Here is a 230,686-nt window from a genome sequence, read left to right as displayed (position 1 = left end):
GGCAGATGCCCATTGCCCGCGAGCCCTAAAAGGTGAAGACTGCAAGACTTGCGAGCTGTACGGACCGAATAATAATATGCAAGAACTCGGTTCAGCACTGATGGGCCTGGCCAACGCAATGAAACTGCGTGCCAGTCTGGCCCGACAGATTGCCGACGGTGACCTGACCCAGGAAGTTGCCATCGCCTCCGATCATGATGAACTCGGCTTGGCTCTGGTACAGATGCACCAGAATCTGAAAAACGTTCTCTGCCAGTTGATGCAAACCGCCACCCACATCGACAGCGGCGCGGCCAGCATTGAGGGAACCAGTCAATCATTGACCGATGGCTCAACGGAACAGGCAGCTTCAATCGAAGAGATCAACAGTTCCGTCACCCAAATGGCCGATCAGACCCGCCAGAATGCCAACAACGCCAACCAGGCCAACACCCTGGCCAATCAGGCCAAGCAATCGGCGGAAAAAGGCAATCAACAGATGGACGCACTGGTTCAGGCCATGGCCGAAATCAACGAATCGGGACAGAACATCGGCAAGATTATCAAGGTTATCGATGAGATTGCCTTCCAAACCAACCTGCTGGCACTTAATGCCGCGGTCGAAGCGGCTCGCGCCGGACAACATGGCAAAGGCTTTGCCGTAGTTGCTGAAGAGGTCCGCAACCTGGCCGCCCGGAGTGCCAAAGCCGCGCAAGAAACAGCTGAACTGATTGAGGGTTCGGTCTCCAAAGCTAGCAACGGCGCGGGACTAGCTGATACCACCGCCGCTGCGTTAACTGAGATCGTCGATGGCATCACCAAGGCTACCGATCTGATGGGTGAAATTGCGATGGCCAGTAATGACCAGGCACAAAGTACCGATCAGATTAATAATGGTTTGACGCAGATCGACAATGTCGGGCAGCAAAATACCGCTTTTGCCGAAGAGACTGCGGCAACCTCTGAACAATTGGCCAGCCAGGCCCGGCACCTTAATCAGCTGTTGAGCATGTTCACCCTAGGTCAGGAAGATTGTCAGCACATAGCCGGCGGCTCTGTGACCCGACCAACAGCAAAATCGATCCCGATCACACAACGCCCATCCAGCAGCTCGACCGCGCAACCACCCAGACAACGGCCAGCAGCCCCAGCAGCACCGGCAGCGGCTAATTCAAACTGGGGAAATATTCAACAAAAAGCCGAAAAACCGGCGCCGCGCATTGCTCTGGATGATGATGACTTTGGTAAATATTGATTGACGAAATGATCTAAGCGACAGGCACCAATAAATGGAAAACGGAAGTAAACAACAATTTGTAGCACCACCGGTTCAGGTCAACAGCATGATGTCGATTTCCGATACCGAATTCGGCGACCTGCGTAACTTGATCCAAAAACGTTTCGGTATCAACCTGACCGATCAAAAACGGTCGCTGTTGGTCGGCCGGCTACAGAAACTGATGCGAAAACTAAGCCTGTCAACTTTTTCTCAGTACTACCAGTACCTGACCGAGGACAAGACCGAGCAGGCATTAGGTGAACTGGTTGATCTAATTTCAACCAATCACACCTATTTTAATCGTGAAAATGACCATTTTGAATATTTCTTCAAGACGGCGCTCCCGACGGTTATCGAAAAACTCAAAAAACAGAATCGTAAAGATTTACGCATCTGGTGTGCAGGCTGTTCCAGTGGTGAAGAGCCCTATACCCTACTGATGCTGATGCAAGAATATCTCGGCAGCGAATATAGCTCCTGGGATGCCGGAATCCTCGCCACCGATATTTCCGACCGCGCCTTATCGATTGCCCGTGCGGCGACCTACAGTGTCGACCGGGTCGAGCAACTGCCAGAAAATCTGCGGCGGAAATATTTTAACCCGGCCGGTGCTGGGGAAATGACCGTGGTCGATAAAATCAAAAAAGAAGCCACCTTTCGCCGCTTTAACCTGATGAATACCAGCTTCCCGTTTAAAAAACCTTTTCAGATGATATTCTGCCGAAATGTTATGATCTATTTCGACCAACCGACCCGCGATGCCCTGGTGGGGCGCTACCATCAGCATACCGAAGCGGGCGGTTACCTGTTTATCGGCCACTCAGAAACCCTCGGCCGCAGTCAGACACGCTATCAATATCTGCAGCCCGCACTGTACCGCAAAGGAGAACTCTGATGTCAAAAGTCATTCGTGTTCTCGTGGTTGACGACTCGGCCCTGGTTAGAAACATCCTCAGCCAGGGGCTGTCTCTGGACCCTAATATCGAGGTCGTCGGCACGGCGTCCGATCCCTATATCGCCCGCGATCGAATTGTCGAGCTGCAACCTGATGTTCTGACCCTCGATGTTGAAATGCCGCGCATGGACGGGGTCGCGTTTTTGCGCAAGTTGATGCCTCAGTACCCGATCCCGACAGTCATGGTCAGCTCGCTGACCCAGCGTGGCAAAAAAATCACCATCGATGCCCTTGAAGCTGGCGCTGTCGACTTTGTCGCAAAACCGACCAGCAACGTTGCGGCCGGTCTCAACGCCATGTTGATGGAGCTGCGCGCTAAAATCAAAATAGCTTCAACCGCCAATGTGTCACACTGGAAGGGCAAGCGCGTTACGCCACCGGCACAGACCATGGCAGGCGGAAAGGCGTTAGCCGAGTCGACCGATAAAGTGATTGCCATCGGTGCCTCAACCGGCGGAACCGAGGCGATCCGCCGCGTCGTTGAAGCTTTTCCCGCCAGTACCCCGGGCGTAGTTATTGTTCAACACATGCCAGCCGGATTCACAAAAATGTTTTCTGAGCGCCTTAACCAGCTTTGCCAGATGGAAGTTCAAGAGGCACAAGATGGCGATCGCGTCCGATCCGGATTGATCCTGGTCGCACCAGGTGGCATGCAAATGAAGGTCGTCCGCAGCGGTGGCTTTTACCAAGTCCGTTGCGGTGGGACAGACAAGGTCAGTGGTCACTGCCCGTCGGTTGACGTGATGATGCATTCAGTGGCCGAACATGTCGGAAGAAACGCCGTTGGTGCCATGTTGACCGGGATGGGTCAAGATGGCGCAGAAGGAATGTTAGCGATGAAAAATGCTGGTGCGCGTAATATTGCACAGGACGAGGCCAGCTCCGTGGTTTTTGGTATGCCAAAGGTCGCCTACGAAAAAGGTGGGGCTGACCGCTTGGTATCACTGGAAAACATCGCATCGTCTTTGCTCGGATTACTCACGGAGAAAAAATAAATGGGACAAGTCATCTTAGGAGTCGGTGACTACGGGGCATCAAAAACTTCCGGCGACGAAGTAAAAACCTTCGCCCTGGGGTCATGTGTCTCCGTCATTCTGCTCGACCCCAGCACCAGGACTGTCGGCATGGCCCATGTTGCCCTCCCCGATTCGTCGATTAACAAAAATAAGGCGGTAGAAAAGCCAGGCTATTTTGCCGACACAGCGATCCCTGCCCTGCTACAGGAAATGGCGAAGTTCGGCTGCAACAGAAAAGGCAAGGGGATGGTGGTCAAACTTTGCGGCGGAGCCAATGTGATGGACACCAACGACACCTTTCAAATTGGCAAACGTAATGCTCTGGCCATAAAAAAAATCCTCTGGTCATATGGCATGGGAGCGGTATCTGAAGATTTAGGTAAAAACTTCAGTCGTACAGTGACAATTTCTGTCGAGTCAGGCCAGGTGCTGCTCACTTCACCCGGCCGACCAAACTGGCAACTTTAGGGGGTATCGATGGAAAAGAAAATTGACATAGAGAATCTACAGGAAATTATTAAATCGGTACCCATGCTCTCAGCCAGTGCCAGTCGTCTGCTGCAACTGACATCAAATGCCGATCATGAGCTGATGGACGTGGTCAACCTGGTAAAAACCGATGCCAACCTGACCGCCCGGGTGCTAAAAGTTGTCAACTCTGCAGCCTTTGGCCTCCTCAACGAAATAACCTCCATTGACCGAGCCATATCCTACCTGGGAGAGCGGATTATCGTCAGTATTGCCATCGGTGATTGTACCGGCAAACTTTTCGAAAAAGAGCTCTCCGGCTATGAAGCCGCTGGTGGGGACCTGTGGAAGCACGATTTACGAACGGCGATCGCCGCCCGCGAGATTGTGGTTCAAAGTGGAATGGAGGCCAGTCCGGATCTGGCGTTTACCGCCGGGCTCCTGCACGACATCGGCAAATCGCTGATCTCCGATTACCTGCAAGGGACGGCACCCGAAGCGATCGACCTGATCAGCTCACAAGACAGCCTCGACTATCTTGAAGCGGAGAGAAAAATTATCGGTGTTGACCACACCCAGGCAGGTTTTGAACTTGCCAAAGCGTGGCAACTCCCCGAGGAACTGGCCGAGGTGATTCTTTATCATCATCAACCGGCCCATGCCTCGGAAGAACACCGCCCACTAGTTTACGCCGTCCACCTGGGAGACAACATCGCCATGATGGGAGGCTTCGGCACCGGCTCCGACAGCATGCAATACCGCCTGGATCCAAAATACACGGAGTATATGACCATATCACCTAAAACCCTGGATAAAGTGATGCTGACCGTCGATATGGAATTTGAAAAACTGCAAGAGTCGCTGAACAGTATAGGGGGAGAAAACACATGAAACGGATAGTTATTGCCGACGATTCTGCCACTGCCCGCATGTTTATCAGACGCTGTCTGGAAATTATTGGCCTCGGCGATGCGGAAATAGTCGAAACCGAGCATGGCAAAGAGGCTTTAGCTGCTGCAAAAGAGAAACCGACCGATCTCCTGCTGACTGATCTCAATATGCCGGTTATGGATGGCGAAACCCTGGTCAAGTGGGTTAAATCGAGCCCCAAGCTCTGTGAGATGCCGATCGTGGTTATCACCAGTGCCGGCAATCCAGCCAAGGAGGCACAACTACTTGAACTGGGGGCCCATCGGGTCATCAACAAACCTGTTTCCCCGCCGGTCATGATGGAAGCACTGGAACTATTTATTAAAGAATAGATCCTCGCAAGGAGCATAAGATGATTGAACATAAGCCGTTTTACCAGGCGATGAAAGATGCCATCAGTCAGACCCTGGAAAACATGGTCTTTATGGAGGCGACCGAGCACTATGACCAGAATTATGAAATTCCAGCAGCAGAACTGACCTGGGCCTGCCTGCTCGTTCAGGACCCGGTTCAAGGGGAAATCCGACTGGTGCTCCCCAAAGCACTCCTAAGAAATTTGACCGCTGCTGTTTTTTCGCTTGATGATGCAGAAATAACTCAAGCACACATGGACGATATCCTGCATGAACTTCTCAACACCATCGTCGGGCTGTTTATGAGCAAGCTCCTGGCGGACAACCAGCCCTTTAAAATCGGGCTCCCGGAGCAAGGGACGGGAGATCTCCCTCAACCGGACGCAGACACCGTTGTCTGGAAACTGATGACCAGTGATGAAGATCCGTTGCAGGTACATGCAACAGGAGCATCCCTGGTGGCACTAAACGACTAACGAAAACAAAAAAACGAAACCATTCATTCTACAAAGGAGTTTTAAAATGGGCAAAACTGTATTGATTGTCGATGATTCCAACACCATGCGTAAAATTGTTTCTCGTGCCCTGCGCCAGGCTGGACTCGATTTTGATGAAATTCTCGAAGCCAGTGATGGTCAAGAAGCTCTGGCGGTTCTGGCAGACAACAAGGTGGATGTGGTTTTAAGTGATATCAACATGCCAAACATGAACGGCCTGGAATTTCTCAAAGCGAAAGCGGAAGACCCTGCCATCAAGGATATCCCGGTGGTGATGATTTCCACGGAGACCGGCGCCGATATTATCGATGAAGCCAAATCCTATGGTGCCAAGGGGGCGATTAAAAAACCCTTTACCCCCGACCTTATTAACGAAACTCTCGGCGCACTACTCTAATTTTACTTAGCCGGGCAGATCACCAACGGTTGACTGTCCGGCTAACAGGGAGATATTCGTGGACCATATTCAACACCTGATCGAAGCTACACAGGAAATTTTTTCCAGCATGATCATGCTGGAGGTTAGCCCCGGCGAACCCTTCAACCGGAACAAATCACCACTGAAGGACAGCATTTCCGGCATTATCGGCTTGGCCGGAACCACCAAAGGGCTGCTCGCCATCCACCTGCCAACCGCGGCTGCCTTAGCAGTCACAACCGCTTTTCTCGGCATGGATGTTGAGGAAATCGACGAAGACGTTCAAGATGCCATCGGCGAACTGGCAAACATGTTGGGAGGCAATGTCAAAACCGCCCTCGACCCTAAAGGGAGTGGCATCCAGCTGTCGATGCCAACATCCGTGCATGGTGACGAGTACTCGATTGATTGTCTTGCCCATGCTGAAGAGCTGACGATTCCATTCACGTTTGACAACCATACGTTCCTGATTGAACTGCAAATCGGTCAGGACAGCTAAACGACACATATGCCCCGTTTTCTATGACGTGTTGTCCTGCAAAAGGGTTTGTTGTGGATTTTGCTAATAAAATTGTTAAATCGACCGAAGAGATCTTTAGTACGATGATTTTTATGGATATCTCTGCGGTTGAACCACTGACTGAAGGGGAAGAGATTCTCGATTGTCATGTTTCGGCGATGATCGGCCTGAGTGGCGATTTAACCTGTATGCTCAGCCTGCACTGCCCCGGAAATGTTGGAATGGCGATCACCGGGGAAATGCTTGGCATGGAAGTTGAAGAAGTAGATACTGATGTCAAAGATACCCTCGGGGAAATTTCCAATATGATCGCCGGGGGGCTAAAGGAATCTTTTGCCGCAGAAAAGATAAATCTGGAATTATCAATTCCAACAACAGTGACGGGGAAGTCCTACAGGGTCTCTTCCCCGACTAAAAGCAATCGGGTTATAATCCCGTTTGACCTCGAGCAGGGCCGCTTTTTCGTCGAGATGAAATACTCGCCCAACTAAGCCCTGCTCACACTTTGAGTTTGTGAGAGGGCACCTTGGATCAACAAGCCATAGTTGATGTCGTTTGCAAGACCGGCATCGAAAATCTAGCGACTGAGATTGGTGCACTCCTGGGACAGGAGCTGACGTATGAAGACGTGCAGCTGCAACTCTTATCCAAAGAATCAATTTTCAGCAATCCAGAACGGAGGAAAACGGCTCTCACCCGGATGTCGGTCACAGGCGACAAAGAGGGCGACTGCTACCTGTTAATGCAGGTAGACTCAGCGATTGTGTTGGGTGGAACCCTGATCATGCTTCCCGAAGACATGATCGAAGAACACGCCCAAAGCGGCAACCTTGATGGTGAACTAAACGACGCCTTCGGAGAAGTCGCAAACATTATTGCCGGGGTGTTTACCCAGGCATTTGTTGACAAATACGCAAAAAAAGTCCGCTTCATCAAAAATTCTGTTGAAGAACTAATCCCAACCAAAATTGACCTGACGAGTGTTGAACCCTGCCCACCCGGAACCTATTACGTTGCCAGTTGCAAACTGATTGCGGGAGAGAAGAACCTCGGAACGATCGAATTTATTGTCCCTGCGGCTATTTTCGAGCTGGAGGAAATTGCCGCAGAAGAGCCGGCAAGCGTAGAAGAAGCACCAGCACCAGCAGCAGCAACAGCAACAGCAACAGCAATAGCAATAGAATCCACGGATCAAGTCACTGCGGACCCTCCCGCCGAAACGACGGAACCACCTAAACCGGTCTTCGTCGATGCCAAAAAACTGACAGACGTTGTTTTCAACGCCGCCATCAGTCAGATGGGCGAAGAACTCAGCGCCCTGCTCGGCGCTGATCTGGTCTGTAACGACATAAAATTATTAATGACCAGCAAAGCCGATTTTTTTGCCAACCACTGCAGCGACAAATCGACTATGGCTGACATGAAAGTATCCGGCGAGCGCGAAGGCTGCGGTTTCATGTTCACCCAGATTGCGGATGCAATCGCTCTCGGCGGCACATTGATCATGCTGCCAGAAGATCAGATTGAAGAGCAGCGCAGCAAAAACCTGTTTGAAGGGGAAGTTGAGGATGCCTTTGGTGAGATTGCCAATATTCTGGCCGGCGGTTTAACCCAGGTTTTTCTTGATCGCTACCCCAAACAGCTACGCTTTGTCAGAACTGAATCAAAGACCATTGTTCCAACCAAAATTGACATGAGTGGTGATGACCCCTTCCCAGAAGGAGACTACTACCTGGCTTCCTTCGCCATTGCCATGGAAGGATTTGACCTCAAGCGACTGCTCTTGCTCTTCCCCGCCCAGGTTTTTGATTTGAACGGCTATCAGCAAGAGATGGCAGCAGAACAGGCACAACCTGTAGCGGCAACGGCAACCTCTGCCAGCACAGCGAGTTCCCCAGCAGACGCGGGACAATCGGCCAATCCTGCGGTCGGTGGCACTGTACCAGCAGCGTCCGAAGCAGCCGTAGCGGCAGGAACCCCGGTCCCAACCGGACCACCACTGGTCTTGATTATTTCGGATGACAGTGGTGCGGCAGAACCATTTGCCAAAATCCTCTCTTCGGCAAATTTTGAATGCAAGATCCTGAATTTCCAGGAAGACATTAAAGTCCCTTTCCAGCAGCATCGAGTGCTGGGGGCCTTTTTAGTCATGTCGCAGGTCAACGAAAAGGGTTTTGCCACGGCGATCAAACTGCAATCAGCCGGATTACCCCTTCCACCAATGATTTTCGCCGGACCGGAATGGACGCGTACAACCGTGTTGCGGGCAGTAAAATACGGTGCTCACGATATCCTGATCGTACCCGCCTCGGGAGATGAAATTCAGGAAAAGATCAGCCGCCACTTCAGTAAAGCCAGCTAAACAAAAAGCCCCATCAAAACGACAGGGCTTTTTATCCATAAAGACTAAACCGGTAAATTTTTCTTTTTTATCTTTTCTATCAAAGTGGTTCGCTTCAGGTTAAGAAGGCGGGCGGCTTCCTTCTTGTTGCCACCGGTGCGACTTAATGCCTGCAGAATCAGACGATCCTCAAACTCACTAATCAGTCCGTTAAAATCGAGACCTTCGTCGGACCAGGCCGCATCAGGCGGCACCATCGATGTCTCCCCGGCCGTCGCCGCGACGGGAACAACCGGTGGTAACAGCTCTTGTTCGGGTAACGGCTCGCAGCGGTATTTCTCCGGCAGTTCCTTCAGGGTAATCCGCTTACCGCGGTGCAGAATGACCATGCGTTGCATCAGGTTCTCCAACTCCCTGACATTACCGGGCCAGGGATAAGCCTGCAAGCTACGCATAGTCAGCGGATCGATGGTTGTCACCTGATCGCTTTTTCGGCGGCTGAATTGGACAATGAATTTTTCGATCAAGACCGCAATGTCATTCTTTCTTTCCCGCAGTGGCGGAGCCTGGAGCGGAATAACCGCCAAGCGGTAATAGAGATCTTCCCGGAACGTCCCCTCGGCAACCAACTTCTCTAGGTTTTGATGGGTCGCGGCAATCACCCGCACATCCACCTTCATCGCACGCACGCCGCCAACCTGCTCAACCTCGCGCTCTTGCAGCACGCGGAGCATTTTAGCCTGCAAGGTCGGTTTCATATCGCCGATTTCATCGAGAAACAGGGTTCCCCCGTCAGCAAACTGCACCCGTCCTATTTTCGATTGCTGAGCACCGGTAAACGCCCCCTTGACGTAACCGAACAGTTCGCTTTCCAACAATTCATCGGGGATCGCCGCACAATTAACAGGAACAAAATGACCATTTTTACGCGGGCTGTTCTCATGGACAGCACGGGCTATCAATTCCTTACCCGTACCACTTTCCCCTTGAATCAGCACCGTGCTATCACCCTCTTCGGCAACGCAGGAAATCAGGTTGAACAATTCCAGCATTAGTGAAGAGCGCCCGATCATTCCGCCAAACCCGGAACCGGGGTTGGTATTTAAAGCAGTCATAATCTCATTTCTGTCGATTAAACGACTGAATAAGAAGAAGAAATTTAAAGTCACTACGTAATATGAGATAACAATAATATATGCGGTGTAATGTGTCAATATTTAGACACATTATTTTCGATAGGACTTAAAAGGGGGGATATCGTTCGGCATTGTGGCTTAAATGCCACTTAACAGTCGAATAATTGACAACGAGAAAAACCTCAACAAACGATAAGCCAGCAATCCTCAGCAAGCAGCAATGACTAAGCCTATGGCAGCGGCCGCGATAACCGGTCAGGAGCGGTTACTTTGCCTAAGGTTTGATCATAACCTTGGTCAAAGAAGCCCTTACTCAAGTCCGCGCCCTGCTCCACTCCCCACCAGTTACGTGGAAAACTCAAATTCGCCGTCTGCCCGACCCCGAGCTTGACCTGATAATCGCTATTGTTTTCAATGTTATTCAATTCAAACAAGGTCCGATTATCGCATTTGGTGACAGCAAAAATACCATTCTGATTATTGCTGATCTGATTGTGATGTACCCGGCCGGAGCCAAGCCGCTCTTCAAAACGGATCCCATGTCGATTGTGGTGAATACGATTTCGCGCCAGTTCAATATTCACGGTAGAAAAACGGACGCCGTCAACGTTGTAGCGAAATTCGGAGTCGGTCACCTTAGCCTTGCAGAAATGGATCTGCACACCGCTATAGGCATATTCTGAAATCAGATGCGCAATCTCCACCTGATGAGCAAAATCGAGGTAAAGAAATTTCCAGTCTTGCGGCTTGGGCTTTTCCGCGCCACTGGTCAGCAGAATCGGCCGCTGGGCGGTGCCAAGGGCGATCAAACTGCCTTCGATCAGCAGCTCACCATCGCCAATGCCATCAGCATCACGGTCCAGCGGCTCAAAGATCACCCTGGTACCGGGCCGGATTTCCAGTCTTGTCCCCTTTTTCACCGTCACCAGACCACGAATACGAACCTCTCCCCGCCAGACCTCGTCACTGCTGATGACATGATCTTCCAAGTGAACAACCGGTCGCAGGACAGCGCAGCCCGACAACAGCAATAACGTCAACAGCCAGCAAAGAACTATAAGATATCTTCCCATCAGACGCTCACCTCAAAATAGATCAATCGGTGTCACTTCGATGCTGATCTCCCCCATCCCTGATTCGATCAACAGGCCATGATCAGCACTCTCTTCGTACATGCCGAACAGTTCTCCCGGAGCCGGTGAATCACCGTAATACTGCCGGGCACCGATAAAGTAGCGCCCCTCTGCGGCAAAGTTTACCTCAAAACGACCATCAGTCGCGCTCACTGCCGAAAGGGCCGCTGGACGGTCGTGGCCAATCACCTTTTGCCGATAGGCAAAGACATGCAGGCCGGCCAACGGTTCACCTGTCTCATCGATAATTTGACCGCGCAAACAGATCGAGCTGGCGCGATTTGGTGTTTCACTGCCGCTGCCCTTTAATTTAGTTACCAGCGAAAAAGTAACTTGTAGCTGCTTCCCCGCTTGCAGATGCAGCGGGTTCCCCGGATAAATGCCAAGCAGATCACCCTCACGCACCGGACCGAGCTGGGCGTTATTCTGCCTTTTTCGCGCCACCAGAAAGTAGTCGCTTTCCGGCAGGTTATCGAAGGAAAAATAACCATCAACACCGGTCGGCAATGAACGCCGATAGCCCTGTCCTTTAAGATCCTCAGCGACATCAAGATAAAGGTAGACCAGGGCTCCGGCCAACGGTTTACCGGCGAACAAAACCTGCCCTTGCAGCCCGGCAGAATACTCTTCCACATACGCTTCTGTCCTGCTGTCCACCATCGGCAGCAACTGCAGCCCGGCCCAAACCGGAAGTCCCTGCTGCGCCCGAACCGGATTACGGCCACAAAACGCAAAGCGTCCGGTTGCCAGATCGGTGGCATAAAGAGCAAAATATCCGGCTTCAACCTCCAGTCGGTAGCTGCCATCTTTGTTGGTCGGAGCAGAGATCGCCAGCGGATCACCGCTCGGATCAAGGGAAGCATAGGCTGCGACCCGCATCCCGGCGACCGGCTCATCAGCATCGATCACCCGGCCTTCAATCAGCGCGGCAAAAGCTGGATTCCCCAGCAGCAGGAGATAAAATAGCACCACGTATTTCATCGTTTCTCCAGAGGACCGGCGGCGTCCACCAACGCATCCAACCAGTCGGCATAAATGATCAGATCAAGGCGATAGCGCGCATCGCCGTAGCCAGGATAGGTCACCTCAGGTCGATCGCGACGATCGAATAAAATATCAAGATTGGCATCTATCCCGACAGTCCGCAGCTGCTCGGTCTGCTCCCCCCACCAATTGCCGCGCAGATCGAGTTGATCGGTAAATTCAGTCGGCAACTCGGCCAGCAGCGGATTTCTGCTGTTGCGCGCCTGCGCTTGCTGCTGGATCAATTTTTTCGAACCGGCCCGCTGCTCCCAGTCGGCACTCTGATAAAGGCCAAGTTCGGCAACCTTCTTGTTGCCAAGGAAATTATTCTGCTTTACGAGCGGATAAGAAGAGTAATCGCAAAACAGCACCAAGGCATTTTCTTCAAACTGATTATTTGTCGCCTCGGGATTCGACTTGCGGTTATTGAACAGGGCCGTGTCGTTGCGACGAAACAGATTATGTTCGATGCGAGCAGAACCGAACTGATCGTTATTGATTGCTGTACGGTTGTCAATAAAGCGGTTGTTACGCACCAGCGGATAGGAAAAGGAAAACGCCAGCATGCCGTTCTCATTTCCCTGAAAAAGATTGCCATCAATAAGCGGCGTGTTCTGCGTTTGATAGGTATAAAGGCCGATTTTATTATTGATAAAATCATTATTACGGATTTCACCACTGAACTTTTTCTGCAACACCAAACCGTAACCATTTTCTGAAAATAGATTTTTATTGAACAGACCACCGCTGCCGTTATTGATTTCAGCGCCGCTCTTTTGATTTCTAACAAACCGATTAGACAAAACCTGTGGCTTGGATTTTTGACCAATTTTCAGCCCGGACTGATTTTCCGTAAAGTAATTATTTTCGATCAGCGCATCCGCTTCGCGCAGTAATTCAACCCCGCTCTGGCAACCGACAAAACGACTATTGCGGATTTGCGGCGCGGTAGCGATGACACTCACGGCCACACCACAACCTGAAAACTGCGCATGCTCGATCCTGCTGCCGGCAGCGGCTTCAATAAACTCGATCCCCTTCCAGTCGGCGGGGGATTTAAACACCACCGGTTCGACCTCAGTTCCCAAGATCAGCAGCTGGCCACGAATCGACAGGCCAGCAGCCTTATCGGATACGGTCACCACGGTTCCGGCTTCAATAATCAGCACTGCATCAGGGTTCACCCTGACTGGAGCAGACAAGTCAACCTGTCCGCTCCAGAGCTGTTCCTGCCCAATCACCGCCGCAGCCCCCCAGACCAACCCGGGGAGAGACAAGCTAAGCAGCAGCAAAATTTTAATTGCTCGGAAGCACATCAATACGGATCTCCTGAGTCGGCTGATCGCTATTTAATTCAATGCGGTGGTCACTGCTGCCACGAAACTTGCCGTACAGTTCGCCACCACCGGCAGGGCCCCCAAAGGACTTGCGCGCCAGCAGATAGAAGGAGCCAGCTTCCGGAATCGGCAATTGAAAAAAACCCTGCTCATCGCTGATCGGTGAGAAGAAATCCGGCATACCATTCATCTCTGCCTGCCGATAAGCAAAGACCCGCAGACCAGCCACGCCCCTGCCATCCGGCCCAAGGATCTGTCCGGTCACACCGCGGAAAACGGCTTCTTCCTCTTCGAGCATCGCCAGTCGCTTGATTGTTTCCAGCGCGATCTGTTGCACCTGATTGGCGACAACCTTGACCGGATTAGCATAATAATAGTTAAAATGATCATCGATTTCCACCGGTCCGAACTGGCCGCCGCGAGCCCGCTTTCTGGCCAACACATAGTACTCGCCCGGCGGCAGGGAGAGCCGGAAATCCCCCTTGGCGACCGGCTGGATATAGTAGGCCGGCCCTTTGAAGTTTTTCTTATGATCCTGATAGATGTAGAGATAGCTCTGCTCCAGCGGTTCCCCCTGATAACTGATCCGTCCTTTGAGCCCAGATCGCTGGGCGCTGGCGACTGGAGTTGCGGCCGGAATTTTGATCAGGTTAAAACCAACCTGCCGAAAATCGTCCGTCGTGACCTGCACCGGACTGCCGCTGTAATAGCAAAAATGTTTCCCCGCCTGTGGCTGGCCACTAAAATCCCGCGCCTGCAAGAAATAACTCCCCGGCGGTAATCCCAATTGATAAGTGCCATCGACAGCCGTCGGGGAAGAAACGGCCAGCGGCCGATCGGCAACAAGTTCCGCCATCGAGCTATAGGCGCTGATCTTCAACCCTGCTACCAGTTGCCCGCGCCAGGCGACCCGCCCTTGCACCCCCGAAGCGGCCCACAGCAAAGAGGGCAGAACTAAAAACAGCAAAATCAATGTAAGAATAATTCGTTTCATTGTTGCCCTTCTGGGAACTGTGGCCCGCTCGCGGCAGGATGATAGCGGACCTGATCGAGAGGATAGTCCTTGCCGCCGTCCTGAAAGTTCGCCTGATCATGACCATCATGGATAAAACTCAAGTTGCCGCTCGCGCCTGTTTTGTCCAACTCAGCAGCGGCTGCCACCCCCCACCAGTTGCCCCCGGCAGCAACAGTGCCATCCAAGGTTTTCATCTGTGGCAGTTGCTCGGTAACGACCTGCGGCGCCTTGCTGCCAAAGGCCCCTCGGCCGGTCCGTTGCTGTTCGCGGCTGGCAGCACCATTGGCTCGCTCCCAGGCAGAAGACTGATGCTCAAGCTGCAAGGCCAGTTGGTTGTCGATAAAATCATTGCCGCTGATCTGCGGATAGGAAGAAAAACTGACCAGAATGCCCAGCTTATTAGCCTGCAGCAGATTGCCCTGTACCGCCGGGTCCGAGCGGCGCTGCAATTTGATGCCGATGCCGTTTTTTTGTAAACGATTGCCCTGCAAATGTGGTTTTGCCGAGCGATCGACATGAATAGCGACCTGATTTGCGGTAAAGTCATTGTCGGAAACCAACCCATTACTGCCAAAATAGGCAATCATCAAAGCGGTGCCATTCCCTTCGAAACGGTTGTCAGCGAACAGCGCGGGGTTGGCGCGGTAGATATAAGCGCCGAAGCGGCGGTTATCTAGAAAGCGATTGCCGCTAATCGTCGCCGTCGACCCCTCTTTGACAAACAGACCCACTTTGGCATTGTTACGAAATTGACAGTCGCGAACCAGCGCCCGGCTCTGCTGCTTCAGTTCCACTCCGACCTGGTTGTTCTCCAGCAGCAAACCCTCAAGCTGCGGCGCCCCGCCGTTGATCAGGATAGCGACCTTTGCGCCGCTGAAGCGACTTCCTTGCAAACGGGTATTTGCCGCGACCCTGTTCAGCACCAACCCCGACCAATCGCGACCAAGAAAGCTGACATTGTTGGCAATCAGGGTTCCGGCCACCTCCAAGCTACCGCCGACAAATTCGAGCTGACTGCCCGGAGCAATGCTCAGGGTGGCGCCTTTTTCAACCAGCACCTTCTCTTTAATCTGCCGCTGACCCTGCCAGTGAACCTGGCCGCGCAACGTTTCCGCAACGACAGTGAGTGGCAGTAACAGCAATCCAAGCAACAAAAGAGCGCGCAATGAGATGCTCACCAGACCTCCCGTAGTTGCAGATCGCCGAGCGAAACGGTCGAGCCCTGCTCAATAACCAGCTGATGGTCCTGCTGCCGGTCAAAAGTACCGACCCATTCCCCCGGCTCCAGCGGACCGCCGAAGGTGCTGCGCGCACCGATGAAATAATTGCCGCCGACAGACAGGAACAGGGCGAAATTTCCGTCGGTTGCGGTTGCCGCCGAAATGTGGGTCGGCTTGCCGATCATTCGACTGTCGCGGTAGGCATAAACATAAATCCCCGCCAGCGGCTGACCCTGATCATCCACCGCCCGCCCTTTGATGGCCGTTTCGCTGGCGACAAACTTCCCCGCCGCCATCCGCTGCTGGTGTTTGTCAGCGGCAACCTGACGTAGCGGAAAAACACCCAACCGCAGCTGCTGACCGGCGCTGATTACAACAGGGTTCCCGGAGTAGTTGCCGCTCAAATCACCAACGTCCGGTTCACCTGAGCGAGAACCGTCGGCCCGCTGGCGGGCCGCTAACCAATAGCGGCCCGCCGGCAGTTCGAGCCGAAAGCCCCCGACAGCATCGACCTGCTCCACCTTGGCATAGGAAGGACCCAACAGATTCGCCGAAGGCTCGCTGTAAACATAGACAAAGGCATTGTTTAACGTCTGCCCTTCGGCCGTTATCGTCCCCTCAAGCCAGGTGTTCGGATCACTCGGCAGATTGCCGCCCAGCCCCATTTCCTGCAGCGAGAAGGCCGGAATCGCCAACATCGCCCCCTTAACCTGGTAGGGATTGGCTGGAGCTTCGGCCATCAACATGCGGTTTTGACCACCACCCTGCTGTTTCTGCTTGGCAACCAGATAGTAGCTGCCCGCCGGGAGTTGCAGTCGATAACGCCCCTGTCCGTCGCTGGCGGCCACGCTGAACGGTGTCGATGACCGCTGATTACCACTTTGCAGATAGACCTCCAGCTGCGCACCGGCTACCGCTTCGCCCTGAAACAGCAAGCGTCCCTCGACCCCCTGTTCGGAAGAACAACCGCCCAGCAAACCGAGCAACAAAAGGACAACAAAAAAGACTCTATTCATAGGTTTTCTCGCACAGGCCGAACCCTCATCACCGTCAGCAAGGCCAGCAGGTAGACCGCCATACCGATCAGCAAGGTCAGGTTAAAGCCAAAATTCATCGCCAGCACCACCGCCAGAATCGTTCCCAGCACGCTGGTCGCGCCATTGATTCCCCAACTCCAGGGGATCTCTTTGCCATCGGGATGAAACAGCTGCATCCCCAGCGGCAAAGGCATGCCCATCAGCAGGCCCAACGGCGCCAGCAACAACATCGCCAACAAACAACGCAGCAACAGCGGCCAGGCGACCCACGCGGCCAACAACGGCGGTAACGCATAGCTGTAAATGAGCGTGAGCAGCGCCAGCGTGGGCAGGACCAACAACAAGGAACGACGGCTACGGGAGGAGAAACGTTGCGCCAGCAAACTGCCCAGTCCGGAAAAAATCAACAGTGAAAACAGGATCACCGCCAGCGAATAGATCGGATGGCCGAGAAAGAGGATAAAACGGCGCAGCAGACCAATTTCGATCAACATAAAGCCCAAGCCCAGACAGGCAAAATAGCATAACCGCCGCCCGGAAAGAGGGTTTTTCAAGGCCGCAGAACGCAACAACAAGAGCGGCAGGATAAAGACCAACAGCACCGCGCCAGTAACCACCAGCAACAGGTTACGCAGAATCAGAATCGCCCGGTCTTCGAAGGGGCCGCGCTCGGGAAAGGCGAACAGGTTGAGAAAATCGCCCGGTTTAAGCATGTAGTAGAAAAAAGGCCGGTTATCATCGGTCGGGCTGATATCGAAGGGAAAATCGCGGTAAAAATCGCTACTGCCTGCGGAGGCAATCAGCCGCTGAAAAACCTCTTGCCCTTCAGCCTGCCCAGGCAGGTAGACGATATCGAAGGCTTTGTCCCGCGCCAACCTTTTTAACACAGCCAATTCTTCAGCGCTGAAAGGTTGTTTTTTGAGCATGAAATTAGCCAGCCCGCGCTCTTTGATCACGGCAATATGCGCGGCCGGATCGCTCACCCCCTGCTGTTTCAGCAGCTCCAGTCCCAGCGACACCAGACGCAAGGTTTCGCGCTCAAAGATAAATCGCGAGATGCTGAGGATGCCGTCGTCACTGAGATGCTGCCAGTAATCGGTAAAGGCTTCTACGGTATAGAGGTTGTTCTCCGACAGGGTGAAGGCCCCGGCCGCTGGGGCCATGCGGCCAAAGACCGCCGAAGCCTGGATGATGTCAAACTGTTCCTGACTACGACGGATGAAACTGCGCCCTTCATCGATCTGCAGCTCGACCTTCGGCCGCCGGTACAGTTCGCCGCTGAAGCTGCCGAACTGGTCGTTGACCGCTTCGACAATCAGCGGATTGACCTCCACCGGCACCACCCGGCGCGCATCCATGGCCAGCGCAGCCAGCACGTCCTTGCCGCCACCGGGTCCGATCACCAGTACATTCGACTGCGGCTTCAGATAGTAAGCGAGGCTGATAACGTTATCGCGAAAAAATCCGACCGTCTGTTCGCCCTCGTCACGATAGATTGTCGTATAGCCGGTATCGTCCACCACCATGCCGAGCTGCTCGGGAATCGGCCCGCGGTAATTGCGCGACAGTCCCCAGGCGCGGCCGGCTTCTTCACCCTGCGCGGGATAGACCGCCACCCGCGAAAAGGAGTTCCAACTGCTCCAGAGCAAGTTCGGTTCATAGCGACCACGGACGAAGTGGATTTCGGCGAAATCGGAAAACAGATTGCCGAACAGAGCAGCACCAAACAACAGGCTCAGCACCACCAAGCCGTAATTGCGGCGGCGGGAAACGCTCGCCGGTCGCAGACAGAAAGCAGCCAGCAAACCGATCAAGGCAATGACCAGCAGACCACTGATGCCACCAACCAGTTTCAGCACCAGAATAATCAGCAGACAACCGATCCCGGCACCGCAGAGGTCAAAAAAATAGAGCCGGTTGAATTGCTGGTGATGACGAGAGAGCAACAGGGTGATCGACAAGCCACTAAACCAGAACGGCAGCGCGGTCAGCAGATAAAGTCCGGCCAAAGCGAGGAGCTGTCCGGTTTCCAACGTTTGCCGGGCGTTACCCTGCTGAAAGGGTTGATAAAACGGCTGATGAAAAAAGGAGAGGACCTTAAAGCCGAACTGCGGTTGCAGACGGAAGCAGACAAACAACAGAAAAAACAGCGCGACGGCAAAGGCAAACAACAGTGCAAAGCGGAAGGTCAAAGCCGGTGTGCGCTCAGCAGGAAACCAAGCAGGACGTACGTAGATCAGCAGCGCCGCGCCGCCCAGACCGAATAGCGCCAACGAGATCGCCATCGAGGCAAAGTGGTACCACATCAGCACCGAGAAGATCCGGGTCAGGATCAGCTCGTACATCAGGGTCGCCATGCAGAGGAAGAAAATACCGCCGTAGAGGCGTTGGTTACTGGTGATTGCCGTCATAACCTCGGTTCAGGTGCGCCCCACAAAAAAAGTAGGGGCGATCCGCTGGATCGCCCGGTATTTGATGATTGAATCGCGGGCGACCCAACGGGTCGCCCCTACGGGGATATTAATTCGATTCCTCGATCTGCAAAGTTTGCCCCGGTTGGACATCATTCAGGCTAACTTCTGCACCACTGGGAAACAGGACACTGACACGGTAGCTGTTTTTAGCATCCACACCGAAATGCTGCACTAACGGCTGCTGGGCACAGAAGCCGGTCGCACTGCCAACTTCACGCACGGCGAGTAGTTTTTCGCCGCTGAACAATTTCACCTTGGCACCGATGGCATTTCGATTGGAGCGGCTACCGAGCGCCTTAACCTTCAGCCAATTATCGTCATTCTGCTCATTGAGGTAGAACTTGTTCGGCGCCCCCCAGTTGACCACGTAGAGATCGAGATCACCGTCATTATCAACATCGGCAAAAGCGGTCCCCTTGGTGCGCACCGTCGAGCACTGCAGTTGCGGCTGCTTTGCCGCCTGATCGACAAACTTGCCGCTGCCATCGTTGATATAGAGCTGGTTGGCTAGCTTGCAATCGCCCTCGTAGAGGTCGAGATCGCCGTCATGGTCGATATCACCGAAGGTCGGGCCCTTGCCCCAGCCCTGCCGAGGATTGATCACCTGTTCGGAAGCATCACTGAACTGGCCCTGGCCATCATTCAGATAGAGACCGTTACGCCCAACGTAGTTGGAAACGAACAGGTCGAGATCACCATCGTTATCGATATCGGCAAAAGAAGCACCCAAGCCCCAGTGCGGATCAGCCACACCGGCCTCACGGGCAACTTCGCGGAAGGTGCCATTGCCCTGATTCAGGTAAAGGCGGTTCGGCTCCCCGACCGGATAACGGCCGTTAACAACGTAAAGATCCTGATAATTATCGCCATTGACATCCGCCCAGACACCCATCCAGCTCCAGGAAAGATCACCAACACCGGCCTGATCACTGACATCGGCGAAGCTGCCGTTACCATTATTGCGGAAAAGAACATTTTTCGCGCCGGGACCGTAATTGGCGCAGTAGATATCGAGAAATCCGTCGTTGTCATAATCGACAAAAGAGGCGGAATAGGTGAATTCTTTCAGGCCGACGCCGGCGGCGTTGGTGACATCAACAAACTTGCCGTTACCGAGGTTCTTGAACAGGCGGTTGGCTTCGATTTCGTAACGACCACCGGTGGCCAGATAGAGATCGACCAGGCCGTCGTTGTCGAAATCACCAAAAACGCTGCCCATGCTGAAACCGGTGTAGTCGATGCCCTCGCCCGCTTCGGCGGAGATATCGACAAAGCTGCCGTTACCTCGGTTCAAATAGAGCTTGTTAGCGCCCCCCTTGTTAGAGACGTAGAGATCGACATAACCATCATTGTCAATATCGGCAAAAGCGACGCCCTTGCCCAAGCCGCTGTCGGCAATGCCCGCCGGTTCAGAGGCCTCAGTGAAATCTCCGGCCACAACCAAACCGGGCAAAAACAGAAAGATCGCGACAACAGCCAACCAATTGAATCGAACCGACATGATGTGACTCCCCTGCGCTAAAAAAAACAACAATATCGAGCTGTCATTTTCACGTATTTCCAGCCTTAGTGCAATGATTTTAACAATCTATTCGCTATGTTTATAATGTTTCAAGAGCGAAAGTCGGTGTGACAAACCAGAGGTTCTGCTTACGCTCGGTAACAGTGAACTTTTCCTGCAGCTCATTTTGCAGTTGGGCTTGCTTGATCTGCCTCACCCCGGTGGAACCCTGTCCGATCCAGTAGGCCACGTCCGCGCCAGCACGCTGCACCCAGACACGATAAGCACCCGGTTCCCCCGGCAGGGCGACCCAAGCAGTCACGTCGGCGGGTAAAAGCTCCAGCATGTAATCCGAGTCGAAGAAATAGGTACCCTCATCAAAGTCGGCCATCCCTTGTGGAAAGCGACCAACCATGCCCTGATAGCCAACGACGATAGTTTGCATACTTTCAAGGATAGCAAACAGTTCTTTACGCAACAGATCCGTCCGCCGCGTTTCGATTTTTTCCAGCTGCACTGTCGCCATATCAGCAGCGTTGGTTTCGGGAAATTCCTCGATCAGCTGCAGGTAGAGTCCTTTGGCCCGTTCAACCTCACCGGCCTTCTCGAGCTGAATAGCTTCGTCATAGCGAGCCTGGCCCTTATCCTCCAGATTGCTGCAGGCGCCCAATAGCAGCAAAAGCACCAAACATAAAAATGGAATTATTGGGTATTTCATTTTCAAAATGCCGTCCTTTGCAATCCGCTCCTAGCGGAAAATGGAGTGCTCCCTTATAATACGCAGCGATTCTAAAGGAGATGCCATGAAACCAGCCCTGCTACTGACCATCCTGCTCTGCATTTTTTTACCGATCGATCGGAGCTGTGCAAGTGATCCAGACCTGTCTGCCGCCACGAAAATAAACACTTCCGTTTTGTTGCGCGATTCGCTAAGGCCCACCCTCGTCGAGTTTCCGAGCCAGGCATTACCGCTCTGGCGAAAAAATCAGCCACAAAAAACAACCCTGCTGCTGCTCTCGCAAGACCCTTTTCTACAACCACTACCGTCAACTATTCAGCTCCAATTGAAAGAACAATTAACCACAGCGACGGTTGAAGCCCTCACGCCACGCTTGAGCCCGCTGGTGGCAGATCCGTTACTCCTGCCACGAATGACGTTAAGAGCGGCGCTAAACAGCGGTTACTTTTCCAATGTGATCTGGGTCTTCCCGTCACGCCTGGACAACCAGCAACTCAACCTGGAACGTTTTCGTCAGCAGTTGCTTGAGTCGGGAGCTCTCAGCCCAAAAGAAGCTGACAGCCTTTCGCAGATCGACAACCAGTTCCACGGCCAAATCGCTTCGACGCCGTGGCAAATCTGCACACTGGAAAACCTGACCGCAGCGGCAGAATTTTTCCAACTCCATATCGATCTGAGTTATTTCCAGCCGTTATATCAAGGCGAGATCAAAACCCCACTCTACAGCCTTCTGTATCAAACCCTCAAACAACTAGGCAAACACAATTTACCCACCAAAGCAATCAGCATTTCGCTCTCTAACCTCGATGGCAACCTGCCCTTATCAACCCGCTTTATCGGTTCAACATTGGCTAGATTGTTTTCCGAACCACAGCTGCTCAAAGCCACTTTGCCTGAAAACTGGGAAACCCGTCGCAAAGCTCTCTACCTGGAAAACTTTTTCCAGAAAGAGAAAATCCACGAACTCTATCAGCAGTTAAAAAGCAATGACCCACAGAATGCCTCTGCCAGCTACGCCCTTTACCGAAGTTTGCGTGAACTGAAAAAAGGCAGCGAAGCACTGGCCTTCCTGGCTGAAGCCGTTCGGCAGGAGCCTGGTTATGGCCTGGAATATCTGACCCTGGCCGCGACCGCCCTGAAAAAAAACCGCCCGGATCAGAGCCTGAAGATGTTCGACCTTGCGGCAGCAGCTTTCCCGGACAATTCCTTTATCCAACTGCAGAAGGCGGAGCTACTACTCAAGCTTGGCCACTCGGAACAGGCGGCAGAGCTGTTGATACAACTCAAACAGACCCCCTGGTCACCAATTTATTATCCAGAATTGCCAAAACATATTCAGTCCCAACTTGCTTCCGCTAAATAGGGAATCAGATCAACATTTGAGGTATTACTCAGAGGGATAGAGGGGTTAACCACGTGGGACCTGGCTGAGAGCTGCGGCTTTTTTCATAAAATGCGCCGCTTCAGCACTGCGGCCATTTTTCTCATACCCCTTGGCCAACTCTCTGAAGACCCGAGCAACATCGGATTGTGACGCCCCCAGATTGACCAGCGGGATCATCACTTTTTTCTGGGCCTTGAGCAGGGCAGCAACATTCTGCTGCTGATGTTCGCCAAGGGTTTTTTCGCCCAGATTGTACCTGGCCGAATATTCGAGAATCGAATTATCATCGGTATTGTGGACCCCGGGACCAGAAAAGTTGCGCAAGGCTTCATCCGAAAAAAGGTAATGACCGGCGACCAGATCCCCCGGACTGGTCACCCCCAGTGGAGCTAGTACTGACCTGATTTCCGGATTGTTCATCCGCTGCCGCAACTGCTGATAGTCGAGAACCAATTCGTGTTGAGCACCAACCAGCACCATATCCGAACCGGCTTTAAACGCCATCACCTTGGGAAAATATTGCAGAAAGGTGCGCGTCAGCAGCTGCAGATTTTCAGTGGTAATGTCATATAGACCGACCCATTGACAGAAGATGCCACCCGGCTTGAGCCGTTCTACGGCCAGTTGATAAAAATCGGCGGTAAACAGGTTGGCATTACCCGTCTGCCAAGGATTGGAAGGCTCAGAGACAATTACGTCGTAACGCTGCGGATGGCTCATCAGCAGGTTACGTCCATCGCGAACAATGAGATTGATTTTCGGATCCTCTAACGCCCGACCGTTCGCTTCAACAAAATAGGCCGAAGCCTCGACCACTCCCGGAGAAACCTCGACACAGTCGATCTTTTCGGTCGGATGCGAACTCATACCGCGTAGGGTAATGCCGGTACCAAGCCCGATCACCAAAACCTCTTGCGGCTGCGGGTGCAACAGCAACGGCAGTTGACCGACCAAAGTCTGGGTCGACATATCCTGCCCGGTACCACCATCGGTCTTGCCGTTGACAGTAAAAAAACGGAAGCTGCCATTGTTACTCTCGTGAACCGCAACCGTAGTATCGGTCCCCTCGACCACATCAAGGATGCTCTCCTGCTTTAATACTTCATCGAGCCCACCCATGCGCAGGTATTTGGTCGCATAGCAATAAACACCACTATTCATCAGCTTTTGGTCCCAATGAACCGGGATGTAGACAAACACCGCGCCGACTGCAACCAGAGCAAAAATCGCGACACCTGATTTGCGCAACCGACCAAAGCTCAAGAGCAGATTCACCGCCAAGGCAATATTAATAATCGCCAGCAGACGAAAACTATCCAAGGTACCGAAAGAAGGGATCAAGACAAATCCGGCGATCAAACTGCCGAAAACCGCACCGACCGTGTTGTGCAGCACTACCAAACCAACCCCTTCCCCGGTATGCGTTCTGCCCGGATCAAGGATTGCAACCGCCGCCGGTAACAGGGCTCCTGAGAGAATGGTCGGTACCGCCATGGTCGCAAAGACAATCAGAAAGGAGAGCAGCGTTAAAAGCCACCAGTGGTTTCCGGCCAGCTCATGAGCGACGAGAAAAACCTTGGGCAGCCGGTCATAAAAAGGCACCGTGACCAGAATCACGACCCCCATCAAGGTGGTCAGATAAACGAAGATTTTCTTTTCATCCATACCGGGGTGCGCAAGTTTGGCATAGAGAGCGCCGCCAAAAGCAATCCCGACCAGATAAGCGCTGAGCATCAGGGCAAAGGCATAGCTGGTATTACCGAGAAACAGGAGAAATACGCGGGTCCAGAGGATTTCATAGGCAAGGGAAAAAAATCCTATAAAACCGACACTGATGAGAATTGTATGGTGCCGAAGCGGCTGCAAAAAAGGGGCACCTGCCGGCATAACGAGGCCCTGCCGTGAATCCTGAGACAGCCGAAAAGCGACAACAGCAATAAAAAGATTCAACGCTACGGCAAAGTAGCCAGTAGCAGACAAGCCAAAGGTAGGGATCAACAAAAAGCCTGCAGCAAAAGCACCGATTGTTGCGCCAGCGGTATTGAGTGCATAGAGTCGACCGATCTGTCCGCCTGATTTCCTCCGGGCATAAAAACGACAGATCAAGGGAAAAGTGCCACCCATAAAAATCGTTGGCGGCAACAACAAAATAGCAGAGAAAAAGAAATTTAACCCGCTGAGCAAACCGGGCCAATCGGGATAGGCATGTCCCAGTTTGACATAGACCTGCTCAACGATGGAAAGAGTCGGGGCAAACAACAAGGCACTAACGGCAATCCCGACTTCCAGCAGGGCATAAATCCGCAACAAGTTGACATCGCGGTCGGAGTAACGCCCCAGAGCATAGCTGCCGATAGCCAGGCCAGCCATAAAGGTCGCTGCGACGATACTGGCCGCAAGAATCGTGGTGCCAAAAGTGAGAGAAAGGCATTTTGTCCAAAGGACTTCATAGACCAAGGCGCAAAATCCGGAAAGGAGGAAGATCGCATTAAACAGCAGCCCTTGACCTCTGGTAAGACTCATCATCCCCTCCGCTTAAAGGCAGACCTATCACAAAAATGGTAATTTACCCCTGATGAGACTTCCTGGCAACCAACCTTTTATAAATTCTCCCCAAACCGACAATTTACTTGGTGGCAGTTGCCCTGCAAAACAAAAAAATAGCAAGAGCCCTTAAAGGAACCCTTGCGACGATAAATATCACAACCTCCTGAAAAACAATATATGGTTCCCTACTTCGCTCCACCAAAAATCAGTGTTGCTTTAATTCTTCAGTTTTTGTCCACTGAAAACACGGAAGCCACTGAATTTATAAGAACTAGATTTTTCCGTGAGTTCTGTGCTTTCTGTGGATATTGTTTTTATTGACCGGTAAGCCTTCAGGCGACCCTCAACAGCTCCGGATAACTACAATGTCGATACCCGTGAATTACGCTGCACGAACATCAACCGCTGCTTCTGCGCGACAACCGTATAGTCTGCCTGCATCTGCCCCAACAGTTTACTTGGTTCAATCTTGTTGATAACCGCACAATCTTTGCTTATCCAATAAGCGACCGCAGCGCCTTCACGCAAAATCCAGATCCGGTAGGCACTGGCATCAACCGGCAAATCAATCCAGGCGGTGGTCCCGACCGGCAAAAGACTGAGCATGTCATCCGAATTGAACAGATAGTCGCCCCGATCAAAGTCGGCCATTTTTTTCGGACAGCAGCCGGTCATGCCCTCATAACCACAGACGATCCGCTGCAAAGCCTGCAAGGCTGAAGATGTTTGCTTGCGCTGGGCAATTTTTCGGCATCTCTCTTGCCGCTCAAGCTCACAACCAACCTTTGCAGCGGCCTCGATATCAGCGATATTTTTACAGCGACACTCCGCCGACTCTGCCACCACGGTTCGCCCCTGATCGCTACAAGCGAGCAAAACTGTCGACAGAACCAACCAGGTCAGTAGAAATTTCAGCAGGTTGCTATTCACTCTTTCCCCCTCCTAGCGTTCCACAACCAGCACCACAGCCTGGTTGCCGGAGCGAATCACATCCTTGACCGCGTATTGTTTGGAATTATAGCCTTTGGCTTCGACCCAGGCGTTCCACGGGAAGATACGTCCCTTGTACCGGCAGCCCAGCCGATTAGCCCCTTGGCATTCCAATTTAATGGCACCGGGGATATCCGGGGTAATCTGTAGCGGCGTTGGCGGCGGCTCCACGCTCGTAGCGGCGCAGCCGAGCAAACCGCTTAGCGCCAGCAGCAGACAAATTTTCAGCAGTACAGTTTTCACAATATTTCTTCCATCGTCATCGGTCCATATCCTCAACACAACACCAGGACTCTCCCGACTGGTCCCGGCCCCCGATTAAGGTGAGTCGGTATTATGGTAAATTATCTATCTCCCACGGGGTGACCTTGTTCCAGCCGCCCTTGAGCAGATCGGTGCTGCGGCTGGCATCGTAGCGGTGGCAGTTCTGCGCCGAAGCGTAGTAGGCGGCCTTCTTTCCGCTGTCGACCGCGCTCAACGATGCATGTGTGTACTTGGTCTGCGCCGTGCTCTTGGCATCGTCCCAACTATTATGCCGGATATCGAGGCAGTTGGTGATCATCAGCTTCGGCAGCCGCGAGGCGTGCGGGTTGTGGCACTTGGAGCAGGAGAACTGATGGTACATGAGGTCCGTAGAGTCAGCATCAACCGAGGCACCCCAGTCGTAGTCGTCGTAAGCATAATTCAAGCTGCTTATGGGAGGGAGATAACTCCCCGTGTAGCTTGTGCTGTAAACACCGCGGTAGCCCACGCCCTTGGCCTTGTCCTCCTCTCCCTGTCTCATGTAGCCCATGTCGGGGACCATTGCGGTGTACGTTGCCGAGCTAGCCAGAGCATACGCTATCGGAGCAGGACGACCGTGGGTATAATCGAAAATATTGGCGGCCCCGGCCAGTGCTCCACCCAGGGCGGAGTTGGCATGGCCGTTGGTGCCAAGCCAGAGATTTTCGCCAGTTTTCTGGTCCATCTCATCGATATTATCGCCGTGGCAAAGGACACAGAGTCCCGCCGAGGACTGCACTGTCCAGCCGGAAGTCGGGTAATGATCGACGGTCGGCGTCGCGCCACTCCCGGTGCCCGGAAGCACGTTGTTCTGATCGATATAGTAGCCGCCCAGTTGCCCGTAAGCGGTCCCGCCGCGCGGAACAGCGCCGTACTTGTTGTACGCGGTATAGTCCTGGACGAAAGGCGCACCATCCTCCTCGTAGGGGTTACTCATCCAGGTGCCGCGCAGGTAGGGACGACCGGTCATGGTATCGCCGTCAGCCAGGTTGTTGTCATGCACATCGTGGCAGTTGGAGCAGCGGATCCTGGCGATCGGGTCGGCCGTCTCGTTATAGCGGCCATTGGCGGCGTCCCATTCCACCTGCGAAGTGCCGGTCGGATCGGTGGAGTGGGTCGACTGGATAATCCCCTTCTTGTAGGCGAATTTCACCGGATAACCGCTCTGCCAGACCGCGCCGGTCCAGGCGCTTTGGTTGAGGGTGCCGAAGTTGTAGTTGCTGTTGCCGGTGGCGACACTGACATTGGTCCCCCACTCGGAGATACCGTTGTCCTCATGGCAGGCCCAGCAGGTCTCGGCCAGGGTGTCGATCGCCCCGCCACTGTAAATCTCACGATAGGCTACCGCCCCATTCACATCGGTGGGGTTGCCGGAATATTGCCGCAGATGCACACCTCCCGAGCGGTAGTTGATGCCGATTGCCGGGTTGTTATTAAGCAGCAGGGCGTCCGGATCACCGGAGGTGATACCATCGGGCGATTGCGGGTGACCGGCGACATGGCAATGGGTGCATTCGCGGGCGATACCGCCGTCCCAGACATGGCCGATATAGTTCGACTTGTCGACTGTGTCCGGGTCGCCGGGGTTGTAAGCCTTGGTTGCCTGGCCGTGGCAGCTGTTGCACTTGGCCCCCGGCACGGCCCAGTTGGCGTCCCCGTCGTGACAGTAGGCGTTGTTCATACTGCCACAGGTGACGCCCGTGGTAGCGACGCTGCCCCCTTCCACAACGGTCGCCGCCGTTGCCGCATCCTGGTCGGCAATCGGGTCGAAGAGGACATCGACGATACCATCGGCATGCAGGCCAAGCTCCATGGTGTCCTGGTGGCAGAGACGGCAGGAGTCGCCCTTGGCGAATCGGAACGAGGCGTTGAGATGCCGCTCGTGGGCGCCGACATAGCGCTCGTCCGTGCTGGTACCCCCGTAGCTACCCGTAGGCGGCGAGGCCAGGACCTGTTCGGAAGGGACTCCCACTTCATTGCTGTCGTCCCAGATCCGCTCATAGGGATCTTCACCTCTGTAGAGGGGATCTAGTTTGTTAACGATCTCCTTGCTTCCGTGGCAATCGGCACAGGTCGGTTCGGCCGGATTCGGCACAACCGTATCGGGCGCCCATTGCGGTGTGAAGGGACCGTGACAACCGGTAGCGTTGGCACCGATGAAATTCATGCAGCGGCCACTGTCGGTGTTGGCCGTCGCGCTGTAAACTCCGGCCGAGTTGAAGCCGCCGGCACCGTCAGGATCGTTGTAGATGGTTATGCCACCCTGGACAACTGTGACATTGCTGGTGTCGGTGGGGAGGATTTTTGCCAGCAGCAGATGATCGCCGGTGGCATCCTTGGCCCAGCCGATGTTGATCACCCCGTCGTAATGGCGGCGATCGTACTTGGTTACGTCATTGGCGCCGGGCGCGCCGATGCCGTCATCCGGGCCGGTGCCGTCGCCATGACATTTGGCACAGTCCTCCAGGGTGTAGCCGTGCTGTTGGTGGACGCCCTTGGTATCCGGCTCGTCCGGCGGCGTGGAGTGACAGATCCCGCAACCGTACTGACCGCTGGTAATGGTATAGACATTGCTCAGGCCGGAACAGTTATCATCAGTATTATTAGCGATATCGTCTTCGCCGGCATCACAGGTGACGATGGCGACACTATGACTGGTATCCGGCGGCATGTTGAGCAGTTCAAATTCCTCAGCCCGGCCGGAGAAACCGGGCACCGGCTCACCTTCCACCGGTACGGTGCCAGCAGCGTTCCAGTTGGTAACCAGATCGCCGTCGGCGGTCTTGCGGAAACGGATGTCATAGTAAGACGCCCGGGTACCATGGTTGTAGCCGTCATTGCCGACCGCGATCCAGTGCAGGTAAATCGCCCCCTGTTTCGGCCGCGGCTCGGCATGGCTGATATACACCGCCGCTGGCGGCTCGTCATCCTGGCTGTTGTCGAGCGCTATGGTAGCGGACTCGGTTGACCGGTGACTGATCCAGACAGTAGATCCCGGTGTGGTTTCGTAGAGATAGCCGTCCGAGGCCTCGACCCGTACCTTAGCGTTGAAAATGCCGCTACCGTTCAAGCGGTCGAGGCCATCACCGACGGTATCCCAGCGCACACCAGCGAGTGCATCGGCGTCGGTCAGACCGGTGCCGATCACATAGGGCCAGGTGACACCATTGTCTGCCGAACCCAAAACATCGTAATGCAGGGTCTGTCCCTCGTCGGACGGTGTACCGTCATTCGAAGGAGTCCAGGTAATATCGATATAGCCACCGGCAGCCCGACTCAACGGGCCGAGGACCGAGGCGCTCGGCTGGTGGTTGATCGGCTGGGCGGTGACCATCAACTGCCCCTTTTTGGCATCATCCCCCCAGGCAAAGGTGATAAGTGCAGTGCTTGCCGAAGCAGGTACGGTGCTGGTGATCCGCACAGCCAGGTTGGCATTCGCAGGGACTACGCCCTGATTGGCCGACAAACCGACCTTCACGACCCGCGAGGCCCTACGCCCAAGATCGACCGTGACCGGGGAACCGATGGCCATGAAGGATCCGTTATCGTAGCCGAGTTGCACCTGGAATTCCTGGGCGAGCCTCCGGTCGCCGTTAGTCGCCGTCAGATTGACGCTGATCCCATGAACCCAGGTCTCGCGAGCGCTGACCCCATCCAGGTCAGCCGTGTCGGTGAAGGTGACAGACTGGTTATTCGCCAGCGCGATGGTCCCCGTCAACCCCCAGGTGGGACTCACCGGATCGGTCTGAGCCAGCCCATTCGTCCCGCTCAAAACAGCCATCACCGTGCGTTCGGTCTCCTGGGGCATACGCTTCGCCATGGTCATGGAGACCACCCCATTATCATCGATATTGCCAACGCCGTCTTCGGCCCGGACCTTGAAATTATACAACACCCCGGTATCCAGCCCGGCCACCTGGTAATGTATTCCCCTGGTGGTACTGACATCGATGCGATAATCATGCGTCTCAAGCGTGCCAGCAGTCGGCGGTGTAGCGTCGTTGTAGTAGAAGCTATGGACCCCACCGTCATACTGGGCAGGTTTGGCCAGGACCGGTAAAGTGCCACCGTGAGCCAAATGGGTCTTCAGCGAATAGCCGCTCCAGTAGACCAGGTAGGTGATCGGCAGGCTGTGGTCGCGGGCCGAACCCCAGGAGAGATTAACGGCTCCGCCAGTATCGTGGCTGTGCGCCTCGTCAACGCCCCAGAAGATCGGGGCGAGGTTATCGCTATGGGCCGGGACCGACGACGCGGTGGCACCAACCAGCGACCGGTTACCATCAGCAAAAAAGGTTTCGTAAGTATCGTTATGGTCAGTATCTTTGTAGCGCGGCTGATCCTTGGTCACCACCGCAAACCAGTACGGGGTACCCGGCGTCAGACCATCGACCACCATCTCCTGCTGCTCCCCATGACGCAGCACCGTGGCTGCACCACCGGCGCGGGTGGCGCCAATGAGTTCGCCATCGATGATCGGACTTTCCTTGTAATAGACCTCGTACTCGTAGGCGAGGCCGCTGAAGTCACCGTTATCGCCCGGTGCCGTCCAGTAAAGATGGACCGTACCCGGCGCATCATACTGGTAAATATCGTGGACTGCCGCATCCTGGTTGTGGGTGTAACCGATCAGGTCAGTAATTTTGCCAGGGGCTTGCTCGTCACCGAACCATTGGGGCGTAAAGGGGGTATTGCTGTGACAAGCAACCTGAGCACAGGTGCCGTGATCGAGCGCTGAATTGGTGCGGTAGTCATAGAGGTACTGGCGGTATTCGGCGTCTGTGTCAAGGGGGTAAAGGATCCCCGGATTGGTCGGATCATCGAGTTGATAGAGGTAGCCGTCGTCGGGGTTGGTATCGTATTTGTTCCAGCTGGCGCCGATTAAAGGATCGCCGGAAGCGATGGTGCCATCGGCGTTGGCACCGGAGAACCGGTAACCACCATAAAGTTCGGTGACACCGTTTTTGTGGCTCTTGGATGCCCAGACACCCGAGCCGTTCAGCACCATGGGGTGACAAAAGCGACAGGTGCCGTTTAAATCAGCATCGGTCGGAACAGTGCCCGGCACGGCTCTGGCTTCCGCAACCAGGGTACCGAGGGTCATGGTATGGGCAATGTGAGAACCGGTACGGTTCGGATGGCTGGCCGGATTAGTTGTATCACCTGATGGCCACCAATGCGTCTCTGCATCACCGTGGCAACCGACAATACCGCCAAAACAGGTGCCATCCGGCGCGGGGGCGGCCGGTTTCTGCTCAAGAGCAAAATCCGAAACGGTGTAAGTTCTGGTTCCTTCTGCCGCCGGATCCTCATCATTGGTATGGCAGGAGTTGCAGCGCACCCCATGGATGTCAACAGTGACATCGCAGGTTCCACCAATCCCAGTATCATTCATGGTGATCAAGTCGTTACGATGCTTAGCAGCGTAATCGTAAACAGCTTCTTCATAATAAAGGTAATTGTGACAGTCTTTGCAGGCGGTTGCCGTTATGTCACCCCGGTTATGAGTATTGCCCCGGGTTGAAGCAGCGCCGCCGTAGGTCCCGGCATGGCTGGTTCCCAGGTTCCAGGAGCCGAACTGGCCGTGACAAACATTACAGGCCGGCTGCCCGGGATTGGGGCTGGCAACGATATCAACATCGGCCTCGGTGGTCCAGAGGCGCTGCCAGTTGCCGCCGTCACTATGACAGCCGGCCATGGAAGCGGTCCCGATGCAGGAGCCGCGATTAGCGGCGATCCCACCGACATCGGTATACATAGTGGCGACATTGATACCCACCTCGACACCGGTGTAATTACCGCTCTTGGCCGCACCGTCGAGGTGAGCAGCGATATTCGCCTTTACGTGGCAACTTTCACAGTTAAAAACATTCCCAGCGCCAAAAGCACCGTCGTGGGAAATGGTATTGGCAGCAGTCAGATTATGCAGACCACTGCTCGGATTAGCCGTCGTGGCGCTATTAGCACCGCCACCACTGTGACACATGACACAACTGCCGCTGGCGGCATCATACCAACCGTAGGTTCCGGTTCCAGTCGCCTGATTGTTATGACAATCGATGTTGCTGCAATTGCCTAAACTGTAACCTGCACCAGCATCGGCAGCAGCCTTGTCCCAGAGCGGATGGAAAGCAGTATCGGCCGGCAGACTAGCAGCATGATCGGCGTCCTCACCGGGAGTGACATGACAGTAGCCACACAGATCCACTTGCTTGGTCTCCGAATCGACATCATTTAGCAAGGCGGTTGCCGACACCGTATAAACCTTCTGCGCCAACAGCTCGATATGAGCCGCATGCCGGCCAGCATCATTTTCATCGTTAGCGTTGGAATCATCCGGCCAGAAGTTTTCCTCTTCGCTACCGCTGGTGCCGCCACCGTGACAACCGGAGCAGCCGCCGGTGGAAAAACCTTGACTATGTTTGTGGCAAAGCAGGCAGTCGGTCTTATTCTGATGTCCGTTGGAGGTATTGTCCGCCAAAGCGTAATTGTGAAATTTATTGGCTCTGTGACAGGTTTCGCAGATCTTATCCGAAGTAACACGAACGATACCGTCATCGCCCAAATCGGCGGAACCGTTGACCGCGCTGAGAAATGAGATCGCCTGACCATCGCCCGGCAGAGTTCCCTTGAGCGTAGCAGGCGTACTGATAACAGTTCGAACCTGCTTGATATTGCTGCTGCCACTGAGGTGACAGGTATTGCAACTGAATTCTCCGTACCTGCCGGCGGCAATCCCCCAGCCGCCATCGACGGACCATTTGCTCGAGCCGGTCGAGAGGGAATTGTGCAGCAAGGGGTTGTAGGGGGCCAGACCGGTCAACAGCTGAACGATATCGCCAGCAGGCGGGTCCTGATAAGTGATACGAACCTGGTAGGCGGTGCCGTTGATCAGCGGACCGATAGTTTTAATGTAAGGACTGGCGGCATGAGACAACGATACGCTGTCCGTCCAGGCGCCACCATCCAGACCCCACTCAATCAGCAGGGTGTTGTCGCCTTCAGCATCTCCAGTATAGGGTGCCTCGATGGTCAGACCGCGGTTGACTACCGTTGCGGTGGCGGTGCCGGCGACAGTGTCAGCCAGCACATCAGAGACTAGTCCAAAAAGGAACAGAAGGACAAAGCAGACCGCAACTCTGAATATCGTCAATTCACTCAGCAATAAATTTTTCGTAAACAAGGATACCCCCAAGCGTTTTCCCGGTTGCCCCCCGGCCAATCAATAACTGCTGATTGCTACTAAACGAAGCGAACAAGACACGACTAGCATATTACAATTATTTAATGGTTTATTAATATCACTTAGAGATCTCTCACACAATGAATACTTACTTTGTAATTACAGGAACCTGCATATTGTTGTTATATTAAAAACATCAAGATAAGCGCATACAACTGCAAACAAAAGGTATTCTGCTGAGAGTTTTCACGCCATTCCAACCCAAACAAGAGAAAGGGACGGGCTATGGCGCTCTCTATTCCTACAGTAAATAAGAGGGCTTACGTTTAGACATTAAGGAAAGGGAGAGCAAGGCTAAGCACAAAAAGCTCAGAAGGATAAGTTTATTCCAACAATGAAAAGGGGCAATTATAGTTCGGCGGACAGGAAAAACAAACGGCCACTAACGGACAAACAACCACTGGATCAAGGTGTCAAGATAAAGCCCGGCGGTAAAACTTAGCCCCACAAAGGAGGCGAGAAAAAAGTGGCGAGCAGATTTCCCTGCAAAGGCCTTGCGGGAAACCCGTTGCGCGGCCAAAAGGCTGACGGCATAGCCAAGCAGGAGCACGGCCAAGGCCAACCACTTCAACAGCTCAAGAGAGATCAATCCGCCCGGCTGGGCAATCGTCTGCATCACCTCTATCGCCAGATAGCTTTGCACACCGCTGGGATCTTGCAGGACCAGTGGCAAATACGCGCCCTTGGCATTTAACTTGACCAACGCCAGCAGCAGATGGGCAGTGAGCAGTAAGGGAATAAAGGGCAGCAACAACTGGCCGAGATCAATCCAAAAATGGGTTTCTCTCCCAGCTGTTGGCAGCTCGGTTTGGAACTCTTCAGGCGCTGGCCCTGCTGGCTGCAGCGAACTGCGCAGATGACGCAGGCGAAACAACAACAGCCCCGGCAACAGCAGTAACAGTGGCAACAGCAAAGTGACCCAGACCGCGGCCAGCAATGAATAACCGGGAGACTGCCAGCCGAGCAATAGCGCACTCTGTTGTGGCACCCAGAAGAGAATTTCCCGCAGAGGAATATTCACCTTGCTGAAGCTGGCCGTCAGCATCCCGAGCAACACCACCATGAACAGCGTTTCGCCAGAATTCAAGCCACGTTGTCCCAATTCGGCCAGCCAGGGACGGAAGCCGAGACGCAGATTACCCGAGGCGCAATTATCCACGCACTGCAGACAGAGCGTACAGCCGGCATCATCACTGAGCTGTTGTGGGTGCAAATTTACCGGACAGCCGGGCCGCAGGGAGTTCCAGAAAAACACCCCGCGGCCCCACTCAAATCGGCGCCAGAGAGGTTCTTCAGAGACACATTGACGGCTGTCGCAGCTATCACAAACCGCCATCTCTCCGACCCGCAGTTGAAAAGGCGCGACCCGCGCATAGAGCGCCAGCACCGCACCGGCCGGACAAAACAAGCTACAGAAGGCACGCTGGCGAAACAATACCCCACAGAGCAGCACCAAGCCTAAGGTGGTCGCCAGCAGTACGGCGGTGTAATCAGGAAAACGATGGATCGACAGCAGATAAACCGCTAGTTGGAGAATTATCAGCACCAAGGTGACCGGAAAATAATTCTGCAGCCACTGCGGCAAAGCAAGCTTGAAGCCGCTACGCGAGACCAATCCGTTCAACCAGCCGAGCGGGCAAAAGGAGCACCAGAGCCGCCCAAACAACAAAGCAACAAACACCACCCCCATCAGCCACAGCACCCAAAGCCCGTAGGTAGCCAGATTGGTGTACATCAGCGGATCGGTGGTCGCCACCCCTGGAATCGCGTGCTGGTGCCAGCCGTAGGCAATCATCAACAGCAACAGCCCGAGCAGCAACAGGCGGCAAATCCGCCAGAACCAGGGAGATCTCAACAGGGGACCAAGCCCCTTAATGCGCAATAAATCGCGATGCAAAAACTCTCTTTCAGTGATAGATATTGTAGGGTGCGACCAGCTCACCGACTTCATTGCGGTAGCGATAACGCTCTCCGCTCACCGTCTCGAGGCTGCGCGCCGCCCACTCACGCACCACATTGACCTCATCCTCAAGCGCAACCTCCAGCGGTGCCACCGAGTCTTTGCTGCCGATCACGGCCAACGCCATCGACGCATTCATCCGCACCCGCCATTCGTGGTCGGCCAAAGCAGCCACCAACAGCGGTTCAGCCTGCGGATCCTGCAACTTGCCGAGAGCCAAAACAACATCAGCGCGGTTTTCACCGGCAACTTGCGCAGCCAGCACAGCAAAGGCACGCGGATCAGCGATATCCCCCAAAGCCCGAATAGCTCCAGCGGCAGCCAGTGGCGCGGCACCGGGTAAAAAAGCGAGCAAAGGCTCGGTCGCCAGCCGGTTTAATTTGATCAACGCGCGGGTCGCGGCCTTGCGTACCTCCGCTTCGGAATCGGAGAGCGCATGCAGTAAAGGGGCAACACAGCTCGGAGAAGAGATCTCACCCAGGGCCCAGGCAGCAACATAACGGCGCTTGAGTTGCGGATTAACCAAAACGGCCGCAATCGGTTCGATCGCCTCGGCAGCCCGATGATTACCGAGGGCGGCAATGACATACTCGCGCTGCACGCGATCACGACTCGCCACCGCCGGCAGCAACACCGGCACCACTTCCGCTGACGTCAAGGCAACCAGCACGCTATAAACCCGATCATTGGTCAACTCGCCATCACTGCCGAGCAGACCGACCAAGCGCTCAATCGAGGATCGATCCCCGGTACGGGCCTTGCCGGTAATTTCATCCAGCGAGATGCTCTCGCCCAGCTGCTGACAGCCGACCAGCGACAGCAGTATTGCCAGCAATAACAGTTTCATTACCAGACCTTGTTCACGGTGATATCTACTTTTGTCACAATCTCACCGAGGCGAACGACAACCGCCGAAGGTTCGATGGTCCCCTGATCAAAACGACCGTACAGATCTCCCAATTTGGGCGGACCACCGAACTTATCGCGCGCGCAGAGATAATAGGTCCCCCCTTCGGGCAGCAGCAGCTGGTAGCGACCATCAGGGTCGGTCTTGCTGGAAACATACTTGGGTCGTTCCGACATCTGCACATGGTTGTAAACCTGCACCCGCGCATCCGCAACCGGTTGACCGTCGGCATCGGTGATCCGTCCCGCCAAGCCGGTCTTTCCGACAATCGCATCACCACTTAAGCGGCGCTCGTCGCCGACCTTTTTCGGCACCAATAGGGTCAGTTCGGACATCCCATCGTGAACTTTCAGCTGCAAAAATTCACTGCGGTAATCCCCGGCGACAACCGGACCAACCGTCTCTGCCCCCTGACGTTTGCGTGCCACAGCAAGATAGTCCCCTGCTGGCAGCTTCAGCTCGAAGGAACCATCGACACCGGTTGCTGGTGAGCGCGCAAAGGCCGGACCATAGAGGTCCATCCCTTCTTTATAGATATACAGGTAGGTTTCTTCCAGCGGTGCAACCACCACCCCCTGGACAGCAATCAGTTTGCTTTCTGCCGCGTTGTCGGCAGTGCGATTTTCACCGCAACCGAACAGCAACATGGACAGAGTCAAAAGGACCAAACAGCCGATAATCTTTTTCACTTTAGTTCTCCACACTATCATTCCCCGGACGGCACCAGCAGCAGGGTCTGTGCATATTTAGAGGCATAATGATCGTAAAGGGTATTGTCCATAATCGACAAACCAAAAGAAACTTCCTGTCCAGGAACGAACTCGATGTCACGCTTCGAGCCGGTCTTCAGCGCGCGCCGCAACAGCAACGTCCAGCGTCCGTCGGCGTAGTGACCGGCGGCGGCGATATCAGCCCGATCGCCAGCGGGGATCTCTGTCAAATACCCGGGAGCGGTCGTTCCTGCCGGGATAAAACCACTGCTGAACGGCTTTCCCTCGACGCTGTAAAGCGGCTGGTCACCAGTCGCAAAAGGCTTTAGGTCTCCATCATTGTGCAGCAACGCTTGAGAATTTTCCCTAAACAGTTCACCAGTCAAATCGCCGTGCATCCCTTCCTGATCGAGGTAGCGATCGTCGGCAAAGGCATAATGCCCGGTCCGTTGGGCCTTCCAGTGCCAGAGATCGAGAATGCCCTCAGATTGCTCCAGCTTCATCCGGCTTTCAGCATGAAACCGTGCCCCCTGCACAGCAAAATCATCCAGATGACAAGCGCGGGCACAACTAAACGGCTTGACTGTCTGCGGGTCGCCCCAGAGAATTCCCAAACCATCCTCCAGGCCGCCGCTGGCCCGCCATGCGGAACCGTCGAATCGCCATTGACGAATTGACTTATCCTCGGTCGGATCGCGCCATGATAACTGCAGGTACAGGTCGCTATCAGTATAAAAAGAGCGGACTGCAACCGGGATCGGTTCCGGTAACGCCGCACCATGATGACAGGATGCGGTGCTGGTGTGCACCGTATCCTGATCGATATCGGGAAAAAGCTCCACCTTGTGCAAACGTCCACCGCCGACACTGACGCTGTGCAAAGGCGCACGCTGCCAGTCTGAAACGGTCGGCGCCGCAGCCAACTTTAGCGAATAGACCTTATCACTGGGAATCTCGCTGCAAGCGAACAAGCTGAGTATCAACAGTAACGGAATAAGTCGCGACAAAAAGTACACCCTCACAGCGGGAAAAGATTCCCATAAAATAGCAAAAAATTGAACCTACAGCAATCACCGCAATAAAAACCAGTGGTTATCCGACCAATCAGCCGTAGCTCCCACTGTTGCCGAGCAGCGATTGTGGGCGGCGGGTCTCTATCTCGTTGATCACCCGGATGGCACTGACCCCGTCCAGTGGACAGCGGGTTTCACAGATTCCACAGCCGATGCACTTGCTGCTGACGACCTGTGGGATTTTGATGCTGCGCGCGACGCCATCGACCAGCAAAACCTTTTCTGTAAAGGTGATCGCCTTTTCACCGGTCGGACAATGCTCTTCACAGACCAGACATTCCTCACCGCGGGCAAATGGCAGACAGCGATCCTTGGCAAAAACCGCCAGCCCGATAACGGTTTTGCGTTTTTCCGCAACCGCAAGGTTCTCGATGGCCCCGGTGGGACAGACCTGTCCGCAGAGGGTGCAATTGTATTCGCAGTAACCGAGCCGCGCCATGAGCAGCGGTGTCCACAAGCCGGTCGCTCCTGCCTCAAACAGCGCCGGGTGCAGCGCCTGACCAATACAGACCTTCATACATTCACCGCAACGGACACACCGCCGCAAGAATTCAGCTTCGGCCACCGCGCCCGGCGGCCGAATCAGGTAGGGATTAAGCTTATAACTCTGCGGCGCTATCCGTGCAACCGGTGCCATCAGCGCCCCGGCAGATAGAGAAACCAGCAGGTCGCGACGCGACAGGTCGATAGAGATCTGCCGCCGCTGACCAGTCAACACGAACTGCACCCGTTGCTGCGGGCAGTAGTCGCTACAATCGAGACATTCGATACATTCACCCGGTCTCTGCCCCTGTTTTGCGACGGCATCCATCCGGCAATCAGTGACGCATTTTTGACAATCGGTACAGAGTCCATCCGGTTGCCGCACCAGCAACGCGCGGCTACTGCAAAGCCCAAGCAGCGCGCCCAAGGGACAAAGATTTTTGCACCAGAAGCGCCGCTCAACCTTTTCCAATAGCAAAATCGTCAGAAACACCAGCAGCGTGAACAGGCCCAAGGTGTAGCTCGGCTGATAAAACGCCATCAGGTTATCGCGCCAGAAGGGGTAAGCAGCATTCAGTGCCGCAGAGGCCAACGGCACATCATGCTGATAAGCCAGATCGAAGAGGCCGTTCATCCCCAGGTTATAGGCCGGGTAGAGGGCAAGGGTCAGAGAACGCAAAAAAATTGCCAACGGATCAAACAGCCCGAGCAGCTGTAGGCCGCCAAAACTGGCCGCCGTCAAACTGAACAGCAGTAGATATTTGACCCGTCGCCAACTGCGCGATGATCGATGTACACCACGACCGGTCAGCTTGCCACTGGCATCGATGCTTGTTCCCAGCGGGCAGATCCAGCCACAGAAAAACCGGCCGAAGATAGCGGTCAGAATCAACAGCACCAGCGCCGGCCAGAGTGATTGCCAACTGAAAGGTCCGGGAGCCGCCAGATCGGCCAGCGCAGCCAATGGATCGAGGCGAAACAGTAGGCTGACCGGATAGGGCAGTTCATCCAGCCCCCGGTATTCGGTCTGCAAAAACAGCCAGAGAAAGCCGAACAGGCAAAAAAGCTGCACCCAGCGGCGCAGTATTTTTTTGGCAGGATTTATTTTCACACCAGTTTAATCCGCGCAAGATCCATCAGACCAAGACCACGCCTGGCTCCAGCAACGATGGTCGGGATCTCATCCGGTCGATAACCGAACAGGGTCGCGGCCTGACTATCGGCAGCGACGATATCGCTCGAAGCAATCAAGGTGTTGCGCCACTGCACATCCTCCAACCGCCCCCCCTGCGGGCCATTTTTCAGCATGATCCGTGTGGCATCAATTATCGTCAGATCAGAATGAACGACCATATTGATATCGGTAACCGCTTCGTCGATGCGCCGATGCAAGCGACCACGATTACCACCGATCACCCCCATGATATTTTTCATCCCCAACGTCAGTTTTGAAATTGAATGGTTTTTGGCCACCGGCAGATTGATAAAGCGGTCCGCCTCAATCGCCGGACGGTAAAACTCCCAGCTGCGCAGCTCACGCCCATCTGCAATCGCAACTTTTTGGTAGGCACGCCGATCCATATGCTCAATCTGCACCCGGTCGCTGCGTAACGCTTCGACCGCAGTCTGAATCCCGCTTTGCTGGTAACAACGGCGCGGATCGTTACAGGTGTTATCAAAAATCTGTACCTGCGCCACGCCAGCCTGCAAACAATGCTCGACCACTGCCTTGACCACTTCGGGATGGGTATTTGCGCCCTGCTCCGGGGTCCGATCCCAACCAATGTTCGGCTTGACCACAACCCGGTCGCCACGAGTAACAAACCTCCCGATACCACCAAGGGCAGCCAAGGTTTCCTTAACCAACAGCGAGATATCCTGGCCCTTGCGCACCGCCATGGTGGTAATTTCTGCAGCTTGCAGCGGGGAAGAAAACAGCTCGAGAACCGGCAAACTACCGATGGCGATAGCACCCTGAAAAGCGCTGCGGATAAACTGTCGACGGTCGAAACTGGACATGCTTGCCTCCACGAAAAAAGCCTTTAAGGAATCCTAATGGAGAGGGGGAGGAATTGCAAGCAGATCAATTTATCTGGACAGATGTGGCAGCAGGAATAAATGAAACAAAAAAAAACGGGAAACTGCCTTTTGGCAGTTTCCCGTTTTAAAGTATGGCGGAGGGGCGGGGATTCGAACCCCGGGTGGCTTACGCCACAACAGATTTCGAGTCTGTCACCTTCGGCCTCTCGGACACCCCTCCATACTTATTTATTGTTTTGTTTTTTCTGTTTTCTTTGCTCCCGTAATGTGCGGAAGAAATTGGTTAGCTGTTCGCTGCACTCTTGCTGCAGCACCCCTTCTCTGACCTGCACCTGATGGTTGAAACGCTCATCGGTTGAAAAATTGTAAATCGAACCGACCGCGCCGACCTTGGGATCGCGACAGCCATAAACCAAATGAGGTATCCGCGCCAGAATGATCCCGCCCATGCACATGACACAGGGCTCTAACGTAACGTACAAGGTGCAATCGATCAAGCGCCATGAACCGAGAAATTCTGCTGCCTGACGGATGGCGATCATCTCAGCATGGGCGGTTGGATCCTGATCAGTTTCGCGCAGGTTGTGGCCGCGACCGATAACCTGACCATCCTTAACCACCAAGGCTCCGATCGGAACTTCCGCCAGAGCTTCCGCAGCAGCAGCTTCCTGCATGGCAAGCTGCATAAAATGCTGATCCTGCTCCAAAGAACTCATCCTAACCCGTCCAGCCTCACCTGACTCTTCATGCGAAGGGGATCTGTTAATATCACGACGAACCTGAAAAAACAAGCCCAAAGTCCCCCCGTCAACCGCGGCGAACGGCCGCACAAGCCAAGGTTTGTGCGGCCTCGACAGCCATCGAGATGAATAAACACGCTTACCACGCTCAGCAACAAAACCGACTTGACAAACAACTCTACTCGTCGATATTGTGCATATGCACATAACAATTGTAGCCCCTAACCTCTGCTTAAGGAGATACCAAATGATTGTTGCCGTAACCGCTCAAGAAGGACGCATAGACTCGCCCGTCGATTCCCGTTTCGGTCGGGCACCGTTTTTTATGATCGCCAATAGTGACACAATGGAAGTTTACGCCCACGACAACGCTAAGGGAGTTGATGCCAGCAACGGCGCAGGAACCGGAGCGGCCCAATTACTTTCTGCAGAAAAGGTGCAAATCGTCTATACCGGAAAGGTCGGACCCAAAGCGGCCGAAGCGCTGGAAAAGGCAGGGATCAAATTCGTCGAGGACGTCAGCGGCAGCGTCGAAGAAGTCCTCTCCAATGCTTTGCGCGACAACGCACCGAGTCAAGCAGCCAACCAACAACCTGAAGTCGAAATACCCCCCGCAGAACCAGTAACAACCGGGGCAATTCGCATGGCGATTCCTGCCGATAGTGACCAAGGCTTGACGGCACTCCGTTCCGGCCACTTTGGCAAATGTGCCTACTACACGCTGGTTGATATTGCCGAGCAGGAGATTGTCACCGTTCAATCGATGAAAAATGGTGGCCATGTCACCGGCGGCTGCCTGGTCCCTGTCCAGTTGCTCAAAGGTTGGAATGTCAACAAAGTCGTTGTCGCCGGGATCGGTGGGCGCCCTCTGGGCGGCTTTTTGCAAGAAGGTATTCAAGTCTATTCTGGACAAGGAGAGACCGTGCAAGAAACCATTACCGCCTACCTGCAAGGACAACTTGGCCCGATCCAACAGGATCAGGTTTGCGGTGGCGGAGCCTAGGGTGATTATTTCAGTGGTCAGTGGCAAGGGTGGTGCTGGAAAAACCACCGTTGCCACGTCCCTGGCGCATATCCTGAGTGCCGATTACTACGATCTTGATGTCGATGCTCCAAATGGCGAATACTTCCTGCAACCTGATTTCTGTGACACCCACATAGTGTCAACGCGCCAACCCAAGATTGACACGACCGTATGCGCGGGCTGCGCCGCCTGTACCCGGGAATGCCGCTTTAACGCCCTTTATAAATTGCTGGACAAGGTTTACCTGAATGAATCCCTCTGCCATAGCTGCAACCTCTGCCGCGAAGTCTGTCCCAGCGGGGCAATCAGCTACCGGGCGACACCGATCGGTGAAATTCGCAGTGGCTTTTCGGCGCGCAGCAACGCCAAGGTGCACATTGGTGATCTGGCCATCGGCTCTACCCGCGCGACAGCTTTGATCCAGCACATCGTCCAACGAATTGATCCACAGAAAACAACCATCATCGATGGCCCACCCGGCAACTCCTGTGCTGCGGTCGCAGCCATCAAGCCGGCCGACCTGGTGGTGGTCGTTGTCGAGCCAACCCCCTTTGGCCTCCACGACATGCGGCAAACCCTGGAGATCCTCGAAAAGATGCAGAAACAGTTGCTTATCCTGGCCAACAAATCCCAGGAAGACCTGCCGTTGACCAAAATACTGGCACAGCGCGGACAGCGGCTCGCCGCATCCATCCCTCTCAAGGCGGAATATCGCAACATCCTGCTGCGCGGGGAGATTCTCAGTCAGACCGCTGGTCAGGTTCGGCAAACGCTGCAACAGGCTCTGGCAAGTCAAGGGCTCTTTGCATGATCCGCCAGACGGTTGTTTTAAGCGGCAAGGGGGGGGCGGGCAAAACATCGATTACGGCAGCCCTGATCCAGCTATTTCCAGAGATAGTGGCCGTTGACGCCGACGTTAACGCCTCCAACCTGCCGATCCTGCTCAAGCCGACCAAGCTCGAAGAAAAAGATTTCTTCGGTATGGATGTCGCCCGCATCGATACCAAAGCCTGCACTCAATGCGGGAGCTGTGCAGAAATCTGTGCCTTTGACGCCATCGACGCCTCAACACAAGCGGATTTCAAGGTGACCGATGGCTGTGAAGGCTGCGCGGCCTGTGCCTGGATCTGCCCTGGCGCAGCAATCAACATGGTTCCCCATCTGGCAGGAAAAACCTACTTGAGCCACATCGACAACGGCCACCTGATCCACGCCGACCTGATCCCCGGAGAAGATAACAGCGGGAAAATGATTGCCGCTATTCGCGCAGAAGCCAGAGAACTGGCCACGGAGCAAAAAATCCAGCAGATCGTGATCGATGGCCCACCCGGCACCAGCTGCCAGGCCATCTCCAGCCTGACCGGCACCCAGCAGGTTCTAGTGGTTCTGGAAGAAAGCCTCAGCGGACTCTCCGATTACCGTCGCCTGGCACAACTGGTGGAACGCTTTCGCCTGCCCCATCGGGTCATCATCAATAAAAGCGGCTCGAACCAACAACTCAGCAGGCAAATAGAGGCCAGTGTGTCCGAATTTAGTGGCGAAATCATTGCCCGAATCCCCTTTGACCCAAAAATCCCCCAAGCCCTCTCGCAGCGACTAACACTGCATGAAATGCCCGAATATCGTCCCATCATAGAAGATGTCTATCGCCGGATACTGAGCTAAACCTTTTCCACCACCAAAACGTAAAAGACCCCGGCAATTTCTTACCGGGGTCCTTACATTCAATATTGCGGTGAAGCGATACTTTAAAATTAGTTCTTTTTGGCTCCGGCATACATGCTCTTGCGGGAGGCATTTTTCGCTGCTTTTTTGGTCATCCCGAACAGATTCATCACCGCCGGCAGCAGTTGCGCAACAACGAGCAGGGCGCAGAAGCCAACGAACAGCAACACCAGGATACCGCTATTGTAAACCTTGCTGGTATCGGCAGCCATAGCTGGGACAGAGAGAAGTACGAGCGACAGAGTAGTGAACAGTGACTTGGCGTTTAACATGGTTTTCTCCTTAAAGGATATGGTGTTGGGCGCGTTAATATGCGCCTGATAAGTTCTGAAAGCACAGTTTACAGCTTGATGTATCTCCTCGCGACCGGCCTCACCGACCGGAGCAAGCGCGTGGTAAAAAATTCCCTCTTTGCGTATTCTGCGCAGCAAGTTGATGGGGATCTCATCGGTGACCAAGATAATTGAGAGATGCCGATTACACTTTCTCAACAAAGGGATCAACTTGGCGATGTGCTGCTCATCGTACTCACCAGCCAACACAATCACCTGGGTTGTCTTATTGAGAATCCCCTCCAGACCATCGGCCACAGAATCCGCCGTCTCTACCTGATAAGCATCATCGCTGAAAATACCGGCCAACTGATCCCGCTCATCACTATTTTTATTTGCAATCAGTAGCCCTTGCATAATTTCCAACCTTTCTACAAAAAGATCCAGTCCGCGAAAAACTTAGTTATGAGCGCGGGATTCCTGCCCAACAAGCCCTTTAACCATACCGATAAGCATCAAAACGGCGGGGACAATCTGAAAAACCAGAATCAGCGCAAAGAATCCGATAAACAGCGAGAGAAGAAATCCACCACTACTACTTGCAACTGTGTCAGCAGCAAAAGCAGATGTGGAACAAGTAAGCAGGGCGATAAGGGCGATGCGCAGAATGTTTTTCATGGTGACCTCCGTAACTATAAATTAACTTGCTGTCTTAGCTTCGTTGTTTCTTGTCTTTCCTATAAAGCAGTGATCGTGCCAACAATGAAAGGCAATTCCACAAACGACCCTAACTTACTGTTTCTGTGCCGCAATGTTTTTCAAAAAGGCTAATATTGTTGCGTTTAGATGCAGTCGATTGTATACGAAAGCCATACACCAGCAACCACTCAATCCGCTAACCTGAACCGAAAGAAAACCCGTAACCAGCTGATAACATATGTGTATTTTGCTTTTCTTGAGGGTGAATAAGAAAAATAATCGGCATAAATATTATATTCATTCCCCCCCTTGACCATGCGCAACTGCCAAGCCAAAAGTGGACCGTTCGTACTGCGCACACTATTCTGTCCGGCCCCTGCCAACAAACGCCCCATGACTCGCTATAAACTTCTGTAGCCGTAACTCTTTTCCATACAAACGAATAACGGGTTACAGGTAAAAGCCTGTAACCCGTCAATTTTAATTGCACACCGCGAGAGATTCGAACCCAGCGATACTCTTCGATGATGCCTTCGCCTCTGCTCTACTGACTTAACCTGAACGCTAGCTTGATTTTTGGCCTGGCTGTGATCGCCGGTCCACATGTTGCTCGGATGCCAATCAGTTCTCAGCCATTGCGGTCTCTGTGTTCAGAATTTTCCGAACTCGCTAGCATCAAGCGGGATCTGCGACTGGATGTTATTGACCGAAGCGGCAGCTGACTCCGGGACCCACTCAATCTTTTGCGCGACCGCTGAAGACGAAGTTCGCTGACTGTTATTCTGCCCCTTCAAGTTAAAGCGCAGCAGCATCTGCCGCATTTGCTCGGCCTGCCCGGAAAGCTCCTCCGCCACGGCGGCGCGAACTTCAGTCGTCAGCTTGTTGGCATGATCTGCGGTGCCAGTTGACTGCAAGGAAACCTGGTTGAGGGGTGCGATCTTCTCCTCCAGAATACGTTCTGATTCTGTAGCTCCCTGCGACAAAGCTTGACCGGAATCGGATCCCTCGTTGCGACCGGAGGCAATCTCATCGGCGAGACAACCCACCGGAACCACAGGTCGGGAAATGGAACGAGCGATCAACAGGGTAGCAACGACCGCCCCCAATGAGAGTAAGGCAAAACCCCCAAGGCACCACTCGAGGGACGTGACTGCGGCCAGGGCTTCTGACCCATCGATCTCGGCCAGCAGTGACCCATTGAAATTTCTGCCCTTGTTGGGGGCATAAGAGAAGGGTAGTGGATTGGTATAGTCGATGATCTTTTTCATTTCCGCCTTGTCCACCAAAGCTTCGCGCACGCCTTCAGTATCGCCCTCCCCCCCCCCCTTAACGGCAGAGTTATCGCTTCGGAATGAACTAAAAACGGGTGAAATTTTACAAGGATTGTCAGCCGCTAGTTTTCAATGACAACTTTTATCCATGGAATATTCTTCTTCAGAGTGGCCTCAATATTGAGCAGTGTTGCGATCCGTTCATGGCGGCATAAACGACAGCTCCCTGAGAGATGGACTTTAATGACACCCATCTTGGTGACCGATAACAGTTCAACATCACTGCCTTTGTTTTGCAGGATCGGACGTTCCAGGCTTAACGCCTTTTCGACCTCTTTTACCAATAAGGCGTGTTCTTCCATTACGGGTTGGCCTCTTGAGTAATTTACCTGTTCCCTAGTAGCGAGCAGCGGAGACGTTCAACACGGAGAGGTGCACAGGCTGGTGATAGCCTGCAGAATGTCCTCCGGCGGACATCTGGTCACCTCGGGAACAGCCCCTTCACAGTCCTCTGGAAAGACGAAGTTCACCCCACTTCCGTGATCAATCGCCAGAATCGGTGGAAAATCAGAAATCGTCCTAAAGGCTTGGATAAAGGCCGCCCCTTCTTTACCGAGCAGACCGTGACCAACAACCAGCAGGTCGAAAGCGACAGACGGTTCGTCGCAAAGAAGGATGCTGTGCAACGCCTCAAGTTCATCGGCTACGGACGTAACGGTGTAGCCCGTCGTCGTCAGCAAAAAGGTGAGTGTCCGGCGAAATTCCGCATTGCTATCAAGAAGAAGTATTTTGGGATTCGGCATAGCACCCCCCTAGGCAGAGAAATCATCGTAACTAAAAGCAGTCACTACCCTTTCCACAATGCAAGCATGCAGCCAAAACGTATAACCGCCTAATACCCCGTAATTAAGTAGGTTTTTATGAAGACAGAAGATTTAGTAATTGACGCCAGACAACAACATAACTTGTAGTTAGGCACAGAAAAGGTGCCAAAAGGCTGCTCGATATGGAGAAGTTAAAAATACAACCAAGGTTGTAGAACAAGTATAGTTGTGACCTTCTGGCGCGTATCAGTCCTGCGATTTTTTCAAGCGCTGACTCAGAGCCTGCTGGGAAACACCAAGGAGTCCAGCGGCAACGGTCTGATTGCCGCCACTGCGTCGCAGCGCTTCGGTGACCAAGAGCCTGGTAGAATCTTTAAGGGTCGGAAGATTTTCGAGGGCTGCGTAAAGGCTGTCAACATCCTCTGCAGACGGCCCCGACACGTCAGCGCAGGGCGCGGGGCCGGAGCAAGGGAAAGCCTTTCGAAATGGGCCTACGGGGAGAGCACCGCGGCGATGAACGCTCACCGCATCGTAGACCATCGCCCGCAACTCACGGACGTTACCGGGAAAAGGGTAGCCCTTAAGGAGGGGAACCAACCCGGAGGTAGAGGCAGGCGTCGCCTTTCCCAGAGATTTTGCCGCCTCGGCACTGAAAAAATCGAGCAACAGGGACAGGTCATCACGCCGTTCCCGCAACGGGGGGATATGAATGTGGTGGCTACAGAGACGAAAATAAAGATCCTTGCGAAACTGACCGACGGCGATCTTGGCCTCCAGATCTTGGTTGGTGGCAAAGACCAGGCGCGCGCTGGTGTGATGCGGAGCATCGCTGCCGACGGGAAAGTATTCCCCTTCCTGCAGCACCCGCAACAGCTTGACCTGGCTGGCCAGACTAAGATCACCGATCTCGTCGAGAAAGAGGGTTCCGTCAGCGACCCGCTCAAGCATGCCACCGCGGGCCCGTTCGGCCCCGGTGAAGGCTCCCCGCACATGGCCGAAGAGGGTGTCGGCAAAGACCTGATCGTCGAGGCCGGCCACGTTGATCGCGACCCAGGGGGCATCCGGTCGTCCCAGGCGGTGGATTGCGCGGGCGACCAACTCCTTGCCAACGCCGCTTTCTCCGGTGATCAGCACCGCCTCACGACTTGGGGCAACCGCCTCAACGTAACGGAAAATCGATTGCATTTTCCGATCCCCGGTGACGATCCGAGCAAAGACTTCCGGATGGTGCAGGCTGGTTCCCAATATCCGACTGGAGAGCTCCTGATTTTCACGCTGCAGCTCGACCACCTCCAGAGCACGGCGAACCCCGGCCATCAAACGCTCTTCTTCGGTGGTTTTGACAAAATAATCAAAGGCCCCCTTGCGCATGCAGGTAACCGCCATCTCCAGTTGGTTCATGCCTGTCAGGATAATCACCGGGGTTCCCGGATGCTCCTGGACAATCAGCGGCAGCAGTTCATCGCCGCCCAGGTGTGGCATGGTCAGATCGAGGAGAATCAGGCTGACAGGTTGCTGCTCTAGAATCCCCATCGCCTCACGCCCGTCGTAACAAGTGATGACGTTGCTGATCCCCACAGCCCCTTTCAGAGCCAGAGCCAAACTGCACAGCCAGGGTTGTTCGTCATCAATCAACAACACCGGCAGGGCCGGATAAAGTCTTTTCTCCATTACACTCAAATCTCCTTACAGACAGGCAGGCTTAGAGTCACGAGCGTCCCTTTTCCGGGTGTTGAAGAAAAGTCCAGGCAACCACCCATCTCCCTGACGATACGGGACGAAACCGAAAGACCAAGCCCCGTTCCACCAACCTCCCGCCTGGTGGTACAGAAGGGTTCAGTGATATGGGAGAGTTGTTCCGGCAAGATTCCCACCCCCTGATCACGAACCTCGACACAGACAGTTCCTGTGCTTTTATCCAGGCGGGTTGAGATACAGACTGCTTTATTTCTCTCTGGCAACGCCTGACAGGCATTGATCAGCAGGTTGACGATGACCTGCTCGATCCCCTGTCGATTGCCCATCACCTTTGGTAAATCCTCGCCGTAGATAGCCTGAAAATTATCCGTCGCTTTTTTTATGTTACTACCTGTCAACCGGACCGTCGCTTGCACAGCATCGTTGAGTACCAGAGGTTCCACTTCACTGCAACGGGCCGGATAAGCAAAGCCCTTCAGATCTTCGACAATCCGGCTGATCCGTTTTGCCCCATCCGCAATCCCGGAAACCAACTGGGGAATCCTATCCCGCAGATCCGAGTAGTCTAGTCGACCCAACGAAAAGTCCCCCTTAGCCAGATAGCGATCTTCCAGGATCTGCTGCACATGCGGCAACATCCAGCTCAACATCGTCGCATTCAATTGAACCAAGGCATTGGGATTGTTGATTTCGTGAGCGACCCCGGCCGAGAGTTCCCCCAGCGAAGCCATACGACTGGCCTGTTCCGCATTCTGCAGCAGGCGGGTTTTTTCGGTCACGTCACTGGCGATCTCGATGACGTTTATCACCTTACCGCCCTCGTCTTTCAGGGGAATGGCCTTGAGGCTCCAGCTGCTGCCATCGCGCTTGGAAAAAGACTTTTCGATGATCTCCCCACTCTGAAACACTTCGACAACCGGGCAGATATTACAGGGCGAGGTGCGATTGTGCCAGGCCGCGTAGCAGATTTCACCGCTCAGAGAAGCTGGTGGCTTGCTCGTTAGAGCCGCAGCCGCCTGGTTGGCCCAGACAATTTTCAAATCAGGGGAAATCAGAACGATCACGTCGGGGATGCCATCTAGCAGGATTTGGAACTCCTGCGAAAGACTTCTAAACTGCTCTTCGCTCTGGCACAACGCCTCCTCGGCCCGTTTACGTTCGGTGATATCGAAGGTCGTCCCCACTATCCGCAGCGGATCTCCGGCCTCATCGAAGAAGACTTCTCCAAGCTCTTGAAGATAGCGAAAGCTACCGTCTACTCGGCGCATGCGATGCTCCAGACGGTAAAGACCACCGCCCGCCAGTGCCTGCTGCACCGCACGATCGGTATCAGCACGATCGTCGGGATGTATTTTTTCGGAAAAGGCCTGGTAATCAGGGGTAAAGGTTTGCGAATCCAGCCCCAACATCCTGAAAATCTCCTCCGACCAGAAGAGCTCTCCGCTTTTTACGTCCCAGTCCCAGTAACCAAGGTGAGTTATCCGTTGCGCCTCCTCGAGGCGGGCCCGGCTCTTTTCCAGAGCCAACTCAACCTGCTTGCGCTCGGTGATATCCAGCGTGGTCCCGACAACCCGCACCGGCTTAGCCATATCCTCGGCAAAGACGACCTCCCCCTGGACATCGAAATAACGCAGACTGCCGTCGTCAAGAATAACCCGGTGTTCCAGACGATAATCACGCTCCCCGCCCAAAGCCCGATCGAAAGCCTGCTGCAGGGCGGCCTGATCTTCGGGATGGATGAGTTCGAAAAGTTTTGCCGCCGAGGGGGTAAATTCCTGGGGATTATGCCCGACCAGACGATACATCTGGTCGGACCAGGAAATTTCGCCGGTTTCCAGATTCGACTCCCAGCTCCCCACGCCGGCAATCCGCTGAGCCTCAACCAGTCGGGCCCGGCTTTTCTCCAGCTGTTCTCGATAGAGATTGCGCTCGGTGATGTCCATATGGGTTCCGACCATGCGCAGAGGACGACCAGCACAATCGAAGCCAACCACCTTGCCGCGAGAGAGTATATTAATGACCTCGCCCGTCTTGGTGAGCATTCGAAACTCGAGCTCAAAAGGCCTGCCGGTCTGAATCATCGCCTTTGCCCTGGCGACGGACTCCTCCCGGTCAGCGGGATGCAGGAGCTTGGCGAAGGTCTCGAAAGAAGGAGGTAGCTCATCCGGCTGGTAGCCGAGCATGGTGTAGTAACGGGGGCTAAAATAGACCACGTCACTTATCAGGTCCCAGTCATAAACCCCCTCGTTGGAGACCTGCAGGGCCAACGCCAGCCGCTCCTCGCTGTCCTGCAGACTCTTTTGCGCCGCCTTGCACTCGGAGATATCCTGGACCATGACAACCGACCGGATCGGCACGCTTTCGCTGTTGTTAAGATAGGCGACTGAAACCCGCCCCCAAATCGTGGACCCGTCTTTGCGCAGATAGCGCTTTTCCATATCAAAAGAGCGCCGCTGTCCCGCCTTAGCCGCATCGATCAGCTGCCCGGTTATCTCAAGATCCTCTGGATGGGTCACTGCAGCCACACTGAGCTGCTGCAACTCGTCCCGATTGTAACCGAGGAACCGGCACAGCGCCGGGTTGACATGCTCAAAGTTGCTGCCGGAGGTAAAGGTCGCCATACCGACCGCCGAGCTCTCGAAAATTGTCCGAAAGCGCTCCTCGCTCTCGCGCAGGGCCATATCGGTGCGCTGCCGGGAGATGGCGTTGCCGAAGATCTCACCCACAGTTTTAAGCCGGTTCAGGGTGTCGTCGTCCCAGTCCCTGTGCGCATGCACGCCGTCAAAGCCGAGTAGACCGATCTGCTGCTCGGCCAGGTAGATCGGCACCACGAGCAGGGTGCGGATGCCGAGCTGCTGCCAGGCCTCCTTTTCCGCCCGCGCCTCGGAGGGCAGATCGGCGATCCGCGGCACCAAAAGCCCCTTTTGACTGGTGATGTTTTCCAGATACCAGGGCAGGCTGCTCAACCTGAGTTTCTGCTTAGTCTCCCGGCTCGGCGGAACATCCTCGGCACACCACTCGTGGGTACAGCTCGAATGCTCGCCGTCGGGGGTGCGCAGAAAGACATAGCTGCGATCCGCGCCGATAGACTCGCCGAGTTCGCGCAACGCCAGATCTATAACTTGATCAATCTGCTCAGAAGGAAGCTGAACGAACCGGGTAGAGATTGTAGCGATGAGCTTTTCGAAGGATTCCCGGTATTCCAACTCCTTTTGTGCCTGAAGATAATGCAACCGCTCCAGTCCCAGAGCGGTGAGCATGTTCAGAAACTGGGAGTAAAAGGCGAGGAGCTCCTCAACCCGCTGACGGGAGAAGATCGGTACCCGCTGCAACGCCTCGAGGTAGTCTCCCTCGTCAAAGCCGTGTTCCTGGGCCTGAGCGCGGAAAAAATCTTCGTCGGGAGCCTGATAGAGGAACTGACCAAGGTACAGGGTGGCGAGATGTTCATCTTCGATAATGACCGGCATGGCGACATCGGCCATGCCGTTTTGACAGATGTATTCGATGTAGCCACAGGAAGGCATTTCAATATCGCCATTCAAGTAGCGATCGATAGAGGCGTCGCTCTCCCAACAGCGCTGAGCAGCCACCGGATGCTGACGATGAAACTTGAGACAGATGTCCTGCCAACCCGCCGTCAGTAACAGCGTCCCATCGACAGCGACCATCCCCACCGGAATCCCCGCCGCTACGTACAGGTTTTCCATCATCGCCTGGACGGCGGGGAGATCGATCAGGTCAGACAGTTGGTACCGCATGTTCCCTATCCTTAACAAACAGCAACGGTGAGTCTCAATAACGTTGGGTGAGCAAACAGGCAGCCCGCATGACCGGCAGTTTCAAGCGGCAGACAGGATAATGGCATGAGATGGTTTTATCATTTTCTGCAGAAATGTGAAATGCTCATATTTAAGCGCAGAATTGAAACGGCGCTTGGCCGTATGCAGAGCGTCCGGCTCTTTTGAACGATTCAGCGAAAAGGCACTTTGCCGCTTCGGGAAGATAAAAAATCCCCGCCCCTGCCGTGGCCGATCACTTCATTGATAGCGATTGAGGCAGACAACGAAGTCTAATCCTTTTTCCGCTTGCGGAAGGCCTCGGCAATCCCACCGGCGGCGGTTTCCCGGTAGAGCGACGGCAAGGCCTGACCCGTCTCTTTCATCACCGCGGTAATTTCATCAAAGGTAATCTTGTGTTCACCGCCGGATAGCAGTGCGAAGTGACAACAACTCAGGGCCCTGGTCGCCCCATGCGCATTGCGCTCAATACAGGGGATCTGCACCAAACCATTGACCGGATCGCAGGTCAGTCCAAGGTGATGCTCCAGTCCCATCTCGGCAGCATATTCGATCTGTCGCATCGACCCACCATGCAACTGGGTCGCCGCAGCAGCCGCCATAGCGCAGGCGGTCCCGACCTCCCCTTGACAGCCAACCTCAGCACCGGAAATCGAGGCGTTGTGCTTTACCAGATTGCCAACCAGACCGGCGGTTGCCAAGGCCCGCAGGATATCCTCCCGGCTACATTCAAGGGTTTCGTGCAGATAACGCAACACCGCGGGCAGGACCCCGCTCGCTCCGCAAGTCGGAGCGGTAACAATGACCCCACCTGAGGCATTTTCCTCCGAGACGGCAAGAGCATAGGCCCAAACCTGAGCGTGAAGCTTGATATGAGGACCATAGAGCGAGGATTTACGGTAAAAAGCATGCGCTTTGCGAGCGACACCAAGGCCGCCAGGGAGCACGCCAACATTTTGCAGACCACGCTCAATAGCTTTGGACATGACCTGCCAAACCTCATCCAGATAGTCGAAAAAGTCATCATCTTCGCGAGAAAGCACATATTCCCAACAAGACTCACCGGTCTCGACAGAATGCTTAAGAATGTCCTCCATGTAGTGGAGATCGTAAACAGGGCGGGCGGGATCCGGCAGCTCCCCTTTGTTTGGATCGAGCAAAGCCCCCCCCCCGACACTATAAACGTCCCAAGCGGCAAGCAGATCACCACCAGCGGAAAAAGCCTCAAAGCGCATTCCGTTCGGATGTAATGGCAGCAACTTTTCTGGCGCCCAGATCAATTCGACAACATGGGACTGAAAAACATCTTCCAGTGCCTTATCAGTCAAATGCCCGCGTCCGGTGCCCGCCAGACTGCCGAACAGGGTCACTTTATATTTTGCCGCATCCGGCTGCCGGCGCAGAAAATCTTCGGCAGCAATGCGTGGAGCCATGGTGTGACTGCTGGAAGGACCGGTGCCGATGCGATACAGATCACGTATTGATTCCATCTATTTTTAATCCGTTCGAAGTGTTGCTACAGAAACAGCACTGTTTTAGCCATGGACGAAAGTATCCAACCTTCAGCGAAGCAACTGAGACGAAAAGACGTCCTCAACAAACCTTGTTCTAAATAGTACCGTAAAATAAGAGATGATTTCCTGCAAAAATGATCAAGAAAAAAAGGCGCAGCGCTATTTATCCAGAGGAATTTAAAGAAAATAAGTTTAGAGGCCACCGACAATGACTTGTGCCCCGAAGGGGCAGTCCGTCTCATAGATAGTCTGAGACGGACGTTTGAACGTTCCGAATAACCACGCCCTATGGGCAATTACCGACACCAGAATCGGCTTCGCAGCGGGCCTGCACGTCTCCGGGCTGCAGAACAAAATCATAGAGGGCGACATTGTCCATTGATCCGTAATAGTAATTATTAGCGTTAGCCTGACCGAAATGAAAATCACTGCCATCGGAGAGTGCATTGGTTCCTAAAATAGAAATATCAATCTGGCTTTCATACTGGCCATTCTTATAGACCTTCATGACATGGTTGGTCCGGTCAATAGTCCAGACAAAATGGCCCCACGTGCCACGCGGAATGCTGCTTGCGTACAAAGATATGCGGTGCGGATATTCCCAAACCGGATCATTAAAAACTTCAGTCCCGTCATTGAGGTATAAACCTGGCGGTACCGGTGCATCAGCTGTCACCCAGTGGGCGACACCGAAACCAGCTTCAGTCCAAGGAGTCCCTTTGCCTAAACTCCATGTAGGATTTATGGCCCCAGTCGGGAATTTTAGCCAGGCAGAGATGCTGAAATCGCCAGTTCGGTTATTTAAGACATTCGGCACGGTAGAAACCTGAGTCGTCCCTTGAAATTTTAGTCCGCCAGTACCAGCGACCCCTTCATTGGCATCAAAGAAGGCAGTCCCGCTGATGGTACCGTCATTATTTCCCGTCTCATCGATTGCGCTGCTCGAGCCGGGAACATTATTCATCATCCACAAGCCGACATAATCACAGACGTTGCCTACGCCATCAGCATCGAGATCAGCCTGATCTGGGTTATAATCAAGCACGCAGTTATCGACGTTATCAATCACCGTGTCGTTATCAAGATCAAGCGAAGCGCATGGACCCACATCTATGCACCGTTGCCGTACCTCTGTTTGCGTCAAGGCCTTACCGTGGATTGCCACCTCATCGACGGTACCAGCAAAAGCTCCGTATCCACCACGACCTAGCCAGGTTGGAGCAAACACGTTTGTCTTCAGCGAGGTCAGGCCAGTGTGGACCTGAACGCCATTTAAGTAGATCCGTGGTTGTTTATCAGAATAACTGATGACGACATGATTCCAGCCTGTCCCCAACTGCGGCTGCATCGGACTTTTGGCGGCAGGATCGTAAACCGCTAATGGCGGCATATACCCAGCACTATGTTCATACACGGAAATCCCGTTAGTTCCCATCGAGATTCCAGCACCGGCGTCAGTGCCGGCGGCAAAAGTGGGTTCAAACAGATACTTCTGACCGCTGGTACCACCGGTTCCAACAGTCGCTTCAAGATCCGTAGCCGCTGAAATCTGGTGTGTCGTGGTCGCCTTGACCATTGCCTCGATGGCGAAGTCATTGGCTGGTTTTCCGGCGGCGTAACTCCAGATTACGTCATCATCCACGCCATCAAAAAGCAGGCCCTGACCGGAATAACCAGTGGTCCAGGTGGTTCCGTTGCGAATGGTGCCATCATTACTACCGACTGAATCCGAGGCGACGGTGCCGCTGCCTTCCTCGAAATGGTACATGGTAACCACACTGGTGGTCGTAAACATCGTATCTGCAGACAAGGCTGACCATTGTTCTTTGTCATCTTGATAGCGAGCTCGCCAGTAATAAACTTGACCTAAGTCCAGGAGCACAGGAACGACGTAGCTCGTTGAGGCGGCAACGATACCGCTGTTATGGACTATTCCACTGACAAAATCGTCGCCACTGGCGGTGCTCACTTGCCACACGCTACCGAGATGGGTGTCACCGACGTCAGTGTCGAGGAAGGCCTCTGCGCTAAGCGTCGGTTGCCGATCCACATCTACGGCACCGGCTGCTGGTGAAATATGTACCGGCGTATTCGGTATGACATTATCGATCAGTGTAAAGCTGGCTTCCGCGGAGTAAGCCGACCACGATCCAAGCTGATCTTGATAACGAACCTTCCAGTAGCAAGTCGTTCCTTTCGTCACAGAAACGGCAGGAACATGAAGATTGCTTGCCTCATTCGCGCCGCTGTCATACAGCAGGTTATCGATAAACGCCGCGCCAGAAACAGAACTGAGTAACCACTGGCTGGATTGGTGCGTATCGGCGGCGTCTGCGTCTACAAAGGCAGATGCAGTCAAGACTATCGGTTGTGGAACATCAATTTCGCCATTTGTCGGCGTTGCAATAGCTGGGGTGTCGGGAGCAGCATTAACGACCGTAACCGTCTTATCTGCGGCAGGAGTACCGGTTGCAGCTGATCTTGCATCTGAGGCGTTGAAGCGATACTTCAGTATACCGTCTCCGGTGTATGGCAAGATCATGCTGTAGGTATACAGCTTCCCGTCCGTGTAATCGACATCGCCGCTATCCACTGCGGTCATGGAAAATTTTTCATCTGCCGCATAGGTGTCATTGTCGTCAGCGTCTATCCAAACCTCGATAGGCCATGGTGAGTCATTGTCGATATCTGTATATTCAACGCGGAAAGTGAAGTTGCCGAGTTGCGCTCCGCTGTCAGGATCGACACCGTCGGTCGTGTAGTTGCTCTCGCCGGTCCAGGTCAGGGTCGGCACAGCCGGTCCCGAGAGTCTGACATTTGCGCTGAATGCCGAGGTTCCTTTATAGGGACCGGTCGTGGTGACTGTCACCCAATCACCGTAACTTATACCGGCTCCTGAAATATCGACATCGAGCGTGATTTCTCCGATCGGAACTACCGCTGACGTAATAAATGTCTTGCCCTCACCGTATTCGGTCCCACCGAAATCAGCGAGAAAGACCTCAACGGTATCAGCAGAAGGCGCATCCCAGCCGCCGGAAACATTGCTTACGCTTAGCGTTGTTGTGGTCACACTCTCTATGACAGGTCGATCGATGGCGCCGTTGCCGTCGGTATTCAGGTAGATAGCGTCATCCGCAGTGTCATCACCATTATTGTAGAATGAATTTCTGCTGAACTTATGGTAATCCGAATAATTACCGACACTATCGAATGTGATTCCATATTGGTTCATGTTGGCAATAACGTTTCCAGCTTCATCCGCACCACTACCACCAACAGCCAGGCCATTGAAAGCTCCGATCCTGAGTCCTACGCTACCGGTAAAAACCTCATCCTGCTCAGGATTGGTTCCGATAAAGTTGCCATGAATATCGGTCGCAGAATCTTGCGAATCCTCGATCCATATCCCATTGGTGTTTGCGCCGATAACATTGCTATCTCTGAGATCCGTGTCAGAGCTGGCAACCGAAGGTCCGCCGATCAGATGGCCTCGTCCTCCAGTATTGATGCGTATGCCGGACACCGGTCCAGCAACATCAGTCCAGCTACCGCCCTCATAGACAACACCAATTTGATTGCCTTGAATAACCGCATCGCCGGCGCTTGAATTCATCGTGATGCCATAACCCGAGCTGAGAAGAATGTTATCTAAAATCTGAGCGTTCATTCCGACGCCACCGACATAAACTGCAGTTCCGTTTGCGCATAATGTACCGTTCGGATAACGGCCGAAGGTATTATTGGCGATGAGCGCATCGCTTCCGCTGAGCATAATTCCATAATTTGAGCATGCAGAATAATTGCCGTTATTGACAATAGCTCTTATATTATCAAGGTCAAGATCAACTATATTTGGACCAGAGCCGTAACCTAAAGAATTCGAGTAAAAACCAAACTGACAAGATTCAATCGCGGTATCATCGCCCATACTGAAAATTCCCGTGCTGAACCCTGTGAACTGCATCCCTCTTACCGTGACCGAGCGTCCAGATATAGCGAGGCCCTTATTAACGCTGCCGCCGGCCTTGTGCACTCTGATTTCCGGGCCATTCGGATTCGTATCACCACGCAAGACAGTCTGCGAAGTACCATCGATGACAGTGCCATGCCAGATCCACGGTTCCGCAGTTGTTCGATTAATCACTGCGACGCCGTTGGTCAGTAACCCTGCCGGGATATTGAACCAGACGGCACTGTTAATTATCGCCTGTGAATCGACTCCCGTCTGATAATAACTGCCGGCGCCCGAATCGTTGGTGTTGGTAATGATAAAGGGTGGACTGACATTGAAGTCATTGTCTGAATCGTCCGTCCCCTCATTGCCAGCCTTGTCTCGGGCAGCTATGCGGATTCTGGAATAATGTGTTATCGCTTCAGTGATGTTCCAATCATAAGAGCCATCGTTAGCTTCTGCGCTGGCAAGTGTTTTTGACCATGTCGTGCCGGAATCCGCAGAATAGCTTATGTAAATTGGATTGACGCTAAGGTTAAGATCACTGATATCGGTACTATCCCACGCAATCGCCTCACTACTGCCTTTTTCCCAAAAATCTGCCAAGTAGCGAGTGGCATGGCCATTAGGCACGCTCAGGGTGTCGGTTTGGATATCTGGGTCTAGCGTATCCAATATAATAGTGTTGCTCTTATCTCCTGACTCACCTGCACCATTTTTAACCCGGCCATAAACGGTTCTTGTGCCGTCTCCGGCGGTGAGATCGTAGTTGTAACTAGAATTGAATGCGATCCAGCCGGTAGAATTGACGCTAAAGCCGGAATCCTCGGCCAGCATCATCTGGGTGGGGTTCTTGGCAACGGACAGGGTCACCGCGACAGACTGGCTGTTGCTGTAGCCGACCTCAGCCGCGGCCGGATCTGCACTGTTGTTGTCAGCCAATGATATGCTGGCAAGTACCGGCGTCACCGAGTCGATGGTGAAATCAACATCGGACTGGTCAGAGCCCTGATTGCCTGCCTTATCGGTCGCGATCAGCTGCACCTGGACGGTTGCAGTTTCCTCCACCGCCACACTCCAGGGATAGGTGCCGTCGTTGGCCTCGTCGCTGGCAATCTCGTTGGGGAAGCTGGAACCACTGTCGGTCGAATAAGCCAGGGAAACCGGGCTATCCTTCAGATTAGCGTCGCTGATCTCCCCCGGAGTCCAGATGATGTTCTCGCTGGCGTCCTGAATCCAGGTCTCGGCACCGTTCGGTGCGGTCAACGCACTGCTGCCGACTACCGGATCGGTGCCATCCACGACGATGGTTGCGCTCAGGGAGGCTGACTGGCCATCGCCGGACTTGATTTTGCCGTAGACCGTTTTGCTCCCCTCGCCGGCGCTCAAGGCATAGGTGTATGTCGAGTTAAAGGCGACCCAGCCGGTCACGTTGCTCGAAAAGCCGAAATCCTCGGCAAATTGCATGTGGGTCGGCGTGGTTCCGCTGTTGCTAAGGGTGACGGTCACCGACTGGCTGTTGGTATAACCGGTATTAGCTGCAGCCGGATCAGCGCTGTCGTTATCAGCTAGGGAAATACTGTCCAGGGTCGGTGGATGGCCCCGGTAGTACTTGGTGTCTACGGCATGGCAGGCCACCGAGCAACGATCATCATAGGAACCACCGGCTCCGACCTGGCCGTAATCGCCGACACCGTCGCTGCCCCAAACGATTTCAAAATCGCTGTGGGTCATCCTCTTGGTGGCGTTGCCGCCGAGTGCGTCTCCGTGTGGGTTATGGCAGGTAGGACAGGAAAAAAAAGCGGTGCCCTGGTTGGGCCCTTCCGAATGCCACCAACTGGAATTCGCATCGGCCAGGTGGTCCCAGTGGATATTAGTCGGCGCGGCCCCATAACCAGCAGCGTCCGTATTGCGAAACCCGGTAGTAATACTCGCCGCACTCTTGTAGGGGTTGCTCGTGCAGCCATAAGCTCCTGCGGCCCTGGTATCACTGAGCAATGCTTCTTCGCTGTGGCAGGAAAAACAGAGACGATAGTTGTCGGGAGTGTAAGTCGCGCATGAGATTCCACTGCCAGGGATATTCATCGGGTCCTGACCGCCGACGTCAATCAGCCGGTACGCGTCTTTGTAGTTATTGGAGGCCTCGGCGTAGGTTTTCTTACCATCAAAATTATGACTCATGGTCAATCCATGACACGCATCGCATTGCAAAGCGAAGGCACCGTGCCCTGACTGGTAATACCCATAGATGTCGTTATCACCGGCTACATCTGGCGCTTGATAACCACCCAGCGTCGATCGACCTGAATCATGGCACGAGATGCACCATAGCTCTTTACCGGCAGTTAATGACTCGCCGGTATAAACGCCTGTGTCCCAGTTGTCCTTCGCGCCGACTGCAGCGCCTACCACGCCATTTACAGGGCCTTCTATACTGTGACATCTGTCACAGACATTTGTTTCAGCAAGATTGAGTTTTCCATCACCATTAAAATCGACGCTGAGAGGAACACCGCTAAAGTCATCGTCTTTAAAATAAGGGAAATTAGTGACGTCATGACAGGTTCCACAGCCGAGTATCGGTCCTTTTAGATCATCTGCATCACCCTCGGTATGCGTAGAATGGCTTAGAAAACTTCCGCTTCCGGCACTGAATTCTCCAGGACTGTATTCATAGTTGGCATCGTGACCGTGACAAGTTTCACAGCCTGTACCATTGCCGCCATGTCTGAAACCGTCATTATGCCTGTGACAAAAGATACAATCTTCGCCATTGTAATGACTCGTGTCTCCGCCGCTATTGTCTGCCACATTGTAGTTGTGGAACTTGTTTTGACTGTGGCAGACCTCGCACGCTCGATCTGACACCAAATGACCGTCCGAATCATCGCCAAAACCCAATACCCCATCTTGAGTGTCGGTAAAGGAAACGCTGACACTGGTATCCGCAGGTCCGCTCCAAGCGGAACCATCTGGGGTGGTGATGGTTTCTTTTATAAATTTGATGTTAGCTGAGCCCTTGCCATGGCAGGTCTGGCAGGTAAATTCACCATACTGCTTATTGGCAACGCCCCAGGAACCTCCCCATTTGGGAGAGCCGGTGGAAAGAGAATTGTGGACATGGGGATCATAGGGGGTCAGACCAGTTTGGGTTCGAACTTGCTCGACGGGTGAATTGTCGGCATCCTGCCAAGTCAAACGAACCTGGTAAAGCGCTCCATTGGTAAGCCCGGAGATCGTATAGGCATAAGGATTTGCAGAGTGAACAAACTGGTTGCTGCCGAGAAGGGTTTCCCAGTCGCCACCGTCCTCGTCCCATTCGATAAGGAGGGTGTTGTTAGCGTTGTCGTCCCCGCTGTAGGGAGCGATGATTTTTAACTGCTGATTGAGGAAAGAAACACTGAGGTATCCCTGAGAGGTGGCGTCTGCCGCCAGGCTTGCCGTGGAGAAGGACAGCAGCAGGACGAGAGAAAAGATCAGCAGGAGCGACCGAAAACCAATCCGCTTATAAGAGAATCCATAGTCAAGTTGCTGTCTTGCCTGGATCCTCTCTTTCAGCACATTCATCCCTCTCCGAAATATTAGAACGAGTCAATTTTAAAAATTACCAGATACTACCATGAAAAACAAGTAAATAAGTCGGGTATGAAAAGCGCTTTACTACTACGACCCTTAATGAAGTCTTTGACTTTGATCCGCTCGCTAACACCGCTTAGCGACTCTAACAGGTGCTGGGTAGCGTTATTGGTCTGGCGGCATTGGCCCTACCGCCTGCTCATAGCGACTTTCTATCACCAGACAACCCAGGGAACCTCAAGACCACAGGGCGGCAACTTTAGACCACAGAAAAACCACCCCGAAGGTATCAAAAATGCCACAAAGCAAAATCAGAGTCATGGACCCGGCAGACACACTTCCCGTTTCCCTCCTTATTGTTATTGGCGGATCATTGGTCATGGCCGGACTATAGGGGAGACTGAACGAAGATCAACTGATCCAGCCAACAACCGACGTGGCCGAAAAACGAGACAAATCAGCCGTGACCGTCTTACAGCTAAACATGAAAAAGGTTCTTCCACTAAGCTGATGAAATTACAGGAAGCTGAAAACGCCGATGTGGTGTTTCACAACGGCGAAGGATAATTCCTTCTGCTGCAGGTTCTCCGATATATACAGAAATAAATATTATATCTATTCCGATTATTTTAAATATCCACCATCAATACGAGAAATAACCCTTTTAATATTATCTAGTTACGTTGTCTGGGAGGGATTTGTGCTGACCATCTTCCCGGTGGCAGTGTATGGCTTCAGTATACAATCCACCTGACAGCAAATAGCCTTCCCTATCGATTCCACAACTATTTACCCTGCAATAATGGTCGGTTGCAATCATGCTCGGTATTTATTTTGGTCTTGGCATGGTCACTGCTATGTAGGAAGGACAAGAACAGAGAAACAAAACAGTTTCATTCAATAATAAACTTGGAGGACACCATGAAAAAAAATCTACGTAACGCTCTTATCGTTTTGCTCGTTTCTTCTACTTCTGCTTTTGCCGCAGCCGAAACCGCAGGCACCGAAAACGGATTGCTGCTCTCCCTGTTCATCGGCTTCTTCGCTCTGATCCTGGTTTGCCAATTGGTTCCTGCAACCCTGATGTTCATCGGCATGGTCAAGGGACTGCTCAGTGGCAAAACCCAAGTCCATTACTAATTTGTGAATGACTGAATCGTTGCGGAGAAAGGTTGGAGCTATGCAAGGGCTACTGATTGCAAATAAAAACCAAGAAGAAAGAGATCAGTTGGCGAGCATCTTCAGCGACGATGCGTATCAGGTCACCACCACCGATTCCGTGGCGGATGGGCTTGAGCAGATTCTTAACAAAACGGTTCAGGTCATCGTGCTTGCCGGTGACTACGATGAGCAGCTTCTCGTCAAACTGGTTCCACTACTGAAGAAATGTAATCGACAACTTTCGATTATTCTAGTGAGCGACGAAATGCCGCTGACCCTAATGCGCCGGATTCGTAAAGAAGGAATCTTCTACCATGCACTTTCCCCCGAAGGAGAGGCTGGACGCGAAGAGATTCACCAGGCGGTAAGCTGTGCTTTTAAAACATATAAGGCGAACATCAATGCGCCGAAAACTATATTCAAGGAGAATACTATGTTGAACGTAAAATCACTTTTCACCACCCTGTCACTCGTCCTGATGTCTGTCCCTGCTATGGCTGCTGACACCAGCAAGGTTTACAATAGTGGCATTCTGGTTCTGTTGTTTGTTGGCTTTTGTGCACTGCTGGTTGTTGCTCAACTTCTACCAGCCGTTATGAACTTAGTCGGCATGACCAAAAAAGCTGCAAGCAGCGCGACGAACAAGAGAATGCAAACCGTAGGGACAAAAAAATAGCGGGTCTCCGCGAGAACGTTTAAAACCTTACAAGAAGGGCAACCATTTCGGTTGCCCTTCTTGTTTTTGGCGTAATGAAAATAATTGAGGCAACACCAAGGTCTGGGGTTTATTCAAGGAGTTGTGGCGATACTCCATTTCAAAAATCCGGTCATAACAGCATCGCGAACATCCTAGGAGTAGTGATCCGGCGGATGCAACAGGTATGCTCGCTAACACCCCTTAGGAGCCCTAACGGGTGCGGGGTGGGCAACTTCTATTGGTCTGGCGGAATCGGCCCTACAGCCTGCTCATAGCGACGTTCTATCACCGCCCCCCAGCTTCATCTTCAAACCAGTCGATCATTTGCGCAGCGGTTCTCGCCACCGCCGGGGTCAATTCCTCGCCAAACTGCATGGATCCGGCCTGAATGCCGAGACAGAGGCAGCGTGTCGGATGTTCGGTTTCGATCCAGTCGATCAGTGCTGACAACGGCAGACGGTGACTGCTAAAGGAGCGCTCGACAAGTTCAGTGTTTGCGAGCAGGCGCAAATCCCCCGGCTGCCCGCCGAAATCGGCGGCATCGAGAAAAATAATCTTTTGCGGTCGGTAGACATCAGCAAAATCGAGAGCACGCTCGGAACGATTTCCTGCATCCTCAATCAGAACTCCAGGGATTTTTTCCAGTTGTTGTCCCAGATAAGGGCCAACGCCGTCGTCGCTGCGCAGACTGTTGCCGAGGCAGATCAACAAGGTATTATCGAATCCATCAACAAAGAGCTTGCCCAGTGTTTCAGCGACCAACGAAATCAACCTCCAGAAAATGGGTCGAGCAGGAGATGCAGGGATCGTAGGCCCGCACCAGCATCTCCAGCGCCAGAGTGATCTCTGCGTCGCTCTTGTCGAGGATTTCCGGCACGAGTTTATGCATGTCAGCCTCAATATTCCGCAGGTTCTGCCCAGTCGGAATGACGCAATTGGCCTGGCGAATAATCCCACCCTCATCGACCTCGTAATCGTGGAAAAGGATTCCACGCGGCACCTCGACCGCACCGACGCCCCGACCGGCCCGCACCGGGATACTGCGGTTCTCGTTGACGCCAACGATGACCGCCTCGCTCTGCTTGACCTCACGGGCGAGAAGCTGCTCAACGATTTGCAACGCCTCCTCGGCGCAGTGGACACACTCAACCAGTTGCGCTGCGGTGTTAAGAAAAGGATTATGGCAGGGGGCGGTAAGACCGATGGTTACAGCAACTTTTTGGGCGGCCGGATGCAGTTTGCCGGCATTCAGGTTAAAGCGCGCCAGCGCGCCAACAGCGTAGCAATCGCGACTGAGTTTGGCGTGCTTGGCTGAAGAGTGCGGGACGAGAAATTCGTTGCTGATCGTCTGGTACTCCTCTTTTACTTTACGCACGCCATCGGTCGAACCGATATCTCCCGAGAGCAGCGGATATTCATCGTCATCACTGACCAGAGCTACATATTCGGTTTCGCGCTTAAAGTCGGGAAATTTGAGCGTTGCCACCAGCGCCACCGTCGGGGCGAGATCCTCACGCACCTGCAGCAGCAGGGTGCGGATCTTTTCCAGCTGACTGCTGTCGGGCAGCTTGGTGAAGCCACCGACCACGCAGGAAATCGGATGTACGTGACGGCCGACCAGAATGTCGCAGATATCATTGCAGGTTTTTTTCATCCGCAGGGCGCGCCGCACCGCCTCGGCGTGATCTTTCATCAAACCCATGAAGCTCTTCACGCCAACCAGATCGGGCGCGACCAGAAAGTAGATGTGCAGCACGTGACTATCGAGATTCTCCATGTGCAGCAGCAATTTGCGCAATTGCAGCGTCTGCTCGCTCGGCTCGAAACCGATGGCGCTCTCGGCCGCCTGAATCGAGGCCAGGCTATGACCACAGGCGCAGATCCCGCAGATTCGCGAGGTGATGTGTTGCGCCTCGAAGATCGAGCGCCCCTGCAGCATTGCTTCAAAAAAGCGCGGCGCTTCGACAACCTGCAGCTCGGCTTTTTTTAGCACACCTTTCTGCACATCGACGACGATATGGCCGTGCCCTTCGACCCGGGTCAGAAATTCCACATTGACCGAAACGTCTCTACTCATCGCACTTCTCCAACGCGGCGTTGTACATCATCATCTTATTGGCGATCAGGTTGGCGTCGAGTTGATAGTTTTTCAGCACCTCCTCAGCTCCAGCCATGTTCGGATTGCTGACCAGTCCCCGGCAGCCGTAGCAGACATTGCCATTGTTGACGCACCAGGAGTTGCAACCGGCGCGGGTCACCGGACCAAGACAGGTGACTCCTTTATCGTACATGCAAACGTTCTCGTTGAATTTGCACTCCACGCAGACGGCGTAATCGGGGACCTGATAGGGCAGCCCCGCCAACGCCGATTTAAGAACCTTGATGAACTCATCCGGATGGATCGGACAACCGTGGATGAAATAATCGACCGCGACAACTTGGTGCAGGGCGCGGGTTTTGGTCGCCGGAAACCAGTCGCCTTTATCGCCATAGACCACCGCCTGTACTTCCGACAAGGGTTTACGGTTCTTCATCCCGTTAACGCCTCCGATGGTGGCGCAACTGCCGTAGGCGACCAGCAAATCACTCCGCTGCCGAATCTCGCGCAATCGCTGCTCGGACTCATCATTCACCACGCTTCCTTCGACAATGGCAACATCAAGACGCCCTGGCCAGGTTTCTGACATCAGTTCACGAAATTCGACTAGCTCGACCAGCCCAAGCACATCGAGCAGCGCCTCTCCCAGATTGGCCACCTGCAGCTGGCAGCCCTCGCAGCAGGAGAGATCGATAAATGCAACCTTAGGTCGCCCCATCATATCGCTCCTTTTATCTTCTTCACCCAGCGGTAGTTAAAGACCGGGCCATCCTGACAACAATAGACATCGTGGATCTGGCAGTGACCACACTTGCCAAGACCGCATTTCATATGCCGTTCAAGTGAAAGGTAAATGTGTGATTCGGGGATGCCCTTATTCAATAGTTCATCGACGACAAAGCGATACATCACCGGCGGTCCACAAGCGACGGCGATAGTTTTCAGCGGATCGAGAGTGACGCCAGGAATCAACGCCGTAATCAGTCCGATATTCCCTTCCCAATCGGGCGCCGCCTGATCGACCGAGCAGCAGAAGTTGATGTCGATCCGTTTGTCCCAGAAATCGATTTCACTACCGAACAGCATGCTTTGTGGATCGCGGCAACCGAGCAGGATATCGACCTTGCCGAAATCACGTCGGTTGTCGATGATGAAATTGATCAGCGAACGCAAGGGGGCGATCCCCAGTCCGCCGGCAATCAGCAGAATATCGTTCCCTTCCAGCGGCACGACCGGAAAACCGACACCAAAGGGGCCACGAATACCGACCTCATCCCCGGTTCTGAGTTGATGTAATGCCTCGGTAAAGCGACCGGCCTTGCGCACACAAAGTTCAAAAGAATCGAGAAGGGTCGGCGAGGAGCAGATCGAGATCGGCGCTTCACCGACGCCGAACAGCGAGACCTCGACAAACTGACCCGGATCGTGGTCGAGGGTTTCGCCACCAGGCAACACAATCCGGTAGAGTTTCTCCCGCTCGGTCAGTTCAGTGACTTCGACGATCTGTCCCCGCTTGATCTGGTAGCCGGAATGGTTGATGGTGATGGTTTCCATGTTAGCCCCGTTCTTCCATCAAGAAACTGATGGTCTCTTTTAGATCGATTTTTGCCATACAGGTACGACTGCAACGACCGCAGCCGGTACAGAAAATCCGTTTGTAGCGCACCATCGGATAGTGGAATTTTCGGTTGAAACGGTGCCGCTTGCGATCCAGGCGCGTCTCACGGAAACTTTCACCGCCGGCGATCTTGGCAAAATTTTCATGCTGACAGGAATCCCAGACACGAATCCGCCGCCCCTTGGTCAGGTCAAGGTCCGGTTCGTCCATGACATCGAAGCAGTAGCAGGTCGGGCAGACGTTGGTGCAGTTGCCGCAAGAAAGGCACTTTTCGCCAATCTGCTGCCAGACATCGCTGTCGAAGGTTTCTTCGAAAAGGCGCGGAATATCCTGATAGCGAATTGGCACTTCACTGCGGAAAATCTGCTTCTTCCGTTTGCGCAGCTCCTGCATTTGCTCCTCGGCCTCTGGCATGACCGGCTCGAACAATCCAGCATCTGCGACCAGCAACTCCCCCTTATGGGTATTGATATCAACCAGGTAGCAGTCAGTCAGTTCGCTGAGGAACAGATCATAACCTCCCTTCGGCAGGTGATTGCGCAACATGGCGCAGTTGGCGAAACTGTCGCAGTAATCGTTACACTCCAGCCCGATCAAGGTAAAATGGTTTTTGCGCAGCAGGTAGTGAAGATCCTTGGGACGGTCGGAAAAAACCATATTGAGACACTGGATGCCAGCCAGATCGCAGGTATGCACACCAAACAGCACCAGCTCCTCAACCTCAACCACCGCCTGCATCTGTTGCCCATTGGCAACGTCGTACAGCAGCAAGGTTTCATGTTGCGGCATGAAATATTTCTTCGGCGGCAGGATGGTCGGAATGTAGTCGAGCGCCATCTCGTCCAGCGAGCTGACCTCGGCAAATTTATACTGGTTGTGTCCAAGGGCAACCGGACCGACCACCTTCTGGCGCGAAGCGAGAAAACTGATGAGATCAGCCAGTTTCGTTTTTTTGATCAGAGTCTGAGTCACACAAAACTCCTTTTCCTTCATGGAGATAAAAATTGGGGATCGTGGCGATCAGGTTTCGGCGAGGGTTAGTTCACCGCAGCAGCTATAGTGGTGGGGGCACTATCAAAAATAGTATATGGCTTCTATCGGCTGTCAACTACTGACCCAATATCAACGGAGTGAAGAGATGTCGTGTAATGAAAGTGGCACAATCGGACTCAAACTAAGGGAGCCCCCCTGATGTTAATATTTTTCTATTTACTCCCATCGCTGATTTGGCAATGAGGGACATTACCTCATGAACCCGCAGGAAGTTTCCTACCAATCACAAGAAACAAGTTAGTCTCTGGCAAGAAGTTGTTCCTGTCAGGACGCATTTAGAGTGCCATGCCATGTTGTTGGAGTTGCACTGGTGAGAACAGAGTACCGCGCAGGGACCACACAGCAGTTGAAACGAAAAACGGGTTACAAGCAAAAGCCTGTAACCCGTTAATTTTATTGGTGCGCCACGAGAGATTCGAACTCCCGGCCTTCTGATCCGTAGTCCATAATATCTGTGCCTATTGAGTTTATTGTTTTTCGTTATCCTGAAAAGCTAGGGACTTACGCCTGAGTTCTGTTTATACACTTGCGACTATTTGACTGCTTTTCGGATAGCCACATGACAATCACTTGACAGTCCCATAACTCATTCACCTCTTTTTTTATATACAAAACAGTGCAAGGGCACAAAGGTCACAAGGTCATAACTAGCCAAAATCACAACCAAATAATGGAGACCATCAACAACCAAAGGACACCAATGGTCATTTCAATTTCTATTAAACCCAAAGAGAGAAGAAGAGTAAAAAAGTCATAGACCAGGAACACAATCCAAGTCTTGAATATCTACTTTGAGAAAAAAAGCTTTTATATATATATAAATGAGCATTTCCTCTGGAAAGGTTTCATTTTTTTTCCATTCCTCAAAAGTAATTGTATCTGCCCAATAATGCTTTTTATATATATTTGAAAACCTTTTATTCCCAGCAAAATAGTCGTCTATATTCCTATCTATTCTTTCTTTTTCTTCGAAAGTGGTTAGCATATTATCGTACTCATCCCTGCAACTCCTAGTAAGCAAAAATCTCTCAGCAAAGTTTAATTTCAGCATATTTCTATACATTTGATATAAAAACCCATCGTCATAAATTCCATACTTTTTTGCATAAACTCTTCTTGCCTCATCAATGTCTTTAGCCTCAATTAATCCATCTGGACCAAAACTAGATCCTCTTTCAGTGACTATAAAATTTTCCATAAACAAACACCACTCCTATGTAAGATTTCACAAAGCAATAGCATAATATAAAATAGTATTCACACAGCAACTACACTAATAACTAATCCACACCGAGCACACCGAGCACACCGAGCACACCGAGCACACCAAGCACACCAAGCACACCAAGCACACCAAGCATAAACTACTACACTGGCACGAACTACTACACTGGCACGGACTACTACACTGGCACGGACTACTACACTGGCACGGACTACTACACGAGCACGAACAAGAGGACCCTACAGTGAGCAAAGGACTAACCTGCTGCGTCAAAAAGCGAAACGAATGAAAATGATTTTCACTAGCAACAAGTCACGCCTCCGCGTACCCGCATACCATCGCCGAAGCAAGGACCCGGACAACTGCCGGGCATGCCCACCGACCTGAAGGTTGATGTGATTTTAAATAGCAATCTCAGAGCCGACAGCTAAGTACCATGCTAATCTGTATGCTTATTGTTTGCTGTTTTCGTTACTATAGTGTCCACAATGGACAGAGAAGAGAACCAACAGGGATAATTACGCTACCATCTGAAATAACCAACAAAGGGGGGGGGATATGGCAACCGACGAAAGAGCATCGGGTTTTTGTCAGAAATGTAATAGCAATGTACTGGTCACCAGGCCGGGGACAAGCCATGTCCTCCACTTACTGCTGTCGCTCATCACTGCTGGACTTTGGCTGATTGTGTGGATTTTAGTTGCTGTCAAAGTTGGCGGATGGCGCTGTACTACCTGTGGAAAACCAGCCCGCAGATTTGGCTCGCCAAAAGAAATATCAGCCAACAGCAGAACATGCCCCCACTGTGCCGAAATAATAAAATCCGAAGCCTCAAAGTGCCGACACTGTCAAAGCGAAGTCACTCCTACCCAAACGGCAGGGAGTATTGCAAAGTCAAAAAGCGAGCACGTAAAAGACAATCTCGTTGGCTGGTCAGCTATCGCCGTGGTAGTTGTCATCGTCATCATTGTTGCGCAAATTATCTAACACCTTAGGCTGGCACACGGAAGGACTGCAGAAACCATGCAGCGTTTTACAGGAAAAGATTACTGGAAAGCACTGGTCCTCTATGGCCTCAACCAAGCGACCTACAAAATCGCCCTCGGTAAGACTCTGCTCGACTTATGCGCCGAGGGATAAACCAGCGTCCCATGGGAAAAGCTCTCCCGGGTGTTCTTTCAACATTATCAGCAACGCTTGAGTGCTGAAGATGCCATGCCTCAATAATCCGTTCCTTCCCGGCAAACCAAAATGGAACAGATTGTCAACGCCCTCAACACCGGTCGCCTCGATTATGGGCAGGCCGTGTCAGAAGTTGGTTCCTCTGCCTTTGGGCACGTTATCCACCGCTTCCATAATCTTGGTTCGAACGAATCTTTCCAAGGAATGTTTTACCGCGTTGATTTTGGCAAGCAGCTGGAGCTTACCGACGAACTGCTCGCAATAGCCGAGTCCGGACGAGTAGAGCTGGAAGCAGAACTTGACGCCCGCTGGGGGCTGCTTGAAGGAACATTCTCTCTCCGGCAGGGCAACTACAGTCTCGCAAACGACCTGAGGCTGATCTATATTGAAAATGGCTATAAACGCAAAAACATCACCAGCAACATTCCCTTCCTGCAGGGCTACCAAGGAAATGCCTGCTTCTACTGCGGCGAGGTGCTTGAGCCATCTGACATCCATGTTGACCACGTTTTACCAAGGCAGGTTATTCAGCATGATGATATTTGGAATTTGGTCCTTGCGCATAGCTTCTGCAATGAGCACAAGTCGGACCAGCTGGTCGGGAAACATTTCATCGAAAAGCTGATTGCAAGAAATGAAAACATTATCGGCAGCAATCATCCGTGGAAGAAAAAAATCATTGCGGCCCTCGGCAAGAGGCCGCGCCCTTGAGCAGCATTACGACCGGGTGAAATCGATTCTTGGGGGCTACTATTGGCGTGGCACACCATCCTACAACCCTGAATCCGACCCATTTTACGGCAGACTGATTACAGTACTTAACAACGGTGGAACCCGATGAAAAATTTCCTTGAGATACCCCTAGAAAGCAGAATCCTAGAAACAGACCTGTTTTTTGTCATCAAAGACGGATTCCCCGTCTCGCCGGGACATTGCCTGATAAGTACCAAGGCACTCAGGGAAGATTATTTTGAGCCTTCAGAGGCGGAAAAGCTCGAACTGACTGACCTGATTGGACAGGTCAAGCAATTGGTCGAAGAGGAATATTCACCTGATGGCTACAACATCGGAATGAATTGCGGGAGCGCTGCCGGTCAGTCGGTGATGCACTTCCATTGCCACGTGATACCAAGATATCGTGGCGACATGGAAAATCCCAAAGGTGGAGTTCGGTACTGCATTCCCGACAAGGGATTGTACTGATTGAATCGCCCACGGCCCGCAGCACCATTGAATCGCCCACGGCTCGCAGCACCATTGAATTCGCCACCCAAACCACCAACCTCAACAGGTGAAGCTGGCTAAATCGCTGGCTGCCCAAACTGTCTTCAAACAAAAGAACAGCCCCTACACCCCTCTGGATAACAAAGCTTTCTCACCTGCTCCAGAGCGTCCACTTCGAGAGGTTGGTCCCCTGTAATATTCTTACAGAACAACACTCTAAGCTCTGGGGTACGCCTCCCAATTTCCCATAAAACCTTAAAAGCCTCATCTTCCTCGCTTCCCACTAGAGCATCAGTGGCTATCCGCATAAAATCCTCGGAACCAGTAATTGAGAGAGTCCCATGGTAGGGGCTCTCCTCACAACGAGCTATGCGGAGAGAGGGAATTCTGCTTTCAAAAAGTGACTTTGCGTTCTCAAGGAATTCGCCGCAACCAGAAGGATTATGCTTTGAGTATCTCCCTGATGCATTATTAAGGACGTGTGCTCCATTTTCAAAGCGGAGCTCACCACAAATCCGCGCATACGCCCCCTCTACTAAAGTAGGGTGACCATGCCCCCCACAGTCTATCGCCATCCGTATGTCGCCAGACTCGGAAATCGCCCAGATATAATTTTCTGTTTCCAGATTAAGCTCATCATCACGCTCATCTACTGCTATTAAGCAAGGATGCTTTTCCACTTCCCCAAGGCCGTTACACTCTTCGGGCTTCAACCGTAACGGAGGCCTCGGGAAGCCATACTTTTCAGCCAAGCCGGGTTTCGAATCACTCCACCTAGTACAAAGCTTCTCTAAGACCTTATATAACGTTCCATACTTGTCTTTTTTAATGTCTACGGGTATAGCATCAAGGTTAGGACATATTAAATCTATAAAACTGCGGAATCCAGCGTCTCTCTCAATCATGTCAAGAAATATGGTGCCCTGAGGAATATCCGTTGCGTCAAAAAGTAAATCGAAAAGAATGCTATTAGAATTGCTTGCGCTAACCCTCCACATGTACCTAGGTAAATTCAAACCCAAAATATGTTGTTTTCTGTCAGCCGGAATCAGATTGTCCCTATATACTTCTTCCTTGATTTCAGTTGGTGTAGTTAAAAACATATCCCATATCAAAGGTTTTTCTTCTGTATAGATTAAGTCCTTTGTGTAAGCCTCCCTAGAGGCAGACTCGTAGAGGAAATAAGAGAATTTAGCAGCACACTCTTCAATCAATAAGAACGAAATCCTTATCTTGTGATAGAGCCCAATTATTACGTTGGTTGGAGAATAAATGTATGGATTGTCTTGTCCTGCCACATTACAGCGAAGATATGAAGCGAGGCTCTCTTGTTTGAAGTCCTTACTTTTTGACAAATCAACTTCAACCGCGCTATTAACAATATCCAACCTAGCGAATGGGCCAACCTGGTCATCATGGACATAAATTTTATCCACAAACTCGGACTTGAGAACAAAATCACTTATCTGCCGACCAGAAACATCCAAGTCTTTCTGCAGTGAATAGCCACAAACAGCAACCGCATGCCTGCCCTTGTGTACATATTTCCCTTCCTTCTTAAGTGCATCTACCGCCAGCAATACTGGTATTTTGTTTTTTAGGTAGGGGTATATATATGACTTAGCCTTGATTAGCGGTTCATGACTATCAGCATTTGAACTGCCCGTCAGGTTAATTACTAATGGCTCAAGACCTTCCGACAATAGTGCGACGCCCATCATTTCAGGTGTCAGTCCTGGAGTGGGCAAATCATTTATGCTAGAAAAATTGCTGCTGGTTGCAATTTTGGTAATGCTACTAGGTGATTTTATGAGCCTGCCATTTATCGAGGAGGCATGAAAGAGTGACCATAAGGCACTCGTAGCACAAGCGGATGTGATTTTGTCTTGCTCTTGAAAGGGCAGGGTTCTTCTTACTTTAAGTCTTAATCCACACAGACCCGCCTCGTAGGTTTTTAAAACTGGAAAAAACCTTGTCTTTCCCTCAGAAGTTTCTGGATAAGCCTCAAGACAGGTCCTTCCGATAACAGTCTCGGGAAGAGGCTTCACAACAACGAACCCTAAGTAATTATCTTGCAGGCGAGAACTAGTTAAAATCCCATCATTGCCAAACATCCATTGACGGAACTCTTCTTCCGAGAACCCGGGAAGAGGATTGTAATCTTTAAAAAAGTGAAGTCGCCTACATTTCTTTTCGTATGCATTGAAACATCTTGAATAGTATGATGAATAGTCCTCAAGATAAGACCTGTCAATATACTCATTTTCTATTACAATAGTTTTTGCACCTTTGTTTTTTAGATAGTCACAAAGATATATTACTTGTGTTTTTTTAGAATGTAGGCTTTTATCCCTGCCGTCTGAAAAAAGTGTGTGAAAACTTGTCTCATCAAATCTAATTACAGTGTAAGGATTTAGTTTCAAAGACCCCCCCCATTTGACATAAAAAAAGAGAGAACAAAGTTCTCTCTTTTTGCTAAAACTATTTTTATTTGCACTACAGATTGAAGGCTTGCTTCATTTGCTCACCAGAAGGTTTAATCTGGTCCATTTCTGCTTCGTAAGTTGTTTGGAGTTCGTCAAACTTACTGGCAAGCTTCTCCCCAATATCCTCTGACTGTGACAAAATGCTCACAGCAGCTTTGCTCAGGGCTTCGTAATCCATGTATTCCCCCTTGTAAATGTCTGAAGCTGTACTCGGCATGAACCACTAACACCTAACCGGCTGATTGTCAACAACTTCTCATACCTTTCAAGCATTGCTTTATTATATCCCTATCTAGGCTGTTGACAAGAAAAAACCTAAAAACATCTCTTCCCTCAATATCAAGACGATGCAAGCGAGAAAAATCGACACACTGACAGGAGCATAACAAAGCGCTAGAAGTAACAAAATTCACATTCTATATGGCAAAGCAGTTTTCTGCCCGTAATTTATCAATAGACAGCTGACAGTAAAAACGCATAAATACAGACCAGCAAACTGCTGAAGGGTAAAGCAACTGACCCATTACCGATTTAATTTAAAAGGAAAAAAATGAGAACAGATTGGATTCCTGCCTACGTTGTGGCCGCAGCGACCCCAGCACATCGGGAGGCCGTTGAGAATTTCTTTTCTGCCGCTGAGGAAGAAGACCGCCGCCGAGCAATCATTGCTGTTTTTACCGGGGTTGAATTATACAAGTCGTTTAAAAAAAACCCGCACAACCCTCTTCAAGCGGCAAGGGAAATCACCAGCATAAAGAATGACCTCAGTGCTCTCCGTGACAAGCTATGTTCATTATCCCCGGATTCACGGGAAGCCCTGCACCGTGCAGCGATGACCAAAGTTGACCATGATGACCTTGATTATTGGCACCTTGTGCACGAAATGCATTCGGATTCATTCTCAACTAAGCTTACGGACATGGATGTTCTGTGCTTCTTTGCCCTAAAAAGCCTGCCTCAAGTTGACAGCGAAGGCAACAAAGGACTGGGTCGACCAAAGGGGAAAATCGCTCACCACGACCAGGTCCTCGCGGTGCACATGATCGACGCCTTTACCATTGCTCATAAACGCCGCCCTAAGCTTGGCACAGCTGACAAAACTGAAGTTGACCCCATCTATGCATGTATAGGCATGCACCCCAGCCATGGCATTATTCGCCAACTACTTAAAAAACCTGCTGATATTAAATAAAACCCCAAAAACACTAATAAACCTCGTAACCATGCAGGCTGGCAGATAATTTGCCAGCCTGATTTTATATCAGGTGCACACAATAAATTTCCTAACTATCGTTCAAGCCACGAAAGCAAGTCATCCGTTTTCAACTCTTGCAATGGAAGGGAAAGTCCATGAAGACCGAAATTCAGCAACTCACCAGCACAACCACCCCCGCCCCGGAACCCTATATTGGTGTAGAAAAGGCCGCTGCCTTTTTGGCGCTACCGACCAACACGGTCTACAAGCTGGCCCTGTCCCGCGCCATTCCCTCTTACAAATTCGGCAAGCTGCGGCGCTTTAAGCTGTCTGAGCTGGCTACCGTGATGGAATCTAAAAAAGTTCTCCGCAACAGTCAAATGGGAGACCGCTGATGGACCGCAAAACTGCCGTCTTGGAACGCCTGGATATTGCAGGGCTGGTCAACTCCCTCTTCGACCCCTGCCTCCGGGCCGGAGAGAATCAGGCTATGGTCCGCTGCCCGGAGCATGGGGATAAAAATCCTTCTTGCTCAATCAACACCAAGTCAGGCCTATGGAACTGCAAAGCCTGCGGAGCCTCCGGGAGCATCTTTGACCTGTTCATGGCCGTACACGGGGGGGACTTTCCGAACGCACTGAAGGAGCTCGAAAACCGTTGCGGGATTTCGCTGTCCTTCAGCCCCGGACAGACACAGACCAGCATAATGGGCCAGCAACCACCCCCGGACAATAAAACAGCTCCGCGCAAGGGCAAAACCGTGGCGACCTACCGCTATTTGGATGCTGCAGGAACGCCCTGCTACCTGAAACGACGCATCGAACCGGGCCGGAACGGACGCAGCAAGGAGTTTGCCTTCGCCCATTATCTACCGGACGGTAACACCGCCTCCGGTCGCGGGACCAGCTCCGCCCTGCTCTATGGCCTGCATCAGCTGGCCTGCGCACCACCCGATGAACGGGTCTTTATCGCGGAAGGAGAAAGTAAAGTCGACGCCCTGCACAGTTGGGACCTGCTGGCGGTCTGCACCGATAGCGGAGCCAAGAGTCGTTGGCCGGAAGCCTTCAATCATCTGTTCAGCGGCCGGGAGGTCGTCATCCTGCCCGACAACGACCCCTCCGGGGAAGAATACGCCGCAACTGTTGCCACAGCCCTTGCCCCTGCTGCTACCTCCGTCAAGGTTTTGCGCTTGCCCGGTCTCCCCGAAAAAGGGGACCTGCTTGACTGGATAGATATGCAACGCGAAGGAGGCACCCATGCCTGATACCACTTGCACGCCGGACCGCGTACGAACCGAATTCCTGCAGTTGACCGATACCAGCGCTGAACCTTGGCAAACCCCTGCCTTGCAACCTGCTACTGGCAGGCCGGAAAAACCCTCCGCAGCGACAGCGAACAACGGGGCTGGAGCAATCCAGCTGCTGAAACTTCTGCAGCCCTGTCCGCTGTTTATTGACCCGCACGGGGGGACCTATATCAAGCTGGAGGATGAGCTCTATCCGCTTGAGAGCAAAAACCAGCGGTTGGTCGAGACCGCCTCGGACATGTTTTACCAAGCCACCGGGAAGAAAAAAACCATGAGCAAGGATTCGCTGTCTGCCGCCGTTGCGATTTTGTCGCGCCGCGCGCGCTTGGAAGGAGAAGTTGTTGAAATGGCCAACCGGGCGGTCAGACGTGGAGATGCTCTCTACTATGAGCTGGACCCGAAGCGGGTCGTCAAGATAAGTGCCGGCAATTGGCAGCTGGAAGCCACCCGGCCGGGCATGTTCAACCCGTGGCCCCACAAGCGCCCGCACCCGGAGCCGCTTAACCCGGGAGATGCGACCCGCCTTTTCGAATTCGTCAATGTCCCGGCCGCTGACAGGCCGCTGGTCTTGGCAACCTTGGCCGCCTGCATGGTCCCGGCAATCGCCCGACCGGCACTTGTGATTACCGGTCCACAAGGCTCGGGCAAATCGACTGCCGCCCGGTTTTTCAAGATGCTCCTTGACCCCGGGACCCCGGCCCTGACTTTGGTCCCAAGAAAACCGGACGACCTTGACCTGCTGCTGACCCGCACTGCCTTTCTAGCCCTGGACAACCTTTCAGCCCTTCCGCCTGAGGTTGCTGACACCCTCAGCGGAGTCATTACCGGGGCCGTGCCGCAACGGCGCAAACTGCACACCGATAGCCAGCTGATAACCCTGCACGCCGACATCTCGCTGTGCTTCACCAGCATCAGCAATCTATCCGAGCGGCCCGACTTCATGGAACGAACCCTGAGGGTCCAACTTGAGCGAATCGCGGATGATACCCGCTTGACCGATGACGAACTTGACACCGCATTCACCCTTGCAAGACCCGGGATTCTTGGGGGCTTGCTCTCCATGCTGGCCAGAGGGCTGGCCCTGTTGCCGAACTATCGCCCCGCGCGCTTACCCCGGATGTCAGAGTTTGCCCGATTAGGGGCTGCAATCGCTGAAGCAAATGCAGCAGATGCCGGAGAGCAGTACTTGGCCGAATTAGTCAAAAATCAGCGCTCGCAACAGTTGGAACTCGCCGACGGCAACCTACTGTACGGAGCAATTCAGGAAGCCTGCGCAAACGGGAATTATCCTGAAGGGACCTTTAAGGAGGTGGTCGGAACGTTACGCAGAATTGCGGAGCCCGGACCAAAAGACCCGTTCCCCACTTCCCGTGGCTTCCGGAACGCTCTCGAACGTTTGCGCGTGCCCCTGAGGACTGCCGGAATTGAATACAAAATCGACAACCAGCGCACAGCAACCCATAAAGCCTATGTTCGCTTCTTTAAACGGGAATCGCAGGCAGAATGAAACCACACGTTCCTATACCTGCGCGATACAGGGCAGGTATTTCATACGTGGGTTCACAGGAACGATAGTGGAGGATGGTAATAGAGGTTCGCGCTCCAAACCCGGGCGACCCAGCAATGCAAATGCGGACTAATCACTTGTAGGAACTGGTGGAGGGACGTCTATCCCTTGGCGTTGAAGATATTCCTCAAGCGCCTGTTCGACAACGGCACTCACGGAGAGCCCCTCATCTATCGCCAGATGCTGAAGAGTCCTGTAAATCTCCGGACGAAGCCGGAGGCCGGTTTGCTTGCGCTGAATCGCTGATTTGGGACGGGCTGCCATGCCGGAAATATAGCGACAAAGAAATACCAAGTCAAACAAACTATCTCAACAACAAACAATCCCGACAAATTGATATAATATATTTATGACAACAGAAACTAAAGGAGGACACCATGACGAAAGCCAAAAACAGTAAAGGGATTTATCGCCGTGGAAAAACATGGTGGCTTACTTACAAGGGGCTTGACGGGAAACAACAGTTTGAAAGCAGCGGAAGCAGTCTGAAGGCGGATGCCGAATACCTTCTTGCCTGTCATCGCAAGGCGATTGCCGAAGGAACCACCCCGCTGATTTCTAGCCGCAGAGCGATGAAGACCACTTTCTCCGAACTGGCAGACCGCTACCTTGAATTCATTCAGGGACAAAAGGCAATAGCAACAAAGCGGGGCTTTATCCGTAAAATGAAGCAAGAATTCGCAGGAGTTCAATTAAAGGCCTTAACCCTTGCCGCTGTTGAGGCTTGGCAGGCCCGACTTATGACCGAACAGCGCCCACCCCGCAAAGGGAAAGAGGAACCCCGCCCACCACTATCCGTGGCTTCCGTCAACCGTCATCTCGCCTGCCTGAAACACATGCTGACCAAGGCGCAGGATTGGGACCTGATAAGCAATGAGACCCTGGAAAGACTGCGGCGGGTTAAACTAGCCAAAGAAGAGAACCAGCGGCAAAGATTTTTATCGATTGAAGAATATCAAAGACTGATTGCTGCCGCTGAACCGCACCTGCAACCGATACTGATTTTTGCTTTAAATACTGGCTGTCGAAAGTCTGAAATTATGGAACTGACTTGGGACCGGGTTGACCTTGAGCACGGTTTCATCCATCTTGACAAAACCAAAAGCGGTTCTCCACGGGATATTCCGATAAACAAAACCCTGCGAGATTGCCTGCAAGCTCAGATTCGCCGCATTGATACTCTGCTGGTTTTCTACAATCCAAAGACCGGCAGCCGCTGGCATGACCTGAAGCGTCCCTTTGCTAACGCCTGCCAAAAGGCCAAGATTATAGATTTTCGTTTTCATGACTTGCGGCACACCTTCGCCAGTCAGTTAGTCATGGCCGGGGTTGACCTTACAACCGTCTCTCGCCTGCTTGGCCATGCCAGCCTGACGATGACCCTTCGTTATGCACACCTTGCCCCGGACCACCTGAAGGGGGCCGTTGAGGTTCTAGCCCGGCTGCAATCCCAAGAGGCAAACCACAAACAGCAGACAGCAACACAGTAGCGCTCCAGCTCGTACGTGGCCTTTGTCTGCCCCCCTGACCGTTGAGAAGATTCCATGCATACGGTCAGGGGTATAACCTACTGTAAATTCAGAGGGCTAAACCCTTTGTGCCCTTCGTGACCTTTTCTCACGCAATAAATTTATCTCTTCCGCTGTTCCTATTTTATCCCGTGCCTTTTGCCCCGCAATATTTGACGATTTACCCTTACTTGACAGTTTACTTGACAATCAACCCCAAAACGAAAAACGGGTTACAAGCAAAAGCCTGTAACCCGTTAATTTTATTGGTGCGCCACGAGAGATTCGAACTCCCGGCCTTCTGATCCGTAGTCAGACGCTCTATCCAGCTGAGCTAGTGGCGCACACGAAAGACAGCTTTATCGCCTATCCAGCAGCGATTGTCAACCCTTTTTTAACCTTCTGCTTGGTAATCGAGCAGAACAAATTTATAACGCGAATCTTCGAACTGGTGCCGGTCCGGGTAGAGACCGAAAATCCAACCGCTATGCAACTCTTTCTCACCATCCCGAATGACGATCTTCACCGCCGGGTTGGTTGTTTCATTCGACACGGATGTCGCTCGTTCACTATTGACGGAAAACGACGGCATAAATGCTTCAACAGTGACCCGCATGGTCGTATCCGGGATCTGAAAACTGCCACCGATATCAATCCGATAGGTATTTTCGGTCCCTTCCTGCTGATCGATCAGTGCTATCCTGACCGATTTCCACTTACCAGCAACGGACTCGGGAACTACGATCTTCATCTCTCTGGAGACCGGTTGTTTTTCTACAGTTTGCGGTTCCTGCTCACTACAGGCAGCACCCAGGAGCAGCAGTAACACACAAAAAATTGTCACAAAAAGTCTGACCATCATCTGTCCTTTGCAAGAGAAGAAACAATTAAAGCGGAGCAGCGATATCGCATACTCCGCTTCATCAATCTGCAGGTCGAATAAAAAACTGGCGGAGAGGGGGGGATTCGAACCCCCGGTAGCTTGCGCTACACTCGCTTAGCAGGCGGGCACCATCGGCCTCTCGGTCACCTCTCCGCAACTCAAATTTTTTATTTTTCAGATGAAACCTAGCTTAACTTTTATATCTCTTTGAATCCAGCAAAGATTCAACTTTAAATGGCGGATGGCCAGGGATTCGAACCCCGGGTGGGTTGCCCCACTCTAGTTTTCAAGACTAGCGCCTTAAGCCGCTCGGCCAGCCATCCGTAAGCGTCAGAACTCTTAACTATTTTCCAAAAGCGCGGCGAACCATAACGAATTTCGGCGCAAATTGCAAGCGGAAAGCGGCTCTGTCGCGTTTACTTTGCGATCTTTTCCAAACCACCCATATAAGGCCGCAACACTTCGGGAATCAGAACCGAACCATCGGCCTGCTGATAATTTTCCAAAACCGCCAGCAGGGTCCGACCGACGGCCAATCCGGAACCATTGATGGTGTGAACCAGTTCCGGCTTTTTTGCCCCGTCACGGCGGAAGCGGATCGACGCGCGACGCGCCTGGAAATCCCGGAAGTTAGAACAGGAGGAAATTTCGCGATAACACTCCTGACCCGGCAACCAGACCTCGATATCAAAAGTTCGCGCCGCAGAAAAACCGATATCGCCGGTACACAGATCAACAACCCGATACGGCAATTCAAGCAACTGCAGTACTTTTTCGGCATTCGACAGCAACTTGTCCAGCTCGATTTCCGAATCTTCCGGCCGGGTAAATTTAACCAACTCGACCTTGTTAAACTGGTGCTGGCGGATCAAACCACGGGTGTCGCGGCCGTGCGAGCCGGCTTCCTTACGGAAACAGGGGGTATGGGCGGTGTAGCAGAGCGGCAGATCCTTTTCGCTAAGGATTTCATCACGGTGGATATTGGTCACCGGCACTTCGGCGGTCGGGATCAGAAACAGATCGACATCTTCGGTATGAAACAGATCGCTCTCAAATTTTGGCAACTGCCCGGTGCCGGTCATGCTCGCGCGATTGACCAAAAACGGCGGCAAGGTTTCGGTGTAGTTGTGTTCGCTGGTGTGCAGATCGAGCATGAAGTTAATCAGCGCTCGCTCCAAACGCGCCCCGGCGCCCATGTACAGGACGAAGCGCGCCCCGGAGAGCTTGCTGGCCCGTTCAAAATCGAGAATGCCGAGATCTTCTCCGATATCCCAGTGTGCCTTGGCGACAAAATCGAGAACCGGTTTTTCGCCCCAGACGCGAACCTCAACGTTATCATCCTCAGAGGCACCGACCGGGCTGCTCTCGTGAGGGATATTCGGCAACCCCATCATCAGCTCGCTGAGTTGCTCTTCAACCTCACGTAGTTGATCGTCCAGCGTTTTGATCTGCGCCGAGACTTCCTTCATGCGAGCGATCTCACCCTGCACCTGGCTCTTGTCCTTGGTCTGGCCGATCAGCGCCGAAACCTTGTTCTTCTCCGCCTTCAGGTTTTCCGCTTCGCTGAGCAGTTCACGCCGCTGCAGGTCGAGCTGCTTGAAACCGGACAGGTCGACGCTACCACTCCGGGTAGCCAAAGCCTGTTCCGCAGCCTCAAAGTTATCGCGCAAGTATTTAATATCGAGCATGATTCATTCCTCCATGCGTTTTATTCAAAAGTCGAAAAAAAGTTGATAACACTTATGTTTCACAGGGTCAAGGATTGCGGGATCCCACCGGAGCTATGACGAGAAAGAGATATGCGCCAGATGCAAGGCGCTGCACAGACTTTTGCCGCAGGAGTGGCAGCGCCACGTCGAGGATAAAAGGCCAGCAGCAACGCCGCAGATGGGGTATAGCTATTTCTCGCTACCCCCCTTGATCCACCATTCCTGATCATCATCAAACCACCACTTAGTCGAATCGGTTTCCCAAATAGTTGCCGCCAACTGTTTAGCGACCTCGGTTTGCAAGCGCAGAAACGCAGACGGATACCACTCATCGGCATAACGATTGCCGAGATCCTTATGCTCCTTCAGCGCCAGGATCATCTCCAACTGATCGGCGTCGTGAGCCAGTTGTGCCTCGTGACTCTGCTTGGCCATGAATTCCTGCAGGGTATTGCGATAATCATCGCCAAAGGGGAGCTGGCGGGCCAGGTCCTCGACGGCTTTTTCCTCATCCGCTTTGACATACTTCTTGTTAACGTAGTTCAGATCGCCGGTCCGTGCCTCGGGGATATCGTGGAACAGACAGAGCTGCAACACCCGCCCGACATCCGCCTGGCCATCCATTTGCGCCAGGGTGTAACCGATCATCGCAGCGCGGAAGCTATGCTCAGCCACCGACTCAGCCCCGGAGCCGAGAAACTGAAAACCGGTGCGCGGAGTACGCTTGAGCATGCCGACTTCAAAGAGAAAATTGGCCAGATTTTTCATAATCCAATCCTTAAAACAACTGTAGCGGCGACCTACAGGTCGCCTCGGGCGAGGCATGCCTCGCCCCTACACAAATAGTTGGCGATTGCCGTAGGGGCGACTCGACGAGTCGCCCGGTTTATGGCGTTTCATTTTCAAACTCGGGCGACCCAGCGGGTCGCCTCTACAAGGTCATTTTCGCAACATCACCCCTGCCAGACGAACACAACACCGAGCAGAATCAATCCGGCCGAGGCCAGACGGATGCGACCGAAGGATTCCCCGAGAAACACTAAGCCGATCAATACGCCGATCAACAAACTCACCTGCCGTACCGGCACGGCGTAACTAACCGGCGACAACTGCAGGCCGAAACGGAAAGATAAAAAAGAAGCGAGCATCACTGGTCCCGACCAGAGTACCAGCTTGCGGCTCTGCCGCCATTCCTCGAGAATCCGGCCACGATAAACGGGGCGCAGCACATTCAACGACATGATACCGAGCATGAAGAAAACCAGCACATAGGTAAAATGATAGGCCGAATAATCGTCAACTCCGGTCTTATCCAAAATGGCACCGATCGAGTAAACAAATCCGGCCAGCAGAGCCGCCTGAACCGAGCGGTTGCCGAGCTGCGAAAAGGGGCGTAGAATCTCCCCCGGCCGCAAACTGCGCAGCTGGATGCAATAGGCTCCGGCGACAATCAGGGCAATGCCTGTCATACCAAAGGTGCTCAAGCTCTCGCCGAGCAACAACACCCCCCACAGCGGCACGTAGAGCATCGAGGTCTGCGCCAGCGGGTAGGTCATCGACAGGTCACCATCACGGTAGGCCACACCGGTAAACCAGTGATAGAGCACAAAACAGACCGACGCCGCGGCTGCCAAGAGCAGCGAGCGGGGCGAAAGCTCGGGTAAGCCATTGCCGGAACCGAACATGAAGACCGTCATCAGGCTCCAGGAACAGAGAAACATCCACCAGATGAAAATGGTTTTGTCGCGGCTCTGCTTGACCAGCAGATTCCACAACGCATGCATCAGCGCGGAAAATACAATCAACATTAAAGCAAAGGAATCCATGGCGCGCATCATAGCCGATGGATGGCGGGAAAGAAAGTCGCTTTGACAGTTGCCTCAAGAGCGCTATTCTTACTAAAATCCCGGCGTTATATTATTTCAGCTCAGAAAGGACTCTCCATGGGTGGATATCGTATCGAACAGGATTCTTTGGGGGAAATGCAGGTTCCAGAAGATGCCCTGTACGGCGCTCAGACCGCGCGTGCGGTCGAGAATTTTCCGATCTCAGGGATTCCCCTGCCGCAACCGATGTTGCGCGCCCTCGGTCTGATTAAGAAGCATGCGGCGCAAGCCAATCTGCAACTCGGCCTGCTCCCGCCTGAGGCGGCCGACGCCATCAGCCGTGCTGCGGTTGAAGTTGTCGCTGGCAAACTGGACGAGCATTTCCCCGTCGATATTTTCCAGACCGGATCTGGCACCAGCAGCAACATGAACGCCAATGAGGTGATCGCCAACCGCGCCGCGCGACTGCTGGGTCAACCGATCGGCAGTAAGGCCATTCACCCGAACGACCAGGTCAATCTTGGACAGTCGAGCAACGACGTTTTCCCCAGCGCCATCCATATCGCCTGTGCCGAACAATTACACAAGCAACTGTTGCCGGCCCTGGAACAACTGCTGCAACAACTGCTGGAAAAAGCAGAGACCTTTGCCGAGGTGCTGAAAATCGGTCGCACCCACTTGCAGGACGCCACGCCGATTCAGTTGGGGCAGGTTTTCTCCGGCTACGCCCGGCAGGTCGAACTGGCCCACGAACGACTTTCGGTCTGCAGCAGTGCTCTCTATGAGCTCCCGCTCGGTGGCACCGCCGTTGGCACCGGCATCAACACCCATCCGCAGTTCGCCAGCAAAACGATCGCCGCCATCGCCCGGGAAACCTGCTTGCCATTTCGCGAAGCGACCAACCACTTTGAAGCTCAAGGAGCAAAAGACGCGCTGGTTGCCACCAGTAGCAGTCTCAAAGGGTGTGCCGTCAGCCTGTTTAAAATTGCCAACGATATCCGCTTTTTAGCCAGCGGTCCGCGCTGCGGCATCGGCGAACTGGTGCTGCCAGCGGTGCAGCCGGGCAGCTCGATCATGCCGGGCAAGATCAACCCGGTGATGGCCGAATCTCTGCTGCAAGTCTGCGCTCAGGTGATCGGTAACGACGCCAGTGTCGCCCTGTGTGGACTGTCAGGTAATTTTGAATTAAACGTCATGATGCCGGTCATGGCACACAATATTCTGCAAAGCATTGAACTCCTCAGCAAGGGGATTCGTGCCTTTGAGGAAAAAGGCCTGGCAGGACTGCAGGCGGATGAAAAACGCTGCACCGACTTGCTCGAGCAGAGCCTGGCCCTGGTCACCGGACTGGTACCGGAAATCGGCTACGATCGTGCCGCCGAGATGGCCAAGCAAGCGCACAAAACCGGACGAACGTTACGCGAGTTAGCACTGGAAGAGGGGATTGACGCCGAGCGGCTGGATCGGCTGCTGGATCCAGCGACAATGACAAAACCGAGCACATAAAAAAGGGCGGCCCGGCGGGCCGCCCTTTTCCATCTCAGTTCAGCGTACGCAAGATCCCTTCGCCCAGCACCTTGCATTGCCAGTTTTTCAACAGCTTCTTCTCAATCAACTCCTGCTCGGTCTGCGGCTGCTTGCGGGCCAGCTCTTCCAGCGAAGCGTTATTGATCAGCACCCCCGGGTCCAACACCAGATCCTCAGCCGCCTGTCTGCGCCAATCCTTCAAACGAAGCAGACGTTTATCGACCTGCGGATCTTTGGCCCGTCGTTCTCCGCGCGGGAAGATCGGCAGCTCGGCTTCAGGCAAGTCCAGCGCTTGCGCCACAGCCTGCAGCAACTGCACCCCATAACGCTCAATCAAACGGGGTGACAGCCCTTCCGCCTCCGCAAGTTTACTATTTCCGGTCGGCGTCAATTTGGCCAGATGCAGCAGTGATTTGTTGCCCAACACTTTGTAGAGTGGCGTGTCACGCCGCTGGGCTTCGCCATCACGCCATTGCAGAAGACTTTCCAGTACCGCCAACTGGCGTCGATCAAGCACCCCAGCGCCCTTGAAGCGTAAAAACTGCGGACCATCATGGACAGCGAAACGGACCTTTTCGAGCAGCGAGAACTCTTCCGTGACCCAATCCAGACGCCCCATGTCGACTAGCTTCTGCTCCAGAATTTCTACCAGACGGTGCAAATGGCTGGTATCTGCGGCCGCGTAGTGGATCATCCCTTCGCTCATCGGCCGTCTTGACCAGTCGGCGCGCTGATACTGTTTATCCAGCTCGACAGCGAAATACTTGCGCAACACATCGGCCAGGCCGAACTTTTCTTCGCCGAGAAACTGGCTGGAAATCATCGTGTCAAACAAGCCATCAATGTTGATTGTGAAATCACGCGCCAGACAACGGATATCATAATCGGCAGCATGGAAAATCTTGCGCACCTTCGGATCGGCCAAAACCGGTCGCAGCGGTGCCAGATCGGCTCCGCCGAGCGGATCAAGCAGGACGGTTTCCTTCGGTGTGGTGAACTGTAACAGGCAGACCTTTTCCTGATAGTTATGCATCGAATCCGCTTCCAGATCGACAGCAATGACCGCATGCGTTTCCAGTTCTGCGGCAAATTCAGCAATCTCTTCGGTGGTGGTCAGAATGGGTGGTAACGACATCTATCCTCCAGTTTTGCCCGGCAATTTACCAAGCGCTTTTTTATGGGCACCGTGCAGTGCCAAATCTGTCAACTGCACCGCAGTGCACCAATCGTTTTCTGTCTCGGCAACCTGCGATAAACCCTCTATCAAAAGGTGATAAAGCTGCAGATCAAGTCGGAAATGGCTATAAGCATGCTTAATACGACCAAGCAATTGCGCTTCACCAGCAACCCCTAAATCAGCCATCAACATGCGCAGCTGGTCATCGGCAACCTCCCCAGCAGCCAAACCGAGAGAGGGAAACTCCCAAAGACCACCAAGAAAGCCGCTGGCAGGACGGCGGCGCACCAGATAGGTCCCTTGTTTTTCCAGTAGCAATGCCACTTGCTGCCGGATCGGCACTTGCTTGGTTGCCTGCTTTAAGGGTAACTGCCGTTCCAGCCCCAAATGGCGCGCCTGGCATAAAGCACTCAGCGGACACCCGCCGCAAAGTGGTTGGCGCGGGACACAAACGGTTGCACCCAAGTCCATAATCGCCTGAGTATAGTCGTGCACAGCCGTTTGCGGGGTCAATAGTTCCGCCCACTGCCAGAGCTGTTTTTCTGCGCGCGCCGAGCGTGGCGGATCCTGCCAGGCAAACAAACGACAGAGAATCCGCCGCACGTTGCCATCGAGAATCGGCGCCCACCGATCAAAGGCCAGCGCCGCAACCGCTCCGGCGGTAGAACGTCCCACCCCCGGCAATTGCTGCAAGCCAGCAACCGTTTGCGGAAAATGCCCACCAAACTCTTCTACCACGGTTATGGCCGCCGCGTGCAGATTACGCGCTCGGGCATAATAACCAAGTCCGGCCCAGAGATCGATGACCGCCTCCTGCGGCGCAGCAGCCAAGTGCTCAACGGTCGGAAAACTTTCAAGAAAGCGCTGATAGTAGCCGATCACCGCCGCTACCGTGGTCTGCTGCAACATAATTTCCGACAACCAGATCCGGTAAGGATCACGGGTCTGTCGCCAGGGGAGATCGCGACCATTGCTGCCGTACCAGTTAAGCAGTGCGCGGGACATTTTTGTTGCGGGAAAAGGGGATTCAGCCAATAGCGGTCAGTGCCGTCAGGGTGTTATCCATTTCGGCCTCGGTACCGATGGAAATACGCAGGCCATGCTGCAGCAGGGGATCGGAAAAATAGCGCACCAGAATTTTACGTTCAAACAGGGAATCATAGACCCGCTTGGCATCACGATCGGGAGGGCTGGCAAAAATGAAATTGCCGTGAGAAGGAATCACCTGGTAGCCGATTGCCCTGAGAGCGTTGCTGAAGCGATCACGCAGCGTACGCACCTTGGCCACCGTCTGCTGCAGATAGTCCTGATCGGTTAAGGCCGCACTGGCAGCCACTAGTGCCAACCGGTCGAGGTGATAGTGATCGCGAATCTTATCCAGCGCCGCCACGACCTCAGGACGTGCCACCGCCAGCCCCAGCCGCATCCCAGCCAGGGAGTAGCTTTTGGAGAAGGTGCGGGTCACAACGATATTGGCGTGCTTTTTCACCAGTTGCATGGCAGTGCCGGCACTAAAATCGACATAGGCCTCGTCAACCACCAATATTCCGGAGCAGCGCTGCGCCAGCTCTTCGATGTAGGCATTATCGAAAATAAAGCCGAGCGGCGCATTGGGGCTGGTGAGAAAAAACAGCTTCCCCTCGTAGCGCTCGGGGAAATCGGCCAAGCGGAAATCCTCGGTCAAACCGAAGGTGCGTATCTTCGCCCCTTGGATTTCAATCAGCGTGCCATAGTAGGAGTAGGACGGCTGCACAAAAGCGACCTCCTCCCCTTCCCCGGCAAAGGCGCGAATCAAATTATTGAGCAGCTCGTCCGAACCATTGGCCATTATCACCCATTCAGGGTCAAATCCGTACAGTTCCGCCGCATCGGCGCGGGCCTGACGGCTGGCGGCATCCGGGTACTTGCGCAGGTTCTCGCCATCATTAACCATTTCAGCAGTGATCGCTGCGGCCACCTGCGGAGACGGCGGATAGGGATTCTCGTTGGTATTCAGCTTGATCCAGCCCTCTTCCTGCGGCTGAAAACCGGGCACATAACCAGCCATTTCGGCGATATTTTTACGTAGCGGCAACATGATCAGTATTCCTCTAAAATTTGGTATTCCGTGGTTCGCCGGGCCGGAATAAACCCGGCACCTCGAGCCAATTCGACAATCTCTTCGTGGGTCATGCGGAAAGAGACCCCGGCAGCGGCGACGACATTCTCTTCGAGCATGGTCCCGCCGAGATCGTTGGCACCGAAGTAGAGCGCGACCTGCGCCATCCGCGCCCCCTGGGTCACCCAACTGGCCTGGATATTTTCAACATTGTCGAGGACGATGCGTGACAGCGCCAACACCTTCAGGTATTCGATGCCGCTGGCAGTCTCGCCGCCCAGTTCGGTGTTATCCGGCTGGAAGGTCCAGGGAATGAAGGCGGTAAAGCCGCCGGTTTTTTCCTGAATTGCGCGGACGCGGAACAGGTGTTCGACGATATCCTGCAGTTTTTCCTTGCTGCCGAACATCATCGTCGCGGTGGTGCGCATCCCCAACCGGTGTGCCTCCTCCATCACCATCGCCCACTGCCGCCAGCCGATCTTATTCGGCGATATTTCCTGACGGACATCATCGACCAGCACTTCCGCGCCGCCACCCGGAACCGAAGCCAGCCCGGCCGCTTGCATGCGGCGCAGGCACTCCGGCATCGACAACCCGGAGAGTTTAGCGACGTGAATCACCTCGGCAGGGGACAGAGAATGGATCTGCACCTGCGGAAAGCGCTCCTTGAGCTGGCGAAACAGCTCTTCAAACCACTCAATTTTGAGCGTCGGATGCAGACCACCCTGCATCAACAGCTGGGTCCCGTCGTTATCAAGCAATTCCTGCACCTTGGCAAAAATGGTCGCGTAATCGAGAGTGTAGGCATCGGCGTCTTCAGCGTTACGGTAAAACGCGCAAAACTTGCATTTCGACTCGCAGACATTGCTGTAGTTGACGTTGCGGTCGATAACGAAAGTCACCCGGTTGTGCGGATGCTTTGTGCGGCGGATGCCATCGGCCAGCTTGCCGATTTCGAGCAGATCGGCTTCGGTTAGCAGCAGTAAGGCTTGCGCCCGGTCGATGCCCTGGCCGTTGTCCAGCTGTTGTTGGATCGTCTTGAGCATCTTTAGTAAACCTTCAGCTCTTTATATAAGGTGTCCCGCTCCACCGGGGTTCGCCCGGCCTTACGGATCAGTTCGATAATACCGTCTTTGTTCAGCGCCTGCGGCGAATCGGCCCCGGCATCGTGACCAATCTGCTCTTCGACGACCGTGCCGTCGAGATCGTTGACTCCGAAGCAAAGCGCGGTCTGGGCGATCTTCAGCCCCAACATTACCCAGTAGGCTTTGACGTGCTGGAAATTGTCGAGATAAAGCCGACTGATGGCCAGGGTTTTCAGCGCATCGACGCCGCCGACCCCTTTGGCACCGGCCACTCGCGTGTTGTCCGGCTGAAATGCCAGCGGAATAAAGGTCTGGAAACCACCGGTTTTATCCTGCAACTCGCGCAACAACCGCAGGTGCTCAACCCGGTCGGCATAGCCCTCCAAATGTCCGAACAGCATCGTCGCGTTCGATTTCAGTCCGGCCTGATGAACCATTTCGGTGACCTCAAGCCAGCGCGCACCGGTGATTTTCTCCGGGCAGATTTTATCCCGCACCTCCTGGCCGAGGATTTCCGCCCCACCGCCGGGCAATGAATCGAGACCGGCCTGCTTTAATTTTTCGATGACTGCAGGAATGCCCAACTCGGCAAGCTGGGCAAAGTAATCAATCTCGACGGCGGTAAAGGCCTTGATATGTAACTGGGTCGAAACCTGTTTGATGGTGCGCAACATATCGAGATAAAACTCGAACGGCAGTTCAGGATGCAGGCCGCCGACAATATGGATCTCGGTCGCTCCGGCGTCCGCTGCCTGTTGCGCTTTGTCACGCACATCTTTCAGCGTCAGAGTGTATTCACCTTCCTCCCCTTCTTCCTTGGAAAAAGCGCAGAATTTACAGCGATTAACGCAGAGGTTAGTGTAATTGATGTGCCGGTTGACGTTAAAAAAAACCCGCGTACCATTTTTTTTCCGATTGGCCGTAGCCGCCAATTCACCGATGGCCAACAGGTCGTTCGATTCGAACAGTGCCAGAGCCTCAGCATCACTGATGCGCGTACCACTATCAATTTTATCTCGCAGAGTCTTGAATAGCTGATTCATGATATTCCGTAGGTCTATTCTTCTCCCCAGCGTTTGAACAATTGATGCTCAACACCGAGGCTATCAAGGGTTTTACCGACAACAAAATCGATCAATTCTGCGACCGATTGCGGTTTTTGATAGAAGGCCGGCATCGCCGGCAAGATCTGCGCACCGGCTTTTGAGAGGCGCAGCAAGTTTTCCAGGTGGATCTGATTAAAGGGGGTTTCGCGTGGCACCAGCAGCAACTGCCGACGTTCCTTCAAAGCGACATCGGCAACCCGCTCCAGCAGGTTGTCCGACAAGCCCGCCGCAATCCGCCCCGCGGTTCCCATCGAACAAGGACAGATCACCACCGCCGCAGGGGCACTGGAGCCGCTGGCGACCGGGGCGAAAAAATCATGCTGTGCGTAATAGCTGAGTTCTGCACCAACGGAAAATCGCTGACGTAATTGAGTCAGACACTCTTCGGGCTGTTCCGCCAGCTGCAGACCGGTCTCAAAAGCCAGGACCTGACGTCCGGCATTGGTCAGCAACAAAGCGACCGAACGCTTAGCGCGCAACAGTTCTTCAACCAAACGCAGGCCGTAAATCGATCCGGAGGCTCCGGTTATGCCGACAACAATCGTTCCCATCGCTTTAGATTAACGCATCAAGCAGAGTAAAGACAAAGATCGTCACGCTGATATAACCGTTCATGTTGAAAAAAGCAGCGTCCAGCTTTGACAAGTCGTTCGGCTTGACCAGGCTGTGCTCGTAAGCAAGCAGGCCGGCAACCACCAACACGCCGCTAAAATACAACCAGCCCAGTCCGCTGCCCGGCATCACCAACAGCAGAAACAACAGCATCAGGCCATGAAAGATCCGCACCAGTAAAAAGGACTTAGCGATTCCCAACTTCGATGGCACCGAGTGCAAACCGCGCTCAACATCGTAATCGTAATCCTGCAACGCGTAGAAAATATCAAAGCCGGCTACCCAGAACAGGACCGCCAGGCCAAGCGATAATACCGACCAGGCAAGTTCGCCGCGCAGCGCAATATAGGCACCGATCGGTGCCGCGGCCAGACAGATGCCGAGGACAACGTGGGCAAAATGGGTAAAACGCTTGCAATAGGCATAGAGAACGAAAAAGCCGATCGCGATCGGAGCGAGGTAAAAACAGAGCGGATTAAGCATCCAGGCGGCAAACAGCAGCAGCGCCAGGGAAACGCCGACAAAACAGAGCGCCTCGGACATCGACACCTGTCCGGCCGGAATATGCCGGTCGGCAGTGCGCGGGTTGTCGGCATCGATCTTGGCATCGATCAAGCGGTTGAGTCCCATGGCGCCACTGCGTGCACCGACCATTGCCACACAGACCCAGACAACCTGTCCAATACTCGGCAGAGCACCATTGGCCAGAGAGGCCAACACCACCCCCATCAGGGCAAAAGGGAAGGCGAAAACGGTATGGGAAAACTTGATCATCTCGAGCAGGGTTTTAATTTTTGCGAAGATCTTTTCCTTATCTATCACTTCAAAGTCCTTTATCTGCAGTGGATTATGAAGCGGCTACTTTACACCCAGCGGGATCAGGGAACAAGCGCTTTTCCGCTGTGGAATCGAGCTTTGCCTCGTGGTTCTGCTCTGCTATCATGCCGCATGCCGGAACTCCTGACCGAACATGGACTATTGTCGCTCTTTCTGCTCAGTTTTTGCGCCTCGACCCTGTTGCCGCTCGGCTCGGAATGGTTGCTGGTGGCCCTGCTGCTGGACGGTGTCGACCCGACCAAGTCAATTCTGATTGCCACTACCGGCAACAGTTTAGGGGCAGCAACCAATTACCTGATCGGACGACTCGGTAGCGACTGGCTGACGGTAAAAATCCTGCGCATCGATCAAACACAGCGACAGCGGGCCGAATATTGGTTTAACCGTTTCGGCAGTTGGGCACTGCTCTGCTCTTGGCTGCCGCTTGTTGGCGATCCCCTCTGCCTGGTCAGCGGTGGCCTGAAAACCCCGCTGCTGCGCTTTTCGCTGCTGGTGATAACCGGCAAGGGAGCGCGTTATGCCACCGTCGCCCTGCTAACCCTGCAGGGAATAAAAGTCTTCGCCTGATACGGAGAATGAATGCTTTACACCCCAGCCTTTGCCGCGCTGTTTGCCGCCAACCTCGCTTTGGTCGCCAGCTTTTCGGCCTTCTTTCTTTTTCCGCTGTTTATCACCGCCCATGGTGGCAGCCAGCAGGATATCGGCGTCATCATGGGGATCTTTGCCCTGGCCTCGGCACTCTGTCGGCCGTGGGTTGCGGAGATGATCGACCGCCTGGGGCGCAAAAACAGTTACAGCCTCGGCTGTATTATCATGACCTTGATGCCGCTGCTGCACCTGTTTTTGCAGGGTCCGCTCGCGAACTATTACCTGCCGTTGTTATTGCTGCGCATCGTGCACGGCATCGGCCTGGCGATCTGTTTTACCGCGGTTTTCACCTTTATTGTCGACCTGATCCCAGAACAACGCCTCAATGAAGGGATCGGCATGTTCGGCACCTCGGGGCTGATCGGTTTAGCGGTCGGCCCGGCGATTGCCGAACCAATTTTGGAGAATTACGGTTTTAGCGCCTTCTTTCTCACCGCGGCGGCCATGGCCGCATTAGGCCTGCTGCTCCACCTGCCGGTTGAAGATAAGCACCGCCAGCAACCAGTATCCGCCGTCGTCTCACCCTCTTTTTTCACCCTGCTGAAACAACGCAAGCAGCTGATTAGCGGTGGCTTGGCAGTGCTGTTCGGTTTCGGCTTGGCGGCAACCGGTAATTTCATCGCTCCCCTGGCGGAACAGCGGCAGCTTAACCACATCTCCCTTTACTATCTGGCCTACTCGTGCGCCGCCGTCGGTGTGCGCTTTGTCGCCGGTCGTCTGGCAGACAGGATCGGGGAACAACAAATTATTCCCTGGGGACTCGTACTTGCTGCCAGCGGCTTACTTTTGCTCCCTCTGGTTCACGGCAACCTGTTGCTGTTAAGCGTCGGCTTTATTTTCGGTATTGGTCACGGTTTGCTGTTCCCGGCTCTCAATGCGATGGCAATCCGCAATGAGCCGTACAATGTACGCGGGAAAATTACCGGGATTTTTACCGGGGGGATCGATGCCGGAGCCTTCTGTGGTGCGCTGATTTTAGGGATTGTTGGTGAAATGGCCGGTTATAACAGCCTGTTTCTTTGCGCTGGGCTGGTGGTCTTGACGGGATTATTCCTCTTCCGAGCGCGCCCGGTCTAAAGCATCGCCGTTACTTTCTAGTCGCTGGACCTTCCTTGCCACCAGTAAGCCGAACAACAAAAAGACAACCGACAAGCCAAGCAATAACATGCGGTTTTGCACCCCGGCAGCACCAATGCCACCGAGCAGCACGAAAGCGATCAAAGCCGGAAGGATGCCGATAAATGTCCCGATGGCAAAATCGCGCTGGCGCATAGCGGTCAGTCCGCAGCCGTAGTTGACCGCATCGAAGGGGAGCATCAGCAGGCGCATGATCAACACGGTCAGCATTCCGTTATGGCTCAATCGCTGCTCCCAGGACTGCAACTGCAGGGATTCGTGCTTTTCCACCCAACTCCGACCGAACCAACGGGCAACGAGAAAAGCAACATTGGCGCTGGCGTTCTCTCCGACGATGGTAAACAGAATCCCCAGCCAGGGGCCGAAAACCAATCCTGAGGCAATGGTTAACAGTGTGGCCGGAAAAAAAATTAACGGCCGGACGGCATAAAGCAAGATGTAGCAGAGCGCAGCACGATAAAGCCCGAACTGGCCCAATAGTTTTGCTAGGGCCTGTGGCGTTTCTCGCAAATCAAGATCAGATTGCCACCAGAGCAAAATAACAATCAACAAACCCAGCACCCAGATAGTTCCGAGCAGTCGTTTCCAAAAAGCAGTCGGCATTTGTAGACAGTATCACGCGGGCAAAAAAGGCAGAAAGGTTTTGCAAAAGACGTTAGCAGCAGAACTTGCGGGATAGACCACTGACCCTCTCGATCAAAATTTGCGATTGATCATCATCATGGCAAATGCCAGAAGAGCAATCATCAGCATGATAGGGAGAATATGGACCAATAGATTGTAGCGAAACTTTTTCATTAAGCGCCCCTATACCGACCAAGCACAGTGTTTATTGAAATAACTGCATTAAAAGTGCCAGGTCGTAAAGGGATGTAATCTCTGCACATTAGCTAGTTGAAAATATCCCTCCGGGCGTAAAATACTATTTACGCCACATGCAGTGTGCCAATTTCGCCACGGCTGTTCCGGTTAGAGGTCAAAGACGGACCAGATCGGACAGTGGTCGGACGGCTTTTCCATTGCCCGTAATTGATAGTCGATACCGCTGGAACTGCAAAGAGCATACAATGGCTGGCTGGCCATAATCTGGTCGATGCGCAAACCGCGCTTCGGTTCCGCGGCGAAGCCTTTGGAGCGATAATCAAACCAGCTGAAGCGATCATCAACCTGCGGGTGTTGCTTGCGGAAAGTATCCTGCAATCCCCAGGCACAGATATTTTCCAACCACTCGCGCTCTTCCGGCAGAAAGCTGCACTTGCCGGTGCGCAGCCAACGCTTGGCGTTATCGCTCCCAATGCCGATGTCGCTGTCCTGCTGGGAAATATTAATATCGCCCATCACGACCAGAAGTTCCTGCGGATCGGCTTCGGTTTGCAGCCAGCGTTGCAGGTTGGCGTAAAATTCACGTTTATTAGGGAATTTTTCCGGATGAGCGCGACTTTCCCCTTGCGGGAAATAGCCGTTAACAACCCGTAAGCTGCGACCGTCGGGGAGCGGGTGACGGCTGATAATCAACCGCCGTTGATGATTAGGATCCTCACCGGGGAAGCCTTTTTGTACCTCGGTCGCTTCAATCTTCGACAGTGTGGCAACTCCATAGTGCCCTTTTTGCCCGTGATAAATCACCCGATAACCCAACGCTTCGGTCAGCGCCAACGGGAATTCGCTGTCGTGCACCTTGGTTTCCTGCAGACCGATAATATCCGGCTGATGATAATCGACCAAGGCCTGCATTTGATGTTGGCGGGCACGTAACCCATTCACGTTAAACGAAATAATTTTCACGCGTGACTCCACAATTCAACGGCATAAATAACCGACAATTTCCTCGATAAATTCGGCTCCATAGCGCTGCAGCTTGGTCTGCCCGACACCGTTAATCCGTAACAGAGATTCCTCGTCGGTCGGCAAGCTTGCGGCCATCTCCGCCAGACTGGCATCACCAAAAACGACATAGGGGGGCACCCCATCGCGATCGGCAATCTGCTTGCGCAGGACGCGCAATAAATTGAACAACTCCTGATCGTACTCCAGCCCAGCAATTTTGCGCGGCGCTTTCTTCTTCCGCTCCGGCTTGTTCCGCGGCCTGGTAATGGTAATTTCAGCCTCGCCGCGCAACAGCGGTCGCGCCGCCTCGGTTAACTTCAGCACTGAATAGTTGGCAATGTCCTGTTCCAAATAACCATGATGGATTAATTGCCGAAACAGATGATTCCAGTGATCCTGGCTCTGCTCTTGACCGATCCCGTAAGTGGACAGTTGCTCATGGCGCAGATCAAAAACCCGCTGTGCCTTGGAACCACGCAGTACCTCGATCACGTGACCGATACCGAAGCGCTGTCCGACCCGATAGACACAGGATAGCGCTTTACGGGCATCGACGGTGGCATTGTAGCGCTCCCGTGGATTGAGGCAGATATCACAATTACCACAGTCTTCCTCAAGGCTCTCGGCAAAATAACCGAGCAACGCCCGCCGCCGACAGGTCCCCGATTCAGCATAGGCGACCATAGCGTTTAGCTTATGAATTTCAATCCGGTTCTGCTCCGGATTGCCGCCCTTTTCAATCAATCCGCGACAGATGGCGATATCGCCGTAGCCGAACAGCAGCAGCGCTTCAGCCGGCAAACCATCGCGTCCGGCGCGACCGGTCTCCTGATAGTAACTCTCGATATTTTTCGGCAAATCATAGTGCACAACAAAACGCACGTTCGGCTTATCAATCCCCATGCCGAAAGCAACCGTGGCGACGACAATCTGCAGATCATCGCGCAAAAACTTATCCTGTGTCTGGCGCCGCTGTTCCGCTGGCAATCCGGCATGATAAGCGGCCGCACTGACACCATCCTGCTGTAATTTGGCCGCGACCTCTTCGACACGCTTACGACTTAAGCAGTAGACGATGCCAGATTCTTGCCGACGGGTCTGAAGAAAAGCACTCAACTGCAGGTAGGGTTTGGCCTTGTCAATCACCGTATAGCGGATATTGGGTCGGTCGAACCCAGCGACCACCTGCTGGGCCTCAGAGAGCTGCAAGCGCCGCAAAATATCCTGGCGGGTTTGCTTTTCGGCGGTAGCCGTCAAGGCGATCATCGGTACCTGCGGAAACAAATCACGCAATCTTCCGAGCTTCACATATTCTGGCCGGAAATCGTGCCCCCACTGCGAAACGCAGTGGGCTTCATCAACAGCAAACAGGGAGACCTGCAAACTGCCGAGTCGGTCGAGGAAATCATCACTCAGTAAGCGTTCCGGTGCAACGTAGAGCAGATCGAGCTGACCGGAATGGAGTTGGGCGAGAACCTGCCGTGCGGGCAAAGCCGCCAGCGACGAATTGTAACAGGCGGCGCGCACCCCGTTAGCCTGGAGCGCATCAACCTGATCCTTCATCAGCGAGATCAGCGGCGAAACAACGATGGCGACACCGGGCCGAAGCAGGGCCGGTATCTGAAAACAGAGGGATTTACCGCCGCCGGTCGGCATCAGAACAAAGGCATCCTGGCCAGCAATAACGGCTTCGACAACCTGCTGCTGATAGGGACGAAACTCTTTATAACCGAACGTTTGCTGTAATGTTTGCAGTGGAGACAATAGATGCAACCCTTGAGAGTTTTTGAAAGTGAACTAAAAACTAAAGATCATACTCGCTGTCACGACATTTTAGAAGCGTGGAGGTTTCTTTATCCTCAACGACCAGCAGCTTCGGGTCAACCCCAGTGGCATCAATGGCGATTTGATTTCCCCGCTGGTAGATGCGACGGCTTTCAATTTGATTGATCAGCCGCCAGTAGGCTTGGCCATAATCGGAGAGGTTAATATCTTCATCAAACAGCATAATCAATTTGGCTTTTTGCAGGGGACTATTCTGCCAGAGTGCAAAGATTAAATCAGGTATGGACTCTAACGCTGGTCTCGCGACCTGCAACAAGGCGACACCGTGGAATATGGTTAAATCTGGCATTTTCAGATCGACGATTGCCGGATAATCGATTTTTAACATGGTGCGGATCAAAACTTCACTCGCCTTGGCCAGGTAAATATTCTCACTCGGTGGAGGACCAACAACGGTAAACGGCATGATAGCCTGCTCGCGCCAGGCAATTGAAGTGACCTGCATAAGCGGACAATCATCACGCGTAACATATTGACCGGTATGATTACCGAACGGCCCCTCATGACAAGTTGTCGCCGCAGAAATTTGTCCCTCGACGACAAATTCTGCGTCGGCCGGGACGAGCAGATCCTGGGTACAACATTTGCTAAGGAACAGTTCATCGCTAAATAAGTTTTGAAACAACCCATATTCATTACAGTTTGATGGCAGTGGTGCAGCGGCAAGCCAGTAAAGGGCAAGATCACTGCCAAAGACAAGCGCAACCGGCAATTTGACGCCGAGCTTTGCGGCAGCGGATAAATGCTCGCCAGCTCCAGAAGCGACGGGGATATTGATTGCGGCCTGTTGTTCATTAATAATCTGCACCCGATAAAGAGCGAGATTCTGTTCGCCGGTCAATGGATGCTGCGTGACAACCAAGGGTAAGGTGCAATAGGGCCGCGTTTCTAGAGGCCAACTTTTTATTGCTGGCAGATCGAGTAAGGTCGCCTTGGATTGACGAGACCATTGCGGAATTTGATTTGGTGGGTAACCAGTAACGTTTTTCGCGATTTTTTGTAAACGTTGAGCCGCAGATCCTTTTGCGGTTTCGATGCTGGTAGATATCTTTTCAGCAAACTGGGTAAAGCTGACACTACGCAAAATTCGTAGCATGCGCTGCTTAGAACCGAATAAATTTGCGGCACTGCGCGAATCACAATTAATCAGCTTTTCAAACAACAGTGCTGAGCCGTTTTTCCTGCGAAATTCGCGACGACAGAGGGCTGCCAGTTCTTGATTTAAATCGATGCCGACCTGATAACGTTTTAGGTCGCTTGCGGCATCGAACTGTTCTAGAAGTGCTCTGAGGTCCATTGGTTCAGTTTACTCTATTCAAACCCTGCGCAAACAAAAAAAGCCCTCTGGGAATCCAGAGGGCTTTTTTTACTAACTAGAACCTAGATCTAGAAACCACCTAAGCCAGCCAACTTGGCCATTTCCATGACCGGACCAGGCAAAATACCCAGCAGCAGAACACCAGCGAGAGCGATCACGATAGATACGGTCGTTGCCATATTCATCGAGACCCAGCTGAAATCTTCCTCCGGATCCTTAAAGTACATGTTGACCAACACGCGCAGGTAGTAATAAAGCGATACGGCAGAGTTAAGCACACCGATAATCGCTAACCAGATGTAGCCACCTTTGATAGCACCGGCAAAGACGTAGAATTTAGCGGCAAAACCTGCAGTCGGCGGCATCCCCATCAGTGACAAGACGAAGATACAGAGAACGACACCCAGGAAAGGACGCTTGTAACCCAGACCAGCGATCCCGTCGAGAGTAAGGTTCTCCTCGCCTTTTTTACCAACCAGCACCAAGACGGCGAAGGCACCCAGGTTCATGAAGGTATAGACCAGCATGTAGAACATGATCCCGGTCAGACCGATCTCATTCCAGGCAACCAAACCAACCAGTGCGTAACCTGCATGCGAGATGGACGAATAAGCGAGCATCCGCTTGAGGTCCTTCTGCGACAGGGCAATGAAGTTACCAACGGTCATGGTCAATACGGCAAGAATCCAGAGTACCGAAGTGATTTCTGTCTGGATACCTTCCAAGCCGACAAAGGCAACGCGGATCAATGCGGCAAAAGCAGCGGCCTTAGGTCCGGCACTCATAAAAGCAGTAATCGGAGTCGGAGCACCTTGGTAGACATCAGGAGTCCACATGTGGAACGGTGCAGCAGCGACCTTAAAGAGGAATCCGGTCAGCAGCAACAAACCACCAGCAACGAACATAATGTTACTGGTTGCCTCCGGCATGGCGCGGACAAACTCAGCGATCCCAGCAAGCTTGGTTGTCCCAGTGACACCGTAAAGCAGGGCGACACCGTAAAGCAGGAAACCGGTCGAAAAAGCGCCAAGAAAGAAGTACTTGAGCCCGGCTTCGTTCGACCTGGTTTGACCGCGGAAAAAACCGGCCAAAACATACAGTGAAACAGAGAGAACTTCCAGGCCGAGGAAGATAGTCATCAGGTCGGTCCCTGAAGCCATCCACATAGCACCGGCAGTGGTAAAGAGGATCAGCGGATAATACTCACCAACCGGATAACCCTCTCGCTTAAGATAACTATCAGACATAAGGATAGTTAACGCAGCAGCTAAAAGGAAAATCATGCTGAAAAAGGTCGCGAAGTTATCCAGCACTACGCTTCCGGCAAAACCTGCCTGCGGGTTATTCCAGCCACCTAATGAAACGAATCCAGTGACAACCAGTGCAACAATACTCAGCCAAGCAACATGGGTGGTTTTACCACGCTCAGAGAAGACCGATACCAGCAGCAGCGCCATACCGAAGACACAGAGCACTAGCGACGGCATTATTGCCTGTAAATTCACATTCTGGATGGCTTCTTGTACTAAATTTGCGTCCATCGAACAGCTCCTCGGGAACCAGTGTTTATACTAAATTACAGTTACTTGGTATCAAGTAAATTGGCAACTACCGGTTGATGCATCTCAACAACCGCAACCTTGCTATTCATCTGATTAAGCATTTGCTCCATCGCCGGATTCATCTTCTCAAAGAAGGTATTTGGGTAAATACCGATCCAGAAGACGAACAGCAACAGTGGGGCCATAATGACAATCTCACGCATCGACAGGTCTTTCAAATTCTCGTTAGCCGGGTTGGTGATTTTGCCCATCATTACCCGCTGGTACATCCAGAGCATGTAGACAGCGGCGAAGATAACACCTGAGGTTGCAACAACTGCATACCAACGTAGGCCACCTTCAAAAGCGCCAACCAGAGCCATGAATTCACCAACGAAACCGTTTGTACCCGGCAAGCCGATGGAAGAGAACGTGATGATCAAGAAGATCGTGGCGAAAATTGGCATCTTGTGTGCCAAACCACCGAACTCGCTGATCAGACGGGTATGACGTCGCTCGTAAATGAAACCGACGATAAGGAACAGTGCGCCAGTCGAGATCCCGTGATTGACCATTTGGATCATGCCACCGGCCAAACCCTGCAGGTTCATCGCAAAGATACCGAGCATAACGAAGCCAAGGTGAGCAACTGATGAGTAAGCAACCAGCTTCTTGACGTCTTCCTGCATCATGGCGACGAGAGAACCATAGACAATGCCGATGACTGATAAGGTTGCTAACAGCGGGATGAAGGTCGGCAACGCATCAGGAAATAGTGGCATGGCGAAACGGACATAACCGTAAGTACCCATTTTCAACAGAACCGCTGCCAAGATAACCGAACCGGCAGTCGGTGCTTCGGTGTGTGCGTCAGGAAGCCACGTGTGCAGTGGGAACATCGGTACTTTAATGGCGAAACTTAGGCCAAAGGCCATGAACAACCAGTACTGTGCATTGTAGGGGAGATCCAGTTGGTAGAACTCCTGGATTCCAAACCCGTTCATCGGTGCGCCAGACTGTACCGCATAGTAGTAGACAAAGATAATCGCTACCAGCATCAGCAGTGAGCCGACCGCAGTGTAGATGAAGAACTTGACTGCCGCGTAGATACGGTTCTTACCGCCCCAGATACCGATCAGGAAGTACATCGGGATCAACATCAATTCCCAAAAGATGTAGAAGAGGAACAGGTCAAGGGAGACGAAAGCACCGAGCATGCCTGTTTCCAGCAGCAACAGTAACGCCATGAAGCCCTTGGTGTTCTTATCTACCGCTTTCCAGGTCGAAAGGACGGCAATCGGCATGATGAAAGTGGTCAACATTACCAGCCAGAGGCTGATACCATCGACACCCAGATTGTAGTTCATCTGGAAGTAGCCACCGATGTTGATCCACTCATGGAACTCTTTGTAATGCATTCCACCAGAGGTAGCGAATACATTATCAAAAGCCAACGGCAAGCTGATAACAAAAGTGATCAATGTGACAACCAGGGTGAAACCCTTAAGCAGTCCATCGTTGTCCCGAGGTAACAAGAGGATCAGTAACATCCCCAAGAGCGGGAAAAAAGTCATTATACTAAGAAGGTAATCGGCCATGTGGAATCGCTCCTTGTAACTTTATCGTATTCGCTGGCGTATCTAGTTAACCGAAGACGTAGAAACCGACGATCACAACGACGCCGATAACCATGGCCACTGCGTAGTTATGCAGGTAACCGGATTGGGTATACCGAAGACCGGAACCGATCCCCTTAACAACCCAGCCAACACCATTGACTACACCGTCAACAACTTTGACATCGAAACCACGCCAGAGGAAGGTTCCGATTTTCTTACAGGGATTGATGAACAGAAAGTCATACAGTTCATCGATGTACCATTTGTTGAAAATAACTTTGTGGACACCTGAAAACTTGGCAACAAACTTGCCTGGCAGTTCAGGGCTTTTGATGTACATAACCCAGGCAGCGAAGATACCAATAATGGCAACCGCAACTGAAATACCCATCAATGTGTACTCGGTGGCATGGGTACCATGAGCAACAATATTATTCAGTCTGAGTGACTCGCCAAAGACCGGGTCCAAGAAATGGTGGAAGTAATTAGCGCCACCCAATATCGCCGGAACACCAATGTAACCACCGACGACCGCTAACAGGCCAAGCACCATCAACGGGATGGTAATGGTCAACGGAGACTCAGGGATATGATCCTTAGCCCGAGCATCAGTCTTCTGCTCACCGAAGAAGGTCATGAAGACCAGACGGAACATGTAGAAGGCAGTCATCAAGGCGGCAGCAGCACCGACAGCCCATAACAACCAATGACCACGACTAGAACCGAAGGACCACCAGAGGATCTCATCTTTCGAGAAGAAACCGGAGAACAGCGGGATACCAGCAATCGCAATGGTAGAGACCAGGAAGGTGATAAAGGTAATCGGCATCTTCTTCCGCAGACCACCCATGTTGCGCATATCCTGCGGGTCATCATCCAGGTGGGCATGATGGTAACCATGATGCATCCCGTGGATAACCGAACCAGAACCGAGGAACAGACAGGCCTTGAAGAAGGCGTGCGTCATCAGGTGGAAGATACCGGCAGAGAAAGCACCAACTCCCATAGCCAGGAACATGTAACCCAGCTGTGAAACAGTGGAGTAAGCAAGTACTCGCTTGATATCGTTCTGCGCCAGACCGATGGTGGCGGCGAAAAATGCCGTTGCAGCACCGACAATAGCAATCGTCATCATCGTTGCGGGAGCCATGGCGAACAGCCCGTTCATCCGACCGATCATGTAAACACCAGCAGTAACCATGGTCGCCGCGTGGATCAGGGCAGAAACCGGGGTCGGACCTTCCATCGCATCTGGCAGCCAGGTGAACAGTGGGATCTGCGCTGACTTACCACAAGCACCGAGGAAGAAGCAGAGGGTTATAACTGTGACCATTAGGCCACCAGTCTCAAGTAAATGAGCATTCGCTGCTATCTCAACGAAATTAACCGTCCAAACACCATGACTTCCGAGTGCCCAGTAGAGAGTGAACAGCCCGCAAAGGAAACCGAAGTCACCAATCCGGTTGACAACGAATGCCTTTTTAGCGGCATCGCCAGCACTCTTCTTCTCTATGTAATACCCGATCAACAGGTAAGAACAGAGACCAACACCCTCCCAACCGACAAACATGACCAGAGCATTGTTGCCAAGCACCAACATCAACATGGCCCAGGCGAACAGGTTCAGGTAGCTGAAGAAGCGGTAGTAACCGACTTCACCATGCATGTAACCGATAGAATACAGGTGGATCAGGGTGCCGACACCAGTGACGACCAAAATCATTATGGCGGACAACGGGTCAAGCAAAAAGCCCCAATCGATCTGCAAATTGCCGACCGACATCCAGGAACCGAGAACCACCTGGTGGGTTTTTACATTATCCCCCAGCAGCCGGTAGAAATTCTGACAAGCGACCAAGAAGGAGCAAAACATCAGCAAGGTTGCAAGACCACCGATTATTTTCTCATTCTTGATCTTCTTACCGAGCAGGCCGTTGATTATCGACCCCACCAGCGGGAAGAACGGGATGAGCCACAGATTACTGTACATCAAACTCTCCTATTAGCTGAAATATCCGTAAAGGCGGATAACATCACCACTTAAGCATGTTGAAGTCGTCGACATCGATCGATTCTTTGTTTCTGTAGAATGCGATCATCAACGCTAAGCCAACAGCAGCTTCAGCTGCAGCAACTGTCATAACAAAGAAAACAAAGATCTGACCGTCCATATTGCCAACATGCCTGGACAGTGCGATGAAGGTCAGATTGACCGAGTTGAGCATCACCTCAATACACATGAAGATGACAATGGCATTTTTCCTCGTCAGCACCCCGTAGGTACCGATACTGAAGAGTATGGCGCTCAAAAGCAGGTAATGATGTACGCTAATCATGATCTATCTCCCAACCTTGACTCGGTTAAACTTTCCGTTTAGAGATGACAACGGCACCGATAATAGCGACTAACAGCAGGATCGAGGCGATCTCGAAGGGCAGCAGGAAGTCGGTAAACATCGCTTTACCGATCAACTCGGTGTGTCCATAGCTCTTAATCAGTTCGCTGGTAACCTCTCCGCCTGTTCCGGTTGCTTGACCGTTAGCAACAAAGCGGTTGGTCAGGAACAACATCAGAACAGCCAGAACACCACCGCCCATTAAACCGTGCTGGTAGCTGCCCTTGATGGCCGAACCCAGATTCAACAACATAATGACAAAGACGATCAAAACCATAATCGCTCCGGCATAAACCATGATCTGAATCGCAGCCATAAATGGTGCTTCAAGCATTACATAAAACACTGCCAGACACAGAAATGTCGTGACTAAACAGAGGGCACTGTTAACCGGATTTCGACACTTAGTGACGAAAAAAGCGGCAAGGATTGAGACCAGTGCGGTCAGATAAAAAAGGATGGCTTCCATGGATTCGCTGCTCCTTCTTACGACTTCAGAAGACGTTCTTTATCAAAGGTAAAATCATCCCGCTTGTAGTTAGCCAGTTCGTAAGCGTCAGTCATCTCGATCGCTTCAACCGGACAGGCCTCTACACAGTAGCCGCAAAAAATGCAACGCAGCAGGTCAATTTCGTAAACTTTCGGATACTTTTCTCCACTCTCATTTTCAGCCGACTCAACCGTAATGCACTTGGCGGGACAGACTGTCGGGCAGAGATAGCACGCAACACATTTCTCTCGATCCTGTGTCGGTACCAATCGATGCAGACCGCGGAATCGAGGTGCAATTTCGCAGCGCTCTTTCGGGTACTGTACCGTTGTGCAGTTACCCGGCATCAGGTACTTCAGCGTAATACTCAGGCCTTTGGCAAACTCTTTAAACATAACTAACCTCTACGCAACTTGTGGTTACTGCCAGAGAAGGACCGCGACACCTGTAAGCACGATGTTACCCAGTGCCAGGGGAAGCAGAATCTTCCAGCCCAAAGTCATCAGCTGGTCATACCGGAGACGAGGAAAGGTCGCCCGAATCCAGATGAAGAAGAACATGAAGGCAAACACTTTGCCCAGGAACCAAACAAACCCTGGCAAAACTGGACCGCCCCAACCACCCAAGAACAATGTTGCTGCAATGGCGGACACGGTAATCATGTTGGCATACTCAGCCATGAAGAAGAGTGCATATTTCATGGAGGAGTATTCAGTACAGAAACCAGAGACCAGTTCTGTCTCAGCTTCCGGCAAGTCAAATGGGGTCCGATTGATTTCAGCCATCGAACCGATCACGAAAATGCCGAACGCTAAAGGCTGGGAGAATATATACCAATTGGGAATAAAGCTTAGTGATTCAATCCCCCAAAGTGGTAATTGCTGAGCTGCCACGATACCGCGCATACTGAGTGTTTCTGACAGCATGAAGACAACGACAATCGACAAGCCCGCGGCTAATTCGTAAGAAATCATCTGCGCCGTAGAACGGATACCACCGAGCAGAGAATACTTACTGTTCGACGCTAAACCGGCAAGAACGATTCCGTAAACGCCCAGACCAGCCATCGCCAGGATGAACAAAACGCCGATGTTCAGATCGGTGATCTGCAAAGGAGCTGAGTAGAGCGTCCCATCGTAGGTAAATTGGAAATCACCACCGAAGGGGATAACTGCGATGGAGACAAAGGCAGGTGCCAGAATCATCATCGGAGCCAAGATAAATGCTAACCAGTGTGCCTGAGCCGGAATGATATCCTCTTTGAAAAAGAGCTTCAACCCGTCAGCAATAGGCTGCAACAGACCATTATAGCCGGTCATAGTCGGACCGCACCGGGTTTGCATCCGGCCGATTATCTTACGCTCACACCATGTAGCATAAGCAACGATCAACAGCGTCACGACAAACGCCACCACAATCTTCGCCAGCATGGCAACGGAGAAAAGTATCGGTGTGTTTGAGAGTGTCAAAACTTCTGGCGTCATGACCATCCTCTTCCTTGATGTCTAAGGCATTTCTGCCGAATCCAGCCGGTAGTAACTACCGACAAACCAAAAATATGTTACTTGACCGGCTCGACAGCAATGGCCGATTGACCACTGTAAACTCGATTCAACTCAAGTTCTGCAAAGTGATACGGAGCAAACATAACCCCTTGCGGTAAGCGACGGCCTACCTTGACCTTTGCCTTGAGCTCACCGCCTGCGGTCTTAAGCTTTAGCAGATCATCATCAACAAGACTCAGAGCCGCTGCATCTTCACGACCTAGTTCGATATACGGTTCAGGGATAACCGCCATCGGTCCCTTGGCATGAGTAGATACCGTCCCGCTGTGATACAGAGCGCTACCGACAACCAACTGATACTTGCTATCGAGGGCGGTTCCACCGGCAACCGGTACGAGCTGCTTGGTTTCCGGAGCAAGGATGTCCCCTCCCCAGACATAACCCTGTGGCCCAACCATGTCGAGAGTGACCATTTCGTAGCCAGGGGTTGCTGCTGCAAGCTCAGCAAATGCTGCTGCTGGATTTGCAGGAGCAGCTGCGCCAAGCGCTGAAAGAAGTTGCTGGAGAATGGCAAAATCAGACTGTGCGTCACCTTGCGAATTGATCCCTTTACGGACCTGCTGTATCCGCCGCTCAGCGTTAGTGAAGGTACCGTCCTTTTCAGCAAAGGAAACTGCCGGCAGGACAACATCTGCTTTGAGTGCCGTAGCAGACATAAACAGATCCTGAACAACCAAGAAGGAATTTTCTAACGCCTTCTCGACCAGAGTGCGATCCGGGTAGGAAACTAACGGATCCTCACCAACAACATACAAGGCCTTAAGATTCCCGGAACCAGCCTCAGCCAACATCTGCTGCGCACCAAGACCTTTTTCACCTGGAACAATGCCAAGGTCAATGGCACCCTGACTATTGGCTTTTTCACCGCAGAGGTACAAGCCCGAGCCTTCGCGTCCGGCAATACCGGTCAAAAGAGACAGGTTCGCTGCGGCAGTACCGAGCTCTTTACTGTTTGCGGTGTAAGGCAAACCATAAGCAAGGAGGATTGCTGCATTCTCAGCCGCTGCAAGTTCTCGTGCAGCCTGCTTGATGGCATCTGCCGACACGCCGGTAGTAGCGGAAACAGCGTCAGCCGAGAATTCTTTAAGGGCAGCTTTGAGATCGTCAAGACCCTCAAGACCCTCAGTCTTCGCCAGCCCCTCTTCCAACAGCACTGAACAGATGGCATTGAGAATGTTCAGTTCAAGGCCTGGCTTGTGCAGTAGCGTGCGCGCATCCGGCAAGTTCGTAAGCTTACCGCGTTTATCTGCAATAACCGTTAGTTTCGCCCCATTACGACGTATCGCCTGGTTAACGACCATGCCGAAAACCGGGTGTGTTTCGTAGAAATCGGACCGGATAGAGAGAATGGCATCGCAGTTTTCTACTTGTGGGAAGGTAGCTGTCGAAGCCTGAATCCCTAATGTTTTCTTAAGTCCCTCAGTTAGCCCCTGATAACACTCGCCACCGGAGTGATCGAGGTTGTCAGTTCCAAGCGCCTTGCTGAGATTTTTCAATAAAAACAGTTCTTCGTTGGTCAATCGTGCTCCGGAAATAATCCCGACAGCGTTACCTGCGGACTTAAATCCATCAACAACAGCCTGGATAGCTTCCGACCAACTGGCTTCAACGAGACTCCCGTCACGGCGTACCATCGGGGTCGTCAACTTATTCGGACTATTGACATATGAGACACCGAAACGACCGCGAATACAGAGATTACCGTCATTAACTCCGGTCTTATCGTTAAAGCGGATGGTCTGAACCTCATTGTCCTTGGTGCCGAGGGTCACGGTACAACCGTTACCGCAGTAGCCGCAGACAGAATCAACCTCTTTAATCTGCCAAGGACGAGCCTTGAACTTGAAAGGCCGCGGCAGAATGGCTCCGACAGGACACATCGAAACACATTGACCGCAGAACTCACAGTTCAGACCACGATCAAAGGCGGTCGCAATCTTGGTTTCGAAGCCTCGATTTATAAATGAGTAGGAACCGTAACCGACGATTTCATCACAGACGCGAACACATTTTCCGCAGAGAACGCAGCGGTTCATGTTTCTTTCTATCAGTGGGTTGATTTCATCAGTCGGCAGATCGAATTTCTCACCTTCGAAACGATTGGTAACAACTTCGTATTCGTAGGTCAGATCCTGCAGATCGCATTCTCCGCCTTTGTCACAGACTGGACAATCAACAACATGATTAACCAGCAGGAATTCAAGGACAGTCTTGCGAACCTTAACAATCTCATCCGACGTGGTGTTCACGACCATCCCCTCGGTTACCGGAGTCGTACAGGACGGTATCAATCGTCCCTTCATCTGCTCGACTTCAACGAGACAGACCCGACAAGCACCGTAAGGGAGTAGCTTTTTGGCATAACAGAGCACCGGAATAGAGATGCCAGCTTCCTTGGCAGCCTCGTAAATAGTGGCTGTTTTGCTGACCTTTATCTGTTTTCCGTCAATCGTAAGATTAACCATCTTAACCTCGTATCAACTCAAATACAGTGAGTGCGACTAATCGATCGCCATGAAGCGGCATGCATCGTAACAAGAAGTACATTTGGTGCACTTTTCAAGATCGATATAAGCCACTTTGCCCTTTTCCCATTCAATCGCGTCAACCGGACAAACCCGCGGACAAATCCCGCACTTCTTACATTTATCTTCTATGACACGGAAGTGCAGCAACGGCTTACAGCCATGGGAAGGACATTCACCTTCCTTGATGTGCGCCTCATATTCGTGCCGGAAGTAGCGTATCGTCGAGAGAACCGGGTTTGGTGCTGTCTGACCAAGACCACAGAGCGAACTCTTTTTGATGTCATAGGCCATATCCTGCAGCAACTCGATGTCGCCTTCCTGCCCCTTGCCCTCGGTAATCCGCTCGAGAATCTCGAGCATGATCTTCAGACCGATACGGCAGGGAATACACTTACCGCAGGACTCTACCCGGGTGAAGTTGAGGAAGAATCGTGCGATGTCGACCATGCAGGTGGTTTCGTCCATGACAACCAGACCACCGGAACCCATCATTGCGCCGGCCTTGATCAAGGAGTCATAATCAACTTCTGCATCAAGTGCTTCTGCCGGCAAACAACCACCGGAAGGGCCACCAGCCTGAACCGCCTTAAACTTACGGTTATTCTCTATACCACCACAGACATCGTAGATAACTTCTTTCATGGTGGTTCCGGCAGGAACCTCAACCAGCCCGGTATGCTTAACCTTACCGGTCAGGGCGAAGATCTTGGTGCCTTTGGTGCCTTCGGTACCGATGGAGCTATACCAGTCAGCGCCGTTGTAAAAGATATAAGCGACGTTGGCAAAGGTCTCAACGTTGTTAATATTGGTCGGTTTAGTCCACAAACCACGGACTGCCGGGAACGGCGGACGAGGTCGCGACATGCCACGATGTCCCTCAATCGAGGCCATCAGTGCGGTTTCTTCACCACAAACAAAGGCACCGGCGCCAGCTTTGATCCGCATATCGAGCTTGAAGCCCAAGCCCATGCAGTTCTCACCGAGGAAACCCTTTTCGTAACAGGTGTCGATCGCCAACTGCAGACGTTTGATCGCCAGCGGGTACTCTGCCCGCACATAGACATAGGCAAATTTACAGCCGATGGCGTAGGCACCGATCATCAGGCCCTCGATCAAACCGTAGGGGTCACCTTCGAGAACCGAGCGGTCCATAAAAGCACCTGGATCACCCTCATCAGCATTACAGATCAGATACTTTTCATCGCCGGGAGTCGCCTTACAGAAAGACCACTTGAGTCCGGTGGGGAAACCACCGCCCCCACGTCCACGCAAGCCAGATTTTTTGACTTCGTCGATGACTTCGTCCTGAGTCATGGTGACCGCTTTTTTGATCCCCGTAAAACCCTGGTTGTCTAGAAAGTCATCAAGACTTTCGGCATCGATGGTGCCGCAACGGTTAAAGATAATCCGTTGCTGCTTATCGAGGAACTTGGTGTAATAAGGACCAGCGACCTTCTTCGCGATCGGACCTTCACCCAGGATGTGCTCATCGACTATCTGCGGGACCAGTTCAGCAGTAACAAAATCGTAGGTTACCGGATCCTTACCAGGCAGACAGACATCGACCAGTACGTCGTTGGCGCAAAGACCGCGACAACCGGTACTGCTAACAGCACAAGCACTCCCGATTTGCGCCGCGACGCCCTTTTTTTCGAATTCTTCTTCGAAAGCAGAGACCACGTCTGCAGCTCCGGACGCCAAGCCACCAGTTCCAGTACAGATCAGTATTTTTAATTTTTCAGCAGTTTCGGACATAAATCTATCCTCAATACCAGCGCGGTTTAAATGGCGGAATCAGCCCATTGCCTTATATTTTTCAACAACCTCGTTCGTCTTCTGAACACTGATACTCCCGTAGGTCGCATCATTCACCATAATGACCGGAGCCATACCGCAGGCCCCGATACAAGCGACGTATTCAGCGGTAAACAAAAGGTCTTCGGTGGTTTCAGCATGACCAATACCGAGATTTTCTTTAACAGTGTCACCGATTCGACCAGCGCCCTTAACGTGACAGGCCGTACCCATACAGACGCGAATAATATACTTGCCACGCGGCTTAAGGTGGAACTGAGCATAGAAAGTAAGCACGCCGTAGATCTGACTGGCATAAACATTGAGGCGTTCGGCAACCAGATCCACAGTCGGCTCAGGAATATAGCCATACGCTTCCTGGATCGCCTGCAACACCGGCATCAGTGCGCCATGCATGTCTATGTACTTATCGATTACCTCATTGGCTGCGGTTAAATCGATTTCTTCTTCGATTTCTTCTTCGACCTGCTCTGCGGTTTCCGTCATGATGACCTCTTATCTGATCATTGCTTGAGGGTTAACGGTCGATTTCACCGAGAACGATGTCGAGCGTACCGATAACAGCGATAACATCAGCCAGCAACTTTCCTTCAACCATCTGTGGAAGGGCCTGTAGGTTGACAAAAGATGGCCCACGAATTCTCATCCGTAGTGGCATTGGCGAACCATCTGAAACCAGATAGTAGCCTAACTCACCCTTAGGAGCCTCAACACCCTGGTAAATCTCACCTGGTTCCGGCTTAAAACCTTCGGTAACGATTTTAAAGTGATGGATCAAACCCTCGATGGTATTAACCACATCCTGCTTTGGTGGCAAAACCACTTTCGGACAGTCAGCCAAAATCGGGCCAGACTTCAATTTATCCAAACCCTGCAGGATAATCCGAGCAGATTGAGCCATTTCGACGAGACGGCACGTATAACGGGCGAAAGTATCGCAATCCTGACTTACCGGGACGTCGAAATCATAGTCTTCGTAGCCACTGTAAGGATTGTCGCGACGCAGGTCCCAGTCAACGCCTGAAGCACGTAGCGACGGACCGGTAAGGCCGATATCGATAGCGGCTTCAGCACTGATGCAACCAACGCCCATAGTACGCTTCTGCCAGATCTTGTTACCGGTCAGCAAGCCTTCATATTCTTCAATATGAGCCGGCATTGATTCGGCAAAATCGCGGATATCCTTCTCCAACCCATCCGGGAAGTCAGCAGACAGGCCACCGACGCGGAAGTAGTTAGAGGTCATCCGTGCGCCAGACACCTTTTCGTAGATGTCCATAATATGCTCACGCTCACGGAAGGCGTAGATAAAGACCGTCATTGCCCCGATATCAAGTGCATGACACGCCAACCAGACCAAGTGACTCTTGATACGGGTCAATTCGGCCAGGACCACACGGATAGTCTTTGCTCTATCTGGAATCTCGTCAGTAATGCCGAGCAACTTCTCAACAGCTAGGACATAACCAAGGTTATTGCTCATCGGGGCCAGATAATCGAGACGGTCCGTCAATGGAATAATCTGATGATAAGTCCGGTGTTCGGAAAGCTTCTCTGTCCCGCGGTGCAGGAAACCAATGTGGGGAGTTGCCTTCTGCACAACCTCACCATCAAGCTCCAGGATCAACTGCAACACGCCGTGGGTCGACGGGTGCTGAGGTCCCATGTTGATGGTCATTGTTTCGGTGTTAACTGCCATTTTATGCCTCGTCCAGTTAAGGAATAGTTATCGCGTCAATCAGGAAAGACGGCCCTGATAAGGTTCACGGTCCGGACCCTGCACAGGGTAATCTTTGCGCAGTGGATGACCTTCCCAATCAACCGGCATCAGAATGCGGCGCAGATCGGGATGACCCTTGAAATTGATCCCCATCAAGTCCCAACACTCACGCTCATGCCAATTGGCAGTCCCCCAGACAGTGCTGACGGTGTCAACGTTAGCATCTTCCTCAGCGACCGGAGTTTTGATCCGTAAACGCTGCTTGGTGGCAATGTTATACAGGTTGTAAACCACCATGAAACGCGGGGTTGCCTTACCGAGGTAATCGACACCACACAGGTCGCAAAGGAAGTTATAACCACAGACGTCACGCATGAAAGTACAGATTTCTACAATCTGCTCCTTCTCGACCGTCACCGTAGTTTCGCCACGGTATTCGACGACATCCAGAACGTCAGAGGAAAACTTTGCTTTCAGCTTTTCAACAATCGCTTGATCGCTCATTGACTTGTTCCTGTCCTAAACGCTGGAGGCCATGGTTGGTTGAACCACATCACCGATACCGATAACGGCACCGAAGGTATTACGCTCAGCCCGAATTTTTTCCTGCAGTTTCATCAAGCCATAAAGAAGGCCTTCTGGACGTGGCGGGCACCCGGGGATATAAACGTCGACCGGAAGATACTCGTCAATCCCCTGAACAACACTGTAGGTATCAAAAACACCACCCGAAGAAGCACACGCGCCCATGGCGATAACATACTTAGGCTCAGGCATCTGCTCGTAAACGGTTTGAATAACCGGCAGCATTTTCTTGGTGACGGTACCGGCGATAATAATGACATCGGCCTGCCGCGGAGAAGCACGAAACAAAATCCCCATACGGTCAAGGTCAAAACGTGCAGCACCGGTCGACATCATCTCGATGGCGCAGCAAGCCAGACCAAAAGTCAGCGGCCACATGGAACTGGCACGTGACCAGTTGACCAACTTGTCCAGACTGGTAGTGACGAATCCGCTACCGAGCGTCTTTGGTTGCTCTATTCCCATTCCAGAGCTCCTTTTTTCCAAACGTAGATAAAGCCGACGAGCAGGATGATGATAAAGACACCCATCTCGACGAAACCAAAAATCCCCAGACGCTTAAACATGACTGCCCAGGGATAAAGGAATACTGCCTCAATATCGAAAAGGATAAACAGCATCGCAATGATGTAGAACTTAATCGAGAATCGCTCCTGCGCAGAACCGATCAATGGCATCCCACACTCGTAAGGAGCCAACTTGACCTCACTGGGCTTTTTTACCCCGATCAAGCGGGACATCACTACCGACCCGATAGCGAAAGCAAAGGCGATGCCGATAACAACAAGAATCGGCAAATAATTTTCCAGCATAAAACCCGCTCCTTCCATTGAAGAAATTGGACCGTTGAACGTGGGCGACAAGATAACGTTTACGCCACAACGTGTCGGAAATTAGGATAAAGCCCCCGACATGTCAAGGAAAAAATACAGTATACTGTATGCAATTATTCTGACTGCGGTGGTCCTCTTTAATATTGGAATTACTGTAGTTTTTGAATGTTACGATATCAACTGGAGTCCTATTTTTCCAGTTTATCGCTTACCCCGACACGACCTGGCCGCCAATCAAACAGTGTTTGAATTTCTAATGATTGAAAACCTCAGGGTTTTTTGTTTTCCCGACCGGGAAAGTCGTGTTTGACGAAGGTTTTATTCACCTGACTGGAGTACGCACTGAAACCACGGTCAGCAATTATCGAAGTGCGTTTCTCACTTTTCCTTCTATTGGAAAGATATAATCAAATGACGGGATACAATGAACTGATATTTCCACAAAACCGAGCAGCATATGTGCAACGGTTAACTTAAAAGGCGCTGGATCTCTGCTCGCTCAAAAGCATAATTATTGCGACAGTACTCGCACACCACCGATACTGTCTCCTGCTCTTCAACCAGCCGCTGCAATTCATCCTCTCCCAACCCCAGCAAAACCCCCTCAATCTGGTTCCTGCTGCATGGGCAATAAAACTGCAGCGGCACTTCCTCCTGCACTCGAAACGGCAAGTCATCGAAGATCTGCGCCAGTATACTTGCTGGCGCCAACCCTTGACGAAGCAAGCTGGTTATAGGTGGCAACTGCTGCAATCGGCCGATGACCTGCTCAACCTGCTGTTCATCCCCTGGCGGCAAGGACTGAATCAAAATTCCACCAGCCGCGGCAACCTGCCCATCGCCATCCAACTCAACCCCAAGAGCAACACTCGACGGTAACTGCTCTGAACTGGTCAGGTACCAAGCCAGGTCTTCGGCAACCTCGCTACTCTGCAACTGCACCATGCTCTGATATGGATCCTTAAGACCTAAATCCTTCCAGACATGAAGAAACCCTGCCTTGCCGATCGCCCCGGCGACATCGAAACGCCCCTCTTTTGGCGGCAAATCTGCTAGCGGGTTTCGAATCGTACCGCGCACCCGGCCATCGGCGTCAGTCTCAACACTCAACTTTCCCAGAGGGCCGTTGCCCTCCATCACCAGAGCTAAACGCTGCCGCCCTTTCAACAAACAGCCCATCAACGCCCCACCAGTCAATAAGCGACCGAGGGCAACGGTTGCGGTAAAATCGGTTTGCTGCTTGGCACAAATTTCACTGACCAGACCAGTTGTCACAGCAGCCATGCCGCGCAATAGTCCATCCTGGCTAACGATTCGAACCAGATGATCCTGCATAGTGTTCCGACCCTATTCTTTCTGTTATTTACGTTGCGTGCTTTGCACTTCCTTGAGTTGCGCGTTGACCCGTCCGGCAGAGACAGCCATACAGATCCCCTGAATCGCGCCAATCTCTTCTTCACTGATTCCCTGCGCCTTGGCCACGCCAAGGTAATGATCCATTCAAGGCAGACAGCCGACACTCATAGCAGCAGCCAAACCAACCAGGATGGTGGTTTTCTTATCGAGCACCGACTCATCTCGTACGCCATCATAAAAGACACTGAATGCTTGACCATTTTTTCGCGACAACATATTCGGACCTCCCTTGTTTAATTTAGCTGCGCAACCGATAGCCCTTACCGATCAACCAAGCAGCCCAAAAAAACAACGTCGCGGCAATCGCTCCGCTGACGCCGAAAGCGAGCATAAAACTGGTATCACCAACCCCGAGAATGGCATGTCGAAAACCGTCAATCAGATAGAAGAGCGGGTTCAGGTAGGACAACCGTTCCCAAGGTTCGGGCAGGATTGAAATCGGATAGAAAACCCCGCCGAGATAAATCAACGGCAGAATAAAAAAATTACTGTACATCGACAGGGTATCAAAATTATGCGCAAAGATGGCTGCGATCAAACCGAACTGGGCAAACAGAAAACTCGCCAGCATCGCCATCAAAACCGCCAGCAGCGGAGCATGCCATGGAAGCTCGGCAAACAGCGTCGAAATTCCACAGACCACCGAGCCAACCAGCGCGCCGCGCAACATCGCAGCCAAGGTATAGGCCAGGATAAATTGCGGCGGGCTGACCGGCGTCACCAGCAGGTCGACAATCCCGCCCAGATAGCGGGACATAAACAGTGAAGAAGAGGTGTTGGCGAAAGAGTTATTGATCACCCCCATCAGCACCAGCCCAGGGATAACAAACTGCGCATAACTGAAGCCCTCCAGCACACTGAGACGCTCACCAAGGGTGGCACCAAAGACAAACAGATAGAGCGAGGCAGTAATAATCGGCGTCAACAGGGTTTGCGAAGCAACCCGCCAGAAACGCAGAATCTCCTTGCGTAGCAGCGTGACAAAGGGGAGCCAAGGGTGATATATGCGCGGATCCTCAAAGGCCATTGCCATTTCCCTTCATCCCGGTCAGCTGGATAAAAACCTCTTCCAGGCCGCTCTGGTCAGTCTCGATATCGCGAATCTTAAGCCCAAGACCACAGAGCAACTGCAGCAACACCCCAGCACTCTCTCCAGTCGGAAGACAAAGCAACAACTCGCGACCATCCCCTTTTAACTTCGGCCGATAGCCGGCTAAAGCGTTCGGAATCTCTGCTAGCGGCGCTTCGAGCCAAAGTCGCATCTGCCGGTTGGACAGGCGACGCACCAGCTCGTGGGTCTTCTCCAAAGCAATCAGTTCGCCATGATTCATGATGGCGATGCGGTCGCACATCTGCTCCGCTTCTTCCAGGTAATGCGTGGTCAGTAAGATGGTCGTCCCCTGCCGATTGATCTCGCGGACAAAATCCCAGAGTCCGTGCCGCAGTTCAACATCAACCCCGGCGGTCGGCTCATCAAGAATCAACAGCTGCGGTTTGTGAATCATCGCCTTGGCAATCATGAAGCGGCGCTTGAGCCCACCGGAGAGCTTCAACATCACCTTCCCCAAATGGGGGCGCAATCCGAGCCGCTCGATCAGCAACTGCCGCCAGGCAGGGTCGTCCTTAACGCCGTAGTAGCCGGCATGCAGTTTGAGCGCCTGATCGATGGTAAAAAAATTATCGATAACGACCTCTTGATGAACGACCCCGAGCATACGCCGGGTAAAACGATAATCGCGCTGGTTATCGTAGCCAAAAGCATGGATACTCCCGGAGCCGATACGGCAAACTCCGGCAATCATATTAATCGTGGTACTTTTGCCGGCACCATTCGGGCCGAGCAAACCGAAGATCTCTCCCTGTTCGATCTCGAAGGAAAGATCCTTAACGGCTGGAACTCCAGCAAAAGATTTCGATAATTTTTCAATCTGCAGTGCATCTGTCATTCGCCGACTATACCTCTGGATGGTGCAGCTGACAACTGCTCTGTTTCTTGACAAACAGACGGCAGTCAATGATCATGGAGTCAGTGTTATTTCGCCATCAGTCGAAACAATGCAGACACAACAAAAACCAAGCCATCGCCCGGGGATTTCGGCCTCTGCCAAACGCCAGCCGGAGACGGAACTGATTTTTTCAATCCACCAACCAAGGGGACTTATGCCTAAGAAACTACTGTTCGCCATGTTGCTACTCTGCCTTATCCTGCCAGTTTCGGCGTTCGCGATTGATGATGAGGCCAATGCTGAAATTGTCGCGCTGGAAATTCGCAACCTCTCAACGTCCGTCGATCGCCTCACTCAACTGCTCTACGGTCAAGTCCAGCAAAAAGAACAAGACTCGATGCTGCGCAAACTGGATATTGCCGTCGCCTATCTGAATTTCCGCTCGCGCCGCATCGAGATGCTTGAACGCGACCTACAAAACAGCCAGAGCATGAAAAGCCGCCTTGAAGACATTCTCCTACAAATAGAAACACGACTGGAGCAGATAGAGGACAGCGACAGAACGGGCCCGGAGGCAGCCGATGCCGCTGACCAGGCGCAAAAAGAAACCCTGGAGCAACAAAAAATGCTCAAGCAGCGGTTGGCCCGAACCGATGAGAAAATTCTCGATTACGACAATCGTATTATCGAGTTGCGCAATCAACTGGATGATGTCGAAGGTTTTGTTGAGCGCCACCTGGAACTCTAGTCGGAATTAACGGGAAAGCAGAATCCATGGGACTTTGCAGCTGGTTACTCGCCAACGCTTACGATAGCGCCATGCATAAATACGAACAACGCTGTCTGGGCCAATGGCGGGCCGATCTTTTAGCTGGGGCAAGGGGCGAGCTGTTGGAAATCGGTGCCGGAACAGGCATCAACCTCCCGCACTATCCAGACCAGGTGGACCATTTGATTGTCAGCGAACCCGACCCACAGATGCACAAACAGCTGCTTAAAAGAATTTCCTCGTTACCCAAGTCGCTGACTCGTGCCACGAACTGGAGCGCTGAGCAGATAGATCTGCCCGATCAATCGATCGACACGATCGTCAGCACCCTGGTTCTCTGTTCGGTAAACAACCTGCAGCAGAGCCTGCGCGAGCTACATCGAGTGTTGCGCCCGGGAGGTCAACTGCTGTTTCTGGAGCATGTCGTTGCCACAGAGGATAAAACCCAGCGTTGGCAAAAAATTTGTCAACCGCTCTGGAAATGTTGCTGCGGCAATTGCCATCTAACCCGCGACACTGCCAGCAACATCGAAGCGGTTGGTCTGACAATCGAGAAACTGTGCGCAGCGGATATTCCCGGCGCACCGTCAATTGTACGCCGTACCATTCGCGGTTGTGCCCGCAAAACCGTAACGACAAAACCGCCCAAACTACAGGAGATCTGATGGATTTAACCACTCCCGCCCTGCTGTTCCCGGCGATTTCATTGCTACTCCTCGCTTACACCAATCGATTTTTAGTTTTGGCGCAATTGATCCGCCAACTGCACCGCCAGCGCGACTCAATCAACGATATGGTCTTACGGCAGATCGCCAACCTGCGCACCCGCCTGACCCTGATAAAGGCAATGCAAGGCCTCGGCGTCCTCAGTTTTATCCTCTGTTCACTCGCAATGTTGTTTATTTTTCTACAAATCGTAACACTTGCGGAATGGAGTTTTGGTGGCAGCCTTTTTCTACTAGTGCTCTCCCTACTCTGCTCGCTGCTGGAAATAGCGATCAGCACCAAGGCGATTGAGATCGAATTGGAAGATCTGGAAAGTCGACGTACAACGAACTCTGGCAGCGACTAAATCGCTGATCTCAGCCAGTTACCGGGAAAACGAAGTATGAGTCTAAGTAAAAACATTTTCCGCTCTCTTTTTCGCCCACTCCTGGAGCGTTGGCAGGCTCGACGCTCACGCCCTTCCGCTGCTGCACAACCGCAAGAGATCGCCGCAAGTTCTATTGACTTCGACCTTAGCAACAGCCCCCCCTGTCCACACTGCGGGATGAAAGACGTAACAAAAAAGATTTACGGAAAACCTGTCCTGACTAGGCAAATTATAGAAGGTCTTGAATCGGGGACCATCATCTCCGGCGGCTGCATGATTCACGGAGGCGCTCCAGAGTGGCATTGCAACCGCTGCAACAAAGAGTTTAGCCACCTAAACTTCGACCCAACAACAGCAGGAGACAACTGATGATTCCTTGGGAAACTCTCGCTACGGCGCAGATCCCGAACCATAGTGATGAGCTGCGCCTGTCACGCCGCGGCGAAGAATATTCGATCCGCGTGGTTAACGCCGAACTGATGAACAGCCGTGCGCACGGCTCCGAAGAAGAGTTGGCCAAACTGAGTTGTCAGCAGATTTCCAAGCGAGACAAACCTCAGGTTCTGATCGGTGGTTTGGGCATGGGATTTACTACTGCTGCCGCTCTGCAGCATCTGCCAGAATCGGCTCATGTTGTCGTTGCCGAACTAGTTCCCGAACTGGTGGAGTGGAACCGGAATATTTTTGGCCACCTCGCCGGTGAGCCACTCAATGATCGGCGGATTCAAGTCCAGATCGGCGATGTCGCCAAGCTGATTAAAAAGTCCCGGCAACGCTTTGATGCCATTCTGCTCGATGTCGATAACGGCCCGGAAGGGCTAACCCATCCGGAGAATGCCTGGCTTTACGGACCAGCCGGTTTGGTTGCGGCCCAAAAGGCGTTGCGCCCCGGCGGAATCCTGGCTGTCTGGTCGGTCGCCCCAGACCCGTTGTTTTCCCGCCGTTTGCAGCAGGCCGGCTATCAATTTGAAGAGATCCGCCCCCACTCTCGTGGCGGTGGCAAAGGCGTTCGTCACTGTCTCTGGCTGGCAACGATTTGACCTTAATCCAGAGTTCAGGTAAAGATAGCCCCTAATTATCCAACTCAATAAAGGAGAATACCATGTCCAAAGCTAGTGCCCGTCACATTCTCGTCCCGAGTGAAGCGGACTGCAACACCTTGAAAAACATGATTGAAGCCGGTACCGATTTTGCCGAAGTTGCCAAGCAACACTCAAAGTGTCCTTCCGGGCAACAAGGTGGCGCGCTCGGAGAATTCGGCCCCGGCCAAATGGTCAAGGAATTTGATGAAGTGGTTTTCAGCGGTGAAATCGGTAAAGTGCTCGGGCCGGTAAAAACCCAGTTCGGTTATCACCTGATCGAAATCACTAAGCGCAGCGAATAAACGCTCACAAATTTGTCAAAAAAAAAGCCCGACAGCAATCATCTGCTGTTGGGCTTTTTTCTGTCTTATATAAAGAAGTGTTCAGTCTTTCATCAATTTGTTCAGTTCGGTAAGAATTTCGTACTCTTCGCGAATCTTATCTTTGTAATAGTTCCAAACATGATAGCTCTGCAAGCTGAGAATGGTCATGCCAACGGTAAAAACCGCCCAGAAGTTTTCCGTTAAAGCGTCGGAAAAATGATAAAAGGTGTAAAAAGCACTCAGGTAGCCGAAATGTGCCAAAGCGCCCCGCGGCCGTTTGCTCCCGGTCATCTGGGTCAGCACCATGATAATCGCCGAGAAACCGTAAAGCACCAGCGCCCAATTGATAAAATTGGGCGGCGGGGAGGCCCCGAGCATCTCGTGAATCTCATCGCTGAGAGACGGCAAAAAGTCAAAATTCCGAGAGGCACCGATACTCAATGCGGTAAACATGGCGAGTATCCACAAACCACTACTGGACAGCAGTTCAAGCCTACGTATTTTTGCCTGAACCTGCCGTTGCAGCGGCTTGATGTCCGGCATCGTCGTTCCCGATTCTGGAGTCAAAGGCGGAGCCATTCTCTGTATCTGTTGGTGAATTGCCAGTCGTCTGCCAACCCTGCAACGCATCGTCTCGTTGCTGAACCAGCTGTCGGAAATCCCTCTCCAGACGGCCTAGCTTATTATCAGCCTTCGGCAATTCCTTGGCACTGACACCCTGTACGGCTTGTTCGGCACAATAAGTCAAACGAAGGATCGGGAGGAACAGATTCATCCTTAACAAGGCAGCAACACCGCCAATAGTTAGGAACAGAACCATTACGCTGAAAATTATCATTCGCCAGCGTAACAAATCAAGCGTTTTCTCGAGTGGTTTACTGGAAATACCGAGAGTCAGAAAACCCAAGACCGGCTCGTCTGCCGTATGAAAATGACAGGCGGCGGTAGAACATTTAGCTTCGTTAAGAATCGGGATCGAGACAGCAATCAGTCCGCTGTCACCACCGATATCATGATGGGTCTTGGTGCGTTCCGGATAATCAGACCGCATCATCCGCTTAGCCCAGGGATCGATATCAGAAACATCTGCGTCAGGCGCAGTCTCTACCGACTTTCCGGAAAAGCGAATGCCTCCCTCCTGGTCATAAATTCTGATCTGCCCCACATCTGTCAGTGTTCCGACATTACCAACGATATTGCGCAGCGATTCACGATCATCCTGCATCATCGCATAGCGGGTTGATTGGGAAACGGTCTCTGCCAGATTATCAACATGCAGTACCGCCTCTTCTGTCATATCGGATTTGATAAAGGTATAGAGTAAAATACAGCCGAACACGACAAATCCCGTGACGGCTATAGTGATGGGGACGATAGCTCTGGCGATCAAATTATTGAACATGTTCACTCCACAGTGGGAACCTTCGGCGACTTCTGGTTTGGCCCCCACTTGAATCTTGAAAATTCATGGTCGACGGAGACCCGGTGCCCCGCCGACCATGAGAGCCATGACCTCAAGCCCGAACAGGAATATCCTGTTCTCGCTCAGGACTTGCTGGCATGGCAACTTCTGCAGGGACCTCATCAACTTGAGCTTTCCAAGCATAGAGAATCGGTAGACGGTTAAGGATAAACCGGTAAGTTGCAATATAGATGAAGAAGATGGTAATGGCGATAATGATTTCCAGAAAATGCGGTATTTCCTGATAAAGTTTCCAATTGAAAGTGATCAACGCTGTGTTCAAGCGGTTAAGCACAATGCCAAGAACGGCAGCAAAAGCACCGACACGGATCACACCGACCAGCTTATGGCGGATGCCATAGGCAAACAGGATCATCGGCAAGATCGTTCCGGCAAGCATCTCTAGGATATACCAGGCACCCCAACCGGTCGCCATATAAACCCACTCGTTATCATGGGCAACAGCAATCAGCTTGATCACCAGGTAGGTGATCAGTGCCATGCTCGCACCCTTGGCCAACTTGATGGTGAGATCATTCAAGCTATCTTTGAAGCGGTCATCACAACGCCACGCCATGGTCTTAATGACAATGGTACTGACCGCGATAACCATGCAGAGACCACCAAAAATCGACGAGGTAAAGAAGTGAATCCACTGGAACTCCGCCGAGTACCACAAGGGATGAACCTTGCCCGGCGCGTAGGTAAATAACGCCCCCAACGCCCCCTGGTGCAGGGTCGAGAGGATGATACCGGACACGGTCAAACCGATGGTACCCTTACGGACAAAGTCTTTACCCGCTGGCCAACCGATCCACTCAAAGAAGGCCACCGAAACTTCAGCGACCTGAACCGACAGGTAAACAGCAACGTGCCAACCAACCAGGAACAGAACAGCCGCCGGACCCCAGGCGTAAACCATTGGGTAAGCCAAGCGCCAAGGTTGCCCCAGGTCGACCAACAGATAGACAACGGCAAAGAAATACCCGAGCAGACCATTTAACAACGCCAGTCGCTCAATCGGCTCAAAGTCATGACGGCCAAAGATCTCGCAGGTTGTTCCCAGCATAAAACCTGATGCCGAGAGAGGAACCATACAAAAAAGACCGAACCCAAGGAACAACCCCCAAGGATAATCGTAAGAGGAATGGGTCACTGCTCCCAAGCCGAAAATGAAGCGGTAGATAATAACCGGGATACCGATAGCAAAAATAAATGCCAGCAGCCAATTGAACTTATTCCGGATCAACTGACCAATATACTGATCAAGGCTCAGACCGAGAAATAACTTTTCCATGACGTTGAACTTTTTTCCGTCCGGTGACTCTGACCCAGTCAGCGGCGAAATTCCGTGCTCAGCTAGCTTTTTCATTACTCTACTCCCTCCTCGGCATGGCTGTCGTCATCGTGGTGATCTTTTCCCTTGGTCGACAGCAAATGAATTCCAGTGAACAGGGCAGGCCAAATGGCTAGGACCATTGGCACCATACCGAGGAAGCCCTTGACGTTATTGATAATCGGTTCTTGCTGCAAGCTGGTATCAAAACCGAGTTCCTCAAAGGGAACACCAGAAAGGTACAGCCAGGCGGTGCCGCCAACTGTGTGCTCACCATAAATTTCGGACTGATATTTTTCAGGACTTTTCTTGATTCTGGCACGACCCAACTTGAGCAGATCCTTGCGCTTGCCAAAGGTCATGACCTGGGCAGGACAGATATCGACACATGCCGGCGGCTTGCCCTTGCTGACGCGCGATTCGTAACAAAAGATGCACTTTTTAACGACCGGATTGATAACCTTCGAGTAACTGTACCCAGGAATACTAAACGGACAGGCGACCATACAGGTCCGGCAACCGACGCAAACATGCTCGTCGTAGATAACCGCACCTTCATTGGTCTTGGTATAAGCATTGACAAAACAGGAGGTCAGACAGGCTGGCTCGTTGCAATGGTTACACTGAATCTTACGGAAAACCGGTTTATCGCTCTCTTCCGGCTCGTAACGGTTAACCACCGTGTAAGCCTTTTCCGTCGGCCGACGCTTCTGAGTGCCATGATGGAAGGTCTGATCGAAAACCGAATAATCATCAAACGGCAGATCTGGGCTTGGCAGTTCCTGCTCTTTGTTACAGGCGGCTTCACAACTACGACAACCGACGCAACGGGTCATGTCCACCAGGACCCCCATTCCATCAGGGAATCCACTAAAATTACCACTTGCCAGTGCATTTTTGGCGGGTGCCAGCATCACTGCTGCGCCACCGGCCAAACCGCCTGCAAGAAATTTTCTTCGACTTACTTTACTCATGACGATATCTCCTTGCTAAATTGCTCCAATGAATAAACCGTATCAGAATCTAATCAGTGACCAGCACCGGCATGCTCAGGTGCTTCCGGAGCAAATTTCCCTGAATGGAAGAGTTTTTCCCCTTCTTCCGTCTTGGCGTGACAATCCTCACAACCGACCGGTCCATCCATCTGCTGATGACAACCAAGACAGTTCTGATGATAGGCACCTTTTAGCCCATTGATATCGCCATGGAAAAGGTCTTGCTGACTCTGCAGCTGAATCTCTTCGGCTGCAAACGGTTTCACAGAGTGACAATCCTGGCAGGAAACTTTCACCAATTCCTTGTACTCACTGTGGCACTTTGAACAATAAATATCGGTGGTTCCGGTTCCGGTGGTGTGGTGGTGGCAAACGGAACAATCTTCGGCCACATCCATATGCATGGCGTGGTCAAACTCAACCGGCTCGTAATACTGGGCGAGAACATCAATGGTCACATTATCGGGCGCGTCCATAGCGTAGGCATTCATGGCCAAGAGCAGGGTTAACAATGGCAGCAACAACCCCTTCATGTGCCAATTTGAAGCATCAAACATAGCACTCACTTCTCCTTGTCAAAGTTCAGGCTACCCAATTTAGATTTTTTTCATCGCTTGGGCAGCCTGAAAATAATAAAAATACGTCCTAAAAAACTAAGCTTGGAAAATAAGCGGGTTAGGACTTATCCCCACCGTGGATGTAGCTATAGAACATTGGGAAAACACAGAAAAATCCAACGCAGATCAGATACTCAAGACCTTTGATATAAGTGTAATAATCAACCGTGGTGTAAACCTCTGTTACGCTCCCTAGACTTGTGAACAATTCAATCATTTTAGCACCTTTTGTCCTTTAAAGAGTTATTGTTTTTTGGCTGAAACAGCCTTGCTATAGTTAGAGGTACTCTTTTTTGCCGCATCCTTGGTCATGCCGAAAAGTGACTTGATAGCTGGTAGTAACTGCGCGACAACCAACAAGGAACAGAGACCGACAAACGCCAGCACCAAGATCCCACTGGTGTAGGTTTTTTCGGTTTCAGCCGCACTTGCTGGTGCTACGGCCATCAACACAAGCGACAATGACGTCAGCATTGCCTTCACTCGTTGCATAGAAACCTCCTTGGACTGTGTTTGTTTGGATTCATTTCTCCGTGCCTGGTAATTCCTGAAGGCGTAGTGAACAGCTTGACGTATTTCCTCTCGGCCTTCATCCCCTGCCGGTTTCAACGCATGGTAAAAAATTCCTTCCTTGCGGATACGACGTAGCAGGTTGATAGATATTTCATCCGAAATCAAAATGATCGAAAGGTAGCGGTTGCATTTCTTTAAAAGCGGAACCAACTTCGCGACATATGCCTCATCGAAATTCCCTCCCAAAACAACAACCTGAGTGGTCTTGTTGAGAATACCCTCAAGGCCGCTAACCACTGAATCAGTCGTTTCGACCTGGAGATCATCCTCGACAAAGAGATCTGCCAAGCGATCCCGTGAGTCTCGATCCTCATTTGCAATTAGAAGACCTTGCATGATGCCACCCTTTCAGCCATTAAACCCTGCCACCAGCTCAGTTAAGATGCTTTTCCGCTTTGTGGTCACGCAAAAACAAACCCTTCAGCATGCCGAAAAACAAGATAACTGCCGGAACCAACTGGAAAACGATGATCAAGGCAAAGAAGCCGATAAACAAGGTAAGGAGAAAACTTCCCCCCTCAGTGCCAGCATCTGTTGCTGCGTACGCGGCAGAAGAGAAGCAGGACAGAATAATCAAAGTATTGCGGATGATATTTTTCATAATGACCTCCCAAACAAAAACATTATCTATTATCTTTCTTTCTGTCCTCTTTAATAGCAGTTGTTATGCCAGAAATTCATCCAACCCAACATAAAGAAATTAACTAGCTGTTATTGCTATTTTTTTTTCTATGTAACGGCTGGCAAGAAAGGATTAAGCTACCGGAACTGTATACAAGCGACATACAGGCGTTCTCAGAAGCGGGGGATACCATGCGGCTCAGAACTCACATAAGTGTTGTTTTTTAAGGCACTTACCCATCGCAAACGCAATGAACATAAAAAATGTGCGCTGCATACTATCTTCATTTCTCCACGGCCATTTACCAGTCAGCAACGATGTGGGGCCTTCAACCAGGGGACCATTCCAACACAAAAGACCATGGGCAAAAGCGACCAGCAGCAAAATCTTTTCTTTCTGATAAAAATTGCCAAAAATGATATTCTACGCGACCTTACAGCCTCAAACTCACCGCAGACAGAAAGTCACCTGAAATGAAAACGACAGCAAAAGTGATCGAAAAAACCCGCTGGCCGTTATTATAATTACTCGCGCTCATAAGTCGTATAAATCGAATATACATTCGGTTATCCGCATAAGCACTCAGCAATAAAGAGACAATCTGAACAGTGACGTAGGCAACCTATTCCGTCATCATTTCAAGCAGGCACTATCCAAGAATTCAGATACTTAGATTATCGCTCATGTGAAAATGGCGGAATCTCTTCCCCCCCCCTCAGCAGGCGCAAGAGATTCCGCCACAGCCTTGTAAACTTAGCGCTTGACTCAAAAGTCTGCAAAAACTATCATTTATGCGATAATGTTATACCGATAACAATACTATTGGGCCTCCAGCTAGGATGCTTTACCATCGGTTGGGTCCGGACAATCCGGACCATTCACTGACAAAGTTCAATGTAAACGGACAGTGATATCAAGAAGGGCAAAACAACGGATATGGATGAGGCCAAGACAAACAAGATTCTGATCATTGATGACGAGACAGTCATCCGCGAAGGCATCAAACAGACGATGTGCCTTGAAGGCTACCAAGTAGAGGTCGCCCCCAACGGTAAAATCGGCCTGGAAAAGCTACAGAAAGACAATTTCCAAGTTGTTGTGACCGACCTGAAAATGCCAGGTATGCATGGTATTGAAGTCCTCAAAGCCATCCGTGTTTTACAGCCCGCTGTCCCGGTCATCATCATCACCGGCTACGCTACCGTCGACTCCGCCGTTGAGGCGATGAAAAACGGCGCCTTCGACTACCTGACCAAACCGTTTCTGCCTGAACAAATTGCTGAAAAAATCAACTCTGCCTCACGCCAAAGAGCCCTGACATTAGCGGCCCAACCGGAGGAAAGTGAAGAGTTCGACGATCAGGAATGTGATTCCTTTGTCGGCAAAAGCAAACAGATGCGGAAGGTTTACCAGCGAATTGTTCAGGTTGCCCCGACCAATAGTACCGTTCTGATTACTGGAGAAAGTGGCACCGGAAAAGAACTTGCGGCACGCGCTATCCATAACCACAGCCACCGCAAAGATCAGCCCTTTGTAGCGGTTGATTGTAACTCCTTGCCGGAGAACCTCCTGGAAAGCGAACTGTTCGGCCATGTCAAAGGCTCTTTCACCGGTGCGACCCAGACCAAACCTGGGCTGTTCTCGGTCGCCAGCGGCGGATCCCTGTTCCTTGACGAGATTTCCAATATCAGCATGACCACCCAGGCCAAGCTGTTACGTGTGCTGCAACAACGCGAAGTCACACCGATCGGTGGCACCAAGGCCACTTCGATTGATATCCGCCTGATTGCCGCCACCAACAAGGGGCTCGAAGAGATGGTTGAAGCGGGAACCTTCCGTGATGACCTCTATTTCCGCCTCAATATTATCCCCGTTGATCTGCCGCCTTTGCGCGATCGTCAAGGGGACACTTCTCTGCTGATCAATTACTTTTTGAGGAAGTTTGCCGAAGAAATCGGCAAGGACATCAAAGGACTCGCACCGGATGCGCGAATTGCTCTTGAAGGCTACAGCTTTCCAGGGAATGTCCGCGAGTTGGAAAACATCATCGAAAGAGCGGTCGTTTTAGCGCAAGACGAACAGGTCCAGCGTGAAGACCTGGAACTGCCCTCGTCCGATGACGATCTGCAGGGCGAAATAATGATTCCGCTAAATACTGAGGAGCTCAAAGAAAATAAACGTATCGCCCGGGAACGGGCCGTCGAACCGGTTGAAAAAGCCTTTGTCTACGCCGCTCTGGAAAGAAACAATTGGAACGTCACCAAAGCCGCCGAAGAAACCGGCATGCTGCGGCCCAACTTCCAAGCGATGCTAAAAAAGCTGGGCATCTCAATTAAAAACCATAACGCCACCTAAAGTGCCGATCCGGCTCATCATGACACCTGAGTATCCGCTAGTTCAGCGTTCATCAAAACGGCCCACGACAGCCATCGCGACTAGCAGTCTGCTGAGTTTTCTTCAGCCAGAGAAGCATTTTCGCTGGTCGGCAGCAGAATCGTAAATACCGTCCCCTTGCCAAACTCACTCTCGACACTGATCTTCCCACCATGATTATTGACAATCCCGTAAGAAATTGACAAGCCAAGGCCGAACCCTTTGCGGATTTTGGTAGAAAAGAACGGATCAAAAACCTTATTCAAGTCTTCCCTTTGAATCCCCTGTCCATTGTCGGCAACCTTGATCTCCACAACTGAGTCACTTTCGTTCAAGCTGGTCGCAATCATCAAAATTCCGCCGTCGGGCATCGCCTGAGCAGCATTAATAAACATGTTGAAAAATACCTGTTGAAACTGGTCCGGATCCAAATAGATATCGGGCAATTCATCATCATAGGCACATTGCACCTCAATATCCTGAAACAGGGTCTGCTGGGCAACCAGGCGCAAGGTTTGTTTAATAATCCGGTTGATCGAATCAAGCCGCTTTTCTGGAATCGATTCCCGGGAAAACTCCAGTAAGCCACGGACAATTTTTGCACAGCGTCTGGTTTCGGAGACCACGACCTCAAGGTTATCCTTAACTTGCGTCGGCAACTCCGGCGTTTTGGCCGCCAACGATGAGAACATCAATATCCCGCCAAGCGGATTATTGATTTCATGAGCGATACCCGCCACCAATTCACCCATTGAGGCCAACTTGGCCGACTGCACCAGTTGCGTCTGCATCTCCTGAATTTCTGTAGTTCGCTTTTCGACCTTCAATTCCAGGGTGTTACCCCAATCACGCAATTCCAACTGGGCCTGTGCCAGATTGCCGGCCATCGTGTTAAACGCTTCGCCAAGCTCACCGAACTCATCGGTCGGCACATTTTCAATCCGCGCATCCAGATCCCCGCGCGCCAGACACTTGGTGTGCCGGACCAACCGATTGACCGGCTCACAGATATATTTCTGGGTAAAGATAAATTGGCAGATCGACAACAGGACCAACATCACCGCAGTCGAAACAAAGACATCGGCATGATGATTGAAAGTCACCGCCTGCATTTTCTCCAAAGAAACAACAATATCGAGAATCCCGAGTTTTTTTTCTTCTTCCGAATGAAAATGGCACGCTGCCGTAAAACAACTTTCCTCATTGTAAATTGCCCGCGTCATTCCCAGAAAATCACTACCGTACGCATCGGTAAAAGTCCGGCTGCGGGTTTCGATGGAAGCATCAATCAGCGCGGTACTCTCGCCGACATGACAGAAATAGCACCCTTCGTCGCGGTTACTTAAGGCCGTGCCGATCTCGGTTTTGTCAGTCGAAAAACTGACCACCCCTTCGCGGCCGAAAATCCGAATCTGCTCAATCCGATCCATGGTTCCCACTTCATCAATCATCTGCTGCAACCGTACCCGGTCATCTTCCAGCATCAGGTAGTAGGAATTGTGCAGGATCATCTCACTGAGGGTATCGGCCTCGTACATGGCCTCGGCAAAAAAGCTGTCTTTCAGCGTATTGACGTTAAAAAATGCGAAGGTAAACATGATGACGAGCAGAGCGGTACAGGAAATTGCCGTATATTTAGATGCCAGTTTAAGCTGCATCCACGCCTCCAAGGAAAAACTTCTGCACCGCCAACGAAATATTCAAGCTGGACGGCAAAAAACAATAAAATACCGATACATACTGAACCAAACAGAGAAGTTTTTGAACCAATTTCTTCATCAACCTCCGTGTTTTATTCAAAGGGCGTCCTGCTGTTGCCCGAGAAAAAGCTGCAAGGCAGGGAAAAAACCCCGCCCTTGAAGAGTCTCAGCTGAACTAAAGCTAAGGGGCAAAGAAAATTCCCGCGCCCCTTAATCAGGCATTTCCATTGCCTTTCAGTGCCTGCTGGAGTATACAGGTTGCGTTTGTCTGACAACCTTTTTAAGTAGAGAAATAGAGATGGGTTATCGAAATCTGCGTGAAGCAATTAATGATCTGGACAGCAGCGGTCAACTGCTTCGGATCGACCTGCCGATTGATCCGAATATTGAAGCCGGAGTCATCCAACGCCGCGTTTACCAGGCCGGTGGACCTGCGCTGCTGTTCAACAATCTGAAGGGATGCGGTTTTCCTGCCGCAGCCAACCTGTTTGGCACCTTGGAGCGGACCCGCTATCTGTTTCGCGACACCCTCAAGCATGTCGAAACCCTGATCAAACTGAAACTAGAACCCAAAAGCTTGCTGCAAAACCCGGCAGCTCTGCTTTCGGCCCCAGCAGCCGCGTTCCATTTATTGCCGAAAAAAGTCAAAAACGGCCCGATTTTACAATGCCAAACAAGTCTCGGCAAACTGCCGCAGATCAAAAGCTGGCCGGATGACGGCGGTGCCTTCGTTACTCTGCCGCAAGTCTACTCTGAAAGCAGTCTGAAACCGGGGCTACGCTCATCAAATCTGGGGATGTACCGAGTCCAAATATCGGGCAACGACTATCTTCCCGATCAAGAAGCTGGTCTGCACTACCAGATCCATCGCGGGATTGGTGTCCACCATCGAGAAGCCCTGCAACTGGGACAACCATTCCGCGTTAATATCTTCGTCGGCGGACCGCCAAGCATGACGGTCGCCGCGGTTATGCCACTACCGGAAGGCATGCCGGAACTGGCCTTTGCCGGACTGCTTGCCGGCCACCGGATTCCGATGGTCCACCCTGCGGGCTTGCTGCCGATGCCAGCTGAAGCGGATTTTGTCATCTGCGGTACCGTCGACCCCAAGCAGCTCAAAACGGAAGGCCCATTTGGCGACCATCTCGGCTACTACAGCCTGGGACACGATTTCCCGCTGGTCAAAATTGATCGCGTCTACCATCGCCCAGATGCCATCTGGCCCTTCACCAGTGTCGGTCGCCCGCCGCAGGAAGACACCAGCTTCGGTGCTTTCATCCACGAATTAACCGGCGAATTGATCCCTGCTGTCCTGCCCGGCATCAAAGGCGTGCATGCCGTTGATGCCGCCGGGGTTCACCCACTGTTGTTGGCCATCGGCAGTGAGCGCTACACCCCCTACAACGATTTGTCTGAGCCGCAGGAATTGCTGACCCAGGCGAACGCCATTTTTGGCCAAGGACAATTATCTCTCGCCAAGTACCTGCTGATTGTCGCTGAAAATGACAATCAACGGCTCGACGTACACGACATTCCAGCTGTTTTCCAACATTTACTGGAAAGAATTGACTGGCGCCGCGACCTGCACTTTCAGACCCGGACCACCATCGACACCCTCGATTACAGCGGTCACGGTCTGAATCAAGGCTCCAAGGTGGTGATGGCGGCCGCCGGGCCGAAACGCCGCGAGTTGGCGACGGAAATCCCGGTAGAACTGCAACTGCCACGTGGCTTTAAATATCCTCGCCTCGCACTCCCGGGCGTACTATTGCTCGAAGGCCCGGCCTGCACTGCCTACCTTCCCGGCGAAGATCGTGACCTGTTGCGTCTGGCAAACAAATATTCAGCCGAAGATCCGATCAACCAGTTCCCGCTGATTCTGGTCGTAGATGATAGTGATTTCTGCGCGGCAACTCTGAACAACTGGATCTGGACCTGTTTCACCCGCTCCAACCCAGCGGCGGATATCTACGGTATCGAGACCACCGTGAAAGCCAAACATTGGGGCTGCAACGGCAGTTTGATTATCGACGCACGCAGCAAGCCACATCATGCTCCGGCGCTGATTGAAGATCCTGCAATCGAAAAACGTGTCGACCAACTTGCTGCCAAAGGTGGCCCGCTACACGGCATCATCTAAGAATGGAGTTTTTACTGTGTTGAAAGTCAAAGAACAATCTATCCAGATTCCCTCTCTGACACAATCGGTCGGCAATACCCCGCTGGTCGACATCTCAGCCCTGTGTAACAAACCGGGGGTGCGGATTCTCGCCAAGCTGGAAGGCAGTAATACCGGCGGCTCAGTAAAAGATCGCCCGGCACTCTACATGATCGAAAAAGCCGAGCAAAGTGGCGAACTGACACACAACAAGGTCATTCTCGAACCAACCTCCGGCAACACCGGCATCGCCATCGCCATGATCGGCGCGGCCAAAGGCTACAAAGTCAAACTGGTGATGCCAGCCTGTGTCAGTGCCGAACGCCGTGGCGTCCTCGAAGCCTATGGCGCCGAAGTGGTCCTCTCGCCGGGTTGTGAAGCGACCGATGGTGCCATCCGCCTGGCGCACAAAATTCTGGAGGCAAATCCAGATACCTACTATATGCCCAACCAGTATGCCAACCCGAACAACCCATTGGCGCATTACGAAACTACCGGCCCGGAAATCATGCAACAGTGCGCTGGCGAGATCGATTATTTCGTTGCCGGCATGGGGACATCCGGAACCTTGATGGGCATGAGTGATTACTTTGCAGATTATGCGCCACAAGTAAAAGTGATCGGCGTAGAACCGACCCTGGGACACAAGGTGCAGGGTCTGAAAAATATGCAGGAGGCGATCGTCCCAGCCATTTACGATGCCAATAAACTGCACCGCAATCTGGTGGTAGAAGATGAAGAAGCCTACGCAACCGCCCGTCAACTGGCAGTAGCCATGGGGATTTTTGTCGGCATGTCGAGCGGTGCCGCTGCTGCCGGCGCGCTCCGGATTGCCAAAGAGATTGAATTCGGCACGATCGTTACCATCCTACCGGATCGCGGAGATCGCTACTTGAGCACCAACCTGTTCCGTTCCAAGTGCGCCGACTGTCCACCTTGATGGTGCTTCCGGAATTACTCCAGAAACAGGCGGAAAAGTTACTTTTTAACTTCTGCTCTGAAACGGCAGATGACGTTCTGAGCCCGCGCCACTTGCGCTATCGAATCGAAGGCCGGCAAATCAACCTGTTTGAGGTGCGCTGTTGTATGCACAATCCAGAGCAACAACAGCTGCCGATGGCACAATTGCGTTACAACCCGGATTTGAACCAGTGGACGCTACATCACCAAAAGGGTGAACACTGGCAACTGTATCTCAACGTCAATCCGACCCTTGACCTGAGCAAACTGCTCAACGCTATCAAACAGGACCCGCTTGGCCATTTCTGGCAAGAATGAAAAAGAGGTTCCAACCAAATGCTGGCTGGAACCCCCTTAATTATATGCTCAATGCTTAAACGGAGAACCTAACGATCAAGTTCAAACTTATCCAGCCAGGTTCTCAATCCTTCCAGACAAGGTTTCTCGAACGTTTGACAGCCAAACGATTGCGCTCGATCAAGCTCTTCTCCCGTCCAGCTTCCTGACATAATGGCTCGCTGCCCAGTCTGCAACTTACATCCCTTAGCCAGCTGAGCCTCAATCATTTCCAAACCGGTTAGACGGGGCATCTGATTATCAGTCAGCAACAAATCAGCGCAAGGAGTGTTGACCGGACAATGCTCTGTTGCTGAGCACTGACAGATAAATTCCTCGGCATTACCAAAGCTGGCCACCTCGTAGCCGCGATCTTCCAAAACATCGATCAAAAAGTTGCGACAAGAGGCAACATCATCAATAACAACGATTTTGATTTTTTCTGTCATGGGCCCTCATCTAATGGCAATTCCAAGAGAGTGTAGTTACAAATGACCCAATTGTACTGACCAGATCTGACAAAAACCTCAACGCCTTACATTAATGACTAATTTATCTAGCGCCGGCAGATCAGTGCCACCCCCACCAGCAATAGCACCACCCCCAGTAGCCGCTTCATGTCGACCGGGATACCACGCATGCCAAACACGCCATAGTGGTCCATCACCAATCCGGCCAGCAGTTGCGAAACGATGGTCAATGCCAACACTGCGGTGGTGCCGATGCGCGGGACACCGACAATGGTCATGGTGACAAAAAAAGCGCCGAACAAACCGCCGCTGAGTTGCCACCAATCAACCTCACTGATTTTACGAAAACTGCCCTGTGCGGTGGTTAAAGAAATCAACAACAACACCAGCGTGCCGACGGCAAAAGAGATGGTTGCCGCCTGCAGGTAGCCGGTCTTTTCGGCCAGTCGGGCGTTAATTGACGGCTGCACCGCGACAGCAACACCACCGGCAACCATCAAAATCATCAACATCAAATTCGACATTTAGCGCTCTTCTTCAATTTGCCCCTGACAATCGAGGCAAAAGGGGGATTCCGGACGTGCCTTTAAACGAGGAAACCCGATCGGCTCTTCACAGCGCCGGCACTCCCCGTAGCGCTGCTGTTTGATCGCCTGCAGAGCTGACTCGATCAACTGCAGGCGCCGCTGATTAGCGGCCCGATTAGCCTTGGCCATCGCTTGCTGCTGCAGAGCGTCCATCCGTGATAAGCGGCCAATCGGCTGATCCAGATCGACCGCCTGACTGCTCTGTTTTGAGTCGCTCAGTAATTGTTCCAGTTCGCAGCGCAACTGCAACATATCGCCATGCAGTTCCTGCTCTTGTGCAGAGGTCAACTCATCCATCAGGCCGTCCGGCGACGGGCCAACTTGGAAACCATTTTAAAATCATCGCTACCAGCGACGCCAACCAGCTGAAATAGGGCAATCTCGGTGGTGGTCAAAACGGCACCCATCTGCGCCGCCATAGCAATCGCGGTCTGATAATCAGACTTGAAGCGTGAACAGATGGCATCACGAACCAGATGCACGACGTAACCACGATCAAGCAGATCGATCATCGTCTGGTAAACACAAACGTGGGATTCCATCCCCACCAGCACCACCTGCTTGGCGCCGGTTTTTTCCAGCGCTGCCATAAATTTAGGCTCACCGGCACAGCTAAAGGCGACCTTCTCAACGCAATCCTGCTGAGTAGCGGCGGTCAGTTCTTCAATGGTATGGCCGAGTCCACGCGGGTACTGCTCGGTGGCGATCACCGGCAAACCCATTGCCTTGAAGCCCTCAACCAACATATTGATATGCCCGACCAACTGGCCACAGATCCGCTCGTCCATCGCCGGAATCAGCTTTTCCTGCACATCGATGACAACCAACACCGCCTTCTCTTTTTCGAGCCAGTATTTATCTTTAATCTCTGCCATTTCGTGTCTCCTTGTCGATTCAGGGATGAGCTTATGAGTATAGAGGGTCGTAATTCGTTTGCAAAAGCTTTCTTCAATCAAAGTGGCTATGGCGTGTTTTTTACTTTTCATTTTTTAAGACAATCTCTATGATGGCGCACTTTTTCAAAAAAAACCAACAAATGCCTGATAAAACAACATTTATTGCAGGTGTAGTTTGTTCAAATTCGACTAGAATTAAAACGATAATTGGCGAAAACAGTCAGCAGCTTCAAATCACGACACATCGAGGCACTATGAACAGAATTGAAATCGGCTGGCGCGAGTGGTTGGCGCTGCCAGAGTTGAATATCCAAGCGATCAAAGCCAAAATCGACACCGGTGCACGGACCTCGGCACTGCATGCATTCTTTGTTGAGCCCTTCATCCATGAGGGTCGCGAAATGGTTCGCTTTGGAGTTCATCCGCTGCAGGGCCGTGAGGATATCGAAATTATCTGTGAGCATCCGGTCAAGGATTATCGCCAGGTCAGCGATTCTGGTGGCCACCGGGAAATGCGTTACGTGATAGAAGCGACAGTTCAACTCGGCGCAAAACGCTGGCCGATTGAGATGACACTAACCAATCGTGACAGCATGAAGTTTCGGATGTTACTGGGGCGCACGGCAATGCGCGAAATCACGGTTTCCCCCGATAAATCATTTTTATTCGGCCGTCCCCAACATGACCTGTACCTAGGGGCAAAGTGAGGTTGCCATGAAAATTGCTATTTTATCCAGAGGCCCAGAGCTGTACTCCACCCGCCGCATGGTTGAAGCCGCCGAACAACTCGGTCACGATGTGCGGGTCGTTGACCCGCTGCTCTGCTACATGACCATCGCTACCCAGCGACCTTCCATCCACTACAAAGGCGAAGAGCTGACCGGCTACGATGCGATTATTCCGCGTATCGGCGCTTCGATTACCTTTTACGGCACCGCCGTGGTCCGCCAGTTTGAAATGATGGGCGTTTACAGCATCAACGAATCGGTGGCTATCAGCCGTTCCCGCGATAAACTGCGCAGCCTGCAGCTCTTGGCCCGTAAAGGGATCGGCCTGCCGGTGACCGGTTTTGCCCACTCAACCAAATACACCAAGGATCTGATCGAACTGGCCGGCGGAGCGCCGCTGGTGATCAAACTGCTGGAAGGCACCCAGGGAATCGGCGTGGTGCTGGCGGAAACCGGCAAGGCCGCTGAGAGCGTTATCGAAGCCTTTCGCGGGCTAAAAGAAAATATTCTGGTGCAGGAATTTATTAAGGAAGCGCAAGGTGCCGACATCCGCTGTTTTGTTATTGGCGACAAAGTGGTTGCAGCAATGAAACGCCAAGGAAAAGAGGGGGAATTCCGCTCCAACCTGCATCGTGGCGGCAATGCCAGCATCGCCCGTCTGACTCCCGAAGAACGCTCAACGGCGGTGCGCGCAGCCAGAATCATGGGACTGAATGTCGCCGGAGTCGATCTGCTGCGCTCCAATCACGGCCCGGTGGTCATGGAGGTCAACTCCTCCCCAGGTCTGGAGGGGATCGAAACCGCGACAGAAAAAGATGTCGCCGGACAAATTATCCAATTCATCGAGAAGCAGGCTAAACCGGGCCGCACCCGTACCAGAGGCAAGGGATGAATCGCGCCAGCCCCTTTGAAATCGGCGGGACAACGGTCTCGCCTGGTAACCGGGAGACCGTCAACCTGCCGATGGCCCGATTCTATACCAACAACGAAATGACCTTGCCGGTGCATGTCATCCATGGCCGGCGCAGCGGCCCGGTGATGTTTGTCAGCGCTGCTGTCCACGGTGACGAAATCAACGGCGTGGAAATTATCCGCCGGCTCCTCAAAGTTCGGGCGCTGAGCTCCCTAAAAGGAACGCTGCTGGCACTGCCGGTCGTAAACCCTTTCGGTTTTATTCAGCGATCCCGATATCTACCTGATCGCCGCGACCTTAATCGTTACTTTCCCGGCACGCAAAAAGGCTCCCTCGCCAGTCGCCTTGCTTATCTTTTCATGAATGAAATCGCTACCCGCTGTGATTTCGGTATCGACCTGCACACCGGTTCCAACTTTCGCAGCAATCTACCGCAAATTCGCGCCAGCCTGGATGACCCAAAAACCATCGAGATGGCATCCGCTTTTGGTGCCCCGATCGTCGTTCCTTCGGAATTACGCGACGGTTCACTGCGCGAAGCGGTTGCCGCACTCGGCAAGCCGGTGCTGATTTACGAAGCTGGCGAGGCGCTTTACTTCAATGAATCGGCCATCCGTACCGGTTTGCGTGGAATAATCAACGTCATGCGCCACACCGGCATGCTCCCGACTAATCGCCGCGCCAAGCGCCGCGAACCAATTATCACCGACCGAACCAGTTGGGTGCGTGCCAGCATGAGCGGGACCTTTTCCCGCAAAGCGCAGATGGGAAGTTTGGTCAAAAAAAATAGCCTGCTCGGCATTCTCAGCGACCCGCTCGGTGAAGACCGGGAAGAGGTCCTAGCACCATTTACCGGTGTCATCATCGGCCAATTGACCCTGCCTTTGGCCCACGAAGGGGATGCCTTGATTCATCTAGCAAAAGTCCCTGACTCGGAAGAGGCGGAGGAAACACTGGATGTATTCACCTCGACCTTGACCGATGAGGATTTCGGTTTGGAGCGCTAACCTCCGCAACAGAGGAGAGACCTGATGCAACCCTTGCATAAGCCGTTCGAAACAGTGACCTCTTTATTCAGAAGCTCACCCAAGCAGGTCGGTCTGGCTCCCGGCACGCTGATCCATGTTGGCGAGCAGAAGGTCGAAGAGTCTTCCATCTCCTACATCGATTACGATGCCGACGGGCTGACAATGGAGATGGACGTGCCCCTCGAGCGCTGCCTGAACCTTAAAGCTTCCCCCACCGTCAGCTGGATCAACCTTGACGGTATACACGATATTTCCGATGTCGAGGCCTTCGGCAAAGCCTTCGACCTGCACCCCCTGGCGATGGAAGATATCCTCAACACCGGGCATCGACCGAAAATTGATGAATTCGAACACTACCTGCTGATCATTCTGAAAATGCTCCGTTTTGATGATCAGACCAGCCAGATCGAAACAGAGCAGATTAGTCTGGTGCTGACAAAGAACAATGTCCTAAGCTTTCAGGAACAACCGGGGGATGTATTTGATGGTGTCCGTGAGCGGCTGAAACGCACCAGCGGTCGAATCCGCCAGCGCGGTCCCGACTATCTGACCTACGCCCTATTTGACTCGATCGTCGACAGTTATTTTCATATTCTGGAAAAGATCGGCGACCGTCTGGAATCTCTGGAAAGAGAACTGATCAGTCAACCGACACAAGAAACTCTGCAACAGGTCCATCATTTCAAGGGACAACTGATTTTGCTGCGGAAATCGGTCTGGCCGCTACGCGAACTGGTGAACTCCATGTTACAGGATGAGTCACCGCTGATTGATGAGACAACCAACGTCTTTCTGCGTGATCTCTCCGATCACATTATGCAGATTTTCGACACCCTGGAAACCTTCCGCGACACCGCTTCGGGGCTGATCGACCTGTACATGTCGAGCATCAGTCATAGAATGAACGAAGTAATGCAGGTGCTGACAATTATGGCCGCACTGTTTATCCCGCTGACTTTTATCGCCGGGATCTACGGCATGAACTTCGAGGTGATGCCAGAACTGAAATGGCGCTTTGGCTACCCGATGGTTTGGGCGCTGATGCTCACCTGCGCAACCGGCATGCTGATCTATTTCAAGAAGAAAAAATGGTTCTGAAAGTGAGGCGATCATGAAGATAGCAAGAGTGTTCGACTCCCTGCTGCTGATTTTACTGTTTATCTCTCCAGTTTTTTCTGCAGAAACGCCTAAAAATGAGACGGAAGCCATCATCTACCCCGGCATTGGCGAAGTCGTTCCCCGCGCCACCGCATTGAGTGAAGAAGCCACGGGCACCGAGACCAAGTTGCAGCAACTGGTCATCACCAAGAACTATGCCAACCGGTTGCAGGAAATTCTGGACCGCCATACGGAGCTCAAACAGCGAGTATCCAGCTATGGACCAATCGAAAGCTGGTATTTCGACCGGCAACTCGAAGTCAGCAGCGCCCTGAAAGCTCTCGATAAAAACCTCCGCCAATTACAGCAGGAAATTGCCACTCAACTGAATGCCGTCGATGCGTTGCGCAGCGCATGGCAAGGACGAAAAACCTTCTGGCAAGAGTGGGAGATACAGCTTAAAGAAGAGAAAACCAAGCGCCCGAGCGACACCTTTTCCCAGGTAATGAAGATCACCGGACAGGTAATTACGGCGGCAGATAAAGGCAGTCCACCACTGGTGGATCTGCAAAAAAAGATCTCCTCCCTGCAGCAAGAGGTTCTTGAGCAGATCGGTCAGACCGAGGCCGCACTGGCAAAATTGCGCCATGAACTCTTTAAGCGTAACGGCCACTCCCTGTTCAAACCGGCCTTCTGGCAGCAGTTTACTCCTGAACTCTGGCAGATGACCCAGCGGGAACTGCGCGGCAGCCTGCAAATTCAAACTGATTTTTATCGCAATAATCTGATGCTGATTTCAGCGCAGATTCTCTTTGCTCTGATAACCACAAGTCTCATCTATCGCTATCGTTCAGCCATCGACAATTCCAGTCACTGGCATATCCTCACGCAACATCCGATTGCTACCGGCCTGTTTGCCGCCATCGTCTTTTTGAGTTTCTTCTACACCGGGATTTCACCACTATTTCGCCTGCTGCTGGCAACCTTTGGCCTCTGTTCCGCCGTGCAATTGATTCGCGGACTGATCAAAACTCGACCGGTTCTTTTTTGCCTTTACAGTTTTACCTTTCTTACCCTGCTGACGCTGACAATCCGCTTGACCGGGCTGCCACTGCCCTACTATCGGTGTTATTTGCTTCTCCTGAACCTGATCCTGCTACCACTCTTATTGTTCCTATTTCGCTACTGCAGAAAAAGATTGGAATTGGTCAAAGCGATTTTCTGGTTCCGTCTGCTCGGCTTGCTGCTATTGATTGCCCTGGGAGCCAATCTGTCCGGTTATGTCACTCTGGGACTGCGCGCAATCGAATCGTCGATTGAATCGGTCATCGTTATCCTGTTCGCCATCCTCACCTATAAAATCGGACTCGGCGCTCTGACCTTTCTCTTTTCCCGCGCCTCAATTCGCAAAAACCTGATCATCTATAACTTCAGTCGTAACTTTCAAAGGCGCTGCGAACGCTGGTTAAGCCTTACCCTTTCCTGCTACATCGCGCTCTACCTCTCAACCATCTGGGGCTTTTACAGCTCCTCCGCTCAAGCCTGGGACGCTTTGCTTTCAGTTTCTCTGACGGTCGCCAGCTATCAGATCAGCCTTGACATGGTGCTGCTGGTGATCTTGGTTTTTTACCTGAGCCTGGAACTTTCCTGGCTGCTGCAAGTGATTCTGGATCAACATCTGTTTGAACGCCGGAACTATGATCGCGGCGTGCGCGACTCGGTCAAAAAACTGCTGCACTATACCCTGGTGCTGATCGGTTTTCTGCTGGCGGCTGGGGCGGCCGGCTTTAAACTGCAGAATTTTCTGGTTCTGGCCGGAGCTTTAGGCATCGGTATCGGCTTCGGTTTACAGGATATTGCCAATAACTTTATCAGCGGCATCATTCTTCTTTTCGAACGACCAATCAAGGTCGGAGATGGGATATTGATCGATAACGATTACGGTACCGTCAAGCGCATCGGTCTGCGTTCGACGGTAGTTGAAACCCTCGACCAGGCGGAACTGATTGTCCCCAACGCACAAATCGTTTCACAGAAAGTCACCAACTGGACCCTCTCCACACGGCGGGTCCGCATGGTCCTGCCGGTCGGTGTCGCCTACGGCAGCCCGTTGGAACGGGTGCAATCGATCTTGCTTGAAGCGGGAGAACAGCACCCCGACGTTTTAGAAACCCCCAAACCTTCGCCGATCTTTGTTCAGTTTGGCGACAGTTCTCTTGATTTTGAACTACGGGTTTGGATCAGTGATGTCGACAAGCGACCCAAGGTCAAAAGTGAGTTGCTACTCTTTATCGACCAACGTTTCCGTGAAGAAAATGTTGAGATCCCTTTTCCGCAACGAGATCTGCATCTACGCTCCGTCTCTCCAGGGGTTCTGCCGGAGGCAGGTCCATCGGAGACGCCGACATAAAAAAGCCGCCCACATGGGGCGGCATCAAATTGCACCGAGGAGACTCGCGGTCAAGGGTGGTGATCACCCTTGCTTTCCATAAACGCCGGAAAGATCATATTGAGAAAATAAAAGAGAACAAAGGGCGTTGCGATAACCAGCAAAGCGCCACCCAACCCTTCTTTGAAGGTCTCAAGGTCATGCGGAATAATCGGCAAGCTGTAGTGCATGAAACCATTAAACGTCAGTGAAAAAGCCTGTCCACCGATGACCACGTTCCAACGCATCATAAAGACACCGAACAACACGAGAATCGATGCTAACGCCGCACGCCGAACGGTAACACCAGGCAGCAACAGCATAATAAATGGCAGGATATTACCAATACCATACTGCATGATAAAGATTTTGGTGAAGTCATGCTCAAACAGCACGTCGCGTAAAATATCCCAAGATTTGACTGCCGTGTAGCCACGAAAGATCATATCGAGAACTTCCAGTGTCAGCGCCAGAGTCATAAATATCAGCAAATATTTTGAGGTCATCTTGACCTCATGTTCCTGCACGCTGCGCAGATGCTCGTAATCGACGGCCACCGCCCCATGAGCTATCCCATCCGGCAAGAGGATATTCTTACCCCGCTTGGCTGCCCATTTGCGGATCTCCATAAAGACGTAATAGCAGACAATACAAAGGGCGATGCCCGAAACCACCGCAGAACAAATAAAGATCACCGGCATCAGCGGTGTCATCCACAGCGCATTGGCCTTGACCGAACCGAAGATGAATCCGGCGTAGCCATGCAAGAAACAAGCAACCGGAATCCCGAGGCCAGCGAGGAACTTAACCGCCTTATGGTCCGAAACCAGGGCTTCCTTCGAGGTATCCATCGCCCCCAATGAGATCAGTTTGTAGATCAACAGCAACAGACTTTCGTAAACGCTGCGATCGTCTTTTGCCGAGAGTCGGTGCACTGATGCGACAATAAACTCGCGATAGACGAACCAGATTTCGGCCGCGACGATGCAAGCGTAGGTCATAAAAACGATACCGAAGGCCGAGATCGCCGAGGTGAAGTGCGGTGTCATCAGCACATGTATGCCTCGCAACGGCTGCATCAAATGCAGCATCAACGGCATCATCGCCACCGGCAGCAGGGCAAAGGAAAAAACCAGCGCAAAACGGGCAATCTCTTTGAGTTTCTCAACCTCAAAAACATGATAGAGCGAGGAGAGCACAAAGGCCCCGGCGACCAGACCCGTCATATATGGATACATGACAATCTGGATCGACCAGTAAACATATTCATTCGGCAGAACAAAGAGATCCTTTAAAGTCCAGGCTTCACCATGAACGACCATCTGCGCGACTTGTTCAACCATGGCTAGTGCACCTCCTTGTTCAATCCAATATAAAAGACCTGTGGCTTGGTGCCGTACTCATCACGCAGCACCCCGACCCGCTGGGTCATGATCGCCTTGGCCACCGGGTCGTTCTGGTCGCGCAGGTTGCCAATCTGTCGGGCACCGAAGGGGCAGGCCTGGGCACAGGCGGTGTTGCCACCCTTGCTGATCCGGTGGTAACAAAAGGTACATTTGTCTGCGACATGCTCAACCGGATGGAAGAAACGCACCCCGTAGGGACAGCCCATGATGCAGTAGCCGCAGCCGATGCACCACTTTCGGTCGACCAGCACCGCGCCATCAGCGGTCTGGTAGGTCGCGCCGACCGGACAAACCTGCACACAGGCCGGTGTTTCGCAGTGATTGCAGAGTTTGGGAACAAAAAAAGCCTGAGCGACATCATCATCCGGAACCTCTCTCATTCCCGAATGGTTTTGGTCGAGCTGTTTGTTAGTAAATCCGTTGAGAGCGCCTTTCGGTGAATCCATCACCACTTCACCGTCTTTGGTAATGACATAACGCTCAACCCAAGTCCGGGTGACGTTGGCTTCCAGTGGGATATCATTTTCTGTTTTGCAGGCTTTGACGCAAAATCCGCAGCCGACACACTTGTGGGTATCGACCAGAAAGCCCCAACGCAGATCGGGATTAGCGGCCAACACCTCCTGGGGGTCGAGAAACTCTAACATCGCCATAGAAACAGCAGCCCCGGAGACAAACACGGCCGTGCTCTTTAAAAAATCACGTCTCTTCATGTTTACATCTCCTCCAGGCTCGGATTGTGCGGGTTGTGACACTCGCTGCACTCGATATCGGTATTGTGCTGCTGGGGATCGATGCCGGCAATGTCATTACGACCGCTTGAGGGCATGTAAAGTTCGGAATGGCAACGCAAGCAGAGATCACGGCTGCGATCAATGGCCAAGGTTTCCGGGTCTTCTGGGTGATTAAAAGCGGCTCCGTGGCAATTCTCGCAAGGGATCATGGCATGAGCCGAAGCGCTTAGACTCTCGCTGTTGTCCTCATGACAATCGCTGCAATAGCTACTGTCCTTATACTTGGCCGGATAGGCTTTCCACTCCTGCTCGTTACTCATCCGGTGGAAACCGAAGGTATAACCGCGCTCTTGTGAGCCGAAATCATCCGGCACGTAGAATAGCCTGAGCAACAGAATCACAACGACTAAGCCGATAACCACATACAGTGGTCGCCACACATGTGCTTTCACAAAAACACCTCCGCTCGCTCATAAAACAGTGTTTTCAATTATTCCGATCTCGATCAAATCTGTCAAGAACTTTATCTAAATGAGCTATCCATGCCTACAAATGGATGGAGATTTCAATAATCACAGCTCGACACATAGGTCGGCAATGCTTCATCTGAAGTTTACTATTGAACTAGATCTTTGTTTTTAATAGAATACTGTTCTACGATAAGGGGTTCTGTCACATAAGGAGTGTATTATGAGCCGCGAGCTGCCCCCCCTTGAGCAACAGATTCTCCATCTTAGCGAGCAAGTTTCGCAATTAAATCAGCGAGTTGCCAAACTCGAACGGTCGACAACCGGCAGCAGTGCGGTCGCCAAGCAACCCAACCCTCCAACCCCCAGCCCGGAAGTGAAAACGCCGAACGAGTCACTGCTGCTAGTTGGCAGTAGTTCAATGTTACAATATATTTCCGTGCTCTGCTTCTTACTGGTTGCAGCACTTGGTCTGCGGGCATTAACCGACAATGGTTTACTAAATCTGCAACTCGGCTCGATCCTCGGACTTTGTTACTCTTCAGCCCTGATCATCGGCAGCCATCTCCTCTATCGTCACGACAAAGCCCTGGCCCCCCTCTTCAGCACGACCGGCGCACTATTAATGTTCATCATTTTGGTCGAAAGTTACGCACGCTTTGCTTCACTTCCGATGACGATCGTCTATGCCATGTTAGCCGTAACCGGTATCGGCATGGCCTTGATCAGCTATGCAAACCACGTCGCTTTGCCGATTATTATTGGCACCCTTGGTATGTGTCTAGCCGGGGTTGCCATTGACTATCCCAATCCCTACTTTCCATTTCTCGGCCTGCTCCTGTGGACAACCAATATTCTTGGCTACTTCGCGACACGCCTGAAACGCTGCTCATGGCTGCGCTGGCTGTTGCTGCTCATCACGCATTTTATGCTTCAAATCTGGGGCCTCAAATTGAGCGGAAACCTTCTTAAGGGAGGGCAAGCAGAAGCGCTTGCCCCGGGCTGGTTTATCCCCATCGTGGCACTGATCGGCTTGTCCTTCATGATAATTTCGCTGTTCGGGATTATCCGTAGCGGCGAGGAAAAGATTTCCAAATTTGATTTTTCACTGCCCGCCATTAATGCCGGCTGGTGTTACGTCGCGGGTATTTATGCGCTAAAAGATCCGGTCGCCTTCGGTACTCCGGCAGCCGCTGCCGCCCTCGCCCACTTCGGACTCGCCTATTGGCTTTCGACCCGTCAAAAATGTAATGCCCCCGGGACTAACACCTTTATCGCTGGCGGTACGATCCTGGCCTGCCTGTCCCTACCAGCGCTGCTTGGTGGACTGTTGGCCCCCCTGCCGATCCTCGCCGGACTGGCCCTGACCATCAGCTATTATTCACGTCAATGGCAAAGCGGCGGTATGCGCATCACAGCAACCCTGCTGCAGAGCTATATCTGCCTGTTGCTTGGCATCGAACTTCTCAGCAATGGCATGCCCGCCAATCCTGCAACTACGATTCTTGCCGCAGGCCTCTGCGGACTCCTTGCCCTCATGCAATACAATTTTTTCCGCAGACATAAACCACCCAGATACTCGCAGTTTTTTTCCCGGATCGATAAAAGGGATGTTTCCGCCATCTTCGCCTTGCTGGCGAGTCTGGCCAACATCTACATTATGGCCATTGCTCTAATTCATGCCCTGCTGGCGCACTATTATGGCGGCGCACTGGTCATAGCCTTCACCGCCAGCCAATCACTGGTTATCAACGGGACTGCTATCGTCCTGATGATTATCGCTGTCATGCACAAAAATAAGGAGCTGCGCAATCTTTCCATTTTGATCACCCTGATTGGCGGGGCCAAGGTTTTCATCATCGATATGCTACAAGTCAGTGGTACATGGTTGGTTGCCAGCATTTTCGCCTTCGGCATTGCTGCCGCACTGGAATCTTTAGTCCTGGCTCGCTGGCAAACCGACAAGGTGACTGTCGATCCAAATCAACAGGAGTAACAACCATCAGTGGAGCCAACAAACCACCTAGATTTTGACAAAAAAGGCCCTGCTATCCAATGGACAACAGGGCCTTTTTACGCCGAGATAACAAACCGATCGCAAGCGATCCGCGATCAACCGCTAGCGGTTAATTTTCACCGAGCAGGGTCTTGAGGATTTCCGGATCTTCCTCATCTTCAGCGAGGATGGTGTGGCAGGTATCACAATCCATCGAGATCACCTCGCCACTCTCAGCTTCGTGCTCTTCATTGTGACAGCGGAAGCAACCCATCTCATTGGCGTGACCCAGGTGGCTCGAATAGGTATCCCACTGAACGTTCATTTCCGGAAAAACATTTTCCTGGTAGGCGGCCTGCACACCAGCAATCGCCTTGGCGATGCGCGGACGATCATTTTCATAAATATCCGCATAGTCATTTTTGTAAAAATCGGTCAGAGCATTGGCAATGGCGGAGCGCGCTTCTTCACCAGTGGCATAGACAGCGTCAGTCACAACAGCCATCGCCTGTTGCTTGATGTAGGGCAAATCATTGGGGATTTCGTTGGTGATCATCTTGCCATCAATCGCCTTATCTGCCGGCAGATAAACGTGACTCGGACGGTTGTGACAGTCCATACAGTCCATCACCCGCTCTTGCAAATGGGTCGCCGCAGCCAACTGCTCATCGGCCTCACTGCCGCGGTAGATAATTTCCTGACCATCAGTCGCCTTCTGGGCAACCTCTGGGATAATGGAGCGCTGCCAGTCAGCAGCCTTGTAGGTAATCTGATTCTCCGGCGCGACATGCCAGTGGATCCCATGTGAATCGGCAGATTTATCGCCAGCACTGCCAATTTTTAACAGCAGAACGGTTTTGACGTGGGTATTTTGCTCATCCTCAAGGAACTTATCCTTAACAACCAGCTTATCACCAACGAACTTCTCTGGCCGGTGACACTGTTCACAGGTATCGCGAGCCGGGCGCAAACCATGAACCGGTGTTTCAATCGGCCGGGCGAAGGTGCCGGCAACAACGGCATAGAGCTGGCGAGCACCGGAGATCTTCGACTTAACAAACCAGGAAGCACCAGAGCCGATGTGACACTCGACGCAATGGACCCGCGAGTGTGCCGAGTTCTGATAAGCGGTATATTCAGGCGTCATCGGCACGTGACAAACTTCACCACAGAAGGCATTCGACTCCATGTAGTGGTAACCACTGTAAGCGAGGACACTAACAACGAACAGATTAATGCAGGTCAGAAAAACACCGATAAACACCAGCTTGCGGATTTTATTGTAGCCAGACTCATCAGCCAGCTTATCGCGGAAATAGGCCAACGTGAACAGGCGAACCTCTTCTTGTCCCCGAGCAAAAAACAGCCCGACAAAGATCAGGACCAAACCGCCAATAAACCCAGGACCGAGCATCATATAGATAAAACCGGCAAAGTACGGATTGGGGATATGGAAGGTAATGTCGTAAAGGACAGCGCCAAGCAGGAAGGGAAAAGTGACCGTAACGATCATCGCTCCAAGTAAAGAAATCCTACTGTGGGCGATGCCCTTGAGAAAGGCCTTGGGGATGTCAGACAGTGATGTAGCCATTGAGATAATTACTCCTTGTTAGACTTTCTACGAAACAAACCACCCCGCCTTACGGAGTAATATTCGAAACAGCTAATTAAAAACCATGTAGTGTTTTGGTGGGGAAAAATAAGGTTGCAAAGCTAGCACCACGGTAAACAATTGTCAATATCAATAATACGAACAATAAATCAATGTTCTATTATTAATATAAAAATAACAATATGAATAGTCCGCTAAATTATCTATATTTTATCAGGGCTTAGCAATCTGACAAGTGGGAAAGGAAAAGATAAACAACTACAGACGGTTGCGCAGTATGCGCATAACTAAAACACCGAGGATTGAAAAGACCAGCCCAACACAGACCAACAGATAACCAATCGCGTGGCCTTCCCCCCAGCCCCAAAGATCCTTGCCCTTCATCAGCAAGATCAGCCCGGCGCCGGCAAAAGTAGCAATACCACCGAAGATATAGACGACAATCGCGATCACCGACCAGATCAATTCTTTATCTTTCATGATTCCTCTACGGTAAAAAGAAAGGGGTTGCCGAACGGCAACCCCTTTCGGATAGATGTCGACAATAGCGCTTAATGGAAGCCGCTGGTCATAAATGCGTAGATCATCAGGAACAGCAAGACAACCCCGATAAGCACAGCAGTAAAGCCGAAACCCTTGACAAAGAAGTCATAGGCGATGCCACTCGGCTTCTCCTTAACGTAGTCCTCAAGAATGCCTTCTTCTTGATAACGCTTCCACTGATCACCACGCTCTTCGATGAACTCTTCCTTCGGCAGTTCGCCGTTGAAGATAACGAAGTCCATCGGGAACTTCTCCGGACGGCCGTGGGTATTGAAAAAGTGGACGGTGAAGATAAAGCCGGTCGCCAACAGTGCCTCATCCGAGTGGATGATGGTGGCGACGTTAAACACCCAGCCTGGCAGCACCGAGCCGAAGATCTCCGGAAACCAGAGCATCAAACCGGAGCCACCGATGGCGAACATACCCCAGAAGACGGCGATGAAGTCGAATTTCTCCCAGTAAGTCCAGCGATCGAAGGTCGGCTTGGGACCGAGGAACAGGAACCAGCGGACCATGTTAGTGACGTCCTGAATGTCGCGCAGGTTCGGACAGAGCGACTCGGGACCGAACAGGCGCTGGAAGAAGTCAACCGGCGACTGCAGCCTGTAGAACAGGAACTTAGCGCTCATATAGAGTGCAGCGCCGAAGTAAACACCGGTAATAACCGCACCGATCCGATGCAGGAAGGCCGCGACATCAGCACCGCCATAGAAGTTCATCATCACCACGGACCACTGCTGGCCGGCGAACTTGAGCGGGATACCGGTCAGCGACAGCAGCAGGAAGCTGGTGATAACCAGCAGGTGCAGGATGATATGCGTCTTGGTAAAGCGACGATAGATCTTGTGGGCATCCGGGATAACATGATGCTTACCAGCGATCATTTCTCGTTTTTTCTCGCGGTTTTCAACAAAACCACGGAACAACCAGAGCAGGGTGTGGATCCAGAATACTGCAAAGGTACCGAGCAGCAGACCGGTCATGGTGATATAGGTGTAGAAGAGAATCGGGTAATTCTCTTTATCGGTCATCTTGCCGTGCGAGTAGAACTTGGTGAACTGTGTGGTCGAGTTTTCGTGACACTGGGCACAGGTGGCAACCAGGTTATCCGGGTGTAGGCTCGATTTCGGATCGTCATGCGGAAGAATGGCATGAGACGTATGACAATCGGCACAACCAGCGACCAACTCCGGGAAGCCGAGGCGGTAGTTCTTGCCATGATAGCTATCAAGGTAAGTTTCAACAGCGATTCCATTGACACCGTTTTTTTCCATCAACTCATGGTCTGCATGACACTTCTGACAGACATTGGTGTGAAAGGCGCGGGTATCGTGATCGGCGGCATCACCAATTTCTCTGATCTCGTGAAGGTTGTGACAATCGAGACAGGCGGCCGAATCCATGTTACCGGCCTGAATCGCCTTGCCATGAACGGAGGCATGAAAGACTTCATGGGCATCATCGTGACACTCACCGCATTTTGCCGTGGCAATCCGCTTATCGTCATTCCAGGCAGTCTGAGCGTGAATTTCAGAGTGGCAGGAAGCACATTCAATATCATTGAGCTTGTGAACACTGGAATAGTGTTCAGCCGTCTCTGCCTTATGACAGCGGACGCACTTGACAGTTTCGGGCATCAGTTCGCCCTCCATGTGCATGCCGAGATCTGTCAATTCAATGTGGCAGGCCACGCAGCCGTTCATACCATGCACGGAGGCAGCAAACTCCTCCGCTGAAATCACGTCATCATGGCACTCCAGACAAGCCTCTGGTGAAGCGATCAGGTGGTTCTCAGCAAAAGACTGGGAACCTAGCGCCAGAAAAATCAGCGCCAGAAAAATTAGCAACCGGGTCGTTCTCATCAAAACATCTCCTTTTTGAAATGACCTACAGATAAAAGACATCCCTCAAAACGGCAAGCAAACATACCGCTGACCAGGAGTGAGCAGCTCCCGGACACATGAGACATATCAATAGTTAACAGCGTAAATCGATCAGGGACTCGCAAAAACCTAAGAGGCAGTCCAGAGCTACAACCGCCCAGAATTTCTGGAATTTAATACTGGGATAATCTGACAAGGTCTTGGCAATCGCCAACACAACAGAAAACCACCTCTTAACAAAATCATTACAAAAAAAATTAGATGTCATAAATTGACATCATAAAAACAACAGAAAGCCCGAACCGGTCACCATATATGTTTTTTTATATATCAGAGTACGTGAATTCAGCACGAGTTATCAGACAAACATCGCCGCAAATCATAGCACAACCAGCAATTGCCGCAACAAAAAAACCCTGATTCTCGCCTATTTATTGGGTGCTTAGAGAGGACGGGCTAACAAATAAGCAGACCCGCCAAACCAGCGAAATTCCACAAAAAAAGAGGCGGACCCGTTTGGGCCCGCCTCTTTTCAAACACATGTAAGCTGTTCTTACTTCGCGAGAAGTTGAAGAACCTGCTCGGTGAAGGGGTTGGCAAAAAGGATAATCATGGCCACAACGAAGACGTAGATAGCCAGGGACTCGACCATTGCCAGACCGATCATCATGGTGGTCAGGATCTTACCGGAAGCGCCTGGGTTACGGGCAACACCCTCACAAGCAGCTTTGATAGCCATACCTTGACCAATACCGGTACCGACAGTACCAAGACCCATGCCGAGACCAGCTGCGACCATACACCATGCAAAAAATTCCATTGTCATACTCCTTCTGTTTTCAAGTTTTATTGTTCCTATTTTATATAGGACGTTTTTTCGCACCTGCGAAAATGAATCAATCGATAGCCCGAAACTGATCGGGCTGAATAAATTAGTGAGCCTCTTCCAGAGCGCCGGCGATATAGATCATAGCCAGCAGGGTAAAAACGAAGGTCTGGATGAAAGCGACCAGAAGACCCATAAACATCATCGGGATCGGCAGGAACAGCGGCACCAGCATCAAGAAGATCATCAACACGATCTCGTGGCCCCACATGTTACCGAAAAGACGCAGTGTCAGGGACAGCGGACGAGCCAGGTGGCCAATAATCTCGATGATAAAAATCAACGGCGCCAACCACCAGATCGGTCCCATGAAGTGCTTAAGGTAAGCACCGCCATGTTTCTTAAAGCCAACCGCGTGAGTCATGACAAATACGGTCAGCGCCAAGGCAGCATTGGTGTTGAGATTCGCGGTCGGCGGATAGAAGCCGGGGACTAACGCGATCAGGTTCGATACGAGAATAAACAGAGCAAAGGTAGCAATCAGCGGGAAGTAGGCTTTTCCCTCCTTACCCATGGTCTCATCGAGCAGTCCTTCGATACCGGTGACAACAACTTCCATCAGGTTCTGCACGCCGGTAGGTACGATCGTCATAGCGCGGGTGGCCAGAAAGGCAACCACAATCAAAATCAGCATGACCAACCAAGTGTAGGTCACGTGCTCGCCAATGTGCAGATGCAGCTGTTGTTCGATCCACTGCAAAAATAAAAACGGATGAGTCATGGTTTTGCTCTCCTATCTATTTGGAACTTTAATAAAGTCGTTTGACAGTTGCTATCATCAGGTTCAGGACCACCACCGACAGACCGACAACCAAGGCCAGCGGATGAACCCCAGCCCGAACCAATAATAAGTAAATTGCGCTGGCAACAAAAACCAAGCGGAACAAGTAGTTACGCTTGAAACCTTTTGCCGATTGTAGTTGCGGATCATTAATCACCGCCAGCAATGAACGACCAAGCCAGCGGTAATTGATAATGACCAGCATACCACCGGCCAGAACACCGTATGTCACCGGAGGTGATTGCCAGAACAGACTGAGCAAAACCAGAACGATCAGTATTATCCAGTTGCGCCGGGCCATTTCAGCCAGCAGCTGATCATCCTTTTCCGTCACGATCCTTTTCCGCCTGCTGCTCTTCCCGTTTCTGGCGGCGTAATTCCCGAGCCGTTAAAATATAAACGTTACGAAACCCGGAAATAATCCCAATCATCAGAAAAACCAGCGTGAACCAAGGGCGCGTATCCAACCATTGATCCAGGTAATACCCCATAGCCAAACCGATAAAGGTGGCCGCCACCATGGAGATCCCGACACCCGACAGAAAACCAATTGACTTGAAAAGTTCTCGTCTATTTTCTTTATTATCGGTCATCGGTAATTTATAGACAGCACACGCTGCTGCCTTAAAAAGCGGACTTTAAATACCATAGCACCCCCCTGAAGTCAACCGCTTAAAACGGCTTCTCGACCAAAACAAGTCTGTCCCACGGGCCATTTTCTAGAGCGCTGCAAACGATTTCCCCGCCGCTTCAATGGTCTTATCCAAGTCCTCAGTCGAGTGGGCAACACTCATAAAACCTGCCTCAAATTGCGACGGAGCTAAATTAATACCGTTATCGAGCATGTTGCGGAAAAACTTGCCGAAGGTTTCAGTGTCACTGTTCAGCGCATCGGCAAAGGAACTAACCGGCCCATCTTGGAAAAAGGTGCAGAACATGCCACCGACGCGCTGCCAACAAGTGGCAATGGAACTGTTGCCAGTAACCTGCAGCAGGCCCTTTTCCAGATAAGCAGTCTTCTCTTCAATCTGCTGATAGAAACCTTCTTGCTTGATCAGATTAAGCGTGGCGATCCCGGCGCTCATCGCCAGTGGATTGCCCGACAAGGTCCCAGCCTGGTAGACACCGCCGTCAGGAGAAAGACACTCCATAATTTCTGCCTTGCCGCCAAAAGCGCCGACCGGCAAACCACCGCCGATAATTTTGCCCAGACAGACCAGATCACCACGAACGTTGAAACGCTCCTGAGCGCCACCGTAAGCGACCCGGAAACCGGTCATCACTTCATCGATGATCAGCACGATCCCTTCAGCGGTACAGAGCTCGCGCAGCCCTTCGAGAAAACCGGGAGCTGGCGGCACACAGCCCATGTTGCCAGCGATCGGCTCAATGATAATGCAGGCGATCTCTTTATCGTTGGCAGCGACCATCTGCTTGACGTCGTCCAGATCGTTGTAGGTCGCAGTCAGGGTGTACTTGGCAAAAGCAGCCGGCACACCGGGAGAGGTCGGCACACCGAAGGTCGCCAGACCACTGCCGGCCTTAACTAGCAAACTGTCGGCATGGCCGTGGTAACAACCGTCAAACTTGAGGATCTTGTCACGGCCGGTATAACCACGTGCCAGACGGATGGCACTCATCGTGGCCTCGGTGCCGGAAGAGACCATACGGATTTTTTCGATGTTCGGATAGGCGCCACAAACCAGCTCGGCCAGTTCGGTCTCACGCGCGGTCGGTGCACCGAAGGATGCACCACTGGCAGCAGTCTGCTGAATCGCCTCAACCACTTTTGGATGACAATGACCAAGAATCATCGGCCCCCAGGAACCGACATAATCAATATATTCATTTCCGTCAGCATCGTAGATTTTGCTGCCAGCGGCCTTTTCGATAAAAATCGGATTACAGCCGACCGACTTAAACGCCCGAACCGGGCTATTGACTCCCCCAGGAATGACGTTTTTTGCCGCAGAAAACAATGCTTCGGATTGTTGGTGATTCATCTTGAAACTCCCTATAGAAAAAATGGGACTTTAATATCCTGCCCGCCTCGCGTAATCGAGCCAAAAACCAATCCGCTTTCGTTATCACAGGCACCAGAAACTGTCAAGAAAAGCCCCCTGCGAGCGCCCCAAACAACCCTACTTGGTTAATTTCTCGACTCATCAGCATTTCTCGGTATAATAATATACTGTTCTACCAGCCCAAACAGGCCGCTAGGACAAAATGATTTTAGTTGCCTAGCAATTTTTAAATATGGTTCTGCCGGATACCTTGTTCCGGCACTTTTGTCATATCAAAGGAGCCTATCATGAAAAGATGTATCTCTTTGTTTGTTGGCCTGTTCCTGCTGCTGGCCGGCAGCACCTCGGTTTTTGCCTCCGGTTTTGCCCTGATTGAGCAATCGGTTTCCGGCCTCGGCAACGCCTTTTCTGGCGGGGCTGCTAGTGCTGAAGATGCGACAACGGTCTTTTTTAATCCCGCAGGCATGACCCGACTGGAAGGCCAGCAATTTGTTGCCGGTGCGCACGTCATTGTGCCATCGACAAAATTTTCCTATTCGACAGCAACTAATTCAAGTGGTAACCCCCTTGGCACAAACAACGGCGGCGATGGTGGCGTAGTCGGCCTCGCACCCAATCTTTATTACACAAATAAGTTGAACAATAAAATTTACGTTGGCTTAGGGATTAATGCACCATTTGGCTTGTCCACAAAATACGACAAAGACTGGGTTGGTCGTTACCACGCCGTCGAATCTGATGTTTTGACCATCAATATCAATCCATCGCTTGCCTATAAAGCGACCGACAAATTAAGTGTTGGTGCTGGTTTCAATGTCCAGTATATAGACGCCACGCTTTCCAGCATGGTTGATGGCCGAGGACTACTCGCACCCGCCCCGGCAGCGGCGTTCAGTACCCCAACAACCGATATCTTTGTTGAAAACAAAGCCGATGACTGGTCCCTCGGTTACAACGTAGGCCTTCTTTACGAATTCAACGACGCCACCCGACTCGGCTTTGCCTACCGTTCGGAGATAAAACACAAACTCGAAGGAACCACAAAAAGCCAACTTCCACCCGCTTTTGCCGCCAGCCCGTTGGCGCAAGCACTCTTCCCCACCAATCAGGGTGTTAACGGCAAAATCATCCTGCCAGCCTCTGCCTCTCTCAGCCTCTTCCATCAGCTGAACGACAAAGTTGCCATCATGGCAGATATCAGCTGGACAGAGTGGAGTTCATTTAAAAAACTGATGCTCAACTTTGAAGGCGACGGCATTGGCGGTAAACCGAACACAACAACCACGGAAAACTGGGATGACACTTGGCGCTATTCAGTGGGGGCAACCTACCAGGCAACTGAGGCTCTGGCTTTACGAACAGGTATAGCCTTCGATGAAACGCCCATTTCTGACGAATACAGAACGCCACGAATACCAGGTGAAGATCGGCTATGGATTGCCTTAGGTGCAGGCTATAAACTCTCAGAGAACTTGCTACTTGATGCGGCTTATGCTCATCTTTTCGTTTCAGACTCAAAAATGCAAAAGCTAGTATCAACCCCAGAAGACACAACTCGCGGTACAGTCATCGGCGAATTCGAAAACGCCGTCGATATCGCCAGCATTCAAATCAGCTATAAATTCTAAAAAACATCAAACCGACTCCCCCTCCCGCCGAGGGGAAGTTTTTCATTTACACCGACTTGACGTGAACGTAAAAGTAAGCAACAGTTAAATAGACAACAAAAAAGACTCTTCAGCAGCCAATCGATCCTGCTGGTCTATACTTGAACGATAGCTGTCAAAATTAAGATGGCTCTCTTTAGTCTTTGACGGAGGAGAACTATGAGGCAAATCAACCGTGTCGCCGTCCTCGGTGCCGGGGTCATGGGCGCGACCATCGCCGCCCACCTGGCCAACGCCGGACTCAATGTCCTTTTACTCGATATCATCCCCAAACAGCCGAATGCCGCTGAACAGGCCAAGGGGCTGACCCTCGACAGTCCACAGGTACGCAACCGGATTGCGGCAGAGGGCCTAGCCGGTCTGATCAAAATGAAGCCGGCCCCCTTCTATCTGCCACAGTACGCACAGCAAATCGCTATCGGTAATTTTGAGGATGACCTGCCGAAATTAAAAGACTGCGATTGGGTGATCGAGGTGGTCATCGAACATCTGCCGATCAAATTGCAGCTGCTCGAGAAATTGCTGCCGCATTTAGCCGACGACGCGATCCTCAGTTCCAACACCAGCGGCCTGTCGATCAACGCCATGGCCGCAGCGCTCCCTGCCACAGTGCGCAAAAACTTCCTCGTCACCCACTTCTTTAACCCACCGCGCTACATGCGCCTGCTGGAAATTGTTCCCTGCAACGACACCGATCCAGCGGTGGTCAACGGCATGGCCGACTTCATCAGTCGAAGACTCGGTAAAGGGATCGTCTACGCCAAGGACACCGCCAACTTTATCGCCAACCGCATCGGCGTTTACGCCATCTACAAGGGCATTGAACACATGCTGAGAATGGGTATGACGGTCGAAGAGGTCGATGCCATTGCCGGCCCAGCCACCGCCCGGCCCAAATCGGCAGCCTTTCGCACCGCCGATCTGGTCGGCATCGACACGTTGATCCACGTCGGTAACAACTCCTATGAACTGCTGCCGAACGACGAGGAACGCGAGGTTTTCAAAGTTCCCGAGTTTATGGCGAAAATGGTCGAAAACGGACTGCTCGGCAACAAGAGCAAAGCCGGTTTCTACAAAAAAGAAATGGTCGACGGCCAGAAGCAGATTTTTTTCTTCGATTACACCAGCGGCGAATTCAAACCGCTGCAAAAACCGAAATACGCTTCGATTGCCGCGCTGAAACTGGTCGATGACCCGGCACAAAAAATCAAGATGATGGTCGAAGGGCGGGATCAGGCCGCCGAGTATGCCTGGAAAACCCTGCGCGACACCCTGATTTACACCGTTAACCGGATTCCCGAGATCGCCGACGACGTGGTCAATATCGACAACGCCATGAAGTGGGGCTTCAACTGGGAAATCGGCCCCTTCGAAATGCTAGATGCCATCGGCGTTTCAGCCTTCGTCAACCGCGCCGAAAAGGATGGCTTGGCCGTTCCGCCGACCCTGAAAAAAGTCGAGCAGTTCTACCGTTTCAACGCAGCCGGACAGAAAGAATACTTTGATCTGCTGACCGACCAGTTCAAGCCGTTGCCACTCAAGCCTGGGCAGATCAATCTGCAGATTCTGAAAAAGACCTCTGGTGTCGTCGAGAAAAACAGCAACTGCTCGATCATTGATCTGGGGGATGGCGTGTTCGGCTTCGAATTCCACTCGAAGATGAATTCGATCAGCGGCGATATCCTCTCCATGACCCACAAAGCGATCAAGCGCGCCGAAAGCGAAGGGGTCGGACTGGTGATCGGCAACCAGGGCGTCAACTTCTCGGTCGGTGCCAACCTGATGCTGCTCGCCGTCGCTCTGGCCGAAGGGGCTTATGAGGATATCGACATGATGGTGCGCGCCTTCCAGAAAGCAACCATGGCGGTCAAAATGGCCAAGGTGCCGGTGGTCGCCGCGCCCTTCGGCATGACCCTCGGTGGCGGCTGCGAATTTTCCCTGCACGCCGACGCTATCAACGCTTATGCTGAAACCTATATGGGGCTGGTCGAAATCGGCGTCGGCATCCTGCCGGCTGGTGGTGGCACCAAAGAAATGTGCCTGCGCTCGGTCGAACTGGCGCAACAGTTCGAAACCGACGTCTCCCCTTTCATCTTCAAACATTTTAAACAGATCGGCATGGCGACCGTCGGCATGGGAGCCGCGGAACTCTACGGACTGAACTACATGCGGCGCGGTGACAGCATCAGCATGGATCTGGATCGCCTGATTGCCGATGCCAAACAAAAAGTTCTCGCCCTGGCGAGTAACTATCGCCAACCGACCTGGGCCGAAAACATTCCTGCACCGGGACGCAGTATTGCCGCCAGCATCAAAAGCCAGATGTGGAACCTGAAAATGGGCGGTTTCGCCACCGAGTACGAAGCCGAAATCGGTGGCATTATCGCTGACGTCATCTGCGGTGGCGATGTCCCGGCCGGGACACCGATTTCCGAAAGCTATCTGCTGCAATTGGAACGCGAAGCTTTCCTCAAGCTCTGTGGCAATAAAAAGACCGCCGAACGGATTCAGCACATGCTGAAAAAAGGGAAACCGTTACGCAATTGACCCATCTTTAACGGGCAACCGTTCACGACCGCGGGCGACCCACCGGGTCGCCCCTACGGAGGACACAGATGAACACAGCCTATATACTCGCTGCTTACCGCACCCCCACCTGCCGGGCAAAAAAAGGCGGTTTTAAAGATATGCGCCCCGACGATCTGGCCGCAGCAGCCATCAGCGGACTGGTTAAACGCACCGGCATCGATCCAATGACCATTGATGATGTGATCCTCGGTTGCGCCTTTCCAGAAGGGGAGCAGGGCATGAATGTCGCCCGCATCGCCAGCCTCAAAGCGGGCCTCCCCTATCAGGTCCCAGCCCAGACGATCAACCGCTTCTGCTCCTCCGGGCTGCAATCGATCGCCCTGGCGGCCGAGCGGATCATCGCCGGCTTTGCCGACTGCATCGTCGCCGGCGGGACTGAATCGATGACCACCGTTCCGATGGGCGGCAACAAGTACAGCGCTAACCCGGGCCTGGTCGCCGAATATCCTGAGACTTTCGCCGGCATGGGCATCACCGCCGAACTGCTGGCCGACAAATACCAGATCTCACGCCAAGAACAGGATGACTTCTCGGTCGGCAGTCACCAAAAAGGTGCGTCGGCGATTGCTGCCGAAACCTTTGTCGATGAAATCATCCCGGTCGAAGTAGAAACAACAACCATCAGCAATAACAAGCTACAAAAAAGCAAAAAGCTGATCGACATTGATGACGGCGTACGCGCCGATACCAACCTCGCCGGACTGGGAAAACTGCGCCCGGCCTTCAAGTTGAATGGCTCGGTCACCGCAGGCAACAGCTCGCAGATGAGCGACGGTGCCGCTGCGGTGCTGGTGGTTTCTGCTGCCTTCCTCAAGCAACTCGGCAAAGATCCGCTGGCCCGCTTTGTCGCCTTTGCCGTAAAAGGCGTCCCGCCGGAGATCATGGGCATCGGTCCGGTCGAGGCGATTCCTGCCGCGCTAAAAATGGCCGGTTTACAGCAAAACGACATCGGTCTGCTCGAATTGAATGAGGCCTTTGCCGTACAAGCGCTCTCGGTCATCAAAGAACTCGATCTGAACCCGGAGATTATCAACGTCAACGGCGGTGCCATTGCCCTCGGTCACCCCTTGGGCTGCACCGGCAGCAAACTGACCGCGACCCTGCTGCACGAAATGCGGCGACGCGACACCAAGTACGGCATGGTCAGCATGTGTATCGGCGGCGGTATGGGAGCGGCGGGGATTTTCGAAAAACTTTAAAGAAACCATAACCACAAAAGGTGTTGAGAGCATGCTAGAAAAACTCCGCGTTCGGCGTCTTTTGTGGTTCAAGAATCTTCTACCGGAGGTACTCAGATGACAAAAAAAATCCTCAAAGGCGGCGAATTTCTGATAACGGAAACTCCCAGTGCAGACGTCTTCACCCCGGAGGATTTTTCCGACGAGCAACGCGCCATCGCTGATACCACCGAACAGTTTGTCGACAACGAACTGCTGCCGAAGATTGATGAAATCGATCAGCAGAACTTCGATCTGGTCATCGAAGGGATGCGCAAATGTGGCGAGCTTGGTCTGCTGATGATCGACGCCCCCGAAAAGTACGGCGGCCTGGAACTGGATAAAGCGACCAGCATGCTGGTCGGTGAAAAGATCGCCCCGTCCGGTTCCTTCTCCGTTGCCTTCGCCGCCCACACCGGCATCGGCACCCTGCCGCTGGTCTACTACGGCACCGAAGCACAAAATCAGCAGTACCTGGAAAAACTGATCAGCGGCGAATGGCTGGCCGCCTACTGCCTGACCGAACCGGGCAGCGGTAGCGATGCCCTCGGCGCACAAGCCTCAGCAATCCTCTCTGATGATGGGAGCCACTACATTCTCAACGGCACCAAGCAGTACACCACCAACGGCGGATTCGCCGATCTGTTCACCGTCTTTGCCAAAGTCGACAAGCAACAGTTCACGGCCTTTCTAATCGAAAGAACCTTCGACGGACTGATCATCGGCCCGGAAGAGAAAAAGATGGGCATCAAGGGCTCATCGACCACCCAGGTGATTCTCGATAACTGCAAGGTCCCGGTCGAAAACATCCTCGGCGAGATAGGTAAAGGGCACAAGATCGCCTTCAATGTGCTCAACGTCGGGCGCTTCAAGCTCGCCGCCTGCGTTACCGGCGCTGCCAAAAATGCGCTGATGGAAGCACTCAAGTACGGCAACGAGCGCAAACAGTTCGGCAAAACCATCGCCTCCTTCGGTGCCATCCAGGAAAAAATCGCCAACATGAGCGCCGATATTTTCGCCTCTGAATCGCTGGTCTACCGCTTGGCCGGTCTGCTCGACGACAAGCTGGCAACCATCGACAAGGGGATCGACAACTATTACGTCGAGTACCAGAAAGGGATAGAGGACTACTCTGCCGAGTGTGCCATATCCAAGGTCTTCTGCTCCGATGTCCTTGCGCGCGTGGTTGACGAAGTGGTGCAGATCTTCGGCGGCTACGGCTTCTGCAGTGAGTACCCGGCCGAGCGCTTTTATCGTGACGAACGGATCAATCGCATTTTCGAAGGCACCAACGAGATCAACCGACTATTGACCACCGGGATGATTCTGAAGAAATCCATGAAGGGTGAGCTGCCACTACAGGCCGAAGCGATGAAGGCCTTCGAAGCCTTGATGACCCCCTCCTTTGAGGAGCTGGATGACTCGATTCCGTTTATTGCCGAAAAGACCCTGCTGCAGAACCTTAAGACTCTATACCTCATATTGGCAGGAAGTGCTGTTCAGAAATTTATGCTAAAGCTTGAAAATGAACAAGAAATCCTGATGGCGGCGGCAGATATTTCCATCCAGATTTTTGCCATTGAAAGCAGTGTGCTGCGCGCCGAAAAAATCCTGCCGACACTGAGTGCGGCCAAGCAAGAGCAACTTAAAGCGGTGGCCAAGGTGTTCACCTTCAACGCCACCGAAGAAGCAGCCAGTGCGGCGAAGAAGTGTGCTTACTTTATTGAAGAGGGTGACAACTTATTGATGCTGTTGTCTGGGGTGCGGCGCTTTACTAAGTATGATGCGACGGGGTTGTTGCAGGCGAAGCGGGTTGTTGCAGCTGCGGCGATTGACGCTGAAAAATACATCTTTTAAAGGCTAACACCGGCGGGTTCCGGCCCGCCAACCGGGTTCATTTTCTTTGTGTCGACAAAGAAAACAGAACCAAAAGAAAACGCCCCCAATGCCTCTGCCCGCGTTGCGGGAACCTGCGCTCCATAGTTATTTGGGGGCCGCTCCCATGCGCTACGCTTAACCTCGCGGCAAACCTACCCAAAGAACTACTCCACTCCGGCAGAAGCATAGGGGATGGGAAGGCAAAAGCAGAAAAAACAATTGAAATTCAGTAGCACGCCTATTCAACGACCCCGTGTGACACGGCCGCAGAGCAGTGAAGCGGTGCAGGGTTTCGAAGAAAAACTGTTTGAGCCGCAGGCGAGTTTTTTTATGGGCTGCACAGTAGAACGGAACGGAGGGAACCCGCTGCAAGCGGGCAAGGAGTTCGGGCGCCTTTCTTTGCTTCGTTTCTTTGGGCGCACAAAGAAATGAAGGCGTCGCGCGGGGCCTCAACCCCGCGATCTTGACCTTGCTTTTTCCCCACCCAAAAGGGCAAAATCAAAACCTGCCCTCTTTCAATATAAACGAGACCAATTAATGATCCCAACTCAACACACCATCAACACCATCTACCCCGTCGGCCCGGTCCACTGCTACAGCAGCGAAATCGCCGGTGAACTGATCCTCTTCGACACCGGCCCCCCCACCGAAGAAGCCAAACAGTACCTGCAAAACAACCTCGATCTGAAAAATCTAAAACGCATCCTGCTCACCCACTGCCACATCGACCACTACGGGCTGGCCGCCTGGCTGGAACGGGAATACGGCGCCACCATCTATATCCCCTATCGCGACAGCCTCAAAATCGCCAACCACGGCAAACGACTCGACGGTATGGCCGGGCTGCTCGGTGAGGTTGGCTTCAGCCCAGAGTTCATGAGCGCCTTTCGCGCCGATATGGACAGCGATTCGGTCTTTCCCGACATTCCACAAAACTTTAAGATCGTCGAACAGGATCTACCGACCGAGTTTGGCATCGAGGTGCTCACCTGCCCGGGGCATTCACAAAGCGATCTGGTTTATGTCGGCGAAAACTGGGCAATCACCGGCGACACCATGCTGCGGGAAATCTTCCAGTCGCCGCTACTCGATATCGACCTGCTGACCGGGCAACGTTTCAGCAACTACAACGCCTACTGCGAAACGATCGTCAAACTGGCCGGCCTGCGCAACAAACAGATCCTTCCCGGCCACCGCAAGTTCATCATCGGCGTTGACTTCAATATTTGTTTTTATACTGGCAAGCTGCTCGAACGCGCCAGCCGCAGCAAAAAGTTCTCTCCGCAAATGAGCGCGCCTGAAGTGGTAGAAAAACTGTTCGGCGATGCGGTCAAAGAGCCATTCCTTAAATACCTGAAAGCATCGGAAATTGTCTTTATTCGCGATTTCCTTGCCGATCCACAACGGCTGAAAAATTCTTTGGAAGCGATCGGCCTGTTCCAACAACTGGCCGAACCCTTCCTACTGGCAACAGGAGGAGATAGTGGGGCATCAAGTCGGGAGTAAAAGCAGTATTGTTCCACTGATTGACCGTCTCAACAAATACCCGGTCGGACTGCCCGACAGCGACAAGTTACGCGAAATCCTCAGCCTGCTGTTTGACGAACGCGAGGCCTATATCGCCTCGCGCTTTCCCCTCGAAGAAGCAACCCTGGCAGAAATCTCCCAAGCGACAAAAATCGACACCGAGGTGCTGGCCCCTCAACTGGAGCAGATGGCGGAAAAAGGGCTGATTATGGACCTGCCCTATCACGGCGAAACTTATTACCTGTTGATGCCCGGCTTGATCGGTTTTTTCGAATTCAGCTTTATGAAGCTGCGCGACGACATTCCACAGACCGAAGTTGCCCAGTTGATGCACGACTACCTGCACGACAACCCACACGGCGGGATGGCCAAAGAATTCTTCGACAGCAAAACCCCGCTGACCCGCTCGCTAGTCTATGACGATCAAATCCCGGTCGGCTCGGAAGTGACCAGCTATGAAAACGCCCGGCAGATTATTGAGCAGGCCAGTTTCGGCGCCGTCGGCCTCTGCTACTGCCGCCACAAAAAACAGCACCTGCAGCAGTCCTGCGATAAAGGTGCCCCGATGGAAGACATCTGCATTTCCCTCGGCACCGGCGCCCGTTTTCTGGTCCGGCGCGGCTTCGCCAAACAACAGACCACCGAACAGCTGCTGGCGATTCTCGATCAAGCCCGAAAGCTCGGCCTAACCCACATCACCGACAACATCCGCCATAAACCAGCCTTTATCTGTAATTGTTGTTCCTGCTGCTGTGAACTGATGGCCGGCGTACAGATGGGTTACCACCAGGGGATCGCCAAGGCACCTTTTATTGCCGAAGTGGACGCTGAATGCTGCAGCAGCTGCGGCCTCTGCCTGACAACCTGTAATGTCGGCGCACTGATCAGTGGCGGAGAACAACAACCGGTGCAACTACAGGAACAGGTCTGCCTCGGCTGCGGAGCCTGCCTGTCGGCTTGCAAACAGGATGCATTGAGCTTGAGTGAACGGCCGGAAAAACAGACGCCACCGCGCACGCGCATCGACATGATGAAAAACCGCCTCTTTGAACGGGGACGGGCAACGCCGTTTATCGTCAGCGGGATGAAGAAAGACCTGCGCAGACTGATGTCGGGGAAAAAAGGCAAGGGCTTTAAGGTGCCGTAACCTTGGGCTTATATTTTCAATCAGCAGAAGCGACAAAGGGGCAAGCAAAACATCCCCATATCGAGCGTTAGCCCTCGACAAAACAACTAATGATCTTCAATAAAAGCATCCAACTCGGTATGCCACTGCTCCGGCTCGAAGATCCCGGGATGCGTCCCTTCAGCAAACAATAGATCAACCAGGTAGCGCGGCTGCTTGCCGCCGATGTGCATCGCCTTGATACAGGAGACACAGTAGACCACCACATCGTCAGCGGGCATCTCCGCAGCGCGCTTTGTCATCTGCTGCTTGACCTGTGCCACCGGCAGTGCGCCGTAAGAACTGTCACCGCAACAGGTCGCCCGCGGACCGCTTTTCTCCGCTTCGATCAGATCGATATTCATTCGTTGCAGCAGGGTACGAACCGCCGCCTGGACCCGCTCTTGGTCGCGTGTCGGGCAAGCATCGAGAATCGTCATTTTACGCTGCCGATAATCAGGAAACGGAAAGCCCTTGCTTGCGGCCAGCAGCTCCCAGAACGAAACCGTCGAAACCCCGGCATACAGCTCTCGATAACGTTTATCGCACCCGGCACAGGTATTAACCACACAGGTCCCGACCGGCAGGTTCGGTTGGTGTCGACAACAGGTGGTGTGTTGCTGAATCCCAGAAAACTCTTGCTGCAGCAGATCAAGCATCTTCTCTGCCAGCTCCGGTTTATAAATCAACAGGGCGCAGCCTGGGGCGAAAACCTTATTCATAGCATCTGCCTCTTTACATTCGTCATGTTGGCCGTGATCGTTATTTAGAATATTTATTCATCCATTTTGCAGAGGCAACATAGCAACCACCGTGGCGGATGCCCACCCGTTTCTTGCTCTTGCCCTGTCGGGTCTTACATCCACGACCAGTATGCTAAACTTGACCGTTCAGGACGAGCAGGATTGTTGAATTTAACTCAGGAGCCCCAATGACCGATAATGAACGCTACGATTTATCGATCCTCAATGATATCGATCAGTGGCAAAGCGTTGACGATCTGGTCATGGGCGGAAAGTCACGCAGTCGATTGTCTTTAGGTGCGACGGGCGGGATCGTTTTTGCCGGAACACTCTGCAATGATGAAGGCAGCGGCTTCGCTTCAATCAGATCAAACACCCACCATTTTGATCTCAGCCAATATGCGGGGCTGATGCTCAGGTTAAAAGGCGATGGCCGGCGCTACAAAGTATCATTACGCTGCGCCGCCGACTTCGATGGCATCTCTTACCAGGTCACCTTCCCGACCAGCAACGCAACCGTACAGACGATTCCTTTTAGCTGGGATGTTTTTATTCCCAGTTACCACGGCCGGGTTCTTGCCTCGGCACCGGCTCTGGATCCAGCAGAGATAAGAAGCCTCGGCTTTATTGTCGCCGATGGTCAGGCGGGGTCTTTTCAATTGGAGATTTACCGGATCGAAGTACAGACGGGAAGACTTTCGTAAAAAACGCTTTTGAAAAAAGTACCGACTTGTAGCGGCCAAAGAGGATGGGAGTTTCTCAAGGATTCTTGCCCATATCCCGATGCAGCTCTTGTCGCAGGTGATGGGCAATACGACCAACCTGACCCTGGTTGATGGTAAAATCATCGACCTTGACCACCGGCATCACTTCCAGCGAAGTAGAGGTGATAAAGACCTCATCGGAAAACTTGAGGTCCTGCAGTTTGAATTCACCGCTGATAACACGCAGATTGAGCTTCTCTTCGCACAGCCGCATGATAGTCGAGCGGGTCACCCCCTCCAACATCCCGGTCGAAGCCGCCGGGGTGAAGACCCACTGGTCGCGGGTCCAGAAAATATTCGATGAGGCACCCTCGCAGATCTGTGCCTTGTTGTTGAGCATAATCACTTCGAATGCGCCAGAGGCCTTGGCTTCGAGCTTTCCCAGCAAACTGTTGAGGTTACTGATCGACTTGATTTTCGGGTTGATTGCTTCCGGAGCGTTACGCCGCGTCTGCGCGACCTGCAACTGGATGCCTTGCTGATAGAAGTCATTATCGAAGCCCTGAAACTCCTTGCCGACCACCAGGCAGGTCAGATCATTGTCCATCTCGCGCTGAAAGCCGATCTGCCCCTTGCCGCGGGTAATGGTAATGCGATAATAGGCATCCTGCAGGCCGTTTTTTTCCCGCAGTTCCAGCAGGATTTTTTCCAGATCCTGCTGCCTGTAGGGCAGCGGATAACTAAGTGCCTCGGCCGATTGCAACAGGCGTTTAAAGTGCTGCGGGAACTGATAGAGTCGCTTACCGATGGAGCGGAAGCTTTCAAAGATGCCATCACCGTACAAAAAGCCCTGATCGAAAACTGAGATCATCGCCTCATCACTTTTGACGAATTCCCCGTTTAAATACACATAGCTCATCGCTGACCCTTATTTGAATAACAGCAGCGGCACGCGAAAGGTGCCGAACCTGTTGTAAAAACTAATGCAAATCCAGACTGATAAACAAATTTTAGCGTAATTTCAGAGGATGCGATAGCGGAAACAAATTGCGTCAGGGCAAGGGGGATTACGAAGCGGTTCAGATCAGGCACGCAGCGGTGGAGGATTTTGCTGCCACAACGCACACCGGCCCTGCTCACCAGTGGTGAACAGGGCCGGGAAAAGGCTATTTCAATTGCTTTTTAGTAACGATCAGTTCGGGTAAGAGGTCTTCAGAATCATTCCTTCGCGGGACTTCGGATCATGGATGCCGGCTTTTTCCCCATCCTTGAACCAGTCTTCCTTCAGACCTTTGAGGAAGCTGTTCTTGTCACCAACAATCTTGTCGAACGGCAGGCCGATAACTGCTTGGGCTTTTTCCTTGGTCGAGAAATCAGGGGCTTCGTAAGTCGCAGCGTCGTATTTCGCCAGAATGATGCGCAGCTTCAGACGTGCCTCCTGCCCTTTGTTGATGGCACTACCGAGCACCCGCAGGGTCTCTTCAGGAGCGTGAAAGAAGGAACCGTGAGCGGCGATCGAGAAGTCCCAACGCCATTGGCCGTGACGGATGTCCTGCAGGGCCGGGGCCATTTCTTCCTTGGTTGCGCCCAATTCCCAGGCTTTGGCCGCTTCTAAATGAGCTTTGCCGAGAACGTCCATGGCGGTCTTGGAGAGTTCTTCTTTACGCTCGAGCTTGCGGTCGATGGTCGCCTTGAATTCTTTTTCGGTGCCGCTGTGGCAATTCAGACAGGTGTTGGCGATATCATCCAGCGGGCTGCCGACTTTGTGGCTGGAGTACTTGACGCCACCTTCACGGACATAAGGCATGTGACAGTCGGCACAAGCCAGACCCTCTTTACCGTGAACGCCAGTGATAAAGGTTTCGTAGCCAGGGTGCTGGGCCTTGAGCATTGGGGTCTTGCTCAACTTGTGCGTCCAGTCAACGAAGTTTCTTTCATCGTAGTACTGCTCGATATCTTCGGCGGCAAAACCGTTGTTCCAGGGGAAGGTGACCACTTTAGCGGTCTGCTCTTCACCGTTCTTGTCGGTCCACTTGGTGGCTTTGAAGTAGTACTCGGAGTGACACTGGACACAGACCAGGGTGCGCATATCTTGATGACTGGCATCGGCGAACGGCTTGCTGCCTTCAGCATCGAGGCCACGTTTGAGGTAATCGCGGGTGACGGTCAGCTTCATGGTTTCATTATCGTGGCAATCGGCACAACCGACCGGATTGACAATTTCGCCACCGTGGCGGGCCCACTTGCCGGTGTAAAAATCGTTCTCGCCCATCTGATCGATCAGACGTGGCACGTCGGGGGATTTACAGGTCCAGCAAGCGGTCGGCATCGGGCCGGTTTTCTTATCGACCGGTGCGCCGGTGCGCAATGTGTTCAAGTTGTCTTCGAGAATGTAGTAATGACCGCGCGGCTTGTTGTAATCCTTGGAAAAGCCGTAACCGGCCCACATCACCACCAACGCCGGATCGCCCTTGAGAACGTCGGTGATCTCATCACTTTTTTTGGTCGCCATGTAAGAATCGAACTGACGCGGATAATACTTGCCCCACTCAGCACTTCTGGGTTCCAGCTTTTTGATCTGCGGCGTGGCATTGATCGCCTGCTGCTCAGCTTTGTTCTCCTTGATCGATACCGCCAGCAGCAGCATCGGCACCATGACGGTTATGCACAAAATTGTTATCAGGGTTGATCTCTTCATAAGTTTATTCCTCCAGGAAGATGTTTCTATAATTTCTTAAAATCAAGATTGGTTTGCGTCGTTGTCAGGTTGCGAGTCACGCCATGCGGTACTTCACGGTGGCAGTCCCAGCACTTGCGCCCCATCTGCACATGACTGTCGTTTTTGCTGTACAGTTTGGCATTGTCCAGCATCTGCGAAACGATACCATCGTGGCAGGAGATGCAATTATCCTGAATCCGCGTCGCGGCGTTATCAGTGATGCGCAAGTTGTAACCGTAGGTCTTAAAAGTCATGGCAACGGAATGGTTATAGCCGTCGCGCGCTTTGGCCAGATACTTATTAACGAAAGAATCACGCGGCAGATGACAGTCCACACAGGTGGCTCGACCCCGATGCGAACTATGCTGCCAGGTTGCGTAATGGGTGTTCATGGTGTGGCAGGTGATGCACACCTCCGGGTCGCTCGACAGGTAAGAGAGCATCTTCGATTCATTGACGAGGAAGACAAACATGCCGATGACCGCCACAACAGAACAGATTGCCACAAGTTTCATAGCGCCTCCTCATGGCCCGGGCCACTGCTTGAAATGTTGTGCGCTTTAGGAAGAGTTGTTGGTATCTTCCCCCTGTTTTGACCAATGAGCATGTCGCCTCCTTTTTCTATTTGTGAACGGATATTTTTCTTTTATCGTACTTCTATCAATTAGCAACGCTTGTGCCAGAAAATAAGTGTTTAATTTCAAACACATGCGCTTCCCTGAATGTTCTATTCGTTACCAACCAGTAGCTATTTCAACTTTTCTTATGTTACCGTTTGGTAGCGTTCCAACTTCAATACGGCATCGAGGCCGATATGCAACTCAAAACAAAATTCATTATTCTGATTGCTCTGGTCACCTGCGGTTCTTACGGAGTCACCTTTTACCGTACCTCCAGCTTCCAGGAAGAGCTGGTCGTCGAACAGGCCACTCACCAGGCAAAAATGCTCTTTGACCAGATCCGCATCACCCGCCAGTGGGTCGCCGATCATAACGGCCTGTTTCTGGTTAAAGGCCCCGGTGTAGAGGAAAATTCCTTTCTGGCCGAGGGACAGATTCAGGATAATAAAGGCAACTGGCTGGTTAAGCGTAATCCCGCGATGGTAACCCGTGAGCTGTCCGCATACGCGAACAAAGAAGGGATGGGGCAGTTCAACGTCACCAGCCTGAACCCAATGAACCCGAACAATATCCCCGATGACTTCGAACGCAGCAGTTTGGAAAAGTTTGCTCAAGGCCTCGACGCAGCGGTCAGCATCGAAAGGGCTGACGACAAGCACCGTTTGCGCTACATGGCACCACTGAAAGTCGATTCCCATTGCCTCGAATGCCACACCGGCCAGGGCTACGACGTCGGCGATATCCGCGGCGGCATGAGTGTTTCGATCCCGATCGACTGGGCTTACGCCGAAATAAAAGAGAACAACCGACTGCTGCTGAATATCGCCGTTGCCACCATTATTATCGTTTCGCTGACGATCTTTTTCCTCTTCGACATTCTGGTTGCCAAGCGGCTCAAAGAGCTCGGCAAAACGATGGACCTATACCCACAACGCCGCCTGGCCAGTGATTCAAACGAAAGAGAGCCGGACGACGAAATCGGCAACCTGGCCAGCCACTTCCGCAAACTCTGTCACCGCCTGGAAGATTCCCAGCAGGAACTCGACGCCTCCCGCGAACAGGTTTTTCAAGGCGAAAAACAAGCCGCCCTGGGCCGACTGGTGGCCGGTGTCGCCCATGAAATCAACAATCCGCTCGGTGGCATGCAGAACTGTATTCAAACCATGAAGCGCAGCATGGACCAGCCGGATTTGCTGACTCGCTACCTGGAACTGCTCGGCCAAGGGGTCGGACGGATCAAAAGTACGGTGCAGCAACTGCTCAATATCGGCCGCAAGGAACCGCTGGAGCTGCAACAGGGCAATGTTGATGCGATGCTCTGCGACTGCCTGGAGTTGACCTGCATCGGCCGCCGCAACATTGAGCTGGACATGCAGCTACAGATCGGCAAACCGCTGACTGTCGGCATGGAAGCACTGCGCCAGGTGGTGATCAATCTGGCTGGCAACGCCGTGCAAGCGATGGGCGAGGCGGGCGGCATACTGCAGGTGAGCAGCGATTTGGAAGATCAGCAATTGACCATCAGCATTGCCGACAACGGTCCCGGCATTACGGCGGAAAATCTGGATAAGATCTTCGAACCGTTTTTCACCACCAAGGAAGTCGGCGAAGGGACCGGACTCGGCCTTTCGGTCTCCTACTCGCTGATCAAACAGATGGACGGCAATCTCAGCGTCTGCAACAAACCGGACGGCGGAGCAATCTTTACCATCAGCGTTCCGCTGCACAACGCCACCGAAGCAGAGGCTTAATTTATGACAACGAAAATTCTGGTTGCCGAAGATGAAGAGATCATGCGCATCACCGTCGTCGACCATCTGCGCAGTCACGGTTGGCAGGTCGACGAAGCCAAAACCGGCACGCGGGCCTTGGAGCTGATCAAACAGAACCGCTACCAGTTGTTGCTCTCCGATATCCGCATGCCGGGGCTAGACGGTGAAGCGCTGCTGTGCGAAGTAAAAATGCTGACGCCACACACCGAGGTAGTGATGATGACCGCTCACGGCAGTACTGATACCGCCGTCAACTGCCTGAAGAACGGCGCCGCCGACTACATCCAGAAGCCGTTCGATCTTGATGATTTAAGCTTCCGCATCAACCGTATTCTGGAAATGCAGGCGATCAAGGCGCGCTGTGTTTCGCTGGAACATTGCAGTGGCCAGCGACAACCAATCATCGGCAGCAGTGCGCCGATGCAAAAGGTGCTGAGCCTAGTCGGTCAGGTCGCCGGAACCGATTCATCTATTCTGATTCAAGGCGAAAGCGGCACCGGCAAGGAACTGGTCGCCGCCGCCGTACACTTCGAAAGCCGCCGGGCGGAAAAACCGTACGTACGGATCAACTGCGCCGCCATTCCCGCCGGACTGATGGAATCGGAATTCTTCGGCCACGAAAAAGGTGCCTTTACCGGAGCCGATAAAACCAGCGTCGGCAAGTTCGAACTGGCCGATCAGGGCACCATCCTGCTCGACGAGATCGGTGATATGCCGCTTGAGCTGCAGGTTAAGCTGCTGCGGGTGTTGCAGGAACGGGAGATCGAACGGGTTGGCGGCAAACGGGCGATCCCGGTCGATGTGCGGGTGATCTGTGCAACTGCCAAAAATCTGGCCGCGGAGGTCGAAAAGGGCAACTTCCGCCAGGATCTCTTCTACCGTCTGCAGGTCATCCCCATTGAACTGCCGCCGCTGCGGGAGCGCAACGGCGATATTGGCGAACTGGCCGACTTCTTCCTGCAGGAGTTCGGCCGCGAACGGGGTCTGCAGTTCGAACTCTCCACTGAGGCTCGGCAGGCGCTGGAAACGCATCGTTTCCCCGGCAACGTTCGCGAGCTGCGCAATCTGCTGGAGCGGGTTTCGGTCCTCGCACCGACTGCAAAAATTCAGCTTTGGGAGCTGCCGCTTGAAATTCGTGGCGCAACCAGCGAAGCTAAGCAGACGATTCAAATGGCTGACAATCTTGCTGAAGCGGTCGCTACGGCCGAAAAGCAATGTATTCTGCAGGCATTGACAAAGACCGGCGACAACAAAACCGAGGCCGCTGCCATCTTGGGTATCAGCCGTAAAAACCTCTGGGAAAAGATGAAAAACTACGCTTTGTAATTCCTACCGACCGTTAAAAAGGAGACTGAAATGCTTTACGTGATTCATTGTTTCGACAAAAAAGACAGCCTGCAGATCCGCATGGACAACCGCCCGAGCCACGTTGAATACCTGAAAAGCTTCGGCGACAAATTGCACGCCGCCGGTCCAACCCTCGACGCCGATGAAAACATGAACGGCTCCGTGGTGATCCTCGAACTGGAAACGCTCGCAGCAGCACAAGACTTTGCCGCCAACGATCCTTACACCAACGCCGGGCTGTTCGACACGGTGAGCATTCAGCCGTGGAAAAAAGTGCTACCCTAAACGGTTAGGCTTGTTTTTCACTGCAGATAGGCTACAAACGTCAGGGCGACAGCTGTGTCGCCCTGATTTTTTCCATCCTCACAACTTTTATTGATCGGCTGACAACGGTTTGGAGAAGGCAACAATGCTCACCCTGTTTGTTAATATCTTTCTCAAGATCTTCATGATCTTCACCCCGTTTTTCGTCATCTCAGCCTTCCTCTCGCTGACCAAGGATGACTCCCCTGCCGAACGCCAAAAGATTGCTCTCAAGGTCACCCTGGCGGTTGCCCTGACCTGTTTTGCCTTATTTTTGTTCGGCACCTATATTTTTGCTCTGTTCGGCATCACCCTCGATGCTTTTCGCATCGGCGCCGGAGCGGTGCTGTTCCTCTCAGCAGTCGCCATGATCCAGGGGAAAACCACTGTTTCGCCGCAAAGCGCCAAGGAAGATGTTGCGGTGGTGCCCCTGGCGATTCCGATCACCGTAGGTCCTGGCACCATCGGCGCGCTGCTGGTCATGGGCGCCGGCCTGAAAACCGCACCCGAAAAGATCACCGCCTGTCTTGCGCTGTTATGCGCCGTTCTCTCTGTCGGCGGATTGCTGCTCGCCGCTGGTCGCTTCGAAAAAATTCTTGGCCAACAGGGCTTGATCATCCTGACCAAATTGACCGGTCTGTTCGTCTCGGCCATCGCCGCGCAGATTTTTTTCACCGGCCTGAAAAACTTTCTCGGCTGAGGAATCTATTTACCGGGTCAATGACTTGCTGATTGCGATTTTGTGGTATGATGTAAGAACCTTAAACGCAAAGGAGGAAGAAGATATGTCAGTCTCTGATCCGCCAGGCCAGTTAGGGGTTTTCTCATCAAACTAAAAACCGATAACGCTTGGGTCACCGAAGTCTGGTGAGCCAATACAGGATCCCACGACGGGAATCCTCACAGAATAGTAACAGAAGACGAAACGCCCCGAAGAGATTCGGGGCGTTTTTTCTTTTGGAAGAAGAACCAAAGGCGACCAAGCGCACCTGCAGCACTAACTATTTCACCAACGGTTGATTACCTTGCAGAATTTCGACAATCCGGGTCCGATAATCGACGATCTCTTTACGGAAGGATGAAAGACTGGCAATCTTCTGATCAACATTGCCGATATGCTGATCAAGCAGCTCCAGCAGTTTTGGCGTGATGGTGTCAAAATCCTGCTGATTGATATCAAAATGTTCGGCCAGTTCCTGCATCTCTTTTAAAGAAATGCCGAGATCCTTCATCTTAAGGATGAATTTAAGCCGCAACACGTCTTCACGCTGATAACAACGTGCGCCACCACTGAGCCGTTGCGAAGGCCCCATCAGACCGATCTCTTCGTAATAACGGATGGTACGGGTGGTAATGCCCAACTGCTTCGCCAGTTCACCGATCTGAATTGCAATCTCTGTGTTCACAGCCATAAAGCTCACCTTTACGTAAAACTTGCAACGTTCACCAAGCGACAAACATCCACCGCGCCCTTTGCTGTCGATCTCACAATTTCAGCGACTCAAGTCGCAGAGCAGACAACAACTGCTATACTAATATTAACGTTAACGTAAACAAGAGCAAGGAAGAATTTTTGCAGGGGCAGAAAAGTCAGGTATGATTTATCTGCAAATCCTGCTTCGGTTCGCAATCGGCGGCTGTTCTTACCTCAATAACGGACGTGGAACTGTTATGGAATATACCCGGGAAATCTACTGGAACGTTGGCCACAACCTGGCGGTGCTGCTGCCGATGTATCTGCTCAGCTTTGCCGCCGTGGCGGCGCTGATCAATGGCTTTATGCAGCGCAGCAAAGTTTACCGACAAGGCCAACCGCTCGACCGGAGCGACCAGTTAAAAAGCCGGCTATTCAACATGCTGCGCGATATTTTCCAACAACGTCAGGTGCTGCGGGTCACATCTCCCGGCAGTGCTCACGCGCTTTTTTTCTGGGGATTTCTGCTGCTGACCATCGGCACCACGCTGGTTTTCATCCAGGCCGACCTGACCGACCCACTGTTCGGCGTTAAGTTCCTCACCGGCCCCTTCTACCTGGTTTTTTCGCTACTCCTTGATCTGGCCGGACTGGTGGCAATCATCTGCCTGCTCGGTTTTGCCGTACGCCGCTTCATCCTCCGTCCAGAGGGACTGGACAATAAAATTGAAGATTATCTCGCTCACGGTCTGTTATTAACCATACTGGTCAGCGGTTTTTTTATCGAGGGTGCGCGGATGGCTGTCACCGAAATGGGCAGCTCGCTCTCTTACTGGTCGCCACTCGGCCTGCTGGTCGCCAAAGGTTTCGCTGGCATGGAAGAAGCGACGCTGCGCAGCCTGCACAGTAACCTCTGGTGGCTGCACCTGTTTCTGGTGCTCGGCTTCATCGTCAGCATCCCGTTCACCAAACTGCGGCATATTTTCACCACCGGGACCAATTACCTGTTTGCCGATCGCGGCCCAACCGGCAAACTGACCACCATCGACCTCGAAGATGAAGCGGCCGAAAGCTTCGGTGCCGGCAAGGTTCAAGAGCTGACCTGGAAAGATATCTTCGACAGCGATGCCTGCACCCAGTGTAAACGCTGTCAGGATCGCTGTCCGGCCTGGGCGACGGACAAACCACTCTCACCGATGACCATCGTCAAACAGATCGGAAAGGTCGCACATTATCAACCGGACACCAGCCTGATCGAGATGTGCGACAAGGATGCCATCTGGTCCTGCACCACCTGCTTCGCCTGCCAGGAAATCTGCCCAGCCGCGATCGAGCAGGTCAGCAAAATCGTCGAAATGCGCCGTAATCTGGTGCTGATGGAGGGAGAATTTCCTGGCGACGAAGTGATGAAGGCGATGGAAAACACCGAAGTCAACGGCAATCCGCTGGGGATCAATTTTGCCAGCCGCGGCGACTGGACAGAGGGGTTGCCGGTGGTCACCCTAGCCGAAGATGCTGATGTCGACATCCTCTATTTCGTCGGCTGCTACGCCTCCTTCGACAAACGCAATCAAGCGGTCGCCAGCGCCTTCATCATGCTGTGTGCCGCCGCCGACATCAAAGTCGGCATCCTCGGAAAAGAAGAGAAATGCTGCGGCGAACCGATGCGTAAAATGGGCAATGAATATCTCTACCAGATGCAGGCGAATGAAAACATCGAACTGATCAAGGGCTATGGGGTGAAAAAAATCGTCACCAGTTGTCCGCACTGTTACAACACCCTGAGCAAGGATTACCGGGATCTTGATTTTGCTGTCGAGGTACAGTCTTACACTCTGTTTTTGGAAGAACTGCTCGACAGCGGCCTGCTTAAATTCAACCCAACCACCGAACACTGCACCTATCACGATTCCTGCTATCTCGGCCGCCACAATGGCATTTACGCGGCACCGCGCAAGCTGTTGACTGCGGCCGGAATCAACCTGACCGAGATGACCAAGCATGGCAGCGAATCGTTCTGCTGCAGTGCCGGTGGCGGCCGCATCATGGCCGAAGAAACCATCGGCAGCCGCATCAGTATTAAACGCTCACAGATGGCAGCCGAAACCGGCGCTTCGACCTTGGTGTCCAACTGTCCCTTCTGTCTGACAATGTTCGAGGACGGAATCAAGGGGGCGGAACTGGAAGATCAACTGCAACCAAAAGATCTGGCGGAGATTCTGCTGGAAAGGCTACAGCAATAGACCGCGAAAGGAGTTGAGGATGAAACTTCTTGTCTGCATCAAACAGGTTCCGGATATGGAATCGCGCTTCAAAGTCAACGCCGCGAGCGACTGGTACGAAGAGACCGATCTGGCCTGGCGGATGAATGAATACGACGAATACGCCGTCGAGCAGGCGGTGCAGCTAAAAGAGCAGCTCGGTGATACCGACCTGACAGTTCTCTGCATCGGCCCGGAACGGGTCAAAGAGACGATCAAAAAAGCACTGGCGATGGGAGCCGACCGCGCTGTGCATATCCTCGACCCGGCAAGTCACCAGAAGGACCCCTTTGCCATCGCTTCGCTGATTGCCGCTGTTGCCAAAGAGCAAGCCTTCGACCTGATCTTTACCGGCCTGCAATCGCAGGATCGTGGTTCGGCACAGGTCGGAGTGATGCTTGCCGAGCTACTCGGCATACCGAGCCTGACCACCCTGGTCGGGTTCAGTTATGCCGACGGCAGCGTTACCGGCAAACGGGAACTGGAGGGTGGTTCGCGCGCCAAAGTCAGCTGCGCCACACCAGCGCTGGTCAGTTGTCAACTGGGCCTCAACACACCGCGCTATCCGACCCTGCCGAATATTATGAAGGCCAAGAAAAAGGAGTTGCTTTTGATTCCGGTTGCTGACCTCAATCCACCGGCGCCGCAGTTGCAAACCCTGAACATGGCACTGCCGGAAAAAAAAGGCAGCGGCCTGATCCTCGAAGGGGACCCGGCAGAACTGGCCGATCAGCTGATACAGCTACTCAAAGAAAAAACCACCATATTAAACTAGGAGGTGCCGCATGAAAACCTTGCTGGTTGCAGAATACCGGGATGGCAAGCTGCTGGGCAGCGCCAGTGAACTGGTCAATTTCGCCCGACAACTGGACGGAGAAGTGGCCATGTTCCTGGTCGGCAACGAAGCCACTCTGCCGAATTTCAGTGGCAAACTCTATCTGGCCGACGCGGGACAAGTGGGTGAATTTAACCCCGACGGCCACAAACAGCTGCTGCTGGAGGTGGTTGCACAGGAACAGCCACAACTGATTGCCCTGCCCCACTCCAGTTACGGCTGGGATCTGGCACCGCGACTGGCAATAGCACTTCAAGCGGCGCAGATTTCCGAAGTGGTCGAAATCAAGGCAGGCCAGATGGTCGTACCGGCCTGCAATGCCAAGTTGCGGCGAACCCTTAACGCAATGACGGAAACAACCGTCGTCACTCTGCAGGCCGGAGCCTTCACTCCAAGCGATGAGCCGAGCGGCAAACCCGAGGTCATCAAGCTGACGACAAGCGAAAACGGCAGCGTTCAGTTTCTTGGCTACGAGGCTGCGGCGGCCGCAGCGGTCGATCTGTCCAAGGCAGAGATCATCGTCAGTGCCGGACGCGGGATCGGTAAAGCGGAAAATCTGCAAATGATCGAGGCACTGGCCAAAGCCCTAAAAGGGGAATACGGCGCCAGTCGACCGGTGGTCGATGCCGAATGGGCCGAACACAGCCGGCAGGTCGGCACCACCGGGCAAACCGTCGCCCCCAAACTTTATCTTGCCTGCGGGATTTCCGGGGCCATTCAACACTTGGCCGGAATGAAGAAATCAGAATTCATCATCGCCATCAACACCGATAAAGACGCCCCGATCGGTGAAGTCGCCGACGTGCTGGTGGTCGCAGATCTAAAACAATTGGTGCCGATCCTGACGGAAAAGCTAAATACTCTTTGAGCGGCGCTTGCAGCTTGTGCTTTTTTCGATATTTATCTTTTTTTCGTTAACCTGGCCGACCTTTTCTGGTCGGCCCTTTACCCTATCGGGGAGATCGTACTCATTAAATAACTACCTATCTCGCTGAAAAATAAAACATTTGACAAAAACACCCCGCTCCATTAAAACAAGTGGTCTTACCATTTGTATACGTCTCGGGAGTACTTCATGGTTGAGCTGATACTGATACTGATCAGTGCTGTGTTCGTCAACAACTTTGTTTTAGCGCGTTTTCTCGGCATCTGCCCTTTTCTGGGGGTGTCGAAAAAAGTCGAAACGGCGCTCGGCATGGGGATGGCGGTTATCTTTGTCATGACCGTTGCCTCGGTGGTGACCTGGTTTATTCAGTATCTGATTTTGATCCCTTTCGGCATCGAATATCTGCAAACCATCGCCTTTATTCTGGTCATCGCTTCGCTGGTGCAGCTGGTGGAGATGGTCATCCAAAAAACCAGCCCGGTGCTTTACCAGTCCCTCGGTATTTTCCTGCCGCTGATCACCACCAACTGCGCCGTGCTCGGCGTGGCGGTGCTGAATATCCAAAAAGACTACAGCTTCCTCGAATCGGTGGTTTTTGCCATGGGCGCCGGCCTCGGTTTTACTCTGGCGATGGTGCTGTTCGCCGGTTTGCGGGAGCGCACCGATCTGTGCCCGGTACCGAAGAGTTTTCAGGGTACCGCGTTAGCGCTGGTAACTGCCGGTCTGTTGTCGCTGGCCTTTATGGGCTTTGCCGGACTGGTTAAGGGTTGATGATTCAAGTTTTTCGGGATCGTTTTGCCGCGCTCTCTTGTGGAGATAATAACTAATGCTCGCTGCAGTTTTAAGTATCGGCGGCATCGGCCTGGTTGCAGCTGCGGCCTTGGGCGTTGCGGCTAAAAAGTTCGCCGTTGAAGTCGACCCGCGCGAGCTGGCGATTCTCGACGTGCTGCCCGGTGTCAACTGCGGTGCCTGCGGTGCGCCCGGCTGCTCCGGCTTTGCCAAAGGGGTGGCGCAAGGAACCATCGCCCCGCACCTCTGTACCCCCGGTGGCAGCGAAACCATCGAAGCGATTGCCAACATCCTCGGTATCGAAGCGGTCACCGTTGAACCGCAGGTGGCACTGGTCACCTGTCAGGGCGATAACATCAAGGCGACCAACAAGTACCGCTACCTCGGCCTGCATGATTGCAACGCCGCACAGAAGCTGGCTGATGGCCCGAAAAACTGCCCGAGTGGCTGCCTCGGTCTCGGTTCCTGCGAACGCGCCTGCCCGTTTGACGCCATCGAAATGACTGCTGAAAACCTGGCGGTGATCAGTCGTAAAAAGTGCACCGGCTGCGAAAAGTGCGTCGCCGTCTGTCCACGCCAGGTGATCAGCATGGTACCACTCAAGGCGACGGTCCATGTGCTGTGCAACAGTCACGACAAGGGCGCATTGATCCGCAAATACTGCCAGATCGGCTGTATCGGTTGCCACATCTGCAATAAAACCGTGCCCGGCACCTACATCATTGAAAATTTCCTCGCCCACGCTAACTACGAAAATATCGCCGAGGCCGGGGCGGCGATCGACAAATGTCCGACCCACTGTATCCGTGATTTCAGTAGCGGCTATCCAGACGGCAGCAGTTTTGCCCCGTCAACCGTCGCGCCGACTGTTGCCAAGTCGCGTGACGCCGTCGCCTGAGAGGATTTACGCTAGATGAATCTAAAAACCTTCGTCGGTGGCCTGCATCCACCAGACAGCAAACAGTATTCCGCCGCCAAGGCGATTGAGCCCTGCCCGCTGCCGGCGGAGCTGATCATCCCGGCCGCACAGCATATCGGCGCGCCGGCGGAAATCTGCGTGGCGGTCGGCGACTTGGTCAAAAAAGGTCAGGTGATCGCAGAGGCCAAGGGCTTTGTCTCGGTGCCGATCCACGCCTCGAGTTCGGGGGAAGTGATCGCCGTCGAACCACGCCTGCATCCGATGGGCCGACCACTGCCGGCAGTGGTGATCAAACCGGACGGTCTCGATCAGTGGGACGAGAGCCTGCAAGCTCATGACCCGGAGCAACTCGACGCCGCAACGCTGAAGAACCTGATCCGCGATGCCGGCATCGTCGGCCTCGGCGGAGCGACCTTCCCTGCCCACGTCAAGCTATCGCCACCGGAAGGCAAAACCATCGACACCCTGATCCTCAACGGTGTCGAGTGCGAACCCTTTTTAACCGCCGACCATCGACTGATGTTGGAAGAATCAGAACGATTGATCGACGGCATTAACATCCTGCGCAAGGTGCTCGGCGTCGATAGCGCCATCATCGGCATCGAAGCCAACAAGCCGAATGCCATCGAACTGTTAAGCCAGAAGTGCGCGCCGCACAACATTGCCGTGCAGGCGCTCAAGGTGCAGTACCCGCAAGGGGCGGAAAAACAGTTGATCGATGCCTGTACCGGCCGTCAGGTTCCTTCGGGCGGACTGCCGATGGACTGCGGCGTGGTGGTGCAGAATGTCGGCACCTGCGCGGCGATCAGCGATGCCATCCGCCTGGGACACCCGCTGGTTGAGCGGATTGCCACCATCACCGGCCCGGGCGTGGTCGAACCGAAGAACCTGAAGATCGCCATCGGCACGCCGCTGCAACATCTGCTCGACCAGTGCGGCGGACTGGATGGCAAACCGGCCAAGATCATCATGGGCGGGCCGATGATGGGTCAAACCCAGCTGTCGCTGGAAGTCCCGGCGATTCGCGGCACCTCCGGGCTGCTGATTTTCCGCGAAGAGGACCTGCCGCGCAAAAACTCCGGTCCCTGTATCCGCTGCGGCCGCTGCATCAGTGTCTGTCCGATCCACCTGCAACCGACCACCATCGCCGCTTATGCACGCCTCGACATGGTCGACGAAGCGGAGAACTATAACACCCTCGGCTGTATCGAGTGCGGTTGCTGTACCTACATCTGCCCGGCAACGCTGCCACTGGTGCAGTCGATCCGCCACATTAAGGGCGGCATCATGGCCAAGAGAAGGAAGATCTGACGTGGACAATCAACTTTATCTGTCATCGTCTCCCCATATTCACAGCGGCGACACCACCGAAAAAGTGATGCGGCTGGTGATTTACGCGCTGCTGCCAGCGACCGCACTGTCGATCTACTTCTTCGGCCTACCGGCGATCAGCGTGCTGTTGATCTGTACCCTCGGTTGCGTGGCGTTTGAGGCGCTGGCCTGCAAGCTGATGAAGATGCCGCTGAGTATCAAAGATGGCTCGGGCGCTTTGACCGGTATCTTGTTGGCGCTCAATCTACCACCGTCGACGCCTTGGTGGATTTCACTATTGGGTGCGGCGATTGCCATTTTTATCGGCAAGATGATCTACGGCGGCCTCGGTTACAATCCATTTAATCCAGCCTTGGTGGCGCGAGTCGTGCTGTTGATCTCCTTCCCGGTGCAGATGACCAGCTGGACCGCGCCGATCCCCTTTGGCACGACGGTTGACGCGGTCACCGCCGCCACTCCGCTGGGTGAAATGAAGAACGCGGTGATGCTGACCGGCAAGCTGCCGGAATTGGCCACCAGCGGGTTTAGCAACTACTTCACCGGCAACATGGCCGGCTGTCTCGGCGAGGTTTCGGCCATCGCCCTGCTGGCAGGCGGACTGTTCCTGCTCTATAAAAAAGTGATTACCTGGCATATCCCGCTTAGCTTTATCGGCACAGTGCTGATTGTTGGTGGGCTGTTCTGGCTGGTCGACGCCAGCAAGTACCCGAATCCGCTGTTTCATCTACTGACCGGCGGCCTGCTGCTCGGTGCTTTTTTTATGGCCACCGACATGGTCACCTCCCCGGTCACCTATAAAGGGATGCTGATCTTCGGTTTTGGTTGCGGCCTGCTGACGGTGCTGATCCGCCTGTTCGGCGGCTACCCGGAAGGGGTCTCCTTTGCCATTTTGTTGATGAACGCTGCCACGCCACTTATTGATCGCACCTGCCGCCCGAAGATTTATGGGCAGGTCGAACCAAAATCCTGAAGGCGGAGAGAATTATGTTGAAAGATATGAGCCGCCTGCTGATCACCCTGACGCTGATCGCCGCTACAGCGGGGTTTTTACTGTCGCTGGTCGAAAGCGCCACCCGTGAACCGATCAAGGAGCAGCGCCGTTTGCAGATGCTCAAAGCCTTGGGTGCAGTGCTGCCGGAGTTTGACAATACCCCCGACACCGATATTGTCACGCTGCAGAATGGCGTCGATAAAAAGGGCAACCCGGTGCCGGTGATTTTCTACCGCGCCCGTAAGGGGGGAGAACTGGTCGGCACGGCCTTTAAAGTGATCGCTGCCGACGGCTACACCGGCAACATCGAGGTGATGATCGGGGTGCGACCGGATGAGGTGGTCAACGCCATCGAAATTCTCACCCACGCCGAAACCCCGGGATTGGGAGATAAGATCACCTTCAGCGGGTTCAAGGATCTGTTTAAGGACAAGAACCTCGATAACGCCGACTGGCGGGTGAAAAAGGACGGTGGTGAATTCGACCAGTTCAGCGGCGCGACCATCTCGCCACGGGCGGTGGTCGGCGCGGTGAAGAAGGGGCTGGAGTTCTTCCGCGAGCATAAAGTGAAAATCTTGACCGAGGGGGGTCAGTCATGAGTCTGCTGAAAACCTTTACCAAGGGGATCTGGAAAGAGAACGCAGTCTTCAAGCTGCTGCTCGGCATGTGTCCGCTGTTGGCGGTCACCACCAGCGCAGAAAACGGCCTGGGGATGGGTGCGGCCTCGACCTTCGTGCTGGTCTGCTCAAACATCGTCGTCGCTATTCTGCGCAAGTTGATTCCGTCAAAGGTACGGATCCCGGCCTTCATCATTATCATTGCGACCTTTGTTACGATCGTCCAGCTCTGTATGGAAGCCTGGGTTTACGGCCTCTATCAAAGTCTGGGGATCTTTATTCCGCTGATCGTCGTCAACTGCCTGATTCTGGGACGCGCCGAAGCCTTCGCCTCGAAACGACCGGTGCTTGATGCCGCCGTCGACGGCCTGGGGATGGGACTTGGTTTTACCCTGGCACTGTTTATCCTCGGTGCGGTCCGGGAAATCTTTGGTAGTGGCGCACTGCTCGGCTTCAGTCTGTTCGGAGCCGGTTATCAGCCGATGCTACTGATGATCCTGCCGCCGGGAGCCTTTATCTCGCTGGGGCTGCTGCTGGCGTTGATGAATAAACTTGAGGCGGGAAAAGGCTAACGGGCTCTCCTACTTCATTGCTCTTTGCTGGAAAGCGGATAGAGTTTGTTGATCGCGGCGTTGAGCTGCGTTATCGTTTCGTCGCTCACCGCTTGACTGCACATCAGATAGCGTAAATTCCCGACCGGAATATCCGCTAATTTAATGGTCACCAGCTCTTCAATCGGCAGGCCAACCGAGCGGGCTAACATTTCGATCTCTTCCGGTGCGACCAGCATATAATCCGCCCGCTGATCGGCAACTGCCTGCAACAGGGCACTCTGATTCCCGGTAAAAAAGACACTTTTCGGCGTCAACTCCCCAAGCAGATCATCAACAAAACGGCCATAGGTAAATTCCCCCATCCGCGCTATCGTCAGCTGCTGGTCAGAAAAAATATCACGCAATTTAGTGCGCGCAGGAAACTTATGCTGCAGGGTTTTGCTGGTCAACAACAGCAAGGCCTGATTGCGATATATCGGTTCGCTGAACTTGGCAAACAGCTCCCGTTCGGCGGTTTTGAACCAACCGATCGAGCAGTGCGGAACCGTTGCATGGCGTAAAACATAGAGGATTCGGTAGGGTGTCGATGCGATGAAGTTTAACTCGCCCCCTGCCTCCTGGAGGATATTGCGGGTCCGCTCAAACAAAAAACCGCCTGGGTCACCGCTTTCGCTGGTGTAGTAATAGGGCGGCCGATCAAAATAGGAAAAGGTCAGCGGCTCGGCTGAAACAGCGGCGGCCGTTGACAGCCAGATCGCCAGCGCCAGCGCCATCTGGCGAAAAAACAGGTTAAAGACTGGACGCGCTACATTAACCATACAAATTCACCTTCTTCGCGCTATTTTTTCTTGGCGAAGCTCTGCGCCAACTCATTGTCGATCAGGTAAATGCAGACTTCTTTGGCCCCCAGTTTGGAATAATTAAATTTTTCGCAGAGGTTATCCATCAAGAAAGTGACGTCGTTGCGGATGCGATCATCGTAGGTCTTGAAATCCTCGCTGTCAAAATCCTTGATCGCCCGGCGGAAATTCTCATTGTCGAGGAAAGGTTCGAGAACCTTCTCTTTGAGGTGGTGAACATAGCGCTCGTAAAGGTTTTCGTACAGCTTGGTTTCGCTGATCTCTTTGCCCTCCAGACGTATTTCCTGGGTCAAGGTCCTGCTGGTGTATTCTTTTTGAATCCCTTTGCGGAAAATCAGCAATCTCTCCCGGTCGGTAATGTCAGAGACCAGACGTGCCTCAATTGGAGCAAAAAAATCTTCGCTGATTTTCAACCGATCTCCAGTAAAAATGCAATCAACGACCATATCTTTCTCGAAGTTGACAGCAAAGATATAGTTCTTCAGATCGTGGGCGATCTGTTCCTCGTTGTAGTAATAGAGGGATTCCTTGATCTCCTGCATGATCGTGTAGTTATACATGTGCAGCAGTGAATCGAGAAAACCATCGGGGATCAGTTTCATCCATTCTTCGTGTTTGCTGAAAAAGCTGTAAAGGGTCGCCATGTCGATCATCGCACCCTCTTTGGCGTGTGCCGAGTAGAGCTCACTGAAAATGCGGATTGAGTCGCGGCCGGAAAAGCCAACCACCCCTTCATGTTCTGACTCGGCAATAATCCGCCGCCGCCGCCGGGCCGATAAACCTTTTCGATCGCTGAGTTGCAGCCACTCAGGAATATTGCCGGTATAAATTTCCATTTTCAACAGTTGCAGGTTTTCATCACAATAACTGCTGTAGCGGGACGGATGTCCGATCCATTCGGTCATTGCCGAAGAATTCTTACTCAAGCGGGTCGCGATGATGATGCGCGCAAAGTTATGCAGCACGCGCGGTAAAAAACGATTATCGATATGCCGACCGAAAGTGTTGCGATAGATTTCCACCTCGGTGCGCAAGTCGAGAACATAGGGGATTTTGATATATTCGATGCGGTCCGATAATGACGGCAGGTCCTTGATACTCTCGGCGTCTTCTGGATTCATCAGCGCCAAAAACAGAGAGTTGACCTTTTCCTCAATATACTCAACCTTATGCACCCCTTCACTGATGATATTGTGCAGTTCAAGCAGGCGCTCAACATTGTAGCCCTTGATATCCATCAGCGAATAGATGCCGTTGTTGGTCTTGGCAAAGTTGGAGAAGACATACTGCACTTGGTTGCTGTCACGTAACAGTCCGTTGATCCGCCCCTGCAGCATTTCATTGCCAAGCACGTTCTGCTTGATACTCCGGTCGCCGGGATTATAGACGCTGATTCCTTCACCAAGGCGCCGGTTAAAACGATAGTGACGCGCGTAAAGCATCTGCAACACCTTCAGAGGATCCTTCAAGCGGCTGAGCAAGGCCTCGTAAATCGAGGTGCAGATGGTGCAGGCAGTATCACGGAACACCCATTCGTACTGTTTTTCGGTAAACAGTTTCCATTTGGTTTCGTCGTTCTTAAACAGATCATCGAAGAAAGAACGCCGATACTCCCGAGGAATCATCAGAATCGGGCTGTCATGACTCGGACAGGGGACCTCGACGTAGGCCTCCCCCTGGTTGGCGAACTGCTGGGCCTCGATCAAATCACTCTGGCGCAGTTCGTATTCATCGAGCAGATTGGAAAGTTTGCCGAGAAAGCGATCGGTCTCCTTTTCGTTAAGGTTCCCGAGCAGATTGCGATCGAGACGCCAGACGGCTTCGTAAGTACAGCCATCCGGACTGTTGACATATTGCTCAAACTTACGCAAAAGATTGTCAAGAAAGGTACTCTTGCCGCAGCCGTGAGGGCCCTTGAATATATAGATTTTGTTCTGTTGGGTGCCATGGCGGAAATTTTCTGCCAAACTAACCAGCCGATTGGTAAATAATCGATCCGCAAAAAAAGGATTGTCGGAATCATCAACAAACAGTCGGCTGGTATCGTAATGCGCAAAATTGATCGATTCTGGATCATTCGGGTTCTCATCGACCTCTTTTTCGACATAATCCTCAATCAGATCGTGAAAAGCCTGAAAAACGTTGCGCACAGCACTGGTCGGATTGGCGATAGCCCGTTCAAGGTAGCTATCGAAGCTGATCGGCCCGCCCGTATCACTATCCTGCTGCACATGCACGAAGCGTTGCATCGCTTTATCGATATTCGAATCCTGCACGATCGGTGTTTTTATGCTCTTAGCCATCAGCTTTAAAAACCTCCTTGCTGAACCGGCGATCCTTCATCGTATAAAGCATTCGCGTCCAGGAAATCTGTGGTCCAGCGCTCCCGTCTCCCGTTTCACTGACAGCCTTGGCTTCTGCTTCGCTGGTTTCCAGTTTAACCGGATTCCCCCATAAATATTCTATCCCCAGCATGGTGTTGGCGACATATTCCTGGACCAGCGGTTTGCCTTCGAGGCGATGTCTTAAATAGAGGACACCGTCGATCGACTTTTCATGATCGATCTCGATAACCGGTGGATGATAAAGGGAAGCAAACAGCATCTGTCGATAATCTTCCGACTTCCGACTGCGGACATAATATTCCCAAACCATCCGCTCTTTATTGAGCCGCTGTCCGGCAACAAACAACTTGTTGCTATCGATAAAATCCTGATCGACAAAACTATTAATAAAGGTAAAGTCGCAAAAATTTTCTCGTACCTTAAAAATAAAGTCGCGGCCCTTCCCGGTTTGTCGGTCGAACTGCTTACGTTCTTCTGCATTCTGCAGACGCCGAAAATCATAACTGTAGCAACCGCGATCAGCCATTTCCTCAAGGTTATAGAACAATCGCATGCCCAGGGCATATGGGTTCAGGCCAACCCTCGGCATCGCCGTAACCGCGGCATTGACTCGGGCAAAATCAACTTCGTGTCCCTTGATCCGATCATCCTGCAGAAACAAAGTCTCGTGCCAATAACTGGCCCAGCCCTCGTTCATGATTTTGGTCCGAATCTGTGGCTGAAAATAAACCGAGGTACTGCGGACAATCTGCAGTACTGACTGCATCCACTTGTTTTCGTCCTTGTTAAGAAACGGCGAATGGTCGATGAGAAACTGCAACAAATCAGGACTTTCCGGCTGATAATTTTTTTTATATTTCTCGAAGGACGCATCAAACTCTGGATGTTTTGTCAGCACCTCAGCAAAAAATGCTTTTTCCCCAAGCTTGCCATGCTGCCTGACATGTTCGTTGAACGACTCTATCTGTTTGACATAATCGCTGGTATTGATCTGTTTAACGGTCTGCAGAAAGTAGTCAAAGTAATAGTCGATCCGCTTCGAGCAGCCAGTGTCGGTGCGATTAAACTTGGCCAGTTCGGCATGATAGCCGACCAAATTATCGATTCCACGCGCAAACTCGATGACATAGTCAACCCGGCGACCATACTCAGAACGCAATCGGGCTATCAACCGTTTGTCAGCCAGGGCTTGGCCGGTTAAATCATATTCCCAGGTATGGCGAAAATAGAGATTGTTCTGAAAAAAATCGATATGCCCGATAACGTGATAAAAAATCATCACGTTAAGCCAGTCAGGATTGTTGTCATTGTAGAATGAGATCGCCGGCCGGGTGTTGATTACCGTCTCATACGGATTCGAAGGATAGAGGTCATACTTTCCCTGTTCACGCAAGACCTCAACATCATGGACCCAGTAATCGTAGAGGGTCGGGATCATGTTCTTTGGCATCAACTCGATCATATCGCGGTTACTGACCACGTACTCGAGGCTTTCATCCTCGAAAGACAGGCCCATATCCCGCGCCCGCTCCTTGCAGCCCTCCATGATCCGTTTCGTTTTCTGATCAATCAGTTGCATAATTCGCCTGTATAATTCTCACAGCGACACAATCAACTGTCGCAATTATTCGGAAACCAACTTACGAATCCCATCAATCACCCGATCCTCCGGGGAATCTTCTTTCATGCTATCGAGACGTAAGAGATCGGCGGCTTGCTCAAGCAGCCCGGAGCGCTTGAGATAAACTTCTACCTCGGTACCACCGGGACTGGTGTAACGGTGCTCGGCAATGGTAATGCCTATACGGCTGGCGTAAGTCAGCATCTTCTTGAGCTCCGGGACTGTCTCGCGCCCTTCACGGTCCCAATCGTCGCCATCGGTCCCGTGGAAAATATAGATATTGTAATCGCTGGCCAGACTCTCTTCCTGAACGATTTTATTGATCAGCCGATAACCGGCCGACACCTGGGTACCACCTGCGACCCGCGAGTTATAGTAGGTATAGAAATCTTCAACCTCAGTCGCTTCGGTGTCATGTAAAATAAAACGGGTCTCGACCTGACCACCATATTGGTAAAGCAACCAACTGTAGATAAGGATATGTTGTGTTGCCACCAGTTCGGTCGCCTGGCCAGCCATCGAACCGGAATAATCACGGATAAAAAAGACCAGCGCCTGCGATTCATAATCCTTCTCGCGCGACAGTATCCGGTAGATTTTGTCGCGCGGGGCGATCAGAAACTTGGTCGGATCGATCTCGCCGATATCCGGCAAATTATCCAGGGCAATGTTGGTTTCCAGGATCTGCCGCAGGGTCGCTTTTTTGTCCAGCACCTGGCCGAAACCACGATTTTTATCGGTCAAATCATAGGTATAACGGGTCAGAGAACGCTTTTTGCCCTTCTCTTTCAAGTTTGGCAGCTGAAACTTTTCGGTCAGAATGCGCCCCAGGTCATAAGCGTTGGCGTCCATATCATGGGCACCACCCTTGCCTTTACCGGCACCGCTGCCTTCACCGTCGCCTCCTTCGCGGACCGGTTGTTCGCCGATAACCTCACCCTCTTCTCCCTCGCCGTGGCCTCCTCCTCCACCGCCACCTCCTTCTTCGGGATCGTTGACGCGGGTATCGTGGATAAACTTCTCCTCCACAGTCGTCGGCACCACCACCACTTTTTCATCGGTGCCACGCCCCGGTTTGACCAGTTTGCCCACCTTGATTTTGCGCGGGAAACCATCCGCTTCGCGAATCCTGTCACGCTCAAGCAGATCGTCAATGCTGCGAATATTGCTGACCAGCGGACCTTCACTCGGGTCCATATCATGCAACATGGCAAAATCGTTACTGCTATACAGATCAGCCAGCAGCGGTAAATGACGGTCGTCTCGTGGGTCACCGATCAGGTGCAGGCGCTCATCCTCCAGTTCCAACTGGATCGCCTCGTCCTCAACGGCCAGCCGCCCCTCTTGTTTGAGCAGCTGATAATATGCTTGTCGGTCCTTACGGCTCATAAATAGAATCAGCCTTCATCTTCCTGGGTGCAGAAATATTCAATCGTTTTCTGCGCGCAGGTCCGGCAATAACCGAGTTGATTCAACATGGTGTCGATCATCCGGTCGTAGAGTTTCTGATTTTCCTCGTTGGTGCGGTTCGCCAATGCGCCGACCAACGACCCGGCTCCAGCGATGTCCGACTTAAGGCGCACGTCGGTAACAGCCTTAACCAACTCCAAGTTGTCCATAAAATCGTAACCGGCGTCGACGGAGATTTTCTGCCCGTAAATCTTACGGATTGTGGTGCGGAAGGTTTCCCGCTGTTCCTCGGTTTTCAGCCCCAGACGTTCTTCGACGCTCTGAATGAGACGCTGATCGATCTTCAATGCCTTCAACTCGCCGTTCTGCGGATCACGATATTTCCACATTTTGTCCGGGCCGAGATTTTCGGCATCAATACCGATGATCATGTTGACGTAGTTCATCACGTCCTTACGGATCGCCTGCGGCTCATCCATGTAGGCGTTAAACATCTCGGTCATGATCCGCTCACGATAGAGCCCCTTGCCCATTTTCAAATCGTCGAGATACTTGGCGCGATCATTATTATCGGAAACATAATCAAGGATGATCCGTTCCACCGCCCGGAAGATGTCGTAGGCGAACATGCACTGCCCCTCGTTGGTTTCTGTCCCTTCGACCAACAGTTGCAGCGCCCGCCCCAGGTTACGATGACCGAGTCCCTTTTGCCCGAAACGCTTGGTGATATCCGGCTCCTGGTTGAGGATATCGATCACCTCTGCCAAGGTCTTAATACTCTTCTCCCCGGCCACTTCGCCGGCAGCCAACTTCATCGTCTCGATCGGTGTCAGTTTCTCGCTACGCGGCAGCCGGCTCAGCACCACGGCAACACTGGCGGCATAATTGAGGTTTGGATCCTGATGCAGATCCTGCCCGGTCAACGTGGTTTTGGTTTCACTGCCGATGGCGTAATTGGTCAAATCCTTCTGCATCAGGTAGTTGGTGTTGTGCGAAAAATAGCAGATCCTACAGCGGTCAATAATTGGTGCTTCCTCTTTTTCCGCCAGGAAACGGTTGAATTCTGCGTTGTTACTGGTAGCGATAATCAGGGTGTCAATCGGCCACTTGTAGCCGTCCATCTCGATCAGCCGATTCTGGATTACCCCCAGATAAACCTGCACCAGGTCTTTTTTGTTCTTGTAAATCTCATCGGAAAAGTGGATGCCACCGCCGGCCACCCGAGCCAGGGCACCACGACGCAGATCAAAACGATAAGGGTTATTGGTATCGGAGATATGCAACAGCCGCTGGATCGACTCCTCGCCGAGCAGATCGACAGCACTTGAGGTGATCTTATCCTTGGCCGCGTACTTGCCGGTCACCGTCCCCAACGATTCGGTCAATGGAACCGGAATAATCTCAATGTGCTTGAAGACATCTTCCAACTTGCCGCCGGTAAAACCACGCAGTTCGTCAAGCATATAGGCGCTGCAAGCACCCAGTGGCCGGTAGTTCTGGTAAAACTCCTCTACCTGCGCATCCTTAAAACCGTAGTTTTTGGCCAGTAATTCCATACTTTGAGAACGGGTTTCACCCAGATTCATCGCCAGAATCATCGGATCTTCATAGGTTTGCGATTCGATGGTCGAAATCTTCCCGTAGCTGCCAAGCTGGTCCATGCCGACATAACGGAAGGTGTACTTGCGATTTTCCGCGACCGTCAGAAAATCACGGTACTTGGCACAGAGGTACTCAACAAAAAAGGTCTTGCCGTTGCCCGGTTCGCCGACCAACACATAGGCCATCTCCTTGGAGGAGCCTCCTTCGGCGGCATCTTTGACAAACGAGACGAAACTGTTGATTTCGTCGTACATGCCGATAGCGTGTTTGCCGCCAGTCCGGAAAATTTCAAAATCGTAGGTCGATCGCCCGTTGACCACCACTTTGCTGATCGGTTGCGCCAAAATCATCCGTGCCACGCCCTGAAAGGCGTTTTCAAAACAGCGCTTCCCCTGCTTGACCGCTAACAGGTGTGCTTTGAGTGATAAATCTGCTTTTAAGGTCTTCGCCTGTGCCATGTGTCAACCCTCCTGTGGGTAATTTTCTGAATCTTTCGAGCTGCTTACAAATTATAACGGGTATTTTTTATTTTTCCGTATACGCCCGTGTATTTTGATAAAGATTTTGTAATTTTTACCGCTATAGCTCTCGAATCGACGTCACCGATAATTCGTCCCGCCCCCTAAAGGCCCGCCCTTCCCCCCTTAGTTCCCCCCCCTCGCAACGGCCGCCATATTTAGTTGCTATACTGATTTAATCTACCGTCGAAGGAGGTCAGTTTTATGCCACCGATAAAAATCCACCTCTATCGCTGGGCTGGAACATGGGGTCCGTTCAGCATCAAAATGCCTTGCGGCGAATGTTCTCTCACCCGCGATGTGCTCAAAGACACCTTTGAGAAAGAACTCCAGGGAATTTCGGTCGAGTTGGAAATCAAGGATTGGCTGAGTTTCTGGTGGGAGCCGCTCAAAAAAGGCGGCTGGCATGCACCGATCGTCATGGTGGAAGATACGCTGATCAGCCAGGGACAGGCCCTTAATCGCGGCCTGCTAACCCAAGCGGTAGTTGCTGCACACGCCGTTCACACTCCCGTCAACGGCAATCACCTGTTCGGCAAACAAAGCTGTCCGCACTGTCAGCGAGCCAAAGACTACCTGACCCATGCCGACATCGATTTCAGCTACCACGATGTCGTTGACAGTCCACGTGCCCTTTACGAAATGCTCGCCCGCGTCAAGCCGATCGTCGGCCCCAAAACCCCGATGACCGTGCCACAAATCTGGCTCGACGGTCGCTACATCGGCGGCGCCGATCAACTGCAAACCCACATTGACGAGATCGTTGAACCGAACCTCGAACGCGGACAGTGTTCGCTGTCCCCTTCCCGGAACTGATCATTCTGTCAGAAAACTCAAGCGGAGGAGTTATGAAAAAGCGAGTCGCCTTAGTCGCATTTAATGGTGAGCCGATGTGCTTTGTGCACGTCCTGCTGAATGCACTGGATATGGACGAAAAAAATTACGCCGTTAAGATCGTCATTGAAGGCAGTGCGACCAAACTCGTCAATGAGTTGACCAATGCGGAAAATCCATTTGCAAAACTATATTCAAAGGTTCAGAAAAAAGGCTTAATCGATGCGGTCTGCAAAGCCTGTGCAGCAAAAATGGGAGCATTGGAGGGGGTTGAAGCACAGGGTCTGCCACTGGCAGGTGAGATGCTTGGACATCCCAGCTTGGCACACTACATCGAGCAAGGTTATGAGATAATCACCTTCTAGGTTCGTAACAAAGCAAAAGGGGCCACCTTACACTCAGGCAGCCCCAAAAAACAGAAAATCCACCGTAACAGTCGTGACTGGAGACCCATCAACAGCGACGCTGTGATGATGGAAATGCTGGTGGTTTGCTATAAATCAATCCGAAAAACGATCCGCGGAAAGCCGAAAACAACCTCCGGATTTACGTAATGGGGGCGATTATAGCGCTGTGGTGGAGAGCACACCACACGGCGCTGGTCGCGGCGCTTCTCACGCAGGTGCCGCTTGAAATTCTTCTTGGCCCGCCGCTCCCAGCGGTCATCTTGATTTTGCCGATAATGACCATAATCATGTCGATCTTTAACCCAACTCTTATTGTGTTTATTGCCACCATCGTGCCGATCACCACCATGGGCAACAGCCAACAGCGGGGTTGTTAATAAAAACAGAGCTGAAATCAGTAATGCCAATAGCGTTTTCATCCTGTCCTCCTTTTGAGTGACTGTCTCGCATCCTTGTCTTGCTGATGACTTCACTCTAAGGGATTCAAACGGTTGTTTCATTCGACATCGAGGTAAATTCACCCTGATGTCGGGTCAATTTTATGTATTTACAGCTACTTGCAGGATCAAAAAAGGGGGTCGCTCGAGGACTGTTTTTGAGTGGATTTTGCGGAAATGCCCTAAAAAATCAGGGCAGCAGAGGATCAATCAAGCGTGTTTAGCGGAATAGAAAAGAAAGGCAGATTCAACCGATCGGTCCGCACTCGCGCCTGCTGTAAGGAACCACGGAAGGTCTTGGCTTGCTGGCTGTCGACAATAAAATAATACCCTTCGCTGACACCATGAAACATTTCCACGGCAAAAAAATCGATCTGCACCCCCGCCACGCCGGGCAAAAACAGTTCTGGGGTGGTGATGCCGAGCTTATCCTGATCGGTACCGATGGCATTGAAAAAAAAGTGAATTTGATAGTCGGCCTGCTCCGGGTTATCCACCAGTCGACAGGCATACTTTTCCAGTAGCTCCAGACCGAACCGCTGCTGGGCAAAAGCCAACAGCGAGGACTGTTCCACCAAGTGCGCTTCCGGATAGCTCGGTTGCTCGATAAAATAGGCCCGCAGATAAACCTTCTGCGCCTGCAATTGTTGAAAATCCTGTTCCGGCAACGCCCTGATCAGCTTGTCCAAACTCTGCGTCACCAAGCGCTGTTCGGTCACGCTGGCATAGCGATCATCCAACCCACGGGTTGAACAACCGTTGAGCAGCAGCAACGTCAGCAATAAAATAGACCAGACGAATTTCAGCATGTTTGCTGATCCTCCAAGCGCAAGATATAGTTCCACTCCGCTGCGGCCAGCGGCATAATCGACAGGCGGTTGCCTTTGCGCACCAGCGGCATATTCTCCAGAAGCTCATGATCCTTCAGCTCGGCCAGCGAAAGGACCCGTTTGGTGTGACGAAGGTACTTGATATCGACCATAAACCAGCGCGGTTGCTCCGGTGCACTTTTCGGATCGAAGTATTTGCTTTGCGGATCGAAAGCGGTGTGATCGGGATAACTTTCGCGCACCACCTCCATCAGACCGACAATCCCCGGGGTTGCACAATTGGAGTGATAAAAAAACACCTGATCACCAACCTTCATGTCATCGCGCATCATGTTCCGCGCCTGATAGTTGCGCACTCCGTCCCAATGTTCGGTCTGTAGCGGCAGCTGCTGCAGATCATCAATGCTAAAAGCGTTCGGTTCCGATTTCATCAGCCAGTAATTCATAGAGGGTCCTCTTCTCCTGCTTTCTTTTCCACCCGGCCGAAGGAACAACCGATCCCGACGACACAGAGCCCGCAGAAAATCCACAATGCCCAACGCATACTGGCCAAAAAGGCCGGTTGAGTTTCTGCGGTAACCGGTTGGCCGTGCATCAAATAGGAAAAGATCAGGGTGATGATCATCATGCTGGTCATCATCCCCAAGGTGCGGACGCTTGAATTCAATCCCGATGCGATGCCGAGATAGCGCGGTTCGACACTGCCCATAATGATATTAACGTTGGGCGAAGAAAACAGCGCAAAGCCAGCGCCAAGAAACACCAGCAGCACAACCACGGTCAACAACGAAGAGTCTCTTGAGAGGGTGGCCGCGACCGCCAAACCAATGGCACACAGGGCCATGCCGCTGGTAGCGACAAAACTCGCCGGCACCCGATCAGACAACTTGCCACAAAAAGGAGAAAGCAGGGTCTGCACAATCGGTTGGGTAATTAACACCGTCCCGGCCTGCTGTGGCCCCATCCCTTTGACGTATTGCAGATAAAGGCTCAAGAAAAAGGTCACCCCAAAAGTGGCCGCATAATTAAACAGCGCCGCCAGATTACTGAGGGCAAAAACGCGATTATTGCGCAGCAGGCTAATATTCAGAATCGGATAGCGGCTGCGCGACTCCCACCAGACAAACAGCGCCAAACCGAGGTTGGCAGTGATAAACAGCGCCCATGCCCAGCTCCCCTTGCTCAGATTGGAGACACCAATCATCAGCAACAAAATTGAGGGGCCATAAATCAGCAACCCGACCCAGTCAAACGGCTCACCTTTGGCTTCCGCCCACTCCTCGCGCATTTTCAGGCGAACGGTGATGTAGGTGATGATGCCCAGAGGAATCACCAGATAGAACAGCGAGCGCCAGCCGAAGGAAGCCACCAGCATCCCGCCGAAAAAGGGCCCGCAGGAAATCCCGGCATAAACGCTGGCAATGGCGATTCCCAGTGCCTTGCCCCGTTCAGCCGGAGGAAAGGCAGAAACGACAATTGCCATGGTGGTTGCCATCACCATCGCCCCGCCCATGCCCTGCAGAAAGCGCAACCCGATGACCGCTTCAATCGACCAGGCCTGGGAGATAATCCCGCCGGTCAGGGTAAAGGCGAGAATACCGAGCTGAAACACCTTGCGTCGGCCGTGGATATCACCCATCCGCCCCATCGCCAACAGAAAGATCGACGCCGAGAGCACGTAAGTGGTCTCCACCAGCCCCAACTGCATGGCGCTGGCGGAGAATTCACGGCCCATATCGGGCAGCGCGACCCCGACCGCCGACATCATAAATGGCATCAGAAAATGTGCCATGCAGACGGCGAACAGGGTCGCAGAGCGGGAGGAAGCTTGGCTCATCGGCGTTTTTTACTCTTGCCTTCCTTTTTCTGCTGACCGGCTTTGAGGAGATCGCCGAGGCTGCCGAAGCTGGAAGAAGACTCAGCGGGAGCATCGCTGTAGCTGGTTTCACCGCCCTCATCATCTTGCCCGACCAAGGCCAGCGAAATGCGCCGCTCGTCCGGCTCCACCTTTTCGATCATCACCTGCAAACTCTGCCCAACTTTAAGCACGTCCTGGGGATGGCGGATGCGCTGTCCCTGCCCCAACTTGGAAATGTGCAGCAGCCCGTCGATGCCATCTTCAAGGGTGACAAAGGCGCCGAATTGGGCCAGACGACTGACCTTGCCGCTGTGCTTGCCGCCAGCCTTGTAGATCGTCCCAACCTTGCCCCAGGGATCAGCCAGGGTGTCGCGCAAACTGAAGGAGAACTTGTTGTTGTCCCAATCGATCTTCTTGACCGCCACCTCCAGTTCCTGGCCGAGACTGAGGACCTCATTGACGTCCTCTATCCGGCTGTAACTGATCTCGGAGATCGGCAACAAGCCTTCGATGCCGCCAATATCAACAAAGGCACCAAACTCGCGGATATTGGTGACGCTTCCTTTTACCACCATCCCCTCTTTGAGGGTTTCACGCAGACTGACGCGCAGCACTTCCCGCTCTTCATCCAGAATTGCCCGGTGGGAAACGACGATGTTGCGGCCGTTCTCGGAGAACTGACTGATCTTGAACGAGAGGCTCTGACCGATCAACTCGGCCGGTTCGGCTTGGCGCAATCCGGTCTGCGAAAAGGGGCAGAAGGCACGCACATTGCCAGGCAGTTTGACCTCAAACCCACCCTTGATCTCTTTTTCGATCCGCCCTTCCACGGGGATGCCCCCCTGATAGGCATCTTCCAATTGCTCAGTCCCGGAGCCGCCGCCGCCAATTTTGGTGGTAAAGCGCAGCTCCCCGCCATCGCGCGAAAGGAAATAGGCACCGATCTTATCGCCGGCAGCAAAGAGAAATTCGCCGTCGGCATTGATCAACTCGCTGGTCAAGAGCAACCCTTCGCCTTTTTGACCGACGTCGAGAAAGCTCCATTCGCTGCCGATCTGCAGAATCGTCGCCTCGATTTTCTTACCCCGCTGCAACGGTTGGGCGACCTCGGCGATACTCGCCTCGAACAGCGCGGCAAAATCGCCATCATCTTCATTCATCTCTTCATCATCAAAATGCTCATCACTCATGACCATTATCCTTTGGTTGATTGTCATTCGAAAGATAAGAGATTAGCCGCTTTTGCCGCCGGAGTAAACCGGTCAGATGCAATTGTGCTTTTGTCCGAGGCTGATATCTTTGTAGAGCGTGGGTATGTCTAACTATCGGATATTCTGAAAGGTCTGGGATGAAGCCGAAAAACTGGGTGGAAAGCCTGAATTGTGCCATTGAGGGGATTTTGTGGGCGGTCAAAAGCGAACGCCATCTTCGCTATCATTTTGTTACCGCCTTAGCAGTGTTGCTGCTGGCGCTGTTTTTCCGCGTCACGGCGCTGGAGTTTTTTTTGCTGGTCTTGGCGGCGCTACTGGTGATCTTCGCCGAACTGATCAACACCGCTATTGAAACCGTGGTCGATCTGGTCACCGACGAGTATCACGAACTGGCCAAGCGCGCTAAGGATATCGCTGCCGGAGCTGTTTTGGTCACCAGTATTGGCGCGGCGATTCTAGGATACTTGGTCCTGTCCGGCTATATTTTTCCGCTGTTCGACAGTGAACCGACTCTGGTTCGTGAGCCGCATGGAACCGTGCAGATCGGCGCACTTTTAATGGTCGTGATCCTAGTGGTGTTACTCAAGGCCCACTTCAATCGTGGCACACCGTTGCACGGCGGCATGCCGAGTGGCCATGCGGCGATCGCCTTCTCCATCGCCACTTCGGTGTTACTTTCCGGCAGCGGCCTGTTGCTCAGTGTGATGGTGCTACTGCTCGCGACCCTGGTTAGCCGCAGTCGCCTGTTGATGAAAATCCACAGCCGAAAAGAGGTCTGGCTCGGTGCAGCTCTCGGTGCCACTGTCACCCTGCTGGCGTTTTTGCTGTTTAATTGACCGTGCCGATCGATGGCAGCAATGGACCGACAAACTCAACCTGCGTCAACATGGTTGGCTCGACTGCCTTGGGGGCAACATCGACAAGCTTTAACTCGCCAAGTGGAATTTCTTGCTGCAAACCAGCCAGGCTGAAGCGGCTGGCAGCGTTCCACAGCATCCAGCCATTACTGCCAGCGGCATCACTGGCGTTGATCTGTGCATGGACTTCATCCGCTCTAAATTGACGCTTGTCGAAGGCATAGTCACGAAACGCCTGTAACCACGGACGAAACCGCACCGGCGCCAGCCCGCTAAGTTGTTGCGCCTTCTGCAACGAAACGGCAATCACTTCGTAGGGGTGGCTCATCGGATTGCCATAGCCGGGAATACCGCGCGGAAAGCCGGAGGGATAGAGCATCGGCGAGAGGTAATCAACCCGCTCTCCCAGATCGACCAAACGCTGACCAATCTTGCCATCCTTATGTTTCCAGCAGATGTAGCCAAAGATGTTCGCGGAGGTCAACACCGGGTAGGCAGAAAGTCGCCGCTTGGCTTGACTGAGAAAACTATTGATCGCGGTCACCCGACTATCGTCGCTGGTTTGCTGCGAAAAAACCAAGTCAGATTTGGACGGAAAACGGATGTAATCAAACTGAATTTCGTCGAAGCCAAGCTGGGCGGCCTCTTCGGCAACCGCGAGGTTATAGTCCCGCACCCGCTGATTGAAAGGATCGCTCCAACTGAGTTTATCGCGGTCCTGCCAAACCTGACCGTCCTGACGGCGAACGGCTAATTCCGGGCGCTGCTTGGCCAGCAGGTCGTCCTTGAACACCACCATTCGGGCGATGGTGTAGATGCCTTGCGCTTTTAGTTCCGCCAGAAATTCCGGCAGATCCTTCAGCGGTCGAACCCGTTGGGCGCCAATTTCTTTGGCAAGAGGAATCTTGCTGCGATAGGCGATGTGCCCACGTGAGGATTTGATATCGATAACCAGTGCATTGAGCTGCGCAGTTGCGATCAAATTACGGATCTGCTGTCGTTTGGATTGCAGGTCGGCCCCCCAGAAGGACAGATAAAGGGCCTTGGGGGTAAAGGGTTGCAGGGCGATGTGCAGGTTTGCTTCGACAGCAACTTCAAGCGGCCGATAACCTGGGAAGCGGGCAATCATTCGCTCAGCCGAAGTGGTCAGCTCAAAACGGCCACCGTCGTCACTGAAAGCCTGATTGTCAAGAGTCCGTAATTCAACCCCAGAAATCAGATCACCGGTCACGGCATCACTGACAGAACCGAAAACTGGTGCCATGTCAGCCCCAGCGCTAAAAGGCAGGAACAGCGTGATACAGAGAAGTAACCAAGGCCCGATTTTCATAGTCCAATCCTTTATGTTGCTGGTACGGACCACTCCTGAAAACTGAAAAATACAAAAAACGACAACGCAACACCCAAGGTCAAACCATGAGCGCACAGATCACTTTTTCTTATCGGCAACTAAGAATTTATTATTTAGAACTATTTAATATATAAATTCAAGAAATTTAACCGCATCGGCAGGAAAATCGACGTACAAATCGTATAAAAAGCGGAAACCACGGCTAAAGAGGGAGGAGATCCAGGGGGGAAATGTCTTTGGTGTGAATTTAAATTGTTTGCGCTCAACGGAGCTTAGTGCAGTTTCCCCCGTAATTTAAGAAGAATTTCCTTACGTTGCTTGAGTAATTCATATGAATCGTGCGCAGCCGTGTGGGGGATTTCACTCATCAACCGATTGAGGCTCGATTCAAGGGTATCCGCCAGGACCCGTTCTTCTACCTTGCTGAGATAAAGCTTCATCTTATGCTCCTTTTTTTGATGCAAGACAGATCTTCCATAAACACATTCTACCCCGAATCAGCAATGTCTCAACTCACCTCAACAGGTTAATAAGCGCTGAGCACCACTAACCAGTTGCGCGGAAAAGGTATCTAAGGGTGGCGACGCCAGATTCCAGCAGTGCCAATAGAGGTCGACCGGAAAGGCCGCCCCTGGCAGCAATTCCTCTAATTGTCCACAATTCAGCAGTGCTGCGCTCTGCCAGTCGGGCACCATGCCGTAACTGTAGCCATCGGCAATCCCCTGCAGAAATTGCTCGGGAGCAGGGATATTATGGCACGGCAACCGCGATGGCAAAGCCCCGAGGTGACGCTCAAGAAAACGGTGGTGAAGGCGATCTTTACGATTAAAAATAACCGCTGGCGCCTGCTCGGCAGCAGCCAACGACAAGCCAGCAGGAAACCAGCGGCCAATAAAGGCGGGCGTCGCCAGCAAGCGATAGTTCATTTTACCGAGGAATTCGACTCGACAACCCTGGATCGCTTTTGCCTCATTGCTGATGCAGCCGACCACCTCCCCTTCGCGCAAAAAGGCGTGGGTCTGCTCCTGATCGTCGACCCGCAGGTCGATAAGAACATCGAATTGCTGCAGCAAAGGCCGGATCGATTGCAAAAACCAACTGGCGAGACTGTCGGCATTGATGCCGATCGCCAAAGTCGTCGGGCCCTGTTCCGCCTCCGCTGTCAACTCTGCGGCTAATCCAGCTTCGAGCAATTTAACCTGCTGATAATGTTTCAACAGGGATCGGCCAGCCAGCGTTGGCTGCGGCGGTGTGGTCCGCGAAAGCAGAATCTGCCCGCTCTGATCTTCGAGCTGTCGAACCCGTTGCGATACCGCGGACTGGGTAATAAACAACACCCGTGCCGCACGCTCGAACCCACCTTCGGCAACAACCTTAGCGAACGCTTCAATCAATTTGTAATCAAGCATGCCTTGATATTAGCAGAGCTAATGACATCTAAAAACTATTAATTTTACTTTTAACAGCAGACGGCCTAATTTCCCTGCCAAGAGCTTGTTATCAGGAGGACCAAATGTTTTCGTTTTTTCAGGGGATGGGTGTTGGCGGCGGCTTGATCATTGCCATCGGCGCACAAAATGCTTTTGTTCTTTCGCAGGGGGTCCGGCGCAACTTTCCACTGCAGACCGCTGTCGTCTGCAGTTTCTGTGACGCCGCACTGATTATTGTCGGCATCAGCGGCGTCGGCAGCCTGGTTGCCAGCAGTCCGCAATTAGCAAATCTGGCGACCTGGTTCGGTGCGCTGTTCCTGCTCTGGTACGGTGGACGCTCCTTCCGCGCTGCGCTGCATGGTGGCAGCCTGACCACCACGACCGAGCGGATCGGTTCACGCCGCAAGTTACTCTGGGCAACCCTGGCGCTGACCTTCCTCAATCCACATGTCTATCTCGATACCATTGTCCTGGTCGGCAGCATCAGCGGCCAGCTGGCCCAAACCGAGCGCTACCTGTTCGGTGCGGGAGCAGTCAGCGCCTCGATTCTCTGGTTTTTCAGCCTCAGCTTCGGTGCCAGTCTGCTCGCCCCGCTGTTTCGCAAACCGCTTGCCTGGCGCTGTCTCGATGGCTTCGTCTGTCTGACCATGTGGGGCATCGCCGCTACCCTGCTCTGGCCAAAGCTACAAGCGCTGCTCTAAGCCAGCAGCCCCCCATCCGCAGCTGAAAAATCCCAAACATAGCGGTGCAAATCCAGGCGTCCAGTGCTATCGAAACAAAGCCCTTCCGCGACCAGCAGGTCTTGCTGGAGGATATTCCCTTCACCATCGGTGCGCGCGCTGACCTTGCCCTGGCTATTGATGACCCGCTGCCAAGGAACATCGTTGCCAGCCGGCAAGGCAGCCATGGCGAAGCCGACGGTACGCGCCGAACAGCCAATCAGTCCGCCGATCCGCCCGTAAGTGGAGACGTAACCGGCTGGAATCTGCCGAACCAAAGCGTAGATGCGTTGATAAAGTGGGGTTGGTCGCTGCGCTGACATTTGTTCCTCCTTAACACAGAAGCAACTGTAACCTGTTGGCGCCACAGGGGGGAAAGGTCCAGCCAATATTTAGTGAAGAAGAACCCCGCGGATCCTTTACATTGGCGCGATCCCAAGGGTACACTTCCTTACTGAATAATCACCACGGCGAGGATACCATGCAACAGGAAACAAACCAGCACCCGTTTGACGCTTTGACTCCCGATTTCATCATGGATGCCATCGAATCGCTCGGCTATCGCTGCGACTGCCGGATACTGACCCTCAATAGTTATGAAAACCGGGTCTACCAGGTCGGTATCGAGGATGCAGAACCGCTGATTGTTAAATTCTACCGCCCGCAGCGCTGGTCAAACGAACAGATTCTTGAAGAGCATCAGTTCACCGCCGAACTGGCCGGGCACGAATTGCCGGTCGTCGCTCCACTGGTTGATCAGGCCGGCAAGGTGCTGCATGATTATCAGGGCTTCCGCTTCAGCCTATATCCACGCAAAGGGGGCCATGCCCCGGAGCTGGACAATTTGGAACAGTTAAAAACGCTCGGCCTGCTGCTCGGACGGATCCACCTGGTCGGCAGCTGTCGCCCTTTTAACCTACGACCTAAACTCGACAGCCAGAGCTATGGGCACGAATGTGTCGCACTGATCAGCGAGAAGTTCATTCCGATCGAATACCGCGAATCCTATCAGAGTCTGACCCGTGACCTGCTACAGCATATTGATGAGCGCTTCGCCCAGCTCGGTTCGATCCGCAATATCCGCACCCACGGTGACTGCCATAGCGGCAACATGCTGTGGCGTGACCAAGCCCCCCATTTTGTCGATTTCGACGATTCTCGGATGGCGCCGGCCATCCAGGATTTGTGGATGCTGCTCTCCGGGGAACAGGATCAGCAACGGCGGCAGATGGATAAGATCCTCGAAGGCTATCATCAATTTAACGATTTCAACTTTCAGGAACTGCAGCTGATCGAACCGCTGCGCACGCTGCGGATGCTCCATTACAGTGCCTGGTTGGCCAAGCGCTGGGATGATCCGGCTTTTCCCCGTACCTTTCCCTGGTTTAACAGTTTGCAATACTGGGGGGAGCATATTTTGGAATTGCGCGAGCAGATGTCGGTGTTGCAGGAACCGCCGTTGAGTTTGTAGTTTATTGAAAAGGTCAAAACCTTAATACCGGCGGGTTGCGTCCCGCCAGCCGCCTTACTTTTTGTTCAAGCCAACAAAAAGTAAGCAAAAAATGGCTTTTTTATTTCTGTTGCATGGTTGCGGTAGGTTTTTTCGCCGGCACAGCAAAGCAATCCGGTTACGACTTCGATTCAGCAGAAATCGGTAAGGCCCCGGCTCGCAAGCTCACACGGGTTAAACGGAAGCGGCGGTTGTCTCTATTGTTCCGGTACTACGCGGATGAATCCTTTTGGGCTCGCTTTTTACAACCGATACCTCCCAGCCAGCTTTTCCATTGCCCCCACGGCTTCTACCGTTTAACCCGTTCGAGCGGCTTTTTGCTCGTCGGGGCCTTTCGCCCTCAGCTGCTACAAGGACAAAAACTATTTGCAGTACCGAACCACGCTCTTCACAACAGCGCCCCAAAACCTCGCGACAGCAATATAAAGGCTGCTTTCTTTTGCTTCGTTTTCTTTGCAGCCTTCCAAAGAAAATGAAGTCGGCTGTCGGGCCGAGACCCGACGACGTTGACTTAACACCGATACAATCCACCCACCTCAACGCAAAAAGGACCACCCAAACAGGCAGCCCTTTCCACAAAATAAACCACCAACAAGCCAGACTATTTCAAATTCCAGCTCGTCCCTTCACGACTATCAAGCAGCTCAATCCCCTGCGCTTCCAGCGCATCACGAATCTCATCACTGCGGGCAAAATCCTTATCCGCCCGCGCCTGCAAGCGCTGTTCGATCTGCGCTTCGATCGACTCTAAAGTGATATCGAGCTTGGCCAGTCCGGCCAACTTAACCTTCTCCAGCCAGGCAGCCGGAGCAGAATTGTAGATACCGAGCACCTCGCCAAGCTTAAGGACCGTGGTCCGTAGATCCCGCACCTGAGAGACCAGATCGGCCTTTTTGCGGAATTTCTTGGTTGCCACCAAGCGGTTCATGTTGCGCACCCCTTCGAACAGGTGGGCAATCGCCAAGGCACTGTTAAAGTCATCGTCCATCGCTTCACGGAACTTGGCTTCCAGTTCGGCGCCGGCACTACTTTCAACCTCCGCTTCGGGGACACCATCAATCGCCTGATCGGCGGTCAGCAGCGCTTCGTAGAAACGACGTAACCCTGCTTGCGATTCAATCAGGTTCTGATCGGAAAAATCGATCGGCGAACGATAGTGGGACGTCAGAATAAAGAAACGCACCACTTCCGGGTCGTAGGTTTGCAGAATGTCGCGGATGGTAAAGAAGTTGCCGAGCGACTTGCTCATCTTCTCCTGATTGACATTGACAAAACCGTTGTGCACCCAATACTTGGCAAACGGCTTGCCGGTGGCGGCCTCAGACTGGGCAATCTCGTTTTCGTGATGCGGGAAGATCAGGTCGCGACCACCGCCGTGAATATCAAAGCTGTCACCGAGCAGCGAAGAACTCATTGCCGAACACTCGATGTGCCAACCGGGACGACCGGCCCCCCACGGCGATTCCCAACTTGGTTCAGCTGGTTTGGCGGCTTTCCAAAGGGCAAAATCCATCGGATTTTCTTTTAGCTCCCCCGGGGCAATCCGCGCTCCCGCCTGCATTTCATCCATGTTGCGCTTGGAGAGTTTCAGGTAGCTGTCAAACTTATCAACCCGATAATAAACATCGCCGCCTGAGGCATAAGCCATCCCTTTATCAATCAGGGTCTGGCAGATTTCGATGATTTTGTCGATGTATTCGGTGGCGCGGGGCTGATGGGTCGGGATGGCCAGCCCCAGCGCAGCCATATCCTCATCAAAAGCGGTGATGAATTCCTCGGCCAGCTCTTTGCTATCGATGCCCCGCTCGTTGGCGCGCTTGATGATCTTGTCATCGACATCGGTATAGTTGCGCACGTAGGTGGTCTCAAACCCGGCGAACTGCAGATAGCGGAAGATGATATCGAAAACGATATTGGCGCGGGCGTGGCCGATGTGGCAGTAATCGTAAACGGTGACGCCGCAAACGTACATGCCGACCTTGCCAGGAACCAGCGGCTGAAAGTCTTCTTTTTTGCCACTGAGGGTGTTGTAAACGCGCAAACTCATATTATTTTCTCCGTAACGGATGTTGAATATTGTGTAGGGGCGATTCATGAGTCGCCCGATTTTCTTTGTACGAATTTATAGGCGGGCGACCCATGGGTCGCCCCTACTATTTCATTTTCGCCCAAGTATCGCGCAACGTCACAGCGCGATTGAAAACCGGCTGTCCCGCAGATGAATCCTTACTGTCGACGGTAAAGTAACCGACCCGCTCAAACTGGAAGGTCTCGCCCGCTTTGGCTTCCAGCAGACTCGGTTCGGCCAACGCTTCGGTGACCTGCAACGATTCGGGATTGAGGGCCGAGAGGTAGTTTTCCGCCTTGTCTGGATTTTCCTGATTGAACAAGCGGTCGTAAATCCGCACCGGGACCTTCACCGCATGACGAGCCGAGACCCAGTGGATGATCCCCTTGACCTTGCGTCCTTCTGGATTTTTACCGAGGGTGTCGAGATCGGCGGAGCATTTCAGCTCGATCACCTCGCCATTGGGATCTTTGATGAATTCATCACACTTGATGATATAACCGTTGCGCAGCCGCACTTCGCGATCAGGGCCAAGACGGAAGTATTTTTTCGGCGACGGTGGATTCTCCATAAAATCATCGCGATCGATCCACAGTTCGTTGGAAAACGGCAACACCCGGTTGCCCTGTTCTGGCTGCTGCGGGTGGTTCGGCGCTTGGAACTCTTCGACCTGATCGGCCGGATAATTGGTGATCGTCACCTTGAGCGGATTAAGCACCGCCTGACGCCGGAACGCACTTTCGTTGAGCTGCTCGCGGACGCAGCCTTCGAGCACCGACAGATCGATCCAGCTGGCGTTGCGGCCTACGCCGATCCGTTCGCAGAAACTGCGGATGGCAGCGGCCGGGTAACCACGGCGGCGCATTGCGGAGACCGTCGGCATGCGCGGATCGTCCCAGCCTTCAACATGTTTATCGTTGACCAGTTGCAACAGTTTTCGCTTGCTCATCACCGTGTAGCTGAGATTCAGGCGGGCGAACTCGATCTGCTGCGGGGCAAAGATTTCCAGCTCCTTGAGGTACCATTCGTAAAGAGGGCGGTGATCCTCAAATTCGAGGGTGCAGATCGAATGAGTCACGCCCTCGATGGAATCTTCCTGACCGTGGGCGAAATCGTACATCGGATAGATTTTCCAAGCGTCACCGGTACGATGATGATCAGCGTGCAGGATGCGGTACATGGCCGGGTCACGCAGGTTCATATTCGGCGCCGCCATGTCTATTTTCGCCCGCAGAATGTGTGATCCGTCAGGAAAGTCACCATTTTTCATCTTTTCAAACAGTTCGAGGTTTTCCTCGACACTGCGCTGGCGATAGGGACTATCGGTTCCTGGCTGGGTCAAAGTGCCACGATTGACGCGCATCTCTTCGGCGTTCTGGCTGTCAACGTAGGCTTTACCCTTTTCGATCAGCTTGATGGCCCACTGGTAAAGTTGCTCGAAATAATCGGAGGCAAACAGCGGCTGCGCGCCCCAATCGAACCCGAGCCAAGCGACATCCGCTTTGATCGCCTCGACATACTCATCCTCTTCCTTGGTCGGATTGGTATCGTCGAAGCGCAGGTTGCAGCGCCCCTTATATTCTGCGGCCAGTCCGAAATTCAAACAAATGCTCTTGGCATGACCGATGTGCAAATAACCATTCGGTTCCGGCGGAAAGCGGGTGATCACCTGATCGCGCTTGCCGGATTCGAGATCTTCATTGATGATGGTGCGGATGAAATTGGAACTACTGGCGGTTTCCGCTGTACTCATGGGGTTGTCCTCTTCCTGAGCTATGAAATAACGGCAGCGTTGACTGCCTGAATCTGTTTCTTTGCTTGCAGCAAAACCACCGCCTCAGCGGCAATCCCTTCGCTGCGCCCGGCAAAACCGAGGTTTTCGGTGGTGGTCGCTTTCACGTTGATCCGTTCGATCCCTACCTGACAATCTTCCGCTATCCGCTGGGCCATCAGCGGAATATGCGCTGCCAACTTCGGCTGCTGACAGATAATGGTGCTATCCAGATTACCGATCACGTAGCCGCCAGCCTGTGCTTTGCCAATAACATCACGCAGCAGCTTGCGACTGTCGATGCCGGCAAACTCTGCCGAGCTGTCGGGAAAATGCTTGCCGATATCGCCCAAACCTAGGGCACCGAGGATAGCGTCACAGATAGCGTGCAGCAAGACATCGGCATCGGAATGACCGAGCAGGCCGTAATGGTAGTCGATTTTAACACCGCCAAGGATCAGCTCGCGATCACTGACCAGCCGGTGAACATCATAGCCGTGGCCGATGCGCATCATGCCGATTCCTCCTGCTGCATGTCAAGAAAAGCGGCGGCAACCGGTAAATCTTCCGGGGTTGTCACCTTGATATTGCGGTAGTCGCCCGGGAGTACCGCCACCGGTACGCCATAGCGCTCCAACAGCGAGGCGTCGTCGGTGCCGAGAAACTGCTCGGCATCGGCTTGACGAAAAGCATCGGCAAGCAGTTGGTAGCGAAAGCCCTGCGGGGTCTGTGCCTGCCAGAGCCGTTTCCGCTCGGGTGTCGAACTGATCAGACCACCATCAACCTGCTTGATCGTATCTTTCACCGGAACGGCGATGATACAGGCGCCCTGCTGAGCGATCCTATCGAGCAATTGTGGCAGCAATTGGACATTAAACAAGGGCCGCGCACCGTCGTGCACCAGCACGATCCGCTCCGGTTGAGCCAAACCGTCTTCAGCTAAGGCTAAAAGCCCATTGCGCACCGAATCCTGCCGCTCGGCTCCACCGGCAACCAACCGGCGGACCTTGGTAAAACCATGCTGCGCAATAATCTGCTGCCGACAATAGTCTATTTCATCGGCTGGCAGCATCAGATAGATATGTTCGATCTGCGGATGTGCATCAAACCGGGCCAGAGTATGTGCCAGAATCGGCTTACCAGCTAGATCAAGGTACTGCTTATTGACCGAAGTGCCCATGCGGCGCCCCATTCCCGCAGCCGGAATCAGAACCGTTGCTTTCATCAGCAGACCTTATAAAGCAAAAAACAGAAGAAATTACCGCCCAAAAACAGAAAAGACCAGGTGCAATCTGCACCTGGTCCGATATTCTGCCATGTTACTAGCGATTAGTGAAAGATATTCTCCAACCGTTTCGTCACTTGATCTTCTTTTTCCCCTTCAGCCAGAGCCACTTCGGTGACCAACAGCTTGCGGGCCTGCTCGAGAACCTTCTTTTCGCCGTAGGAAAGCTCCTTGCCGGCGCTGATCTGGTAAAGATCGCGCAGCACTCCGGCGACTTCCAGCAGATCACCAGTCTTCAGCTTGTCGTTATATTCCCGCTGACGACGGCTCCAAGAGGCAATTTTACCGGGATCATTCGGCTCTGCCAGAGCATCGAAAATATTGGTGATATGTTTTTGATCAATCAAGCGACGCATGCCGACATTAGTGACATTGCCGACCGGAATCATGATCCTCATGTCACTGTCGACAATCCGCAGAACATAAAACTGCTGGCTATGCCCGGAATACTCACGTGACTCGATTTCCTCAATGACACCGACCCCCTGGGTCGGGTAAACCGCTAAATCTCCAACTTTAAACAAAATGACGCTCCTTTGCTCGAATATTGCAGAGTAGCACAAAACAGATATCCCAGTCAAATCCTAAGTCGCCATAAATGATTGATCCAAAAAAGAAAAAAGCCTTTCGATGGAAGCGCTAACTTCCCTATGCTAATATCGCTCTTTACCACGTTCACATTAGCCCTCAATCAAGGAAATTCGCGGCATGCCTGTTCTTTTGATCCTCCTGCTGCTCTGCCCCACACTCCTTTTTGCGCAACCACCGGACCTATTCAGCTTCGCGGCAAGCTTAGCGGCAGAAGCGGACCACTACCGTGCTATCACCGAATACAAGCGTTTTCTACACTATCAGCCACAAGATCCACGTGCCCCACAGGCGCAACTGGCAATTGCCCGCAGCTTAATGGTCGGCCAGCGCTGGCAGTCGAGCGACCGGGCGCTGGAAAAGGTCTGGCAGAACTACCCAAACAGCCCAGCTGCCCGGCAGGCCCACCAGCTGTACGCCGACTCGGCTTTTACACGCGAAGACTACCCAACGGCCAGAGAACGCTACCAGCAGTTGAAAAAATCGGCGCTCCAGGCTAATAGCCGCAACGATTTCCACATCGGCTTAAGCTATCTGGAGGAAGGGCGCCTAAAAGAGGCGGAGCTAAGCGTCACCCAATTGCCGGAAAAGGATGCCGAAGAGCTGCATACTGCGCTGGCAAGCTATCATCAGTTGCCGCGCAAATCTCCGCAACTGGCAGGAACCCTGTCGGCCATCCTCCCAGGCTCCGGACAACTCTACACTGAGCGACCGCAGCAAGCGGCGGTTGCCTTTGCCCTTAACGCCGCTTTTATTTACGGAGCGATCGAAGCCTGGAACAATGAGAACTACGCGGTTGCCGGCATTCTTTCCCTCTTTGAAATCGGCTGGTACGGCGGCAACATCCTATAACGCCATGAATAACGCGCACAAAATAAATCGTGACCGCGAAGAAACCCTCAAACAAAAACTCCGCCAGCGCGGCGGGCTATCACTCGGTATCCGCAATCAGGCCCCCTGGCTGCAAGCGAAGGTTAGATTTTGATGATCACCAAGAGCACAAAATTACGGATCGGCATCGTCGGGGCGGGCGCCCTCGGTCTCTACTACGGCGCCATGCTGCAACGTAGCGGCCACACTGTTTGTTTTTTACTGCGGCGAGATTTTCAAGCCATTACCAACAACGGACTGCAGATCTTTTCGGTCAATGGCGACTTCCACCTACCAGAGGTGCAGTGTTTTAACAACGCCGCACAGATCGGCAGCGTCGATCTCGTTATCGTCGGCCTGAAAACCTTTGCCAACCAGCACCTGGCAGAACTGGTTCGGCCGCTGCTCGGAGCAGAAACCGCCATCCTTACGCTGCAGAATGGTCTCGGCAATGAAGAGTTATTAGCCAAATCTTTCGGCGCCGAACGGATCCTCGGTGGGGTGGCCTTTTTGTGCAGCAATCGGGGCGAACCGGGGGTCGTCCAGCATCTCGGTGAAGGCAAAATCCGCCTCGGCGAATTTAGCGGCGCCCTCAGTGCGCGCAGTAAACAACTGGCGACAATGTTCGAAGAGGCCGCTGTGCCTTGCGAAGCAGTGGCCGATCTGCACCGCGCCCGCTGGGAGAAACTGGTCTGGAACATTCCGTTTAACGGCCTCTGCGCCCTCCTTGGTCAGGACACCACCCAACTGCTGGCAAACAAAAATGGCCGGGGATTGGTCATAAAAATAATGCAGGAGGTGATTGCCGGGGCCAATGCCCAGCGGTTGCAGGAACCGATTGACGGACCAGCCTTCATCAAGCGGATGCTGTTTTTAACCGAGCAGATGGATCACTATCAGCCAAGTATGATGATCGATCGACAGCAAGGACGACCGCTGGAGCTGGAAGCGATCTACGCCGCACCGCTGCATCTGGCCGCAGCGGCAGGGATCGAAATGCCGCGGATAAAAATGCTGCGAACCTTGCTGGAGCTGGGGGAAAACTAGAGAATATTCTTCTGTTCAGGACAGATGCTCAAAACAAGGATATTTGCACAAAACGCCCGCCTCCGTTCAGGAGGCGGGCTTTAAGCTTTAATGCTGCAGGGCAAGCAGATTAAGCAACAGGGTCACCCCTTCATCAACATAGGGATCGTCATCAATCTCTTCCTGCAGGGTCAGAGGTGTTTCCTCTTCGCCTTTTTTCTTCCCGGCCATGCCAGCACCATGGGGAGAAAGAACATCACTGCTGTCACGCAACTTCTTGCGCTCCTGCAACATGCTGCTTAACAGCAGCGACTGTTTCGTCTGCTTACGTCGCAAGCTGGCCTCTTCGGCCTCGGCAACAATCTCGCTGAAATCCTCATCCTGATCGACCCGAGCCAAGCTGAGCTTACGCAATTCGGCGACATTTTTCGGTGATTTATCCCAACGCTTATAATCAGCCGACTTGATATGATCCCAGGTCAGCGCGTTATCGAGATATTTTTCACCGCTCTCCAAGCCATCGAGCCGTGACGGCAGCACCACATCAGGAGTCACCCCTTTTTCCTGGGTAGACTCGCCGCTGATACGATAAAACTTCTGAATCGTCACCTTGACTGCACCGAGCGGCAGATACTTTTCCATGCCACGCAGATTGATGTAACGATCCAGATCGAGCAGCGCCTGCACCGTCCCTTTGCCGTGGGTGTGTTCATCACCGACGATCAACGCCCGACCGTAATCCTGTAGCGCGCCGGCAAGAATTTCCGAAGCCGAGGCACTGAAACGGTTGACCAGTACGATCATCGGCCCTTCATATTCGAGCTCGCGATCATCGTCGCGCATCACCCGAATCTTGCCATCGCCGTTACGCACCTGTACCACCGGCCCAGTCTTAATAAACAGGCCGGTAACGCTTACCGCATCACCCAAAGAGCCACCGCCATTGTTGCGCAGGTCAAGGATCAAACCGGAGATATTCTCTTTTTTCAGCCGCTTTAATTCATTGCGCAGGTCATCGGTACAGTTGCGCTTGGTCTTCCCGCTATAGTCCCGGTAGAAAGAAGGAATCTTGACGTAACCGAAGGTTTGATCGCTGTTTTTATCTTTAACCGTCGTTCCCTTGACAAAGGTTTCCGCAATCTCCACGACATCACGAACGATCGGGATTACCAAGCGGCGGCCATCCGGCTTTTTCACCGTCAACCGCACCTCGGTGCCTTTTTTGCCACGGATCAACGCCACAGCATCACGGATGCGGGTATCGGTGATCTCTTCCGGCTCATCCGCGCCCTGTGCAACCATGAGGATGATATCGTCCGCAGCCAATTGCCCCTGTCGGTAAGCAGCACTGCCGGGGATGATTTTAACCACTTTGATATAGCCATCCTCTTCACGTAGCGTTGCGCCGATCCCCTCCAGGGAGCCACTCATCTGGATGTCGAAGTCTTCCTTAGAGGTCGGCGGCAAATAACTGGTATGAGGATCAAAGGCCCGTGAAATGGCATTCAGGTAACGATCATAATGATCCTGTTGGCTCTCTTCGAGCATCCGCGCAAAAAGGCTGCTATTGCTTTTGGCGACCTTTTCCCGCGCAGTCTGCAACAGCTCCTGCTCTTTTTCGCTGTTGACCGGCAAGAGCTCTCCCTCATCATCAACGCCAACCTCGTCTTCACGCAGGTTGATATAGCGGGAGAGGATCTGGAATTTGATAATTTTTTCCCAGCGCTGCTTTAACTGCGCAACAGAGCTGACAAATTTAACCTTTTCCGGGTCGGTCTCGAAGGCCTCATCGACCTGATAATCCATTTTTTTATCAAAGATCGTTGCCGACATTTCCTCCACTTGACCAATCCGCTGGTTGAGCAGATTACGCCCGGTTTCCGGAAGAGTCAGCTGACCACGCCGAATCGAATCGTCAATCTGATCCTGAAAGGCCTTAAGCTGAGCGACATCTTCCAGCAGCAGAAAACGCTTCTGAAAATCGAGCTGCTTCAGGTACAGATCGAAAGCCGCGTGCGACAATTTGTCATCGGTCGGCTTCTGGCTGTAATGGTTGCGACTGAGTTGTTGCTGGATCATGTGGCCGAGCAAGCGCGCCCGGTTATTATCAAAGCTTTCCGCTTCCTTCGCCCAGCTCGCCGTCGGCAACAAAATAAACAACAGTAGAGCTGATAACAGAATCGATTTCGTAATACGCATATGCTCCCCAAAATCTTTCGGGATTAAGTTACCCAGTAAAATCGCACCCAGATTGGGCACGCGTCTTGTTCATCTGTGCAGTTTAACGCAAATACGGCGTCAGGTGAATCTCGCCGACATCAATTATTTCCCTCAGCCCAACTTCACGGCAGCCCGCCGCACCGATGCCAAGCAGTCCATAAAGCTCTCCCTGAACCGGCTGGCCCCGTTTCCCTTGCCGGGCGACCAGGCAATAACGCCCCGCCTCAGCTACCAGCAGGGTAAAGGAGCCGCTGTCGGAAACAGCTGCCGAACTATGCTCTGGCATGCGCCGATAATCTTGATCGCGATAGGCCAAAGCAACCGCACCCACGACCGGAGTCTTGTCTGGACCAACCAGCCGGCCATGAAACCCGGTGTCCTCTCGGCCCAAAGAAGCGCCGCGCAACAACATCGTCGCTGCCACCGGCTGCAAGCGCAGATCGATTTGTCGCACCTCGCGTTGCTGTAAAACTACCGGATTGTCCGGATAAACCGCCCACCTATCACCTGCCTGTGGTGGCCCGGCAAGAGCATCCTGCAAGCGTGATCGCGCAACCAGAAACCAGCGGCCCGGTAACAAATCAAGGAGGTAATGACCGCCACCATCAACCCTGGCAGCAAAATCGGCAGGGCCGCGAAAGCCGTCCTGCCGGGTGCGATAAGCATACACCCAGACAGCGCCTGCTGCGGCGCCGGCAACCCGGCCATAAACACCGGTTTCCGGTTGCTCATAAGCAGGGCGTATCAAGTCTGCGTTCGATCGAACGCAGCCCAACAAACAAAAAATAAGAATCGACGCGGCGATAATTTTTATTAAAGGCATTGCGTTTCCAAAAACAAGACTTAGAATTATTTAAGACAGTTTACTTCCGACCAAGCGTAGACCGCAAGGGGGAATTCCACAATCGGGAGTTGCGCATCTCAGCAATCAGGAGAATTCCTGCTAAACTGGAAATCAGTTGTCAAACTTGGCCAGACCGATCGCGGGCAGTCTGGCGTTATTCTTGGAGGGTAAAATGAACGAGCTGGAAGAATGGCAAACCAGCACCCCAACCACCGGCACCGGAGCAAATGCCTCTCGAAGGAGATTCAGTATGAATGAACAGAGGATTTATCGACGGATACCTTTCCATACGGAAGCGACAGTCAATGTCGAAGACACTTCCTACCACTGTGAACTTATCGATTTGGCTCTACAGGGCGCTTTATTCCGCTCGGAGCAGGACATCCCTCTGGATATCGGGAATCGCTGTCCGGTGACGATCGTGCTCCCTTCCTCAGACCTGACCATGAAATTCACCGGTGAATTAATCCACAAGCGCGGTCATTTTTTCGGTTTCATCTTTGTCTCTGAAGACGCGATGACGATGAGTCACTTGCGCCGATTGCTGGAACTTAACTTCGGCAATGGCGAAGAAGTCGACCGGGAGTTTCACCACTGGCTAAAACAGGGTTGATCAGATCGGTATCCGCTGCTTTCGGCAATAACTGCGCAACACCATCGCGGCCTGATTCAGCCGTGACAATTGCATGTTTTTTTCCTTATTCAGTCCTGCATCATCATTCGGCACCTGAGTCGCTCGAACCTCGCGTTGCACAATACCCAGATTAGACAGGAGTACCTTTAAGTCGGCGGGCGTGTATTTTTTTAATCCCGGAGGAGAAATACTCTGGTAACCAGCGGCGACATCTTGAGCTAATTTTTTAGGACTTCCACTAAAGGCCATCCGACAGCCCTCCCGAGAAAAAGTTATTTAGCTTTTCTTTCAACAAAAGCACGCATAAGCGACTTGCATTCCCCGGTACCCTGTGCGATCAATCGCCGCTATGGACCGTTCTGAACATCGTAAAGGATTATTACTCACCTTCACGGCCGTGCTGATTCTCAGCCCGGATGCGCTCCTCGTCCGTCTGATCCAATGCGACATCTGGACCCTGCTGTTTTGGCGCTGCCTGCTCACCAGCCTGATGATGACACTCATTCTACTGATTCGTTATCGCCAAGGCTTCTTTCAGAGTTTTCGCGCGGTCGGTCGAACCGGGCTGCTTTCAGCACTGGTGCTCTGTTGCGGCTCATTCTTTTTCGTCACCTCATTAAAGCAGACCGCAGCGGCCAACACCCTGGTTATCCTCGCCGCCACGCCGATTTTCAGCAGCCTCCTCAGTTGGCTGTTGCTGCGCGAGAAAATTCCCCGGCGGACCTGGCTGGCAATCTCGACCTGCTTCGGCGGGATACTCCTGATCTTTTCCGGAAGTTTGCAAAGCGGGTTACTGACAGGGGACCTGCTAGCTCTCGGCGCTACCTGCATGTGGGCCTGTAATCTGGTTATCCTGCGACACGGGCGGGCCGTCAACATGATCCCAGCGAACGTTATTGGCAACCTGCTGGTCGTCCCCGCAGCCCTGTTTCTCGGAGCCCAACCTCTGCAGGTCACAAGTTCCGACGCCGGCTACCTGCTGCTGCTCGGCGGACTGGTCCTGCCGGTGGCCTTTGCCATGATCACCCTCGGGCCACGTTATCTACCGGCCCCGGAAGTGAGCCTGATCCTGTTGGTCGAAACGGTTCTCGGCCCGGTCTGGGTCTGGTTGATACTGGCAGAAGTTCCTCACCCGACGACTTTGATTGCCGGATTATTGATCCTCGGCACCCTGACCTGCCACACTCTGCTCAGCATGCAGGCGACGCGGCAGGTTCTCGCAGACAAAAACCATTAAGTAGTCTTCAAGGCAGTTCAAGGGCTTGAAAAACGCTGTCGATAAACGGTCGGTGAAACACCGACAATCTGTTTAAACAAGCGCCGGAAAGAACTGACATCAGCATAGCCAACTGCCTGAGTAATCACTTCCAGCGTCTGCTTGCTGCCAGCTAACTGTCGTTTTGCTTGCTCGATGCGCTGCCGTTGCAAGTATTCCAGTGGGGCGTCACCAGTTGCTTTACGGAAGCGGCGCAAAAAAGTTCTTTCATTCAAGCCGGAAAGAACCGCTAATTCCTTAATCACAACCTTGCCGCGATAATGACTATCGAGCCATTGCTGGACCTTGAGAATTGGGCTATCGCCGTGATTTTTACGCCCACGGAAATTGACAAAAGGGGCTTGTTCTCGGCGGCTGTTGTCGATCAACATCATCCGCGCGCAGGCTTTGGCCAACGGAAGCGAGCCGAATTTTTCCACCAGATACAGGGCCAGATCCTGATGGGCGCTGGTACCACCGGCACACAGATAACTGTCCCCATCGATAAGCAACCGATCAATCTGCAAATCAACCCGAGGGTAGCGTTGCCGGAAGCGTTCCGCCAGCTGCCAATGGGTGGTCGCCGGATGGCCATCAAGCAAGCCCGCTTCGGCAAGCAAAAACGCCCCAGAGCAGGCACTGGCAATAATGGCCCCGCGCTGGGCCTGCTGCCGTAACCAGTCGATGAGCACCGGTTGCTCCAGCAATCGATCCGGCCGCCCCATGATCCCCGGAACCACAATCAGATCCGCATCCTGACAATCACTCAACGCGCGTTTGGGTATCACTGGCATCCGGTTGAAACTGGTCACCGGACCCCCGCCCGCAGTCACTATTTCAAACTGGCAAAAAGGTTCTTTTGTCTGCGACTGCAGACGTCGATGCTCCCAGTTGGCAATGGTGAACAAATCAAGCTGAGCAGCGATTCCAGACAACAGGCAATTATCGTAAGCCATCATGGCGATTTTAAGCATTTATTATCCTTTCGACATTTTCATGCGATTATAGTCACAATTATCATCATTTTCAATCGATAAAGCCTCTCGTAAAAATATAACCCAACGATCCACATGACTATTATCGCATCAACATGCATCTTTTCATCTCGTCACTGAAATAGGCCAATGCCCGCAACCGCCCGCGCAGCACGCGATAGAGGGGTTGAGTTGTGTGCTTTAAAAACTCAGGGATTTGGTTTGCCGAGTGGCAAGGGGACTTAATTAAATAGCGGAGAAATCCTGCCAAGCCGCTGTGCCGCCTGCATAATTGATTGCAGGAGGCAAGCCGGACAACTCATGTACAGTCCAGGCGTACGCAGAACGGATCCCACCGGTGCAGTAATAGACCACCGTTTTTTGCGGATCAATCCGATGCTGTTTCAACAACCTGACCAGCTGACTCTTCGAAATGGGGATACGATCCTGACCTTGGTAAAAGTTTGTCCAATTGATGTGAACAGATCCAGGAATTGCAAAAAACATTCTTTCGAAAAATGAACGGGTGTCGATAATTTGTACCCGCCCCTGCGCCGCAACAAGCTCCTCAGTGGCCATCCCGGCTGCTGGCGTTAAAGACGGATGATAGTCGACGGGGCTAGCGACCTGAGTGGGCGGTTGCGTCGCAAGAGGAAGATGGTTTTTACTCCAGGCCTGTACCCCACCTTCGAGAAGAAATATCTGCCCCTTATGTCCAAGAGCCTTCAACAGCCAACAGACCCAGCCCTCACCTCCCAGACTGGACCCGGCGTCGCCATAAACCACAACCGTAGCTTGCTCGCTGATACCAATCCGACCCAAGCGGTTGGCGATAATCTCGAGAGTAAACCCCTTAACCTCAACGGCAGGGAAGTCATCCCAATACAGCGGCACTGATTGCGGGATATGGCCCCGTTGCCACTCCGAAAGAGGACGCGCGTCAATAATGATCGGCACCGGTGTAAGCGTTGCCAGCGCTTGCGGCGTAAGCAGTCGAATCGGGGAAACCGCCGCCGCATCGATAACGCATAGAGGGCTAATCGATAAAAATACGGCACAAAAGAAATATAGCAGGGACCTGAAGGGGAGAGTCATCCTCTACTCACACAACGAATCGGAACAAAACTAAAGAAACCAGCTATCGAAAACCGTGCTGATCGGCTGCCAATAGCTGGTCAAAAATCAATCGAGCAGCGCAACCGGGTAGTCAGCGCCTTTCCAGGCAAAGATTCCACCCGAATAGCGATAAACGTTTTTATAGCCGAGCGTCTTGGCCCAGAGGGCTCCATTGTGGCTGCGGGTACACTTTACAAACCCGCAGTAAACAACAATAACCCGCTCTTTATCCGCTCCGAGTAATTGTGCAAAATCCTGCAACGATTTTCCCGCCGTCTCATTGGCATCCCAGTTATCCATATCGGGAATCGGAAATAGGAATTGTTTTGCGCCAGGAATATGGGCTTTTTTGTAGCTATCTTCGTACGGCATGGTGTCAACAATCAGCAATTGCTTGCCATCATCCTGCCACTTTTTAAGCTCCTCGGTGGTCACCAAATCATAGCCACCGCGCTGAACCTCGCGGGCCAGCTTAACCGCTTGTTTTTCAATCTTTACTTCTGCCTCGAACTTGTTGTCCCAACTGAATGCCGGGCTGGCGCTGAACACCAGTGCAACGAGCAGAATCAATCGGCTGGAGTAACGATTCAACATTCCTTAAACCTCCTTAAGTGGGCAATTGACTTATCCATGGCTTTGTCCGTGGATAAGTCAATCGATTAAAAAAACGCCAGAGATACTGATAAACAATGACTGCCAATAAAAACAGATCGCGAATCAATGAGCCGCGAAGGTCATGAAACGCCCGTGCCTCTGGGTCATTCGGTCCGAAGCAACCGCAATCGACGTCCAAACCGAGAGATACGCCATAAGCAAGCACCGCCATAAACAGCAGCAACAGCAAAGTGATGATCAGCAAGGAACCTCTTTTTTCGAACAGCAACCCGACCCCGGCGATAAGCTCTGCAACAATCAACAGGATGGCCACGGGATAAAGTAACGGACCGGGAAGCAACCCGAATGCGCCAATTGTCTCGGCAAAAAAGTCCGGATTGATCGTCTTGGTGAGGCCCGACCAGATAAAAACTGCCGCCAAGCCAAAACGGCCGAACAGATACAACCAGGCAGCCATTTTCGTCCGCAGGACAAAATCACCAGAAAGATGTCGCCAGCAGCTGACCACAAATACACACTCCTTCGCGAGGAAATTCCCCGACGGAGTTTCCGCTTTTTAGAGCGCTTGCGCAAATGGATAATTTCGATATTTACGATGACATAGATTAGTTTTTTCGATAGGAGTAAAATCTAGCTCTAGCTGGCGGACATGCATAAACAAGCTCGAGAGCGTGAGGATCTGGCATTTGCATGATATCCACCTATAATGGGAGGATGAAATGGATCTCTCGCTGCTTCATCGCAGCCCTCGTACTTTCAACCTTGGGACTGCCAGTCTATGCAGGAGTGCAGATCTCCGTCGCTGGCGATCTGGATCCCGATCACTACATCATGATCAAAACCGATCTCGTCAACTCTGGACTGCGCGGCAGCCAGCACGACACCATCGGCATCTCTTTTCTTCAGTCCGGCCAGACAGAGAATCTAACCGTGCTGGGAACTTTGCCACGGCTCTTTAATAAGGTCACTGCCCTGGCTCTGCACCCCGCCTACTATTTAGCTTCCGCCAGCGCAAAAACAGCCCCGCCCTTGCTGCGCAAAGTTATCCTACCGCCGCTCAAACCGCAAAGTTGGAAACAATTGCTAACCACAGCAGAGCCGTTACGTGAGGGTATGGTCGGCATAACAGCCGCTACTGTGAATGATCACTTTCGCCTGATTCTGCGCGAGTATCTGCCCGCTTTCGACCGGGCAGCAATACCGGAGGATCTCCGCCAGCACCTGCCACGGCTACGCGAGCTGGCCACCTTTGCCCAGACCCCGCAGGCATCGCAAAACAGCTTGCAGAACAGGCGTGTCACTCCTGGCGACAAAAACCGCAACGTCACATCGGTAAAAAATATTGCAGGACAAGAACTGATTCAACTCCAACGCCGCTTGCAGGAAATTGAGGCTTGGCTGGCCGTCGATCAACAGCGCCGCCGGCCAATGCACGACTGGATCGAAAACTACCATAAGCCGAGTTATGTCTTGCGCCAGATCATGCAGAAAAGCGACCGCCAAAAGGTCTTCCAGATGCTGCGACAAAGCCAAACATCGAGTTACTTCAGCCAGCACAGCTGGATCAATAAAGAGACCGGGGTTAAATTCTCTTTCTCCCTGGAAAACAAAACCGGCAACAGCAGTAATCCAGGCTATCGCAGCAGATTAATAACCGATCTGAATCCACGCCTCGGCCTGCAAGGCAATACTGCTTACCTGCGCAAATGCTTCCCTAATTTTGTCAAAATCGAAAAAATAGGTTGGCAACTCAAATAGTCTCGCCCGCTACGGCATCTAAAGTGTCATTTAAGACAAACCCATTCTGAGTTCTTAGATTATTCAGCCCGTACGACTGCTGTTTTCTTGAAATCTTCCGTCAACTTGCCTACCCTGTGAACGCTTTAAATTATCGCCATTCGGGAGTTCCCTTTTGTTAAACCTGACCGACTTTCTCCAATTCAGCTTTTCTGGCCTGACCAGTGGTGCCATCTATGCCCTGATTGCCCTCGGTTTCTGCGTCGTCAACAACACCATGGGGATCGTCAATTTCGTTCAGGTCGACTTTGTTTCCCTCGGCGGTATGCTGATGTTTTCCGCCCTGTTCGCCGCCGGCCTGCCGATGATTCCAGGCCTGCTGCTGGCGGTCGCCGGGGTCGCCCTGGTGGCTATGCTGGTCGAGCGTTTCGGTCTGCGCCCGGCCCGCTCCAATAATCATCTGGTACTGATTTTTCTCACCGTCGGCCTTTCGATCATCCTGCGCGGGTTCATCAAGTTGATCTGGGGTACTAACCGCATGGCACTGCCGCCGTTGACCGCGGATGAGCCGGTCCATATTCTCGGTGCCACGGTCCTGCCGCAGGCGCTGTGGATTCTACTGCTAACGATCATTGCCATCGCCCTGCTGATGTGGTTCTTCTACCGCACCTCCTTGGGCCTGTCGATGCGCGCCGTCGCCAGTAATCCGACAGCAGCGGCGATAGTCGGCATCCCGGCCGGACGGGTACGTCTGACCAGCTACGCCATCGCCGGCGCTCTCGGTGGTCTGGCCGGAGTCTTGGTTACACCGATCACCACGCTGAATTACGATGTCGGTGTACTGCTCGGCCTGAAAGGCTTCGCCGCTGCTATTCTTGGCGGTTTTGGTTCCTTTCCCGGTGCAATCCTCGGTGGTCTTGGCCTCGGTCTGCTCGAATCACTCTCGGCTGGCTATATCTCCAGTGCCTATAAAGATGTGGTCGCTTTTGTCGTGTTGCTACTGGTTTTGTTTGTCCGCCCGAAAGGGCTTTTAGGAAAATAGAGGAAATTGTAGGGGCGACCCGCTGGGTCGCCTCGGGCGAGGCACCGCCTCGCCCCTACATGTGAATTGCGCAAGGAAATATATGAACGATAACATCAAACTCCTCATGGGTAACGAAGCGATCGGTCAGGGACTGATCGAAGCCGGATGCCAGATTGCCACCGCTTACCCCGGCACCCCCTCAACAGAGATCCTGCAGGCGGTCATCGATCACCAGCAGCGCGCGGTCGAACCGTTGCATATCGAATGGTCGGTCAACGAAAAAATCGCCTTCGAAGTCGCTCTGGCTGCCAGCTACACCGGTAAGCGCTCAGTGGCGGTGATGAAGCAGGTCGGCCTGAACGTCGCCGCCGATCCCTTCATGCGCACCGCCTATATCGGCGTCAAAGGCGGCATGCTGACCATCGTCGCTGACGATCCGGGTCCGCACAGCTCGCAGAACGAGCAGGACACCCGCCTGTTCTGCTTGCAGGCACGGGTACCAGTCATCGATCCGGCCAGTCCGGCCGAAGCCAAACAGCTGATTCCGGCGGCCTTTGAGCTGTCAGAGAAATATGAACTGAACATCGTCCTGCGGCCAACTACCCGCATCTGTCATTCACGGCAGAACGTGCCCTTGGGCGAACCGGTCAAACTGGAGCGCAGCGCCGATTTCCAGAAAAACCCAACCCGCTGGGCGGCAACCCCGGCCTTTTTGCCGGCGCTGCACCGCAAGCTCAACGCCAATCTGGAAAAGATCGCCACCGAACCGGCCTGGCAACCGCGCCTGAATAAAGGGGACAACAGCAGACCGCGCACCGCGCTGGTTGCCTCAGGCATCGTCTACGGTCATCTGGTCGACCTGCTCGAAGAGCTGGGACTAAACGGTCAAATCGATCTTTATCAGGTGCTGATGCCCTACCCGCTCAATCCGGACTTTGCCAAGCAGCTGCGCAACGACTACGACCGGGTTTTGGTATTGGAAGAAACCTATCCGGTGATTGAACTACAGATGGCCCACCCCGGCGTGGTCGGCAAACAGGATGGGACCGTACCACGCGAAGGCGAGCTGACCCCGGATGTCATTCACCAGGTGCTGGCCGATTTTCTTGAGCTGGAGCAACCAGAAGAACCGGCCGCCGAACGCCGTGGCCAGCGGCCGTCACTCTGTCCCGGTTGTCCACACCGCGCAGCTTTTTACAGCATCAAGAAATGCTTCCCGAAGGGGATCTTCCCCTCCGATATTGGCTGCTACACCCTCGGTATGAATCTTGGCGCAGTCAACACCGTGCACTGCATGGGTGCCTGTATCAGCCAGGGAGCCGGTTTTTATCAGGCCTACCAGCAGGATGGCGAAGTACCAACGATCGTCGTTACCATTGGCGACTCGACCTTCTTCCACGCCGGTATTCCAGCGCTGATCAATGCCGTCATCCAGCAGGCACGGATCATCATCGTCATTCTCGATAACGCCACCACCGCCATGACCGGCGGCCAACCGGTGCCGCACATGGGACTGGCGGCTAGCGGCAAAGCGACCAAGGCGATCGCCATCGAACCGCTGGTCAAAGCCAGTGGCGTCGAGTTTCTGCAGACCTGCGACCCCTATGATGCGGACGCTTTTGAAACTCTGCTCATGCAGGCCGATGACTACACCCGCAGTGCTGACGGCGGCGTGGCGGTGCTTATCTCGCGTCACGGTTGCATCATGGACCCGAGCGTGCGCAAGGCGCAGGACACGGCAATCATCAAAATCAACGACAAATGCGTCGGCTGCCGCAAATGCGTCGATGCCTTCGAATGCCCAGCGCTGATGATGGATGGCGAAAGCAATATGGCGGTGATCGATCAGGACCGCTGTATCGGCTGCGGTACCTGCATTCCGGTTTGCCCGGTCGATGCGATTATCAAGGAGGAGAAGTGATGAAACAGCAGATCATCGTCAGTGGTCTCGGCGGCCAAGGGGTGCTGTTTCTCACCCGGGTGATCGCCCAGGTGGCGGTTAACCGGCAACTGCCCGTCCTGACCTCGGAAACCCACGGCATGGCACAGCGAGGCGGAACGGTTCTTTCCACCATCAAGATCGGCGACTTCGCCAGCCCCCTGATCCGCACCGGCCAAGCCGATCTCGGCCTGCTGCTCTGGGAAGCCAATCTGCCGGTGCACCGTTCGCTGCTCAAAGAAGACGGTAACCTGCTGATCAGTGCCGATAAAGATGGCGAAGGTGAGCGAATCGACGCTGCTAAAATTGCCCGCGAGCTGGGTAACGCTGTCCTGTCGAATCTGGTGCTGCTCGGTTTGGCGGTTAAACAACAGGCGCTGTTCTGTAGTGCTGATGATTGCGAAACGGCTATCAAGCAGTTAGCGCCAAAGAAGTTTGTTGAGCAGAACCTGGAAGCCTTTCAAAAGGGTTTGAATAGTTAACTCCCCCTCTGGATTCCGCCGGAGTGGAATAATCGTTTCATGAGTTTTTCCGAGAGGTTGAGCGCAGCGAATGGGAGCGGTCCCTAAATCGATTATGGAACGGAGGTTCCCGCGCAGCGGGCGGAAACAGTGGGGCGGCTTCTTTTGGTTACTTATTCTGGGCCGCGCCAGAAAAGTAACTCGCCTGCCGGGGCGAATCCCGGCGATTTGAGATTTTATCGTGCAGAGAGAACAAGACCGCGGGGTGGCACCCCCGCACGTCGCCCTACTCTTTTGTCACGCCACAAAAGAGTAGGCAGAAAAAGGCGCCCGACCTCCTTGCCCTACGGGTGCCCTACATTTCGCTCCGCTTTGCAGCGAAGAAAAAAACTCGGCTAACGCCTCAGACATTTTTCTTCGAAAGCCCTGCAATGCTGCGCTGCATTCCGGCTGCGTCACACGGGAATGAACATCAAAACCGATCGAAAGACAAACGGACAATCAAGCAATGACCAGCAAACAGAAAATCATCTACTTCATCAACCTGCACCGCACCGGCCTCTGGGTAACAACCCTGGCGCTTGCCCTGCTGCTGTTTCCGCTGGTCGAAAACAACCCCTACACCCTCGGTCTGACCAACTTGATCGCCATCTATGCCATCGTTGTGCTCGGCCTGAATCTGTTCATCGGCTACGCCGGACAGATCTCCCTCGGCCATGCCGCCTTTTTTGGTCTAGGTGCTTATGGATCCGCCATCACCACCGTCACTTTCGAAATCTCCCCCTGGCCGGCGATGCTGCTGGTGGCAGTGATTGTCGCTCTGGTTGCGCTGCTGATCGGCATTCCGGTGTTGCGGCTGTCGGGCCACTATCTGGCCATGGCAACCCTTGGTTTGAACTTTGTCGTCCATACCATCCTGCGGCAGTGGGATGAAGTGACCGGCGGGCCGAGCGGCTTTTCCGGCATCCCTTATCTTGCGATCGGTGAGTTTGAGTTTTACGATGAACTGCGCCTGCACTATCTGCTCTGGGGCTTTGCCCTGCTAGCGCTACTCCTCTGCCTCAACCTGGTGCGCAGCGGCGTCGGTCGCGGCCTGGCGGCGTTGGCTGGCGATGAAACCGCAGCAGCGGCGCTCGGTGTCAATACCCGCAACGCCAAGATCAAGGTTTTCGTCCTTTCAGCGGTGCTGGCGTCAGTGGCCGGCAGTCTGTTTGCCCACACCTACAGCTTTGTCAGCCCCGATTCCTTCGGCATCTTCACCTCGACCGACCTGGTGATTATGGTAGTCATCGGCGGCATGGGCTCAATCTGGGGTTCGCTATTCGGCGCCGCGCTGATTACCCTGCTGCCGGAATGGATGGATATCTTCGAAACCTACAAGGATTTCGTCCACGGCGGCATTCTGGTGCTGGTGCTGATGTTCCTACCGCAGGGACTGATCACCGGACTGCTCGATATTGCTAAAACCAGATTGGCGTTGCGGAGGCAAAAAGATGCTGCGACTTGATCAGATCTGTAAAAACTTCGGTGGTCTGCCGGCCTTAAGTAACGTCTCGTTTGAAGTTCCACAGGGACAGTTGACCGCACTGATCGGTCCCAACGGCGCCGGCAAAAGCACCCTGATCAACTGTATCACCGGAGTTTTACAACCGAGCAGCGGTACTGTTTCGTTTCTGGATAAAACCATTACTGCGCTGCCGTCGCACCAGATCACCAAACTCGGCATTGCCCGTACCTTTCAAAACCTGAAGCTGTTTCCACGATTAACGGTGCTGGATAACGTGCTGACCGGACTGACCTGCGAGGGTGGCAATTCGATGCTGATGGCGATGTTGCGCCTGCCCTACTTGCGCCACCGGGAACGGCAATTGCGCTTGCGCGCCTTGGAAGCGCTTGATCGTTTCGATTTAAGTGACAAAGCTGACTGGCCAGCCGGGGTGCTGGCTTACGGCGACAAGAAACGCGTTGAACTGGCCCGGGCCACCGTCGGCAACCCGCAACTGATCCTGCTCGACGAACCGGTCGCCGGCCTGAATGGCGAAGAGACTGCCGCTGTTGCCGAGCAACTGCGACTGCTGCGCCGCGCCGGACACACCCTGCTGCTGGTCGAACACGACATGGAACTGGTGATGGATATCGCCGATCAGGTAGTGGTTCTCGACAGCGGCAAATGTATCGCCACCGGCTCGCCGGATGAGGTACGCTGCAACCCGCTGGTGCTGGAGGCTTATCTGGGACGGATGGATGCAACTGCTTAGTGAGGATTCCCTCTGGCTTTCGCCGGAGTGGAATAATTGTTTCAGGAGTTTTGCCGCGAGGTTGAGCAAAGCGAATGGGAGTGGCCCTGAAGCGATTATAGAACGGAGGTTCCCGCGTAGCGGGCGGAAACAGCGGGGCGGCTTCTTTTGGTTACTTTTCTGGGCCGCGCCAGAAAAGTAACTCGCCTGCCGGGGCGAGTCCCGGCGATCTTGACTGAAATCATAACATACGAAAAACAAGAAAACCGGCGGGTCGCGTCCCGCCAGACGCCTTACTCTTTTGTCACGCCACTAAAGAGTAAGCAGAAAAAGGCGCCCGAACTCCTTGCCCTTCGGGTTCCCTGCATTTCGCTCCGCTTTGCAGCGAAGAAAAAAACTCGGCTAACGCCTCAGACATTTTTCTTCGAAAATCCTGCAAAGCAGCGCTGCATTCCGGCTGCGTCACACGGGAATGGGAAGTCAAAGGCAAGAGTGGTTGAACTAGCAGGTTTTGGAATTAACGATGCTGAAAATTAATAATTTAACCGCCCACTACGGCGCCGCCCAAGCCCTGTTCGGCATCGATCTCGAAGTCGGCAAAAGCGAAACAGTAGCGCTGGTCGGTGCCAACGGTGCTGGCAAAAGCACCCTGCTGAAATGCCTGATGGGACTGGTCAAGCCGAGCACTGGCGAAATCCTGCTTGACGGCAAGCCAGTCACTGGCCGCAGTCCGGCACAGATGGTCCGCTTTGGGCTGGCCCTCTCTCCGGAAGGTCGAGAAGTCTTCGCTGAACTCTCGGTACGCGAAAACCTGCAACTTGGCGCGATTCCGCTACGACTCGCCAAAGGGGAACAAGCCTCACGGATGGATGAGGTTTTCGAACGCTTCCCAAAACTGCAGGAGCGCCACCAACAACTCGCCGGTACCCTCTCTGGTGGCGAACAGCAGATGCTGGCCATGGGCCGGGCGCTGATGGCCAAACCACGGCTGTTGCTGCTCGACGAACCGAGTTTGGGTCTGGCGCCCGTGATTACCGATGAAATATTTGCCATCATCCACCAGTTGGCCCGTTCCGGCACCACCATCCTGCTGGTCGAACAGAATGCCGCCCGCGCCCTGTCCGGTTCGGATAAGGCTTACCTGCTGGCCAACGGTAATATCGTCGAGCATGGCCGGAGCAGCGACCTGCTCAATGACCCCGCCCTGCGCGCCGCCTTTCTCGGCGCCGCCAGTCAAGACAACCCAGCCGCCAGCCGTCTCGGCGCGGCCGGACTGACCAATATTCGCTTGGAGAAACCTGATATGCGACTGCAGAAATTTTTGCCTAATTTTCAAACCGATGAGGAATTGCAACGACTACAACTGGCCGGCCTGCGCTGGACGGTCCGCCACACCTTTGAGGGGTCGACAGAATACCGCCAACGCTTCGACGAGTTGGGGATCACACCGGAAAGCATAAAATCCCTTGATGACCTGCAGAGGCTGCCCTTTACTACCGCCGAGGACCTGCGCCAAGGCTACCCCTTTCCGCTGCGCTCGGTCCCTTTCGAGCAGATCGTGCGCGTGCATGCCTCCTCTGGAACCACCGGCAAACGCAAGGTGCTGGCTTACACGCAGAAAGACCTCAACGACTGGAGCGATTTCTTTGCCCGCTGCTACCTGATGGCAGGAGTCACCCCGCTGGATCGGGTACAGATCGCGGTCGGTTATGGCATCTGGACCGCCGGCATGGGCTTTCAACTCGGCTGCGAGAAAGTCGGCGCGCTGGCGGTGCCGGTCGGACCAGGCAATATCGACATGCAGATCCAGTTTCTGCTCGATTTCCAATCGACGGTTTTCTGCTCAACCGCCTCAATGGCGCTGCTGATGGCCGAGGAGATCCACAAGCGCGGTATCGCCGACAAAATCGCGGTCAAAAAAATCATCTACGGTTCGGAACGCTCTAGCCGCTCGATGCGGCAGAAGACCTCGGAGCTGTTCGGTGGCGCTGAGCTGTTCGATATTACCGGACTAACCGAATTGTACGGCCCCGGCACCGGCATCGAATGTTCCGCGCACGATTGTATTCATTACTGGGGCGACTACTACATCCTCGAAATTCTCGATCCGGACACCCTGGAGCCGGTCGCAGAGGGGGAATGGGGCGAGATGGTGGTCACCAGTCTGCGCAAAGAAGGCGCACCGCTGATCCGCTACCGAACCCGCGACATCACCCGGATCATTCCCGGCCGCTGCAGCTGCGGCAGCCCGCTACCGCGCCATTCGCGGATCAAAGGACGTTCGGACGACGCCATCAAGTTCCGCGGGGTCAATATCTATCCGAGCAATATCGATACCATCCTTTCGGCGGTACCTGGCCTCGGCTCCGAATACCAGATCCACCTGACCCGTGATGACGCCGGTCGCGACAGCATGAAACTGGTGGTCGAGCGGGCCGAGGGGGTTGATGCCAAACGCGGCCCGGAACTGATCCACGAGGCGGGCCACCAGATCAAGAAACAATTGATGGTTTCGGCCGAGCTGGAGTTGGTCGATTACAGCAGTCTGCCGCGCTCGGAGCGCAAAAGTCAGCGGGTTTTCGATAGTCGCATTCAAGACGAATGCGTTTAACTATCGCTGCCGGAACAGAGAGAATTATCTGTTAATAAACAACAGTTTCTCTTAGACTTTTACGGTTATCGATACTTTTAGCGGCGTCGCAATGACACTGTGGTTCTTAATGCCTTTAAAAAGGAGTATAAAATGCGGAGGATTTTCGGACTTCTAACCTGCTTGCTGTTGCTTGCCAGCCCGCTGCTGGCAGCGGATACCATCAAGCTAGGCGCTTTTTTTGACCTCTCCGGTCGCGCCGCTTTTATCGGCACACCGACCAAGCTGGTCGCCGAGATGGTGGTCGATAAAATCAACAGTGAAGGCGGCATTAACGGCCAGATGATTGAGTTGGTGATCGGCGATACCGAGGCCAACCCGGCCAAGGCCGCTTCGATTGCGAAAAAATTCATTTACAAGGAAAAGGTGGTGGCGATTATCGGACCAACCCTGACCGACACCGGCATGAACGTGAAAAAGATTGCCGATCAGGGCAAGACGCCGATCTTTATGACCGTCGGTGGTGACCCGGTGATCATGGGCGGCAAGTTCGGTCCCTTCGAATGGGTGTTCAAATCACCGCAACGCTCCAGTATCGCCGTCAAGCGCCTGTTTGGCTACCTGCAGGAAAAAGGGCTGACCAAGGTGGCGCTGCTCTCGGCGGCGGACGGCTTCGGCAAAGACGGCGCCCGCTGGATGAAGAAACTGGCCCCCGAGTACGGTATCGAACTGGTTGCTGAGGAATCCTTCGGCACCCGCGATACCGACATGACCGCCCAGCTGACCAAGGTGAGAAACGCCAAACCGCAAGCGCTGATCACTTGGACGATCGGACCGGCCGGCGCCATCGTCGCCAAAAACAAAGCCCAGCTCGGGATCGACCTGCCACTGTTTCAGTGCCACGGTCTGCCTGATCCCAAGTATATCGAACTGGCCGGTAAAGCCAGCGAGGGTGACCGCATGCCGTCCACCAAGCTGATGGTCGCCGACGCCCTGCCCGACAGTGATCCGCAGAAAGCGGTGATTGGTGAGTTCATCAAGCTCTACAAGGAGAAGGGTTACGACAAACAGTTTCCGATCAACACCCACTCCGGCTACGCCTGGGATGCGATCATGATCGTTGCCAACGCCATCAAGAAGGTCGGCACCGATCCGCAGGCGCTGCGCAGCGAGATCGAAAACACCAAAAACTACGTCGGCATCTCTGGCACCTACAACCTCACTGCTGAGGATCACAATGGTTTGGACGTCGATTCGATGGTCATTGTTCAGGTCAAAGACGGCAAGTTCATCCTCGCCGAGTAACATTGTCTACAAAATCAGGACGAAAAAGGGCCTTTCCCAACGGAAGGGCCCTTTTTTCTTGCTGAACGTACCCATGATTAGAGTACTCTTGGGGCAAGGGGGGATTCG

General features: G+C 52.9%; 208 protein-coding genes, 4 tRNA genes and 1 pseudogene (1 of these 213 running past the window's edge). 82 read left to right on the top strand and 131 right to left on the bottom strand.

Going from position 1 to position 230,686, the window contains the following annotated elements; translation table 11 throughout:
• The 11 genes in view from ACZ5PT_RS06840 to ACZ5PT_RS06790 are tightly spaced (at most 58 nt apart) and all read left to right on the top strand, a layout consistent with a single transcriptional unit that may run on beyond the window.
• Positions 1-1,234: the 3' portion of a methyl-accepting chemotaxis protein gene (locus tag ACZ5PT_RS06840; protein ID WP_464266063.1), read on the top strand. Its footprint begins 827 nt before the window's first position; the window shows 1,234 of its 2,061 coding nt (coding positions 828-2,061); its start codon lies off the left edge, out of view; its stop codon occupies positions 1,232-1,234.
• A 34-nt stretch (positions 1,235-1,268) separates the two neighbouring features.
• Positions 1,269-2,153: a CheR family methyltransferase gene (locus ACZ5PT_RS06835; protein ID WP_464266062.1), complete on the top strand. Its 885-nt coding sequence runs from the start codon at positions 1,269-1,271 to the stop codon at positions 2,151-2,153.
• Positions 2,153-3,208 carry a protein-glutamate methylesterase/protein-glutamine glutaminase gene (locus ACZ5PT_RS06830; RefSeq protein WP_464266061.1) on the top strand — a complete coding sequence of 352 codons (1,056 nt, stop codon included), beginning with the start codon at positions 2,153-2,155 and terminating at the stop codon, positions 3,206-3,208. The genes ACZ5PT_RS06835 and ACZ5PT_RS06830 overlap by 1 nt, the downstream gene beginning before the upstream one ends.
• Positions 3,209-3,697 carry a chemotaxis protein CheD gene (locus ACZ5PT_RS06825; protein ID WP_464266060.1) on the top strand — a complete coding sequence of 163 codons (489 nt, stop codon included), beginning with the start codon at positions 3,209-3,211 and terminating at the stop codon, positions 3,695-3,697.
• A 9-nt stretch (positions 3,698-3,706) separates the two neighbouring features.
• On the top strand, positions 3,707-4,588 hold the full coding sequence (locus ACZ5PT_RS06820) for an HDOD domain-containing protein (RefSeq protein ID WP_464266059.1): 882 nt from the start codon (positions 3,707-3,709) through the stop codon (positions 4,586-4,588).
• The gene (locus tag ACZ5PT_RS06815) at positions 4,585-4,959 is read left to right on the top strand and encodes a response regulator (RefSeq protein WP_464266058.1); all 375 of its coding nucleotides are present in this window, start codon (positions 4,585-4,587) and stop codon (positions 4,957-4,959) included. Before ACZ5PT_RS06820 ends, ACZ5PT_RS06815 begins: the two co-directional genes overlap by 4 nt.
• Positions 4,960-4,979: 20 nt before the next feature.
• Entirely contained in the window at positions 4,980-5,456 is a 477-nt protein-coding gene (locus tag ACZ5PT_RS06810; protein WP_464266057.1) for a chemotaxis protein CheX, read from the top strand.
• Between the two features lie 46 nt (positions 5,457-5,502).
• Positions 5,503-5,874, top strand: a complete 372-nt coding sequence (locus ACZ5PT_RS06805) for a response regulator (RefSeq protein ID WP_464266056.1) — start codon at positions 5,503-5,505, stop codon at positions 5,872-5,874.
• Positions 5,875-5,932: 58 nt separating this feature from the next.
• The gene (locus ACZ5PT_RS06800; protein ID WP_464266055.1) at positions 5,933-6,394 is read left to right on the top strand and encodes a chemotaxis protein CheX; all 462 of its coding nucleotides are present in this window, start codon (positions 5,933-5,935) and stop codon (positions 6,392-6,394) included.
• A gap of 53 nt (positions 6,395-6,447) precedes the next feature.
• On the top strand, positions 6,448-6,906 hold the full coding sequence (locus ACZ5PT_RS06795; RefSeq protein WP_464266054.1) for a chemotaxis protein CheX: 459 nt from the start codon (positions 6,448-6,450) through the stop codon (positions 6,904-6,906).
• 35 nt (positions 6,907-6,941) lie between these two features.
• Positions 6,942-8,777, top strand: coding sequence for a hypothetical protein (locus ACZ5PT_RS06790; protein WP_464266053.1), 1,836 nt, complete (start codon positions 6,942-6,944; stop codon positions 8,775-8,777).
• Between the two features lie 44 nt (positions 8,778-8,821).
• Here the strand turns inward: ACZ5PT_RS06790 and ACZ5PT_RS06785 are convergent.
• The 10 genes and pseudogenes from ACZ5PT_RS06785 to ACZ5PT_RS06740 form a co-directional block, all read right to left on the bottom strand.
• Positions 8,822-9,829, bottom strand: a pseudogene (locus ACZ5PT_RS06785) (sigma-54 interaction domain-containing protein); the annotation flags it as partial.
• A 293-nt stretch (positions 9,830-10,122) separates the two neighbouring features.
• Positions 10,123-10,965, bottom strand: a complete 843-nt coding sequence (locus ACZ5PT_RS06780; RefSeq protein WP_464266052.1) for a right-handed parallel beta-helix repeat-containing protein — start codon at positions 10,963-10,965, stop codon at positions 10,123-10,125.
• A 12-nt stretch (positions 10,966-10,977) separates the two neighbouring features.
• Positions 10,978-12,006: an MSCRAMM family protein gene (locus ACZ5PT_RS06775; protein WP_464266051.1), complete on the bottom strand. Its 1,029-nt coding sequence runs from the start codon at positions 12,004-12,006 to the stop codon at positions 10,978-10,980.
• On the bottom strand, positions 12,003-13,364 hold the full coding sequence (locus ACZ5PT_RS06770; RefSeq protein ID WP_464266050.1) for a right-handed parallel beta-helix repeat-containing protein: 1,362 nt from the start codon (positions 13,362-13,364) through the stop codon (positions 12,003-12,005). The genes ACZ5PT_RS06775 and ACZ5PT_RS06770 overlap by 4 nt, the downstream gene beginning before the upstream one ends.
• The gene (locus tag ACZ5PT_RS06765; protein WP_464266049.1) at positions 13,345-14,379 is read right to left on the bottom strand and encodes a hypothetical protein; all 1,035 of its coding nucleotides are present in this window, start codon (positions 14,377-14,379) and stop codon (positions 13,345-13,347) included. The genes ACZ5PT_RS06770 and ACZ5PT_RS06765 overlap by 20 nt, the downstream gene beginning before the upstream one ends.
• Positions 14,376-15,578 (bottom strand): right-handed parallel beta-helix repeat-containing protein, encoded by a 1,203-nt coding sequence (locus ACZ5PT_RS06760; RefSeq protein ID WP_464266048.1) that lies wholly within the window; start codon positions 15,576-15,578, stop codon positions 14,376-14,378. The genes ACZ5PT_RS06765 and ACZ5PT_RS06760 overlap by 4 nt, the downstream gene beginning before the upstream one ends.
• Positions 15,575-16,636: a hypothetical protein gene (locus ACZ5PT_RS06755; RefSeq protein WP_464266047.1), complete on the bottom strand. Its 1,062-nt coding sequence runs from the start codon at positions 16,634-16,636 to the stop codon at positions 15,575-15,577. The genes ACZ5PT_RS06760 and ACZ5PT_RS06755 overlap by 4 nt, the downstream gene beginning before the upstream one ends.
• The gene (locus tag ACZ5PT_RS06750; protein ID WP_464266046.1) at positions 16,633-19,068 is read right to left on the bottom strand and encodes a spermine/spermidine synthase domain-containing protein; all 2,436 of its coding nucleotides are present in this window, start codon (positions 19,066-19,068) and stop codon (positions 16,633-16,635) included. The genes ACZ5PT_RS06755 and ACZ5PT_RS06750 overlap by 4 nt, the downstream gene beginning before the upstream one ends.
• 109 nt (positions 19,069-19,177) lie before the next feature.
• Complete coding sequence (locus ACZ5PT_RS06745; protein ID WP_464266045.1) at positions 19,178-20,632, bottom strand: CRTAC1 family protein; 1,455 nt, start codon at positions 20,630-20,632, stop codon at positions 19,178-19,180.
• Positions 20,633-20,732: 100 nt separating this feature from the next.
• Positions 20,733-21,350, bottom strand: coding sequence for a tetratricopeptide repeat protein (locus ACZ5PT_RS06740; protein ID WP_464266044.1), 618 nt, complete (start codon positions 21,348-21,350; stop codon positions 20,733-20,735).
• Between the two features lie 85 nt (positions 21,351-21,435).
• On the opposite strand from ACZ5PT_RS06740, the gene ACZ5PT_RS06735 reads away from it, so the two are divergent.
• On the top strand, positions 21,436-22,734 hold the full coding sequence (locus ACZ5PT_RS06735) for a tetratricopeptide repeat protein (RefSeq protein WP_464266043.1): 1,299 nt from the start codon (positions 21,436-21,438) through the stop codon (positions 22,732-22,734).
• A 45-nt stretch (positions 22,735-22,779) separates the two neighbouring features.
• Here the strand turns inward: ACZ5PT_RS06735 and ACZ5PT_RS06730 are convergent, their stop codons facing one another.
• The 12 genes from ACZ5PT_RS06730 to tadA all read right to left on the bottom strand — a co-directional run bounded on the left by ACZ5PT_RS06730 (position 22,780) and on the right by tadA (position 41,703).
• Entirely contained in the window at positions 22,780-25,278 is a 2,499-nt protein-coding gene (locus tag ACZ5PT_RS06730) for a fused MFS/spermidine synthase (RefSeq protein WP_464266042.1), read from the bottom strand.
• A gap of 384 nt (positions 25,279-25,662) precedes the next feature.
• Positions 25,663-26,232 carry a hypothetical protein gene (locus ACZ5PT_RS06725; RefSeq protein WP_464266041.1) on the bottom strand — a complete coding sequence of 190 codons (570 nt, stop codon included), beginning with the start codon at positions 26,230-26,232 and terminating at the stop codon, positions 25,663-25,665.
• 12 nt (positions 26,233-26,244) lie between these two features.
• On the bottom strand, positions 26,245-26,535 hold the full coding sequence (locus ACZ5PT_RS06720) for a hypothetical protein (protein ID WP_464266040.1): 291 nt from the start codon (positions 26,533-26,535) through the stop codon (positions 26,245-26,247).
• A 91-nt stretch (positions 26,536-26,626) separates the two neighbouring features.
• Positions 26,627-33,754, bottom strand: coding sequence for a fibronectin type III domain-containing protein (locus ACZ5PT_RS06715; RefSeq protein ID WP_464266039.1), 7,128 nt, complete (start codon positions 33,752-33,754; stop codon positions 26,627-26,629).
• 442 nt (positions 33,755-34,196) lie between these two features.
• The gene (locus tag ACZ5PT_RS06710) at positions 34,197-35,669 is read right to left on the bottom strand and encodes a 4Fe-4S binding protein (RefSeq protein WP_464266038.1); all 1,473 of its coding nucleotides are present in this window, start codon (positions 35,667-35,669) and stop codon (positions 34,197-34,199) included.
• A 52-nt stretch (positions 35,670-35,721) separates the two neighbouring features.
• Positions 35,722-36,621: a HEAT repeat domain-containing protein gene (locus tag ACZ5PT_RS06705; protein WP_464266037.1), complete on the bottom strand. Its 900-nt coding sequence runs from the start codon at positions 36,619-36,621 to the stop codon at positions 35,722-35,724.
• Positions 36,621-37,370: a carboxypeptidase-like regulatory domain-containing protein gene (locus tag ACZ5PT_RS06700; protein WP_464266036.1), complete on the bottom strand. Its 750-nt coding sequence runs from the start codon at positions 37,368-37,370 to the stop codon at positions 36,621-36,623. The genes ACZ5PT_RS06705 and ACZ5PT_RS06700 overlap by 1 nt, the downstream gene beginning before the upstream one ends.
• Positions 37,371-37,387: 17 nt before the next feature.
• Positions 37,388-38,398, bottom strand: coding sequence for an ethylbenzene dehydrogenase-related protein (locus ACZ5PT_RS06695; RefSeq protein ID WP_464266035.1), 1,011 nt, complete (start codon positions 38,396-38,398; stop codon positions 37,388-37,390).
• Positions 38,399-38,495: 97 nt separating this feature from the next.
• Positions 38,496-40,058 (bottom strand): 4Fe-4S binding protein, encoded by a 1,563-nt coding sequence (locus tag ACZ5PT_RS06690; protein ID WP_464266034.1) that lies wholly within the window; start codon positions 40,056-40,058, stop codon positions 38,496-38,498.
• Positions 40,055-40,966, bottom strand: coding sequence for a DUF362 domain-containing protein (locus tag ACZ5PT_RS06685; RefSeq protein ID WP_464266033.1), 912 nt, complete (start codon positions 40,964-40,966; stop codon positions 40,055-40,057). The genes ACZ5PT_RS06690 and ACZ5PT_RS06685 overlap by 4 nt, the downstream gene beginning before the upstream one ends.
• Before the next feature lie 153 nt (positions 40,967-41,119).
• Positions 41,120-41,207: transfer RNA gene (locus ACZ5PT_RS06680), tRNA-Ser, on the bottom strand.
• Positions 41,208-41,211: 4 nt separating this feature from the next.
• Positions 41,212-41,703, bottom strand: coding sequence for a tRNA adenosine(34) deaminase TadA (gene tadA / locus ACZ5PT_RS06675; RefSeq protein ID WP_464266032.1), 492 nt, complete (start codon positions 41,701-41,703; stop codon positions 41,212-41,214).
• Positions 41,704-41,974: 271 nt separating this feature from the next.
• On the opposite strand from tadA, the gene ACZ5PT_RS06670 reads away from it, so the two are divergent.
• From ACZ5PT_RS06670 to ACZ5PT_RS06660, 3 genes are read left to right on the top strand one after another with little or no spacing between them, the layout of a single operon-like run.
• On the top strand, positions 41,975-42,730 hold the full coding sequence (locus ACZ5PT_RS06670) for a NifB/NifX family molybdenum-iron cluster-binding protein (protein ID WP_464266031.1): 756 nt from the start codon (positions 41,975-41,977) through the stop codon (positions 42,728-42,730).
• Position 42,731: 1 nt separating this feature from the next.
• Complete coding sequence (locus tag ACZ5PT_RS06665; protein WP_464266030.1) at positions 42,732-43,562, top strand: 4Fe-4S binding protein; 831 nt, start codon at positions 42,732-42,734, stop codon at positions 43,560-43,562.
• Positions 43,559-44,416: an ATP-binding protein gene (locus ACZ5PT_RS06660; protein WP_464266029.1), complete on the top strand. Its 858-nt coding sequence runs from the start codon at positions 43,559-43,561 to the stop codon at positions 44,414-44,416. The genes ACZ5PT_RS06665 and ACZ5PT_RS06660 overlap by 4 nt, the downstream gene beginning before the upstream one ends.
• 89 nt (positions 44,417-44,505) lie before the next feature.
• On the opposite strand, the gene ACZ5PT_RS06655 is transcribed toward ACZ5PT_RS06660, so the two are convergent.
• The 9 genes from ACZ5PT_RS06655 to ACZ5PT_RS06615 all read right to left on the bottom strand — a co-directional run bounded on the left by ACZ5PT_RS06655 (position 44,506) and on the right by ACZ5PT_RS06615 (position 62,073).
• The gene (locus tag ACZ5PT_RS06655) at positions 44,506-45,165 is read right to left on the bottom strand and encodes a response regulator (protein WP_464266028.1); all 660 of its coding nucleotides are present in this window, start codon (positions 45,163-45,165) and stop codon (positions 44,506-44,508) included.
• Positions 45,166-45,207: 42 nt separating this feature from the next.
• Entirely contained in the window at positions 45,208-45,426 is a 219-nt protein-coding gene (locus tag ACZ5PT_RS06650) for a hypothetical protein (RefSeq protein WP_464266027.1), read from the bottom strand.
• A 671-nt stretch (positions 45,427-46,097) separates the two neighbouring features.
• The gene (locus ACZ5PT_RS06645) at positions 46,098-46,745 is read right to left on the bottom strand and encodes a hypothetical protein (RefSeq protein WP_464266026.1); all 648 of its coding nucleotides are present in this window, start codon (positions 46,743-46,745) and stop codon (positions 46,098-46,100) included.
• A 95-nt stretch (positions 46,746-46,840) separates the two neighbouring features.
• The gene (locus ACZ5PT_RS06640) at positions 46,841-47,080 is read right to left on the bottom strand and encodes a NifU family protein (protein ID WP_464266025.1); all 240 of its coding nucleotides are present in this window, start codon (positions 47,078-47,080) and stop codon (positions 46,841-46,843) included.
• Positions 47,081-47,137: 57 nt separating this feature from the next.
• Complete coding sequence (locus tag ACZ5PT_RS06635; RefSeq protein WP_464266024.1) at positions 47,138-47,521, bottom strand: response regulator transcription factor; 384 nt, start codon at positions 47,519-47,521, stop codon at positions 47,138-47,140.
• A gap of 267 nt (positions 47,522-47,788) precedes the next feature.
• On the bottom strand, positions 47,789-49,213 hold the full coding sequence (locus ACZ5PT_RS06630; RefSeq protein ID WP_464266023.1) for a sigma-54-dependent transcriptional regulator: 1,425 nt from the start codon (positions 49,211-49,213) through the stop codon (positions 47,789-47,791).
• Positions 49,214-49,218: 5 nt separating this feature from the next.
• A complete protein-coding gene (locus ACZ5PT_RS06625; protein WP_464266022.1) occupies positions 49,219-52,998 on the bottom strand; it encodes a PAS domain-containing protein in 3,780 nt (1,259 codons plus the stop codon).
• A gap of 311 nt (positions 52,999-53,309) precedes the next feature.
• Complete coding sequence (locus ACZ5PT_RS06620) at positions 53,310-54,527, bottom strand: L-serine ammonia-lyase, iron-sulfur-dependent, subunit alpha (protein WP_464266021.1); 1,218 nt, start codon at positions 54,525-54,527, stop codon at positions 53,310-53,312.
• A 310-nt stretch (positions 54,528-54,837) separates the two neighbouring features.
• Entirely contained in the window at positions 54,838-62,073 is a 7,236-nt protein-coding gene (locus ACZ5PT_RS06615; RefSeq protein WP_464266020.1) for a LamG-like jellyroll fold domain-containing protein, read from the bottom strand.
• A 930-nt stretch (positions 62,074-63,003) separates the two neighbouring features.
• Between ACZ5PT_RS06615 and ACZ5PT_RS06610 the strand changes: the two genes are divergently transcribed.
• Complete coding sequence (locus ACZ5PT_RS06610; RefSeq protein ID WP_464266019.1) at positions 63,004-63,222, top strand: hypothetical protein; 219 nt, start codon at positions 63,004-63,006, stop codon at positions 63,220-63,222.
• 40 nt (positions 63,223-63,262) lie between these two features.
• The gene (locus ACZ5PT_RS06605) at positions 63,263-63,919 is read left to right on the top strand and encodes a hypothetical protein (RefSeq protein WP_464266018.1); all 657 of its coding nucleotides are present in this window, start codon (positions 63,263-63,265) and stop codon (positions 63,917-63,919) included.
• A gap of 306 nt (positions 63,920-64,225) precedes the next feature.
• Here ACZ5PT_RS06605 and ACZ5PT_RS06600 read toward each other — a convergent pair whose 3' ends face one another.
• The 6 genes from ACZ5PT_RS06600 to ACZ5PT_RS06575 form a co-directional block, all read right to left on the bottom strand.
• Positions 64,226-64,702, bottom strand: coding sequence for a hydrogenase maturation protease (locus ACZ5PT_RS06600; protein WP_464266017.1), 477 nt, complete (start codon positions 64,700-64,702; stop codon positions 64,226-64,228).
• A complete protein-coding gene (locus ACZ5PT_RS06595; RefSeq protein WP_464266016.1) occupies positions 64,692-66,017 on the bottom strand; it encodes a Ni/Fe hydrogenase subunit alpha in 1,326 nt (441 codons plus the stop codon). Before ACZ5PT_RS06595 ends, ACZ5PT_RS06600 begins: the two co-directional genes overlap by 11 nt.
• On the bottom strand, positions 66,010-66,756 hold the full coding sequence (locus ACZ5PT_RS06590; RefSeq protein WP_464266015.1) for an NADH-quinone oxidoreductase subunit B family protein: 747 nt from the start codon (positions 66,754-66,756) through the stop codon (positions 66,010-66,012). Before ACZ5PT_RS06590 ends, ACZ5PT_RS06595 begins: the two co-directional genes overlap by 8 nt.
• Positions 66,756-67,592, bottom strand: a complete 837-nt coding sequence (locus ACZ5PT_RS06585; protein ID WP_464266014.1) for an FAD/NAD(P)-binding protein — start codon at positions 67,590-67,592, stop codon at positions 66,756-66,758. The genes ACZ5PT_RS06590 and ACZ5PT_RS06585 overlap by 1 nt, the downstream gene beginning before the upstream one ends.
• 1 nt (position 67,593) lies before the next feature.
• On the bottom strand, positions 67,594-68,628 hold the full coding sequence (locus tag ACZ5PT_RS06580) for a 4Fe-4S dicluster domain-containing protein (RefSeq protein WP_464266013.1): 1,035 nt from the start codon (positions 68,626-68,628) through the stop codon (positions 67,594-67,596).
• Between the two features lie 832 nt (positions 68,629-69,460).
• A complete protein-coding gene (locus tag ACZ5PT_RS06575; protein ID WP_464266012.1) occupies positions 69,461-69,907 on the bottom strand; it encodes a hypothetical protein in 447 nt (148 codons plus the stop codon).
• A gap of 585 nt (positions 69,908-70,492) precedes the next feature.
• Between ACZ5PT_RS06575 and ACZ5PT_RS06570 the strand changes: the two genes are divergently transcribed.
• From ACZ5PT_RS06570 to ACZ5PT_RS06560, 3 genes are all read left to right on the top strand, one after another.
• Positions 70,493-70,921, top strand: a complete 429-nt coding sequence (locus tag ACZ5PT_RS06570; RefSeq protein WP_464266011.1) for a hypothetical protein — start codon at positions 70,493-70,495, stop codon at positions 70,919-70,921.
• 264 nt (positions 70,922-71,185) lie between these two features.
• Complete coding sequence (locus ACZ5PT_RS06565; protein ID WP_464266010.1) at positions 71,186-71,827, top strand: HNH endonuclease; 642 nt, start codon at positions 71,186-71,188, stop codon at positions 71,825-71,827.
• Between the two features lie 126 nt (positions 71,828-71,953).
• Positions 71,954-72,319 (top strand): HIT family protein, encoded by a 366-nt coding sequence (locus ACZ5PT_RS06560; protein WP_464266009.1) that lies wholly within the window; start codon positions 71,954-71,956, stop codon positions 72,317-72,319.
• A gap of 125 nt (positions 72,320-72,444) precedes the next feature.
• Here ACZ5PT_RS06560 and ACZ5PT_RS06555 read toward each other — a convergent pair whose 3' ends face one another.
• Both ACZ5PT_RS06555 and ACZ5PT_RS06550 read right to left on the bottom strand, forming a co-directional pair.
• Entirely contained in the window at positions 72,445-74,763 is a 2,319-nt protein-coding gene (locus ACZ5PT_RS06555) for a hypothetical protein (protein WP_464266008.1), read from the bottom strand.
• Between the two features lie 73 nt (positions 74,764-74,836).
• Complete coding sequence (locus ACZ5PT_RS06550; protein ID WP_464266007.1) at positions 74,837-75,004, bottom strand: hypothetical protein; 168 nt, start codon at positions 75,002-75,004, stop codon at positions 74,837-74,839.
• A 372-nt stretch (positions 75,005-75,376) separates the two neighbouring features.
• On the opposite strand from ACZ5PT_RS06550, the gene ACZ5PT_RS06545 reads away from it, so the two are divergent.
• The 4 genes from ACZ5PT_RS06545 to ACZ5PT_RS06530 all read left to right on the top strand — a co-directional run bounded on the left by ACZ5PT_RS06545 (position 75,377) and on the right by ACZ5PT_RS06530 (position 78,834).
• The gene (locus ACZ5PT_RS06545) at positions 75,377-76,018 is read left to right on the top strand and encodes a hypothetical protein (protein ID WP_464266006.1); all 642 of its coding nucleotides are present in this window, start codon (positions 75,377-75,379) and stop codon (positions 76,016-76,018) included.
• A gap of 158 nt (positions 76,019-76,176) precedes the next feature.
• Complete coding sequence (locus tag ACZ5PT_RS06540; protein ID WP_464266005.1) at positions 76,177-76,416, top strand: helix-turn-helix domain-containing protein; 240 nt, start codon at positions 76,177-76,179, stop codon at positions 76,414-76,416.
• Positions 76,416-77,285 (top strand): CHC2 zinc finger domain-containing protein, encoded by an 870-nt coding sequence (locus ACZ5PT_RS06535; RefSeq protein WP_464266004.1) that lies wholly within the window; start codon positions 76,416-76,418, stop codon positions 77,283-77,285. Before ACZ5PT_RS06540 ends, ACZ5PT_RS06535 begins: the two co-directional genes overlap by 1 nt.
• The gene (locus tag ACZ5PT_RS06530) at positions 77,278-78,834 is read left to right on the top strand and encodes a hypothetical protein (RefSeq protein WP_464266003.1); all 1,557 of its coding nucleotides are present in this window, start codon (positions 77,278-77,280) and stop codon (positions 78,832-78,834) included. Before ACZ5PT_RS06535 ends, ACZ5PT_RS06530 begins: the two co-directional genes overlap by 8 nt.
• A gap of 129 nt (positions 78,835-78,963) precedes the next feature.
• Here the strand turns inward: ACZ5PT_RS06530 and ACZ5PT_RS06525 are convergent, their stop codons facing one another.
• Entirely contained in the window at positions 78,964-79,197 is a 234-nt protein-coding gene (locus ACZ5PT_RS06525) for a ribbon-helix-helix protein, CopG family (protein WP_464266002.1), read from the bottom strand.
• A 74-nt stretch (positions 79,198-79,271) separates the two neighbouring features.
• Here ACZ5PT_RS06525 and ACZ5PT_RS06520 point away from each other — a divergent pair, with 74 nt between their 5' ends.
• Positions 79,272-80,384, top strand: a complete 1,113-nt coding sequence (locus tag ACZ5PT_RS06520) for a tyrosine-type recombinase/integrase (protein WP_464266001.1) — start codon at positions 79,272-79,274, stop codon at positions 80,382-80,384.
• Between the two features lie 285 nt (positions 80,385-80,669).
• Here the strand turns inward: ACZ5PT_RS06520 and ACZ5PT_RS06515 are convergent.
• The 7 genes from ACZ5PT_RS06515 to ACZ5PT_RS06485 form a co-directional block, all read right to left on the bottom strand.
• A tRNA-Arg gene (locus ACZ5PT_RS06515) sits at positions 80,670-80,746 on the bottom strand.
• Positions 80,747-80,796: 50 nt separating this feature from the next.
• Positions 80,797-81,261, bottom strand: a complete 465-nt coding sequence (locus ACZ5PT_RS06510) for a hypothetical protein (RefSeq protein WP_464266000.1) — start codon at positions 81,259-81,261, stop codon at positions 80,797-80,799.
• An 89-nt stretch (positions 81,262-81,350) separates the two neighbouring features.
• Positions 81,351-81,438, bottom strand: a tRNA-Ser gene (locus tag ACZ5PT_RS06505).
• 82 nt (positions 81,439-81,520) lie between these two features.
• Positions 81,521-81,608: transfer RNA gene (locus ACZ5PT_RS06500), tRNA-Ser, on the bottom strand.
• Positions 81,609-81,701: 93 nt separating this feature from the next.
• Positions 81,702-82,973, bottom strand: a complete 1,272-nt coding sequence (serS, locus tag ACZ5PT_RS06495) for a serine--tRNA ligase (RefSeq protein WP_464265999.1) — start codon at positions 82,971-82,973, stop codon at positions 81,702-81,704.
• A gap of 210 nt (positions 82,974-83,183) precedes the next feature.
• Positions 83,184-83,762: an HD domain-containing protein gene (locus ACZ5PT_RS06490; RefSeq protein ID WP_464265998.1), complete on the bottom strand. Its 579-nt coding sequence runs from the start codon at positions 83,760-83,762 to the stop codon at positions 83,184-83,186.
• Between the two features lie 185 nt (positions 83,763-83,947).
• Positions 83,948-84,802, bottom strand: coding sequence for an EamA family transporter (locus ACZ5PT_RS06485; protein ID WP_464265997.1), 855 nt, complete (start codon positions 84,800-84,802; stop codon positions 83,948-83,950).
• 135 nt (positions 84,803-84,937) lie between these two features.
• On the opposite strand from ACZ5PT_RS06485, the gene ACZ5PT_RS06480 reads away from it, so the two are divergent.
• The gene (locus ACZ5PT_RS06480) at positions 84,938-86,326 is read left to right on the top strand and encodes a class II fumarate hydratase (protein ID WP_464265996.1); all 1,389 of its coding nucleotides are present in this window, start codon (positions 84,938-84,940) and stop codon (positions 86,324-86,326) included.
• Positions 86,327-86,360: 34 nt separating this feature from the next.
• Here ACZ5PT_RS06480 and ACZ5PT_RS06475 read toward each other — a convergent pair whose 3' ends face one another.
• From ACZ5PT_RS06475 to ACZ5PT_RS06445, 7 genes are read right to left on the bottom strand one after another with little or no spacing between them, the layout of a single operon-like run.
• Positions 86,361-87,482: a ribonuclease D gene (locus tag ACZ5PT_RS06475; RefSeq protein ID WP_464265995.1), complete on the bottom strand. Its 1,122-nt coding sequence runs from the start codon at positions 87,480-87,482 to the stop codon at positions 86,361-86,363.
• The gene (gene mutY, locus ACZ5PT_RS06470; RefSeq protein ID WP_464265994.1) at positions 87,483-88,529 is read right to left on the bottom strand and encodes an A/G-specific adenine glycosylase; all 1,047 of its coding nucleotides are present in this window, start codon (positions 88,527-88,529) and stop codon (positions 87,483-87,485) included.
• Between the two features lie 22 nt (positions 88,530-88,551).
• On the bottom strand, positions 88,552-89,601 hold the full coding sequence (gene hisC, locus ACZ5PT_RS06465) for a histidinol-phosphate transaminase (RefSeq protein ID WP_464265993.1): 1,050 nt from the start codon (positions 89,599-89,601) through the stop codon (positions 88,552-88,554).
• Positions 89,602-89,603: 2 nt separating this feature from the next.
• Complete coding sequence (gene mqnC, locus ACZ5PT_RS06460) at positions 89,604-90,668, bottom strand: cyclic dehypoxanthinyl futalosine synthase (protein ID WP_464265992.1); 1,065 nt, start codon at positions 90,666-90,668, stop codon at positions 89,604-89,606.
• A 2-nt stretch (positions 90,669-90,670) separates the two neighbouring features.
• Entirely contained in the window at positions 90,671-91,750 is a 1,080-nt protein-coding gene (mqnE, locus tag ACZ5PT_RS06455; RefSeq protein ID WP_464265991.1) for an aminofutalosine synthase MqnE, read from the bottom strand.
• Between the two features lie 14 nt (positions 91,751-91,764).
• Positions 91,765-92,364: a UbiX family flavin prenyltransferase gene (locus ACZ5PT_RS06450; RefSeq protein WP_464265990.1), complete on the bottom strand. Its 600-nt coding sequence runs from the start codon at positions 92,362-92,364 to the stop codon at positions 91,765-91,767.
• A 4-nt stretch (positions 92,365-92,368) separates the two neighbouring features.
• Positions 92,369-93,247: a UbiA-like polyprenyltransferase gene (locus ACZ5PT_RS06445; RefSeq protein WP_464265989.1), complete on the bottom strand. Its 879-nt coding sequence runs from the start codon at positions 93,245-93,247 to the stop codon at positions 92,369-92,371.
• A gap of 27 nt (positions 93,248-93,274) precedes the next feature.
• Between ACZ5PT_RS06445 and ACZ5PT_RS06440 the strand changes: the two genes are divergently transcribed.
• Together ACZ5PT_RS06440 and ACZ5PT_RS06435 are read left to right on the top strand one after the other, a co-directional pair.
• Positions 93,275-93,829, top strand: a complete 555-nt coding sequence (locus ACZ5PT_RS06440; protein ID WP_464265988.1) for a YqaA family protein — start codon at positions 93,275-93,277, stop codon at positions 93,827-93,829.
• A gap of 12 nt (positions 93,830-93,841) precedes the next feature.
• Complete coding sequence (locus ACZ5PT_RS06435) at positions 93,842-94,987, top strand: MFS transporter (protein WP_464265987.1); 1,146 nt, start codon at positions 93,842-93,844, stop codon at positions 94,985-94,987.
• Here ACZ5PT_RS06435 and ACZ5PT_RS06430 read toward each other — a convergent pair.
• From ACZ5PT_RS06430 to ACZ5PT_RS06320, 23 genes are all read right to left on the bottom strand, one after another.
• On the bottom strand, positions 94,958-95,650 hold the full coding sequence (locus ACZ5PT_RS06430; protein ID WP_464265986.1) for a TVP38/TMEM64 family protein: 693 nt from the start codon (positions 95,648-95,650) through the stop codon (positions 94,958-94,960). The two genes, ACZ5PT_RS06435 and ACZ5PT_RS06430, sit on opposite strands and share 30 nt — an antisense overlap.
• 366 nt (positions 95,651-96,016) lie before the next feature.
• Positions 96,017-96,832, bottom strand: a complete 816-nt coding sequence (gene xthA, locus ACZ5PT_RS06425) for an exodeoxyribonuclease III (protein WP_464265985.1) — start codon at positions 96,830-96,832, stop codon at positions 96,017-96,019.
• A 15-nt stretch (positions 96,833-96,847) separates the two neighbouring features.
• Positions 96,848-98,638 carry a DNA helicase RecQ gene (gene recQ / locus ACZ5PT_RS06420; protein ID WP_464265984.1) on the bottom strand — a complete coding sequence of 597 codons (1,791 nt, stop codon included), beginning with the start codon at positions 98,636-98,638 and terminating at the stop codon, positions 96,848-96,850.
• Positions 98,639-98,678: 40 nt separating this feature from the next.
• Positions 98,679-100,016, bottom strand: a complete 1,338-nt coding sequence (locus ACZ5PT_RS06415) for a UbiD family decarboxylase (protein ID WP_464265983.1) — start codon at positions 100,014-100,016, stop codon at positions 98,679-98,681.
• A gap of 89 nt (positions 100,017-100,105) precedes the next feature.
• The gene (locus tag ACZ5PT_RS06410) at positions 100,106-101,578 is read right to left on the bottom strand and encodes an NADH-quinone oxidoreductase subunit N (protein ID WP_464265982.1); all 1,473 of its coding nucleotides are present in this window, start codon (positions 101,576-101,578) and stop codon (positions 100,106-100,108) included.
• A 41-nt stretch (positions 101,579-101,619) separates the two neighbouring features.
• Positions 101,620-103,176: an NADH-quinone oxidoreductase subunit M gene (locus ACZ5PT_RS06405; protein ID WP_464265981.1), complete on the bottom strand. Its 1,557-nt coding sequence runs from the start codon at positions 103,174-103,176 to the stop codon at positions 101,620-101,622.
• A gap of 46 nt (positions 103,177-103,222) precedes the next feature.
• Positions 103,223-105,187 carry an NADH-quinone oxidoreductase subunit L gene (gene nuoL, locus ACZ5PT_RS06400; protein WP_464265980.1) on the bottom strand — a complete coding sequence of 655 codons (1,965 nt, stop codon included), beginning with the start codon at positions 105,185-105,187 and terminating at the stop codon, positions 103,223-103,225.
• 43 nt (positions 105,188-105,230) lie between these two features.
• Positions 105,231-105,533, bottom strand: coding sequence for an NADH-quinone oxidoreductase subunit NuoK (nuoK, locus tag ACZ5PT_RS06395; RefSeq protein ID WP_464265979.1), 303 nt, complete (start codon positions 105,531-105,533; stop codon positions 105,231-105,233).
• A 25-nt stretch (positions 105,534-105,558) separates the two neighbouring features.
• Positions 105,559-106,062, bottom strand: coding sequence for an NADH-quinone oxidoreductase subunit J (locus tag ACZ5PT_RS06390; RefSeq protein WP_464265978.1), 504 nt, complete (start codon positions 106,060-106,062; stop codon positions 105,559-105,561).
• 17 nt (positions 106,063-106,079) lie between these two features.
• Positions 106,080-106,478: an NADH-quinone oxidoreductase subunit NuoI gene (nuoI, locus tag ACZ5PT_RS06385; RefSeq protein WP_464265977.1), complete on the bottom strand. Its 399-nt coding sequence runs from the start codon at positions 106,476-106,478 to the stop codon at positions 106,080-106,082.
• Between the two features lie 24 nt (positions 106,479-106,502).
• The gene (nuoH, locus tag ACZ5PT_RS06380) at positions 106,503-107,567 is read right to left on the bottom strand and encodes an NADH-quinone oxidoreductase subunit NuoH (protein WP_464265976.1); all 1,065 of its coding nucleotides are present in this window, start codon (positions 107,565-107,567) and stop codon (positions 106,503-106,505) included.
• A gap of 77 nt (positions 107,568-107,644) precedes the next feature.
• A complete protein-coding gene (gene nuoG, locus ACZ5PT_RS06375; RefSeq protein ID WP_464265975.1) occupies positions 107,645-110,113 on the bottom strand; it encodes an NADH-quinone oxidoreductase subunit NuoG in 2,469 nt (822 codons plus the stop codon).
• Between the two features lie 36 nt (positions 110,114-110,149).
• On the bottom strand, positions 110,150-111,931 hold the full coding sequence (gene nuoF / locus ACZ5PT_RS06370) for an NADH-quinone oxidoreductase subunit NuoF (RefSeq protein ID WP_464265974.1): 1,782 nt from the start codon (positions 111,929-111,931) through the stop codon (positions 110,150-110,152).
• A gap of 39 nt (positions 111,932-111,970) precedes the next feature.
• A complete protein-coding gene (gene nuoE / locus ACZ5PT_RS06365; RefSeq protein ID WP_464265973.1) occupies positions 111,971-112,477 on the bottom strand; it encodes an NADH-quinone oxidoreductase subunit NuoE in 507 nt (168 codons plus the stop codon).
• A gap of 31 nt (positions 112,478-112,508) precedes the next feature.
• The gene (gene nuoD / locus ACZ5PT_RS06360) at positions 112,509-113,690 is read right to left on the bottom strand and encodes an NADH dehydrogenase (quinone) subunit D (protein WP_464265972.1); all 1,182 of its coding nucleotides are present in this window, start codon (positions 113,688-113,690) and stop codon (positions 112,509-112,511) included.
• 39 nt (positions 113,691-113,729) lie between these two features.
• Entirely contained in the window at positions 113,730-114,215 is a 486-nt protein-coding gene (locus tag ACZ5PT_RS06355) for an NADH-quinone oxidoreductase subunit C (RefSeq protein WP_464265971.1), read from the bottom strand.
• Positions 114,216-114,230: 15 nt separating this feature from the next.
• A complete protein-coding gene (locus ACZ5PT_RS06350) occupies positions 114,231-114,761 on the bottom strand; it encodes an NADH-quinone oxidoreductase subunit B (RefSeq protein ID WP_464265970.1) in 531 nt (176 codons plus the stop codon).
• The gene (locus ACZ5PT_RS06345; protein WP_464265969.1) at positions 114,752-115,108 is read right to left on the bottom strand and encodes an NADH-quinone oxidoreductase subunit A; all 357 of its coding nucleotides are present in this window, start codon (positions 115,106-115,108) and stop codon (positions 114,752-114,754) included. The genes ACZ5PT_RS06350 and ACZ5PT_RS06345 overlap by 10 nt, the downstream gene beginning before the upstream one ends.
• Before the next feature lie 489 nt (positions 115,109-115,597).
• A complete protein-coding gene (gene hslO, locus ACZ5PT_RS06340) occupies positions 115,598-116,464 on the bottom strand; it encodes an Hsp33 family molecular chaperone HslO (protein ID WP_464265968.1) in 867 nt (288 codons plus the stop codon).
• A 24-nt stretch (positions 116,465-116,488) separates the two neighbouring features.
• Complete coding sequence (locus ACZ5PT_RS06335) at positions 116,489-116,629, bottom strand: hypothetical protein (protein WP_464265967.1); 141 nt, start codon at positions 116,627-116,629, stop codon at positions 116,489-116,491.
• On the bottom strand, positions 116,630-116,761 hold the full coding sequence (locus tag ACZ5PT_RS06330) for a hypothetical protein (protein WP_464265966.1): 132 nt from the start codon (positions 116,759-116,761) through the stop codon (positions 116,630-116,632).
• Between the two features lie 22 nt (positions 116,762-116,783).
• On the bottom strand, positions 116,784-117,578 hold the full coding sequence (locus ACZ5PT_RS06325; RefSeq protein WP_464265965.1) for an ABC transporter permease: 795 nt from the start codon (positions 117,576-117,578) through the stop codon (positions 116,784-116,786).
• On the bottom strand, positions 117,562-118,491 hold the full coding sequence (locus tag ACZ5PT_RS06320) for an ABC transporter ATP-binding protein (protein ID WP_464265964.1): 930 nt from the start codon (positions 118,489-118,491) through the stop codon (positions 117,562-117,564). Before ACZ5PT_RS06320 ends, ACZ5PT_RS06325 begins: the two co-directional genes overlap by 17 nt.
• A 214-nt stretch (positions 118,492-118,705) precedes the next feature.
• Between ACZ5PT_RS06320 and ACZ5PT_RS06315 the strand changes: the two genes are divergently transcribed.
• The 5 genes from ACZ5PT_RS06315 (at position 118,706) to ACZ5PT_RS06295 (ending at position 121,737) form a co-directional block, all read left to right on the top strand.
• A complete protein-coding gene (locus ACZ5PT_RS06315) occupies positions 118,706-119,239 on the top strand; it encodes a hypothetical protein (protein WP_464265963.1) in 534 nt (177 codons plus the stop codon).
• A 26-nt stretch (positions 119,240-119,265) separates the two neighbouring features.
• Positions 119,266-119,925 carry a class I SAM-dependent methyltransferase gene (locus tag ACZ5PT_RS06310; RefSeq protein WP_464265962.1) on the top strand — a complete coding sequence of 220 codons (660 nt, stop codon included), beginning with the start codon at positions 119,266-119,268 and terminating at the stop codon, positions 119,923-119,925.
• Positions 119,925-120,332: a DUF2721 domain-containing protein gene (locus tag ACZ5PT_RS06305; protein WP_464265961.1), complete on the top strand. Its 408-nt coding sequence runs from the start codon at positions 119,925-119,927 to the stop codon at positions 120,330-120,332. Before ACZ5PT_RS06310 ends, ACZ5PT_RS06305 begins: the two co-directional genes overlap by 1 nt.
• A 389-nt stretch (positions 120,333-120,721) precedes the next feature.
• Complete coding sequence (locus ACZ5PT_RS06300; RefSeq protein WP_464265960.1) at positions 120,722-121,393, top strand: spermidine synthase; 672 nt, start codon at positions 120,722-120,724, stop codon at positions 121,391-121,393.
• Between the two features lie 62 nt (positions 121,394-121,455).
• Entirely contained in the window at positions 121,456-121,737 is a 282-nt protein-coding gene (locus ACZ5PT_RS06295) for a peptidylprolyl isomerase (RefSeq protein ID WP_464265959.1), read from the top strand.
• An 81-nt stretch (positions 121,738-121,818) separates the two neighbouring features.
• Here the strand turns inward: ACZ5PT_RS06295 and ACZ5PT_RS06290 are convergent, their stop codons facing one another.
• From ACZ5PT_RS06290 to ACZ5PT_RS06260, 7 genes are all read right to left on the bottom strand, one after another.
• On the bottom strand, positions 121,819-122,301 hold the full coding sequence (locus ACZ5PT_RS06290; protein ID WP_464265958.1) for a menaquinol oxidoreductase: 483 nt from the start codon (positions 122,299-122,301) through the stop codon (positions 121,819-121,821).
• Positions 122,252-123,160: a HAMP domain-containing protein gene (locus ACZ5PT_RS06285; RefSeq protein ID WP_464265957.1), complete on the bottom strand. Its 909-nt coding sequence runs from the start codon at positions 123,158-123,160 to the stop codon at positions 122,252-122,254. Before ACZ5PT_RS06285 ends, ACZ5PT_RS06290 begins: the two co-directional genes overlap by 50 nt.
• Before the next feature lie 112 nt (positions 123,161-123,272).
• Entirely contained in the window at positions 123,273-124,592 is a 1,320-nt protein-coding gene (locus ACZ5PT_RS06280) for a polysulfide reductase NrfD family protein (protein WP_464265956.1), read from the bottom strand.
• A complete protein-coding gene (locus ACZ5PT_RS06275) occupies positions 124,592-125,530 on the bottom strand; it encodes a 4Fe-4S dicluster domain-containing protein (protein WP_464265955.1) in 939 nt (312 codons plus the stop codon). The genes ACZ5PT_RS06280 and ACZ5PT_RS06275 overlap by 1 nt, the downstream gene beginning before the upstream one ends.
• 53 nt (positions 125,531-125,583) lie before the next feature.
• On the bottom strand, positions 125,584-126,108 hold the full coding sequence (locus ACZ5PT_RS06270; RefSeq protein ID WP_464265954.1) for a cytochrome c3 family protein: 525 nt from the start codon (positions 126,106-126,108) through the stop codon (positions 125,584-125,586).
• A 303-nt stretch (positions 126,109-126,411) separates the two neighbouring features.
• The gene (locus tag ACZ5PT_RS06265) at positions 126,412-127,077 is read right to left on the bottom strand and encodes a response regulator (RefSeq protein ID WP_464265953.1); all 666 of its coding nucleotides are present in this window, start codon (positions 127,075-127,077) and stop codon (positions 126,412-126,414) included.
• Positions 127,078-127,114: 37 nt separating this feature from the next.
• Positions 127,115-127,342, bottom strand: a complete 228-nt coding sequence (locus ACZ5PT_RS06260; RefSeq protein ID WP_464265952.1) for a hypothetical protein — start codon at positions 127,340-127,342, stop codon at positions 127,115-127,117.
• A gap of 957 nt (positions 127,343-128,299) precedes the next feature.
• Between ACZ5PT_RS06260 and ACZ5PT_RS06255 the strand changes: the two genes are divergently transcribed.
• Entirely contained in the window at positions 128,300-129,718 is a 1,419-nt protein-coding gene (locus ACZ5PT_RS06255) for a sigma-54-dependent transcriptional regulator (protein ID WP_464265951.1), read from the top strand.
• Positions 129,719-129,798: 80 nt separating this feature from the next.
• Here ACZ5PT_RS06255 and ACZ5PT_RS06250 read toward each other — a convergent pair whose 3' ends face one another.
• On the bottom strand, positions 129,799-131,394 hold the full coding sequence (locus ACZ5PT_RS06250) for an ATP-binding protein (protein WP_464265950.1): 1,596 nt from the start codon (positions 131,392-131,394) through the stop codon (positions 129,799-129,801).
• Positions 131,395-131,734: 340 nt separating this feature from the next.
• On the opposite strand from ACZ5PT_RS06250, the gene ACZ5PT_RS06245 reads away from it, so the two are divergent.
• The 3 genes from ACZ5PT_RS06245 to ACZ5PT_RS06235 are packed head-to-tail and all read left to right on the top strand — an operon-like array spanning position 131,735 to position 134,872.
• Positions 131,735-133,576, top strand: coding sequence for a UbiD family decarboxylase (locus ACZ5PT_RS06245; RefSeq protein WP_464265949.1), 1,842 nt, complete (start codon positions 131,735-131,737; stop codon positions 133,574-133,576).
• A 16-nt stretch (positions 133,577-133,592) separates the two neighbouring features.
• On the top strand, positions 133,593-134,534 hold the full coding sequence (locus ACZ5PT_RS06240; RefSeq protein WP_464265948.1) for a PLP-dependent cysteine synthase family protein: 942 nt from the start codon (positions 133,593-133,595) through the stop codon (positions 134,532-134,534).
• On the top strand, positions 134,513-134,872 hold the full coding sequence (locus ACZ5PT_RS06235; protein WP_464265947.1) for a DUF3024 domain-containing protein: 360 nt from the start codon (positions 134,513-134,515) through the stop codon (positions 134,870-134,872). Before ACZ5PT_RS06240 ends, ACZ5PT_RS06235 begins: the two co-directional genes overlap by 22 nt.
• Before the next feature lie 68 nt (positions 134,873-134,940).
• Here the strand turns inward: ACZ5PT_RS06235 and ACZ5PT_RS06230 are convergent, their stop codons facing one another.
• The 4 genes from ACZ5PT_RS06230 to ACZ5PT_RS06215 form a co-directional block, all read right to left on the bottom strand.
• Positions 134,941-135,339, bottom strand: coding sequence for a response regulator (locus ACZ5PT_RS06230; protein ID WP_464265946.1), 399 nt, complete (start codon positions 135,337-135,339; stop codon positions 134,941-134,943).
• A 107-nt stretch (positions 135,340-135,446) separates the two neighbouring features.
• Positions 135,447-135,884 carry a DMT family transporter gene (locus ACZ5PT_RS06225; protein ID WP_464265945.1) on the bottom strand — a complete coding sequence of 146 codons (438 nt, stop codon included), beginning with the start codon at positions 135,882-135,884 and terminating at the stop codon, positions 135,447-135,449.
• Complete coding sequence (locus ACZ5PT_RS06220) at positions 135,885-136,244, bottom strand: TraR/DksA family transcriptional regulator (protein ID WP_464265944.1); 360 nt, start codon at positions 136,242-136,244, stop codon at positions 135,885-135,887. It lies immediately after the preceding gene.
• Positions 136,244-136,822 (bottom strand): isochorismatase family protein, encoded by a 579-nt coding sequence (locus tag ACZ5PT_RS06215; RefSeq protein WP_464265943.1) that lies wholly within the window; start codon positions 136,820-136,822, stop codon positions 136,244-136,246. The genes ACZ5PT_RS06220 and ACZ5PT_RS06215 overlap by 1 nt, the downstream gene beginning before the upstream one ends.
• Before the next feature lie 275 nt (positions 136,823-137,097).
• On the opposite strand from ACZ5PT_RS06215, the gene ACZ5PT_RS06210 reads away from it, so the two are divergent.
• Genes ACZ5PT_RS06210 through ACZ5PT_RS06190 form a run of 5 tightly spaced genes read left to right on the top strand, consistent with a single transcriptional unit; the run spans position 137,098 to position 143,020 of the window.
• A complete protein-coding gene (locus ACZ5PT_RS06210) occupies positions 137,098-137,550 on the top strand; it encodes an ATP-dependent zinc protease family protein (RefSeq protein WP_464265942.1) in 453 nt (150 codons plus the stop codon).
• 7 nt (positions 137,551-137,557) lie between these two features.
• The gene (gene rimK / locus ACZ5PT_RS06205) at positions 137,558-138,463 is read left to right on the top strand and encodes a 30S ribosomal protein S6--L-glutamate ligase (RefSeq protein ID WP_464265941.1); all 906 of its coding nucleotides are present in this window, start codon (positions 137,558-137,560) and stop codon (positions 138,461-138,463) included.
• Positions 138,460-139,491, top strand: a complete 1,032-nt coding sequence (locus ACZ5PT_RS06200; protein WP_464265940.1) for a succinylglutamate desuccinylase/aspartoacylase family protein — start codon at positions 138,460-138,462, stop codon at positions 139,489-139,491. Before rimK ends, ACZ5PT_RS06200 begins: the two co-directional genes overlap by 4 nt.
• Before the next feature lie 24 nt (positions 139,492-139,515).
• Positions 139,516-140,610: a magnesium/cobalt transporter CorA gene (corA, locus tag ACZ5PT_RS06195; protein WP_464265939.1), complete on the top strand. Its 1,095-nt coding sequence runs from the start codon at positions 139,516-139,518 to the stop codon at positions 140,608-140,610.
• A gap of 13 nt (positions 140,611-140,623) precedes the next feature.
• On the top strand, positions 140,624-143,020 hold the full coding sequence (locus ACZ5PT_RS06190) for a mechanosensitive ion channel domain-containing protein (RefSeq protein WP_464265938.1): 2,397 nt from the start codon (positions 140,624-140,626) through the stop codon (positions 143,018-143,020).
• Between the two features lie 50 nt (positions 143,021-143,070).
• On the opposite strand, the gene nrfD is transcribed toward ACZ5PT_RS06190, so the two are convergent.
• Genes nrfD through ACZ5PT_RS06175 form a run of 3 tightly spaced genes read right to left on the bottom strand, consistent with a single transcriptional unit; the run spans position 143,071 to position 145,630 of the window.
• On the bottom strand, positions 143,071-144,381 hold the full coding sequence (gene nrfD / locus ACZ5PT_RS06185; protein ID WP_464265937.1) for an NrfD/PsrC family molybdoenzyme membrane anchor subunit: 1,311 nt from the start codon (positions 144,379-144,381) through the stop codon (positions 143,071-143,073).
• A 2-nt stretch (positions 144,382-144,383) separates the two neighbouring features.
• Positions 144,384-145,157, bottom strand: coding sequence for a 4Fe-4S dicluster domain-containing protein (locus ACZ5PT_RS06180; RefSeq protein WP_464265936.1), 774 nt, complete (start codon positions 145,155-145,157; stop codon positions 144,384-144,386).
• A gap of 2 nt (positions 145,158-145,159) precedes the next feature.
• Positions 145,160-145,630, bottom strand: a complete 471-nt coding sequence (locus ACZ5PT_RS06175) for a cytochrome c3 family protein (RefSeq protein WP_464265935.1) — start codon at positions 145,628-145,630, stop codon at positions 145,160-145,162.
• 238 nt (positions 145,631-145,868) lie between these two features.
• On the opposite strand from ACZ5PT_RS06175, the gene ACZ5PT_RS06170 reads away from it, so the two are divergent.
• Positions 145,869-147,641 carry a DUF2339 domain-containing protein gene (locus ACZ5PT_RS06170; protein ID WP_464265934.1) on the top strand — a complete coding sequence of 591 codons (1,773 nt, stop codon included), beginning with the start codon at positions 145,869-145,871 and terminating at the stop codon, positions 147,639-147,641.
• A gap of 130 nt (positions 147,642-147,771) precedes the next feature.
• On the opposite strand, the gene ACZ5PT_RS06165 is transcribed toward ACZ5PT_RS06170, so the two are convergent.
• The 8 genes from ACZ5PT_RS06165 to hemL all read right to left on the bottom strand — a co-directional run bounded on the left by ACZ5PT_RS06165 (position 147,772) and on the right by hemL (position 155,349).
• Positions 147,772-149,232: a cytochrome c3 family protein gene (locus tag ACZ5PT_RS06165; protein ID WP_464265933.1), complete on the bottom strand. Its 1,461-nt coding sequence runs from the start codon at positions 149,230-149,232 to the stop codon at positions 147,772-147,774.
• Positions 149,233-149,511: 279 nt separating this feature from the next.
• Positions 149,512-149,733 carry a hypothetical protein gene (locus tag ACZ5PT_RS06160; RefSeq protein WP_464265932.1) on the bottom strand — a complete coding sequence of 74 codons (222 nt, stop codon included), beginning with the start codon at positions 149,731-149,733 and terminating at the stop codon, positions 149,512-149,514.
• 71 nt (positions 149,734-149,804) lie between these two features.
• Positions 149,805-151,658, bottom strand: coding sequence for a cytochrome c3 family protein (locus ACZ5PT_RS06155; RefSeq protein ID WP_464265931.1), 1,854 nt, complete (start codon positions 151,656-151,658; stop codon positions 149,805-149,807).
• Between the two features lie 574 nt (positions 151,659-152,232).
• On the bottom strand, positions 152,233-152,499 hold the full coding sequence (gene atpE / locus ACZ5PT_RS06150) for an ATP synthase F0 subunit C (protein ID WP_464265930.1): 267 nt from the start codon (positions 152,497-152,499) through the stop codon (positions 152,233-152,235).
• 112 nt (positions 152,500-152,611) lie between these two features.
• Positions 152,612-153,286 (bottom strand): F0F1 ATP synthase subunit A, encoded by a 675-nt coding sequence (gene atpB / locus ACZ5PT_RS06145; protein WP_464265929.1) that lies wholly within the window; start codon positions 153,284-153,286, stop codon positions 152,612-152,614.
• 28 nt (positions 153,287-153,314) lie between these two features.
• A complete protein-coding gene (locus ACZ5PT_RS06140; RefSeq protein ID WP_464265928.1) occupies positions 153,315-153,680 on the bottom strand; it encodes an ATP synthase subunit I in 366 nt (121 codons plus the stop codon).
• Entirely contained in the window at positions 153,664-153,939 is a 276-nt protein-coding gene (locus ACZ5PT_RS06135; protein ID WP_464265927.1) for an AtpZ/AtpI family protein, read from the bottom strand. The genes ACZ5PT_RS06140 and ACZ5PT_RS06135 overlap by 17 nt, the downstream gene beginning before the upstream one ends.
• Positions 153,940-154,065: 126 nt before the next feature.
• Positions 154,066-155,349: a glutamate-1-semialdehyde 2,1-aminomutase gene (gene hemL / locus ACZ5PT_RS06130; RefSeq protein WP_464265926.1), complete on the bottom strand. Its 1,284-nt coding sequence runs from the start codon at positions 155,347-155,349 to the stop codon at positions 154,066-154,068.
• A 308-nt stretch (positions 155,350-155,657) separates the two neighbouring features.
• On the opposite strand from hemL, the gene ACZ5PT_RS06125 reads away from it, so the two are divergent.
• From ACZ5PT_RS06125 to ACZ5PT_RS06095, 7 genes are all read left to right on the top strand, one after another.
• Entirely contained in the window at positions 155,658-156,998 is a 1,341-nt protein-coding gene (locus tag ACZ5PT_RS06125) for an OmpP1/FadL family transporter (RefSeq protein WP_464265925.1), read from the top strand.
• A 198-nt stretch (positions 156,999-157,196) separates the two neighbouring features.
• Positions 157,197-159,584, top strand: a complete 2,388-nt coding sequence (locus ACZ5PT_RS06120; protein ID WP_464265924.1) for a 3-hydroxyacyl-CoA dehydrogenase/enoyl-CoA hydratase family protein — start codon at positions 157,197-157,199, stop codon at positions 159,582-159,584.
• Positions 159,585-159,652: 68 nt separating this feature from the next.
• A complete protein-coding gene (locus ACZ5PT_RS06115; RefSeq protein ID WP_464265923.1) occupies positions 159,653-160,825 on the top strand; it encodes an acetyl-CoA C-acyltransferase in 1,173 nt (390 codons plus the stop codon).
• Positions 160,826-160,921: 96 nt separating this feature from the next.
• Entirely contained in the window at positions 160,922-162,700 is a 1,779-nt protein-coding gene (locus ACZ5PT_RS06110) for an acyl-CoA dehydrogenase family protein (RefSeq protein WP_464265922.1), read from the top strand.
• A 213-nt stretch (positions 162,701-162,913) separates the two neighbouring features.
• On the top strand, positions 162,914-163,153 hold the full coding sequence (locus ACZ5PT_RS06105) for a hypothetical protein (protein ID WP_464265921.1): 240 nt from the start codon (positions 162,914-162,916) through the stop codon (positions 163,151-163,153).
• Positions 163,154-163,258: 105 nt separating this feature from the next.
• Positions 163,259-164,227: an MBL fold metallo-hydrolase gene (locus ACZ5PT_RS06100; RefSeq protein WP_464265920.1), complete on the top strand. Its 969-nt coding sequence runs from the start codon at positions 163,259-163,261 to the stop codon at positions 164,225-164,227.
• Positions 164,205-165,395, top strand: coding sequence for an ATP-binding protein (locus ACZ5PT_RS06095; protein ID WP_464265919.1), 1,191 nt, complete (start codon positions 164,205-164,207; stop codon positions 165,393-165,395). The genes ACZ5PT_RS06100 and ACZ5PT_RS06095 overlap by 23 nt, the downstream gene beginning before the upstream one ends.
• A gap of 86 nt (positions 165,396-165,481) precedes the next feature.
• Here the strand turns inward: ACZ5PT_RS06095 and ACZ5PT_RS06090 are convergent, their stop codons facing one another.
• Positions 165,482-166,135: a heterodisulfide reductase-related iron-sulfur binding cluster gene (locus ACZ5PT_RS06090; RefSeq protein ID WP_464265918.1), complete on the bottom strand. Its 654-nt coding sequence runs from the start codon at positions 166,133-166,135 to the stop codon at positions 165,482-165,484.
• A gap of 209 nt (positions 166,136-166,344) precedes the next feature.
• On the opposite strand from ACZ5PT_RS06090, the gene ACZ5PT_RS06085 reads away from it, so the two are divergent.
• Positions 166,345-166,860 carry a CIA30 family protein gene (locus ACZ5PT_RS06085; protein WP_464265917.1) on the top strand — a complete coding sequence of 172 codons (516 nt, stop codon included), beginning with the start codon at positions 166,345-166,347 and terminating at the stop codon, positions 166,858-166,860.
• A 55-nt stretch (positions 166,861-166,915) separates the two neighbouring features.
• Here the strand turns inward: ACZ5PT_RS06085 and ACZ5PT_RS06080 are convergent, their stop codons facing one another.
• The 3 genes from ACZ5PT_RS06080 to nrfH form a co-directional block, all read right to left on the bottom strand.
• Entirely contained in the window at positions 166,916-167,779 is an 864-nt protein-coding gene (locus ACZ5PT_RS06080) for an aminotransferase class IV (protein WP_464265916.1), read from the bottom strand.
• Between the two features lie 273 nt (positions 167,780-168,052).
• Positions 168,053-169,558, bottom strand: a complete 1,506-nt coding sequence (gene nrfA, locus ACZ5PT_RS06075) for an ammonia-forming cytochrome c nitrite reductase (protein WP_464265915.1) — start codon at positions 169,556-169,558, stop codon at positions 168,053-168,055.
• 26 nt (positions 169,559-169,584) lie between these two features.
• Positions 169,585-170,094, bottom strand: coding sequence for a cytochrome c nitrite reductase small subunit (gene nrfH / locus ACZ5PT_RS06070; RefSeq protein WP_464265914.1), 510 nt, complete (start codon positions 170,092-170,094; stop codon positions 169,585-169,587).
• A 299-nt stretch (positions 170,095-170,393) separates the two neighbouring features.
• On the opposite strand from nrfH, the gene ACZ5PT_RS06065 reads away from it, so the two are divergent.
• The 4 genes from ACZ5PT_RS06065 to ACZ5PT_RS06050 all read left to right on the top strand — a co-directional run bounded on the left by ACZ5PT_RS06065 (position 170,394) and on the right by ACZ5PT_RS06050 (position 174,321).
• Complete coding sequence (locus ACZ5PT_RS06065) at positions 170,394-171,950, top strand: ATP-binding protein (protein WP_464265913.1); 1,557 nt, start codon at positions 170,394-170,396, stop codon at positions 171,948-171,950.
• Positions 171,951-171,953: 3 nt separating this feature from the next.
• Entirely contained in the window at positions 171,954-173,297 is a 1,344-nt protein-coding gene (locus ACZ5PT_RS06060) for a sigma-54-dependent transcriptional regulator (RefSeq protein ID WP_464265912.1), read from the top strand.
• A 30-nt stretch (positions 173,298-173,327) separates the two neighbouring features.
• Complete coding sequence (locus ACZ5PT_RS06055; protein ID WP_464265911.1) at positions 173,328-173,603, top strand: YciI family protein; 276 nt, start codon at positions 173,328-173,330, stop codon at positions 173,601-173,603.
• Positions 173,604-173,727: 124 nt separating this feature from the next.
• Positions 173,728-174,321, top strand: coding sequence for a MarC family protein (locus tag ACZ5PT_RS06050; protein ID WP_464265910.1), 594 nt, complete (start codon positions 173,728-173,730; stop codon positions 174,319-174,321).
• 301 nt (positions 174,322-174,622) lie between these two features.
• On the opposite strand, the gene ACZ5PT_RS06045 is transcribed toward ACZ5PT_RS06050, so the two are convergent.
• Positions 174,623-175,033 (bottom strand): helix-turn-helix domain-containing protein, encoded by a 411-nt coding sequence (locus ACZ5PT_RS06045; RefSeq protein WP_464265909.1) that lies wholly within the window; start codon positions 175,031-175,033, stop codon positions 174,623-174,625.
• Positions 175,034-175,292: 259 nt separating this feature from the next.
• Here ACZ5PT_RS06045 and ACZ5PT_RS06040 point away from each other — a divergent pair, with 259 nt between their 5' ends.
• The 9 genes from ACZ5PT_RS06040 (at position 175,293) to rsxE (ending at position 184,237) form a co-directional block, all read left to right on the top strand.
• Positions 175,293-177,278, top strand: coding sequence for a heterodisulfide reductase-related iron-sulfur binding cluster (locus tag ACZ5PT_RS06040; RefSeq protein WP_464265908.1), 1,986 nt, complete (start codon positions 175,293-175,295; stop codon positions 177,276-177,278).
• Positions 177,279-177,297: 19 nt separating this feature from the next.
• On the top strand, positions 177,298-178,071 hold the full coding sequence (locus ACZ5PT_RS06035; protein ID WP_464265907.1) for an electron transfer flavoprotein subunit beta/FixA family protein: 774 nt from the start codon (positions 177,298-177,300) through the stop codon (positions 178,069-178,071).
• Between the two features lie 10 nt (positions 178,072-178,081).
• Positions 178,082-178,999, top strand: a complete 918-nt coding sequence (locus tag ACZ5PT_RS06030; RefSeq protein WP_464265906.1) for an electron transfer flavoprotein subunit alpha/FixB family protein — start codon at positions 178,082-178,084, stop codon at positions 178,997-178,999.
• Between the two features lie 207 nt (positions 179,000-179,206).
• On the top strand, positions 179,207-179,788 hold the full coding sequence (gene rsxA, locus ACZ5PT_RS06025; RefSeq protein ID WP_464265905.1) for an electron transport complex subunit RsxA: 582 nt from the start codon (positions 179,207-179,209) through the stop codon (positions 179,786-179,788).
• A 55-nt stretch (positions 179,789-179,843) separates the two neighbouring features.
• Positions 179,844-180,704: an RnfABCDGE type electron transport complex subunit B gene (locus tag ACZ5PT_RS06020; RefSeq protein ID WP_464265904.1), complete on the top strand. Its 861-nt coding sequence runs from the start codon at positions 179,844-179,846 to the stop codon at positions 180,702-180,704.
• Positions 180,705-180,719: 15 nt separating this feature from the next.
• Complete coding sequence (gene rsxC / locus ACZ5PT_RS06015) at positions 180,720-182,036, top strand: electron transport complex subunit RsxC (protein WP_464265903.1); 1,317 nt, start codon at positions 180,720-180,722, stop codon at positions 182,034-182,036.
• A 1-nt stretch (position 182,037) separates the two neighbouring features.
• Positions 182,038-183,027 (top strand): RnfABCDGE type electron transport complex subunit D, encoded by a 990-nt coding sequence (locus ACZ5PT_RS06010; protein ID WP_464265902.1) that lies wholly within the window; start codon positions 182,038-182,040, stop codon positions 183,025-183,027.
• Between the two features lie 14 nt (positions 183,028-183,041).
• Complete coding sequence (locus ACZ5PT_RS06005) at positions 183,042-183,647, top strand: RnfABCDGE type electron transport complex subunit G (RefSeq protein WP_464265901.1); 606 nt, start codon at positions 183,042-183,044, stop codon at positions 183,645-183,647.
• On the top strand, positions 183,644-184,237 hold the full coding sequence (gene rsxE / locus ACZ5PT_RS06000) for an electron transport complex subunit RsxE (RefSeq protein ID WP_464265900.1): 594 nt from the start codon (positions 183,644-183,646) through the stop codon (positions 184,235-184,237). The genes ACZ5PT_RS06005 and rsxE overlap by 4 nt, the downstream gene beginning before the upstream one ends.
• A gap of 14 nt (positions 184,238-184,251) precedes the next feature.
• Here rsxE and ACZ5PT_RS05995 read toward each other — a convergent pair whose 3' ends face one another.
• Genes ACZ5PT_RS05995 through ACZ5PT_RS05975 form a run of 5 tightly spaced genes read right to left on the bottom strand, consistent with a single transcriptional unit; the run spans position 184,252 to position 192,515 of the window.
• Positions 184,252-185,037, bottom strand: coding sequence for a substrate-binding periplasmic protein (locus tag ACZ5PT_RS05995; protein ID WP_464265899.1), 786 nt, complete (start codon positions 185,035-185,037; stop codon positions 184,252-184,254).
• A gap of 20 nt (positions 185,038-185,057) precedes the next feature.
• Positions 185,058-187,382, bottom strand: coding sequence for a serine protein kinase PrkA (locus ACZ5PT_RS05990; protein WP_464265898.1), 2,325 nt, complete (start codon positions 187,380-187,382; stop codon positions 185,058-185,060).
• Positions 187,375-189,003 carry a SpoVR family protein gene (locus ACZ5PT_RS05985; RefSeq protein WP_464265897.1) on the bottom strand — a complete coding sequence of 543 codons (1,629 nt, stop codon included), beginning with the start codon at positions 189,001-189,003 and terminating at the stop codon, positions 187,375-187,377. The genes ACZ5PT_RS05990 and ACZ5PT_RS05985 overlap by 8 nt, the downstream gene beginning before the upstream one ends.
• Before the next feature lie 45 nt (positions 189,004-189,048).
• The gene (locus ACZ5PT_RS05980) at positions 189,049-190,434 is read right to left on the bottom strand and encodes a DUF444 family protein (RefSeq protein WP_464265896.1); all 1,386 of its coding nucleotides are present in this window, start codon (positions 190,432-190,434) and stop codon (positions 189,049-189,051) included.
• Positions 190,435-190,442: 8 nt separating this feature from the next.
• A complete protein-coding gene (locus ACZ5PT_RS05975; RefSeq protein ID WP_464265895.1) occupies positions 190,443-192,515 on the bottom strand; it encodes a serine protein kinase PrkA in 2,073 nt (690 codons plus the stop codon).
• 264 nt (positions 192,516-192,779) lie between these two features.
• On the opposite strand from ACZ5PT_RS05975, the gene ACZ5PT_RS05970 reads away from it, so the two are divergent.
• Positions 192,780-193,391, top strand: a complete 612-nt coding sequence (locus tag ACZ5PT_RS05970) for a glutaredoxin family protein (RefSeq protein WP_464265894.1) — start codon at positions 192,780-192,782, stop codon at positions 193,389-193,391.
• 32 nt (positions 193,392-193,423) lie between these two features.
• Positions 193,424-193,774 (top strand): DsrE family protein, encoded by a 351-nt coding sequence (locus tag ACZ5PT_RS05965; protein ID WP_464265893.1) that lies wholly within the window; start codon positions 193,424-193,426, stop codon positions 193,772-193,774.
• A gap of 128 nt (positions 193,775-193,902) precedes the next feature.
• Here the strand turns inward: ACZ5PT_RS05965 and ACZ5PT_RS05960 are convergent, their stop codons facing one another.
• The 5 genes from ACZ5PT_RS05960 to rpsA all read right to left on the bottom strand — a co-directional run bounded on the left by ACZ5PT_RS05960 (position 193,903) and on the right by rpsA (position 198,131).
• The gene (locus ACZ5PT_RS05960; RefSeq protein ID WP_464265892.1) at positions 193,903-194,235 is read right to left on the bottom strand and encodes a hypothetical protein; all 333 of its coding nucleotides are present in this window, start codon (positions 194,233-194,235) and stop codon (positions 193,903-193,905) included.
• A 224-nt stretch (positions 194,236-194,459) separates the two neighbouring features.
• Positions 194,460-195,062 carry a hypothetical protein gene (locus ACZ5PT_RS05955; RefSeq protein WP_464265891.1) on the bottom strand — a complete coding sequence of 201 codons (603 nt, stop codon included), beginning with the start codon at positions 195,060-195,062 and terminating at the stop codon, positions 194,460-194,462.
• Entirely contained in the window at positions 195,056-195,529 is a 474-nt protein-coding gene (locus ACZ5PT_RS05950; protein ID WP_464265890.1) for an EVE domain-containing protein, read from the bottom strand. The genes ACZ5PT_RS05955 and ACZ5PT_RS05950 overlap by 7 nt, the downstream gene beginning before the upstream one ends.
• Positions 195,526-196,920, bottom strand: a complete 1,395-nt coding sequence (locus ACZ5PT_RS05945) for an MFS transporter (RefSeq protein WP_464265889.1) — start codon at positions 196,918-196,920, stop codon at positions 195,526-195,528. Before ACZ5PT_RS05945 ends, ACZ5PT_RS05950 begins: the two co-directional genes overlap by 4 nt.
• Complete coding sequence (gene rpsA / locus ACZ5PT_RS05940; protein WP_464265888.1) at positions 196,917-198,131, bottom strand: 30S ribosomal protein S1; 1,215 nt, start codon at positions 198,129-198,131, stop codon at positions 196,917-196,919. The genes ACZ5PT_RS05945 and rpsA overlap by 4 nt, the downstream gene beginning before the upstream one ends.
• Before the next feature lie 158 nt (positions 198,132-198,289).
• Here rpsA and ACZ5PT_RS05935 point away from each other — a divergent pair, with 158 nt between their 5' ends.
• Positions 198,290-198,988 carry a diacylglycerol kinase gene (locus ACZ5PT_RS05935; RefSeq protein WP_464265887.1) on the top strand — a complete coding sequence of 233 codons (699 nt, stop codon included), beginning with the start codon at positions 198,290-198,292 and terminating at the stop codon, positions 198,986-198,988.
• On the opposite strand, the gene ACZ5PT_RS05930 is transcribed toward ACZ5PT_RS05935, so the two are convergent.
• The 3 genes from ACZ5PT_RS05930 to ACZ5PT_RS05920 form a co-directional block, all read right to left on the bottom strand.
• On the bottom strand, positions 198,981-200,339 hold the full coding sequence (locus tag ACZ5PT_RS05930; protein ID WP_464265886.1) for a putative glycoside hydrolase: 1,359 nt from the start codon (positions 200,337-200,339) through the stop codon (positions 198,981-198,983). The genes ACZ5PT_RS05935 and ACZ5PT_RS05930 overlap by 8 nt on opposite strands.
• Positions 200,340-200,632: 293 nt before the next feature.
• Complete coding sequence (locus tag ACZ5PT_RS05925) at positions 200,633-200,800, bottom strand: hypothetical protein (RefSeq protein WP_464265885.1); 168 nt, start codon at positions 200,798-200,800, stop codon at positions 200,633-200,635.
• 78 nt (positions 200,801-200,878) lie between these two features.
• On the bottom strand, positions 200,879-201,769 hold the full coding sequence (locus tag ACZ5PT_RS05920) for a LysR family transcriptional regulator ArgP (protein ID WP_464265884.1): 891 nt from the start codon (positions 201,767-201,769) through the stop codon (positions 200,879-200,881).
• Between the two features lie 104 nt (positions 201,770-201,873).
• On the opposite strand from ACZ5PT_RS05920, the gene ACZ5PT_RS05915 reads away from it, so the two are divergent.
• Positions 201,874-202,491 carry a LysE/ArgO family amino acid transporter gene (locus tag ACZ5PT_RS05915; protein ID WP_464265883.1) on the top strand — a complete coding sequence of 206 codons (618 nt, stop codon included), beginning with the start codon at positions 201,874-201,876 and terminating at the stop codon, positions 202,489-202,491.
• On the opposite strand, the gene ACZ5PT_RS05910 is transcribed toward ACZ5PT_RS05915, so the two are convergent.
• Complete coding sequence (locus tag ACZ5PT_RS05910) at positions 202,488-202,832, bottom strand: MGMT family protein (protein WP_464265882.1); 345 nt, start codon at positions 202,830-202,832, stop codon at positions 202,488-202,490. The genes ACZ5PT_RS05915 and ACZ5PT_RS05910 overlap by 4 nt on opposite strands.
• Before the next feature lie 158 nt (positions 202,833-202,990).
• Between ACZ5PT_RS05910 and ACZ5PT_RS05905 the strand changes: the two genes are divergently transcribed.
• Positions 202,991-203,980, top strand: coding sequence for a serine/threonine protein kinase (locus ACZ5PT_RS05905; protein WP_464265881.1), 990 nt, complete (start codon positions 202,991-202,993; stop codon positions 203,978-203,980).
• A gap of 640 nt (positions 203,981-204,620) precedes the next feature.
• Here ACZ5PT_RS05905 and cysS read toward each other — a convergent pair.
• From cysS to ACZ5PT_RS05880, 5 genes are all read right to left on the bottom strand, one after another.
• Positions 204,621-206,066: a cysteine--tRNA ligase gene (gene cysS / locus ACZ5PT_RS05900; RefSeq protein ID WP_464265880.1), complete on the bottom strand. Its 1,446-nt coding sequence runs from the start codon at positions 206,064-206,066 to the stop codon at positions 204,621-204,623.
• Positions 206,067-206,172: 106 nt separating this feature from the next.
• Complete coding sequence (locus tag ACZ5PT_RS05895; protein ID WP_464265879.1) at positions 206,173-207,840, bottom strand: glutamine--tRNA ligase/YqeY domain fusion protein; 1,668 nt, start codon at positions 207,838-207,840, stop codon at positions 206,173-206,175.
• Between the two features lie 20 nt (positions 207,841-207,860).
• Positions 207,861-208,370, bottom strand: a complete 510-nt coding sequence (ispF, locus tag ACZ5PT_RS05890; protein WP_464266712.1) for a 2-C-methyl-D-erythritol 2,4-cyclodiphosphate synthase — start codon at positions 208,368-208,370, stop codon at positions 207,861-207,863.
• Positions 208,370-209,083, bottom strand: a complete 714-nt coding sequence (gene ispD, locus ACZ5PT_RS05885) for a 2-C-methyl-D-erythritol 4-phosphate cytidylyltransferase (RefSeq protein WP_464265878.1) — start codon at positions 209,081-209,083, stop codon at positions 208,370-208,372. The genes ispF and ispD overlap by 1 nt, the downstream gene beginning before the upstream one ends.
• A gap of 104 nt (positions 209,084-209,187) precedes the next feature.
• Positions 209,188-209,667 (bottom strand): CarD family transcriptional regulator, encoded by a 480-nt coding sequence (locus ACZ5PT_RS05880; RefSeq protein ID WP_464265877.1) that lies wholly within the window; start codon positions 209,665-209,667, stop codon positions 209,188-209,190.
• Between the two features lie 184 nt (positions 209,668-209,851).
• Here ACZ5PT_RS05880 and ACZ5PT_RS05875 point away from each other — a divergent pair, with 184 nt between their 5' ends.
• Both ACZ5PT_RS05875 and ACZ5PT_RS05870 read left to right on the top strand, forming a co-directional pair.
• Positions 209,852-210,583 (top strand): tetratricopeptide repeat protein, encoded by a 732-nt coding sequence (locus ACZ5PT_RS05875; protein WP_464265876.1) that lies wholly within the window; start codon positions 209,852-209,854, stop codon positions 210,581-210,583.
• A gap of 132 nt (positions 210,584-210,715) precedes the next feature.
• Entirely contained in the window at positions 210,716-211,648 is a 933-nt protein-coding gene (locus tag ACZ5PT_RS05870; RefSeq protein ID WP_464265875.1) for a putative 2-dehydropantoate 2-reductase, read from the top strand.
• A gap of 87 nt (positions 211,649-211,735) precedes the next feature.
• On the opposite strand, the gene ACZ5PT_RS05865 is transcribed toward ACZ5PT_RS05870, so the two are convergent.
• The gene (locus ACZ5PT_RS05865; RefSeq protein WP_464265874.1) at positions 211,736-213,826 is read right to left on the bottom strand and encodes a carboxy terminal-processing peptidase; all 2,091 of its coding nucleotides are present in this window, start codon (positions 213,824-213,826) and stop codon (positions 211,736-211,738) included.
• Between the two features lie 82 nt (positions 213,827-213,908).
• Complete coding sequence (locus tag ACZ5PT_RS05860; protein WP_464265873.1) at positions 213,909-214,670, bottom strand: hypothetical protein; 762 nt, start codon at positions 214,668-214,670, stop codon at positions 213,909-213,911.
• Between the two features lie 193 nt (positions 214,671-214,863).
• Between ACZ5PT_RS05860 and ACZ5PT_RS05855 the strand changes: the two genes are divergently transcribed.
• On the top strand, positions 214,864-215,304 hold the full coding sequence (locus ACZ5PT_RS05855) for a PilZ domain-containing protein (RefSeq protein WP_464265872.1): 441 nt from the start codon (positions 214,864-214,866) through the stop codon (positions 215,302-215,304).
• Here ACZ5PT_RS05855 and ACZ5PT_RS05850 read toward each other — a convergent pair whose 3' ends face one another.
• Entirely contained in the window at positions 215,305-215,574 is a 270-nt protein-coding gene (locus ACZ5PT_RS05850) for a hypothetical protein (RefSeq protein WP_464265871.1), read from the bottom strand. It abuts the gene before it with no gap.
• A 100-nt stretch (positions 215,575-215,674) separates the two neighbouring features.
• Here ACZ5PT_RS05850 and ACZ5PT_RS05845 point away from each other — a divergent pair, with 100 nt between their 5' ends.
• On the top strand, positions 215,675-216,562 hold the full coding sequence (locus ACZ5PT_RS05845) for a DMT family transporter (protein ID WP_464265870.1): 888 nt from the start codon (positions 215,675-215,677) through the stop codon (positions 216,560-216,562).
• Positions 216,563-216,579: 17 nt separating this feature from the next.
• On the opposite strand, the gene ACZ5PT_RS05840 is transcribed toward ACZ5PT_RS05845, so the two are convergent.
• From ACZ5PT_RS05840 to ACZ5PT_RS05825, 4 genes are all read right to left on the bottom strand, one after another.
• Positions 216,580-217,554: a GlxA family transcriptional regulator gene (locus ACZ5PT_RS05840; protein ID WP_464265869.1), complete on the bottom strand. Its 975-nt coding sequence runs from the start codon at positions 217,552-217,554 to the stop codon at positions 216,580-216,582.
• A 246-nt stretch (positions 217,555-217,800) separates the two neighbouring features.
• On the bottom strand, positions 217,801-218,649 hold the full coding sequence (locus tag ACZ5PT_RS05835) for a sulfurtransferase (protein ID WP_464265868.1): 849 nt from the start codon (positions 218,647-218,649) through the stop codon (positions 217,801-217,803).
• Between the two features lie 87 nt (positions 218,650-218,736).
• Positions 218,737-219,264, bottom strand: a complete 528-nt coding sequence (locus tag ACZ5PT_RS05830; RefSeq protein ID WP_464265867.1) for a rhodanese-like domain-containing protein — start codon at positions 219,262-219,264, stop codon at positions 218,737-218,739.
• Between the two features lie 13 nt (positions 219,265-219,277).
• Positions 219,278-219,793 (bottom strand): DoxX family protein, encoded by a 516-nt coding sequence (locus ACZ5PT_RS05825; RefSeq protein ID WP_464265866.1) that lies wholly within the window; start codon positions 219,791-219,793, stop codon positions 219,278-219,280.
• A gap of 206 nt (positions 219,794-219,999) precedes the next feature.
• On the opposite strand from ACZ5PT_RS05825, the gene ACZ5PT_RS05820 reads away from it, so the two are divergent.
• The 9 genes from ACZ5PT_RS05820 (at position 220,000) to ACZ5PT_RS05780 (ending at position 230,578) form a co-directional block, all read left to right on the top strand.
• Entirely contained in the window at positions 220,000-221,043 is a 1,044-nt protein-coding gene (locus ACZ5PT_RS05820) for a hypothetical protein (protein WP_464265865.1), read from the top strand.
• Between the two features lie 154 nt (positions 221,044-221,197).
• A complete protein-coding gene (locus tag ACZ5PT_RS05815; protein ID WP_464265864.1) occupies positions 221,198-222,064 on the top strand; it encodes a branched-chain amino acid ABC transporter permease in 867 nt (288 codons plus the stop codon).
• Between the two features lie 82 nt (positions 222,065-222,146).
• Entirely contained in the window at positions 222,147-223,967 is a 1,821-nt protein-coding gene (gene iorA / locus ACZ5PT_RS05810) for an indolepyruvate ferredoxin oxidoreductase subunit alpha (RefSeq protein WP_464265863.1), read from the top strand.
• Positions 223,967-224,467, top strand: coding sequence for a 2-oxoacid:acceptor oxidoreductase family protein (locus ACZ5PT_RS05805; RefSeq protein ID WP_464265862.1), 501 nt, complete (start codon positions 223,967-223,969; stop codon positions 224,465-224,467). The genes iorA and ACZ5PT_RS05805 overlap by 1 nt, the downstream gene beginning before the upstream one ends.
• A 487-nt stretch (positions 224,468-224,954) precedes the next feature.
• Positions 224,955-225,953 carry a branched-chain amino acid ABC transporter permease gene (locus ACZ5PT_RS05800; protein ID WP_464265861.1) on the top strand — a complete coding sequence of 333 codons (999 nt, stop codon included), beginning with the start codon at positions 224,955-224,957 and terminating at the stop codon, positions 225,951-225,953.
• Complete coding sequence (locus tag ACZ5PT_RS05795; RefSeq protein WP_464265860.1) at positions 225,940-226,704, top strand: ABC transporter ATP-binding protein; 765 nt, start codon at positions 225,940-225,942, stop codon at positions 226,702-226,704. Before ACZ5PT_RS05800 ends, ACZ5PT_RS05795 begins: the two co-directional genes overlap by 14 nt.
• Before the next feature lie 147 nt (positions 226,705-226,851).
• Complete coding sequence (locus ACZ5PT_RS05790; RefSeq protein WP_464265859.1) at positions 226,852-227,220, top strand: hypothetical protein; 369 nt, start codon at positions 226,852-226,854, stop codon at positions 227,218-227,220.
• Positions 227,207-229,294, top strand: coding sequence for an ATP-binding cassette domain-containing protein (locus tag ACZ5PT_RS05785; protein WP_464265858.1), 2,088 nt, complete (start codon positions 227,207-227,209; stop codon positions 229,292-229,294). The genes ACZ5PT_RS05790 and ACZ5PT_RS05785 overlap by 14 nt, the downstream gene beginning before the upstream one ends.
• A 132-nt stretch (positions 229,295-229,426) precedes the next feature.
• Complete coding sequence (locus tag ACZ5PT_RS05780) at positions 229,427-230,578, top strand: ABC transporter substrate-binding protein (protein ID WP_464265857.1); 1,152 nt, start codon at positions 229,427-229,429, stop codon at positions 230,576-230,578.
• The last annotated feature ends 108 nt before the right edge of the window (positions 230,579-230,686 follow it).

The sequence above is a fragment of the Desulfuromusa ferrireducens genome (genome assembly GCF_055389805.1).
Note: the sequence above shows the minus strand (reverse complement) of the source record. Positions and strands in the feature narration are given on the sequence as shown.

What these genes read in the sequence shown, in the direction of transcription:
- nuoI (WP_464265977.1), bottom strand. Translation starts at nt 106,478, where the DNA reads ATGTTTAAAGAGTTTGCCAAAGGCCTGAGTATTACGCTGAAGTACCTG.
- ACZ5PT_RS06335 (WP_464265967.1), bottom strand. Translation starts at nt 116,629, where the DNA reads ATGGATCATTACCTTGGCGTGGCCAAGGCGCAGGGAATCAGTGAAGAA.
- ACZ5PT_RS06825 (WP_464266060.1), top strand. Translation starts at nt 3,209, where the DNA reads ATGGGACAAGTCATCTTAGGAGTCGGTGACTACGGGGCATCAAAAACT.
- ACZ5PT_RS06250 (WP_464265950.1), bottom strand. Translation starts at nt 131,394, where the DNA reads ATGCAGCTTAAACTGGCATCTAAATATACGGCAATTTCCTGTACCGCT.
- ACZ5PT_RS06005 (WP_464265901.1), top strand. Translation starts at nt 183,042, where the DNA reads ATGTTGAAAGATATGAGCCGCCTGCTGATCACCCTGACGCTGATCGCC.
- ACZ5PT_RS06225 (WP_464265945.1), bottom strand. Translation starts at nt 135,884, where the DNA reads ATGTCGAATTTGATGTTGATGATTTTGATGGTTGCCGGTGGTGTTGCT.
- ACZ5PT_RS06055 (WP_464265911.1), top strand. Translation starts at nt 173,328, where the DNA reads ATGCTTTACGTGATTCATTGTTTCGACAAAAAAGACAGCCTGCAGATC.
- ACZ5PT_RS06775 (WP_464266051.1), bottom strand. Translation starts at nt 12,006, where the DNA reads ATGAAATACGTGGTGCTATTTTATCTCCTGCTGCTGGGGAATCCAGCT.
- ACZ5PT_RS06490 (WP_464265998.1), bottom strand. Translation starts at nt 83,762, where the DNA reads ATGAAAAATCTGGCCAATTTTCTCTTTGAAGTCGGCATGCTCAAGCGT.
- ACZ5PT_RS05800 (WP_464265861.1), top strand. Translation starts at nt 224,955, where the DNA reads ATGACCAGCAAACAGAAAATCATCTACTTCATCAACCTGCACCGCACC.
- ACZ5PT_RS05905 (WP_464265881.1), top strand. Translation starts at nt 202,991, where the DNA reads ATGCAACAGGAAACAAACCAGCACCCGTTTGACGCTTTGACTCCCGAT.
- ACZ5PT_RS06105 (WP_464265921.1), top strand. Translation starts at nt 162,914, where the DNA reads ATGGGAAGGCAAAAGCAGAAAAAACAATTGAAATTCAGTAGCACGCCT.
- ACZ5PT_RS06640 (WP_464266025.1), bottom strand. Translation starts at nt 47,080, where the DNA reads ATGGAAGAACACGCCTTATTGGTAAAAGAGGTCGAAAAGGCGTTAAGC.
- ACZ5PT_RS05945 (WP_464265889.1), bottom strand. Translation starts at nt 196,920, where the DNA reads ATGAGCCAAGCTTCCTCCCGCTCTGCGACCCTGTTCGCCGTCTGCATG.
- ACZ5PT_RS05995 (WP_464265899.1), bottom strand. Translation starts at nt 185,037, where the DNA reads ATGGTTAATGTAGCGCGTCCAGTCTTTAACCTGTTTTTTCGCCAGATG.
- ACZ5PT_RS05865 (WP_464265874.1), bottom strand. Translation starts at nt 213,826, where the DNA reads ATGCGTATTACGAAATCGATTCTGTTATCAGCTCTACTGTTGTTTATT.
- ACZ5PT_RS06685 (WP_464266033.1), bottom strand. Translation starts at nt 40,966, where the DNA reads ATGTCCAGTTTCGACCGTCGACAGTTTATCCGCAGCGCTTTTCAGGGT.
- ACZ5PT_RS05805 (WP_464265862.1), top strand. Translation starts at nt 223,967, where the DNA reads ATGAAACAGCAGATCATCGTCAGTGGTCTCGGCGGCCAAGGGGTGCTG.
- ACZ5PT_RS06755 (WP_464266047.1), bottom strand. Translation starts at nt 16,636, where the DNA reads ATGAATAGAGTCTTTTTTGTTGTCCTTTTGTTGCTCGGTTTGCTGGGC.
- rsxA (WP_464265905.1), top strand. Translation starts at nt 179,207, where the DNA reads ATGGTTGAGCTGATACTGATACTGATCAGTGCTGTGTTCGTCAACAAC.
- ACZ5PT_RS06085 (WP_464265917.1), top strand. Translation starts at nt 166,345, where the DNA reads ATGACCGATAATGAACGCTACGATTTATCGATCCTCAATGATATCGAT.
- ACZ5PT_RS05820 (WP_464265865.1), top strand. Translation starts at nt 220,000, where the DNA reads ATGAAATGGATCTCTCGCTGCTTCATCGCAGCCCTCGTACTTTCAACC.
- ACZ5PT_RS06430 (WP_464265986.1), bottom strand. Translation starts at nt 95,650, where the DNA reads ATGCCGACTGCTTTTTGGAAACGACTGCTCGGAACTATCTGGGTGCTG.
- ispF (WP_464266712.1), bottom strand. Translation starts at nt 208,370, where the DNA reads ATGCGCATCGGCCACGGCTATGATGTTCACCGGCTGGTCAGTGATCGC.
- ACZ5PT_RS06325 (WP_464265965.1), bottom strand. Translation starts at nt 117,578, where the DNA reads ATGGCAATGGCCTTTGAGGATCCGCGCATATATCACCCTTGGCTCCCC.
- ACZ5PT_RS06155 (WP_464265931.1), bottom strand. Translation starts at nt 151,658, where the DNA reads ATGAGAACGACCCGGTTGCTAATTTTTCTGGCGCTGATTTTTCTGGCG.
- iorA (WP_464265863.1), top strand. Translation starts at nt 222,147, where the DNA reads ATGAACGATAACATCAAACTCCTCATGGGTAACGAAGCGATCGGTCAG.
- ACZ5PT_RS06310 (WP_464265962.1), top strand. Translation starts at nt 119,266, where the DNA reads ATGGGACTTTGCAGCTGGTTACTCGCCAACGCTTACGATAGCGCCATG.
- ACZ5PT_RS06830 (WP_464266061.1), top strand. Translation starts at nt 2,153, where the DNA reads ATGTCAAAAGTCATTCGTGTTCTCGTGGTTGACGACTCGGCCCTGGTT.
- ACZ5PT_RS06040 (WP_464265908.1), top strand. Translation starts at nt 175,293, where the DNA reads ATGGAATATACCCGGGAAATCTACTGGAACGTTGGCCACAACCTGGCG.
- ACZ5PT_RS06590 (WP_464266015.1), bottom strand. Translation starts at nt 66,756, where the DNA reads ATGGGGCGACCTAAGGTTGCATTTATCGATCTCTCCTGCTGCGAGGGC.
- ACZ5PT_RS05930 (WP_464265886.1), bottom strand. Translation starts at nt 200,339, where the DNA reads ATGAAAATCGGGCCTTGGTTACTTCTCTGTATCACGCTGTTCCTGCCT.
- nuoG (WP_464265975.1), bottom strand. Translation starts at nt 110,113, where the DNA reads ATGGTTAATCTTACGATTGACGGAAAACAGATAAAGGTCAGCAAAACA.
- ACZ5PT_RS06345 (WP_464265969.1), bottom strand. Translation starts at nt 115,108, where the DNA reads ATGCTGGAAAATTATTTGCCGATTCTTGTTGTTATCGGCATCGCCTTT.
- ACZ5PT_RS06660 (WP_464266029.1), top strand. Translation starts at nt 43,559, where the DNA reads ATGATCCGCCAGACGGTTGTTTTAAGCGGCAAGGGGGGGGCGGGCAAA.
- ACZ5PT_RS05920 (WP_464265884.1), bottom strand. Translation starts at nt 201,769, where the DNA reads ATGCTTGATTACAAATTGATTGAAGCGTTCGCTAAGGTTGTTGCCGAA.
- ACZ5PT_RS06740 (WP_464266044.1), bottom strand. Translation starts at nt 21,350, where the DNA reads ATGAAATACCCAATAATTCCATTTTTATGTTTGGTGCTTTTGCTGCTA.
- ACZ5PT_RS06330 (WP_464265966.1), bottom strand. Translation starts at nt 116,761, where the DNA reads ATGTTGTCGCGAAAAAATGGTCAAGCATTCAGTGTCTTTTATGATGGC.
- ACZ5PT_RS06065 (WP_464265913.1), top strand. Translation starts at nt 170,394, where the DNA reads ATGCAACTCAAAACAAAATTCATTATTCTGATTGCTCTGGTCACCTGC.
- ACZ5PT_RS05840 (WP_464265869.1), bottom strand. Translation starts at nt 217,554, where the DNA reads ATGCTTAAAATCGCCATGATGGCTTACGATAATTGCCTGTTGTCTGGA.
- ACZ5PT_RS06750 (WP_464266046.1), bottom strand. Translation starts at nt 19,068, where the DNA reads ATGACGGCAATCACCAGTAACCAACGCCTCTACGGCGGTATTTTCTTC.
- ACZ5PT_RS06440 (WP_464265988.1), top strand. Translation starts at nt 93,275, where the DNA reads ATGAAGCGGCTACTTTACACCCAGCGGGATCAGGGAACAAGCGCTTTT.
- ACZ5PT_RS06560 (WP_464266009.1), top strand. Translation starts at nt 71,954, where the DNA reads ATGAAAAATTTCCTTGAGATACCCCTAGAAAGCAGAATCCTAGAAACA.
- ACZ5PT_RS06610 (WP_464266019.1), top strand. Translation starts at nt 63,004, where the DNA reads ATGAAAAAAAATCTACGTAACGCTCTTATCGTTTTGCTCGTTTCTTCT.
- rsxE (WP_464265900.1), top strand. Translation starts at nt 183,644, where the DNA reads ATGAGTCTGCTGAAAACCTTTACCAAGGGGATCTGGAAAGAGAACGCA.
- ACZ5PT_RS06450 (WP_464265990.1), bottom strand. Translation starts at nt 92,364, where the DNA reads ATGGGAACGATTGTTGTCGGCATAACCGGAGCCTCCGGATCGATTTAC.
- nrfD (WP_464265937.1), bottom strand. Translation starts at nt 144,381, where the DNA reads ATGGTTGAACAAGTCGCGCAGATGGTCGTTCATGGTGAAGCCTGGACT.
- ACZ5PT_RS06535 (WP_464266004.1), top strand. Translation starts at nt 76,416, where the DNA reads ATGGACCGCAAAACTGCCGTCTTGGAACGCCTGGATATTGCAGGGCTG.
- ACZ5PT_RS06045 (WP_464265909.1), bottom strand. Translation starts at nt 175,033, where the DNA reads ATGGCTGTGAACACAGAGATTGCAATTCAGATCGGTGAACTGGCGAAG.
- ACZ5PT_RS06215 (WP_464265943.1), bottom strand. Translation starts at nt 136,822, where the DNA reads ATGGCAGAGATTAAAGATAAATACTGGCTCGAAAAAGAGAAGGCGGTG.
- nrfH (WP_464265914.1), bottom strand. Translation starts at nt 170,094, where the DNA reads ATGAAACTTGTGGCAATCTGTTCTGTTGTGGCGGTCATCGGCATGTTT.
- ACZ5PT_RS06810 (WP_464266057.1), top strand. Translation starts at nt 4,980, where the DNA reads ATGATTGAACATAAGCCGTTTTACCAGGCGATGAAAGATGCCATCAGT.
- nuoF (WP_464265974.1), bottom strand. Translation starts at nt 111,931, where the DNA reads ATGTCCGAAACTGCTGAAAAATTAAAAATACTGATCTGTACTGGAACT.
- ACZ5PT_RS06030 (WP_464265906.1), top strand. Translation starts at nt 178,082, where the DNA reads ATGAAAACCTTGCTGGTTGCAGAATACCGGGATGGCAAGCTGCTGGGC.
- rimK (WP_464265941.1), top strand. Translation starts at nt 137,558, where the DNA reads ATGAAAATTGCTATTTTATCCAGAGGCCCAGAGCTGTACTCCACCCGC.
- rsxC (WP_464265903.1), top strand. Translation starts at nt 180,720, where the DNA reads ATGAATCTAAAAACCTTCGTCGGTGGCCTGCATCCACCAGACAGCAAA.
- ACZ5PT_RS05950 (WP_464265890.1), bottom strand. Translation starts at nt 195,529, where the DNA reads ATGAATTACTGGCTGATGAAATCGGAACCGAACGCTTTTAGCATTGAT.
- ACZ5PT_RS05925 (WP_464265885.1), bottom strand. Translation starts at nt 200,800, where the DNA reads ATGAAGCTTTATCTCAGCAAGGTAGAAGAACGGGTCCTGGCGGATACC.
- ACZ5PT_RS06705 (WP_464266037.1), bottom strand. Translation starts at nt 36,621, where the DNA reads ATGAAACTGTTATTGCTGGCAATACTGCTGTCGCTGGTCGGCTGTCAG.
- cysS (WP_464265880.1), bottom strand. Translation starts at nt 206,066, where the DNA reads ATGAGTTTGCGCGTTTACAACACCCTCAGTGGCAAAAAAGAAGACTTT.
- ACZ5PT_RS06135 (WP_464265927.1), bottom strand. Translation starts at nt 153,939, where the DNA reads ATGACCGATAATAAAGAAAATAGACGAGAACTTTTCAAGTCAATTGGT.
- ACZ5PT_RS06835 (WP_464266062.1), top strand. Translation starts at nt 1,269, where the DNA reads ATGGAAAACGGAAGTAAACAACAATTTGTAGCACCACCGGTTCAGGTC.
- rpsA (WP_464265888.1), bottom strand. Translation starts at nt 198,131, where the DNA reads ATGAGTGATGAGCATTTTGATGATGAAGAGATGAATGAAGATGATGGC.
- ACZ5PT_RS05835 (WP_464265868.1), bottom strand. Translation starts at nt 218,649, where the DNA reads ATGACTCTCCCCTTCAGGTCCCTGCTATATTTCTTTTGTGCCGTATTT.
- ACZ5PT_RS06415 (WP_464265983.1), bottom strand. Translation starts at nt 100,016, where the DNA reads ATGGACCTCAGAGCACTTCTAGAACAGTTCGATGCCGCAAGCGACCTA.
- ACZ5PT_RS06595 (WP_464266016.1), bottom strand. Translation starts at nt 66,017, where the DNA reads ATGAGTAGAGACGTTTCGGTCAATGTGGAATTTCTGACCCGGGTCGAA.
- ACZ5PT_RS05960 (WP_464265892.1), bottom strand. Translation starts at nt 194,235, where the DNA reads ATGAAAACGCTATTGGCATTACTGATTTCAGCTCTGTTTTTATTAACA.
- ACZ5PT_RS06475 (WP_464265995.1), bottom strand. Translation starts at nt 87,482, where the DNA reads ATGTCGTTACCACCCATTCTGACCACCACCGAAGAGATTGCTGAATTT.
- ACZ5PT_RS06165 (WP_464265933.1), bottom strand. Translation starts at nt 149,232, where the DNA reads ATGGCTACATCACTGTCTGACATCCCCAAGGCCTTTCTCAAGGGCATC.
- ACZ5PT_RS06295 (WP_464265959.1), top strand. Translation starts at nt 121,456, where the DNA reads ATGTCCAAAGCTAGTGCCCGTCACATTCTCGTCCCGAGTGAAGCGGAC.
- ACZ5PT_RS06780 (WP_464266052.1), bottom strand. Translation starts at nt 10,965, where the DNA reads ATGGGAAGATATCTTATAGTTCTTTGCTGGCTGTTGACGTTATTGCTG.
- ACZ5PT_RS06350 (WP_464265970.1), bottom strand. Translation starts at nt 114,761, where the DNA reads ATGGGAATAGAGCAACCAAAGACGCTCGGTAGCGGATTCGTCACTACC.
- atpB (WP_464265929.1), bottom strand. Translation starts at nt 153,286, where the DNA reads ATGACTCATCCGTTTTTATTTTTGCAGTGGATCGAACAACAGCTGCAT.
- ACZ5PT_RS06405 (WP_464265981.1), bottom strand. Translation starts at nt 103,176, where the DNA reads ATGGCCGATTACCTTCTTAGTATAATGACTTTTTTCCCGCTCTTGGGG.
- ACZ5PT_RS06125 (WP_464265925.1), top strand. Translation starts at nt 155,658, where the DNA reads ATGAAAAGATGTATCTCTTTGTTTGTTGGCCTGTTCCTGCTGCTGGCC.
- ACZ5PT_RS06585 (WP_464266014.1), bottom strand. Translation starts at nt 67,592, where the DNA reads ATGGAAACCATCACCATCAACCATTCCGGCTACCAGATCAAGCGGGGA.
- ACZ5PT_RS06290 (WP_464265958.1), bottom strand. Translation starts at nt 122,301, where the DNA reads ATGCCGGACATCAAGCCGCTGCAACGGCAGGTTCAGGCAAAAATACGT.
- ACZ5PT_RS06630 (WP_464266023.1), bottom strand. Translation starts at nt 49,213, where the DNA reads ATGGAGAAAAGACTTTATCCGGCCCTGCCGGTGTTGTTGATTGATGAC.
- ACZ5PT_RS05845 (WP_464265870.1), top strand. Translation starts at nt 215,675, where the DNA reads ATGGACCGTTCTGAACATCGTAAAGGATTATTACTCACCTTCACGGCC.
- ACZ5PT_RS06570 (WP_464266011.1), top strand. Translation starts at nt 70,493, where the DNA reads ATGGCAACCGACGAAAGAGCATCGGGTTTTTGTCAGAAATGTAATAGC.
- ACZ5PT_RS06510 (WP_464266000.1), bottom strand. Translation starts at nt 81,261, where the DNA reads ATGGTCAGACTTTTTGTGACAATTTTTTGTGTGTTACTGCTGCTCCTG.
- tadA (WP_464266032.1), bottom strand. Translation starts at nt 41,703, where the DNA reads ATGAGTTCTTTGGAGCAGGATCAGCATTTTATGCAGCTTGCCATGCAG.
- ACZ5PT_RS06565 (WP_464266010.1), top strand. Translation starts at nt 71,186, where the DNA reads ATGGAACAGATTGTCAACGCCCTCAACACCGGTCGCCTCGATTATGGG.
- ACZ5PT_RS06435 (WP_464265987.1), top strand. Translation starts at nt 93,842, where the DNA reads ATGCTTTACACCCCAGCCTTTGCCGCGCTGTTTGCCGCCAACCTCGCT.
- ACZ5PT_RS05980 (WP_464265896.1), bottom strand. Translation starts at nt 190,434, where the DNA reads ATGAGCCGTAAGGACCGACAAGCATATTATCAGCTGCTCAAACAAGAG.
- ACZ5PT_RS05795 (WP_464265860.1), top strand. Translation starts at nt 225,940, where the DNA reads ATGCTGCGACTTGATCAGATCTGTAAAAACTTCGGTGGTCTGCCGGCC.
- ACZ5PT_RS06540 (WP_464266005.1), top strand. Translation starts at nt 76,177, where the DNA reads ATGAAGACCGAAATTCAGCAACTCACCAGCACAACCACCCCCGCCCCG.
- ACZ5PT_RS05990 (WP_464265898.1), bottom strand. Translation starts at nt 187,382, where the DNA reads ATGGCTAAGAGCATAAAAACACCGATCGTGCAGGATTCGAATATCGAT.
- ACZ5PT_RS06160 (WP_464265932.1), bottom strand. Translation starts at nt 149,733, where the DNA reads ATGAAAGATAAAGAATTGATCTGGTCGGTGATCGCGATTGTCGTCTAT.
- ACZ5PT_RS06260 (WP_464265952.1), bottom strand. Translation starts at nt 127,342, where the DNA reads ATGAAAAATATCATCCGCAATACTTTGATTATTCTGTCCTGCTTCTCT.
- ACZ5PT_RS06735 (WP_464266043.1), top strand. Translation starts at nt 21,436, where the DNA reads ATGAAACCAGCCCTGCTACTGACCATCCTGCTCTGCATTTTTTTACCG.
- ACZ5PT_RS06210 (WP_464265942.1), top strand. Translation starts at nt 137,098, where the DNA reads ATGAACAGAATTGAAATCGGCTGGCGCGAGTGGTTGGCGCTGCCAGAG.
- hemL (WP_464265926.1), bottom strand. Translation starts at nt 155,349, where the DNA reads ATGAATCACCAACAATCCGAAGCATTGTTTTCTGCGGCAAAAAACGTC.
- ACZ5PT_RS06575 (WP_464266012.1), bottom strand. Translation starts at nt 69,907, where the DNA reads ATGGAAAATTTTATAGTCACTGAAAGAGGATCTAGTTTTGGTCCAGAT.
- ispD (WP_464265878.1), bottom strand. Translation starts at nt 209,083, where the DNA reads ATGAAAGCAACGGTTCTGATTCCGGCTGCGGGAATGGGGCGCCGCATG.
- ACZ5PT_RS06220 (WP_464265944.1), bottom strand. Translation starts at nt 136,244, where the DNA reads ATGGATGAGTTGACCTCTGCACAAGAGCAGGAACTGCATGGCGATATG.
- ACZ5PT_RS06230 (WP_464265946.1), bottom strand. Translation starts at nt 135,339, where the DNA reads ATGACAGAAAAAATCAAAATCGTTGTTATTGATGATGTTGCCTCTTGT.
- ACZ5PT_RS06020 (WP_464265904.1), top strand. Translation starts at nt 179,844, where the DNA reads ATGCTCGCTGCAGTTTTAAGTATCGGCGGCATCGGCCTGGTTGCAGCT.
- nuoE (WP_464265973.1), bottom strand. Translation starts at nt 112,477, where the DNA reads ATGACGGAAACCGCAGAGCAGGTCGAAGAAGAAATCGAAGAAGAAATC.
- ACZ5PT_RS05975 (WP_464265895.1), bottom strand. Translation starts at nt 192,515, where the DNA reads ATGGCACAGGCGAAGACCTTAAAAGCAGATTTATCACTCAAAGCACAC.
- ACZ5PT_RS05895 (WP_464265879.1), bottom strand. Translation starts at nt 207,840, where the DNA reads ATGAGTACAGCGGAAACCGCCAGTAGTTCCAATTTCATCCGCACCATC.
- mqnC (WP_464265992.1), bottom strand. Translation starts at nt 90,668, where the DNA reads ATGCTCAAGACGATCCAACAACAGCTGGACAACGGCCAGGGCATCGAC.
- ACZ5PT_RS05965 (WP_464265893.1), top strand. Translation starts at nt 193,424, where the DNA reads ATGAAAAAGCGAGTCGCCTTAGTCGCATTTAATGGTGAGCCGATGTGC.
- ACZ5PT_RS06545 (WP_464266006.1), top strand. Translation starts at nt 75,377, where the DNA reads ATGAGAACAGATTGGATTCCTGCCTACGTTGTGGCCGCAGCGACCCCA.
- ACZ5PT_RS05985 (WP_464265897.1), bottom strand. Translation starts at nt 189,003, where the DNA reads ATGCAACTGATTGATCAGAAAACGAAACGGATCATGGAGGGCTGCAAG.
- ACZ5PT_RS06100 (WP_464265920.1), top strand. Translation starts at nt 163,259, where the DNA reads ATGATCCCAACTCAACACACCATCAACACCATCTACCCCGTCGGCCCG.
- ACZ5PT_RS06615 (WP_464266020.1), bottom strand. Translation starts at nt 62,073, where the DNA reads ATGAATGTGCTGAAAGAGAGGATCCAGGCAAGACAGCAACTTGACTAT.
- ACZ5PT_RS05875 (WP_464265876.1), top strand. Translation starts at nt 209,852, where the DNA reads ATGCCTGTTCTTTTGATCCTCCTGCTGCTCTGCCCCACACTCCTTTTT.
- ACZ5PT_RS05970 (WP_464265894.1), top strand. Translation starts at nt 192,780, where the DNA reads ATGCCACCGATAAAAATCCACCTCTATCGCTGGGCTGGAACATGGGGT.
- ACZ5PT_RS06050 (WP_464265910.1), top strand. Translation starts at nt 173,728, where the DNA reads ATGCTCACCCTGTTTGTTAATATCTTTCTCAAGATCTTCATGATCTTC.
- ACZ5PT_RS06200 (WP_464265940.1), top strand. Translation starts at nt 138,460, where the DNA reads ATGAATCGCGCCAGCCCCTTTGAAATCGGCGGGACAACGGTCTCGCCT.
- ACZ5PT_RS06320 (WP_464265964.1), bottom strand. Translation starts at nt 118,491, where the DNA reads ATGACAGATGCACTGCAGATTGAAAAATTATCGAAATCTTTTGCTGGA.
- serS (WP_464265999.1), bottom strand. Translation starts at nt 82,973, where the DNA reads ATGCTCGATATTAAATACTTGCGCGATAACTTTGAGGCTGCGGAACAG.
- ACZ5PT_RS05785 (WP_464265858.1), top strand. Translation starts at nt 227,207, where the DNA reads ATGCTGAAAATTAATAATTTAACCGCCCACTACGGCGCCGCCCAAGCC.
- ACZ5PT_RS06035 (WP_464265907.1), top strand. Translation starts at nt 177,298, where the DNA reads ATGAAACTTCTTGTCTGCATCAAACAGGTTCCGGATATGGAATCGCGC.
- ACZ5PT_RS05860 (WP_464265873.1), bottom strand. Translation starts at nt 214,670, where the DNA reads ATGCCTTTAATAAAAATTATCGCCGCGTCGATTCTTATTTTTTGTTTG.
- nuoK (WP_464265979.1), bottom strand. Translation starts at nt 105,533, where the DNA reads ATGATTAGCGTACATCATTACCTGCTTTTGAGCGCCATACTCTTCAGT.
- ACZ5PT_RS06745 (WP_464266045.1), bottom strand. Translation starts at nt 20,632, where the DNA reads ATGTCGGTTCGATTCAATTGGTTGGCTGTTGTCGCGATCTTTCTGTTT.
- nrfA (WP_464265915.1), bottom strand. Translation starts at nt 169,558, where the DNA reads ATGAAGAGATCAACCCTGATAACAATTTTGTGCATAACCGTCATGGTG.
- ACZ5PT_RS06265 (WP_464265953.1), bottom strand. Translation starts at nt 127,077, where the DNA reads ATGCAAGGTCTTCTAATTGCAAATGAGGATCGAGACTCACGGGATCGC.
- nuoL (WP_464265980.1), bottom strand. Translation starts at nt 105,187, where the DNA reads ATGTACAGTAATCTGTGGCTCATCCCGTTCTTCCCGCTGGTGGGGTCG.
- ACZ5PT_RS05780 (WP_464265857.1), top strand. Translation starts at nt 229,427, where the DNA reads ATGCGGAGGATTTTCGGACTTCTAACCTGCTTGCTGTTGCTTGCCAGC.
- ACZ5PT_RS06620 (WP_464266021.1), bottom strand. Translation starts at nt 54,527, where the DNA reads ATGGAATCAATACGTGATCTGTATCGCATCGGCACCGGTCCTTCCAGC.
- ACZ5PT_RS06670 (WP_464266031.1), top strand. Translation starts at nt 41,975, where the DNA reads ATGATTGTTGCCGTAACCGCTCAAGAAGGACGCATAGACTCGCCCGTC.
- ACZ5PT_RS06765 (WP_464266049.1), bottom strand. Translation starts at nt 14,379, where the DNA reads ATGAAACGAATTATTCTTACATTGATTTTGCTGTTTTTAGTTCTGCCC.
- ACZ5PT_RS06390 (WP_464265978.1), bottom strand. Translation starts at nt 106,062, where the DNA reads ATGGAAGCCATCCTTTTTTATCTGACCGCACTGGTCTCAATCCTTGCC.
- ACZ5PT_RS06090 (WP_464265918.1), bottom strand. Translation starts at nt 166,135, where the DNA reads ATGAATAAGGTTTTCGCCCCAGGCTGCGCCCTGTTGATTTATAAACCG.
- ACZ5PT_RS06280 (WP_464265956.1), bottom strand. Translation starts at nt 124,592, where the DNA reads ATGAAAAAGCTAGCTGAGCACGGAATTTCGCCGCTGACTGGGTCAGAG.
- ACZ5PT_RS06355 (WP_464265971.1), bottom strand. Translation starts at nt 114,215, where the DNA reads ATGAGCGATCAAGCGATTGTTGAAAAGCTGAAAGCAAAGTTTTCCTCT.
- ACZ5PT_RS06625 (WP_464266022.1), bottom strand. Translation starts at nt 52,998, where the DNA reads ATGCGGTACCAACTGTCTGACCTGATCGATCTCCCCGCCGTCCAGGCG.
- ACZ5PT_RS06255 (WP_464265951.1), top strand. Translation starts at nt 128,300, where the DNA reads ATGGATGAGGCCAAGACAAACAAGATTCTGATCATTGATGACGAGACA.
- ACZ5PT_RS05870 (WP_464265875.1), top strand. Translation starts at nt 210,716, where the DNA reads ATGATCACCAAGAGCACAAAATTACGGATCGGCATCGTCGGGGCGGGC.
- ACZ5PT_RS06655 (WP_464266028.1), bottom strand. Translation starts at nt 45,165, where the DNA reads ATGCAAGGGCTACTGATTGCAAATAAAAATAGTGATGAGCGGGATCAG.
- ACZ5PT_RS06770 (WP_464266050.1), bottom strand. Translation starts at nt 13,364, where the DNA reads ATGTGCTTCCGAGCAATTAAAATTTTGCTGCTGCTTAGCTTGTCTCTC.
- ACZ5PT_RS06285 (WP_464265957.1), bottom strand. Translation starts at nt 123,160, where the DNA reads ATGTTCAATAATTTGATCGCCAGAGCTATCGTCCCCATCACTATAGCC.
- ACZ5PT_RS06815 (WP_464266058.1), top strand. Translation starts at nt 4,585, where the DNA reads ATGAAACGGATAGTTATTGCCGACGATTCTGCCACTGCCCGCATGTTT.
- ACZ5PT_RS06805 (WP_464266056.1), top strand. Translation starts at nt 5,503, where the DNA reads ATGGGCAAAACTGTATTGATTGTCGATGATTCCAACACCATGCGTAAA.
- ACZ5PT_RS06110 (WP_464265922.1), top strand. Translation starts at nt 160,922, where the DNA reads ATGACAAAAAAAATCCTCAAAGGCGGCGAATTTCTGATAACGGAAACT.
- corA (WP_464265939.1), top strand. Translation starts at nt 139,516, where the DNA reads ATGCAACCCTTGCATAAGCCGTTCGAAACAGTGACCTCTTTATTCAGA.
- ACZ5PT_RS05910 (WP_464265882.1), bottom strand. Translation starts at nt 202,832, where the DNA reads ATGTCAGCGCAGCGACCAACCCCACTTTATCAACGCATCTACGCTTTG.
- ACZ5PT_RS06480 (WP_464265996.1), top strand. Translation starts at nt 84,938, where the DNA reads ATGGGTGGATATCGTATCGAACAGGATTCTTTGGGGGAAATGCAGGTT.
- nuoH (WP_464265976.1), bottom strand. Translation starts at nt 107,567, where the DNA reads ATGACGCCAGAAGTTTTGACACTCTCAAACACACCGATACTTTTCTCC.
- ACZ5PT_RS06275 (WP_464265955.1), bottom strand. Translation starts at nt 125,530, where the DNA reads ATGAGTAAAGTAAGTCGAAGAAAATTTCTTGCAGGCGGTTTGGCCGGT.
- ACZ5PT_RS06300 (WP_464265960.1), top strand. Translation starts at nt 120,722, where the DNA reads ATGATTCCTTGGGAAACTCTCGCTACGGCGCAGATCCCGAACCATAGT.
- ACZ5PT_RS06485 (WP_464265997.1), bottom strand. Translation starts at nt 84,802, where the DNA reads ATGTTGATTGTATTTTCCGCGCTGATGCATGCGTTGTGGAATCTGCTG.
- ACZ5PT_RS06115 (WP_464265923.1), top strand. Translation starts at nt 159,653, where the DNA reads ATGAACACAGCCTATATACTCGCTGCTTACCGCACCCCCACCTGCCGG.
- ACZ5PT_RS06520 (WP_464266001.1), top strand. Translation starts at nt 79,272, where the DNA reads ATGACGAAAGCCAAAAACAGTAAAGGGATTTATCGCCGTGGAAAAACA.
- ACZ5PT_RS06530 (WP_464266003.1), top strand. Translation starts at nt 77,278, where the DNA reads ATGCCTGATACCACTTGCACGCCGGACCGCGTACGAACCGAATTCCTG.
- ACZ5PT_RS05855 (WP_464265872.1), top strand. Translation starts at nt 214,864, where the DNA reads ATGAACGAGCTGGAAGAATGGCAAACCAGCACCCCAACCACCGGCACC.
- ACZ5PT_RS06245 (WP_464265949.1), top strand. Translation starts at nt 131,735, where the DNA reads ATGGGTTATCGAAATCTGCGTGAAGCAATTAATGATCTGGACAGCAGC.
- nuoD (WP_464265972.1), bottom strand. Translation starts at nt 113,690, where the DNA reads ATGGCAGTTAACACCGAAACAATGACCATCAACATGGGACCTCAGCAC.
- ACZ5PT_RS05830 (WP_464265867.1), bottom strand. Translation starts at nt 219,264, where the DNA reads ATGTTGAATCGTTACTCCAGCCGATTGATTCTGCTCGTTGCACTGGTG.
- ACZ5PT_RS06650 (WP_464266027.1), bottom strand. Translation starts at nt 45,426, where the DNA reads ATGAAAAACATTCTGCGCATCGCCCTTATCGCCCTGCTTACTTGTTCC.
- ACZ5PT_RS06170 (WP_464265934.1), top strand. Translation starts at nt 145,869, where the DNA reads ATGAGCCGCGAGCTGCCCCCCCTTGAGCAACAGATTCTCCATCTTAGC.
- ACZ5PT_RS06060 (WP_464265912.1), top strand. Translation starts at nt 171,954, where the DNA reads ATGACAACGAAAATTCTGGTTGCCGAAGATGAAGAGATCATGCGCATC.
- ACZ5PT_RS05935 (WP_464265887.1), top strand. Translation starts at nt 198,290, where the DNA reads ATGAAGCCGAAAAACTGGGTGGAAAGCCTGAATTGTGCCATTGAGGGG.
- atpE (WP_464265930.1), bottom strand. Translation starts at nt 152,499, where the DNA reads ATGGAATTTTTTGCATGGTGTATGGTCGCAGCTGGTCTCGGCATGGGT.
- ACZ5PT_RS06080 (WP_464265916.1), bottom strand. Translation starts at nt 167,779, where the DNA reads ATGAGCTATGTGTATTTAAACGGGGAATTCGTCAAAAGTGATGAGGCG.
- ACZ5PT_RS06120 (WP_464265924.1), top strand. Translation starts at nt 157,197, where the DNA reads ATGAGGCAAATCAACCGTGTCGCCGTCCTCGGTGCCGGGGTCATGGGC.
- ACZ5PT_RS06315 (WP_464265963.1), top strand. Translation starts at nt 118,706, where the DNA reads ATGCCTAAGAAACTACTGTTCGCCATGTTGCTACTCTGCCTTATCCTG.
- ACZ5PT_RS05955 (WP_464265891.1), bottom strand. Translation starts at nt 195,062, where the DNA reads ATGCTGAAATTCGTCTGGTCTATTTTATTGCTGACGTTGCTGCTGCTC.
- ACZ5PT_RS05850 (WP_464265871.1), bottom strand. Translation starts at nt 215,574, where the DNA reads ATGGCCTTTAGTGGAAGTCCTAAAAAATTAGCTCAAGATGTCGCCGCT.
- ACZ5PT_RS05915 (WP_464265883.1), top strand. Translation starts at nt 201,874, where the DNA reads ATGTTTTCGTTTTTTCAGGGGATGGGTGTTGGCGGCGGCTTGATCATT.
- ACZ5PT_RS06270 (WP_464265954.1), bottom strand. Translation starts at nt 126,108, where the DNA reads ATGTTTGATGCTTCAAATTGGCACATGAAGGGGTTGTTGCTGCCATTG.
- ACZ5PT_RS06305 (WP_464265961.1), top strand. Translation starts at nt 119,925, where the DNA reads ATGGATTTAACCACTCCCGCCCTGCTGTTCCCGGCGATTTCATTGCTA.
- ACZ5PT_RS06730 (WP_464266042.1), bottom strand. Translation starts at nt 25,278, where the DNA reads ATGAGTCTTACCAGAGGTCAAGGGCTGCTGTTTAATGCGATCTTCCTC.
- hslO (WP_464265968.1), bottom strand. Translation starts at nt 116,464, where the DNA reads ATGCAGGATCATCTGGTTCGAATCGTTAGCCAGGATGGACTATTGCGC.
- ACZ5PT_RS06190 (WP_464265938.1), top strand. Translation starts at nt 140,624, where the DNA reads ATGAAGATAGCAAGAGTGTTCGACTCCCTGCTGCTGATTTTACTGTTT.
- ACZ5PT_RS06820 (WP_464266059.1), top strand. Translation starts at nt 3,707, where the DNA reads ATGGAAAAGAAAATTGACATAGAGAATCTACAGGAAATTATTAAATCG.
- mutY (WP_464265994.1), bottom strand. Translation starts at nt 88,529, where the DNA reads ATGTCCCGCGCACTGCTTAACTGGTACGGCAGCAATGGTCGCGATCTC.
- mqnE (WP_464265991.1), bottom strand. Translation starts at nt 91,750, where the DNA reads ATGAATCAGCTATTCAAGACTCTGCGAGATAAAATTGATAGTGGTACG.
- ACZ5PT_RS06605 (WP_464266018.1), top strand. Translation starts at nt 63,263, where the DNA reads ATGCAAGGGCTACTGATTGCAAATAAAAACCAAGAAGAAAGAGATCAG.
- ACZ5PT_RS06410 (WP_464265982.1), bottom strand. Translation starts at nt 101,578, where the DNA reads ATGGACGCAAATTTAGTACAAGAAGCCATCCAGAATGTGAATTTACAG.
- ACZ5PT_RS06635 (WP_464266024.1), bottom strand. Translation starts at nt 47,521, where the DNA reads ATGCCGAATCCCAAAATACTTCTTCTTGATAGCAATGCGGAATTTCGC.
- hisC (WP_464265993.1), bottom strand. Translation starts at nt 89,601, where the DNA reads ATGTTGCCGCTACGTAAAAATATCGCCGAAATGGCTGGTTATGTGCCC.
- ACZ5PT_RS06550 (WP_464266007.1), bottom strand. Translation starts at nt 75,004, where the DNA reads ATGGATTACGAAGCCCTGAGCAAAGCTGCTGTGAGCATTTTGTCACAG.
- ACZ5PT_RS06180 (WP_464265936.1), bottom strand. Translation starts at nt 145,157, where the DNA reads ATGAAGAGACGTGATTTTTTAAAGAGCACGGCCGTGTTTGTCTCCGGG.